The organism is Cupriavidus sp. 86D6 (assembly GCF_057815095.1).
The window spans coordinates 226,289-453,042 of the sequence record NZ_JBYPSB010000006.1; the positions used below are offsets into that span (position 1 = coordinate 226,289).

207 protein-coding genes, 3 tRNA genes and 2 riboswitches (2 of these 212 running past the window's edge) are annotated in these 226,754 nt (G+C 66.4%); of the genes, 120 read left to right on the forward strand and 90 right to left on the reverse strand.

What is annotated here, in order from left to right; genetic code table 11:
• The 3 genes from AC3G88_RS16590 to AC3G88_RS16600 form a co-directional block, all read right to left on the reverse strand.
• Window positions 1–435, reverse strand: partial view of an efflux RND transporter periplasmic adaptor subunit gene (locus AC3G88_RS16590; RefSeq protein ID WP_488893573.1) — the 5' portion only. It extends 816 nt beyond the left edge of the window; 435 of the gene's 1,251 nt are visible here — the first part of the coding sequence; it begins with the start codon at window positions 433–435; its stop codon lies beyond the left edge, outside the window.
• A 280-nt stretch (window positions 436–715) separates the two neighbouring features.
• Window positions 716–1,360, reverse strand: a complete 645-nt coding sequence (locus tag AC3G88_RS16595; RefSeq protein WP_488771654.1) for an MOSC domain-containing protein — start codon at window positions 1,358–1,360, stop codon at window positions 716–718.
• Window positions 1,361–1,634: 274 nt separating this feature from the next.
• Window positions 1,635–2,648: a D-2-hydroxyacid dehydrogenase family protein gene (locus tag AC3G88_RS16600; RefSeq protein WP_153946266.1), complete on the reverse strand. Its 1,014-nt coding sequence runs from the start codon at window positions 2,646–2,648 to the stop codon at window positions 1,635–1,637.
• A 523-nt stretch (window positions 2,649–3,171) separates the two neighbouring features.
• Here AC3G88_RS16600 and AC3G88_RS16605 point away from each other — a divergent pair.
• Window positions 3,172–5,025: a phosphoenolpyruvate carboxykinase (GTP) gene (locus tag AC3G88_RS16605; protein WP_488893574.1), complete on the forward strand. Its 1,854-nt coding sequence runs from the start codon at window positions 3,172–3,174 to the stop codon at window positions 5,023–5,025.
• Window positions 5,026–5,103: 78 nt separating this feature from the next.
• On the opposite strand, the gene AC3G88_RS16610 is transcribed toward AC3G88_RS16605, so the two are convergent.
• The 4 genes from AC3G88_RS16610 to AC3G88_RS16625 all read right to left on the reverse strand — a co-directional run bounded on the left by AC3G88_RS16610 (window position 5,104) and on the right by AC3G88_RS16625 (window position 8,009).
• Window positions 5,104–5,424 (reverse strand): helix-turn-helix domain-containing protein, encoded by a 321-nt coding sequence (locus AC3G88_RS16610; protein WP_488893575.1) that lies wholly within the window; start codon window positions 5,422–5,424, stop codon window positions 5,104–5,106.
• Window positions 5,421–5,753 carry a type II toxin-antitoxin system RelE/ParE family toxin gene (locus AC3G88_RS16615; RefSeq protein WP_488893576.1) on the reverse strand — a complete coding sequence of 111 codons (333 nt, stop codon included), beginning with the start codon at window positions 5,751–5,753 and terminating at the stop codon, window positions 5,421–5,423. The genes AC3G88_RS16610 and AC3G88_RS16615 overlap by 4 nt, the downstream gene beginning before the upstream one ends.
• A 178-nt stretch (window positions 5,754–5,931) precedes the next feature.
• Window positions 5,932–6,621 (reverse strand): response regulator, encoded by a 690-nt coding sequence (locus AC3G88_RS16620; RefSeq protein ID WP_153946269.1) that lies wholly within the window; start codon window positions 6,619–6,621, stop codon window positions 5,932–5,934.
• 5 nt (window positions 6,622–6,626) lie between these two features.
• Window positions 6,627–8,009 carry a cache domain-containing protein gene (locus tag AC3G88_RS16625; RefSeq protein ID WP_488771658.1) on the reverse strand — a complete coding sequence of 461 codons (1,383 nt, stop codon included), beginning with the start codon at window positions 8,007–8,009 and terminating at the stop codon, window positions 6,627–6,629.
• 383 nt (window positions 8,010–8,392) lie between these two features.
• Between AC3G88_RS16625 and AC3G88_RS16630 the strand changes: the two genes are divergently transcribed.
• The 3 genes from AC3G88_RS16630 to AC3G88_RS16640 all read left to right on the forward strand — a co-directional run bounded on the left by AC3G88_RS16630 (window position 8,393) and on the right by AC3G88_RS16640 (window position 11,354).
• Complete coding sequence (locus AC3G88_RS16630) at window positions 8,393–10,468, forward strand: carbon starvation CstA family protein (RefSeq protein ID WP_400393281.1); 2,076 nt, start codon at window positions 8,393–8,395, stop codon at window positions 10,466–10,468.
• A 16-nt stretch (window positions 10,469–10,484) separates the two neighbouring features.
• Window positions 10,485–10,679, forward strand: coding sequence for a YbdD/YjiX family protein (locus tag AC3G88_RS16635; RefSeq protein ID WP_066734504.1), 195 nt, complete (start codon window positions 10,485–10,487; stop codon window positions 10,677–10,679).
• 243 nt (window positions 10,680–10,922) lie between these two features.
• On the forward strand, window positions 10,923–11,354 hold the full coding sequence (locus AC3G88_RS16640) for a hypothetical protein (RefSeq protein ID WP_400393283.1): 432 nt from the start codon (window positions 10,923–10,925) through the stop codon (window positions 11,352–11,354).
• Between the two features lie 168 nt (window positions 11,355–11,522).
• Here AC3G88_RS16640 and AC3G88_RS16645 read toward each other — a convergent pair whose 3' ends face one another.
• On the reverse strand, window positions 11,523–11,771 hold the full coding sequence (locus AC3G88_RS16645; RefSeq protein ID WP_153946273.1) for a hypothetical protein: 249 nt from the start codon (window positions 11,769–11,771) through the stop codon (window positions 11,523–11,525).
• A 188-nt stretch (window positions 11,772–11,959) separates the two neighbouring features.
• Between AC3G88_RS16645 and AC3G88_RS16650 the strand changes: the two genes are divergently transcribed.
• A complete protein-coding gene (locus AC3G88_RS16650) occupies window positions 11,960–12,883 on the forward strand; it encodes a LysR family transcriptional regulator (protein WP_092600569.1) in 924 nt (307 codons plus the stop codon).
• 57 nt (window positions 12,884–12,940) lie between these two features.
• On the opposite strand, the gene AC3G88_RS16655 is transcribed toward AC3G88_RS16650, so the two are convergent.
• The 4 genes from AC3G88_RS16655 to AC3G88_RS16670 all read right to left on the reverse strand — a co-directional run bounded on the left by AC3G88_RS16655 (window position 12,941) and on the right by AC3G88_RS16670 (window position 18,627).
• The gene (locus AC3G88_RS16655) at window positions 12,941–15,658 is read right to left on the reverse strand and encodes a DNA topoisomerase III (RefSeq protein ID WP_488893577.1); all 2,718 of its coding nucleotides are present in this window, start codon (window positions 15,656–15,658) and stop codon (window positions 12,941–12,943) included.
• Window positions 15,659–15,816: 158 nt separating this feature from the next.
• Complete coding sequence (locus AC3G88_RS16660) at window positions 15,817–16,224, reverse strand: thioredoxin family protein (protein WP_488893578.1); 408 nt, start codon at window positions 16,222–16,224, stop codon at window positions 15,817–15,819.
• A gap of 34 nt (window positions 16,225–16,258) precedes the next feature.
• Window positions 16,259–17,410 (reverse strand): DNA-processing protein DprA, encoded by a 1,152-nt coding sequence (gene dprA / locus AC3G88_RS16665; RefSeq protein WP_488893579.1) that lies wholly within the window; start codon window positions 17,408–17,410, stop codon window positions 16,259–16,261.
• A gap of 41 nt (window positions 17,411–17,451) precedes the next feature.
• Window positions 17,452–18,627 carry a LysM peptidoglycan-binding domain-containing protein gene (locus AC3G88_RS16670; RefSeq protein WP_488893580.1) on the reverse strand — a complete coding sequence of 392 codons (1,176 nt, stop codon included), beginning with the start codon at window positions 18,625–18,627 and terminating at the stop codon, window positions 17,452–17,454.
• A gap of 163 nt (window positions 18,628–18,790) precedes the next feature.
• Between AC3G88_RS16670 and def the strand changes: the two genes are divergently transcribed.
• The 10 genes from def to AC3G88_RS16720 all read left to right on the forward strand — a co-directional run bounded on the left by def (window position 18,791) and on the right by AC3G88_RS16720 (window position 28,333).
• On the forward strand, window positions 18,791–19,297 hold the full coding sequence (gene def, locus AC3G88_RS16675) for a peptide deformylase (protein WP_092600577.1): 507 nt from the start codon (window positions 18,791–18,793) through the stop codon (window positions 19,295–19,297).
• Between the two features lie 114 nt (window positions 19,298–19,411).
• The gene (gene fmt / locus AC3G88_RS16680; RefSeq protein WP_488771662.1) at window positions 19,412–20,413 is read left to right on the forward strand and encodes a methionyl-tRNA formyltransferase; all 1,002 of its coding nucleotides are present in this window, start codon (window positions 19,412–19,414) and stop codon (window positions 20,411–20,413) included.
• Window positions 20,414–20,548: 135 nt separating this feature from the next.
• Window positions 20,549–21,409 carry a zinc metalloprotease HtpX gene (gene htpX, locus AC3G88_RS16685; RefSeq protein WP_153946280.1) on the forward strand — a complete coding sequence of 287 codons (861 nt, stop codon included), beginning with the start codon at window positions 20,549–20,551 and terminating at the stop codon, window positions 21,407–21,409.
• 164 nt (window positions 21,410–21,573) lie between these two features.
• Complete coding sequence (rsmB, locus tag AC3G88_RS16690; RefSeq protein WP_488893581.1) at window positions 21,574–22,947, forward strand: 16S rRNA (cytosine(967)-C(5))-methyltransferase RsmB; 1,374 nt, start codon at window positions 21,574–21,576, stop codon at window positions 22,945–22,947.
• A gap of 11 nt (window positions 22,948–22,958) precedes the next feature.
• Complete coding sequence (locus tag AC3G88_RS16695; protein ID WP_153946282.1) at window positions 22,959–23,783, forward strand: DUF4390 domain-containing protein; 825 nt, start codon at window positions 22,959–22,961, stop codon at window positions 23,781–23,783.
• On the forward strand, window positions 23,780–26,263 hold the full coding sequence (locus AC3G88_RS16700) for a sensor histidine kinase (RefSeq protein ID WP_488771663.1): 2,484 nt from the start codon (window positions 23,780–23,782) through the stop codon (window positions 26,261–26,263). Before AC3G88_RS16695 ends, AC3G88_RS16700 begins: the two co-directional genes overlap by 4 nt.
• Window positions 26,264–26,316: 53 nt before the next feature.
• Window positions 26,317–27,033, forward strand: a complete 717-nt coding sequence (locus tag AC3G88_RS16705; RefSeq protein WP_488771664.1) for a response regulator — start codon at window positions 26,317–26,319, stop codon at window positions 27,031–27,033.
• 59 nt (window positions 27,034–27,092) lie between these two features.
• Window positions 27,093–27,168: transfer RNA gene (locus AC3G88_RS16710), tRNA-Phe, on the forward strand.
• A gap of 397 nt (window positions 27,169–27,565) precedes the next feature.
• Window positions 27,566–27,892, forward strand: a complete 327-nt coding sequence (locus tag AC3G88_RS16715) for a helix-turn-helix domain-containing protein (protein WP_488771707.1) — start codon at window positions 27,566–27,568, stop codon at window positions 27,890–27,892.
• 18 nt (window positions 27,893–27,910) lie between these two features.
• Window positions 27,911–28,333 (forward strand): YkvA family protein, encoded by a 423-nt coding sequence (locus AC3G88_RS16720; RefSeq protein WP_488771708.1) that lies wholly within the window; start codon window positions 27,911–27,913, stop codon window positions 28,331–28,333.
• Here the strand turns inward: AC3G88_RS16720 and AC3G88_RS16725 are convergent, their stop codons facing one another.
• The 6 genes from AC3G88_RS16725 to AC3G88_RS16750 all read right to left on the reverse strand — a co-directional run bounded on the left by AC3G88_RS16725 (window position 28,334) and on the right by AC3G88_RS16750 (window position 34,634).
• Window positions 28,334–29,815, reverse strand: a complete 1,482-nt coding sequence (locus tag AC3G88_RS16725; protein WP_488893582.1) for a dihydrolipoyl dehydrogenase family protein — start codon at window positions 29,813–29,815, stop codon at window positions 28,334–28,336.
• Window positions 29,816–29,886: 71 nt separating this feature from the next.
• Window positions 29,887–30,780 carry a patatin-like phospholipase family protein gene (locus AC3G88_RS16730; RefSeq protein ID WP_400395146.1) on the reverse strand — a complete coding sequence of 298 codons (894 nt, stop codon included), beginning with the start codon at window positions 30,778–30,780 and terminating at the stop codon, window positions 29,887–29,889.
• 8 nt (window positions 30,781–30,788) lie between these two features.
• Entirely contained in the window at window positions 30,789–31,202 is a 414-nt protein-coding gene (locus AC3G88_RS16735) for a PaaI family thioesterase (RefSeq protein WP_488893583.1), read from the reverse strand.
• A gap of 96 nt (window positions 31,203–31,298) precedes the next feature.
• A complete protein-coding gene (locus AC3G88_RS16740; RefSeq protein ID WP_400395150.1) occupies window positions 31,299–32,813 on the reverse strand; it encodes a tripartite tricarboxylate transporter permease in 1,515 nt (504 codons plus the stop codon).
• Window positions 32,814–32,837: 24 nt separating this feature from the next.
• Complete coding sequence (locus tag AC3G88_RS16745) at window positions 32,838–33,311, reverse strand: tripartite tricarboxylate transporter TctB family protein (RefSeq protein WP_488893584.1); 474 nt, start codon at window positions 33,309–33,311, stop codon at window positions 32,838–32,840.
• Window positions 33,312–33,665: 354 nt separating this feature from the next.
• Complete coding sequence (locus AC3G88_RS16750) at window positions 33,666–34,634, reverse strand: Bug family tripartite tricarboxylate transporter substrate binding protein (RefSeq protein ID WP_488893585.1); 969 nt, start codon at window positions 34,632–34,634, stop codon at window positions 33,666–33,668.
• A 473-nt stretch (window positions 34,635–35,107) separates the two neighbouring features.
• On the opposite strand from AC3G88_RS16750, the gene AC3G88_RS16755 reads away from it, so the two are divergent.
• On the forward strand, window positions 35,108–35,602 hold the full coding sequence (locus AC3G88_RS16755) for a hypothetical protein (RefSeq protein WP_153946292.1): 495 nt from the start codon (window positions 35,108–35,110) through the stop codon (window positions 35,600–35,602).
• 33 nt (window positions 35,603–35,635) lie between these two features.
• Here the strand turns inward: AC3G88_RS16755 and AC3G88_RS16760 are convergent, their stop codons facing one another.
• Window positions 35,636–37,462, reverse strand: coding sequence for a diguanylate cyclase (locus AC3G88_RS16760; RefSeq protein WP_488893586.1), 1,827 nt, complete (start codon window positions 37,460–37,462; stop codon window positions 35,636–35,638).
• A 168-nt stretch (window positions 37,463–37,630) separates the two neighbouring features.
• Between AC3G88_RS16760 and AC3G88_RS16765 the strand changes: the two genes are divergently transcribed.
• Window positions 37,631–38,323 carry an aspartate/glutamate racemase family protein gene (locus AC3G88_RS16765; RefSeq protein ID WP_488893587.1) on the forward strand — a complete coding sequence of 231 codons (693 nt, stop codon included), beginning with the start codon at window positions 37,631–37,633 and terminating at the stop codon, window positions 38,321–38,323.
• A 17-nt stretch (window positions 38,324–38,340) separates the two neighbouring features.
• On the opposite strand, the gene AC3G88_RS16770 is transcribed toward AC3G88_RS16765, so the two are convergent.
• The 4 genes from AC3G88_RS16770 to AC3G88_RS16785 all read right to left on the reverse strand — a co-directional run bounded on the left by AC3G88_RS16770 (window position 38,341) and on the right by AC3G88_RS16785 (window position 43,151).
• Window positions 38,341–39,534 (reverse strand): MFS transporter, encoded by a 1,194-nt coding sequence (locus AC3G88_RS16770; protein WP_488893588.1) that lies wholly within the window; start codon window positions 39,532–39,534, stop codon window positions 38,341–38,343.
• Window positions 39,535–39,679: 145 nt separating this feature from the next.
• The gene (dinB, locus tag AC3G88_RS16775) at window positions 39,680–40,852 is read right to left on the reverse strand and encodes a DNA polymerase IV (protein WP_488893589.1); all 1,173 of its coding nucleotides are present in this window, start codon (window positions 40,850–40,852) and stop codon (window positions 39,680–39,682) included.
• Between the two features lie 116 nt (window positions 40,853–40,968).
• Window positions 40,969–41,874: an EamA family transporter RarD gene (gene rarD / locus AC3G88_RS16780; protein ID WP_488893590.1), complete on the reverse strand. Its 906-nt coding sequence runs from the start codon at window positions 41,872–41,874 to the stop codon at window positions 40,969–40,971.
• 137 nt (window positions 41,875–42,011) lie between these two features.
• Window positions 42,012–43,151 (reverse strand): TRAP transporter substrate-binding protein, encoded by a 1,140-nt coding sequence (locus AC3G88_RS16785; RefSeq protein ID WP_153946298.1) that lies wholly within the window; start codon window positions 43,149–43,151, stop codon window positions 42,012–42,014.
• A 346-nt stretch (window positions 43,152–43,497) separates the two neighbouring features.
• On the opposite strand from AC3G88_RS16785, the gene AC3G88_RS16790 reads away from it, so the two are divergent.
• Window positions 43,498–45,267, forward strand: coding sequence for a carbohydrate porin (locus AC3G88_RS16790; protein WP_488893591.1), 1,770 nt, complete (start codon window positions 43,498–43,500; stop codon window positions 45,265–45,267).
• Here the strand turns inward: AC3G88_RS16790 and AC3G88_RS16795 are convergent.
• From AC3G88_RS16795 to AC3G88_RS16805, 3 genes are all read right to left on the reverse strand, one after another.
• Window positions 45,251–46,030 (reverse strand): aquaporin, encoded by a 780-nt coding sequence (locus AC3G88_RS16795; protein ID WP_488893592.1) that lies wholly within the window; start codon window positions 46,028–46,030, stop codon window positions 45,251–45,253. The two genes, AC3G88_RS16790 and AC3G88_RS16795, sit on opposite strands and share 17 nt — an antisense overlap.
• 128 nt (window positions 46,031–46,158) lie before the next feature.
• Complete coding sequence (locus AC3G88_RS16800; RefSeq protein WP_488893593.1) at window positions 46,159–47,055, reverse strand: DUF2272 domain-containing protein; 897 nt, start codon at window positions 47,053–47,055, stop codon at window positions 46,159–46,161.
• Between the two features lie 329 nt (window positions 47,056–47,384).
• Complete coding sequence (locus tag AC3G88_RS16805; RefSeq protein ID WP_066737795.1) at window positions 47,385–47,663, reverse strand: HU family DNA-binding protein; 279 nt, start codon at window positions 47,661–47,663, stop codon at window positions 47,385–47,387.
• A gap of 906 nt (window positions 47,664–48,569) precedes the next feature.
• On the opposite strand from AC3G88_RS16805, the gene AC3G88_RS16810 reads away from it, so the two are divergent.
• The gene (locus AC3G88_RS16810) at window positions 48,570–49,088 is read left to right on the forward strand and encodes an SET domain-containing protein (RefSeq protein ID WP_488893594.1); all 519 of its coding nucleotides are present in this window, start codon (window positions 48,570–48,572) and stop codon (window positions 49,086–49,088) included.
• A 15-nt stretch (window positions 49,089–49,103) separates the two neighbouring features.
• Here the strand turns inward: AC3G88_RS16810 and AC3G88_RS16815 are convergent, their stop codons facing one another.
• The 4 genes from AC3G88_RS16815 to phhA form a co-directional block, all read right to left on the reverse strand.
• On the reverse strand, window positions 49,104–50,843 hold the full coding sequence (locus AC3G88_RS16815) for a sensor histidine kinase (protein ID WP_488893595.1): 1,740 nt from the start codon (window positions 50,841–50,843) through the stop codon (window positions 49,104–49,106).
• A 59-nt stretch (window positions 50,844–50,902) separates the two neighbouring features.
• Window positions 50,903–51,607 carry a response regulator transcription factor gene (locus AC3G88_RS16820; protein ID WP_153946304.1) on the reverse strand — a complete coding sequence of 235 codons (705 nt, stop codon included), beginning with the start codon at window positions 51,605–51,607 and terminating at the stop codon, window positions 50,903–50,905.
• A gap of 100 nt (window positions 51,608–51,707) precedes the next feature.
• Window positions 51,708–52,019: a 4a-hydroxytetrahydrobiopterin dehydratase gene (locus AC3G88_RS16825; RefSeq protein ID WP_283780726.1), complete on the reverse strand. Its 312-nt coding sequence runs from the start codon at window positions 52,017–52,019 to the stop codon at window positions 51,708–51,710.
• 157 nt (window positions 52,020–52,176) lie between these two features.
• Window positions 52,177–53,106 (reverse strand): phenylalanine 4-monooxygenase, encoded by a 930-nt coding sequence (phhA, locus tag AC3G88_RS16830; RefSeq protein ID WP_488771727.1) that lies wholly within the window; start codon window positions 53,104–53,106, stop codon window positions 52,177–52,179.
• 164 nt (window positions 53,107–53,270) lie between these two features.
• Here phhA and AC3G88_RS16835 point away from each other — a divergent pair, with 164 nt between their 5' ends.
• The 4 genes from AC3G88_RS16835 (at window position 53,271) to pbpC (ending at window position 62,770) form a co-directional block, all read left to right on the forward strand.
• Window positions 53,271–53,750 carry an Lrp/AsnC family transcriptional regulator gene (locus AC3G88_RS16835; protein ID WP_488893596.1) on the forward strand — a complete coding sequence of 160 codons (480 nt, stop codon included), beginning with the start codon at window positions 53,271–53,273 and terminating at the stop codon, window positions 53,748–53,750.
• A 92-nt stretch (window positions 53,751–53,842) separates the two neighbouring features.
• Complete coding sequence (locus AC3G88_RS16840; RefSeq protein WP_488893597.1) at window positions 53,843–59,818, forward strand: alpha-2-macroglobulin family protein; 5,976 nt, start codon at window positions 53,843–53,845, stop codon at window positions 59,816–59,818.
• Window positions 59,815–60,522, forward strand: coding sequence for a lysoplasmalogenase (locus AC3G88_RS16845; RefSeq protein ID WP_487523381.1), 708 nt, complete (start codon window positions 59,815–59,817; stop codon window positions 60,520–60,522). Before AC3G88_RS16840 ends, AC3G88_RS16845 begins: the two co-directional genes overlap by 4 nt.
• 31 nt (window positions 60,523–60,553) lie before the next feature.
• A complete protein-coding gene (gene pbpC, locus AC3G88_RS16850) occupies window positions 60,554–62,770 on the forward strand; it encodes a penicillin-binding protein 1C (RefSeq protein WP_488893598.1) in 2,217 nt (738 codons plus the stop codon).
• Window positions 62,771–62,801: 31 nt separating this feature from the next.
• On the opposite strand, the gene AC3G88_RS16855 is transcribed toward pbpC, so the two are convergent.
• A complete protein-coding gene (locus AC3G88_RS16855) occupies window positions 62,802–63,734 on the reverse strand; it encodes a LysR family transcriptional regulator (protein WP_153946310.1) in 933 nt (310 codons plus the stop codon).
• A gap of 122 nt (window positions 63,735–63,856) precedes the next feature.
• Here AC3G88_RS16855 and AC3G88_RS16860 point away from each other — a divergent pair, with 122 nt between their 5' ends.
• From AC3G88_RS16860 to AC3G88_RS16870, 3 genes are all read left to right on the forward strand, one after another.
• Window positions 63,857–64,852 carry an aldo/keto reductase gene (locus tag AC3G88_RS16860; RefSeq protein ID WP_488893599.1) on the forward strand — a complete coding sequence of 332 codons (996 nt, stop codon included), beginning with the start codon at window positions 63,857–63,859 and terminating at the stop codon, window positions 64,850–64,852.
• Between the two features lie 75 nt (window positions 64,853–64,927).
• The gene (locus tag AC3G88_RS16865) at window positions 64,928–65,899 is read left to right on the forward strand and encodes a delta(1)-pyrroline-2-carboxylate reductase family protein (RefSeq protein WP_488893600.1); all 972 of its coding nucleotides are present in this window, start codon (window positions 64,928–64,930) and stop codon (window positions 65,897–65,899) included.
• A gap of 294 nt (window positions 65,900–66,193) precedes the next feature.
• On the forward strand, window positions 66,194–66,919 hold the full coding sequence (locus AC3G88_RS16870; RefSeq protein WP_153946313.1) for an OmpW/AlkL family protein: 726 nt from the start codon (window positions 66,194–66,196) through the stop codon (window positions 66,917–66,919).
• Between the two features lie 74 nt (window positions 66,920–66,993).
• On the opposite strand, the gene AC3G88_RS16875 is transcribed toward AC3G88_RS16870, so the two are convergent.
• Complete coding sequence (locus tag AC3G88_RS16875) at window positions 66,994–67,194, reverse strand: heavy-metal-associated domain-containing protein (protein ID WP_400391454.1); 201 nt, start codon at window positions 67,192–67,194, stop codon at window positions 66,994–66,996.
• Between the two features lie 186 nt (window positions 67,195–67,380).
• On the opposite strand from AC3G88_RS16875, the gene AC3G88_RS16880 reads away from it, so the two are divergent.
• The 15 genes from AC3G88_RS16880 (at window position 67,381) to AC3G88_RS16950 (ending at window position 85,391) form a co-directional block, all read left to right on the forward strand.
• Window positions 67,381–69,867 carry a heavy metal translocating P-type ATPase gene (locus AC3G88_RS16880; protein ID WP_488893601.1) on the forward strand — a complete coding sequence of 829 codons (2,487 nt, stop codon included), beginning with the start codon at window positions 67,381–67,383 and terminating at the stop codon, window positions 69,865–69,867.
• Window positions 69,864–70,289 (forward strand): Cu(I)-responsive transcriptional regulator, encoded by a 426-nt coding sequence (gene cueR, locus AC3G88_RS16885; protein ID WP_488893602.1) that lies wholly within the window; start codon window positions 69,864–69,866, stop codon window positions 70,287–70,289. The genes AC3G88_RS16880 and cueR overlap by 4 nt, the downstream gene beginning before the upstream one ends.
• Window positions 70,290–70,347: 58 nt before the next feature.
• Window positions 70,348–71,259, forward strand: a complete 912-nt coding sequence (locus AC3G88_RS16890) for an alpha/beta hydrolase (protein WP_488893603.1) — start codon at window positions 70,348–70,350, stop codon at window positions 71,257–71,259.
• A gap of 87 nt (window positions 71,260–71,346) precedes the next feature.
• Entirely contained in the window at window positions 71,347–73,014 is a 1,668-nt protein-coding gene (locus AC3G88_RS16895) for a GMC family oxidoreductase (protein ID WP_488771738.1), read from the forward strand.
• 308 nt (window positions 73,015–73,322) lie between these two features.
• Window positions 73,323–74,096, forward strand: a complete 774-nt coding sequence (locus AC3G88_RS16900) for an ABC transporter ATP-binding protein (RefSeq protein ID WP_153946319.1) — start codon at window positions 73,323–73,325, stop codon at window positions 74,094–74,096.
• A 1-nt stretch (window position 74,097) separates the two neighbouring features.
• The gene (locus tag AC3G88_RS16905; protein ID WP_061958431.1) at window positions 74,098–74,835 is read left to right on the forward strand and encodes an ABC transporter ATP-binding protein; all 738 of its coding nucleotides are present in this window, start codon (window positions 74,098–74,100) and stop codon (window positions 74,833–74,835) included.
• A gap of 111 nt (window positions 74,836–74,946) precedes the next feature.
• On the forward strand, window positions 74,947–76,155 hold the full coding sequence (locus AC3G88_RS16910; RefSeq protein ID WP_488771739.1) for an ABC transporter substrate-binding protein: 1,209 nt from the start codon (window positions 74,947–74,949) through the stop codon (window positions 76,153–76,155).
• A gap of 165 nt (window positions 76,156–76,320) precedes the next feature.
• The gene (locus tag AC3G88_RS16915) at window positions 76,321–77,205 is read left to right on the forward strand and encodes a branched-chain amino acid ABC transporter permease (RefSeq protein WP_153946321.1); all 885 of its coding nucleotides are present in this window, start codon (window positions 76,321–76,323) and stop codon (window positions 77,203–77,205) included.
• On the forward strand, window positions 77,205–78,248 hold the full coding sequence (locus tag AC3G88_RS16920; RefSeq protein ID WP_400391432.1) for a branched-chain amino acid ABC transporter permease: 1,044 nt from the start codon (window positions 77,205–77,207) through the stop codon (window positions 78,246–78,248). Before AC3G88_RS16915 ends, AC3G88_RS16920 begins: the two co-directional genes overlap by 1 nt.
• Window positions 78,249–78,538: 290 nt before the next feature.
• Window positions 78,539–79,111, forward strand: coding sequence for a hypothetical protein (locus AC3G88_RS16925; RefSeq protein ID WP_488893604.1), 573 nt, complete (start codon window positions 78,539–78,541; stop codon window positions 79,109–79,111).
• A gap of 114 nt (window positions 79,112–79,225) precedes the next feature.
• The gene (locus AC3G88_RS16930) at window positions 79,226–79,984 is read left to right on the forward strand and encodes a sulfite exporter TauE/SafE family protein (RefSeq protein ID WP_488771741.1); all 759 of its coding nucleotides are present in this window, start codon (window positions 79,226–79,228) and stop codon (window positions 79,982–79,984) included.
• Between the two features lie 351 nt (window positions 79,985–80,335).
• Window positions 80,336–81,484 carry an ABC transporter substrate-binding protein gene (locus tag AC3G88_RS16935; RefSeq protein WP_488771742.1) on the forward strand — a complete coding sequence of 383 codons (1,149 nt, stop codon included), beginning with the start codon at window positions 80,336–80,338 and terminating at the stop codon, window positions 81,482–81,484.
• 217 nt (window positions 81,485–81,701) lie between these two features.
• Complete coding sequence (locus AC3G88_RS16940; protein ID WP_488893605.1) at window positions 81,702–82,754, forward strand: branched-chain amino acid ABC transporter permease; 1,053 nt, start codon at window positions 81,702–81,704, stop codon at window positions 82,752–82,754.
• A 3-nt stretch (window positions 82,755–82,757) separates the two neighbouring features.
• Window positions 82,758–84,638: a branched-chain amino acid ABC transporter ATP-binding protein/permease gene (locus AC3G88_RS16945; protein ID WP_488893606.1), complete on the forward strand. Its 1,881-nt coding sequence runs from the start codon at window positions 82,758–82,760 to the stop codon at window positions 84,636–84,638.
• Window positions 84,639–84,647: 9 nt separating this feature from the next.
• Window positions 84,648–85,391: an ABC transporter ATP-binding protein gene (locus AC3G88_RS16950; RefSeq protein ID WP_488893607.1), complete on the forward strand. Its 744-nt coding sequence runs from the start codon at window positions 84,648–84,650 to the stop codon at window positions 85,389–85,391.
• A gap of 132 nt (window positions 85,392–85,523) precedes the next feature.
• Here AC3G88_RS16950 and AC3G88_RS16955 read toward each other — a convergent pair whose 3' ends face one another.
• Complete coding sequence (locus tag AC3G88_RS16955) at window positions 85,524–86,447, reverse strand: LysR substrate-binding domain-containing protein (RefSeq protein ID WP_488893686.1); 924 nt, start codon at window positions 86,445–86,447, stop codon at window positions 85,524–85,526.
• A gap of 128 nt (window positions 86,448–86,575) precedes the next feature.
• Between AC3G88_RS16955 and AC3G88_RS16960 the strand changes: the two genes are divergently transcribed.
• The 29 genes from AC3G88_RS16960 (at window position 86,576) to AC3G88_RS17100 (ending at window position 121,069) form a co-directional block, all read left to right on the forward strand.
• A complete protein-coding gene (locus AC3G88_RS16960; protein WP_488893608.1) occupies window positions 86,576–87,592 on the forward strand; it encodes a Bug family tripartite tricarboxylate transporter substrate binding protein in 1,017 nt (338 codons plus the stop codon).
• Window positions 87,593–87,595: 3 nt separating this feature from the next.
• Complete coding sequence (locus AC3G88_RS16965; RefSeq protein ID WP_488893609.1) at window positions 87,596–88,486, forward strand: N-formylglutamate amidohydrolase; 891 nt, start codon at window positions 87,596–87,598, stop codon at window positions 88,484–88,486.
• Between the two features lie 245 nt (window positions 88,487–88,731).
• On the forward strand, window positions 88,732–90,687 hold the full coding sequence (mnmG, locus tag AC3G88_RS16970; protein ID WP_488893610.1) for a tRNA uridine-5-carboxymethylaminomethyl(34) synthesis enzyme MnmG: 1,956 nt from the start codon (window positions 88,732–88,734) through the stop codon (window positions 90,685–90,687).
• Window positions 90,688–91,395, forward strand: coding sequence for a 16S rRNA (guanine(527)-N(7))-methyltransferase RsmG (gene rsmG / locus AC3G88_RS16975; RefSeq protein WP_488771749.1), 708 nt, complete (start codon window positions 90,688–90,690; stop codon window positions 91,393–91,395). It begins immediately after the preceding gene.
• 76 nt (window positions 91,396–91,471) lie between these two features.
• Complete coding sequence (locus AC3G88_RS16980) at window positions 91,472–92,245, forward strand: ParA family protein (protein ID WP_153946332.1); 774 nt, start codon at window positions 91,472–91,474, stop codon at window positions 92,243–92,245.
• Between the two features lie 36 nt (window positions 92,246–92,281).
• Window positions 92,282–93,175 carry a ParB/RepB/Spo0J family partition protein gene (locus AC3G88_RS16985; protein ID WP_153946333.1) on the forward strand — a complete coding sequence of 298 codons (894 nt, stop codon included), beginning with the start codon at window positions 92,282–92,284 and terminating at the stop codon, window positions 93,173–93,175.
• A 433-nt stretch (window positions 93,176–93,608) separates the two neighbouring features.
• A complete protein-coding gene (locus AC3G88_RS16990) occupies window positions 93,609–94,136 on the forward strand; it encodes an ATP synthase subunit I (protein ID WP_488771750.1) in 528 nt (175 codons plus the stop codon).
• Window positions 94,137–94,420: 284 nt separating this feature from the next.
• Window positions 94,421–95,290 (forward strand): F0F1 ATP synthase subunit A, encoded by an 870-nt coding sequence (gene atpB / locus AC3G88_RS16995; protein ID WP_400393394.1) that lies wholly within the window; start codon window positions 94,421–94,423, stop codon window positions 95,288–95,290.
• A gap of 62 nt (window positions 95,291–95,352) precedes the next feature.
• Window positions 95,353–95,619, forward strand: coding sequence for a F0F1 ATP synthase subunit C (gene atpE / locus AC3G88_RS17000; RefSeq protein WP_008650162.1), 267 nt, complete (start codon window positions 95,353–95,355; stop codon window positions 95,617–95,619).
• A gap of 105 nt (window positions 95,620–95,724) precedes the next feature.
• On the forward strand, window positions 95,725–96,195 hold the full coding sequence (locus AC3G88_RS17005; protein ID WP_029051304.1) for a F0F1 ATP synthase subunit B: 471 nt from the start codon (window positions 95,725–95,727) through the stop codon (window positions 96,193–96,195).
• Window positions 96,196–96,197: 2 nt separating this feature from the next.
• Window positions 96,198–96,740, forward strand: coding sequence for a F0F1 ATP synthase subunit delta (locus AC3G88_RS17010; RefSeq protein ID WP_153946336.1), 543 nt, complete (start codon window positions 96,198–96,200; stop codon window positions 96,738–96,740).
• A gap of 39 nt (window positions 96,741–96,779) precedes the next feature.
• On the forward strand, window positions 96,780–98,321 hold the full coding sequence (gene atpA / locus AC3G88_RS17015; protein ID WP_029051302.1) for a F0F1 ATP synthase subunit alpha: 1,542 nt from the start codon (window positions 96,780–96,782) through the stop codon (window positions 98,319–98,321).
• A gap of 71 nt (window positions 98,322–98,392) precedes the next feature.
• Window positions 98,393–99,268, forward strand: a complete 876-nt coding sequence (gene atpG, locus AC3G88_RS17020; RefSeq protein WP_400393397.1) for a F0F1 ATP synthase subunit gamma — start codon at window positions 98,393–98,395, stop codon at window positions 99,266–99,268.
• Window positions 99,269–99,301: 33 nt separating this feature from the next.
• The gene (gene atpD, locus AC3G88_RS17025; protein WP_029051300.1) at window positions 99,302–100,705 is read left to right on the forward strand and encodes a F0F1 ATP synthase subunit beta; all 1,404 of its coding nucleotides are present in this window, start codon (window positions 99,302–99,304) and stop codon (window positions 100,703–100,705) included.
• A gap of 128 nt (window positions 100,706–100,833) precedes the next feature.
• Entirely contained in the window at window positions 100,834–101,250 is a 417-nt protein-coding gene (locus AC3G88_RS17030) for a F0F1 ATP synthase subunit epsilon (protein WP_029051299.1), read from the forward strand.
• Between the two features lie 820 nt (window positions 101,251–102,070).
• Window positions 102,071–103,027 carry an alpha/beta hydrolase gene (locus AC3G88_RS17035; RefSeq protein WP_488893611.1) on the forward strand — a complete coding sequence of 319 codons (957 nt, stop codon included), beginning with the start codon at window positions 102,071–102,073 and terminating at the stop codon, window positions 103,025–103,027.
• A gap of 101 nt (window positions 103,028–103,128) precedes the next feature.
• A complete protein-coding gene (hemE, locus tag AC3G88_RS17040) occupies window positions 103,129–104,232 on the forward strand; it encodes a uroporphyrinogen decarboxylase (protein ID WP_488893612.1) in 1,104 nt (367 codons plus the stop codon).
• Between the two features lie 512 nt (window positions 104,233–104,744).
• Window positions 104,745–107,036, forward strand: a complete 2,292-nt coding sequence (locus AC3G88_RS17045; protein ID WP_488893687.1) for a primosomal protein N' — start codon at window positions 104,745–104,747, stop codon at window positions 107,034–107,036.
• Between the two features lie 196 nt (window positions 107,037–107,232).
• A complete protein-coding gene (putA, locus tag AC3G88_RS17050; protein ID WP_488893613.1) occupies window positions 107,233–111,186 on the forward strand; it encodes a trifunctional transcriptional regulator/proline dehydrogenase/L-glutamate gamma-semialdehyde dehydrogenase in 3,954 nt (1,317 codons plus the stop codon).
• A 158-nt stretch (window positions 111,187–111,344) separates the two neighbouring features.
• On the forward strand, window positions 111,345–112,496 hold the full coding sequence (locus AC3G88_RS17055; protein ID WP_092602235.1) for a branched-chain amino acid ABC transporter substrate-binding protein: 1,152 nt from the start codon (window positions 111,345–111,347) through the stop codon (window positions 112,494–112,496).
• A 249-nt stretch (window positions 112,497–112,745) separates the two neighbouring features.
• Window positions 112,746–113,333 (forward strand): PAAR domain-containing protein, encoded by a 588-nt coding sequence (locus AC3G88_RS17060; protein ID WP_488893614.1) that lies wholly within the window; start codon window positions 112,746–112,748, stop codon window positions 113,331–113,333.
• The gene (locus tag AC3G88_RS17065) at window positions 113,330–114,190 is read left to right on the forward strand and encodes a DUF6402 family protein (RefSeq protein ID WP_488893615.1); all 861 of its coding nucleotides are present in this window, start codon (window positions 113,330–113,332) and stop codon (window positions 114,188–114,190) included. Before AC3G88_RS17060 ends, AC3G88_RS17065 begins: the two co-directional genes overlap by 4 nt.
• Complete coding sequence (locus AC3G88_RS17070; RefSeq protein WP_488893616.1) at window positions 114,174–114,539, forward strand: hypothetical protein; 366 nt, start codon at window positions 114,174–114,176, stop codon at window positions 114,537–114,539. Before AC3G88_RS17065 ends, AC3G88_RS17070 begins: the two co-directional genes overlap by 17 nt.
• Before the next feature lie 4 nt (window positions 114,540–114,543).
• Window positions 114,544–114,963: a hypothetical protein gene (locus tag AC3G88_RS17075; protein ID WP_488893617.1), complete on the forward strand. Its 420-nt coding sequence runs from the start codon at window positions 114,544–114,546 to the stop codon at window positions 114,961–114,963.
• A 190-nt stretch (window positions 114,964–115,153) separates the two neighbouring features.
• Window positions 115,154–116,014 carry a DUF6402 family protein gene (locus AC3G88_RS17080; RefSeq protein WP_488893618.1) on the forward strand — a complete coding sequence of 287 codons (861 nt, stop codon included), beginning with the start codon at window positions 115,154–115,156 and terminating at the stop codon, window positions 116,012–116,014.
• The gene (locus tag AC3G88_RS17085) at window positions 115,998–116,363 is read left to right on the forward strand and encodes a hypothetical protein (RefSeq protein ID WP_488893619.1); all 366 of its coding nucleotides are present in this window, start codon (window positions 115,998–116,000) and stop codon (window positions 116,361–116,363) included. Before AC3G88_RS17080 ends, AC3G88_RS17085 begins: the two co-directional genes overlap by 17 nt.
• Before the next feature lie 225 nt (window positions 116,364–116,588).
• Window positions 116,589–118,556: a hypothetical protein gene (locus AC3G88_RS17090; protein ID WP_488893620.1), complete on the forward strand. Its 1,968-nt coding sequence runs from the start codon at window positions 116,589–116,591 to the stop codon at window positions 118,554–118,556.
• A 183-nt stretch (window positions 118,557–118,739) separates the two neighbouring features.
• Window positions 118,740–119,954, forward strand: coding sequence for a cation:proton antiporter (locus AC3G88_RS17095; protein ID WP_153946349.1), 1,215 nt, complete (start codon window positions 118,740–118,742; stop codon window positions 119,952–119,954).
• The gene (locus tag AC3G88_RS17100; protein WP_092602245.1) at window positions 119,954–121,069 is read left to right on the forward strand and encodes a YbdK family carboxylate-amine ligase; all 1,116 of its coding nucleotides are present in this window, start codon (window positions 119,954–119,956) and stop codon (window positions 121,067–121,069) included. The genes AC3G88_RS17095 and AC3G88_RS17100 overlap by 1 nt, the downstream gene beginning before the upstream one ends.
• Window positions 121,070–121,144: 75 nt before the next feature.
• Here AC3G88_RS17100 and AC3G88_RS17105 read toward each other — a convergent pair whose 3' ends face one another.
• From AC3G88_RS17105 to AC3G88_RS17135, 7 genes are all read right to left on the reverse strand, one after another.
• A complete protein-coding gene (locus tag AC3G88_RS17105) occupies window positions 121,145–121,891 on the reverse strand; it encodes an MBL fold metallo-hydrolase (RefSeq protein WP_488893688.1) in 747 nt (248 codons plus the stop codon).
• A gap of 78 nt (window positions 121,892–121,969) precedes the next feature.
• Window positions 121,970–123,346, reverse strand: a complete 1,377-nt coding sequence (locus tag AC3G88_RS17110) for an L-serine ammonia-lyase (RefSeq protein ID WP_488893621.1) — start codon at window positions 123,344–123,346, stop codon at window positions 121,970–121,972.
• Between the two features lie 57 nt (window positions 123,347–123,403).
• On the reverse strand, window positions 123,404–123,946 hold the full coding sequence (locus AC3G88_RS17115; protein ID WP_488771764.1) for a DUF421 domain-containing protein: 543 nt from the start codon (window positions 123,944–123,946) through the stop codon (window positions 123,404–123,406).
• A 108-nt stretch (window positions 123,947–124,054) separates the two neighbouring features.
• The gene (gcvP, locus tag AC3G88_RS17120) at window positions 124,055–126,979 is read right to left on the reverse strand and encodes an aminomethyl-transferring glycine dehydrogenase (RefSeq protein ID WP_488893622.1); all 2,925 of its coding nucleotides are present in this window, start codon (window positions 126,977–126,979) and stop codon (window positions 124,055–124,057) included.
• 78 nt (window positions 126,980–127,057) lie between these two features.
• A complete protein-coding gene (gcvH, locus tag AC3G88_RS17125) occupies window positions 127,058–127,438 on the reverse strand; it encodes a glycine cleavage system protein GcvH (protein WP_153946352.1) in 381 nt (126 codons plus the stop codon).
• A 112-nt stretch (window positions 127,439–127,550) separates the two neighbouring features.
• Window positions 127,551–128,678 (reverse strand): glycine cleavage system aminomethyltransferase GcvT, encoded by a 1,128-nt coding sequence (gcvT, locus tag AC3G88_RS17130; protein WP_488893623.1) that lies wholly within the window; start codon window positions 128,676–128,678, stop codon window positions 127,551–127,553.
• 89 nt (window positions 128,679–128,767) lie between these two features.
• Window positions 128,768–128,889, reverse strand: a riboswitch (glycine riboswitch).
• A 21-nt stretch (window positions 128,890–128,910) separates the two neighbouring features.
• Window positions 128,911–128,998: riboswitch (glycine riboswitch) on the reverse strand.
• Between the two features lie 93 nt (window positions 128,999–129,091).
• Window positions 129,092–129,316, reverse strand: a complete 225-nt coding sequence (locus AC3G88_RS17135; RefSeq protein ID WP_066736784.1) for a YMGG-like glycine zipper-containing protein — start codon at window positions 129,314–129,316, stop codon at window positions 129,092–129,094.
• Window positions 129,317–129,598: 282 nt separating this feature from the next.
• On the opposite strand from AC3G88_RS17135, the gene AC3G88_RS17140 reads away from it, so the two are divergent.
• The 3 genes from AC3G88_RS17140 (at window position 129,599) to AC3G88_RS17150 (ending at window position 134,073) form a co-directional block, all read left to right on the forward strand.
• Window positions 129,599–131,686 (forward strand): UvrD-helicase domain-containing protein, encoded by a 2,088-nt coding sequence (locus tag AC3G88_RS17140; protein WP_488893624.1) that lies wholly within the window; start codon window positions 129,599–129,601, stop codon window positions 131,684–131,686.
• Between the two features lie 352 nt (window positions 131,687–132,038).
• Window positions 132,039–132,770 carry a response regulator gene (locus AC3G88_RS17145; RefSeq protein ID WP_488893625.1) on the forward strand — a complete coding sequence of 244 codons (732 nt, stop codon included), beginning with the start codon at window positions 132,039–132,041 and terminating at the stop codon, window positions 132,768–132,770.
• Window positions 132,771–132,774: 4 nt separating this feature from the next.
• Window positions 132,775–134,073, forward strand: a complete 1,299-nt coding sequence (locus AC3G88_RS17150) for an ATP-binding protein (protein ID WP_488893626.1) — start codon at window positions 132,775–132,777, stop codon at window positions 134,071–134,073.
• A 21-nt stretch (window positions 134,074–134,094) separates the two neighbouring features.
• Here AC3G88_RS17150 and AC3G88_RS17155 read toward each other — a convergent pair whose 3' ends face one another.
• Entirely contained in the window at window positions 134,095–135,264 is a 1,170-nt protein-coding gene (locus AC3G88_RS17155) for an ABC transporter substrate-binding protein (protein WP_488893627.1), read from the reverse strand.
• Between the two features lie 245 nt (window positions 135,265–135,509).
• Here AC3G88_RS17155 and hemN point away from each other — a divergent pair, with 245 nt between their 5' ends.
• A complete protein-coding gene (hemN, locus tag AC3G88_RS17160; protein WP_488893628.1) occupies window positions 135,510–136,979 on the forward strand; it encodes an oxygen-independent coproporphyrinogen III oxidase in 1,470 nt (489 codons plus the stop codon).
• Between the two features lie 123 nt (window positions 136,980–137,102).
• On the opposite strand, the gene AC3G88_RS17165 is transcribed toward hemN, so the two are convergent.
• The gene (locus AC3G88_RS17165; RefSeq protein WP_488893629.1) at window positions 137,103–137,996 is read right to left on the reverse strand and encodes a c-type cytochrome; all 894 of its coding nucleotides are present in this window, start codon (window positions 137,994–137,996) and stop codon (window positions 137,103–137,105) included.
• Between the two features lie 321 nt (window positions 137,997–138,317).
• On the opposite strand from AC3G88_RS17165, the gene AC3G88_RS17170 reads away from it, so the two are divergent.
• Window positions 138,318–138,393 (forward strand) — tRNA-Arg (locus AC3G88_RS17170).
• A gap of 158 nt (window positions 138,394–138,551) precedes the next feature.
• Here AC3G88_RS17170 and AC3G88_RS17175 read toward each other — a convergent pair.
• A complete protein-coding gene (locus AC3G88_RS17175) occupies window positions 138,552–138,887 on the reverse strand; it encodes a hypothetical protein (RefSeq protein ID WP_488893630.1) in 336 nt (111 codons plus the stop codon).
• Between the two features lie 181 nt (window positions 138,888–139,068).
• Between AC3G88_RS17175 and AC3G88_RS17180 the strand changes: the two genes are divergently transcribed.
• Complete coding sequence (locus AC3G88_RS17180) at window positions 139,069–140,295, forward strand: RtcB family protein (protein WP_488893631.1); 1,227 nt, start codon at window positions 139,069–139,071, stop codon at window positions 140,293–140,295.
• A 34-nt stretch (window positions 140,296–140,329) separates the two neighbouring features.
• On the opposite strand, the gene AC3G88_RS17185 is transcribed toward AC3G88_RS17180, so the two are convergent.
• Both AC3G88_RS17185 and AC3G88_RS17190 read right to left on the reverse strand, forming a co-directional pair.
• Window positions 140,330–140,707 (reverse strand): hypothetical protein, encoded by a 378-nt coding sequence (locus AC3G88_RS17185; RefSeq protein ID WP_488893632.1) that lies wholly within the window; start codon window positions 140,705–140,707, stop codon window positions 140,330–140,332.
• 8 nt (window positions 140,708–140,715) lie between these two features.
• A complete protein-coding gene (locus AC3G88_RS17190; RefSeq protein WP_488771776.1) occupies window positions 140,716–141,234 on the reverse strand; it encodes a Panacea domain-containing protein in 519 nt (172 codons plus the stop codon).
• 279 nt (window positions 141,235–141,513) lie between these two features.
• Here AC3G88_RS17190 and AC3G88_RS17195 point away from each other — a divergent pair, with 279 nt between their 5' ends.
• The 5 genes from AC3G88_RS17195 to AC3G88_RS17215 all read left to right on the forward strand — a co-directional run bounded on the left by AC3G88_RS17195 (window position 141,514) and on the right by AC3G88_RS17215 (window position 149,116).
• Complete coding sequence (locus AC3G88_RS17195; protein WP_488893633.1) at window positions 141,514–142,905, forward strand: FAD-binding oxidoreductase; 1,392 nt, start codon at window positions 141,514–141,516, stop codon at window positions 142,903–142,905.
• Window positions 142,906–142,953: 48 nt separating this feature from the next.
• Window positions 142,954–143,358, forward strand: a complete 405-nt coding sequence (arfB, locus tag AC3G88_RS17200) for an alternative ribosome rescue aminoacyl-tRNA hydrolase ArfB (RefSeq protein WP_194946467.1) — start codon at window positions 142,954–142,956, stop codon at window positions 143,356–143,358.
• A gap of 132 nt (window positions 143,359–143,490) precedes the next feature.
• Window positions 143,491–146,685, forward strand: a complete 3,195-nt coding sequence (locus AC3G88_RS17205; protein ID WP_488893634.1) for a bifunctional cytochrome P450/NADPH--P450 reductase — start codon at window positions 143,491–143,493, stop codon at window positions 146,683–146,685.
• Window positions 146,686–146,819: 134 nt separating this feature from the next.
• The gene (locus AC3G88_RS17210) at window positions 146,820–148,025 is read left to right on the forward strand and encodes an MFS transporter (protein ID WP_488893635.1); all 1,206 of its coding nucleotides are present in this window, start codon (window positions 146,820–146,822) and stop codon (window positions 148,023–148,025) included.
• Window positions 148,026–148,087: 62 nt separating this feature from the next.
• Window positions 148,088–149,116 carry a GlxA family transcriptional regulator gene (locus tag AC3G88_RS17215; protein WP_488893636.1) on the forward strand — a complete coding sequence of 343 codons (1,029 nt, stop codon included), beginning with the start codon at window positions 148,088–148,090 and terminating at the stop codon, window positions 149,114–149,116.
• 32 nt (window positions 149,117–149,148) lie between these two features.
• Here the strand turns inward: AC3G88_RS17215 and htpX (AC3G88_RS17220) are convergent, their stop codons facing one another.
• Both htpX (AC3G88_RS17220) and AC3G88_RS17225 read right to left on the reverse strand, forming a co-directional pair.
• The gene (gene htpX / locus AC3G88_RS17220) at window positions 149,149–150,027 is read right to left on the reverse strand and encodes a protease HtpX (protein WP_488893637.1); all 879 of its coding nucleotides are present in this window, start codon (window positions 150,025–150,027) and stop codon (window positions 149,149–149,151) included.
• Window positions 150,028–150,142: 115 nt separating this feature from the next.
• Window positions 150,143–150,523, reverse strand: a complete 381-nt coding sequence (locus tag AC3G88_RS17225) for a hypothetical protein (RefSeq protein ID WP_488893638.1) — start codon at window positions 150,521–150,523, stop codon at window positions 150,143–150,145.
• Window positions 150,524–150,713: 190 nt separating this feature from the next.
• Between AC3G88_RS17225 and AC3G88_RS17230 the strand changes: the two genes are divergently transcribed.
• The 3 genes from AC3G88_RS17230 to AC3G88_RS17240 all read left to right on the forward strand — a co-directional run bounded on the left by AC3G88_RS17230 (window position 150,714) and on the right by AC3G88_RS17240 (window position 152,671).
• Window positions 150,714–151,157, forward strand: a complete 444-nt coding sequence (locus AC3G88_RS17230) for a Cd(II)/Pb(II)-responsive transcriptional regulator (RefSeq protein WP_400395969.1) — start codon at window positions 150,714–150,716, stop codon at window positions 151,155–151,157.
• A gap of 446 nt (window positions 151,158–151,603) precedes the next feature.
• Window positions 151,604–152,017: a nucleoside diphosphate kinase regulator gene (gene rnk / locus AC3G88_RS17235; protein ID WP_153946373.1), complete on the forward strand. Its 414-nt coding sequence runs from the start codon at window positions 151,604–151,606 to the stop codon at window positions 152,015–152,017.
• A gap of 315 nt (window positions 152,018–152,332) precedes the next feature.
• A complete protein-coding gene (locus tag AC3G88_RS17240) occupies window positions 152,333–152,671 on the forward strand; it encodes a hypothetical protein (RefSeq protein ID WP_488771784.1) in 339 nt (112 codons plus the stop codon).
• Between the two features lie 197 nt (window positions 152,672–152,868).
• On the opposite strand, the gene ypfJ is transcribed toward AC3G88_RS17240, so the two are convergent.
• From ypfJ to gcl, 6 genes are all read right to left on the reverse strand, one after another.
• Entirely contained in the window at window positions 152,869–153,744 is an 876-nt protein-coding gene (ypfJ, locus tag AC3G88_RS17245) for a KPN_02809 family neutral zinc metallopeptidase (RefSeq protein ID WP_400395965.1), read from the reverse strand.
• 224 nt (window positions 153,745–153,968) lie between these two features.
• Complete coding sequence (gene pyk, locus AC3G88_RS17250; RefSeq protein ID WP_153946376.1) at window positions 153,969–155,435, reverse strand: pyruvate kinase; 1,467 nt, start codon at window positions 155,433–155,435, stop codon at window positions 153,969–153,971.
• A gap of 44 nt (window positions 155,436–155,479) precedes the next feature.
• Window positions 155,480–156,802 (reverse strand): glycerate kinase type-2 family protein, encoded by a 1,323-nt coding sequence (locus tag AC3G88_RS17255; RefSeq protein ID WP_488771787.1) that lies wholly within the window; start codon window positions 156,800–156,802, stop codon window positions 155,480–155,482.
• Window positions 156,803–156,877: 75 nt separating this feature from the next.
• On the reverse strand, window positions 156,878–157,801 hold the full coding sequence (locus AC3G88_RS17260; protein ID WP_488893639.1) for a 2-hydroxy-3-oxopropionate reductase: 924 nt from the start codon (window positions 157,799–157,801) through the stop codon (window positions 156,878–156,880).
• A gap of 179 nt (window positions 157,802–157,980) precedes the next feature.
• Window positions 157,981–158,760, reverse strand: a complete 780-nt coding sequence (hyi, locus tag AC3G88_RS17265; protein ID WP_153946379.1) for a hydroxypyruvate isomerase — start codon at window positions 158,758–158,760, stop codon at window positions 157,981–157,983.
• Window positions 158,761–158,870: 110 nt separating this feature from the next.
• The gene (gene gcl, locus AC3G88_RS17270; RefSeq protein ID WP_400392470.1) at window positions 158,871–160,655 is read right to left on the reverse strand and encodes a glyoxylate carboligase; all 1,785 of its coding nucleotides are present in this window, start codon (window positions 160,653–160,655) and stop codon (window positions 158,871–158,873) included.
• Between the two features lie 286 nt (window positions 160,656–160,941).
• Between gcl and AC3G88_RS17275 the strand changes: the two genes are divergently transcribed.
• Both AC3G88_RS17275 and AC3G88_RS17280 read left to right on the forward strand, forming a co-directional pair.
• On the forward strand, window positions 160,942–161,610 hold the full coding sequence (locus AC3G88_RS17275) for a hypothetical protein (RefSeq protein WP_488893640.1): 669 nt from the start codon (window positions 160,942–160,944) through the stop codon (window positions 161,608–161,610).
• A 142-nt stretch (window positions 161,611–161,752) separates the two neighbouring features.
• Window positions 161,753–162,700: a LysR family transcriptional regulator gene (locus AC3G88_RS17280; RefSeq protein ID WP_092602304.1), complete on the forward strand. Its 948-nt coding sequence runs from the start codon at window positions 161,753–161,755 to the stop codon at window positions 162,698–162,700.
• Between the two features lie 229 nt (window positions 162,701–162,929).
• On the opposite strand, the gene AC3G88_RS17285 is transcribed toward AC3G88_RS17280, so the two are convergent.
• Complete coding sequence (locus tag AC3G88_RS17285; protein WP_400392479.1) at window positions 162,930–163,622, reverse strand: GntR family transcriptional regulator; 693 nt, start codon at window positions 163,620–163,622, stop codon at window positions 162,930–162,932.
• Window positions 163,623–163,672: 50 nt separating this feature from the next.
• Window positions 163,673–165,073: a C4-dicarboxylate transporter DctA gene (locus tag AC3G88_RS17290; RefSeq protein WP_400392482.1), complete on the reverse strand. Its 1,401-nt coding sequence runs from the start codon at window positions 165,071–165,073 to the stop codon at window positions 163,673–163,675.
• Between the two features lie 403 nt (window positions 165,074–165,476).
• Here AC3G88_RS17290 and AC3G88_RS17295 point away from each other — a divergent pair, with 403 nt between their 5' ends.
• Window positions 165,477–166,733, forward strand: coding sequence for an allantoate amidohydrolase (locus tag AC3G88_RS17295; RefSeq protein WP_488771790.1), 1,257 nt, complete (start codon window positions 165,477–165,479; stop codon window positions 166,731–166,733).
• A gap of 36 nt (window positions 166,734–166,769) precedes the next feature.
• Entirely contained in the window at window positions 166,770–168,038 is a 1,269-nt protein-coding gene (locus AC3G88_RS17300) for a M20/M25/M40 family metallo-hydrolase (RefSeq protein ID WP_488771791.1), read from the forward strand.
• 106 nt (window positions 168,039–168,144) lie between these two features.
• Here AC3G88_RS17300 and AC3G88_RS17305 read toward each other — a convergent pair whose 3' ends face one another.
• Entirely contained in the window at window positions 168,145–168,684 is a 540-nt protein-coding gene (locus AC3G88_RS17305; protein WP_488893641.1) for a MarR family winged helix-turn-helix transcriptional regulator, read from the reverse strand.
• A 59-nt stretch (window positions 168,685–168,743) separates the two neighbouring features.
• On the opposite strand from AC3G88_RS17305, the gene AC3G88_RS17310 reads away from it, so the two are divergent.
• From AC3G88_RS17310 to AC3G88_RS17320, 3 genes are read left to right on the forward strand one after another with little or no spacing between them, the layout of a single operon-like run.
• A complete protein-coding gene (locus AC3G88_RS17310; protein WP_488771794.1) occupies window positions 168,744–169,205 on the forward strand; it encodes a carboxymuconolactone decarboxylase family protein in 462 nt (153 codons plus the stop codon).
• Window positions 169,202–169,669 carry a GNAT family N-acetyltransferase gene (locus AC3G88_RS17315; protein ID WP_488893642.1) on the forward strand — a complete coding sequence of 156 codons (468 nt, stop codon included), beginning with the start codon at window positions 169,202–169,204 and terminating at the stop codon, window positions 169,667–169,669. The genes AC3G88_RS17310 and AC3G88_RS17315 overlap by 4 nt, the downstream gene beginning before the upstream one ends.
• A gap of 21 nt (window positions 169,670–169,690) precedes the next feature.
• Window positions 169,691–170,329, forward strand: coding sequence for an FMN-dependent NADH-azoreductase (locus tag AC3G88_RS17320; RefSeq protein WP_488771797.1), 639 nt, complete (start codon window positions 169,691–169,693; stop codon window positions 170,327–170,329).
• Here the strand turns inward: AC3G88_RS17320 and AC3G88_RS17325 are convergent.
• Window positions 170,326–170,985, reverse strand: coding sequence for a GNAT family N-acetyltransferase (locus AC3G88_RS17325; protein WP_488893643.1), 660 nt, complete (start codon window positions 170,983–170,985; stop codon window positions 170,326–170,328). The two genes, AC3G88_RS17320 and AC3G88_RS17325, sit on opposite strands and share 4 nt — an antisense overlap.
• 119 nt (window positions 170,986–171,104) lie before the next feature.
• Between AC3G88_RS17325 and arsC the strand changes: the two genes are divergently transcribed.
• On the forward strand, window positions 171,105–171,464 hold the full coding sequence (gene arsC / locus AC3G88_RS17330; protein WP_153946390.1) for an arsenate reductase (glutaredoxin): 360 nt from the start codon (window positions 171,105–171,107) through the stop codon (window positions 171,462–171,464).
• An 89-nt stretch (window positions 171,465–171,553) separates the two neighbouring features.
• Here the strand turns inward: arsC and AC3G88_RS17335 are convergent, their stop codons facing one another.
• From AC3G88_RS17335 to AC3G88_RS17345, 3 genes are all read right to left on the reverse strand, one after another.
• Window positions 171,554–171,784 (reverse strand): hypothetical protein, encoded by a 231-nt coding sequence (locus AC3G88_RS17335; protein WP_153946391.1) that lies wholly within the window; start codon window positions 171,782–171,784, stop codon window positions 171,554–171,556.
• Window positions 171,785–171,936: 152 nt separating this feature from the next.
• Window positions 171,937–172,626 carry a 3'-5' exonuclease family protein gene (locus AC3G88_RS17340; protein WP_488771800.1) on the reverse strand — a complete coding sequence of 230 codons (690 nt, stop codon included), beginning with the start codon at window positions 172,624–172,626 and terminating at the stop codon, window positions 171,937–171,939.
• Between the two features lie 3 nt (window positions 172,627–172,629).
• Entirely contained in the window at window positions 172,630–173,280 is a 651-nt protein-coding gene (locus tag AC3G88_RS17345; RefSeq protein WP_488893644.1) for an MBL fold metallo-hydrolase, read from the reverse strand.
• 287 nt (window positions 173,281–173,567) lie between these two features.
• Between AC3G88_RS17345 and AC3G88_RS17350 the strand changes: the two genes are divergently transcribed.
• Window positions 173,568–174,335: a septal ring lytic transglycosylase RlpA family protein gene (locus AC3G88_RS17350; protein ID WP_487523414.1), complete on the forward strand. Its 768-nt coding sequence runs from the start codon at window positions 173,568–173,570 to the stop codon at window positions 174,333–174,335.
• A 118-nt stretch (window positions 174,336–174,453) separates the two neighbouring features.
• Here the strand turns inward: AC3G88_RS17350 and rsmI are convergent, their stop codons facing one another.
• Window positions 174,454–175,389: a 16S rRNA (cytidine(1402)-2'-O)-methyltransferase gene (gene rsmI, locus AC3G88_RS17355; protein ID WP_488893645.1), complete on the reverse strand. Its 936-nt coding sequence runs from the start codon at window positions 175,387–175,389 to the stop codon at window positions 174,454–174,456.
• A gap of 15 nt (window positions 175,390–175,404) precedes the next feature.
• Here rsmI and AC3G88_RS17360 point away from each other — a divergent pair, with 15 nt between their 5' ends.
• The 18 genes from AC3G88_RS17360 (at window position 175,405) to AC3G88_RS17445 (ending at window position 188,166) form a co-directional block, all read left to right on the forward strand.
• On the forward strand, window positions 175,405–175,827 hold the full coding sequence (locus tag AC3G88_RS17360; protein WP_488893646.1) for a YraN family protein: 423 nt from the start codon (window positions 175,405–175,407) through the stop codon (window positions 175,825–175,827).
• Window positions 175,828–175,857: 30 nt separating this feature from the next.
• Window positions 175,858–176,445 (forward strand): phosphoheptose isomerase, encoded by a 588-nt coding sequence (locus tag AC3G88_RS17365; protein ID WP_400396070.1) that lies wholly within the window; start codon window positions 175,858–175,860, stop codon window positions 176,443–176,445.
• Window positions 176,446–176,620: 175 nt separating this feature from the next.
• Complete coding sequence (locus tag AC3G88_RS17370) at window positions 176,621–177,466, forward strand: BON domain-containing protein (RefSeq protein WP_488771806.1); 846 nt, start codon at window positions 176,621–176,623, stop codon at window positions 177,464–177,466.
• A gap of 19 nt (window positions 177,467–177,485) precedes the next feature.
• Window positions 177,486–177,923, forward strand: a complete 438-nt coding sequence (locus AC3G88_RS17375; RefSeq protein WP_488893647.1) for a c-type cytochrome — start codon at window positions 177,486–177,488, stop codon at window positions 177,921–177,923.
• A 4-nt stretch (window positions 177,924–177,927) separates the two neighbouring features.
• Complete coding sequence (locus AC3G88_RS17380; protein ID WP_487523416.1) at window positions 177,928–179,196, forward strand: NAD(P)/FAD-dependent oxidoreductase; 1,269 nt, start codon at window positions 177,928–177,930, stop codon at window positions 179,194–179,196.
• A gap of 172 nt (window positions 179,197–179,368) precedes the next feature.
• Window positions 179,369–180,262 carry an EamA family transporter gene (locus tag AC3G88_RS17385; RefSeq protein WP_488771809.1) on the forward strand — a complete coding sequence of 298 codons (894 nt, stop codon included), beginning with the start codon at window positions 179,369–179,371 and terminating at the stop codon, window positions 180,260–180,262.
• Between the two features lie 286 nt (window positions 180,263–180,548).
• Window positions 180,549–180,878: a c-type cytochrome gene (locus tag AC3G88_RS17390; RefSeq protein WP_066736677.1), complete on the forward strand. Its 330-nt coding sequence runs from the start codon at window positions 180,549–180,551 to the stop codon at window positions 180,876–180,878.
• A 142-nt stretch (window positions 180,879–181,020) separates the two neighbouring features.
• Entirely contained in the window at window positions 181,021–181,476 is a 456-nt protein-coding gene (soxY, locus tag AC3G88_RS17395; protein ID WP_066736675.1) for a thiosulfate oxidation carrier protein SoxY, read from the forward strand.
• A gap of 64 nt (window positions 181,477–181,540) precedes the next feature.
• Window positions 181,541–181,852, forward strand: a complete 312-nt coding sequence (soxZ, locus tag AC3G88_RS17400; protein ID WP_488771810.1) for a thiosulfate oxidation carrier complex protein SoxZ — start codon at window positions 181,541–181,543, stop codon at window positions 181,850–181,852.
• Between the two features lie 40 nt (window positions 181,853–181,892).
• Entirely contained in the window at window positions 181,893–182,357 is a 465-nt protein-coding gene (locus AC3G88_RS17405; protein ID WP_400394366.1) for a DsrE family protein, read from the forward strand.
• A gap of 138 nt (window positions 182,358–182,495) precedes the next feature.
• Complete coding sequence (gene soxA / locus AC3G88_RS17410; RefSeq protein WP_400394365.1) at window positions 182,496–183,350, forward strand: sulfur oxidation c-type cytochrome SoxA; 855 nt, start codon at window positions 182,496–182,498, stop codon at window positions 183,348–183,350.
• Between the two features lie 17 nt (window positions 183,351–183,367).
• Window positions 183,368–184,024: a sulfur oxidation c-type cytochrome SoxX gene (gene soxX, locus AC3G88_RS17415; protein WP_488893648.1), complete on the forward strand. Its 657-nt coding sequence runs from the start codon at window positions 183,368–183,370 to the stop codon at window positions 184,022–184,024.
• A gap of 10 nt (window positions 184,025–184,034) precedes the next feature.
• Window positions 184,035–184,526 carry a TlpA disulfide reductase family protein gene (locus tag AC3G88_RS17420; protein WP_488771868.1) on the forward strand — a complete coding sequence of 164 codons (492 nt, stop codon included), beginning with the start codon at window positions 184,035–184,037 and terminating at the stop codon, window positions 184,524–184,526.
• 32 nt (window positions 184,527–184,558) lie between these two features.
• Window positions 184,559–186,283, forward strand: a complete 1,725-nt coding sequence (soxB, locus tag AC3G88_RS17425; protein ID WP_488893649.1) for a thiosulfohydrolase SoxB — start codon at window positions 184,559–184,561, stop codon at window positions 186,281–186,283.
• 68 nt (window positions 186,284–186,351) lie between these two features.
• Window positions 186,352–186,427, forward strand: a tRNA-Ala gene (locus AC3G88_RS17430).
• 226 nt (window positions 186,428–186,653) lie between these two features.
• Window positions 186,654–186,836, forward strand: coding sequence for a T6SS effector amidase Tae4 family protein (locus AC3G88_RS17435; protein ID WP_488893689.1), 183 nt, complete (start codon window positions 186,654–186,656; stop codon window positions 186,834–186,836).
• Window positions 186,821–187,150: a hypothetical protein gene (locus AC3G88_RS17440; protein ID WP_488893650.1), complete on the forward strand. Its 330-nt coding sequence runs from the start codon at window positions 186,821–186,823 to the stop codon at window positions 187,148–187,150. Before AC3G88_RS17435 ends, AC3G88_RS17440 begins: the two co-directional genes overlap by 16 nt.
• Before the next feature lie 65 nt (window positions 187,151–187,215).
• Window positions 187,216–188,166 (forward strand): cation diffusion facilitator family transporter, encoded by a 951-nt coding sequence (locus AC3G88_RS17445; RefSeq protein ID WP_488771813.1) that lies wholly within the window; start codon window positions 187,216–187,218, stop codon window positions 188,164–188,166.
• On the opposite strand, the gene AC3G88_RS17450 is transcribed toward AC3G88_RS17445, so the two are convergent.
• The 4 genes from AC3G88_RS17450 to AC3G88_RS17465 all read right to left on the reverse strand — a co-directional run bounded on the left by AC3G88_RS17450 (window position 188,158) and on the right by AC3G88_RS17465 (window position 191,783).
• On the reverse strand, window positions 188,158–188,787 hold the full coding sequence (locus AC3G88_RS17450; protein ID WP_153946406.1) for a LysE family translocator: 630 nt from the start codon (window positions 188,785–188,787) through the stop codon (window positions 188,158–188,160). The genes AC3G88_RS17445 and AC3G88_RS17450 overlap by 9 nt on opposite strands.
• Before the next feature lie 422 nt (window positions 188,788–189,209).
• Window positions 189,210–189,833 carry a DNA-3-methyladenine glycosylase I gene (locus AC3G88_RS17455; protein ID WP_153946407.1) on the reverse strand — a complete coding sequence of 208 codons (624 nt, stop codon included), beginning with the start codon at window positions 189,831–189,833 and terminating at the stop codon, window positions 189,210–189,212.
• 182 nt (window positions 189,834–190,015) lie between these two features.
• Entirely contained in the window at window positions 190,016–191,326 is a 1,311-nt protein-coding gene (locus tag AC3G88_RS17460) for an MFS transporter (protein WP_092602366.1), read from the reverse strand.
• 169 nt (window positions 191,327–191,495) lie between these two features.
• Window positions 191,496–191,783 carry a hypothetical protein gene (locus tag AC3G88_RS17465; RefSeq protein ID WP_488893690.1) on the reverse strand — a complete coding sequence of 96 codons (288 nt, stop codon included), beginning with the start codon at window positions 191,781–191,783 and terminating at the stop codon, window positions 191,496–191,498.
• A gap of 285 nt (window positions 191,784–192,068) precedes the next feature.
• On the opposite strand from AC3G88_RS17465, the gene AC3G88_RS17470 reads away from it, so the two are divergent.
• On the forward strand, window positions 192,069–192,959 hold the full coding sequence (locus AC3G88_RS17470; RefSeq protein ID WP_488893651.1) for a DODA-type extradiol aromatic ring-opening family dioxygenase: 891 nt from the start codon (window positions 192,069–192,071) through the stop codon (window positions 192,957–192,959).
• 38 nt (window positions 192,960–192,997) lie between these two features.
• Here the strand turns inward: AC3G88_RS17470 and AC3G88_RS17475 are convergent, their stop codons facing one another.
• From AC3G88_RS17475 to AC3G88_RS17500, 6 genes are all read right to left on the reverse strand, one after another.
• Window positions 192,998–194,113 carry an MFS transporter gene (locus AC3G88_RS17475; protein WP_488771871.1) on the reverse strand — a complete coding sequence of 372 codons (1,116 nt, stop codon included), beginning with the start codon at window positions 194,111–194,113 and terminating at the stop codon, window positions 192,998–193,000.
• 165 nt (window positions 194,114–194,278) lie between these two features.
• The gene (locus AC3G88_RS17480) at window positions 194,279–195,532 is read right to left on the reverse strand and encodes an MFS transporter (protein ID WP_488893652.1); all 1,254 of its coding nucleotides are present in this window, start codon (window positions 195,530–195,532) and stop codon (window positions 194,279–194,281) included.
• Between the two features lie 112 nt (window positions 195,533–195,644).
• On the reverse strand, window positions 195,645–196,067 hold the full coding sequence (locus AC3G88_RS17485; protein ID WP_488893653.1) for a VOC family protein: 423 nt from the start codon (window positions 196,065–196,067) through the stop codon (window positions 195,645–195,647).
• A 22-nt stretch (window positions 196,068–196,089) separates the two neighbouring features.
• Entirely contained in the window at window positions 196,090–196,440 is a 351-nt protein-coding gene (locus AC3G88_RS17490; protein WP_400395201.1) for a GFA family protein, read from the reverse strand.
• Between the two features lie 35 nt (window positions 196,441–196,475).
• Window positions 196,476–196,895, reverse strand: a complete 420-nt coding sequence (locus AC3G88_RS17495) for a GNAT family acetyltransferase (protein ID WP_488771818.1) — start codon at window positions 196,893–196,895, stop codon at window positions 196,476–196,478.
• Between the two features lie 126 nt (window positions 196,896–197,021).
• Entirely contained in the window at window positions 197,022–200,615 is a 3,594-nt protein-coding gene (locus AC3G88_RS17500; protein WP_488771819.1) for an indolepyruvate ferredoxin oxidoreductase family protein, read from the reverse strand.
• Window positions 200,616–200,938: 323 nt separating this feature from the next.
• On the opposite strand from AC3G88_RS17500, the gene AC3G88_RS17505 reads away from it, so the two are divergent.
• Window positions 200,939–202,318, forward strand: a complete 1,380-nt coding sequence (locus tag AC3G88_RS17505) for an NYN domain-containing protein (RefSeq protein WP_488893654.1) — start codon at window positions 200,939–200,941, stop codon at window positions 202,316–202,318.
• Between the two features lie 106 nt (window positions 202,319–202,424).
• Here the strand turns inward: AC3G88_RS17505 and gspF are convergent, their stop codons facing one another.
• The 11 genes from gspF to gspG form a co-directional block, all read right to left on the reverse strand.
• Window positions 202,425–203,642, reverse strand: a complete 1,218-nt coding sequence (gene gspF, locus AC3G88_RS17510) for a type II secretion system inner membrane protein GspF (protein WP_488893655.1) — start codon at window positions 203,640–203,642, stop codon at window positions 202,425–202,427.
• Window positions 203,643–203,657: 15 nt separating this feature from the next.
• Window positions 203,658–205,133: a type II secretion system ATPase GspE gene (gene gspE, locus AC3G88_RS17515; RefSeq protein ID WP_488893691.1), complete on the reverse strand. Its 1,476-nt coding sequence runs from the start codon at window positions 205,131–205,133 to the stop codon at window positions 203,658–203,660.
• Between the two features lie 74 nt (window positions 205,134–205,207).
• A complete protein-coding gene (gene gspD / locus AC3G88_RS17520) occupies window positions 205,208–207,643 on the reverse strand; it encodes a type II secretion system secretin GspD (RefSeq protein ID WP_488893656.1) in 2,436 nt (811 codons plus the stop codon).
• Window positions 207,644–207,671: 28 nt separating this feature from the next.
• Window positions 207,672–208,478, reverse strand: a complete 807-nt coding sequence (locus AC3G88_RS17525) for a type II secretion system protein N (protein WP_488771824.1) — start codon at window positions 208,476–208,478, stop codon at window positions 207,672–207,674.
• On the reverse strand, window positions 208,478–209,080 hold the full coding sequence (locus AC3G88_RS17530) for a type II secretion system protein M (RefSeq protein WP_488771825.1): 603 nt from the start codon (window positions 209,078–209,080) through the stop codon (window positions 208,478–208,480). The genes AC3G88_RS17525 and AC3G88_RS17530 overlap by 1 nt, the downstream gene beginning before the upstream one ends.
• Window positions 209,077–210,657 (reverse strand): type II secretion system protein GspL, encoded by a 1,581-nt coding sequence (gene gspL / locus AC3G88_RS17535; protein WP_488893657.1) that lies wholly within the window; start codon window positions 210,655–210,657, stop codon window positions 209,077–209,079. Before gspL ends, AC3G88_RS17530 begins: the two co-directional genes overlap by 4 nt.
• A 267-nt stretch (window positions 210,658–210,924) precedes the next feature.
• A complete protein-coding gene (gene gspK / locus AC3G88_RS17540) occupies window positions 210,925–211,944 on the reverse strand; it encodes a type II secretion system minor pseudopilin GspK (RefSeq protein WP_488893658.1) in 1,020 nt (339 codons plus the stop codon).
• Window positions 211,944–212,687, reverse strand: a complete 744-nt coding sequence (locus AC3G88_RS17545) for a PulJ/GspJ family protein (RefSeq protein WP_488893659.1) — start codon at window positions 212,685–212,687, stop codon at window positions 211,944–211,946. The genes gspK and AC3G88_RS17545 overlap by 1 nt, the downstream gene beginning before the upstream one ends.
• Entirely contained in the window at window positions 212,677–213,090 is a 414-nt protein-coding gene (gene gspI, locus AC3G88_RS17550; protein WP_488893660.1) for a type II secretion system minor pseudopilin GspI, read from the reverse strand. Before gspI ends, AC3G88_RS17545 begins: the two co-directional genes overlap by 11 nt.
• The gene (locus AC3G88_RS17555) at window positions 213,087–213,599 is read right to left on the reverse strand and encodes a prepilin-type N-terminal cleavage/methylation domain-containing protein (RefSeq protein ID WP_488893661.1); all 513 of its coding nucleotides are present in this window, start codon (window positions 213,597–213,599) and stop codon (window positions 213,087–213,089) included. The genes gspI and AC3G88_RS17555 overlap by 4 nt, the downstream gene beginning before the upstream one ends.
• Window positions 213,600–213,617: 18 nt before the next feature.
• Complete coding sequence (gene gspG, locus AC3G88_RS17560; protein WP_400393935.1) at window positions 213,618–214,073, reverse strand: type II secretion system major pseudopilin GspG; 456 nt, start codon at window positions 214,071–214,073, stop codon at window positions 213,618–213,620.
• A 175-nt stretch (window positions 214,074–214,248) separates the two neighbouring features.
• Between gspG and AC3G88_RS17565 the strand changes: the two genes are divergently transcribed.
• The 5 genes from AC3G88_RS17565 (at window position 214,249) to AC3G88_RS17585 (ending at window position 218,288) form a co-directional block, all read left to right on the forward strand.
• Window positions 214,249–214,704 (forward strand): RrF2 family transcriptional regulator, encoded by a 456-nt coding sequence (locus AC3G88_RS17565; protein ID WP_488893662.1) that lies wholly within the window; start codon window positions 214,249–214,251, stop codon window positions 214,702–214,704.
• A 96-nt stretch (window positions 214,705–214,800) separates the two neighbouring features.
• Entirely contained in the window at window positions 214,801–216,021 is a 1,221-nt protein-coding gene (locus AC3G88_RS17570; protein ID WP_488893663.1) for a globin domain-containing protein, read from the forward strand.
• Window positions 216,022–216,128: 107 nt separating this feature from the next.
• Window positions 216,129–216,803, forward strand: a complete 675-nt coding sequence (locus tag AC3G88_RS17575; RefSeq protein ID WP_488893664.1) for a hypothetical protein — start codon at window positions 216,129–216,131, stop codon at window positions 216,801–216,803.
• A 175-nt stretch (window positions 216,804–216,978) separates the two neighbouring features.
• A complete protein-coding gene (locus tag AC3G88_RS17580) occupies window positions 216,979–217,584 on the forward strand; it encodes an EF-hand domain-containing protein (RefSeq protein WP_488771833.1) in 606 nt (201 codons plus the stop codon).
• Window positions 217,585–217,793: 209 nt separating this feature from the next.
• The gene (locus tag AC3G88_RS17585; protein WP_029051418.1) at window positions 217,794–218,288 is read left to right on the forward strand and encodes an Lrp/AsnC family transcriptional regulator; all 495 of its coding nucleotides are present in this window, start codon (window positions 217,794–217,796) and stop codon (window positions 218,286–218,288) included.
• Between the two features lie 90 nt (window positions 218,289–218,378).
• On the opposite strand, the gene AC3G88_RS17590 is transcribed toward AC3G88_RS17585, so the two are convergent.
• A complete protein-coding gene (locus AC3G88_RS17590) occupies window positions 218,379–219,077 on the reverse strand; it encodes a GNAT family N-acetyltransferase (protein ID WP_488893665.1) in 699 nt (232 codons plus the stop codon).
• Window positions 219,078–219,434: 357 nt separating this feature from the next.
• Between AC3G88_RS17590 and kefF the strand changes: the two genes are divergently transcribed.
• Together kefF and kefC are read left to right on the forward strand one after the other, a co-directional pair.
• Complete coding sequence (gene kefF / locus AC3G88_RS17595) at window positions 219,435–220,025, forward strand: glutathione-regulated potassium-efflux system oxidoreductase KefF (protein ID WP_488893666.1); 591 nt, start codon at window positions 219,435–219,437, stop codon at window positions 220,023–220,025.
• A complete protein-coding gene (gene kefC, locus AC3G88_RS17600; protein WP_488771835.1) occupies window positions 220,022–221,842 on the forward strand; it encodes a glutathione-regulated potassium-efflux system protein KefC in 1,821 nt (606 codons plus the stop codon). The genes kefF and kefC overlap by 4 nt, the downstream gene beginning before the upstream one ends.
• Before the next feature lie 39 nt (window positions 221,843–221,881).
• Here the strand turns inward: kefC and AC3G88_RS17605 are convergent, their stop codons facing one another.
• The 7 genes from AC3G88_RS17605 to paaA form a co-directional block, all read right to left on the reverse strand.
• Window positions 221,882–222,499, reverse strand: coding sequence for a TetR/AcrR family transcriptional regulator (locus tag AC3G88_RS17605; protein WP_488893667.1), 618 nt, complete (start codon window positions 222,497–222,499; stop codon window positions 221,882–221,884).
• A 44-nt stretch (window positions 222,500–222,543) separates the two neighbouring features.
• Window positions 222,544–223,341, reverse strand: a complete 798-nt coding sequence (locus AC3G88_RS17610) for a DUF1835 domain-containing protein (protein ID WP_400394043.1) — start codon at window positions 223,339–223,341, stop codon at window positions 222,544–222,546.
• Between the two features lie 218 nt (window positions 223,342–223,559).
• The gene (gene paaE / locus AC3G88_RS17615; RefSeq protein WP_488771837.1) at window positions 223,560–224,645 is read right to left on the reverse strand and encodes a 1,2-phenylacetyl-CoA epoxidase subunit PaaE; all 1,086 of its coding nucleotides are present in this window, start codon (window positions 224,643–224,645) and stop codon (window positions 223,560–223,562) included.
• Between the two features lie 13 nt (window positions 224,646–224,658).
• Window positions 224,659–225,288 (reverse strand): 1,2-phenylacetyl-CoA epoxidase subunit PaaD, encoded by a 630-nt coding sequence (gene paaD, locus AC3G88_RS17620; RefSeq protein ID WP_488893668.1) that lies wholly within the window; start codon window positions 225,286–225,288, stop codon window positions 224,659–224,661.
• A gap of 13 nt (window positions 225,289–225,301) precedes the next feature.
• Window positions 225,302–226,150, reverse strand: a complete 849-nt coding sequence (paaC, locus tag AC3G88_RS17625) for a 1,2-phenylacetyl-CoA epoxidase subunit PaaC (protein ID WP_488893669.1) — start codon at window positions 226,148–226,150, stop codon at window positions 225,302–225,304.
• Between the two features lie 10 nt (window positions 226,151–226,160).
• Window positions 226,161–226,451, reverse strand: a complete 291-nt coding sequence (gene paaB, locus AC3G88_RS17630; RefSeq protein ID WP_153946435.1) for a 1,2-phenylacetyl-CoA epoxidase subunit PaaB — start codon at window positions 226,449–226,451, stop codon at window positions 226,161–226,163.
• A 13-nt stretch (window positions 226,452–226,464) separates the two neighbouring features.
• Window positions 226,465–226,754: the final stretch of a 1,2-phenylacetyl-CoA epoxidase subunit PaaA gene (paaA, locus tag AC3G88_RS17635; RefSeq protein ID WP_488893670.1), read on the reverse strand. It continues 721 nt past the right edge of the window; only the last 290 of its 1,011 coding nucleotides appear in the window; its start codon lies beyond the right edge, outside the window; its stop codon occupies window positions 226,465–226,467.

A 226,754-nucleotide genomic window follows, 5' to 3' on the forward strand; every position in this document is an offset into this window, starting at 1 on the left:
CAGGTCGGCCTGGTCGCGCATCAGCTGGGCGCGTGCGCGGGCCAGGTTGGCCTCGTCCATGCGCGTGTCCAGCGTGAACAGCAGGTCGCCCGGCTTCACGGACTGGCCTTCCTTGATATGGACGGTACGCACGGTGCTGGAAACCTGCGGACGCACGTCCACGGTCTGCATCGCGGTCACGGTGCCGTTGGCGGTGACCTCCACGGGCACGTCCGACTGACGGACCACGGCGGTGCTCACCGTGGTGACGGCCGGCCCCTTGGCCGCCGGTTTCGGCGCCAGCCACGCCTTCCAGCCAAACCAGCCTGCCAGTGCCAGAACCACCAGCCCTGCGATGGCCACCCAGGGCAAAGCGCGGCCGCGTCCGGTCGAAGTGGACGCGCTCCAGTTGCCATCGACGAAGCCTTTCGGCTGGTCGATCCCGTCTGTTTTCATGTGAGGACCCTCAAATGCCGCATGGCGCGCTCCCCAAATGGCCGCGGATTCTTGGATCCGGTCATGCCCGCGCAAATCGCTACTAGTACCGCATTGCCCTTTCTAGGCAAAGTACGATGTATTACAAGCCATTACAGCATCTCGGGGGAGGATGTCCGGACCAGCGGGAAAGAGTCGGTCGAATTGCTTGTATTTGAAGCAAAACATTATCAGAAAAGCGCGACGACTCAACTTGGGACTAACGCGGTCTTGCCCGCGCTCCGTCCCGCCCGGCGGCGAATCACGCGCCGGGGCGCGGGTTCAGGCAGGCCAGCGGGATCTGGCGGGGGCCGGGCAACAGCAGCAGGGTGTCGCCGGCGCGGATCACGCCCGGCCGGGCCACGCTCAGGTAGACGCCGGAAAAGCCGCTGTGCGTCATGTCCCGCACGGCCTGCGCATAGCCCATCGCGGCGTTGAGCTTGTAACAGGGACGGCGTGGCGATTCCACCACAAAATCGACCTCCCCGACGCGCACTCGGTCACCCACCCACAGCGCGGTCTCCAGCAGGCCCTGGGTCGTCAGGTTTTCACCCAGCGCGCCAAAGGCCAGCGGCCGCTCGGCTTCTTCCACGCCGGCCTCGCGGCGGCGCGTGTTCCACCATGTGTAGTGTTCGATCGGATAGGCATACACGGCCCGGCCCGGTCCGCCATGGATGGTGCGGTCCACCTGCTCGTCGCCCGCCAGCCCCAGGCGGTGCACGCCCACGGCGATCGGATGATGCAGGGTACTGAGCGGATGCTTGCGGATGGCCGACATGACGACGGCCTCGGTGCCGGCCCCGGCCACCACCAGGGGCAGGGCCACGCCGACATTGATCGCCAGCAGACGGCCAACGGCCGTGCCACCGGCGCCTGCGGGATTGGGACGCGGATCGGATTCGGCCACGGGACGCCCTCCTTGCGTGTGCGGGGCCTGCGCGCATGCACCGGGACGCAGGTGCCACGCGCTGACGTTTTGATCCGAGTGTACCGGCTCGTCCGCTCGCTGGAAGGGGTGGAATGTGGGCAAACAGACGCACGCGGCGGGCACGCGGGGGGCACGCGGCGGCGTCTGTCCGGGGTGGCCGGCGCCGCAGAAACGGCGCCCGGCCGCGCCGCCGGGGTTCAGCGGTTCAGCGGTTCAGCGGTTCAGCGGTTCAGCGGTTCAGCGGTTCAGCGGTTCAGCGGTTCAGCGCGGGCGTGAGCGCCTTGGGATTGACGATGCTGTCGTGCTTGCCTTCCAGCACGTCGAGGATGTTCTGGAAGGCGGTGCGGAAGTACAGCTCGTAGCTGTCGCGCTCTACATACCCCAGGTGCGGCGTGCAGATGCAGTTTTCCATGCGCAGCAGCGCGTGGCCCTGCAGGATCGGCTCCGACTCGAAGACATCGATGGCCGCCATGCCCGGGCGCCCCCGGTTCAGCGCCGCCACCAGCGCGTTTTCCTCGATCAGCTCGGCGCGGCTCGTGTTGACGAAGAGAGCCGTCGGCTTCATGCGCTGCAGGTCGGCCAGCTTGACGATGCCGCGCGTCTCGTCGGCCAGGCGCAGGTGCAGCGACAGCACATCGCTGTCGGTAAAGAGCTGCTCGACCGATTCGGCCACATTCAGGCCGTCCTCGCGGGCGCCCTGTTGCGACGCCTCGCGGCCCCAGACCAGCACGTTCATGCCGAAGGCGCGCCCATAGCCGGCCAGCAGGCGGCCGATCTTGCCGTATCCCCAGATGCCCAGCGTCTGACCGCGCAGGACCTGGCCCAGGCCGAAGTTGGGCGGCATGGTGGTCGACTTCAGCCCCGACTGCTGCCACGCCCCGTGCTTGAGGCTGGCCACGTACTGCGGAATGCGCCGCTGGGCGGCCATGATCAGCGCCCAGGTCAGTTCCGCCGGCGCCACCGGCGACCCGACACCCTGCAGCACCACCACGCCACGGTCGGTACAGGCCTCCAGATCCACATGGCTGCCGGCACGTCCGGTCTGGCTGATGATTTTGAGCTTGGGCAACTTTTCCAGCAATTGGCGCGTCACCCGCGTGCGCTCGCGGATCAGGACCAGCGCCTCCACGTCCGAAAGCCGCGCGGCCAGCTGGCCCACGCCCTTGACGGTGTTGTTGAAGACCTTGACGTCGTGCCCTTCCAGCAGGGAAAAGCACGGCAGCTTGCGTACAGCGTCCTGGTAATCGTCGAGAACGGCAATCTTCATGGGTGACTCGTTGACCTCGGGGGCTTGGTGCGCGCGGCCACAGAATCAGCGCGCGACCGACAGTATTGTTGACATCCCTGACGCAACATTGACAGATGACAGTCCCGGCGGGCAAGCCCCGCGCGGCCAGGTTGCGCGGGTCGTTCCAGGCATTCCGGCAGGGGAGACAATGCTGCGCAGCAAAAAACAGGGCGTCCGTACAGTGGTATTCTTGCCCGCCTCCGCGGCGCAACAGTGCGGTCGAGCCCAGCTCCCGCCCCCTGTTCGCCGCCGGACAATGCCCGACCGGACCCTGCCGCCCGCCAAAAGCGGGCGAAGCGCAACTGTAGCGCAGCCGCAGGGGCCCCCGCGACCATTTGCGCGGAATCGGTCGTCGCCGAGTTGTAACGGGATGTGACGGTCACAGAACGAGTGCGCCATGCCCAACGTGGCACGCCGCGCCGGCGTCCGCCTTTCCCCGCCAGACCCGGCAACGACCCTGATCGGGCATGACAAGGTTTCCCTTTTGCTTTGGAGCAGTCAGATGAACCACCCCACCATGCAAGGCACCCCGGCACTGAACGTGCCGACCTGGGTAAAGAACCAGAAACTGGTCGCCTGGGTTGCAGAAATCGCCTCTCTCACCAAACCCGACCAGATCTATTGGTGCGACGGCTCGCAGGAAGAATACGACCGCCTGTGCGAGCAGATGGTGGCCGCGGGCACCATGCGCCGCCTGAACCCGGCCAAGCGCAAGAATTCGTTCCTGGCCCTGTCCGATCCGTCGGACGTCGCCCGTGTGGAAGACCGCACCTTCATCTGCTCCGAGAAGAGGGAAGACGCGGGCCCGACCAACAACTGGACCGCCCCGGCCGAAATGCGCACCACGCTGGCCGGCCTGTTCGACGGCTGCATGCGCGGCCGCACCATGTACGTGGTGCCGTTCTCGATGGGCCCGCTGGGTTCGCCGATCGCCCACATCGGCGTGGAACTGTCCGATTCGCCGTACGTGGCCGTGAACATGCGCATCATGACCCGCATGGGCCGCGCCGTGTACGACGTGCTGGGCACCGATGGCGAGTTCGTGCCGTGCGTCCACACCGTGGGCAAGCCGCTGGCGGCCGGCGAGAAGGACGTGGCCTGGCCTTGCAATCCGACGAAGTACATCGTCCATTTCCCGGAATCGCGCGAGATCTGGTCGTTCGGCTCGGGTTACGGCGGCAATGCGCTGCTGGGTAAGAAGTGCTTCGCCCTGCGCATCGCGTCGACGATGGGCCGTGACGAAGGCTGGCTGGCCGAGCACATGCTGATCCTGGGCGTGACCTCGCCCGAAGGCAAGAAGTACCACGTGGCCGCCGCGTTCCCGTCGGCCTGCGGCAAGACCAACTTCGCCATGCTGATCCCGCCCAAGGGCTTCGACGGCTGGAAGATCACCACGATCGGCGACGACATCGCATGGATCAAGCCGGGCCAGGACGGCCGCCTGTACGCGATCAACCCCGAAGCCGGCTACTTCGGCGTAGCCCCGGGCACCAGCGAGAAGACCAACTTCAACGCGATGGCGACCCTGAAGGAAAACGTCATCTTCACCAACGTGGCGCTGACCGACGACGGCGACGTGTGGTGGGAAGGCATGACCAAGGAGGCCCCGGCACACCTGATCGACTGGCAAGGCAAGGACTGGACGCCCGCCATCGCCAAGGAAACCGGCGCCAAGGCTGCCCACCCGAACGCGCGCTTCACGGCGCCGGCCTCGCAATGCCCGTCGATTGACGAAAACTGGGACAACCCGGCTGGCGTGGCCATCGATGCATTCATCTTCGGCGGCCGCCGCAGCACCACGGTGCCGCTGGTGACCGAAGCCCGCAACTGGACCGAAGGCGTGTACATGGCCGCCACGATGGGTTCGGAAACCACCGCCGCCGCCGCCGGCCAGCAAGGCGTGGTGCGCCGCGACCCGTTCGCGATGCTGCCGTTCTGCGGCTACAACATGAGCGACTACTTCGGCCACTGGCTCGCGCTGGGCAAGAAGCTCGAAGCCGCAGGCGCCAGGCTGCCGAAGTTCTACTGCGTGAACTGGTTCCGCAAGGACGCCGACGGCAACTTCGTGTGGCCGGGCTTCGGTGAAAACATGCGCGTGCTGTCGTGGATGATCGACCGCGTGGAAGGCCGCGGCCAGGGTGTGGACCACGTGTTCGGCACGTCGCCGCGCTACGCCGACCTGAACTGGGACGGCCTGCCGTTCACGGCCGAGCAGTTCGACCTGGTTACTTCCATCGACCAGGACGCTTGGCAGAAGGAACTGGCCCTGCACGACGAACTGTTCACCCAGCTCAAGCACAACCTGCCGCCGGCGCTGGTGGAAACCAAGGCCGCACTGGCCAAGCGTCTGGGCTGATCCCCGGCCGCACCCGCTGCCTCGAAAGCCGACCGGCCTTGCCGGTCGGCTTTTTTGTTTGCCGGGGGCGCTGCGCGGTCAGCCCTTGATGGCCTTGCGCTGGCGCTTGAACGCCGCCAGCGCCGCCACGGCAAACAGCTGGCTACGCCCAACCTCGGCATGGGGCGTCAGCTTCCCATCGCGGACAAGGCGCCGAAACGTGGCCATCGAGACTCCAAGATACTCCGCAGCCTCGCTGGCCGTAAATTCGGCGTTGGCCAGGTCGCCGAACACTTCGTCGTGGCTGAAATTCTCGTCACGAAAGGCCTGTTGGCCAATCATCACGAAGAAGGCTTCGCGTTCGACTTCGGGCAACTGGCGCAGGTCGTTGAACAAGGTTTGTGCTGTCATGGTCTTCATGCGTTCCTCTCTGCCCTGAGATACCTCTTCAGCGCGTCATAGAAATTTTCGTGCGGCCCCACCTGATAGAAGTCGATCATGACGAAGTCTATGTCTATGCCGTCAGCGGCCAACTCGGGTGTGGGCGAGCGATAGGCCATCAGGTATTCCTGCCGCTGAAACCGGAATTTGTGTACCCGGATACCTGCCAGGTCGCCCGCTTTTGATTCGCCGGCGGCCGGGTCTTCGCAAACGAGTTCCACCTCGTCTTCGATTGCCTTCTGCAACGCAATGCGCGCCTTTTTGACGAAGTCCCGGAAGGGCCGCTTATAGTTCGGCGTCGCGATCATTTATCAGATCAATTGTGATTTTATAACAGATCACGACGTGCGAGGCAAGGCACCGCAACAGCGCAACGCACGTCAACATCCCGCGACGTTACGCAGCAAGCGTTCGCTTGTAGATAGGACGATTCTTCAAGTGATGCCGTGCACGTGCCTGGGCGTGGCGGCGCAGGGCTACCCCGAACTACGCCGGATCGTTCTCGATCCCCAGTTGCTGGACGGCGTACTTCACCAGCTCGGCGCGGCCTTCGATGCCGAGCTTGCGTTTCAGGTTCAGGCGATGGGTTTCCACGGTGCGCACCGATACGCCCAGGCGTGCCGCGATGTCCTTGTTGGACTGGCCGCGGCCAATGCCGTGGAGGATGTCGCGTTCGCGCGGCGTCAGGGCGTCGAGCGGGCTGATCGCATGTTCGGCCATGCCGCGGGCGATGCGCGCGCTGTAGAACACGCGCCCGGCCAGCACGGCCTGGATGGCGGCCATCAGTTCGTCGGCCGGCGCGTCCTTGAGCACGTAGCCGCGCGCGCCCGCCCGGATCGCCTGACGCACGTATTCCAGGTTGTCGTGCATCGACACGATCAGCACAGCCACTTCGGGATAGGCATCGTGCAGCGCCCCGGCCAGCGCGATGCCGCCCATGCCGCGCATGCCGATGTCGGTGATCACCAGCTCGGGCAGGTTTGCCGGTCCGGCGCCGGCCAGCCACGCCAGCGCGGCCTCGCCGTCGTCGGCTTCGCCTACCACCTCCAGGCCGGGCTGTAGCGTCAGGTGCATGCGCATGCCGTCGCGCACCAGCGCGTGGTCGTCGATCAGCAGGACCCTGGCCTGGGCGGTCGGTGGCGGAATGACGGGCTCGTCGTCGTGTGCAACGGTCATAGGGGTCAGGACAGCGGAATATCGGAAGGGAGAGTGACCACCGGCAGCATCGCCACGAGCCGCGTGCCCGACGGCATCGACACGATGTCGAACTGGCCGCCCAGCGCCGCCATGCGTTCGCGCAAATTGCGCAGGCCGATGCCGCGCTGCGGGTCGTGCTGCATGCGGGCCACGTCGAAGCCGGTGCCGTTGTCGCGCACGGTCAGGCGGGTGGCCGATGGAGAAAATTCGAGTTCTACGTCCACGCGCGAGGCATGCGCGTGCCGTTCGACATTGGTCAGCGCCTCCTGCGCAATGCGGAACAGCGCCGTCGCCTGCTCATCGGCCAGTTCGCGGGGCTGTCCGGTCTGCGTGACCTCCACCCGCAGCGTGCTGCCGGCCTGCATCTCGCGCGCCAGGTGCTGCAGGGCCGCGTACAGGCCCAGGTCGTCCAGCAGGGCCGGCCGCAGGTTACGCGATACACGTCGTACTTCATTGAAAGCGGAATCGAGCCGGTTCAGTGCCATGCCCAGGATGGGTGCCACCGAGGCGCCTTCGGACGGCGCCAGCCGAATCCGGTTGGCGGCGGCTTCCAGCACCAGCTTGACCGACACCAGCAACTGGCCGATGCCGTCGTGCAGTTCGCGCGACAACCGCGCGCGTTCTTCCTCCTGCGACTGCACCACGCGCTGGGCCAGCTGGCGCAGCTTGGCGTCGGCCTCGCGGTGTTCGCTGATATTGAGCGCAAGCCCGCTGGCGGCCACCAGCAGGATGCTGATGGCGGCAATCACGCCGATCCAGGCCATGGTCTCGCGGATATCGGTCTCGGCGCGTGCATCGAGCTGGCGCAGCGTCTGCTCCACATCGTCCAGATAGATCCCGGTGCCCAGCATCCAGCTCCAGCCGGGCACGGCCACCACGTAGCCCAGCTTGGGCACGGTCTGTTTCGACGACGGCTTCTGCCACATGTAGCGCACCGAGCCGCCGCCCGCCTTGGCCGCCGTCACCAGTTTCTGGATCGTCAACGCGCCTTGCGGATCACGCATCAGCCACAGGTCCTGGCCCACCAGTTCCGGCTGGCGCGGATGCATCAGATTCCGACCCTGCAGGTCATAGACGAAGAAGTAGCCGTCGGGGCCGTAGTCGAGCCTGGCCAGGGCTGCCATGGCGGCCTGGCGCGTGGCATCGTCGGTGCGGCCCGACTGCACCATCGGCGCGATGGCGCTCTGGGCCAGGTCCACATAGTGGCGCAGCTCGGTTTCCTTGCTCTGCAGGTAGGCGGCTTCCACCAGCGCGCGCTCGTGGCGGGCCAGCGCGGTGGCCTGGAAGCGCACGGCCAGCGCAATGCCCAGCATCGCGACAGCCAGGGGCGCCACGGCGAGCAAAAGTATCTTTTGGCGGAGTTTCATCTGAACCGGGGGTAAACACCGATGCCGGGAAGGCCGCTTGATTTCGTCGGTCTAAGTACTACTACGCAAGGGTGTTGCGTAGTTTCGCGCTTGTGTCGACATGGGCGGGTGTCAATACTACACGCCGGACACGCGCCCGGGCCCGCCCGCGGCGCAAATCCGACGCAGTAGGTGCTTCCTGGCCCAGGCGATCCCGCCCCTGGGGGGCACTGCCTGCCTGCACGACAAGATCCGGGTCCAGACGAGAAACAGACCGGACGCCGCAGACATCCAGGAGACTCCCTTTCCGCGCGATCGTCGTTGGCGCCATCCGGCACCGCCCCCGCTGCCCGGGCTCCCTGTCGCCGCAGGTTCTTTCAGCCGGTCTGAGGAGACCCTTCAACATGAATCGCATCGGACAACACCTGTTGTGGCTGGCCGTCGCCGTACTCGGCGCGTTTGCCTTCGCCACTGTCGCGCTGTCGCGCGGTGAAGCCGTCAGCGCACTGTGGATCGTGGTTGCCGCGCTCTGCATTTACCTGATCGCCTACCGCTACTACAGCCGCTTCATCGCCGACAAGGTGATGCAGCTCGACCCCAAACGCATGACGCCCGCGTGGCGCCACAACGACGGCCTGGACTACGTGCCGACCAACAAGGCGGTGCTGTTCGGCCACCACTTTGCCGCCATCGCCGGCGCCGGGCCGCTGGTGGGCCCCGTGCTGGCCGCGCAGATGGGCTACATGCCCGGCATGCTGTGGATCCTGGCCGGCGTGGTGTTTGCCGGCGCGGTGCAGGATTTCATGATCCTGTTCATCTCCACGCGCCGCGACGGCCGTTCGCTGGGCGACCTGGTGAAGTCCGAAATGGGCACCGTGCCGGGCCTGATCGCGCTGTTCGGCTGCTTCATGATCATGATCATCATCCTGGCGGTGCTGGCGCTGATCGTGGTCAAGGCGCTGGCCGGCTCGCCGTGGGGCACCTTCACCGTGGCGGTGACCATCCCCATCGCCATCTTCATGGGCATCTACACGCGCTATATCCGTCCGGGCCGCATCGGCGAGGTGTCGGTGATCGGCTTCGTGCTGCTGATGCTGGCGATCATCGGCGGCCAGTATGTGCACGAAAGCGCCGCGCTGGCGCCGCTGTTCACGTACGACGGCAAGGCGCTGACGTGGATGCTGATCATCTACGGCTTCATCGCCGCCGTGCTGCCCGTGTGGCTGCTGCTGGCACCGCGCGACTACCTGTCGACCTTCCTGAAGATCGGCACCATCATCGCGCTGGCCATCGGCATCCTGATCGTGGCACCGGAACTGAAGATGCCCGCGTTCACGCAATTCGCGCAGGGCGGCGGCCCGGTGTGGTCGGGCAACCTGTTCCCGTTCCTTTTCATCACCATCGCCTGCGGCGCGGTGTCGGGTTTCCACGCGCTGATCTCGTCGGGCACCACGCCCAAGCTGCTGGAAAACGAAACGCACGCGCGCTTCATCGGCTATGGCGCGATGCTGGCCGAGTCGTTCGTCGCCATCATGGCCCTGGTGGCCGCGTCGGTGATCGAACCGGGCGTGTACTTCGCGATGAACAGCCCGGCGGCCGTGATCGGCACCACGCCGGAGGCCGTGGCCCAGGCCGTGTCGACCTGGGGCTTCGTGATCACGCCGGACGTGCTGATCCAGACCGCCAAGGATGTTGGCGAAAATACGATCATCTCGCGTGCCGGTGGCGCGCCGACGCTGGCCGTGGGTATCGCGCACATCCTGCACCAGGTGGTGGGCGGCCAGGCCATGATGGCGTTCTGGTACCACTTCGCCATCCTGTTCGAGGCGCTGTTCATCCTGACCGCGGTTGACGCCGGTACCCGTGCCGGCCGCTTCATGCTGCAGGATCTGCTGGGCAGCTTCGTGCCGTCCCTGAAGCGCACCGAATCGCTGCCAGCCAACCTGATCGCCACCGCGCTGACCGTGGCGGCCTGGGGCTACTTCCTGTACCAGGGCGTGGTAGATCCGCTGGGCGGCATCAACACGCTGTGGCCGCTGTTCGGTATCTCGAACCAGATGCTGGCCGCCGTGGCGCTGGTGCTGGGCACCTGCGTGCTGGTCAAGATGAAGCGCGGCCAGTACGCCTGGGTGACGCTGCTGCCCACCTGCTGGCTGCTGGTCTGCACGCTGACCGCCGGCTGGCAGAAGCTGTTCGACGCCGACCCGAAGGTGAGCTTCCTGACGCACGCGTCGAAGTTCAGCGCCGCGATTGCCGAAGGCAAGGTGCTGGCGCCGGCCAAGTCGATGGAGCAGATGCACCGCATCGTCTTCAACGACTACCTGGACGCCGGCCTGTGCGCGTTGTTCATGTTCGTGGTGCTGTCGATCGTCTTCTACGGCTTCAAGACCGCCATGTCGGCCCGCAACCAGGGCAAGCGCACCGACCGCGAAACGCCGTTCGAACCGCTGCCGGCCCAGGCATCGGCCGCCTCGCACTGACCCAAAGGAGCCACACATGCTGGATCAGATCGGAAACATGGGACGTTACCTGGGCCAGTCGCTGCGGCTGATGGTGGGCCTGCCCGACTACCAGACCTACGTGGCCCATATGGAAAGCACCCATCCGGACCGCGCACCCATGACGTACGAGGAATTCTTCCGCGAACGCCAGGAAGCCCGGTACGGGGGCGGGCAGGGCAAGTGCTGCTGACGGCGGCGCTGGCCCGGCCACCCGGGTAACAGGAGAAAGCGGCCCTGCGGGGCCGCTTTTTCATGCCCGTCCGCGGCGCTGGCTTGTGACGTATCATGGCGCGCTGTTGCGCCGGAACATCGTTTTTTAACGGTTCGATACCGTTTCTGCAGCGGGTTACAGCACCTCACAACTGGTTACAGCAAGGGTAGGGCTGCTTCTCTACACTCCGTTTCCAGATACACACCACATAAGGAAAACACGATGTCTCGCCATCCTCTCCGCAATCTGACTCTGGCTCTTGCCCTCTCGGCGGCTACGCTGCCGGCGTTTGCAGGAGGTGATCTGAACAACGCGCTCGGCGGTGGCCTGGGTGGCGTGGCAGGTGCCGCTGTTGGTGGTGCCCTGGGCGGCAGCACCGGGTCGATCATCGGCGGCGCAGTCGGCGGTGGCGCCGGCGGCGCACTGACCTCGAATCGCCGCGAACGCACCGGCGCCATCATCGGCGGCGCACTGGGCGGCGGCGCAGGCACCGCAGCCGGCAACGCCATGGGCGGCCGTACCGGCGGCCTGGTAGGCGCCGGTCTGGGCGGTGCAGCAGGCGCCGCACTGGGCGGCAATGTGTCGCGCAGCAACTCGTACGACGATGACCGCCGCTACTACAAGCGCAGCAAGCATCGTCATCACCACGATTAATCCAAAACGGGCCCTGCGGGGCCCGTTTTTACGACGGCATGACGTTGCTGCCGGCCGACACCAAGATGCGTGCGTATCTCCCAATCACGCGGGTCGTGTGACACCTGCCGTCAGAAAACAAAAAACCCGTACCGATCGGTACGGGTTTTTTTCGGAATGCCTGGCGGATCAGATCTTGGCGCCGTCCGAGTAGACGTCGAACGACTTGGCGCCGTCGGTGAACGAATCGAACTTGCCAGCCTTGGCACCGTCCGTGAACGTGTCGAACTTGCCGGCCTTCGCGCCGTCGGTGTACGGGTCGAAGCGGGTGGCCTTGGCGCCATCGGTGTAAGGGTCGAACTTGCCTGCCTTGGCGAAGGCGGGTGCGGCGGACAGGGCAACAACGGCTGCAGCGATCAGGGCGATTTGGCGGTTCATGGCGAATCCTTCACTTTATTCGAGGATGCCGCCGTTCTGGCTATTGCTGCGTCGCGGCATCGGTTAGCGTGATATTAGGCATTCCCCTGATATGAATAAATAGCCGCGTCCACAATGATTGATTGTGGTTTCAACAATAAACTACCCGTACCGTGTAAAAGTTCACGGCGGAAGCGGGAGACTATGTCATGGATCGGCTGCAATCGATGCGCGTCTTCGCCAAGGTAGTCGAACTTGGCAGCTTCGCCCGTGCGGCGCAGCAACTGGAAATGTCCAACGCCGTGGTCACACGCTATGTGGCCGACCTGGAAAGCCATCTCGGCACGCGACTGCTGAACCGCACCACGCGCAGCCTGTCGCTGACGGACGCCGGCGAAACCTACCTGCAGCGTTGCGCCCAGATTCTTGAAGACGTCGAAGAGGCGGAGTCGATCGTCACCGCCCGTAGCCAGTCGTTGTCCGGCACGCTGCGGCTGGTGGCGCCGGTCATGTTCGGCCTGCACTTGCTGCCGCAAACCCTGGAGCGGTTCCACCAGCGTTACCCGGACGTGGTCTTCGACGTGCAGTTGTCCGACCGTGTGATCGATATCGTCGAGGAAGGGCGCGACGTCGGCGTGGTGCTGTCCGACCTGGGTCTCGGTTCCCATTTGGTGGCGCGGCCGCTGATCTCGGCCGAAATCATCCTGTGCGCCTCGCCGGGCTATCTGCGCGAGCATCCGCCGCTGCGCACCGCCCACGACCTGTCCAATCATCGCGCCATCGCCATGCGCATTCCCACGGCCGAGCATGAGTGGACGCTGTCCGGGCCGGAAGGGGAGGTGACCGTGCCGATTCGCCCGGGCCTGCTCTGCAGCAACGCCGAACTGGCACACCAGGCGGCGCTGGCCAATATGGGCATCGCGATGCTGTCGTCGTACCTGGCCCGGCCCAATATCGAGGCGGGACGCCTGATGCACATCCTGCCGCAGTACCAGTTGCCGCGCCGCGACGTGAGCGTGGTCTACCCGAGCCGCAAGTTCCTGCCCACCAAGGTGCGCGCCTTCATCGACTTCCTGCTCGACGAGGGCAAGCAGCGGGCCGGCGAGAATCTCGTCAAGCTGGCCAGCCAATAAAAAAGCGAGGCGCCTGCCTCGCTTTTTCGTTTGCCACCCCGCTAGCCTGGCGAGTGCTTACTCCTCGGCTTCCGCCGTCTGCTTCGCCTTCCTGGCCGCCGGCGTCTTGGCAGCCGTCTTCGTGGCTACCTTCCTGGCCGGTGCGGCCTTGGCGGCAACCTTCCTGGCAGGCGCTTTCTTGGCAGCCGTTTTTGCAGCCGTTTTTGCAGCCGTTTTTGCGGCGGCCTTGGCCGGCGCGGCCTCGGCTTCGTCGCCCTTGGCTGCCGACTTCGCCGCCGCGGACTTCGCCGCCGGCTTGGCGCCTGCCTTGGGCTCGCGTGCCTCGAACTCGAAGCCGATCTTGCCGTCCGGCTGCTTGACCAGGAATGCCTTGAAGTTGCGGCCCGTGCGCGACGACTTGAAGCCCGTCAGCAGGTCCGTCTTGCCCGCGGTCAGCAGCTTGCCGATCTGCTCGCGCGAGATTTCCTGCTGCAGGATGATCTTGCCGGTCGTGAAGTCGCAGGTCTTCTCGCTGCCCACGGCGTTCTCGCAGACGTATTTCATGCCGTGCTCGTAGACCCGGCCGTTGCATTTCGGGCAGTGGCCCACCGGCGTCTGCCCGCTGAAGTCCACCGGTTCGTCGTCTTCCTCGTCGTTCTGCCCGAAGTCGAACTCCATCTTCCAGTGGCCTTCGTCGTCCTTGGCCAGCTTCAGGATGGCGGCGAACGGACGGCCCATCTTGCTGCGGAAGCCCTGCAGCGGACCGATTTCCTTCTTCTGCAGCAGTTCCTCGACTTCGTCGATCTCGAACTGGCGTCCGCCCGGGATCTTGCTGATCGAGAAGTCGCACGCCGTACAGGCAAAGCGACGGTAGTTTTCCTTGACCTGGCCCCCGCACTGCGGGCACGGCGTGTTCAGTGTGGCGTAGTCGCCAGGGATCGTGTCGCTGTCGTATTCCTTGGCGCGCTTGACAATCTGCTGCGTCATCTGCGCGATCTCGCGCATGAATTCATCACGCTTCAGACGGCCGCGCTCGATCTGCGACAGCTTGTGTTCCCACTCGCCGGTCAGCTCGGCCTGCGTCAGTTCCTGCACGCCCAGGCCGCGCAGCAGCGTCATCAGCTGGAACGCCTTGGCGGTCGGAATCAGCTCCCGGCCTTCGCGCACCAGGTATTTTTCGGTCAGCAGGCCTTCGATGATGGCCGCGCGCGTGGCTGGCGTGCCCAGGCCCTTGCCGGCCATGGCCTCGCGCAGCGCGTCGTCGTCCACCAGCTTGCCGGCACCTTCCATCGCCGACAGCAGCGTCGCTTCGTTGTAGCGGGCCGGCGGGCGGGTGCTCAGGCCGACGGACTCGACCTTGTCGGTCTTGACGCGCTCGTCCTTCTGCACCGGCACCAGGTTCGCGTCCTTGTCGTCCTTGCCCTGCGCTTCGCGGCCGTAGATCACAAGCCAGCCCGGATTGACCAGCACCTTGCCTTCGGTCTTGAAGTGATGGCCCGCGACCTCCGTGATCCGCGTGGTCACCTGGAACTCGGCCGCCGGGAAGAACACGGCCAGGAAGCGGCGCACGACCAGGTCGTACAGCTTCTGTTCGGGCTCGGACAGGTTCTTCGGCGCCTGCAGCGTCGGGATGATGGCGAAGTGATCGCTGATCTTGCTGTTGTCGAAGATCTTCTTGTTCGGCTTCACCCAGCCTTGCGACAGGATCTTCCTGGCGTGCGGCAGGTAGTTGGGCGAACTGTCGGCCAGCATGTCCATGGTCTGCTTGACCGTGTCCAGGTAGTCCTCGGGCAGCGCGCGGGCGTCGGTACGCGGGTACGTCAGCACCTTGTGCTTTTCATACAGCGCCTGCGCCAGGCCCAGCGTGTTCTTGGCCGAAAAGCCAAAACGCGAGTTGGCTTCGCGCTGCAGCGTGGTCAGGTCGAACAGGGCCGGCGACTGCTGCGTGGACGGCTTCGATTCCTCGGTGACCGTGCCCGGCTTGTCGCGGCAGGCCGCCACGATGCTCTTGGCCTCGGCTTCGCTCCACAGGCGCGACTCGCGTGCCTCGGCGTCGAACTCGTTCTTCTTGAACTTCGGGTCGAACCAGCGGCCCTCGTACAGGCCGGCGGCGGCGATGAACTCGGCGCGCACTTCCCAGTAGTCGCGCGGCACGAAGTGTTTGATCTTCTCTTCGCGCTCCACCACGATCGACAGCGTCGGCGTCTGCACCCGGCCCACCGTGGTCAGGAAGAAGCCGCCGCCCTTGCTGTTGAAGGCCGTCATCGCGCGCGTGCCGTTGATCCCGACCAGCCAGTCGGCCTCGGAACGGCAGCGGGCCGCGTCGGCCAGCGGCAGCATTTCCTCGTCCTCGCGCAGCGCCGCAAACCCGTCGCGGATCGCCTGCGGCGTCATCGACTGCAGCCACAGCCGGCGCACGGGCTGCTTGGCCTTGGCCTGCTGGGCGATCAGCCGGAAAATCAGTTCGCCTTCGCGCCCCGCGTCACAGGCGTTGATCAGCGCGGTCACATCCTTGCGCTTGATGAGGCGGTTGAGCACTTTCAGGCGCGATTCGGTCTTGGCGATCGGGCGCAGGTCGAAATGCGGCGGGATCACCGGCAGATTGGCGAAGCTCCACTTGCCTCGCTTGACCTCGTAGTCGTCGGGCGCGGCGATTTCCACCAGGTGGCCAACCGCCGAGGACAGCACGTAGTCGTCGCTCTCGAAATACTCGTCGTGCTTGGTAAAGCCCCCGAGGGCGCGCGCAATATCGGCAGCGACCGATGGCTTTTCCGCGATGATGAGGGCTTTAGACATTCAACGGGTCCTTGTGGCGCCACCGCGTGAAGTGCAGTGCGCGCCTCTTGAAATTCACGGCAAACTATGTAAACAGCAGGCCTGGGCTTTGAGGCGCCAATAATAAGCGCGGTTCCGACGGGCGTGCAAGCGACCGCCGCCGCCCGCCCTGACCACGCTCAACCGTTATCGGCACCGCTGCCAAGCAACCAGGGCAGCACTTCAGGGATGTCTGGCGCCGTGCCGGACATGGTACCCGCACGCGCCAGCATCCGATCCAGCACATCGAGGTGGGGCAGCACGGTTCCGTAAAACTGCGGTGCGCCGCCAGCGACGGGCTGAATCAATACAGTAGGAAAGTTTTCGATGTCGATGTCCTCTCCCAGATAGTCGGAGTGGGTTTCGACATCGATCCAGACGAAACAGTCGTTCGGATAACGTGCCGCCAACGCCGCAAAGCCTGGCAGATAGTCCTTGCACGTGCCGCACCATGCGGCGCAAAGACAGGCCACCAGCCGTCCCTGCGGACGGGCATGAAGCGCCTGGCGCAGGGCTGCGGCATCCTGCTCGGGGAAGTAAACGGCCATTCCAGTCGAAAAGTGAGGCAAAGGCGATACCGGATCATGCCAGACGCCGGAAACGGTTGCCTGGCAGGCGCTCGGCCGCGCCGGCCAGTTCCAGTTGCAGCAGTGCGGCCGATACCGCCTCCGCCGCCATGCCGGTGCCCTCGCACAATGCATCGAGCGTGACAGGATCATAGGCGAGCGCCGCCCCGAGCGCGTCGGCCGCCGCCGGCTGCGGGGTGGCCGATACCGATACGGGGCTGGCCTTCGTCCCCGCCGGCGTCCTTGTTGCGCGGCCGGCCCCGGTTGGCGCCAGGTCGGCGAATTCCTCGAACACGTCGGCCGCCGACTCCACAAGTTTGGCGCCCTGGCGGATCAGCTTGTGGCAGCCCCGCGAAAGCTCGGCGTGGATCGAACCGGGGATCGCAAACACCTCACGGCCGATTTCGGACGCCAGCCGGGCGGTGATCAGCGAACCCGACCGCTCGGCGGCTTCCACCACCAGCACGCCCCGCGCCAGCGCCGCGATGATGCGGTTGCGACGCGGAAAATGGTTCGGCAATCCCGGCGTACCCAGTGGGAATTCGCTGACGATGGCGCCACCGGTATCGACGATCTGGTGCGCCAGCTTGTGGTGCCGGGCGGGATAGACGATGTCCACGCCGGTGCCCACGATGGCGACCGTGCCGCCCGGGCCCTCCAGTGCCGCGGCATGCGCTGCGGCATCGATGCCGAGTGCGAGCCCTGACACCACGGTCAGCCCGGCATCGGAAAACGCCGAAGCGAACGTCTGCGCATTGCGCACGCCCTGTGCCGTGGCATGCCGCGCGCCGACGATACCCAGTGACGGCGCCTGCAGGCGTGCGACCTGGCCGTTGACGTAGAGCACCAGTGGCGGATCGGCGAGGTCGAGCAGGCGCGCCGGATAGGCGGCGTCGCCCATCGTGACCAGATGGTGGCCAGGGCCGTCGAGCCATTGCAGGGTGCGATCGATCCGGGCGGATACGTCGGCGTCGGGCGGCGCAGCGAGCACGCGCGCCACCGCGGGCTCCGCGGCGTCGCGGAGCCTTGCAGGGTCCTGGGCCAGCACGGCCTGGGGCAGCCCGAAAGCCGCCAGCAGTCGGCGGCCGGCCTGCGCCGAAACACCGGGGGTGGCCGTCAGCCGCACCCAGGCAGCCACTTCGGCTGGATCGCGAGTCGAATCGGTCATCGAACAACGCGGCGGCGCGCGCTTGCGCACGCGCCCGCCGGTTACTGCGGGCTGGTGGCGCGGTCGCCGACCTTCATCACATTGCTGGCATCGGTCACCAGCGCGTAGGCGATGCCCGGGAAGACGCGATACACGTAGGCCAGCCCATAGCGGTCATCGGGCAGCGTGATGCTGCGGTTGCCGTCGGTCGGATCCTTGGCCACGCCGCCCACGCGCGACAGCGCCAGCACGTGACCCGGCTCCAGGCCACCGTTGGCGCCCAGGTTCAGCACCACCACCTGCTTGGCGCCGCCGTATTCCACGCCGCCATAGACGGCGGCGATGCGGGCCTCGACGTTGCCTTCCGGCGCATGGGGCACGTAGCGCACCAGTTCGCGCGCCGGCTGCGGCAGCAGCAGCGAACCCGCGCCCATTTCCTGCGGCGACTGGGTGGCCTGGACCGTGGTGACCGCGTCCGGGCCTTCCGGACCGCGCATCACGCGCACGCTGCCCTGGTACTGGGCTTCGAAGCCGATCACGGCATTGCTGACGGGGTCGCGCACCGGCAAGGCCGGCTTGAACGCCTGCCAGTCGCTGCCGATCGCCGCGTCGGCCGATGCGATGCCGCGCACGTAGCCGGTATCTCCACGCCCCATGTAGACGCGGGCATCGGTCAGCGCAACGATGCGGGCCGACGAGTCCACCGCATCCTTTTCCACGACCAGCGGACGCGTCAGGAACGGCTCGATGTCGGACGCAGGGATGCTCAGGATGGCCTCGCCGTTGCCGCCCTCGCCGCGCACGCGCGGCGACAGGCGGGTGTCGCCCTGGGCGCCACCGGGCGCCGTGGTCGACAGGTACGCGCGGCCATCGCGCTGCACCAGGTAGAGAATCTGTCCAGGGTAGATCAGGTGCGGATTGCGAACCTGCTGGCGGTTCATGCCCCACAGCGCCGGCCAGCGCCACGGCTGGCGCAGGTACTGGCCCGAGATGCCCCACAGTGTGTCGCCCGAGCGCACGGTGTACTGGCCTGGCGCGTTGGGCGCCAGTTCGGAAACGGGGATACCCTGCTGGGCGGTCGCATCGGCCTGGGCGAGCTGTGCCGCCGAGACATTCAGATCGGCCGCCTGAACCGCCATGCCGGCTCCGGCTGTGACGCCGGAGACACATAGCATGGCGAGGGTGAACGCGTGCAGCCTGCGGCCCGACGCCGCCTGTTCTTTGGTAAGATCGCGCATTTTCCTGACCGGTCGGGAGAACGACCGGATTGACCCTAGGTAGAGCGTGCCTGCTGCGGCGCGCCTTGAATTTTTGTACTAGCGCCCCGATTCTGCATGGAAACCCCGCACGCCGCAACGGCGGTCGGGCAGTGGACAGCACCCGGCGTTGCGCCCGAGCATCATGGCCAAACTCGACATCCTCACCTACCCCGATCCTCGCCTTCATACCGTGGCCAAGCCCGTGGCGGTGGTGGACGACCGTATCCGCCAGCTGGTCCAGGACATGGCGGAAACCATGTACGACGCGCCCGGCATCGGCCTGGCCGCCACGCAGGTGGACGTGCACGAGCGCGTGATCACGATCGACGTTTCCGAAACGCGCGACGCGCTGATGGTGTTCATCAACCCGGAAATCGTCTGGGCCAGCGACAACCGCAAGGTCTGGGAAGAGGGCTGCCTGTCGGTGCCCGAAGTCTATGACCGCGTGGAGCGTCCCGACCGCGTCAAGGTGCGCGCGCTCAACGAAAAGGGCGAAACGTTCGAGCTCGATGCCGACGACCTGCTGGCCGTATGTATACAGCACGAGATCGACCACCTGAACGGCAAGGTATTCGTGGAATACCTGTCGCCGCTCAAGCTGAACCGCATCAAGAGCAAGCTCCAGAAGCGAGTCCGCTCGCGCATGTAAGGATGTAACAGGGGCGTGCCACGCGGGTGGCGTCTGCTATCGTTACATCTTCCAAGACACATCACGTACCGGCCGCTATGCGGCCGGTGTCGTTTCCACCTGCGGATTTCCGTCATGACTCAAGCCCAGCCACTGCGCGTCGCGTTTGCCGGCACACCCGAATTTGCGCGCGTTGCCCTTGAGGCCATTCACGCCGCCGGCTTTCCGGTGGTGGCCGTCCTGACCCAGCCCGACCGGCCTGCAGGCCGCGGCATGCAGCTGCAGGCCAGCCCGGTCAAGCAGTTCGCGCTGGAAGCGGGGCTGGGCCCCGTCCTGCAGCCGCGCTCGTTGCGGCGCAACGGCAAGTATCCCGAGGAAGCCGGCGCCGCCGTCGACACGCTGGCGCAGATCGCCCCCGATGTCATGGTGGTGGCCGCCTATGGCCTGATCCTGCCGGCCGAGGTTCTCGATCTGCCGCGCCATGGGTGTCTGAACATCCATGCGTCGCTGCTGCCGCGCTGGCGCGGCGCGGCACCGATCCACCGCGCCATCGAGGCCGGCGACGCCGAAACCGGCATCACGCTGATGCAGATGGACGAAGGGCTCGATACCGGCGCGATGCTGTCGCGCGAATCGGTGGCGATCGGTCCGGAGGACAGTACCGGCAGCCTGCACGACACCCTGGCCGCACTGGGCGGCCGCATGATCGTCGATGCCTTGCGCCAGCTGGCCGCCGGCCGGCCGCTGGCGGCCACGCCCCAGCCCGAAGCCGGCATCACCTACGCCGAGAAGATCGCCAAGGACGAAGCGCCGCTGGACCTGACCCGCCCGGCCGCCGCGCTGGCCAGCCAGGTGCGCGCCTTCAATCCGTTCCCGGGAGCCACGATCCAGGTGGGCGACACCGTCATCAAGTGCTGGCAGGCGCTGCCGCTGGCTGCCGCCACGAGCCTGCCACATGCGCCCGGCACCGTGCTGGCGGCGGATGCCGCTGGCGTGATCATCGCCTGTGGCGACGGCAGCGCACTGCAGGTGACCGAATTGCAGAAGGCCGGGGGCCGCCGCCAGCCGGCGCAGCAGTTCCTGCAAGCCATGCCGCTGCCGCCGGGCACGCGCTGCCTGGTGCGCGGCGCGGCATAAGTTGCGCCTGCGCCGCTTTGCATCGTAAAACCCTGTCATCCGCATTGAATTCCTGCGGTCCTGGCCCTATCTAACGAACATCGCGTCCCGCAGGGGCGGGTACGCGCCCCAATCGATCTCTCTGGAGACCAAACCATGTTCAACTGGGTCAAGACCTTCATGCTGATGGCCGCCATCACGGCGCTGTTCATCGTCATCGGCGGCATGATCGGCGGCCGGAGCGGCATGATGTTCGCGCTGCTGATCGCGCTGGGCATGAACTTCTTTTCCTACTGGTTCTCGGACAAGATGGTCCTGCGCATGTACAACGCGCAGGAAGTGGATGCCAGCACCGCGCCGCAGTTCTACAACATGGTGCAGGAGCTGTCCCAGCGCGCGGGACTGCCCATGCCGCGCGTGTACCTGATCAACGAGGACGCGCCCAACGCCTTTGCCACGGGCCGCAATCCCGAACACGCGGCCGTGGCCGCCACCACCGGCATCCTGCGCGTGCTGTCCGACCGCGAATTGCGCGGCGTGATGGCGCACGAACTGGCGCACGTGAAGCACCGCGACATCCTGACGTCGACCATCGCCGCCACCATGGCCGGTGCCATCTCGGCCCTGGCCAACATGGCGATGTTCTTCGGCGGCCGCGACGAGAACGGCAACCGTACCAACCCGATTGCCGCGATTGCCGTGGCCATCCTGGCCCCGCTGGCCGCATCGCTGATCCAGATGGCGATCTCGCGGGCGCGCGAGTTCGAAGCGGACCGGGGCGGTGCCGAGATCAGCGGCGACCCGCAGGCGCTGGCCAGTGCGCTGGACAAGATCCATCGCTATGCACAGGGCATCCCGTTCCAGGCGGCCGAGGAACATCCGGCCACGGCGCAGATGATGATCATGAACCCGCTGTCTGGCGGCGGCATCGCCAACCTGTTCTCGACGCACCCGGCCACCGAGGAGCGCATCTCTCGCCTGATGCACATGGCGCAGACCGGCAGCTATCCGGCCTGATGCCGGCGCCGGCGGCGGGATTTGGCCAGTTTGACCGGCCAGTCCGCGACAACGGGTAAACTGCCCGCTGTGTTCCCCCGGGGACCGGCGGGCATTCTTGTATCCGCCCGGCCCGACGCCCGTTGCGTCACTCCTTTTCCTACGTTGCCTGTCTGATTTTCCGTATGCGCCTGCCTCACGATTCCCTTGCCTTCCAGATGCTCGGTGCTGCCGCGGCTGTTCGCGGCGTGCACGAAGGCGCGGCCCTGCCGCAGGCCATCGAAGATGTTGCCACCCACTTGCGGCTGGACCGCGTGCGCGACGCCGCCACGCGCGGCGCCATCCAGGACCTGGCGTATCGCTCCGTGCGCCTGTTCGGCACCACGCGCGCGCTGGTCACGCAACTGGTGACGCGTCCGCCCGGGGCGCTGGTCGATTCCCTGCTGGCCGTGGCGCTGGCCCTGCTGATCGAAGGCGAGGAGGGCGATGGCAGCAAGGTGGGGCGCGGCGGCTATTCCGACTTCACCGTGGTGGACCAGGCGGTCAGCGCGGCGGCCTCGGAGCCCAAGACCGCGCATGCGCGCGGGCTGGTGAATGCCGTCCTGCGCCGCTTCCTGCGCGAGCGCCGCGCGCTGATGCCGAAGATCATGCAGGACGAGGAAGCGCGCTGGAACCTGCCCTCGTGGTGGCTCGCGCAACTGCGCCGGGCCTACCCCGACCAGTGGATGGCCCTGGCCCAAAGCGTCAACGAACGCCCGCCGATGACCTTGCGCATCAATCCGCAGCGCATTTCGGTGCAGGCGTATCTCCAGGCGCTGGCCAATGCCGGCCTGGCCGGCACCGCCGTCGGCGAGCAGGCCGTGCGCCTGGCACGGGCCTTTCCGGTATCGCAGATCCCCGGCTTTGCCCAGGGCGACGTCTCCGTGCAGGACGCCGGTGCGCAACTGGCCGCGCCGCTGTGCGAAGTGTCCGACGGCATGCGCGTGCTGGACGCCTGCGCGGCGCCTGGCGGCAAGATCGGCCATCTGCTGGAGCTTGCCGACATCCACGTGACGGCGGTGGAAAGCGACGCGGAACGCGCCGCGCGCATCCACGACAACCTGGCCCGCCTGGGACAACGCGCCGAAGTGATCGTGGGCGACGCGAGCCGCCCGAAGGACTGGTGGGATGGCCAGCCGTTCGATCGCATCCTGGCCGATGTGCCATGCTCGGCGTCGGGCATCGTGCGGCGGCACCCCGATATCCGCTGGCTGCGGCGCGAGTCCGACGTGGCCAAACTGATGACCGAGCAGCGCCGCATCGTTTCGCAACTGTGGCCGCTGCTGAAACCGGGCGGCATCCTGGTCTACGTGACCTGTTCTATTTTCCCAACGGAAGGCGAGGAGCAGGCGCTCTGGTTTGGTGCGCAGCTTCCAGATGCGATACGATTGCAGGCGCCGGGGCAGCTGCTGCCCGGCATCAAGGCGCCTGAAACGACCGGCAGCGGGACCGCCGGCAAGGCAAGCCTGCCATCGGATCACGATGGCTTCTACTACGCCCGCTTCCAGAAACGCGCCTGATATTTCCACCAATGCCGAACCTGCAGCGCCTGCTCGTCCTACGTGCCCCCGGCCGCGCGGTGCGCGAATGGCCGGCAGCACCGCTGGCCGGCATCCTGCGCACGTGGTACGCCACCGCTTTGCTGCTGCTGGCGCTGCTGGTGTACATGCCCCATGCTGGCGCACAGCTGATTGAAACCACCGAGGCACGCATCGACTATCAGGACGGCGGCTTCGAGCTTGGCGCCTCTTTCGACTTCGATCTCCCGCCCGCGCTCGAGGACGCCCTGCACAAGGGCATCTCGCTCTATTTCGTGGTCGACTTCCAGCTGTCGCGGGCGCGCTGGTACTGGTTCGATGAAAAGCCGGTCAACACCTCGCGTTCGGTGCGCCTGTCGTATCAACCGCTGACGCGGCAATACCGCGTATCGACCGGCGGGCTGCAACTGCCGTTCAACCGCCTGAAGGGCGCGCTGCAGTTCATCCAGCAGGTGCGCGGCTGGCGCGTCTTCGAACGCCGCGACGTGAAGGCCGGCGAGACGTATCACGCCGAGACGCGCATGCGGCTGGATCTGTCGCAACTGCCCAAGCCGTTCCAGATCAACGCCGTGAACACGCGCGAGTGGAACCTGTCGTCGGAGTGGAAACGCTTCAACTACACGGTGCCGACCAACCTGGACGCACCGCCACCACCGCCTCCGCCACCGCCGGTGGCACCGCCCGCGCCACCGGCCATGCCGGGGTCCGCGCCGTCGGCGGCGTCGGCAGCCTCCGCCGAACTGCGCGCCCCGTTCGCGCAAACCGTGTCGAACGTGCTGTCGCCGAGCCAACTGGTCCAGCCGGCCAGCCAGCCATGAACGGCAATCCGTGGGATAGCCGCTTCCGCCGCGTGCTATACCGCGTGGTGGTGGGCATCATCGTCTTTCTGGCGCTGGTGCTGGTCGGCCTGCTGGCCGGCGCGTCGGCAAATACCGAATTCTTCGACCGCTACTTCACGCTGCTGTTCAAGATCAACCTCGTCGTCGGGGCGTTGCTGGTTCTGACGGTTGGCGCGCTCGCGTTCACGCTGTGGGTACGCTACCGGCGCGGCAAGTTCGGTACGCGGCTGATGAGCAAGCTGGCCGTGTTCTTCGGCGTGGTGGGCGTGCTGCCGGGCGTGCTGATCTACCTGGTGTCGCTGCAGTTCGTATCGCGCAGCATCGAATCGTGGTTCGACGTGCGCGTGGAAAACGCGCTGGAGGCGGGGCTGAACCTGGGCCGCTCCACCATCGACAGCCAGCTGGCCGATCTTCAGGGCAAGGCGCGCCTGATGGCCGACCAGCTCACCGGCGCGTCGAGCATGGCGTCGTCGCTGCAACTGAACCGGCTGCGCGAGCAGTACGGCATCCAGGAAGCCGCGATCTTCACCGGCAGCGGCCGCGTGCTGGCCACGGCGTCGAGCAGCTACGCCACGCTCGTACCCGACATTCCATCGGGCGTGCTGGCCGAACAGGCGCGCATGGCGGGCGGATACGCGGCCGTGGAAGGCGGCTCGGACCCCACCGGCAGCGACAAGGCGCCGGTCAATCTCGACAGCAGCCACCTGTACCGGATCCGCGTCATCATTCCGCTGGGCCCCGCGCCGGCCGCGACCACGCCCGATGAAGCGGCGCAGGCTTCGGTCAGCATCAGCGCCAGTGCGGCGGCGGCGGCCGCGGCGGCACGGGCTCACACGCGGCTGGCGCCGCCGGGCAGCCGCTGGGCCGGCTCGGGGCTTTCCATCGAACGCCGCCCCGAGGATGCCCCCGCCACGGGCTTCGGCCTGGTCGGCGACACGGTCCGCGAGGAACGCTACCTACAGGTGCTGCACCCTGTGCCTGCGGTGCTGGCGCGCAATGCCGACGAAGTCCAGCGCGCCTACCAGGAGTATCAGGAAAAAGCGCTCGGACGTACGGGCCTGCGCAAGATGTACATCGGCACGCTGACGCTGACGCTGTTCCTGGCGGTGTTCATCGCCGTGATGCTGGCGCTGCTGCTGGGCGGCCAGCTGGCCCGGCCGCTGCTGATGCTGCTTCAGGGCACGAAGGAAGTGGCCGAGGGCGACCTGTCGCCCAAACGCGAGTTGAAGAGCCGCGACGAACTGGGCCAGCTGACGCAGCAGTTCAACCAGATGACGCGCCAGCTGTCCGAAGCGCGCATCGCCGTGGAAGACAACCGCGTGGCGCTGGAACAGTCGAAGGCCTACCTGGAGAGCGTGCTGCAGAATCTGACCGCCGGTGTGCTGGTGTTCGACCGCCGCTTCACGCTGATCACGGCCAACCCCGGTGCCGAACGCATCTTCCGCCAGCCGTTCTCGGGCGTGCTGGGCCAGCCCGTGGAACAGATTCCTGGCATGGGCAACTTTGCCGACATCGTGCGCCAGGCATTCTCCGAGCAGACTACCCGCGAGGTGCTGGGCGGCTCGCAGCACTGGCAAAAGCAGATCGAACTGCCGCAGGGCGACGAAGAACAGCCGCTCACCTTGCTGGTGCGCGGTGCACACCTGCCGGGCGGTAGCCGCGACGAGCCCGGTTACGTGGTGGTGTTCGACGATATCTCCGATGTGATCTCGGCCCAGCGTTCGGTGGCATGGGGCGAGGTGGCACGCCGGCTGGCGCACGAAATCAAGAATCCGCTGACGCCGATCCAGCTGTCGGCCGAGCGCCTGCAGATGAAGCTGTCGCCCAAGCTCGAACAGGCCGACGCCGAAGTGCTAAAGCGCGGGGCCACGACGATCGTTAACCAGGTAGCGGCGATGAAACGCATGGTGGACGATTTCCGCGACTATGCGCGCACGCCGCCCGCGGTGATGCAGTCGCTGTCGCTGAATGCCCTGGCCGCGGAAGTCCTGCACCTGTACGGCATCGACGATCCCGCTGTGCATGAACACCCGGTGATTCATGCTGCGCTGGGCCCGGATCTGCCTGAAATAAAGGGCGATCCGACACAGTTGCGGCAGGTGATCCACAACCTGTTACAGAATGCGCAGGATGCGGCTGCGGATAACGTGGCGGCCGGTAGGGCGGCGCCCCATATCACTCTGCACACCGAGACTGTAGAATACAAAGATTCCGCCGGCGAAGACCGGCAAGCCGTCAAGTTGTCCATTACGGACAATGGTCCTGGATTCGCACCACGCATCCTGAGTCGTGCGTTCGAACCGTATGTGACCACCAAAGCCAAGGGTACGGGTCTCGGGCTTGCGATGGTGAAAAAGATCATTGACGAACATGGCGCGCGCATTGAGTTGCGCAATCGCATGAACGGTACCGAGATCGCCGGAGCGCAGATCTCGATCCTGTTCGTTAAACTGGCTTAAATCTTGCGCGCCGGCGCCTCCGGTTGCGCTGCGGTGGGGTTAAGAGGGGAAGTATGGCAACCATCCTCGTAGTCGATGACGAAATGGGAATCCGGGAGCTGCTCTCGGAGATTCTCAGTGACGAAGGGCATGTGGTCGAGCTTGCGGAAAACGCCCAGAAGGCGCGTGAATTCCGTGCGAACGCCACGCCTGACCTGGTGCTGCTCGATATCTGGATGCCGGATACCGATGGCGTAACGCTGCTCAAGGAGTGGTCGGCGCAGGGCTATCTGACGATGCCGGTCATCATGATGTCGGGGCACGCCACGATCGATACCGCCGTGGAAGCCACCAAGATCGGCGCGCTGAATTTCCTTGAGAAGCCCATCGCGCTGCAGAAGCTGCTGTCTGCCGTGGAAGCAGGCCTGGCCCGCGGCATCGAGCGCCCACGCACCGCGCCTGCGGCCCCCGCACCGCTGACGGCTTCCGGCATGCCGGAGGCGGCCGCCGCGACCGTCGCGCCGGCCGAGGCACCTGCCGAGGTGGCCGCCAACGGCAACCCGTCGCGCGGCGTGCCCGAGGGCGAAATGCAGTTCTCGTTCGACATGCCGCTACGCGAGGCGCGCGACCTGTTCGAACGCGCGTATTTCGAGTATCACCTGGTACGTGAACACGGCAGCATGACCCGCGTGGCGGAAAAGACCGGCCTGGAGCGCACCCACCTGTATCGCAAGCTCAAGCAGCTGGGTGTGGAGCTGGGCCGCAACAAGCCCGAACCGACCGAACAGTAAGCCGTGGCGCAGAAATCGCTTGACGAGGGCCAATCCCCCGGTTATAGTTTCGCTTCTTTGGCCCGGTAGCTCAGTCGGTAGAGCAGAGGATTGAAAATCCTTGTGTCGGCGGTTCGATTCCGTCCCAGGCCACCAGATTCAAGAAAACGGACGCTCAGGCGTCCGTTTTTGTTTTTGTGGTGCCGACTTTCGACGGACACCCATCCCTCATCCCGCCTCCCCAGGCTGCCGTGCGCCACCGCACTGGCCAGCGTCTACGGCTTCGCCGCCCCCTCCCCCAGCCATCGGCATCCACCACCTCGGCAGCCTGCCCGGCGATGTGAACTTTTGTGTCGAAACCTTATGGGTTGACCCGCATCATTGGCGCCTGATCAGGTCTCGATGTTCACTTTCCCCAGTCATTTTCCGGACTGATCGCTGCTGGTCGGGATCAGTTCGGATACTTATAATTAGCTTATACTGACGGGGCCAAATGAATGCGATCCACTGGAGCACAAGGGCGGTCAAACAACTCAGGAAGTGAGAAAACGCGATGAACGCACCTATTAACATCCAGCTGATCAATGGGAGTGACGGGACCCCTGCATTCGTCGTCATTCCCTATACGGAGTACCTCGACACGTATCGCGATGCACGCGGGCTGGTGCCGCATGCAGTGGTCAAACGGGTGGTCGGGGGTGCTACGCCGGTACGCGCGTGGCGAGAGCACCTGGGCTTGACGCAGGCCGTCATGGCCGAGCGGCTGGGCATTTCCCAGTCCGCGTACGCGCAGCAGGAAGGCCGTGCGACGCTGCGCAAGGCGTCACGCGAGAAAGTTGCCGCGGCCCTCGGTATTCGGCAGGAACTGCTCGATATCTGAACCGTCCGGTCGATCACGATGCCTCCTGAGCAAAGCGCCTCGCTCCCCCTGACCCAACGCCTCCGCACCTGGGCGCGCGCCATCAAGCGCGATGGCGTTGCGCTCTGGTTCGCGTGCCGGCATCCCGATACGCCCTGGTATGTGAAGGCGCTGGGCGCGTTCGTCGTGGCCTATGCGTTGAGTCCGATCGACCTGGTGCCGGACTTCATCCCCGTGCTCGGCTATGTCGATGACGTGCTGCTCTTGCCTGCACTGATCTGGCTGGCGGTCAGGCTGATGCCGGCCGCCGTGCTGGCTTCGTCGCGGGAACAGGCGAGTGCGTGGATGGCCGCCAGCGGCGCGAAGCCGCGCAGTCGCTGGGGCATTGTCCTGGTGGTGAGCGTGTGGGCGGTGGTGGCCTATGGCATCTGGCGCTGGCTCGGGCCTACCACCCTTCGCTAATTAGCCAAACAGCTCTTCGGCCACGGTGGGATGCAGCGGCATGGTGGTCTGCAGGTGCGAGGCCTTCGCGCCAAGCCGCAGCGCCAAGGCCATCGTCTGGACGATTTCCGGTGCGGCGCCATCCATCAGGTGGACGCCCAGCACCCGGCCGCTACGCGCGTTGAATACGAGCTTGAAGACCGATTGCTGCGGCACGCCGCCAAAGCGGCTTTCCAGCGAGACAAAACGCTTGATCTCGGTGCGGATGCGGTCGGCCTTGCCGCCAGCTTCCTCCAGGGCCTGGGCTTCGGTCAGCCCCACGGCGCCAATTGCCGGCTCGCAGAATACGGCCGTGGGCAGGAATTCGAAGTCCGTCATGTCACCGCGCCGGCCGAATAGCCGATCCGCCAGCCAACGGCCTTGCGCAATCGCCACCGGCGTCAGGTGCACGTTGTCGGCCATGCAATCGCCGATGGCGTGGATCGACCGCACGCTGGTGCGGAACTGCCGGTCCACCTCGATGCCACCCTTGGCATCGCGCTTCACACCCAGGTCATCGAGACCCAGTCCATCCACATTCGGCTTTCGGCCAATCGCGGCCAGCACCGCCTGGGTGCGCACGGTCTGCGTGCGACCCCGGTTGTCTTCCTGCGTGTAGCAGACGTCGAATGCACCGTTCGACTGCGACACCATTGTGACCTCTGTGCGGAAATGTATGCGTATGCCCTTGGCGATCAGAGCTTCTGCCAGGGCAGCGGCAATATCGTGATCGAACTTTGGCAGCAGCCGGTCCTCACGCACGAGCAGGTCCACCTTCACGCCGTAGCGAGACAGGATCGATGCCATCTCCACGGCGATATAGCCGCCGCCGATCACGACAATCGAAGCGGGCACGGTCTGCCACGTGAACAGGTCGTCCGACGAACTGACCAGTTCGCCACCCGGCACCGGCAGATCGATCGGGCTGGCGCCCGTTGCAATCAGCGTCTTGCGGGCGCGGATGACTTCATTGCCGACGACGACATCGCCGCGCGCGTTGAAACCTGCCTCGCCGTGCCAGATCTCCACGCCGGCCTCGTTGAGCCGCTGCTTGTACGACGCGTTGAGCCGTGCCACCTCGGCATTCACGCGCACGATGGCATCGCGCCAGTCTTCCTTGCCGCCCGTGTGCGACAGGCACGTGGACAGGATCGATGCCCATCCCGCGCCGTACGACAGCATTTTCTTGGGCACGCAACCGCGATTGACACAGGTGCCGCCGACGGCATCGCGCTCCACCAGGATCACGCGCGCGCCATGCGATGCGGCGCGCCGCGCGGCAGCCACGCCGCCCGAGCCCGCACCGATCACCACGAAGTCGACTTCGCGTGTCTTGGGGCGGGCATCGCGCTTGCGCGGCACCCGTTCGACAACGGGTTCCGCGCTGGCCTCGCTGGCGCGCCGACGCGCCTTCACGGTCCTTGCCTGGGTTGCGGTTTCGGTTGATGCCTGACGCTTTGTCATTCAATCCTCCTTGCCTGCGCGGCACCATCGCCGCATGCCAAACAATTGACCGGCGCCACGTGGCGCTTTGGCTATGACGCCGGCAACAGATCCTGCTGGATGACGGGCCAGTCGCGCAGGAACGATTCCGCGTCGCGCCGGCCCAGGTCATACGCATGCGTCATGGCTTCGGGCCTGGTGTAGTCCCAGCTCGAAATCGGCACGCGTTGCGAAGGTTGCAGATACAGGCGGCGCTGGCCGCCCGTGTCGATGAGAAAGCGGCGCGGCCGCGGATACAGCCGCGTCACCAGCACCAGGACATTGCCCGGCGTGGCATCGAGCGCATCGACCGGCACGTTGTCCACCAGCCCGCCGTCCAGCACCGCATGGCCATTGCGGCGCAGCACCGGCGTAAAAGGCGGCGTGGAGGCCGATTGCAGTAGCAGATCGGCCAGATCCTCGGGTGAGCCGCAGTCCTGCGCCAGCACGAATTCGGGATGGAAGCCAAGCTTGCGGCCCAGGCGCGGATGCAGCGTCTTCAGCAGGTGCTTGTCGATGTTGTACGCCAGCAGCCCTGCGGCCACGGCCAGGCGCGGCCCGGTCCAGCGCGGGATATGGGCTACGCCAATGCGAATCTCGGGCGCCTGTTGCAGCCGGTGCAGGCGGTTATCGCCAAACAGCGAGAGCAGGGCGTTGCGATAGATGCCGTAGTGCGGAAACACGCGCTCGCGGCGCAGCAGGTTGCCCCAGTATGCGTTGCGCGAATTGTTGGCCAGCACCTCGCGGTAGTAGGCCATGGTCTGATGCGAATCGTGCGCATAGACCATGCATGCCGTGGCCGCGCCCGCCGAGATACCGGCGATGACGCGCGGCCGCAGGTGCAGTTCGGGCGCCACGGTATCCCACCATCCAGCCTGCCACCAGCAGCGGTTGCCGCCGCCGGCAAAGACGATCTGGTCAAAGGGTTGGGGGGTGAGGTCGGACATCCTGGAATTCAAAGCAGCGCGTAGGTGGTGGTGGCCTGTACCGCGAGCCTGCCGTCCTGGCCGGTCAGTGCGATTTCGCCGAAGACCACGGTCTTGCCCAGGCGCAGCACGTTGGCACGCACCAGCACATCACCGTCGATCACGGGACGCATGAAGTTGGTGGTCAGCGTGACGGTGGTCATTGGCCGGAATTCGCCCAGTGCGGCAGAGATGGCGACGATCATCGCGGTATCGGCGGCCGACATCAGCACCTGTCCGCACACCACGCCACCGGCATGGCGAAACGCTTCCTGGAAGGGCAGGCGCAGGGTCACGCCGGTGGCGTCCGCTGCCTCGGCGCGCAGGCCCAGCTGGCGCACCCAGGGCGCCAGCACGCGTTCGAGCGTGGCATCGATATCCGCGATGGTGAAAGTGGCAGGCACGTCCCGGTCTCCTCGGCGCGCGGCAATTTGTTTGCGCCAATGATACAGGGGGCCGAAGCCCCCTGCCGATTCCTGCCAGGAACGCCCGCGCGGACGTCAGGCCGCGTTGTCCGCCTCGGCACGCGCCGTCGAACGGTTGGCGTGCCAGCGCAGCACGCGCGGCACTACCACCACGGCCACCGTCATGGCCAGGATCGTGGCCGAGATCGGCTGCTTGACGAACAGGGTCCAGTCGCCCTGGCCGATCGACAGCGCATTGCGCAGCTGCTTCTCGGCCATCGGCCCCAGGATCAGGCCGACGATCACCGGCGCGGTCGGGAAGTCGAAGCGTCGCATGGCCATGCCCAGCAGGCCGATCACGAACAGCAGCAGCAGGTCGAACCACGACTGGCGGATGCCGTACGCACCCAGACCGGCAAAGATCAGGATGCCGCCATACAGCAGCGGCGTCGGGACGCGCAGCATGCGCACCCACAGGCCGATCGCCGGCAGGTTCAGCACCAGCAGCATCACGTTGCCGATATACAGCGACGCCAGCAGGCCCCAGACCAGGTCGCCCGAGGTCTGGAACAGCATCGGACCCGGCTGCAGGTTGTAGTTCTGGAACGCCGCCAGCAGGATGGCCGTGGTGTTCGAGGTCGGAATACCCAGCGTCAGCAGCGGGGCCAGCGTCGCCGTCACGGCGGCGTTGTTGGCCGCCTCGGGGCCGGCCACGCCTTCGATGGCACCCACCTTGCCGAATTCCGCCTTGTGGTTCGACAGCTTCTTCTCGGTGGCGTACGACAGGAACGTCGGGATCTCGGCACCGCCGGCCGGGATCAGGCCAAACGGGAAGCCGATGAACGTGCCGCGAAGCCACGCCGGGATCGACCGCTTCCAGTCCGACTTGCTCATGTGCACCGAACTGAGCTTGTTGAACGAGCCCTCCGGCTGCGGAAAGAACGCATTGAACAGCGCCTCGCCCACCGCGAACAGGCCCACGGCCACCACGACGATGTCCACGCCGTCGTACAGTTCCTGGACGTTCATCGAATAGCGCGTCTGGCCAGACAGCGAATCCATGCCGATCAGGCCGATGCCCAGGCCCAGGAACAGGCTGGTCATGCCGCGCAGCAGCGACGAACCCAGCACGGCCGACACCGTGGTGAAGGCCAGCAGCATGATCATGAAGTACTCGCCCGGGCCGAACTGCAGCGCCACGTCGGCCGCCACCGGCGCGAACATCGACAGCAGCACCGTGGCGATCGTACCGGCCACGAACGAGCCGATGGCGGCGGTGGCCAGCGCGGGGCCCGCGCGGCCGTTCTTGGCCATCAGGTTGCCCTCCATCGCGGTGACCATCGTCGACGATTCACCCGGCGTGTTCATCAGGATCGATGTGGTCGATCCGCCGTACATCGCGCCATAGTAGATGCCGGCGAACATGATCAGCGCGGCCGTGGGCTCCACCTTGGCTGTCAGCGGCAACAGCATGGCCACGGTCAGGGCCGGACCAATGCCGGGCAGCACGCCAATGGCGGTGCCCAGGAAGCAGCCCACCAGGGCCCACATCAGGTTGATTGGCGTGATGGCGACGGCAAAGCCGTGCATCAGCTGGTTCAGGGTATCCATGTCAGTGTCTCCCGTAGGCGTGGATCAGAAGCCCGCGACGGGCAGCAGCGGCAGGTTGATGCCGAGCAGGAAATCAAACAGCGCCCACATCGGCAGCGTCAGCATCAGGCCGATCAGCGCGTCGCGCACGATGCGGCGGCTGCCATAGCCGCGCGCCACGCACACCATCATCAGCGTGGACGAAAACACGAAGCCCAGCGTGCCGATCAGCGCCATGTTGGCCACCAGGCCGGCGGCCACCCACAGGAAGCCCTTGAAGTTGTGCGGCGCCGCGGGCAGCTCGGCATCTTCCTCGGGCATTTTCCGGAAGCCGCCGCGCACGCCCTGCCACAGCAGCAGCGCGCCGCAGACGGCCAGGCCGATGGCCACCAGCGTGGGCACGAAGCGCGGCGACAGGCCGGCATAGCCCTCGTCGCCCGAAATGCCCGGTATGCCGGCGAAGAAGAACACGGACAACGCCAGGACGGCGACGCCGATGGATACATGGGATGGTTTCATGGTGGGGCTCTCGGATGGTCCTGCCGCCCGCGCGGTCACGGGGCCCGGTGACGTGATGGGTCTGTTTTTCGGTGTTGCGCAGCGGATGGCGGCACCGGGGCCCCGTGCCGTCCTCCGTGCGTGCCGATCTCGGATCGGCGGCCGGGCGGGAACGACAGGGTGAAGCAAACTTCCGCGACGCGGGTAACGAAATCCTGTACTGCTGTCTCGTACTGCTGTCTCGTATTACTTTTTCGTACTTCTACTACTTCACTGGCGGCGCCGGCGGCGGTGGCCGGCCAGGTCGTCGACATGCGGAACCGAGGCGGCCGTGCCGATACGGCGTGGCGTGCACCCGGTCCCTTGGGGCAGGGCTTACTTCGCTACGCCCAGTTCACGCAGCGTGGCGCCCAGACGGGCGGATTCGGCTTCCACAAACTTGCCGAACTCGTCGCCGGTCAGCAGGAACGGCGTCCAGTCGTTCTTCTGCAGCGCGTCCTTCCAGACCTGGTTCTCGGTGCCCTTCACCACGGCATCGATCAGGGCCTTGCGCTGGTCGGCGGTGATGCCGGGCGCGCCGTACACGCCGCGCCAGTTGTAGATCTCGACGTTCACGCCCTGTTCCTTCAGGGTCGGGATGTCGGCGGTGCGGTCCTTCGACGTCACGGCCAGCGCGCGCATCTTGCCGGTCTTGATGAACGGCAGGAATTCCGACACGCCCGCGATACCCACGGTCACGTGGCCACCGAGGATCGACGCCGAGGCCTCGCCACCGCCCTGGAACGGCACGTAGTTGATCTTCTTCGGATCCACGCCGATGTCCTTGGCGATCAGGCCGGCCAGGATGTGGTCGATCGAACCCTTCGAACCGCCGCCCCAGCTGACACTGCCCGGATTGGCCTTGAGCTGCATGGTCAGGTCTTTCATCGACTTGATCGGCGAGCTGGCCGGCACCGTGATCACCATCGTGTCGGCGAACAGGCGTGCGATCGGCGTGGCGTTCTTGAGCGTCACCGGCGGGTGGTTGGTCTCGATGGCACCGACCATCACGGCGCCCGTCACGATCAGCGCGTTCGGGTTGCCCTTGTCGGTGTTCACAAACTGCGTCAGGCCGATGGTGCCGCCCGCGCCGCCCTTGTTGTCATACGACGCCGACTTGGCCGCGCCGGCCGCCACCATGGCCGCGCCCAGCGAGCGGCCGGTCTGGTCGAAGCCGCCGCCGGGGTTGGCACCGATCATCACCTTGAGGTTGTCGACGGCATAAGCCGGTGCGGCCACCACGGCAGCAGCCAGCGCAGCCGAAGCGACGAAGACATGGGTAAAGCGGGCAAGCGTGCGAGGCATCGCGTGTCTCCTGTCTTATTGGAATTTGGGTTGTGCTTTTAGGTTTTTGGCTATTGACCACCATCCACAAAGAGACAGCAGTAGCCATGGCCCGAATTCTAGAAGCGTGAAACTGTCAAAACCCTGTCAAAACGTCTGCTTGATGCTCGGGGTTTACGTGGTGTTGTCTGCTTTGTCTGCCTCTCTCCCGTCCCGGCCGGACCGGGCGCCTGTCGTTTTTTGGCATCGTTGTATCTGCCAGATCAGATCTGCACATCTTTGACTTGGCTCAGGTCGGACATCTCACTACGATTTATCTCAGTTGCCCGCCGCACCGACAGCGTCGTGCTGAAGTTGCATTGCGGCACGGCGGCCACAAACAATGTAACAAGGTTGAGATGGACCATCGCACAACGAGGCGCTGGCCGATTCGGGATATCCGGTCTTTTCGGTTTTCGGGTGAAGTGACAAACAAGAAGTCTCAGGGGTCAATCATGGATACAACGATCAAGGCGTCGGACGTCTGGTCGCCGGAACGCGACGCAGGCGCCGACCGTGGCCTGTGGAAGAGCACCGTTGCGGCCGCCAACCAGGCGCTGGAGGCGGCCAAGGGCATGCAGGCGGCCGTGGGGCAGACGCTCAAGCTGCAGCACAAGATCATGGCGCTGCGCGACGAACTGCATCGCGCCGAAGCCGAGCGCGACATGTATCGCGACCTGCATGCGCGCACCGTCGACGAACTCAACCACACGCTGGACCTGAGCCCTGCCGAATGGCAGCGCTTGCGCGCCGACAACGAGACGCTGCAGATCCGGCATCGCGCCTACAAGCTGCTGGTGCAACACTACGCGCGCGCGGGCACGCCGATCGATCCGGCCACGTTTGCCGAGCAGCGCAGCCGCGTGCAGCAACACATCCTGTTTCAGCGTCGCAAGGGTATTCCGGTGTCGGTCATCACGGCCGACGACATCGCATTCCTGTTGCGCTAGGCAAAACCGCGGCGGAGACGTCCATGAACTGTCTTATCCCTGAACAGATGGCGCCACAGTATTGCCGACCGGCGCATCAGCCGCGCACACCCGGTTACGGCCCGCTTGCTTGGCGGCATATAGACGGCGGTCGGCCGTCGCCAGCATGGCATCGAGTGTCGGGCAACCGTCGCTCACGGCTTCTGCGACGCCAATCGATACAGTGAAATGAATGCGTCCGTCGCCTTCGCTGGGCGACGGCGCATCGGGTGCCGGTTTCACTGGTGTGGCCTGCACGGCGGCGCGCAGCCGTTGCGCGGTTGCCTCGGCTTCGGCCAGCGTGGTCTGCGGCAGCAGCACCGCGAATTCCTCTCCGCCAAGCCGCGCCGGCAGGTCTATCTCGCGCAGGTTCCGGCGCAGCACGTCGGCCAGCGCCACCAGCACGTGATCGCCGCTGGCATGGCCCCAGCGGTCGTTCACGCGTTTGAAGAAGTCGATGTCGAGCATCAGCATCGACAGCGGTGCGGGCGGTGATGCCTCGACACGGGCCGGGCCGCCGCCGGCCAGGCTGTCGTCCGCGCCGGCAGCCTCGCGCTCGCGCCGTCGTCGTGCCGATTCCCTGCCGAACGCCTCGCCGAAGTGGCGCCGGTTGGCCAGCCCGGTAAGCGGGTCGGTCTCGGCCAGCCGCTGCAGTGTCTCGCCGGCTGCCACATAGTGGCGGAACAGCAGCGTCACCACGCGCAATGTGACAAACATCAACAGCGGCAGGGCCAGCCAGATCGCCAACAGCGGGGTGCTGGTGCGTTGCAGGACCGCGCGCCATACGTCGGCATCGCTGAAGGATTCCACCAGCAGCCACGTACCGCGCTGGCCCACCGGCTGGTAGATCAGATATTGGCCATCCGCGTGCCGCATGCCGGCGCCTGCGTGGAACAGGTCCTGCACGGGAACACCGCGCCAGGCCCGGTCCACATCGTCGGGCCAGTGCATGTCGATGCGCACGTTGTGCTGGCTCGACGCGATGATGCCGCCGCGATAGTCCATCAGGTATCGCGTGGGGCCGGCGTCTTCCGGCACGCCGATCAGGTCGCGCAGACGTGCCAGTTCCACGTCGATGGCCACCACCCCGCGAAAACGGTTTTCCACATAGACCGGAATGCTCAATGTCGTGCGCAACTGCGTGCTTTCGAATTGCGTGTAGACCCGCGTCCAGCGAATGTCGCGCGACGCATCGCGCTCGGGCAGCATGTCGCGGTAATACGAGATATCGCTGAACCGCCTGAAGAGTGCCGGCGCCTTGTCCGGCGCCAGCGGCGGGTAGGTGACGTAGAGCCCGTTGCTGGAGATATAGCTCACGGTACCGCCGGCATTGTCGTCGTCGCGCAGCCGCAGGCTCAGGCCCAGCACATGGCTGAGCTGGCGCGCCGCGTACAGGTCGGCCCGCAGGTCGGCGTCGCGGCGTTCGAAGCCTTCGAGTTCGTCGAGCACTGCGGGCGCCGTGCCGATCACCGGAGAATCGCCAAGCGGCACCTCCATCTGCCAGATACGCTCGTTGCGCTGCGCGAAGGCCCGCTCCACTGCGGGCTCTGCCGGGGCCGCGCCGTTGTCGTAGAGGGTGATCAGTTGCTGCGCATAGTCGCGCACGAAAACCAGCCTGGAGCGTTCGGCGGCGAAGACCGCTTCGCCACCCAGCGCGCGCAATGTCAGGTCGTGGTGGCGCGATGACAGGACACGGTCGCGCAGCAGGTACAGGTCACGCGCGCCGACGATCAGCATCAGCAGCATCGCCAGGCTGAAGCCGACGATAACCACGCGCTGCGGGTGCATGAGCGCCGCGCGCGGCAGCCAGCGCGGCCTCGGCAGCAGTTTGCGCCATGACATCGATCGTCTCCCCGGCAAGGCCCGTCCACGGGACGGGTAGTAAAACGGCGACTTTTAGCTGCAACATCGACGGCGGGCGCGCCAGGGCGTGGCGCGCCGGCTCAGTGTAGTGCAGCCGCGCGGCGCATGCCATCATGAAAGCCTGACAACCATCAAGGGGGATTTCTCATGCCACGGCACATCGGTATCGCGGCCTGTTCGGCCGAAGGCGCGGCACTGTGCTATCGCACGATCTGCATGGAAGGGGCCGGATTCCTCGGCGCGCACGCACATCCGGAAATTACGATGCATACGCCATCGCTCGCCACCTATGTGGCCTGCCTGGCGCGCGGCGATCTGCAGGGCGTGGCGAACCTGATGCTGCGCTCGGCGTACAAGCTGGCCGCGGCCGGCGCCGATTTCGTGATCTGCCCCGACAACACCATCCATGCGGCGCTGGACCTGGTGCGGCCCACGTCGCCGCTGCCGTGGCTTCATATCGCCGAGGTGGTGGCCGACGCCGCCGTGGCACGCGGCTTCCATCGGCTTGGCATCACCGGCACGCGGTGGCTGGTGGACAGCGAGGTGTATCCGGCCGCGCTGGCCGCACGCGGGCTGGAAGCGGTGCGCCCGCCCGTGGAAGACCGCGCATTGATCGACCACGTGATCATGAACCAGCTGGTGCCCGGCATCGCCACGCCTGAAGGGGTAGCGACGTTCCGGCGCGTGATCGATGACCTGCGGCACAACGGTTGCGACGCCGTGGTGCTGGGCTGCACCGAGATTCCGCTGATCATCGACGACGGCAATTCGTCGTTGCCGACGCTCGATTCAACCCGCCTGCTGGCGCGCGCGGCATTGCAGCGCGCAGTGGCGGCGTAGCCCTCCGAATTGGCCGATCAACGACGTTCCGTGCGGAAGTACAGCAGCGCGATGGCGGGCAGGGCGAAGCCGATCCAGCTGGCCAGGGGCCAGCCCGCACGCGCATAGGCCCACGCGCCCACTGACGATCCGATGGCGCCGCCCACGAAAAAGATGGCCATGTACAGGCCGTTGAGGCGGCTGCGGTGTTCGTCGGACAGCGAGAAGATCGCGCGCTGGCCGATCACCAGATTGGTCGACACCGCGAAGTCGAGCAGCACGGCAGCCACCGTCAGCGACAGCAACGACAGCAGCGAACCCTCCGCCCCCACCCGGCTCAGCAGGAACGAAGCCGCGCCCAGCGCCAGCGCCAGCGCCGTCATCTGCCGGCTGTGGCCACGGTCGGCGTAGCGGCCCGCCATCGGCGCGGCAATGGCACCGGCCACACCGACCAGCGCGAAGATCGCGATACCGGTCTGTGACATATGGAACGCGGGCCCGGCCAGGTACAGCGGCGTGGTGGTCCAGAACAGGCTGAAGACGCCGAACATGGCGGCCTGGTACGCGGCCCGGCGGCGCAGGATCGGCTGGGTACGCAGCAGATGGCTCATCGAGCCAAGCATCTGGATGTAGTTGACGCCCGGCGCCGGCCGGCGCTGCGGCAGCTTGCGCGCCAGCACGATGCCGAGCAGCACCATCGCCACGGCCGACGCCGCGAAGATCGCGTGCCAGCCGAACAGGTCTGACACCAGGCTCGACACCGGACGCGCCAGCATGATGCCCATCAGCAGTCCGCTGGTGACATTGCCGACCGCACGGCCGCGCGCATGCTCGGGGGCCAGGTGCGCCGCGAACGGCACCAGCACCTGCACCGCCACCGAGCACAGTCCAATCGCGCAGCCCGCCACCAGGAACACGCTGGCATGCGTGGCCAGCGCCGCCGCCAGCAGGGCCGCCGCGCACCCGCCCACCAGCGTGAGCACGAGCTTGCGGTTTTCGACGATATCGCCCAGCGGCACCAGCAGCAGCAGGCCCACGCAGTAGCCGATCTGGATCAGCGTGACGATCAGGCCGGCAATTTCCGGCGACAGCTGCAACGCGCGTGCAATCGGTCCGACCAGCGGCTGTGCGTAGTACAGGTTGGCGACGATCATGCCGCAGGCCACGGCCAGCAGGGGCGTGATCCAGGCGGCCGGGGCGGCGGTACGTTGGGCGGGAGCGGCGGTTGTCATGGGGCGCGCGTGGGCGGAAGGTGGGGCGTGGCGCTCTCGATGGGCGCCCGTCGAAGCCGCCGATTCTACCGGGAGATAGATAGGGCCGTATGACGTGGGGGTTTTTTGGCCTGGGATCGGCCCGATTCGCCTGGAGGAAGGCCGTTCAGCCTTCCGCCTCGTCGTCGAAGCGGAATTCCTCTTGCACCGGCGCGGGATCGTCCCCTTGCTCGGCCGCCGGGAGCAGGGCGCTGACGCGCACGCCCAGCAGCCGGATGCGCCGCTCCAGCGGGATCCGCTTCAGGCACTCGGTGGCACCGCGCCGGATCATCGCGCCATCGGCGGTATGGGCGGTCATGGTCAGGTCGCGCGTCACGGTGTGGAAATCGTCAAAGCGCAGCTTGATGCCCACCGTCCGGCCCACGTACCCCTTGCGGCGCAGGTCGTCGGCCACGCGCATGCACAGCCGGGTGAACTGTTCCGACAGCACGGGGCGATCGGTGCGCGGGTGCAGGTCGCGCTCGAACGTGGTTTCGCGGCTCATCGACTTGGGTTCGGAACTGACCACCACCTGACGGTCGTCGCGGCCATGTGCCACTTCCACCAGCCAGCCCGCGTAATTGCGGCCGAAGTGCGCCTGCAGCAGCGCCAGGTCGGCCTCGGCCAGGTCTCCCACGGTGTCGATGCCGATGGCCTGCAGCTTCTCCGCGGCCTTGGGGCCGATGCCGTTGACCTTGCGCGCCGGCAGTGGCCAGATGCGCGTGGGAATATCGGCCGGGGTCAGGATGGTCAGTCCGTCCGGCTTGTCCAGTTCGGACCCGATCTTGGCCAGGAGCTTGTTGGGGGCCACGCAGATCGAACACGTCAGGCCCGTCGCTTCATGGACCGCAGCCTTGATGCGGGGGGCTACCTCGTGCGGCTCGCCCTCTATATCACTCAGATCGATATATATCTCGTCGATCCCGCGATCTTCTATTTGTCCGGTGAATGTTCGGACGGCCGCCTTGAAGAGTCCCGAGTAGCGGCGGTAGGCGTCGAAGTCGGTCGGCAGCAGGATCGCGTCGGGCGCCAGCTTGGCGGCCTTCATCATGCCCATGGCCGAGAACACACCCAGGGCGCGGGCCTCGTAGGTGGACGTGGTGACCACGCCCCGCCCCACATAGTCACGCAGCCGGGCGTAGCGGCGCGATCCGTCGGGTAGTACCTCGGGCACCGCATTGCGGCCGCCGCCGATCACGACAGCCTGGCCACGCAGGTCCGGATAGCGCAGCAGTTCCACCGAAGCGTAGAACGCGTCCATGTCGAGATGGGCAATACGCCGGGGAGCGTTCGGGGGCATGAGCGTGGAGAGGCGATCGATACTGTATATCCGTACAGTATAGTGTGGCGACGTTGTTTCCGGAATAGCGCGCGATTGCCACGTATATTCACGTAACGGATAGAAGCGACTGCTCTTTAAGCTGGTTCATTTTTCGTGCTGATGGATCGCTTCGCATTCAGACGCGTGACCAGCAAACCCTCGGCCGCGTAGATTGCCAGCGAGATCCAGATCAGGGCATAGCCGATCTGCTTCTGTGCCGGAAACGGCTCGTGGTAGAGCCAGATGCCAAGTACCAGCTGGATGGTGGGCCCGGCGTATTGCAGCAGGCCGAGCAGCGACAGCGGGATACGACGGGCGCCGGCGGCAAAGAACAGCAGCGGCACCGCCGTGAGCGGGCCGGCCAGCAGCAACAGGATCTGCGTACCCGTGCCTGCGCTGCGCGTGGTGTCGTGCCCGGTCAGGAGCAGGAAGCCCAGCGCCGCAGCGGCCAGCGGGAACAGGATCAGCGTTTCCAGCGACAGGCCCTCGAGCGCACCGAGCGCGCCGGTCTTGCGCAGCAGCCCATAGCCGCCAAACGACGCCGCCAGGCCCAGCGCAATCCACGGCAGTTGTCCGGCCGACCAGGTGAGCCAGAGCACACCGGCCGCCGCGATGGCGATCGACAGCCACTGGGCCGGCCGCAGCCGCTCGTGCAGCAGCAGCACCCCCAGCAGCACACTGAATAGCGGATTGATGAAATAGCCCAGGCTGGCATCGACCACGCGATCGGCCGACACCGCCCAGATATAGAGGAACCAGTTGCAGCACAGCAGCCCCGCGCTGGCCGCGAAGTTCAGGATCAGGCGCGGATTGGCCGCCACGTCGCGCAGCCAGCAGAAATGACGGCGCCACAACAGTATTGCCCCCAGGAATACCAGCGACCACACCATGCGGTGCAGCAGGATTTCCAGCGGCGCCACGCCGTGCAGGGACTTGATGTAGAGGGGCAGCAGGCCCCAGATGATGTACGCCAGCAGGGCGTAGAAGATGCCGAGTTGCATGGGAATGTTCCCGGTAGAGTCCGGTTGTGGGGCGGATTCTACCGGGGTGTGGGCAGGCGCGTGGCGCCATGAAAAAACCCGGCCGGAGCCGGGCTTGTCGTGAGCGAAATGGCCGAATGGCCAAATCATCGGTTCGCTTACAGCTTGCGCGCGTAGCTGAACTGCGCGAACGCCTGCTCGGCCACGTTGAACCAGGCGGCCTCGTTGTTGCGGAACACGCGCCAATCGTCGTAGATCTTCTTGAACGACGGGTTCTTGGCGCTTTCGTCGGCGTACGCTTCCTGCGTGGCCTTGAAGCAGGCTTCCATGATCTCCTTCGAGAACGGACGCAGCTTCACGCCGCTTTCCAGCAGGCGGGCCAGCGCCTGCGGGTTCACGGTGTCGTACTTGGCCATCATGTTGGTGTGCGCCTCGATAGTCGCCGTTTCCAGCGCGCGCTTGTAGAGCGCCGGCAGCTTGTCGTACTCGGGTTGCGATGCGTAGAACGACAGCTGCGCGCTGCCTTCCCACCAGCCCGGGTAGTAGTAGTACGGCGCCACCTTGTAGAAGCCGAGCTTTTCGTCGTCGTACGGGCCCACCCATTCGGCCGCGTCGATCGTGCCCTTTTCCAGCGCCGGGTAGATGTCACCGCCGGCAATCTGCTGGGGCACCACACCCAGGCGGGCCAGCACCACGCCGGCAAAGCCGGCCACGCGGTACTTCAGGCCCTGCAGGTCGGCCACGGTCTTGATTTCCTTGCGGAACCAGCCGCCCATCTGGGCGCAGGTGTTCCCGCCCATGAAGTTGACGACGTTGTATTCCTTGAAGAACTCGCGCATCAGCTTCATGCCGTTGCCCTGCATCATCCAGGCGTTCTGCTGGCGCGCGGTCAGGCCGAACGGGATGGTCGTGTCGAAGCACAGCGTCGGATTCTTGCCGAAGTAGTAGTAGCCGGCCGTGTGGCCGATCTGCACGGTCTGGTTCTGCACGGCGTCCAGCACCTGCAGGCCCGGCACGATTTCACCGGCGGCGAACACCTTGATGTTGAACTTGCCGTCGGTCAGTTCCTTCACGCGCTGGCTCAGCAGTTCGGCCCCGCCATAGATGGTGTCGAGCGATTTCGGGAAGCTGGACGCCAGGCGCCATTCCACCGCCGGGTTGCTGCCGACCACGGCGGGTGCGCCCGGCGCGCTGGCCGATGCGGCCGGGGCCGCGGGCTTTTCTTCCTTGCCGCAGGCGGCAAGTGCACCCGTGGCGGCTACGGCCGAAGCCTTCAACAGGAAGGAACGACGTTCCATGGACATCTCCTCTTTTATAGATATATAGGCGTGACTGCCTTGCACCCGTTATGCGTTGCCCGGAAGACAGGTCGGACGATTATAGCGGTGGCGTTTTCAGCACGGATGCCCTCAGGGATGGGGGTTTTCGCTAGGAATTCGGCACTTCCGCAACGGTTTTGCCATGGCGCCCGGGCATGCTTCGATGCGGTGCATTTCGCTTTCCGCAATGTGGGAATCCGGACGCATTTCCAACGCTTTGTGACGCGATCGCGGGATTTTGTAACCCGGCTTGCGGTCCAAAAGTTCGCCTGTTAAAAACTGAGCCCTCCCTCCGGAGTTCTTCCACGCCGGCCCTGTTGTGTCCATGCTGCAATCCGTACTGCCTCCCGCCCGCCCATTTGCCCGTCGCCGCCTGACTTTTGTCGTCCTGGCCGCCTGGGGGCTCAGCGCGTGCGCGCAAACAGGCACTTCGGTAGCGCCACCGCCGATGATCGCGGAGAGCACGACCCAGCTGGTGACCTCCGCCGTGGCGGCCGGCGCCGTGCCTGCCGCAGCACCTGCCGCCGCACCTGCCAGCGTACCGGCGACCGTACCCGCCGCTGCGTCCGCCGATCCACTGGCGGATCTGATCCAGTCGGCCAATGCTGCCGAGGGTGCCGATGCTGCAAAGGACCGGGCTGCCGCACCTGCCAATACGGCACTGGCGGCCCAGGGTGGCGAAACGCCTGCGGCCGCCGAGGGCACCCCCACGGTTGCCCAGGTGCCAGCCGACGAGAATCCGGACTTCGTGGGTCCGCCCGACTCACTGGCCCCGCCGCCCCCGCCACCGCCGCCGGTGGTGCTGTTCCCGCATCGGCTCGGCGAATTCCCGGCACTGCCGCAGGACGGAACGCCATCACCAGCGACACCAGCTCGGCATTCGGAAAACGCCGATATCGCGTCGGAAACCCCGTCCGACGCGCCCCCAGTGCTGCGTTCGCAACTTCCTGCCGACGACCCAGCCGGGGATTCGGTCTGGCGCCTGGGCTACAGCGGCCGCGCGGCGGTCGAAGACCGCTCCGGCACGCAGCGCGCGTGTCCGGGTGGCGGCACACCATCGGCAGGGTTTGGCCAGGGGCTGGCCTGCACCAGTTCAGGCGAGGTCAAGATCCGCGAATCGGTAGCGGATATCGGCGGCGGCGCACAGGTCCAGCTGGTCGCCCAGGCCAAGGGCACCAATGCCACATCGGTCAACGGCAATGCGGCCGCTGTCGATCCGTACGCGCTGGTGCCGAACTTCTATACCTCGGTCAGCGGCCTGTCGGGGCTGACCGTGCTCGACGGCGCCAGTGTCTGGGCAGGGCGTCGCGACAGCAATCCGTTCCTGATGTCGTCGGGACTGTTGCCGCCGAACTCGCCATCGATGCGTTTTGGCATCGACAACGCCAAACTGGGCGAATTCGGCGTGAGTTATCAATACACCGCACGTAACGACCTAAATGGCGCCAAGCTTCCCAGCTATCACTCGGTGCTCTCGACCCCGATCGACACCAATGACAAGGGTTCGGTACGGGTCGGCTTTACGCGGGTAGAGCCGCTCTCGCAAATCGAAGACACCGGCAGCGCATGGTGGGCATCGGCCATGCACGAGCAGAAGGGCGTGCTGTATGGCACCAACCGGCTGGGCTTCCAGTACGGGCAGGGGTCGCGCACGGCCATGACCGGCTATTCGGGCATGGGCAATGCGCTGTCGCGGGTACGGGTGTCGGAATCGATGGAGTGGAAAGGCCGCTCGGGGCTGGCCGGCTCGGTGGAATCGAGCCTGCAGCTGGATCGGTCGGGCATCGGCACGTTGCAGTGGGCCGCCACCCGCGTGCGGCCAGCCTTTGTGGCCAACGACCAGTTCAAGCTGAGCTTCGAGGTGGCGCACGACCAGATCTCGTCGGGGTTTGGCGTGGGTGGCCAGCGCACCGCGTTCACGGTGGCGCCCACGATGACGCTGGGCAAGGCCACCGGCAATGCCAACCTGCGCGCGTTCTATACGTACAGCCGTGCCAGCGACGTGGACGGCATCACCTTCGCGGCCCCGGCCGACGCCTGGGCTTCGCAGACCAGCGGCTCGATCTTCGGCGTGCAGCTCAATCGGCGCTGGTAAGCCCCGGATGGCCTTTCCAACGGCGCCTGGACAGGTCGCGCGGCCCCGTCGTCGCCGGCGGACACAGCCAGTGGAACAGTAGCGTTGCATTCATCGCACCAAATATCTGAGCCAGAATAAACGGGGGAATATCGATCATGCGAATACCCGTGAACGTATTGGTCAGCGCGCAGGCCAGAGTCAGGGCGGGGTTTGCGAACGACGTCGAGGACGTGAACCAGTAGCCGGCGGTGATGTAGCCCGCCACGACAAACGGCACCAGGCCTGGCCGCGACCGCCCGGTGGCGATGGCCAGCCCGATCAGCCCGAACGACGCCAGGCATTCGCTCCACCACATCGGCGCCCCGGTGCGCGCCTGCGTCGACAACGACAGCGCGGGCAGGCCGAACATCGCATGCGCGGCCATCACACCCAGTACGGCACCCATCAGCTGAACCACCACATAGCCAGCGGCTTCGCGCGGCGAAAGCCGTCCCTGGATCAGGTTCGACAGACTGACCGCCGGGTTGAAGTGCCCGCCGGACACCGGCCCCAGCGACACCAGCAGCGCCACCAGGCCGGCCCCGGTGGCCAGCGCCTTGCAGAGCAGGGCCAGCGCGGTATCGCCGGCGGCCAGCCGTTCCGCGCGGATACCCGACCCTACGACGATGGTGACCAGCAGGGCCGTACCCAGTGCTTCGGCCACCAGGCGACGCGCGAGATCGGGAGGGGAATAGGGGGCGGGCGAAGAAGTGGAAGAAGGAGGAGGCGCTGCGGCGGACATGCGAAAGATCGTCGAAATACGATCGCGCAGTGTTTCGCGGCGGGGGACGGCCCGTCAATGCAACAGGGCGATGTTGAGAAACTACCGCCGGTACCGAATCGGCCTGGCGGCGGCAGTGTTGACTGGGATTACTGCAGGTCGTTACGCAGGATCAGCAGCCATGGCATGTGCGAATTCGTGAAGCCGTCGAGCTGGCCCGCGTCGTTCAGGTCGATCACATCCATCGACACCGACTGCTGGACGTTGCCGCCGATTGCCTTGACCACATTGGCGGCACGATCCACCTCGACCACGATGTCGCAATGCATGGGCGTGGTGCCGAAGCCGATTTCGGACGGATCCGAAAGATATTTGTCACGCCCGCGGCCCGCGCAGATCATGTCGCCAGGGCGCGGCACGGCGGGCACCCGCTCCACATGGAACGCCGGGCGCGGCAGGATGCCATCGCGCGCGTCCACCACGTACATCGAATGGGACTGGCCCGTCAGGAACTGGTCGTTATCGAGCCCGGCCTTGCGCATCACCCAGGAAATAAACACGGCCGACCACGCCCACGCGCCCTGCGTGACCTGGCGGCAGTCCGGCGCCTCGCCGACGATGCCCCAGTAACGCTGGGCCATCCGGCATCCCTGCGGCGTGGCCTCCATGCCGGTGCCGTCGGGAAACCGCAGGCATTGGCTATCGCCATCCTCTTCCATATCGATGTCGGCCGACGGCTGCATCGCCGTGCCTTGGCCCCCGGCGCCATTGGCAGGCTGCGCGGCGGCCGGGGCGGGCAGCGGACTCTGGGTGACGCACGCCGCATCGTCACGACCGATGCGCACTACCTGGCTGCCCCACTTGCGCCATTCCTGCAGGGCAATATCGACGATCCGCTCGCGCGCCGTGGCGCCGGGCGGCGTGGCCACGCGCCCGTAGTCGGGCAAGGGCACGGCCTGCGGGCGGGCCGTACGTGTCGGCGAGGTACTGCAACCGCACAGGACGGCCAGCGCCACCGCCGCCATCACACCCTGCCAGGTACGCATGCGTGCCTGTGGAGAATGCTGTGGAAGTTTGTGTGGAAACTGCTGTGAATAAGGCTGTGGAAATGTGCGCTGCGGCAAGCGGAACGACATGTCAGGCTCGTGATTCCTGATCTCGCGCAAGGCCTTGATTAGCCAAGCGTGGATGACATTTTCGCGTGGTCGCTGCAGGCCTGTGAAGGGGCCTGGCCAACTGTGCGATTCTCCACGCGGAGCTGGGGGAAAAATGGTGTGGATAACGTCCCCGCGCGCTGCGCACCTGCGCCGCTTTCGGGCTATGGCGGCGGCACGGCGGGGTCATGCGAACCGGGCGACAAGCTTGCCCGTCGGCATTACTGGTTGACGGCGTCCTTGAACTTCTGACCTGCCTTGAACTTCACGGTCTTCGCAGCTTCCACCTTGATTTCTTCGCCGGTGCGCGGGTTGCGGGCCATGCGCTCGCCACGTTCGCCCTTGCTGAAGGTACCGAAGCCGATCAGGCTGAGGGTCTCGCCCTTGGCCACGGCATCCATGATGGCGTTCAGGGTCACGTTCAGGGCTTGCTCGGCCTTGGCCTTGGTCAGACCGTCCACGCCTGCTGCGATCGCGTCGATCAGTTCAGTTTTCGTCATGCTTCACTCCGTATCGAGTTGAAAAAACACTGACGTCCGGGCCGGCGACTTCGCTGGAAGCCGCGCCGGCAAAGACGCCGCGGGCCACATCATACCGTGTCGGACACGCCGCACCGGGAACAGTTTGTTACCGGCCCTTGGCGTGCAGGCCGCGTCAGGTCAACGTTGGCGGGTTTTTTACGGAAGAAGCACGCGCCTGGCGCGCCGGTATACGCCCCAGGACGCTCCAGAACGCGTTCCGGGGGTCAGGACAGCCTCGGGGGCGGGCGGAGCACGTATACGCCCTGAGAGGCCCGTATACGGCGCCGCAAGGCTGTCGAGCGCCCATTGTGGCGGTCAGGCCTCAGGCGGCGACGTATACCGCCTGCCTTCATGCCCGTTGGGGCCTGCCCAATTTTTCATCTTGCGTGAAAACGTGCCGATCGCAAGCTGGGCCCCTGCGTGGCTTCGGACATTCGCGGTATACGCCCCGGCGGCGGTCCTCCTGCGTATGGTTTACATCTTTCTTTCATGTATACAGATAGTAGTGATAGGTAAACCCCCTGCCTTTCTGTGGATAACCCGGTATACGCCAATCAGATCAACCTTTTACGTATACCGAAAGCACAGGGATGACATGTTGGCGCGCGTGGATGACTCATCCTTCGGGATGGGATGAGGGACGTATACCTGCCAGGTTGTTCGTATACGTTCCCCATGCCAGCCCCAGGCAGCCCACACCAAACCCATGCGCTTATCCACAAAAATGGCCCCGGTTATCCACATTGGCCCCGGCCGGTATACGTCGCCGGGCCCGGTAAACGTGCCGAGCCCGGTCGGGGCGCCGATGCGTATACCTGACACAGCCGCACGGGTATCATCCGGTTCGCCGGACTGGACCGGCCCACCACCGCAGGAACATCAGACATGTCGGACAAGGCCAACGACGCCAGGGAACAGAAGGGGCAGGCGGGCAAGAAGAAGACCGCCAGCGACCGTATCGAGGTGCGCCAGTCGGGCGTGCATGGCAAGGGTGTCTACGCGATTGGCGCCATTGCGGCAGGCGAGCGCGTGATCGAGTACAAGGGCGAGCACATTTCCTGGAAGGAAGCCCTGAAGCGGCACCCGCACGATCCGGCGGACCCGAACCACACGTTCTATTTCAGCCTGGACGACGGCAACGTCATCGATGCCAAGTTCGGCGGCAACCGCGCGCGCTGGATCAACCACGCCTGCGAGCCGAACTGCGAAGCGCGCGAGAAGAAGGGACGCGTCTTTATCCACGCTCTGCGCGATATCGCCGAGGGCGAGGAGCTGTTCTATGACTACGGCCTGGTCATAGATGCACGCTATACGAAGAAGCTGAAGAAGGAATACGAATGCCGTTGCGGCAGCCCGAAGTGCCGCGGCACGATGCTGGCGCCCAAGGAGAAGTCGGGCAAATAAGCCGCCCGGCCCGGTTCAGGCCGGCGTAGCGCCGGGTGCCTCGCACGGGATCCGGATCACGAAGCGCATCGACGCGCGGCGCGCCGGCGCATTCGACGATGCGGACGCTTCCGAGGATGCCGGGGCATGCGGCGAAACCGCGCCGGCGCTATCGTCCGGCCCGCCGGCCATGGCCGCCGTGACCTGGGCGGAAGCGGCGGACCCGGCGGACGCCGGCACATCCTCGATCCGGATCGTGCCCTGGTGCAGCGTGATGATCTCGTGAACGATGGCCAGACCCAGGCCGGCCCCGCCGGGCGAAGCCTGCAGGGCGGGCGTGCCAGGGGTGTGATCGCCGCGGAAGAAGCGTTTGAACACCTCCTCGCGGCGGGCCGGCGGAATGCCGGGGCCATTGTCTTCCACCATCACCACGGCCATGCCACGGTGGCCCATGGCCTCGCCGCCGGCGCGCACCGTAATGCGTCCACCGGCCGGCACATACTTCACCGCGTTATCGATCAGGTTGGACAGCGCCTCGCGCATCAGCAGCCGGTTGCCGCGCACCACGGCCGGGGCGCCGCCGGTGAACGTGGGGCCGGGCAGTACCTCGAAGCCCAGGTCCACACGCCGCGCCAGTGCCTGCGGCACCCATTCCGCGCCGATCTCGAACGCCAGTTCCGCCAGGTCGAAGTGTTCGACCGGGCCCAGCCGCTCCAGCGACAGGCCGGGCTCTGCGCGCGCCAACGACAGTAGCTGGTTCGACAGGCGCACCGCGCGGTCGGCGGCGGTCTGCACCTCGCGCAGCGCATGACGCGCCACATCGAGCGAATCGGCTTCCACGGCGCGGTCGGCATGCAGCTTCACCGCCGTGAGCGGCGTGCGCAACTGGTGCGCGGCGTCGGCGATGAACTTGCGCTGGGCATCGAGGGCATCGCGCAGGCGCGACAGCAGCGCGTTCAGGGCGCGGATCAGCGGCTCCACCTCGGCCGGCACCTGGGTCTCGTCCAGCGCCGCCAGTGACCGCGCGGTCTGGCGGTTCAGCTTGTCGGTCAGGATCTGCAGCGGCACCAGTTCTTCCTTGAGCACGTGCGACAGGATCAGGCTGCCCACCAGCAGCAGCAGGATCAGCGGCACCGACACCGACAGCAGGATCTCGTTGGCGGCCGTTTCGCGCCGGTCCAGCAGTTCGGCCACCTCGACCACGATCGGCCCGCGCGGGATCTGCGCCTCGGACGGCGTCGTTGCCAGTTCGTCGGCGGCCGGGCTGGGCAGGCTCACCGGCAGGCGCACCGCGCGCACCTGGCGGCCGCTGAACCACGCGTAGAACAGGCGGGCATCGTGCAGCGACGTCTGGCCCGTGCCGTAGCCCAGCCAGGTGTCCATGCCGCCGATCAGCCCGTCCGGACCATGAATGCGCCAGTAGATGCGGTCGGTGCCCTCGGCCTCGACCAGCGTCTGGGCGATGATCGGGATGTCCTGCTCCAGCCGCGGGCCCGCAATGCGGATCTGCTGGGCGATGTTGTTGGCCACGCCATAGAGTGCGCGATCGAAGACCTGCGTGGTGTAGTGCGCCGCCAGCCAGTACGACAGCGATCCGCTGGTCAGCACCAGCGCGAACAGCGGCGTGGCCAGCGCGCGCAGCAGGTGGATGCGCAGGCTCGGGTTCGATGTGCCGCGGGCCGCCGCGCCGGCACGGCTGCGTCCGCCGCGTGTGCGCTTGCCCGTGGCGCTCGCATCGCCAGGCGGGGCAGAAGAAGAGTGCGAACGCGGCCACATGGCGGGTCAGGACTTCCGTTGAAGGCGGCCGCCACCCGGGCGGCGCGTGCCGGTCGGGCTCAGTGGCCCGCGCGGATTTGTAGCAGATAACCGAAGCCGCGCACCGTCACGATCTCGACGTCGGCATCCTCGAGCTTCTTGCGCACGCGATGCACGTAGACCTCGATCGCCGTGTCGCCCACCGTGTCGCCGCCTTCGCCGGCCGGGTGCGCGAAGGTGGCCAGGTGGTCCTGCAGCTGCGCCTTGCTGACCACACGGCCCTGGCGCTGCAGCAACAGTTCCAGCACGGCAAACTCGCGCGGCGACAGTTCCAGCGGGCGGCCATCGACGAACATGCGGCGGTCGTTGCCCGATAGCCGCAGCCGGCCCAGGCGCACGTCGCGTTCCGGCGCGGCTTCGCCGTGCTGGCTGCGGCGCAGCAGCACGCGCACACGGGCTTCCAGTTCGGGCAGGGCGAAGGGCTTGACGAGGTAGTCGTCGGCGCCCGCGTTCAGGCCCGACAGCTTGTCTTCGAGCTCGTCGCGCGCGGTCAGGATCAGGACGGGGGTCGTGCGGTTGCGGGCACGGTAGCGCGCCAGCAGCGTCATGCCGTCGATGCCGGGCAGGCCCAGATCCAGGATGACGAGGTCGTGCTGCTCCTTGAGCAGGTGGTCGGTGGCGTAGACGCCGTCATGCACCACGCGTACCTGATGGCCGGCGCGGGCCAACCCGGCTTCCACGCCGCTGGCGATTTGACGGTCGTCCTCGATCAGCAGGATACGCATGGCGGTACAGGTGACATTGGATGGAAACAATGTCGCCGATTGTACAGGGCAGGCCCGCCGCCTGCCTTTCAGTTGCCCTACAGCCGGGCCGGCGCCGCGTTCAGCGTGCCAGGCCGGCGGCGGCCTGTTCGATGAAGCGGGCCAGGTCGATATCGCGCTGGGTCAGGCCGTTGGCGTCGTGGGTGGACAGCGTGATGTCCACGCGGTTGTACACGTTGAACCACTCGGGATGATGGTCCACCTTGTCGGCCTGCAGCGCCACGCGCGTCATGAAGCCGAATGCGGCGTTGAAATCGGCGAACTTGAACGATTTCCGGATGGCATCGCGGTCCTGGACCGGGGTCCAGCCGGGGAGGGTTGCCAGCAGCGGCTGGCGGGCGTCTTGCGAAAGAGGGGTCATGATGGGCTCGATCTGAAGGGTTGTCTGTGGCTGCACGGGGAACACGACAAAAGCCGGCCCGCCCCGGCGCACACCGGATGACCGGCGGCCAGGGCATTCGGCATTGTTTCACAAAGTGGGATAACGGGCGGGGCCGCTGGGCGGGCAGCGGCCTTCGCCCGGGGGCGGGTCAGATATCGTCGCTGCTGGCCCAGCCCTCGCGGGTGCCAACGTTGATGACCTGGTCACCCTCGACGATGTCGCCGGCGCCCAGCGTCGGCAGCGCGCGCAGCGCCGGGTAGATGTCGGTGAAGTCCGGGCGCGTGGCATCGAACAGCTGCTCGAAGCTGTCGATCACAAAGTACGTTTTCTGGAACGTGTCGATGCGGTAGCGGGTGCGCATGATCCGGTGCAGGTCGAAGCCAATGCGGTTCGGGCTGGCCGAATCGAGGCTGTAGACCGACTCGCCCTGGCTGGAGAGGATGCCCGCGCCGAAGATGCGCAGGCCCTGCGGCGTGCGGATCAGGCCGAACTCCACCGTGTACCAGTACAGGCGCGCCAGCATGTCCAGCGCACCCAGCCGCGCCGCCTTGAGACCGCCCTTGCCGTACGCCTCCATGTAGTCGGCGAAGATCGGATTGATCAGCAGCGGCACGTGGCCGAACACGTCGTGGAAGCAGTCGGGCTCCTGCAGGTAGTCGAGCTGTTCCGGCTTGCGCATCCACCAGCTCGCGGGGAATCGCCGATTCGCCAGATGTTCGAAGAACACCTCGTCCGGCACCAGGCCCGGCACGGCCACCACCTGCCAGCCCGTGGCGCGCATCAGCATGTCGTTGAGCTGGTCGAACTCGGGCACGCGGTCGCGCGCCATGCCCAGCGTGGCCAGGCCCTGCAGGAATTCGTCGCAAACCCGGCCTTGCAGCATCGACGCCTGGCGGTCGTACAGCTTGCGCCATATCGCGTGGTCGGTGTCGGTATAGCGATGCACCGGCTGGGCGATGGTGAAGTCGGGGCGCAGTTCCTGGCCGGACAGCAGGCCGGCATCGAACTGTTCCTTGAGCTTGGCGGTCATCGTGCCGGCAAAGTTTCCGGTGTCCAGGGTGGCGGCCGAGGGGGTCATGCGTTGCGTCTCCAAAACTTGTGGTCTGTGTTCCGATCGGATGCGGAATTTATGCATAGTCTAGCGATCGGACTCCGCAAGATGGCCGCAAAATCCACGTTATCCGCCGTCACGATGCATATAATCCGCACATACACAAAGATCGATGCGGGATATCTGCGAACATGAACCAACCCAACCTGGACCCCTATGACCTGGCCCTGCTGGCCGCCCTGCAGGCTGACGGCCGCTCCACCCATCAGCAACTGGCCGAACGGGTACACCTGTCGGCCAGCCAGGTGGGCCGCCGCCTGGCCCGACTGGAAGCCGACGGCGTGATCACCGGCTACCGGGTGAACCTGTCGCCACAGGCGCTGGGGCTGGGCGTGATGGTCTTTATCAGCGTGAAGCTGGCGCATCATGGCGACACCATGGTCGAGCGCTTCGCCGAGGAAATCCTGCTGCTCGAAGAGGTGCAGGAGTGCTATTCGGTCGCCGGCGAGGCCGATTACCTGATTCGCGTGGTGGTGGCCGACCTGCCCACGCTGGCCGATTTCACGATGAAGCGGCTGATGCGCGTGCCGGGCGTGGAGAGCGTGCGGTCGAACATCGTCCTGACCGCGCTGAAGCGTGAAGGTCCGCTGCCACTGTCACATTTGCGTTAAACCACAAGGCCTTTCTTCCGAAATGTGCAGAGGCTTGCGCTTGCCACCCGCGCATGTCACGCTCGCGCGGAGCCAATTCGGGAGAAGGCAGCATGATCGGGAGGATCGCCACGGCGGCCACGGCCACCGCAGCAGGTCTTGTATTCAGTGCGTTGACATGGGCGCCGGCCGCATCGGCCGCGCAGATCACGCGTTTCTCACCCGAAGGGGTGAACCCGCAGGTGCGCCAGGTGGCCATCCGGTTCGACGAACCGATGGTGCCGATGGGCGACCTCAAGGCTGCCGCGCCGGCATCGGTGTCGTGCGTGGGCGGCGTCGGTGGCAGCGGGCGCTGGGTCAACGCCACGAACTGGGTCTACGACTTCGAGCGTGACCTGCCGCCCGGCGTGCGCTGCACCGTACAGATCACCCCGGCCCTCAAGAGCGTGGCCGGCAAGGCGTTCGCCGGCAAATCCGAATACCGGTTCGAAACGGGCGGTCCGATCGTGATCGCCGCGCGCCCGTCCGGCGGCCAGGTCGAGGAAGACCAGGTCTTTGCGCTGCGCTTCAACGGCGCGGCCACGGCCGGGTCGATCCGGTCCCATGCCTGGTGCCAGGCCGAGGGGCTGGGCGAACGGATTCCCGTGCGGCTGCTGGCCGGCAAGGAACGCGACAGCGTCATCGAGGCGCTGCGCTGGAAGGAAGTGGTCAAGCGCGACGGCGATGCCGTGCATCTGCTGGCCTGCCAGCAGCGCCTGCCTGCCGGCGCACGCATGCAACTGGTGCTCGATGCGGGCATTGCCACCCCGTCGGGCCTGGCCACCACGGCGGCCCGCCGCTTCGACTTCCAGGTGCGCGACCCCTTTGCTGCGGGCTTTACCTGCGAGCGCGAGCGTGCCGAAGCCCCCTGCACGCCGCTGCGGCCGATGACCGTCACATTCACCGCGCCGATTTCGCGCAAGGCGGCCGAAGGCATCGTGATGAAGACGCCGTCCGGTCCGAAGACGCCGTCCTTTGATCCGGACGAGGCGCCCGATGCGCCGGTATCCACCATCACGTTCAAGGGTCCGTTCCCGGAAAAGGCCAGCCTGACGATCGAGGCGCCGAAGGATCTCAAGGACGAAAGCGGCCGGGCACTCAGCAACGCCGACCTGTTCCCGATCAAGCTCACCACCGCGGCGCTGCCGCCGCTGGCCAAGTTCGCCGCCGCGCCGTTTGGCGTGGTCGAACGCTTTGCCGACCTGCCGCGCGGAAAATCGGCAAACGACTATCCGCCGCTGCTGCCCGTGACGCTGCGCAATGTCGAGGCCGATCTGCCCACGCTGGCCGTGCGGGCCGAGGCCGGCACCGTGGCGCGGCTCAAGGTCGATGACGACGGCGCCATCCTGCGCTGGTTCGGCATGGTCAAGCGCATGCACGAGAACAGCTGGACCCGCGAGCAGATCGCCGCCATCCGCGCCGGTCAGGCACCGTATTCCGTCCAGAGCCCGCGCAACGCCCCGTCGATCGAGACGCGCTCGGTGTCGCTGCTCGAAGGCGTCGCTGGCGCCAGGACGCTGGCCATTCCGAAGTCCACCGACACCACGCCGCGCCCGTTCGAGGTGGTCGGCATTCCGTTGCCCGAACCCGGTTTCCACGTGGTGGAGATCGCCTCGCCGATGCTGGGCGAGGCGCTGCTCGGCAAGAAGGCGCCGATGTACGTGCGTACGGCGGCACTGGTCACCAACCTTGGCGTGCATTTCAAGCTGGCACGTGGCGAGGGCGACGGCGACATGAGCGGCCTGGCGTGGGTGACCACGCTCGATGACGGCAAGCCCGTGGCCAACGCCAACGTGGCCGTCCGCAGTTGCGATGGCGAGCTGCTGGGGCAGGGCACCACCGACGCCACCGGCGTGGCGCGCTTCGCCAAGCTGGCCGACCGTCGCTACAAGGACTGCGCCAACGGCATGGACGGCTATTTCGTGTCGGCCCGCATCGCGGCCGACCATGCCCAGGCGCGCGGCAAGGCCGACATGGCCTTCGTCATGTCGGACTGGAATCGCGGCATCGAGACGTGGCGCTTCAACGTGCCCACCGATCTGAGCCCGAAGCAGACCGTGCGTGCCCATACCGTGTTCGACCGCACGCTGCTGCGCGCCGGCGAGACGGTGTCGATGAAGCACCTGATCCGTAACGAGACCGCGCAGGGTTTTGCGTTGCCGCAGGCCATGCCGGCGAAGCTGCTGATCACCCATGAAGGCAGCGGCCAGAAGTACGAGATGCCGCTCGCCTGGCGCACCACCGCCACGGGCGGGCGCAGTGCCGAGAACGCGTTCCAGGTGCCGTCGTCGGCCAAGCTCGGTGTCTACGACGTGGCGCTGGTCTACGACAACGATCGCACGCTCGATAGCGGCAGTTTCCGCGTCGAGGCCTTCCGCTTGCCGGTGCTGTCGGGCACGTTGTCGGTGACCCGGGACGCCAAGGCCAAGGGCAATGCGCTGGTGGCGCCCGCCGAGGTGCCGGTGGGCGTGGAGATCCACTACCTCAACGGGGGCGGTGCGGCCGGCCTGCCGGTGCGCCTGTCCGCGCTGATGCGCAACAAGGCGGTGAACTTCGCGGACTATGACGACTACGCGTTCAACCCGCCGCGCGCGCAGCGCCAGAGCGGCAGTGGCGACGAGGAAGACGACCAGGACAGCGAAGGATCGCACGACGAATCCGAAAAACTCGTGGCCGACAAGCTGCCGCTGACGCTGGACAAGGATGGCAACGGCAAGCTGACGGTGAAGAACCTGCCGAAGGTCGATGCCCCACGCGACCTGGTGCTCGAAGCCGGCTTTGCCGACCCGAACGGCGAGATCCAGACGCTGCGCCAGACGGTGCCGCTGTGGCCGTCGGCCGTGGTGGTGGGCATTCGTGCGGCCAACTGGGTATCGGTCAGCCAGAAGCTGGCAGTACACACCGTGGTGCTCGATACCCAGGGCAAGCCGGTGGCCGAATCGCCGGTGCAGATCAAGGCACGCGCCCGCATCACCACGTCGGCGCGCAAGCGCGTGGTGGGCGGCTTCTACCGCTACGACAACCGCAGCGAGACCAAGGACCTTGGCGCGGTATGCGATGTGCGCACCGACGCCCAGGGCCGCGCACGCTGCGAGGTGGCACTGACGCAGGCCGGTGAAGTGGAGCTGATCGCCAATGCGCGCGATGCCGACGGCCGCACGGCGCAAGCCGCCACGACGGTGTGGGTCACGCGCCAGGGCGAACTCTGGTTCGGTGGCGAGAACCATGACCGCATGGACGTGCTGCCCGAAAAGAAGGCGTACGCGCCCGGCGACACCGCCGTGTTCCAGGTGCGCATGCCGTTCCGCCGCGCCACGGCGCTGGTGGCCGTGGAACGCGAGGGCATCCTCGAAACGCAGGTGGTGGAGCTCAACGGCAGCGACCCGACGATCAAGCTCAAGGTCAAGCCGGAATGGGGACCGAACGTCTACGTGTCGGTGCTGAGCCTGCGTGGCCGCCTGCGCGAAGTGCCGTGGTACTCGTTCTTCCAGTGGGGCTGGCGCCAGCCGCTGGACTGGTGGCACGCATTCCGCAGCGAAGGGCGCGAATACGTGGCGCCGTCGCCGCTGGTCGATCTGTCGAAGCCGGCGTTCCGGCTGGGGCTGGCGCAGATCCGCGTCGGCAACGAGGCGTACCGGCTCGACGTGAGCGTGACCCCGGACAAGGCGAGCTACCCGGTGCGGGGCAAGGCGCGCGTGACCGTGCAGGTCAAGCTGCCCGACGGCAAGCCCGCGGCCAATGGCGAAGTGGCGCTGGCCGCCGTGGACCAGGCGCTGCTGGAACTGATGCCGAACACGAGCTGGAACCTGCTCGACGCCATGGTGCAGCCGCGCAGCTATGGCGTGGAAACCTCGACGGCCCAGATGGAAATCATTGGCCGCCGCCACTATGGCCGCAAGGCGGTGCCGGCGGGCGGCGGCGGGGGCAAGAGCCCCACGCGCGAGCTGTTCGACACGCTGCTGCTGTGGAATCCGCGCGTGCAGCTGGACGGCGAAGGCAAGGCCACGCTGGACGTGCCGCTCAACGATTCGCTGACCAGCTTCCGCATCGTCGCCGTGGCCGATCTGGGCGTGAACCGCTTCGGCAGCGGCAGCGCCAGCATCGCCGCGACGCAGGACCTGCAGATGATCTCGGGCCTGCCGCTGCTGGTCCGCGAGGACGACAAGTACCGCGCGATGTTCACGCTGCGCAATACCACGCAGCGCGCGATGACCGTGGAAGCCACGGCACGCGCCACGCTGGTGGACGCGCAGACGCTGCCGGCGCAGACCGTGCAGATTCCCGCCGGCGAGGCCCGCGAGATCGGCTGGGACATCACCGCGCCCGCGCTGCTGGCGTACAGCCGCAGCGGCACGATCCTGTGGGACGTGGCCGCCGCCGAGAAGGGCACGGGCGGCGCCAGCGACAAGCTCAAGGTATCGCAGCAGATCGTGCCGGCCGTGCCGGTGACCGTGCAGCAGGCGATGCTGGCGCAGTTGACGCCGAACATGTCGGTGCCGGTGCAGGCGCCGGCCGGTGCGCTGGCCGATCCGTCCGGCAAGCTGCGCGGCGGCATGCAGGTAACGCTGCAGTCATCGCTGGCCGGCGGCATGCCTGGCGTGCGGGAATGGTTCCGCAATTATCCGTTCAGCTGCCTGGAGCAGCGGTCGTCGAAATCGCTCGGGCTGGGTGATGCGGCGGCCTGGGACGCGCTGATGGCGCAGCTGCCGTCGTACCTCGACACGAACGGGCTGGCGTCTTACTTCCCGCTGCGCAGCGACAGCCAGTCGGGCAGCGAAGTGCTGACGGCCTACCTGCTGGCGATTGCCGACGAGGCGTCGCGCGCAGGGCTGCCGATGCGCATTCCCGACGCACAGCGCGACCAGATGGAGCGTGGCCTGACAGCGTTTGTCGAAGGGCGCATCGCGCCGCCGCGCTGGGCCCCGTCGTCGGCGACGATGGATCTGGACGTGCGCAAGCTTGCGGCCATCGAGGCGCTGTCGCGCAGTGGCAAGGCGCAGGGCCGCATGCTGGGATCGATCCAGATCCTGCCAGACCAGTGGCCGACGTCGGCGCTGATCGACTGGCTGGGCATCCTGTCGCGCGTGCAGGACATCCCCGAGCGCGACAAGCGCATGGCCGATGCCACGCAACTGTTGCGCAGCCGCCTGACGGTGCAGGGCACGCGCCTGGTGTTCTCGACCGAGCGCGCCGACAACTGGTGGTGGCTGATGGCCGGCGGCGACGTCAACGCAGCGAAGCTGCTGGCGCTGGCGTCGCAGCTGCCGGCCTGGAAGGAAGACGTGCCGCAACTGGTGACCGGCCTGCTGGGCCGCCAGACGCGTGGGGCGTGGTCGACGACCACTTCGAACGCCTGGGGCGTGATGGCGATCCGCCGCTATGCGCAGGCCTACGAGAAGACGGCTGTGGCGGGCAGTGCGCGTGCCACGCTTGGCGAGGTGTCGCGCACGTTCGACTGGTCCAGGGCCGCGCATCAGGACGGCGTGGCCAGCGGCATGGTCGACCTGCCGTGGCCGGCGGCAGCCGCCAGCGCACCCGCTGCGCTGCAGGTGGAGCAGCAGGGCACGGGCCGTCCGTGGGCCACGGTGCGGGCGCTGGCCGCCGTGCCGCTGCGCGAGCCGGTGGCGGCGGGCTATCGCATCCGCCGCAGCGTCACGCCGGTGGAGCAGGCCGTGGCGGGCAAGTGGTCGCGTGGCGACACCTATCGCGTCAAGCTCGATATCGATGCGCAGGCCGACATGACGTGGGTAGTGGTCAGCGATCCGGTGCCCACCGGGGCGACGATCCTGGGCAGCGGCCTGGGTCGCGATTCGGTGATCGCCACGCGTGACCAGAAGTCGGCATGGTCGGACTTCACCGAGCGCACGCCCGAGGCCTATCGCGAGTACTTCAGCTATGTGCCCAAGGGCGGGCTGTCGGTCGAGTACACGGTGCGGCTCAACAACGCGGGCGAGTTCGCGCTGCCGCCGACACGTGTCGAGGCAATGTACGCCCCGGACGTGTTCGGTGAAACCCCCAACGCGAAGCTGACGGTGGGAGCGGCCAAGTGAGCTGGATCGCCATGCGGATGCCCCCACGCGTGCGCGAATGGTGGATGGCCGGCGCACTGGCCGGCATCACCTACGGTGTGCTGCTGTTCCAGGCGTCGCTGGAACTGCCGCCCAATACGCCGCTGACCGGGCAGATCGCGTACCAGCCGGTCTGGAAGACGGCAATGGTGCTGCTGCTGGCGCGGGCGGCGTGGTTCCATCGCCCTTCGGCCGAGCGGCGCTGGCTGGTGATCGCGCTGGTCTTCTCGGGCCTGGGCGATTTTCTGCTGGCGCTGCCCGGGCTCCGGGTGTCGTTCGTCGGTGGGCTGGGCGCCTTTCTGATGGCGCATCTGGCGTATCTGCGGCTGTTCGTGCCGCTGGGCGGCGACATGCGTCCGCAGCGGCTGGTGGGCTGCGGGCTGGTGCTCGGTGCGGCCGGTGCGTTGCTGGGGCGCTTCTGGCCCAACCTCGGACCTTTGATGTGGCCCGTGACGGTCTATATCGGCGTGCTGGCCGCCATGGCGTGCGCGGCGCTGCTGGCGCGCCTGCCGACGCCGCTGACGGCGCTCGGGGCGCTGTGCTTTGTGGTGTCCGACGCGCTGATCGGCACGGCGAAATTCCTGTCGCCGTTCGACACATACCAACTGGGCATCTGGTGGACCTACGCCATTGCGCAGCTGCTGCTGGTGGCCGGTGTGGTGGCGGGGCGCGACGCGCACGATTGAGGCATCTGGTGCAGGCAAGGCGGGACGAAGCATGCGATTGAAGCGAAGTGCATGGGTGGTGACAAGCCTGCTGCTGTGGTCGGCCGGCGCGGCCCATGCCGTGCCCGGTTTCCGGGAGGTGCGCGACAACTGGCGCAGTGCCGATATCGTCGTCACGGATCGGCACGGGCAGACGGTGGCGCGCGTGCGCGACGACTTCCAGGCACGGCGTGGCGACTGGGTGACGCTGACCGATACCTCGCCGGCCTTGCGCACGGCCATCGTGCTGTCCGAGGACAGGCGCTTCTATGCGCATAGCGGGGTGGACTGGCAGGGCGTGGCCGCGGCGGCGTGGGCCAACCTCTGGAACACACGCACGCGCGGGGCATCGACGCTGACGATGCAGTTGGCCGGGTTGCTCGATGCCGATCTGCGCGCCGGCCGTGGCCGCAGTTTCGGGCAGAAGATGGGGCAGGTGGTCAGTGCGTCGTCGCTGGAGCGCGGCTGGAGCAAGGATCAGATCCTGGAGGCCTACCTGAACCTGGTGCCGTTCCGGGGCGAACTGGTGGGGCTGTCGGCGATGTCGCAGACGCTGTTCGGCAAGGTGCCGAGCGGGCTCGATGCGCGGGAGTCCGCGGTGGCGGTGGCGCTGGTGCGCAGCCCGAATGCGTCGGCGCTGCAGGTGTCGAAGCGGGCGTGCGGCATCTTGCGCGACATGAAGCTGCCGCGCGAATGCGACGGGCTCGACGGCTTTACCACGCTGGTGCTGGCAAAGTCATCGGGCGCGGCGGCCGATGCGATGAACGCGCGCCGCGACATCCAGCTCGCACCGCATCTGGCGCGGCAACTGGTGACCCAGGCGCGGGTTGCGACGCCGGCCGGAAAGCCGCTGCCGCCGCGCATCGTATCGACGCTCGACGCCGAATTGCAGCGCGTGGCGGCGGACAGCCTCGGCCGGCATCTGCGCGAACTGGCCGGCCGCAATGCCGAGGACGGTGCGGTGGTGGTGATCGACAACGCCAGCGGCGACGTACTGGCCTATGTGGGGTCGTCGGGCGTGCTGTCGGCGGCGGCTCAGGTCGATCATGCGGCCGCACTGCGGCAGGCCGGATCGACGCTGAAGCCGTTCCTTTATGCGCAGGCGATCGAGGAACGCCGGCTTACCGCCGCATCGTTGCTCGACGATCGGCCGGTCAACCTGCCGACCGGCGGCGGGCTCTATATTCCGCAGAATTACGATCATCGCTATGCCGGCTGGGTCAGCCTGCGTGCCGCGCTGGGGTCGTCGCTCAATGTGCCGGCCGTGCGCACGCTGGTCATGGTGACCCCGCATCGCTTCCATCGCCGCCTGGTGTCGCTGGGTCTGCCGCTAACCCAGTCGGGCGATTACTACGGCTACAGCCTGGCGCTGGGCAGTGCCGATGTGTCGCTGCTGTCGCTGACCAATGCGTATCGTACTTTCGCCAATGCGGGCGCGTACTCGGCACCGCGCATGACGGCGGGTGCCGCGATGCCCGCGAAGCGTGCGGTGATGACACCCGATGCCACGTATGTGATCGGCGACGTGCTGTCGGACCGCCATGCGCGGGCGCGCACATTCGGGCTCGACAGTCCACTGACAACGCGTTTCTGGACGGCGGTGAAGACCGGCACCAGCAAGGACATGCGCGATAACTGGTGCGTGGGATGGTCGCAGGCCTACACGGTAGGTGTATGGGTGGGCAACGCAAGCGGCGCGAGCATGCACGACGTGTCGGGGGTATCCGGTGCGGCGCCCGTGTGGCACGAAGTCATGGAGGCGCTGCACCGGGGCAAGCCGAGCCGCGCGCCGGCGATGCCGGCCGGTGTGGAGCGCGTGGCGCTGGATTTCGAGGACGGCCTGGAGCCCGCGCGTGACGAGGTGTTTCTGACGGGTACGGCCGTGCCGCACATCCGCATCGGCAAACCCGGCAAGACACCCGGTACGCCGGCGATTGCGAGCCCGGCGGACGGCACGATCTTCGCGCTCGATCCCGATATCCCGCCGGCGGCGCAACAGGTCTGGTTCCATGCCGATGGGCTGACCGGCCAGACCGCCAACGCGGTGACATGGCGCATGGACGGCAAGCCGCTGGGCAAGGGGGGCCAAGTGGGCTGGCTGCCATGGCCGGGACGGCATCGTGTGCAGCTGGTGGATGCCGGCGGCAAGGTGGTGCACGAGATCGGCATCGAAGTGCGCGGCGCCAGCGTGCGCGAGACCACGGCACAGAAGGTGTCGCTGCGGCGCTGATGCCCGCTGATGCCGCGCCGCCGGCCGGAGGCTACAGCGGGGATTGCGGCAGTTCGCGCGCCTTGAGGAAATCGACGAACACGCGCAGCTTGGGCGGCATCAGCGCGCGGCTTGGGTAGTAGAGGTAGAAGCCCGAGAACGGCGGCGTCCAGGCATCGAGCACGGTGACCAGCGCCCCCGACGCCAGCGCCCCGGCGATATGGTGCGGAAACTCGTACACCAGCCCCAGCCCTGCCAGTGCGGCCTGATGCAGCATGGTCTTGTCGTTGGCGATCAGCGCGGGGCGGGTGTCGACGGTGAACGGGCGGCCGCCCGCGCGCGAAAATTCCCAACGGTACATCGACCCCATGGGCCCGAAACGATATTGCAGGCACGCATGCCGATGCAGGTCATGGGGCGTTTCCGGCGTGCCATGGGCGGCCAGGTAGTCGGGCGAGGCGGCTACCACCATGCGCAGCGGGCCTGTCACAGGAATCGCGACCATATCCTGCTGCAGCGCTTCGCCCAGGCGCAGGCCGGCATCGAACCCTTCGGCGATCAGGTCGATGAAGCGGTCGTCGGTCACCAGATCGACGCATATCGACGGGTACGCACGCATGAAATCGGTCAGGATCGGCCGCAACGCGATGACCACCGCCGAATGCGAACTTGTCAGCCGCAACGTGCCCACCGGTACGTCGCGCTGCTGGCGTACGTCGTCGGTGGCGGCATGGATTTCGGCCAGGGCCGGTGCCACGCGCGCCAGCAGCGCCGCGCCAGCCTCCGTCAGGCCCACGCGGCGCGTCGTGCGTTGGAGCAGGCGCACGCCAAGCCGGTCTTCCAGATGGCGCACGGTCTGCGAAATCGCCGAAGGGCTGACGCCCAGGGCAGCAGCAGCGGCGGTGAAACCCCCAAGTTGCGCCACGCGGGTGAAGGCGGCCAGCGCGGGCAGGGAATCCGGGTCAATTGTGAAGTCAGGCTTCATGATGCGTGCAGCGTAGCACGCTGTTTCCCAATGCGTGGGATGGCGATACTGGCGCTCATCCGGTTGGGACGTGCTGTTTGTTCCGGTGCCCGCCGTGACCTGAAACCACAAGGAGTCTCCCGATGACGGCAATGCGCAAACTGGGGCAGGTTGGCCCCGAAGTCTTTCCCCTTGGCCTGGGCTGCATGGGCATGAGCGAGTTCTATGGCGACCACGACGACGCCGAATCCATTCGTACGATTCATTACGCTATCGATAAAGGCGTAAACTTTATCGATACGGCAGATATCTATGGTCCGCACACCAACGAGCAATTGGTGGGCCGGGCATTGGCCGGACGCCGTGACAAGGTGGTACTGGCCAGCAAGTTCGGCATTGTGCGCGATCCCGCCAACCCGGGGGCGCGCGGCGCCAATGGCCGTCCCGAGTATGTCCGGGCGTCTTGCGATGCCAGCCTGAAGCGGCTGGGCGTGGATCATATCGACCTGTACTACCAGCATCGCGTAGACCCGGACACGCCGATCGAGGAGACCGTCGGCGCGATGGCCGATCTGGTCAAGGCCGGCAAGGTGCGGTGGATCGGGCTGTCCGAGGCCGGCACGGCCACCATCGAGCGCGCCCATGCGGTGCATCCGGTGACGGCCCTGCAGACCGAATACTCGCTGTGGACGCGCGACGTGGACGAGAACGGCATCCTGGCCACCTGCCAGCGGCTGGGCATCGGCTTTGTGCCATACAGCCCGCTGGGGCGCGGCTTCCTGACCGGCGCCATCCGTACGCCCGACGATTTCGCGCCGGACGACTATCGCCGTACCAATCCGCGCTTCACGGGCGAAAACTTCGCGCGCAACCTGAAGCTGGTGGATGCCGTGCGCGAACTGGCGGCAGCCAAGGGATGCACGGCGGCGCAACTGGCGCTGGCCTGGGTGCTGACGCGCGGCGAGCAGGTGGTGCCGATTCCCGGCACGCGCCGGATCGCCAATCTCGACGACAATCTGGGCGCACTGAACGTCACACTGTCTGCGCGGGACCTGGCCGATATCGACGCGGTGTTCCCGCTGGGCGCGGCGGCGGGTACGCGCTACGCCGAACAGGTGATGTCGCTGCTGTCGCGCTGATCGGGGTCCGGCAACGGGGCCGGCCGGGTGACAATGTCGGCCTTCGCCTCTTTTTGCCTGTACGGGCCCCCACCGATGACTGCCGAGCCGACCGTCCCCCTGACTGCCCTGGATGCCGCCGCCACCGCGGCACGCCTGCCGTATCCCGCGCTTGCCCGGGCCATTGGATCGATGCTGGGCGAACTGCGCGACGGCACCGCGATGGCGCCGCCGCGCATTGCGCTGCCCGTGGGCGACGCCGCGCGCGGGCAGGGCACGCTGCTGGTGATGCCGGCGTGCAACCGCGACATCGTGATGACCAAGAACATCACCGTCCATCCGGGCAATCCGCAGCGGGGCCTGCCCAATATCCTCGGCGAAGTGGTGGTGGCCAACGCGCATACCGGCGAGCGGATCGCCATGCTTGACGGCCCGACCGTCACCGGGCGGCGCACCGCCGCCGTATCGTTGCTGGCAGCGCAATCGTTCGCACCGATGATTGACGGGGAACTGCTGATCGTCGGCGCGGGCGTGCAGGCGCAAACCCATCTCGAAGCGTTCGTGGCCGGCCTGCCCGTGCGCAAGGTCTGGCTGCAGTCGCGCACGCGCGACAAGGCCGACGCGCTGGCTGCGCAAGCGCGGGCGCTGGGCGTGGCCGCCGACGTGATCGACGATGTCGCGGCGGTGCTGCCCCGGGTGTCGATGGTGGTCACCGTGACATCGAGCCGGACGCCGGTGCTGCCCGATGTGGACAGCGGCCTCTGGACCGACCGCCATTTCGTCGCGGCCGTCGGCGCATTCCGGCCCGACATGTGCGAACTGCCGCCGCAACTGTGCCAAACGGCATCGGCGCGGGGCCGTCTGCTGGCCGACACGCTGTTCGGTATCGAAGACGAAGCAGGCGACCTGCTGCAGGCGGGCATCGACTGGAATACGGTGCAGCCGTTCGAGACGGCCATTCTCGATGCCGACACCCTGCGTACGCGAACAGGCAGTCCGCTGGTGTTCAAGAGCGTGGGCTATGCGCTGTGGGACCTGGCTGCCTGCATCCTGGCCAGCCAGAAGTGACGCGGGGCTGGCGCCCGCATCCCGTCCGAACGCCTGTTTGAGCATTCGGCTATGCAGTCAAAAAACCACTCGCATCGAGTGGTTTTTCATTTGTGAAACAGAACCGTTGTGCTGACGCGTCGTTTTGGATGCAAAAACGCCGAAATCCGTGTCCGCCTTTTGGGTTAACCCTGTCTTTAGGGCATTTCTTCTATCATCCCGCCCCGTGTATGAAACAGTCCGCGCAAGTGCCGCAGGATAATTGCCGCCAGCAGTGGCTGTATTCAGAAGAAAGAGGACGGAGTAAGAGGAACAATGAAAAAGATCTATAAGAACATGCTGATGGCGGGTGCCGCCATGGCAATGGCTGGCGCCGCACAGGCCCAGTCCGCGGGCACTAACGTGGTGAGTCTGGGCTGGATGCGCGTGATGCCGACGGGCGACTCGCAACTGCTGACGATCGATTCGATCGGTGGCCGTCCGGCTGGCGTGCAGCGCCCGAACACCGGCGCCAAGATCGACGGCGCCGATACCGCCGGCCTGACGTTCGGGCATTTCTTCACCGACAACATTTCGGCCGAATTCGTCGTGGGCATCCCGCCCCAGCACGATGTCAGCGGCGACCGCGGCTATGCCCAGTACGGCAAGCTTGGCGAAGTGCGTCAATGGAGCCCGGCGATCGTCGCCAAGTGGCATTTCTTCGACGCCAAGACCAAGTTCCGCCCATACGTCGGCGTGGGTGTGAACTACACCTGGTTCACCGGCGAGACGGTCACGAACCAGACCTTCGTCCAGCGCGAGTTTGGCCCGGGCTCGACCATGACGGCGACCGCCAGTTCGTCGTGGAACCCGGTGTTCAACGTCGGCGCGAACTACGCGATCAACGAGAAGTGGTTCCTCGGCTTCTCGGTGTCGTACGTGCCGATCTCGTCCACGGCTCACTTCACCACCACGCTGGCCAATGGCGCCAAGGTCGAGTCGCACACCAAGATCAAGATCGATCCGGTCGTGACGTTCCTGCACGTCGGCTACAAGTTCTGATCCGTCACGGACCAGACGCCAGATGGCGAAAAGGGCACCCCCGGGGTGCCCTTTATCATTGGCGCGGCCCGATGTCAGGCCGCCGACTTCACCGGGTAGCCGGCATCCTCGATGGCTTGCTGCAGCGCCTGGCGATCCGCGGCCGATTCGACCTTGACCGACTGGGCCGGCACGTCGGCGGCCACCTGGGCGGCCGGATCGACGGCCTGCACCGCGCGGGTGATCGCGCCGACGCAGTGGTTGCAGGACATGCCTTCGACCTGGAACTGGATCATGGTGTGACTCCTTGTGAACGATTTGAGACTGGAAACGACTTTCGGAAGCAGTATGAACCTTCCCACCGTGGGAAGCGCAAGCCCGCGATGGTGACGCCGAAATAACGCCCCCGGCCTTGACCTTCCAATGATGGTAAGGTCCACAGTACAGTTGTCGCGCCCCGTGCGCCTTGCCGGATTTCGCCCATGTCCACCCCTGCGTCGTCCCTGAGTTCCGTCCCGAACACCACGCCGAATGCCACCCGGAATGCCATTGGTGCGGCCGAGTGGCGCCTGCCTGTCGAGGGCATGACCTGCGCGTCGTGCGTGGGCCGCGTCGAGCGTGCGCTGGCGAAGGTGCCCGGCGTGCATGACGTGGCCGTCAACCTGGCCACCGAGCAGGCCACGCTCCATGTCGACAGCGGCGCCGCACTCAACGCCGCCGCGCAGGCCGTGGCCGATGCGGGCTACGACGTGCCGCGCGACGAGGTCGAGCTCGCCATCGCGGACATGACCTGCGCGTCATGCGTGGGCCGCGTGGAGCGTGCGCTGCGTGCCGTGCCCGGCGTGCAGGACGCCCAGGTCAACCTGGCTACCGAGCGGGCCACGGTGACGGTGCTGCGCGGCACAGCCGATGCGGCGGCACTTGCCGAGGCTGTGGCGCGCGCCGGATATGGTGCCAGGCCGGTGGTCGATGCGGCAGCCGCTGCATGGGGTACGGAAGCACGGCGGTCCGATTTCTGGTCCGGTCCGTGGCCCGTGGCGATCTCCGCCGCGCTGTCGCTGCCGCTGGTGGCGCCGATGGTGCTGGAATGGTTCGGCATCCACGCGATGCTGCCGGGCTGGCTGCAATGGCTGCTGGCCACGCCGGTGCAGTTTGTGTTCGGCTGGCGCTTCTACAAGGCCGGCTACAAGGCCGTGCGCGCCCGTGCCGGCAATATGGACCTGCTGGTGGCACTGGGTACGTCGGCCGCCTATGCGCTGTCGATCTGGCAGATGTTCGATGCCGAGCCCGGCGCCATGCCTCACCTGTACTTCGAAAGCGCCGCGGTCGTGATCACGCTGGTGCGGCTTGGCAAATGGCTGGAAGTCCGCGCCAAGCGCCAGACCGCCGACGCCATCCGCGCGCTGGCCGCCCTGCGCCCCGATACGGCGCGCGTGGTCCGCAACGGCGTGGAGCAGACCGTGCCGGTGGCCGACGTGCGCGTGGGCGACGACATCGTCGTCCGGCCCGGCGAGCGGATTCCGGTCGATGCCGAAGTGGTAACCGGCGCCAGCCATGCCGATGAATCGATGCTGACCGGCGAGTCGCTGCCGGTGCCGAAGCGGCCGGGCGACCGGCTGACCGGTGGATCGATCAATTTCGAGGGCCTGCTGGTGGCGCGTACCGTGGCCGTGGGTGCCGAGACGGTGCTGGCCAGGATCATCCGCATGGTCGAGCACGCGCAGGCAGCCAAGGCGCCGATCCAGCGCATGGTGGACCAGGTCAGCGCGGTGTTCGTGCCCGTGGTGCTGGGCATTGCGCTGGCCACGCTGCTGGGCTGGGGCGTGATTGCCGGCGACTGGAGCCAGGCGCTGCTCAACGCAGTGGCGGTGCTGGTGATCGCCTGCCCCTGCGCGCTCGGCCTGGCCACGCCGACCGCGATCATGGCGGGCACCGGCGCCGGTGCGCGCGCAGGCATCCTGATCAAGGACGCCGAGGCGCTGGAAGTGGCGCATCGCGTGTCGATCGTGGCGTTCGACAAGACCGGCACGCTGACCGTCGGCAAGCCCGAGGTGGTCGCGCTGCACGCCGCCGATGGCGATGACAACGCACTGCTGGAAAAGCTCGCGGCATTGCAGGCCGGCAGCGAGCATCCGCTGGCACGCGCCGTGGTGGCGCTGGCGGCCGAACGCGGTATTGCGGCGCCCGTGGCCAGCGATGTGCGCGCGCTGCCGGGCCGCGGCATTGCCGGCGTGGTGGCGGGGCAGGCGCTGCAACTGGGCAGCGAAGGGCTGCGCGCGTCGCTGAACGCCGATGCGGGTGCACTGCAGGCCGATGCCGAACGCCTGCGTGGCGAAGGGCGCACGGTATCGTGGCTGATCGACGCCGCGACGCCTTCCGTGCTGGGGCTGGTGGCGTTTGGCGATGCGCTGAAGCCGGGCGCGGCGGCCGCCATCGCACGGCTGCGCGAGGCCGGCATCCGCACCGTGATGCTGACCGGCGATAACGCCGGCGCGGCGGCCCGCGTGGCCAGCGTGCTGGGCCTGGACGACGTGCAGGCCGAGGTATTGCCCGGGGACAAGGCCGCCCGCGTGACGGCGCTGCGGGCTGACGGCAACGCCGTGGTGGCGATGGTGGGCGATGGCATCAACGACGCGCCGGCGCTGGCGGCGGCCGATGTCGGCATTGCGATGTCCACGGGCACCGACGTGGCGATGCACGCGGCCGGCATCACGCTGATGCGTGGCGATCCCGCGCTGGTGGCCGATGCGCTGGCGGTGTCGCACCGCACCGTGCGCAAGATCCGCCAGAACCTGTTCTGGGCCTTTATCTACAACGTGATCGGCATACCGCTGGCCGTGGCGGGGCTGCTCAATCCGGTGGTGGCGGGCGCCGCCATGGCGTTCTCCAGTGTCAGCGTGGTCAGCAACGCGCTGCTGCTGCGCCGCTGGCACCCGCTGGCGGGCCAGCAAGCCAAGGAGGCAAGATGAATATCGGAGAAGCGGCGGAGGCCTCGGGCGTATCCGCCAAGATGATCCGCCACTACGAATCGATCGGCCTTGTCGATGCGCCGCCGCGCAGCGAGGGCGGCTATCGCCGCTACGACGAACGGGCGGTGCATACCTTGCGCTTCGTGCGGCGCGCCCGTAATCTCGGCTTCTCGCTCGACGAGATTCGCAACCTGCTGTCGCTCTGGCATGATCGCGGGCGGGCCAGCGCCGACGTGAAGGCGCTGACGCTGCGGCACGTGGCGGAACTGGAGGTCAAGATTGCCGAGCTGGCCGCCATGCGCGACACGTTGCGCGCACTGGCCGAGGCCTGCAGCGGCGACGACCGGCCCGATTGCCCGATCCTGTCCGACATGGCGTCGGAGGCGTCGGAAGCGCCGGGTTGTCCGGCATGCCACGCCTGACTGCAGGCTAGCCATCCGCAGCATCACGACAAGCAGGTCCCAACAAGGAGAGATTGGGATGAACGAGCCTGTGACCGCCTTTGCGCTGGCTTCCGCGCCGGCGCCCGCCATTGCGCCGACCGAATCGCGCCAGCGCATGCGCGATGGCACCGAACTGCTGCTGCGTACCTGGCTGCCCGATCCGCAGCACTTTCCCGAGCCCCTTGGCACCGTCCTGCTTGTGCACGGACTGGCCGAGCATAGTGGCCGCTATCCGCATGTTGCGGCCGCGTTGTGCGCGCTGGGGCTGCGCGTGCGGGCCTACGACCACCGGGGCCATGGCGCGAGCGGCGGCCCGCGCATGGTGGCGCCGCATCCCGACAGCTATCTCGACGACCTGGCCGAAATCCACGATGCCGCAGTGCGGCAATGGCACGAACTGCCGATCGTGCTGGGCCACAGCATGGGTGGCCTGGTGGCGGCACGTTTTGCGACGTCCCGCGTGCGGCCGATCCGGGCGCTGATCCTGTCGTCGCCAGCGCTGGCGTTGAAGTTGTCCAACACTATGCTCACGCTGCATCGCGTGCTGCTGGCGCTGGTGCCGCATATGCGTGTGCCGAATCCCATCGACGCCCATCTGCTGTCGCACGACCCCGAAGTGGCGCGTGCCTATCGTACCGATCCGCTGGTGCAGGCGTCGATCAGCGCCAGCGTGCTGGAGTCGTTCCTGCGCGGCATGGCGCAGGCGCAGGCTGACGCGCCGCGGCTGGAAGCCCCGATGCTGATGCTGGTGGGCGGCGCCGATCGCATCGTCGATCCGCAGGGCAGCCGTACCTTTTTCGGCCACGCGCCCGAGGACCTGCGCGAGATGGCGTGGTTCGAGACTGGTTTTCACGAGATATTCAACGAGGCCGAGCCGTTGCGCGGCGAGGTCTTCGCGGCACTGACCGACTGGCTTCGCCGGCACCTGGAGAATCCGGCAAAGCCCTGACGACGGCCGCTGCCAAGTCGTGCGATGATGCCCGGCATTCCACAAGAAAAAAAAGCGCCCTCAGGGCCGGCAAAGGAAGCAAGGGATATGGAGACGTACGACTACATCATCGTGGGCGCGGGCTCGGCCGGCTGCGTGCTGGCCAACCGCCTGACGCAGGACGCCGATGTCAACGTGCTGCTGCTCGAAGCGGGCGGCAAGGACGACTACCACTGGATCCATATTCCGGTGGGCTACCTGTACTGCATCGGCAATCCGCGCACAGACTGGCTGTACCGCACCGTCGAAGAGGCTGGCCTCAATGGCCGTTCGCTGGGATACCCGCGCGGCCGCGTGCTGGGCGGGTGTTCGTCGATCAACGGCATGATCTACATGCGCGGGCAGCGCGAGGATTACGACGACTGGGCACGCATCACCGGGGACGACGGCTGGCGCTGGGACAACGTGCTGCCGCTGTTCAAGCGTAGCGAGGACCATCATCGCGGCGCCAACGAATTCCACGGCGCAGGCGGCGAGTGGCGCGTGGAAGGGCAACGGTTGCACTGGGACATCCTGGAGCGGTTCATCGACGCCGCCGAGCAGGCCGGCATTCCGCGCACCAGCGATTTCAACCGCGGCGACAACTTCGGCGTGGGCTATTTCGAGGTGAACCAGCGGCGCGGCATTCGCTGGAACACGGCCAAGGCATTCCTGCGCAAGGCGTCGGACCGGCCCAACCTGACCATTGTCACAGGCGCCCAGGTCAGCAGCCTGGTCTTCGATTCGCCCGACGGCAGGCGCTGCACCGGCGTGCAGTACGTGGGCGGCGGCCAGCAGCTGGAAGCGCGGGCCACCGAGGAGGTGATCCTGGCCGCCGGTGCGATCAATTCGCCGCAGTTGCTGGAACTGTCGGGCATCGGCCAGCCGGAACGGCTGCAGGCGCTGGGCATTCGCGTGCGCCATGCCTTGCCCGGCGTGGGCGAGAACCTGCAGGATCATCTGCAGCTGCGTACCGTCATCAAGGTGCAAGGCGTGCGCACGCTCAATACGCGCGCGTCGAAGTGGTGGGGCAAGCTTGGCATCGGCCTGCAGTACGCGTTCAACCAGAGCGGGCCGATGAGCATGGCGCCGTCGCAGCTGGGCGCGTTCGCGCGCAGCGACGAGGGCCAGGCGCGCGCCAATGTCGAATATCATGTGCAGCCGCTGTCGCTGGACAAGTTTGGCGACCCGCTGCACGACTTCAATGCCTTCACGGCCAGCGTCTGCAACCTGAGGCCCACGTCGCGCGGCAGCGTGCATATCGACAATGCGGACTTCCGCCGCGCCCCGCGGATCGCGCCGAACTACCTGTCGACCGAGGCCGACCGCAAGGTGGCCGCCGATTCGATCCGACTGACCCGGCGCATCGTCGCATCGCCGGCGCTGGCGCCATACCAGCCCAGCGAATGGCTGCCGGGCCCTGCGTTCCAGACCGACGAGCAGCTGGCAGAGGCGGCCGGCGCCATCGGCACTACGATCTTCCATCCGGTGGGCACCTGTCGCATGGGCGCCGGGGACGACGCCGAGGCGGTGGTCGACAACCGGCTGCGCGTACGCGGCATCGCCGGACTGCGCGTGGTGGACGCCTCGGTCATGCCGCTGATTACCTCGGGCAATACCAATTCGCCGACGATCATGATTGCCGAGCGGGCCAGCGACATGATCCGCGCCGACCGCAAGGCCCGCGCGAGCGGTGCAGCAAATACGCCGCAAATCGTCACGTCGGTGTCGGCGTAAGGGTCTTCCACGATACCTGGCGAAGCCGACGCCCGCAGACGTCGGTACGGCTTCGCACATCGCGTTGCCGTCACGTCGTTAATGTATTACGCCTAGTGCAAACCCCGATGTTTTGCGACGCAGCAGGCGCACACAATAGTCGCCGGTATACGGTGCCGCAGCCTTCACTTGGCGCACGCGTATCCACGGTAGCCGCACCGTTCCCACCAATACCTAAAGCGGCAAACATGGCGACAAAGCGCCGCAGTTCGGACCATTGTCAGTAGCCGGGCACAACCTGGCAGCAGCAAGAGGGCGGGCAGGAGACTATGACTCAGGAAATCATCCTGGAAACGAAGAACCTCACGAAGGAATTCAAGGGGTTCACTGCGGTGAGCGACGTCAACCTGCAGGTGCGGCGCGGCTCGATCCATGCCTTGATCGGACCGAACGGCGCGGGCAAGACCACTTGCTTCAACCTGCTCACCAAATTCCTGGAGCCCACCACGGGCACCATCCTTTTCAACGGCATCGACATCACGCGAGAGAAGCCCGCACAGATTGCGCGGCGCGGCGTGATCCGGTCGTTCCAGATTTCCGCCGTGTTCCCGCACCTGACCGTGCGCGAGAACGTGCGCATCGGCCTGCAGCGCCAGCTGGGCACCGCGTTCCAGTTCTGGCGCAGCGAGCGGTCGCTCGACGTGCTCGACGCGCGCGCCATGGACCTGCTGGACCAGGTGGGCCTGACCGAATTCGCCGAGACCACCACCGTCAACCTGCCGTACGGCCGCAAGCGCGCACTGGAGATCGCCACCACGCTGGCGATGGAGCCCGAGCTGATGCTGCTGGACGAGCCCACGCAGGGCATGGGCCACGAGGACGTGGACCGCGTGACGCAGCTGATCAAGAAGGTCTCTGCCGGCCGCACCATCCTGATGGTCGAGCACAACATGAACGTGGTGTCGTCGATCGCCGACAAGATCACGGTGCTGCAACGTGGCGCCATCCTGGCCGAAGGGCCGTACGCCGAGGTGTCGAAGGACCCGCGCGTGATGGAAGCCTACATGGGCACCGCCGACGCCGAACTGCAGGGGGCGCACTGAGATGAGCACGAACGCATCCAATGTCCCCGCGCTGGAGATCAAGGACCTGCACGCCTGGTACGGCGAATCGCACATCCTGCACGGCGTGGACCTGACCGTGAACCGTGGCGAGGTGGTCACGCTGCTGGGCCGCAATGGCGCCGGCCGCACCACCACCATGCGCGCGATCATGGGCCTGACCGGCGCGCGCAAGGGATCGATCAAGATCAACGGCAACGAGACCATCGGCCTGCCCACGCACAAGATCGCGCACTACGGCATCGGCTACTGCCCGGAAGAGCGGGCGATCTTCTCCAGCCTGTCGTGCGAGGAAAACCTGCTGCTGCCGCCCGTGCTCAAGGGCGCCAGGGGCGGCGACACCCCCGGCATGAGCGAGGCCGAGATCTACGAGATGTTCCCGAACCTGCGCGAGCGCAAGCAGAGCCAGGGCACGCGGCTGTCGGGCGGGGAACAGCAGATGCTGGCCGTGGGCCGCATCCTGCGCACGGGCGCGAATCTGCTGCTGCTCGACGAGATATCCGAGGGCCTGGCGCCGGTGATCGTGCAGGCGCTGGCGCGCATGATCCTGATGCTCAAGAAGAAGGGCTACACCGTGGTCATGGTGGAGCAGAACTTCCGCTTTGCCGCACCGCTGGCCGACCGCTTCTACGTGATGGAGCACGGCACCATCGTCGAACGCTTTGCCGCCAGCGAGCTGCAGGCCAAGATGCCGGTGCTGAATGAACTGCTCGGGGTATGACCCGCTGCGCCCGACCGGCGCCAGGGTCGTAATTCCGGATCGTGTGAATCGTATTTTTACGAGATGGCAGGAACGGGTGGCAGCACGCCGCCGCAACTCAGGAGACAAGACATGAAGATGAATCGGCTGGCTGTCGCAGTGGCGGCAACTGTCTTTGGCGCGTTTGCAGGGGGCGCTTCGGCGCAGGTATCGAACGATACCGTGAAGATCGGCTACATCACCGACATGTCGGGCCTGTACGCCGACATCGACGGCCCGGGCGGCCTGGAAGCGATCAAGATGGCCATCGAGGATCACGGTGGCAAGGTGCTGGGCAAGCCGATCGAACTGGTCAGCGCCGATCACCAGAACAAGGCCGACATTGCTGCGTCGAAGGCGCGCGAATGGATGGACCAGCAGGGCCTGGACATGCTGCTGGGCGGGACCAACTCCGCCACGGGCCTGGCCATGAACAAGGTGGCGCAGGAAAAGAAGCGCGTCTACTTCAACATCGGCGCCGGCACGGCCCGCCTGACCAATGAAGAGTGCTCGCCGTACACGGTGCACTACGCCTATGACACGGTGGCGCTGGCCAAGGGCACCGGCAGCGCGGTGGTGAAGCAGGGCGGCAAGAAGTGGTTCTTCCTGACCGCCGACTACGCCTTCGGCCATTCGCTCGAAAGCGATACGGCGGCCGTGGTGAAGGCCAATGGCGGCACGGTGGTGGGCCAGGTGCGCCACCCGCTGTCGGCGTCGGACTTCTCGTCGTTCCTGCTGCAGGCGCAGGCATCGAAGGCTGACATCCTGGGCCTGGCCAATGCCGGCGGCGACACGATCAACGCAATCAAGGCCGCCAAGGAATTCGGCATCACCAAGAGCATGAAGATTGCCGGCCTGCTGATGTTCATCAATGACGTGCACAGCCTGGGCCTGAAGAACACCGAAGGCCTGCTGATGACCGACAGCTGGTACTGGGACATGAACGACGACACCCGCAAGTTCGCGAACCGCTTCTTCGGCAAGATGAAGAAGATGCCGAGCAGCCTGCAGGCCGCCGACTATTCCGCCGTCAGCACGTACCTCAAGGCTGTGGAAGCCGCCAAGACCGATGATCCGGACAAGGTCATGGCCGAGCTCAAGAAGATGAAGATCAACGACTTCTACAACAAGAGCTACATCCGCGCCGATGGCCGCAATATCCACGACATGTACCTGATGCAGGTCAAGGCGCCGGCGGATTCGAAGAAGCCGTGGGACTACCTGAAGGTGGCGGCGACGATCCCGGGCGACCAGGCGTTCACGACGGTGGCCGAGTCGAAGTGCTCGATCCTGAAGAAGTAAGTTGTTGTGTTGTTTTGCTCCCCTCTCCCGCTGTGCGGGAGAGGGGCGGGGGGAGAGGGCAGGCGATTCTGACGACACAGGTCTCGATTTGAACCGCTGAACCGTCTCACCCGACCCCTCTCCCACGCGTGGGAGAGGGGAGAAACAGATAGGCAATCGACGCCCATGGATATTTTCGGAATTCCGCTACCCGCCATGCTGTCCCAGCTGCTGCTGGGCCTGGTCAATGGCGCTTTCTACGCGATGCTGAGCCTGGGTCTGGCCGTGATCTTCGGCCTGCTCAACGTGATCAACTTCGCGCACGGCGCGCTGTTCATGCTCGGTGCCGTGCTGGCGTGGGCCGGCATGGAATACGCCGGCCTGAACTACTGGGTGATGCTGGTGCTGTCGCCGCTCGTGGTGGGCCTGCTGGGCGTCATCATCGAGAAGACGATGCTGCGCTGGATCTACAAGCTCGATCACATCTACGGGCTGCTGCTCACGCTGGGCATCACGCTGATCATCGAGGGTATCTTCCGTTCGATCTACGGCGTGTCGGGCCTGCCGTATTCGCCGCCCGACGCGCTGCAGGGCGCCACGGACCTGGGCTTCATGATCCTGCCGAACTATCGTGCCTGGGTAGTGGCCGCGTCGGTGGTGGTGTGCCTGGCCACGTGGTTCACGATCGAAAAGACCAAGCTTGGCGCGTACCTGCGCGCCGGCACCGAAAACCCGAAGATGGTGGAAGCCTTCGGTGTCAACGTGCCGCTGATGGTGACGCTGACCTACGGCTTCGGCGTGGCGCTGGCGGCGTTTGCCGGCGTGCTGGCGGCGCCGGTGATCCAGGTGTCGCCGCTGATGGGCCAGAACCTGATCATCATCGTGTTTGCCGTGGTGGTGATCGGCGGCATGGGTTCGATCATGGGGTCGATCATCACGGGCCTGGGGCTCGGCGTGATCGAGGGGCTGACCAAGGTGTTCTACCCGGAAGCATCGTCGACCGTGGTGTTCTTCATCATGGTGATCGTGCTGCTGCTGCGCCCGGCCGGGCTGTTCGGGAGGGAAAAGTGATGAGCGGACCGACTGGACAAACGGCTGTGGCCGTCGAGGCCAAAGGCTTCAAGGAAGGGACGGGATTGCAGAAGAAGGTGCTCTACGGCCTGCTGCTGCTGGGCCTGATCGTGGCGCCGCTGGCCGGCGCCTACCCGGTGTTCGTGCTCAAGGTGCTGTGCTTCGCGCTGTTCGCGTGCGCATTCAACCTGCTGATCGGCTTTACGGGTCTGCTGTCGTTCGGCCATGCGGCGTTCTTCGGCGGCGCGGGCTACGCGGCCGGCCATGCGATGAAGGTGTGGGGCGTGACGCCGGAGCTGGGCCTGCTGTTCGGCACGCTGTCCGGCGCGGCGATCGGCTACGTGGTGGGTTCGCTGGCCATCCGGCGCCAGGGCATCTATTTCTCGATGATCACGCTCGCGCTGGCGCAGATGCTGTTCTTCTTCTGCCTGCAGGCGCCGTTCACGGGCGGCGAGGACGGCCTGCAGGGCATTCCGCGCGGCAAGCTGTTCGGCGTGTTGCCGCTGGCCGACGACATGACGCTGTATTACGTCGCGCTGGTCATCATCGTGGCTGCCTTCGCGCTGATCGTGCGTACGGTGCACTCGCCGTTCGGCCAGATCCTTAAGGCCATCCGCGAGAACGAGCCGCGCGCGATCTCGCTGGGTTACGACGTCGACCGCTTCAAGCTGCTGGCCTTCGTCATCTCGGCGGCGCTGTCCGGCCTGGCCGGTTCGATCAAGGCGCTGGTGCTGGGCTTCGGCACGCTGACCGACGTGCACTGGTCGATGTCGGGCTCGGTGATCCTGATGACGCTGGTGGGTGGCCTGGGGACGCTGTCTGGGCCGATCGTCGGCGCGTTCGTGGTGGTGGCGCTGGAAAACAAGCTCGGCGACATCGGCACGTTCCTGGCCAACCTGACCGGCATCGGCTGGTTCAACGCGCTGGGCGAGTCGGTGACGATGGTGACCGGCGTGATCTTCGTGATCTGCGTGCTGACGTTCCGACGCGGCATCATGGGCGAGCTGATCGCGCTGACTGGCCGAAAATCGGACAAGCACTAGCCGGCCACCCCGAGTGGAGATCGGGCGACATGCCCGATTTTGGGGCTAGGGTTATTGCTGACTTGTTTCATACGCACCGGTTCGTTACATTGCATATACGGTTTTCGCAGGTTAATTGGAGGCGGAAGCGAGGAGACGACAGGCGCGCACCCGGTGTCGGGTAGCAGCAGCCAATACGATAAAGAGGCGTTGCTGGGTGATCCCCGGCAACGCCTTTTTCATTTCTGGCTTCCGGAAACCGCCGCCTGCGGCTCGCGCCGGCGTGAATGTGCGGCCGATGCATCTTCGGCATGACCGCCCGCCAGCCCCCATGCGACAATGCCGGCAGCTTCTTCGGCCGCGCCATGTCCACCCCTTCCGAATCCCCCGGTTTCCAGAAAGTGCAGTATCAGATACGCGTTGGCGGCAGCGCCGATGGTCCCGCCATCGAGGCCTGGCTGAACGCGCGCGCGCCGCTGCCGGTGCCCGAAGCGCGCGCCCGGCGGCTGTCTCTGGACGCCTTGCTGGAGCAGGGCGGCCATGGCATCTGCGTGCTAGGCGTCGGCACCAACGCGGTGCGCGAACCCGGTGAAGCCGATACCGCGCTGGCCTGCCTGACGCCTGTCACGCTGGTTCACAGCCTGTCGCTGGGCGGGCGCGTGGCGATGGTGGCCGAATGGTGGCTGCCGGGCGCCGATGCGGCGGGCTGGCTCGAGGCGACGTGCCAGCTGCTGGCCGACTGGTGCCGTGCCCATGGCATCCGCCATATCCGGCTGGCGCCCGGGCTGGTGGCCGACGCCGCGCGGCCGCCGCAGGGCTTTCAGCGCGATGCCGATGGCCTATGGCTGCGCAGCCTGGTTCCCACCCCGAAACGGCTGGGCTGACCCGCAGCGGGGCCGTTTTCCCGCCCGGGCGAGGCGACGCGTTGCCGCCTGCTTCGGTTCTTTCTATCCCTCGATTTCTTTCAACGCTTTTTCGACCGTTCGGACTGTTCAACCATGGAGTTTGTGTTTCTGGCCGCCGCCGCTTTTCTGGCCGGCATGATCGACGCTGTGGCGGGCGGGGGCGGCCTCGTGCAGGTGCCGGCGCTGTTCTCGACCTATCCCAACATGTCGCCGGCGACGTTGATCGGCACGACCAAGGTGGCGTCGCTGGCCGGGACGTCCAACGCTGCCTTCCGCTTTGCACGCAAGGTGCGGATCTACTGGGGCGCCACCGCGCCCGCGACGCTGGCAGCCTTCGTCTTCTCGATGGCCGGTGCGTGGACGCTGACGATGATCCCGGCCGATCCGCTGCGCAAGGCGCTGCCTTTCGTGCTGCTGATCCTGCTGGTCTATACGGTGGTGAAGAAGGACCTGGGCACCGAGCACGCGCCGGTGCTGTCGGGCGGCCGCGAACGGCTGGCGGCGCTGCTGGCCGGCGCGGCGATCGGGTTCTACGACGGTGTGTTCGGCCCCGGCACGGGCAGCTTCCTGATGATCGTGTTCGTGCGCGTGTTTGGTTACGACTTCCTGCACGCGTCGGCGTCGGCCAAGATCGTCAACCTGGCCACCAACCTGGCGGCGCTGCTGCTGCTGTCGGCGAAGGGCCATGTCTGGTGGCAGCTCGGCATCGTGATGGCCCTGGCCAACGTGGCCGGCAGCCAGGTGGGCAGCAAGCTGGCATTGCGGCACGGCAGCCGCTTCGTGCGCAAGGTATTCATCGCGGTGGTCAGCGCGCTGATCCTGAAGACCGCCTACGACGCGTTCCTGCGCTAGGCCGCAGCAAGTGTCCGCACCGGGCTGGAAGCCCCGTGGGGCAATGAAAACCCGTGACTGTTGCGCCTGCGCCGCTGCGGGTTAATCCGGCCTTTTCGTATCACATCGCTGTGTTAGACTCGATTCGCATTCCCGACCGCGCGGTCGGGAAATGCAACTGCGCAATCCGGGGGTAATGGCGCAGGACGGGAAAAAAACGGGACGAACTTCGATGTTCCCGGCTGAGATCGGATGCCAGCGTTGCATCCGCCAAAGAGCCTGCCAGAGTGGGCCACAAAAAAACTGAAGGCATCCGTCGGCCGGAAGCCGGCGGGTGCCTTTTTCCGTTTTTGGAATCGAAGGAGACAAGCCATGACGTTCAAGCGCGCCAGCCTGCTGGCACTTGCCGCCGCCAGTCTGTTCTCGGGCGCGGTCAGCGCCCAGGTAAAGGTCGGGGTCACGGTTTCGGCGACCGGGCCGGCCGCCTCGCTCGGCATCCCCGAGAAAAACACCTTCACGCTGCTGCCCAAGGAAATCGCCGGCAAGAAGATCGAGTACATCGTGCTTGACGATGCCACCGACACGACCACGGCGGTCAAGAACACGCGCAAGCTGATCAGCGAAGACAAGGTGGATGTGGTGGTGGGTTCCACCGTCACGCCCAATTCGCTGGCCATGGTGGATGTGGCGGCCGAAAGCGAGACGCCGATGATCTCGATGGCCGCCTCGGCCCGCATCATCGAGCCGATGGACAGCAAGCGCGCCTGGGTCTTCAAGACGCCGCAGAACGACTCGCACATGGCAACCGCCCTGGCCGAGCACATGACCAGCAACAACGTGAAGACGGTGGCATTCATCGGCTTCGCTGACGCCTATGGCGACAGCTGGGCGCAGGAATTCGCCAAGGTGGCGGAAATGCGCAAGATCAAGGTGGTGGCCAACGAGCGTTTTGCGCGTACCGACAATTCGGTGACGGGCCAGGTGCTGAAGATGATGGGCGCCAATCCGGACGCCGTGCTGATCGCCGGTTCGGGTACGCCGGCCGCGCTGCCCGCCAAGGCGCTCAAGGAGCGCGGCTACAAGGGCAAGATCTACCAGACGCACGGTGTGGCCAACCCCGACTTCCTGCGCGTATGCGGCAAGGATTGCGAAGGCACATTCCTGCCGGCCGGCCCGCTGCTGGTGGCCGAACAGCTGCCCGACACCAATCCGGTGAAGAAGCCGGCCATGACCTACAAGACCGCATACGAGAAGGCGTTCGGCGGACAGGTATCCACCTTCGGCGGCCACGCCTGGGATGCAGGCCTGCTGCTGCAGAACGCGATTCCCGAGGCGCTCAAGAAGGGCCAGCCCGGCACGAAGGAATTCCGCAAGGCGCTGCGCGATGCACTGGAGCAGACGAAGAACCTGCCGGTATCGCACGGCATCATCAACATGAGCCCCACCGACCACCTCGGCATGGACCAGCGCGCGCGCGTGATGGTGCAGATCGTCGATGGCAAGTGGAAGCTGCAGAAGTAAGCCGGCACAAACCGACCGGCTGGCAGGGGTCACACGCTGGGCAGCGTAGCAACGCAGGGCGCATGGCAGACCATGCGCCCTTTTTTTGCCGCCGTGGATTCCCGCCACCCTCTAGGCATTGCGTGGTGGAATCTCTAAGCTGAGGCTGCGGTAGCGGCTGGCAGGCAGGTTTTCCGGCGCTGGCGTCCACCACGCGCGCACATAATACGGGCAGACAATGGACCTATCGATTGCGGCCATTCTGGCGCAGGACGGCATCACCTCCGGCGCGATCTACGCGCTGCTGGCACTGGCACTGGTGCTGGTGTTCTCGGTGACGCGCGTCATCTTCATCCCCCAGGGCGAGTTCGTGGCCTACGGCGCGCTGACGCTGGCCGCGATGCAGGCGGGCCACGCGCCGCAGACCACGTGGCTGCTGCTGGCCATGGGCGTGCTGACATTCCTCTACGACGGCGTGGCGGTGCTGCGCAGCCCCGAGCTGCGGCTGACCGCGCCGCGCCGCATCCTCGTCCTGGCCGGCAAGTACCTGCTGTTCCCGGGCGCCGTGCATGTCCTGGTGCAGCAGTACGGCGGCATGCCGCTGCCGATGCTGGTGCAGATCGCGCTGACGCTGCTGATCGTGATCCCGCTGGGCCCGATGCTCTATCGCCTGGCCTATCAGCCGCTGGCCGAGGCCAGCACGCTGGTGCTGCTGATCGTGTCGGTCGGCGTGCATTTCGCGCTGGTGGGATTGGGGCTGGTGATGTTCGGTGCCGAAGGCTCCCGTACGAATCCGTTTTCCGATGCGCGCTTCGATGTGGGCAGCCTCAGCGTGTCGGGGCAGAGCATGTGGGTCGTGGCGGTGTCCGGCGTGCTGATTGCGGCGCTGTATTTCTATTTCGAGCGCACGCTGCAGGGCAAGGCACTGCGCGCCACCGCCGTGAACCGCCTGGGCGCGCGGCTGGTGGGTATCGGCACGACGCAGGCCGGGCGCCTGTCGTTCACGCTGGCCGCCGCGATGGGCGCATTGTGCGGCATCCTGATCGCGCCGCTGACGACGATCTACTACGAATCGGGCTTCCTGGTGGGGCTCAAGGGGTTCGTTGGCGCCATCGTCGGCGGGTTGGCCGGCTATCCGGTGGCGGCGCTCGGCGCGCTGCTGGTGGGGCTGCTCGAATCGTATTCGTCGTTCTGGGCCAGCGCGTTCAAGGAGGTCATCGTCTTCACGCTGATCATTCCGGTGCTGCTGTGGCGTTCGCTGACCAGCAAGCATGTCGAGGAAGAGGAGTAAGCCATGACGATGCTGACCGACAAGCCGCTGGAGAAAAACGTGGAGCCGCAGAACGGGAATTCGCAGGGCCGGCCGCAATCGCGACGGGACGGCCACCTGCGCGGGGCCACGCGCAACCGCGTGCTGGCGCTGGGCTTTGCCGTCGTGCTGGCGCTGCTGCCCGTGCTGCCGACACCGGAGTTCTGGATCACGCTGGGCAACTACATCGGGCTCTACAGCATCGTGGCGATCGGCCTGGTGCTGCTGACGGGCGTGGGCGGCATGACGTCGTTTGGCCAGGCCGCATTCGTGGGGCTGGGCGCCTACAGCACGGCGTACCTGACCACGCAGTTCGGGCTGTCGCCATGGCTGGGACTGGTCGTCGGGCTGGTCATCACGATGGCGTCGGCCTATGTGATTGGCCTGATTACGATGCGGATGTCGGGCCACTACCTGCCGCTGGCGACGATTGCCTGGGGCCTGTCGCTGTTCTTCCTGTTCGGCAACCTTGAATTCCTGGGCAAGTACGATGGCCTGAACGGCATTCCGGTGCTGTCGTTCCTGGGTATCGAGCTGCAGTCGGGCCGGTCGATGTTCTACCTGATCTGGGCCGTGGTGCTGCTGGCCGTGGTGGCCATGCAGAACCTGCTCAATTCGCGGCCGGGCCGGGCGATCCGCGCGCTGAAGGGCGGCGGCACGATGGCCGAGGCGATGGGCGTGAATACCGCGTGGATGAAGGTGGTGATCTTCGTCGTGGCGGCGATCCTCGCGTGCGTGTCGGGCTTCCTGTACGCGCACCTGCAGCGTGCCGTGAACCCGACGCCGTTCGGGCTCAACTACGGCATCGAATACCTGTTCATGGCCGTGGTGGGCGGCGTGGGGCACGTCTGGGGCGCCGTGCTCGGCGCGGGCATTCTGACCATCCTCAAGGACGTGCTGCAGGGCCTGCTGCCGAGGCTGCTTGGCAGCACCGGCAACTTCGAGATCATCGTCTTTGGAGTGCTGCTGGTGCTGCTGCTGCAGTACGCGCGCGATGGCATTTGGCCGTTCCTGCGCAGGCTGATGCCATCGGGGCCGCCCGTGGTCGCGCCGGATCAGGCCGAGGCGCTGGCGGTACGGCAGAAACCCGAGGCCGGCGAGTTGATCCTCGACGTGCGCGCGGCGCGCAAGCAGTTCGGCGGCCTGGTAGCGGTGAACGACGTGAGCTTCCAGGTGCGTGCCGGCGAAATCATCGGGCTGATTGGCCCGAACGGCGCGGGCAAGTCCACGACCTTCAACCTGGTAACCGGCGTGCTGCCGCTCACGCGCGGCGAGGTGCGCTATCGCGGCGAGGTGATCTCGGGCCTGCCGTCGCGCGAGATCGTCAAGCGGGGCGTGGGCCGCACCTTCCAGCACGTGCATCTGCTGCCGACGATGACCGTGCTGGAGAACGTGGCCATCGGGGCGCACCTGCGCGGCGATTTCCGCGCACAGGGCGGCGTATCGGCGGCAATCCTGCGCATGAACCGCGCGGAGGAACAGAAGCTGCTGTTCGAGGCCCGGCGCCAGCTGGAGCGTGTGGGCCTGGCGGACTGCATGTACATGGAGGCTGGCAGCCTGGCGCTGGGCCAGCAGCGCATTCTGGAAATCGCGCGCGCGCTCTGCTGCGACCCCGCGCTGCTGCTGCTCGACGAGCCTGCGGCGGGCCTGCGCTACAAGGAAAAGCAGGCGTTGGCGGAACTGCTACGCAAGCTGAAGGGCGAGGGCATGAGCGTGCTGCTGGTGGAGCATGACATGGACTTTGTGATGAACCTGACAGATCGGCTGGTGGTGATGGAGTTCGGCACGCGCATTGCCGAAGGGGTACCGGAAGCGGTGCAGAAGAATCCGGCCGTGCTGGAAGCCTATCTCGGCGGCGTCGAGTGAGGAAATGAGATGAGTCTGATTCTCGAGGTGAAGGACCTGCATGTGCGCTACGGCAAGGTGGAGGCCGTGCATGGCGCCAATCTGCAGGTGCAGGCCGGCAAGATCGTCACGGTGATCGGGCCGAACGGCGCCGGCAAATCGACCATGCTCAACGCGATCATGGGCGCGCTGCCGGTCAGTGGGTCGTCCAGCGGCACGGTCCGTTACCTGGGCCACGACATGGCCGGCATTCCGGTGGAGGGGCGGGTGGCGCGCGGCATGTGCCTGGTGCCCGAGAAGCGCGAGCTGTTTTCGACGATGACTGTCGAAGACAACCTGCAGCTCGGTGCCTTCCGCCGCAAGCGTGCCGGCGAGCGCCACTATCTGGATCAGATGGATGTGGTCTACGACCTGTTCCCGCGCCTCAGGGAGCGTGCCAGGCAGGAGGCCGGCACGCTGTCAGGCGGCGAGCGCCAGATGCTGGCGGTGGGCCGGGCGCTGATGGCCAAGCCGCAGCTGCTGATGCTGGACGAACCCAGCCTGGGCCTGGCACCGCTGATCGTGAAGGAAATCTTCCACATCATCAGCAACCTGCGCCAGACCGGCGTGGCGACGCTGCTGATCGAGCAGAACGCGCGTGCGGCGCTGCAGGTGGCCGACTACGGCTACGTGGTCGAGACTGGCGATATGGCCATGGAGGGCGAGGCCGCCGCGCTGGCCAGCAATCCGAAGGTCATCGAGACGTATCTGGGGCTGGCCAAGAAGGCGGCGTAAAGGCACCTCGTGGACGACCCGCGGACGTTCACTGTACGTATACATCGGTTTGGAAAATAACGTCGCCAATTTACGCGCGGTTTTTATTCACGCAGCCAATGTTGTTCACAAAACTATCCACAGTGTGGATAACTACTGGCGGACCAGTTCGACGATATCGGCCGCGGCCGCCGAAAGCAGCCATTCGCGGAAGACCGCCAGGGCCCGATGGTCGCTTTTTTCACGTGGCGCGCAGAGGAAATACCCTCGGTTCAACGTGACCGGCAGGTCGAACGGCGCCACCACCTGACCGGCCTGCAACGCATCCCTGACAAGGCATCGCTGCAAAACGGCCACCCCCATGTCTGCCTTCACGGCCTCCAGCAGGATCGACACCTGATCAAAACCACGGGCAAGCGCGGGCGCAGCGTTGGGTACGCCCGTGGCACACAGCCAGTTCTCCCAGTTCCTGGGGGCAGTTGTGTGGAAAAGCAGCGGTTCACCCATCAGGTCCGACGGAGTTTTCCACAGATTGGCAGCCTGCCGCGCATGGGCCCGGGCGGGGTGGCAGACCGGCACCATTTCGCGTCCGATCACATAGTCGACCTGCAGGTTGGGCCAGTGGCTTGCTTCTCCGGTCAAGATCGCCGCATCGGGCTTTGCGCCGGCGAAGTCTTCGTCACGTCGGTAGGGCACGAAGTCGAGCCGGATATCGGGATGCTTGCGGTGGAAGTCAGGCAGGCGAGGGACCAGCCATACGCTGGCCAGTGTGGGTACCGCGGACAGCGTCAGGTGATGCTGCCGATCTTCCCCCAGCATCGCCCCACTGGCGGTTTCGATCGCGGCCAGCGGGGCCGAGATGGCGTCCAGGTATTGGCGCCCCGCGTCAGTCAGCGTGAGCTTGTGGGCGTTGCGATGGATCAGCGGCTGGCCGAAATGCGATTCCAGCCGGGAGATGGCGCGGCTGATGGCGCCTTGCGTGACGCACAGCGTTTCCGCGGCACGGGTGAAACTGCCCATCCTGGCAGCCGTCACGAATGCATGTAGCTCGGACATCGAAGGTGAGCGTATACGCATGACGACGTGAGCATGAGCTTTGGTAATGGAAGCGTGCAATATAGTCGTTTGTGCAGGGCCGGTAAACTGCCGAAACTCCCCAGCTCGGTCCCCGGATTCGAGAACGATAAAACGAGGAGTTTCACACCATGAATCGAGCCCTGCCTGTCCGCGCCATGCGCCGCCGCCTGATGTTTTCCACAAGGTTGTCCACAGCCATCGGCGCCGCTTTTGGCGGTATGGCGATGCCGGTGGCAGCACAATCGAACTACCCGAACAAGCCGATCCGTCTGGTCGTGCCGTTCGCCGCAGGTGGCACCACCGACCTGTCGGCGCGCCTGGTTGCCGAGTACGCTGGACGCGAGCTGGGCCAGACGATCGTGGTCGATAACAAGGGTGGGGCAGGCGGCTCGATCGGCATGGAACAGGTGGCCCGTTCGGCGCCGGACGGGTACACGATCGGCATGGCCACGGTCAGCACCCATGGGTCCAACCCGGCGGTATACCCGAAGCTGGGGTACGACCCGATCAAGGACTTTGCGCCCGTCACCAACGTAGCGGCCGTTCCCAGTGTCTTTGCCGTGCATCCGAGCGTACCAGCCAAGACCATGCAGGAGTTTGTTGCGCTGGCGAAGGCCAACCCGGGCAAGTACACCTTCGCGTCGCCCGGCGCCGGCTCGCTCGGGCACGCCAACATCGAGAATTTCATGATGCTGGCCAAGATCGACCTGCTGCACGTGCCGTACAAGGGGGCCGGCCTGGCATTGAACGATGCGCTGGCAGGGCAGGTGAATGCGATTACCGACAACCTGTCGACTACGTTGCCGCACGTGAAGGCGGGCCGGCTGCGCGCACTGGCCCTGCTGGGGGCGCAGCGGTCCCCGCAACTGCCGAACGTGCCGACGTACGGCGAGCTTGGCTATAAGGATATGGGTGACGGTGGCTGGTTCGGCATCGTCGCCCCGGCGGGTACGCCCCAGCCCATCATCGACAAGCTCAATGCCGCCATCCACAAGGCGATGCTGAACCCCGAGTTCAAGCGCAAGATCGAGGAATCGGGCGGCACGCTGGTGCCGACCACGCCGGACCAGTTCAAGGCCCAGATTCAGCAGGCCATGGCGCGCTACGCCCGCGTGGCCAAGGCTGCCAACATCAAGCTGGACTGAGCCATGACGACGTTCGATACACCGTACCGCGCGGTACAGGGCGATGCGCCGGGCGGCCCCTATACGCTGGCCTTGCCGGAAGGGCTGCCACTGCCGCTGGTCTGTGATTCGCCGCACAGCGGCGTCTACTATCCGGCCGATTTCCAGGCTGCCGTGCCCCTGGCGCGGCTGCGTGGCGGCGAGGATACCCATATCGATACGCTGTGGTCGGCCATACCCAAAGTCGGCGGCACGCTGATCGGCGCCACCTTCCCGCGCGTCTATATCGATCCCAACCGCATGCTGGAGGACCTGGACCCGGAACTGCTGGATGCGCCGTGGCCCACGCCGCTGTCGCCGGGCGAGAAGACGCGCCTGGGCTATGGCCTGATCTGGCGGAAGCTCGACGCGGCCACGCCGATCTACGACCGCCAGCTGTCGGTGGCAGAGGTACAGAACCGGATCGCACGCTACTACCGCCCGTACCACGCCGCACTGGCCGAGGCAGTGGAGACCGCGTATCGGCAATTCGGCGCACTCTGGCATCTGAACCTGCATTCGATGCCGAACAACGCCTACGAGCGGCTCAAGATCGATAGCCCGCATCCGTTGGCGGACTTTGTGCTGGGCGACCGCGATGGTACGACCTGCGAGCCCGGCATCGTCGATCTGGTGGAGCGGGAGCTGAAGTCCATGGGCTACACGGTGGCGCGCAACGACCCTTACAAGGGGGTGCAACTGATCGCGCAAATCGGTCGCCCGGCCGAGCGGCGCAACAGCCTGCAGATCGAGATCCGTCGCCCGCTGTATATGGACGAGGCGACCAAGGCGCCGAACGAAGGATTCGCGATCTTGCAGCGCGATCTGGCATCGCTGGCGGAGCGCATCGCGATGTATATCCGCAGCCGGATCTGACGATGTTTCACGTGAAACAGAGTCGATAGGGAAGGGCCCCGCGCAAGCGGGGCCTTTTCTTTTGTGTCCGGCGTTGCCCACAGGGCGGCGCGGGTGTTTCACGTGGAACACACCCGCGCGTTCCCTGGGTATCTTCGGCGCCATGTTTCACGTGAAACATCGCCGAGGGCAGAGTCCGCCAAACGAATGCCGCTATAATTCGACATCCCGAATTTTCCCGCCTAGCCTCCCGGAGGAGGTGTCCCATGCTTTACCCGAAAGAATTCGACGTCATTGTCGTCGGCGGTGGTCACGCCGGCACCGAAGCTGCCCTCGCCGCCGCGCGCATGGGCTGCCAGACACTGCTGCTCTCGCACAACATCGAGACGTTGGGCCAGATGAGCTGCAATCCGTCGATCGGCGGCATCGGCAAGGGACACCTGGTCAAGGAAGTGGACGCCATGGGCGGTGCGATGGCCGCCGCCACGGACGAGGCCGGTATCCAGTTCCGCATCCTCAACTCCAGCAAGGGCCCGGCCGTGCGCGCCACGCGAGCCCAAGCCGACCGGGTGCTGTACCGCAAGGCGATCCGCTCGCGCCTGGAAAATCAACCCAACCTGATGCTGTTCCAGCAGGCCGTCGATGACCTGATGGTGGAGGGCGATCGGGTAGTGGGGGCGCGTACCCAGGCGGGCATCGACTTCCGGGCGCGGGCCGTGGTGCTGACGGCGGGGACGTTCCTCGACGGCAAGATCCACGTGGGCCTGGACAACTACACCGGCGGTCGTGCGGGCGACCCCGCCGCCGTATCGCTATCGGCACGTCTGAAGGAATTGAAGCTGCCGCAGGGACGGCTGAAGACCGGGACGCCGCCGCGCATCGATGGTCGGACCATCGATTTTTCCATCATGGAAGAGCAGCCCGGCGATCTGGACCCGGTGCCGGTCTTCTCATTCCTGGGGCGCCAGGAGCAGCATCCCCAGCAGCTGCCGTGCTGGATTACCCACACCAACAGCCGCACCCACGACATTATTCGCGGGGGTCTCGATCGCTCGCCGATGTACACCGGCGTCATCGAAGGAGTAGGGCCGCGCTACTGCCCGAGCATCGAGGACAAGATTCACCGCTTCTCGGGCAAGGAAAGCCATCAGATTTTCCTTGAACCGGAAGGGTTGACCACCAACGAGTTCTACCCGAACGGCATCTCCACGAGCCTGCCATTCGACGTGCAGCTGGACCTCGTGCATTCGATCCGGGGTATGGAGAACGCGCATATCCTGCGCCCGGGCTATGCCATCGAGTACGACTACTTCGACCCGCGCGGCCTCAAGGCATCGCTGGAGAGCAAGGCCATCCAGGGGCTGTTCTTCGCCGGCCAGATCAACGGCACGACCGGCTATGAAGAGGCTGCAGCACAAGGCCTGCTGGCCGGTATCAATGCGGGATGCTTCGTGCGCGAGCGCGATGCCTGGACACCGCGCCGGGACCAGGCCTACCTGGGGGTGCTCGTCGACGACCTGATCACGCGTGGCGTGACCGAGCCGTACCGGATGTTCACAAGCCGCGCCGAATTCCGCCTGAGCCTGCGCGAGGACAACGCCGACATGCGCCTGACCGAAGTCGGCCGCGAACTGGGCGTCGTGGACGATGTACGTTGGGATGCATTCAACCGCAAGCGTGACGCTGTTTCACGTGAAACAGAGCGATTGAAGTCCACGTGGGTCAATCCGACGCTGCTGCCGGAAACCGACGCCGTACCGCTGCTCGGCAAGGCGATCGAGCGCGAATACTCGCTGGCCGATCTTCTACGTCGTCCGGAAGTCCGTTACGAGGCACTGGTTGCCTTGCAGGGCGGCCGTTACGCGCCGGAAGCGCCGCTTGCCGACGATGTCATGCTGGCCGAGCAGATCCGCGAGCAAATCGAGATCGGCATCAAATACCACGGCTACATCGCCCGCCAGGCGGCCGAGGTGGACAAGCTGGGCGCCAACGAGGCGACCAAGCTGCCCCTCGATTTCGACTACACCGAAGTTCGCGGCCTGGGTTTCGAGGTCAGCCAGAAGCTGAATCAACACCGTCCGGAAACGCTGGGCCAGGCATCGCGGATCTCGGGCGTCACGCCGGCGGCGATCTCGCTGCTGCTGGTCCATCTGAAGAAGAAGGGCATGGGGCGTATGGGGCAGACGAACGGGAAGGCCGGCAACGGTCAGGAGGCTGCCTGAGTGGGAGGCTTCCGATACACCGTGATCGACGAGGCCGCCCAGCGTCAGCGCCTGGAAGCGGGGCTTGGCGCCATCGGCCTCGCACTGGCGCCCGCCCAGATCGAGACGCTGTTCGCATACCTGACGCTGCTCCGCAAGTGGAACAGCGTCTACAACCTCACCGCCATCCGTCATCCCGACGAGATGCTGACCCACCACTTGCTCGATTCGCTGGCAGCGGTGCCTGCGCTGGCCGAGGCCGCGCGCAGCGCGGCCGTACCCGATGCTGCGCGGGGCAGGGTGCTCGACGTGGGCTCGGGTGGCGGCATGCCTGGCATGCCGCTGGCCATTACCTGCCCCGATGTGTCGGTGCTGATGGTCGATATCGTTCAGAAGAAGACCGCATTCCTGACGCAGTGCCGCGCGCAACTGCACCTGACCAATGCCGCAGCGCACTGGGGCCCGGTCGAGAAGATCGAGGATGCCGATGGCTATGCCGTCATTACGTCGCGCGCGTTTGCCGAGCTGACGGACTTTGTGAACCTGTCCGGCCACTTGGTGGCCCCAGGCGGCAAGCTGCTCGCCATGAAAGGGGTTTATCCCCAGGCCGAGATCGACAGGATGGAAGCCGCCGGCCTGATGCAGACATGGCAGGTGGAAGCGGTGCCGAAACTGGTCGTTCCAGAACTCGATGCGGAACGGCATCTCGTAGTGCTATCGCGGCGTTGAATTCGCTGTTTTAGAATTTGGTAAGTGTTATTCGTCGCATGAATACGAAGACACGCACAGGGAGCTGCAAGCGCATATGGCCAAGGTATTTGTGATCGCAAACCAGAAGGGCGGCGTCGGCAAGACCACCACTACGGTGAATCTGGCCGCCGGTCTGGCCGCGCAGGAGCAGCGCGTGCTGCTGGTCGACCTGGACCCCCAGGGCAATGCCTCGATGGGCTCGGGTATCGACAAGCAGTCGCTGGAACACAGTGTGTACCAGGTGCTGGTCGGCCTGGCATCGGTGCCGCAGGCAACCCGTCGGTCCGAGTCGGGCCGCTACGACGTGCTGCCGGCCAACCGCGAACTGGCCGGTGCCGAAGTGGAGCTGGTGGAGCTGGACCAGCGCGAGCGACGCCTCAAGCAGGCCCTGGCCGAAGTGGACGACCAGTATGACTTCGTGCTGATCGACTGTCCGCCGTCGCTGTCGCTGCTGACGTTGAACGGCCTGTGTGCCGCGCATGGCGTGATCGTGCCGATGCAGTGCGAATACTTCGCGCTGGAGGGGTTGTCCGATCTGGTCAACACGATCAAGCAGGTGCATGCCAACCTGAATCGCGAACTCAAGGTGATCGGCCTGCTGCGGGTGATGTTCGACCCGCGCGTGACGCTGCAGCAGCAGGTGTCGGCGCAGCTGGAGGCCCACTTTGCGGAAAAGGTATTCAAGACCGTGATTCCGCGCAATGTGCGGCTGGCCGAGGCGCCGTCATATGGCATGCCGGGCGTGGCATTCGATGCGTCCTCGAAGGGCGCCAAAGCGTATCTCGATTTCGGCGCGGAGATGATTGCGCGCGTACGCCAGCTCGGTTGAGCGGCACGAACAGACAGACAGGGAAGGGTGGCGAGCATGGTGACCGCTAAAAAGAAGGGTCTGGGCCGGGGACTGGAAGCACTGCTCGGCGGGCCCGCCGAGATTGTCGAAACCGCGAAGCAGGAAGGCGCGCCGTCGGTACTGGGCGTCAATCAGCTCCAGCCGGGCAAGTATCAGCCGCGCACCCGCATGGACGAAGGCGCGCTGCAGGAGCTGGCGGCAAGCATCCGTGCGCAGGGCCTGATGCAGCCGATCCTGGTGCGCCGCGTGGCCGAACCCGACCGGTACGAGATCATCGCCGGCGAACGCCGCTTCCGCGCGTCGAAGCTGGCCGGGCTCGACAAGGTGCCGGTGCTGGTCAAGGACGTGCCCGACCAGGCTGCCGCCGCGATGGCGCTGATCGAGAACATCCAGCGCGAAGACCTCAACCCGCTGGAAGAGGCGCAGGGCATCATGCGCCTGATCCGCGAATTCAGTTTCACGCACGAACAGGCCGCGGAGTCGGTGGGCCGCTCGCGCAGCGCGGTCTCGAACCTGCTGCGTCTGCTGAACCTCGCGTCGCCGGTGCAGACCATGCTGATGGCCGGCGATCTCGACATGGGCCACGCGCGCGCGCTGCTGGCCGTGGACGGGGCCAACCAGATCACGCTGGCCAACCAGATCGTGAACAAGCGGCTGTCGGTACGCGAAACCGAGAAGCTCGTCGCCTCGACGCTGAAGCCGTTCGACCTGAAGTCGCTCAAGCAGAAGCAGGGCAACGGTACACGCGATGTGGCGCGGCTCGAAGAGGAACTGTCTGACACGCTCGGGCTGGCGGTGCAGATCAAGCTCGGCGCACGCGGCAAGGGACAGTTGACCATCCACTTCACCAGCAACGACGCGCTCGATGGCGTGTTGGTCCGCCTGCGCGAACCGGCGGCCAGCGCCTGATACCGGCCGACGCCATCGGAAACGGGCGCCGTATACGTTTACCGGGGTTACGGCAATCGTTTTACCGATGAAATTGCCGGGCTGTCGGCATCGCGCGACAGCCCGCCGCCCATGCACCGTGTCGCGGCATGAATCTGCGCGATAACCGCACGGCCCCCAGGCGATGACCTTTCGGAATGCACGCCCTGACGGCTGCCAACGATGGCCGAACAGCCATCATGCGCGCATTGGCGTGCGCAATCCAATTACGTTACGCATCGTTGGCGCGCAATTTCGCACCATCCATCATGAACGCGTGATAGCAACCGTTGTGCGAAATTCCCTGCAAGCTAACTGAAAGCAGATTGACGCGTGTCGGCGATTGCTAATAGAATCGTGCGGTTTGAATTCTGGCCGGACCCAAAAAGTTCCGGCCTGGAACGAGGCTAGGCAGGTGGTGGTACGAGACCGTCAGCAGGAAAAATCGCAAGCCGGTACGGCATCCCGCGACAATCATCGAGACGATGGCTGGCGCGATGACTGGGATGATAGCGCCGCGCGCGAAGAGGAAGCTGTCGATCCGCTGTCGCGTGCCGAAGCGGTGAAGCTGCTTGGCGAGCGCGCGTTGCGTCCGTCGCGCATGACACCGGGCAAGGTCGTGCTGGCGCAGGTCGTCGTGACGCTGTTGTCCGCGGTTGCCTGGGCGGTGTTCGCGCATGAGCATGCACCGTCGGGCTGGTCGGCCTTCTTCGGCGGCATGGCGTGTTTCGTGCCCAGCGGCTTCTTTGCGCTGCGTCTGTATATGTCGCGCAAGCAGCCGTCGGTCGGCGGCCTGGTGGCCGGCGAGGCGATCAAGGTCTTCGGCACGATGGCACTGCTGGTGCTGGTGATCGTGCTGTACCGGGATCTGCGCTGGGTGCCGATGCTGGTCACGTTCCTGTTGGCGCTCAAGACTTATTGGGTGGCGCTCGCGATCCGCTAAGCGGAGATACGCGAATCCCGTCGCCCTTGGCAATGCATGATGCAGGGCCACGGCGTGGGATTCGGTCTCAGATGAGGCACCCATCCGGAATATCAAGTGGTTTTACGCGCAGGGCGTCACAACCGTGAAGTGCTGCGTGAGTAAGGTTTTGCCCAGAACAATAGCGCGGGCTTGCCCAGGCGGTGACCGGTCATGTGACCGAAGGCCAAAGCAAGACGCATGCCGGGCGGCCGCCAAAGCGGTTGCCGGAAACAAAGATTTCGCAATATACCGATCGTTTCGACATGTCAGCTGAAGCTACTCAAGGCGCTGGGCACACGCTCACACCCTCAGGCTATATCGCCGAACACCTGCAGAACTTTAATTCGGTCGGCGGCAAGCAGCATTCCGTCGTCGATTTCAGTGTCCTCAACTACGACACCGTGTTCTGGTCGGTGCTGTGCGGCGCCATCGCCGTGCTGTTCCTGTACATGGCCGCGCGCCGCGTCACGGCCGGCGTGCCGGGCCGCTTCCAGGCCTTCGTCGAAATGATCGTCGAGATGGTCGACGACCAGGCCAAGGGCATCATCCACGGCGACCGCTCGTGGATCGCTCCGCTGGCGCTGATGGTGTTCTGCTGGATCACCATGATGAATGCGATCGACCTGATCCCCGTGGACTGGGTCACCGGCCTGAACAACGTGCTGGGCATCTTCCACATCCACCTTCCGCACCACCGCGCGGTGGCCACTGCCGACCTGAACGGCACGCTGGGCATGTCGTGCTCGGTTCTGGTGCTGATGATCTACTACAGCTTCAAGATCAAGGGCGCGGGCGGCTTCATGCACGAGCTGTTCTCGGCCCCGTTCGGCGCCAAGTGGTACCTGGCCCCGTTCAACCTGATCCTGAACATCATTGAATTCCTGGCCAAGGCCGTGTCGCTGGGCATGCGGTTGTTCGGCAACATGTACGCCGGCGAACTGGTGTTCCTGCTGATCGCGCTGCTGGGTTCCATCTGGACGTTCAGCGCCGACCTGTCGGCACTGGGCTTCATCGGGCACGTGGTTGCCGGCACCGTATGGGCCATCTTCCACATTCTGATCGTGCTGCTCCAGGCATTCATTTTCATGATGCTGACGCTGGTGTACATCGGCCAGGCTCACGATCACCACTGATTTTCCGGTTCTTCGTTTTTTGGTTTTTTGGTTCTAAGTCTCTCTAAATTAAAGGAGTCATCATGCAAGCATATCTCGCCAACATCCAGGGTCTGACCGCAATCGGTATCGGCATCATCATCGGTCTGGGCGCTATCGGCGCCTGCCTGGGTATCGCCCTGATGGGTGGCAAGTACATCGAAGCCTGCGCACGTCAGCCCGAGCTGATGAACCCGCTGCAGACCAAGATGTTCCTGCTGGCTGGCCTGATCGACGCTGCATTCCTGATCGGTGTGGGTGTTGCAATGCTGTTCGCCTTCGCCAACCCGCTGCTGTCGGTCATTCAGTAAGTCTTTTCGGTCTGCATGATGCTGACGGGCGGCGTAGGCCTCAGTCCGATGGCCTGGCCGCCCTTGTGCATTTATCTGTAGTTTGATTACCGAAAGGAACACACCATGAATCTGAACGCAACGTTTTTTGCGCAGATGGTCGTGTTCTTCATCCTGTGGTGGGTTGTTGCCAAATTCATTTGGCCGCCGCTGGTGAAGGCGCTCGACGAACGCGCAAAGAAGATCGCCGATGGCCTCGCCGCTGCCGAAAAGGGCAAGGCGGAGCTTGAACTCGCCAACAAGCGTGTGGACCAGGCCATGGCCGAAGCCCGCACCGAAGGCGCACAACGCGTGGCCGACGCTGAAAAGCGCGCCCAGGCCGCCGCTGACGAGATCAAGCAGAACGCCCAGGCAGAAGCCGCACGCATCATCGCCCAGGCCAAGGCCGAGGCAGAGCAGCAAGTGACCCGCGCCCGCGAAACGCTGCGCGACCAGGTCGCCGTGCTTGCCGTGAAGGGTGCAGAGCAGATCCTCAAGCGTGAAGTGAACGCGCAGGTGCATGCAGACCTGCTCAATCAACTCAAGGCTGAGCTCTAATCATGGCTGAAACCGCAACCATTGCCCGTCCCTACGCTGAGGCGCTGTTCCGCGTCGCGAGCGAAGCCGGTGCAGGCAACCTGGGTGCATGGTCTGAACTGGTGTCGGAGATGGGGCAGGTTGCCGCCAACCCCGACATGCAGGCGCTCGCCACCGATCCGAACGTCCCGGGCGAAAAGCTCCAGGAACTGTTCCTTTCGGTGCTGAAGAGCCCGGTGAACGATGAAGCCCGTCGCTTCGTCAACCTGCTGGTGGAGAACAACCGCCTGACGGTGCTGCCGGAAGTCGCCGAACAGTTCCATGCGCTCAAGAATGCCCGCGAGGGTTCGTCCGACGTCGAGATCACCAGCGCATTCCCGCTGGACGATTCGCAGACGAAGGAACTGGTCGCCGCACTCGAACGCAAGTTCGGTCGCAAGCTGTACGCAAAGGTGGCGGTGGACCCGTCGCTGATTGGCGGCGTGAGCGTCAAGGTCGGCGACGAAGTGCTCGACACCTCCGTGCGCGCGCGCCTGGCTGCCATGCAAGCCACGCTGACCGCCTGACCGCAACGGCCGACGGATTGAAGAATTAGGAGCATTGTGATGCAACTGAACCCCTCAGAAATCAGCGAGCTGATCAAGTCCCGCATCTCGGGTCTTGGCGCCGACGCTGAAGTGCGCAACACCGGCACGGTGATTTCCGTGACCGATGGTATCTGCCGCGTGCATGGCCTGTCCGGCGTGATGCAGGGCGAGATGCTGGAATTCCCGGGTAACACGTTTGGCCTGGCACTGAACCTCGAGCGTGACTCGGTGGGTGCCGTGGTGCTGGGCGATTACGAACACATTTCGGAAGGCGATACGGTCAAGTGCACCGGCCGCATTCTGGAAGTGCCGGTTGGCAAGGAACTGCTGGGCCGCGTGGTCAACACGCTGGGTCAGCCGATCGACGGCAAGGGCCCGATCAACGCCAAGGAAACGGACGTGATCGAGAAGGTGGCACCGGGCGTGATCGCACGTCAGTCGGTGAGCCAGCCGGTCCAGACCGGCCTGAAGTCGATCGACGCGATGGTGCCGATCGGCCGTGGCCAGCGCGAGCTGATCATTGGCGACCGCCAGACCGGCAAGACCGCCGTGGCCGTCGACGCCATCATCAACCAGAAGGGCAAGGGCGTCTTCTGCGTGTACGTGGCAATCGGCCAGAAGGCTTCGACGATCTCGAACGTGGTGCGCAAGCTCGAAGAGCACGGCGCCATGGAATACACGATCGTCGTGGCCGCATCGGCTTCGGACTCGGCCGCCATGCAGTACCTGGCTGCCTACGCCGGCTGCACGATGGGCGAGTACTTCCGCGACCGCGGCGAAGACGCGCTGATCGTTTATGACGACCTGACCAAGCAAGCCTGGGCCTACCGCCAGGTGTCGCTGCTGCTGCGCCGCCCGCCGGGCCGTGAAGCCTACCCGGGTGACGTGTTCTACCTGCACTCGCGTCTGCTTGAGCGTGCAGCCCGCGTGAACGAAGACTACGTGGCCAAGTTCACGAACGGCGCCGTCACCGGCAAGACCGGTTCGCTGACCGCGCTGCCCGTGATCGAAACGCAGGCCGGCGACGTGTCCGCTTTCGTGCCGACCAACGTGATCTCGATCACCGACGGTCAGATCTTCCTGGAAACCGACCTGTTCAACGCCGGTATCCGCCCCGCTATCAACGCCGGTATTTCGGTGTCGCGCGTCGGTGGTGCTGCCCAGACGAAGGTCATCAAGAAGCTGTCCGGCGGTATCCGTACCGACCTGGCCCAGTACCGTGAACTGGCTGCGTTCGCGCAGTTTGCCTCGGACCTGGACGATGCCACCCGCAAGCAGCTGGAGCGCGGCCGCCGCGTGACGGAACTGCTGAAGCAGCCGCAGTACCAGCCGCTGCAGGTGTGGCAACTGGCCGCGTCGCTGTATGCCGCGAACAATGGCTTCCTCGACAACGTCGACGTGAAGGACATCCTGCCGTTCGAAAAGGGCCTGCACGATCATCTGAAGACCAAGTTCGCCGACCTCGTCAACCGCATCGAAGATACCAAGGATCTGTCGAAGGACGACGAAGCCGCCCTGCGTGCCGCGATCGAGGATTTCAGGAAGTCCGCCGCGTTCTAACCGCGTGATTCCACGGACCGCGCCGTGGCTGCCGCAAGGCATGCGGCGCGGCACGAATGGAGAGGAAAGATATGGCCGGAACGAAAGAGATTCGAACCAAGATCAAGAGCGTGCAGAACACGCGAAAGATCACCAAGGCGATGGAAATGGTCGCCGCATCCAAGATGCGCAAGGCGCAGGAACGGATGCGCAATGCCCGTCCGTATGCTGAAAAAGTGCGCAATATCGCAGCGCACCTGGCCACCGCCAACCCCGAGTTCAAGCACCCCTTCATGGTGTCGCGCGATGTCAAGCGCGTCGGCATGATCGTGGTGACGACCGACAAGGGCCTGTGCGGCGGCATGAATACGAACGTGCTGCGAGCCGTGACCAATGAACTGAAGACCCTGCAGAACCGCGGCGTGGACGTGCAAGCGACCGCCATCGGTACCAAGGGCATGCAGTTCCTCGGTCGCATCGGCGCCAAGGTGGTCTCGAACGTGGTGCATCTCGGTGACACCCCGCATCTGGAAAAGCTGATCGGCGCGATCAAGGTCCAGCTGGATGCCTTTACCAACGGCGAAGTCGACGCGGTGTACCTGGCTTATACCCGGTTCATCAACACGATGAAGCAGGAGCCGATGGTCGAGCAACTGCTGCCGCTGGCCGCAGACAAGCTGAGCCAGACCGAAGATGAAAAGCGCGCCTACTCGTGGGATTACATCTACGAGCCCGACGCCCAGACGGTTGTGGAAGAGCTGCTCGTCCGCTACGTCGAGGCGCTGGTGTACCAGGCCGTGGCCGAAAACATGGCGTCGGAGCAATCCGCGCGCATGGTGGCCATGAAGGCGGCTTCCGACAACGCCAAGAACGTGATTGGCGAACTGCAGCTGGTCTACAACAAGACCCGCCAGGCCGCGATCACGAAGGAACTGTCGGAAATCGTCAGCGGCGCAGCTGCGGTCTAAGGCGTCAAGAATTCAAGCTATCGGAGATACGAAATGAGTATCGGAAATATTGTGCAGTGCATTGGCGCCGTGGTGGACATCGAGTTCCCGCGCGACGCAATGCCGAAGGTGTACGACGCACTCGTGCTCGAAGAGGGCAACGACAAGTCGTTCGCCGAGAAGGGTCTGACCTTCGAAGTGCAGCAGCAGCTCGGTGACGGCGTGGTGCGTACCATCGCCCTGGGCTCGTCGGACGGCCTGCGCCGTGGCATGTCGGTGAAGAGCACCGGCGCCCCCATCTCCGTGCCGGTTGGCCACGGTACGCTGGGCCGCATCATGGACGTGCTGGGTCGCCCGATCGACGAAGCCGGCCCGATCGCCGCTGATGAAAAGCGCGCGATTCACCAGAAGGCACCGAAGTTCGACGAACTGTCGCCGTCGGTTGACCTGCTGGAAACCGGCATCAAGGTGATCGACCTGGTGTGCCCGTTCGCAAAGGGCGGTAAGGTGGGCCTGTTCGGTGGCGCCGGCGTCGGCAAGACCGTGAACATGATGGAGCTCATCAACAACATCGCCAAGCAGCACAGCGGTCTGTCGGTGTTTGCCGGCGTGGGCGAGCGTACCCGTGAAGGGAACGACTTCTACCACGAAATGAAGGACTCGAACGTGCTCGACAAGGTGGCCATGGTGTTCGGCCAGATGAACGAGCCGCCGGGCAACCGTCTGCGCGTGGCGCTGACCGGCCTGACGATGGCCGAGCGTTTCCGCGACGAAGGCCGCGACATCCTGTTCTTCGTCGACAACATCTACCGCTACACGCTGGCCGGTACCGAAGTGTCGGCACTGCTGGGCCGTATGCCTTCCGCCGTGGGCTATCAGCCGACGCTGGCTGAAGAAATGGGCAAGCTGCAGGAACGTATCACGTCGACCAAGACGGGCTCGATCACGTCGATCCAGGCCGTGTACGTGCCTGCCGATGACTTGACCGACCCGTCGCCGGCTACGACCTTCCTGCACCTGGACTCGACCGTCGTGCTGTCGCGTGACATCGCCGCGCTGGGTATCTACCCCGCCGTCGACCCGCTCGACTCGACCTCGCGCCAGCTGGACCCGCAAGTCGTGGGTACGGAGCACTACGAAGTGGCCCGCCGCGTCCAGCAGACCCTGCAGCGTTACAAGGAACTGCGAGACATCATCGCGATTCTGGGCATGGACGAACTGTCGCCGGAAGACAAGCTGGCCGTGTCGCGCGCTCGTAAGATCCAGCGTTTCCTGTCGCAGCCGTTCCACGTGGCCGAAGTGTTCACGGGTTCGCCGGGCAAGTACGTGCCGCTGAAGGAAACCATCCGTGGTTTCAAGATGCTGGTGGATGGCGAGTGCGATCACCTGCCGGAACAGGCCTTCTACATGGTCGGTTCGATCGACGAAGCCTTCGAGAAGGCCAAGAAGCTTCAGTAAGCGGCGTCTTTCGTCTTGGCGCCAGGCGTGGCTGCCGTGCTCCGGCACGTGGCCGCGGCCGGCGCGAAGGCGAAGATCGTGCTTCCTGATTTGCGGGAAGCCAACGCTTTCTGGAGAAAGGATCTTATATGGCAACCATTCTTGTAGACGTCGTCAGCGCGGAATCGTCGATCTTCTCCGGTCAGGCGAAGTTCGTGGCGCTGCCGGGCGAGACGGGTGAGCTGGGTATTCTGCCGGGCCACACGCCGCTGATCACCCGCATCCAGCCGGGTGCGGTGCGCATCGAGAAGGAAGACGGCAGCGAGGAATTCGTGTTTGTCGCTGGCGGTATTCTCGAAGTGCAGCCTCAGCACGTGACTGTTCTGGCCGACACCGCCATCCGCGGCAGCGACCTGGACGAAGCCAAGGCGCAGGAAGCCAAGCGCGCCGCAGAGGAACTGATGCAGAACCAGAGCAGCGATCTCGACCTGGCTCGCGCCCAAAGCGAGCTGGCCGTGGCCGCAGCGCAACTGGCTGCTATCGCCCGACTGCGTCGTAAGAAGTAAGCAAGGCACTGTAGTCGCCACGCTGTTGTTTTTTCGGCGTGGCAAATGAAAAAGGCAGCCAATCGGCTGCCTTTTTTTCTTCCGGACGCTATATTTCGTTGCCTGGACCACAAAAAAAAGCGCGCGGGCCGGGGAGGCTCCGCGCGGACGGGAAAATCCCTTCGAGGGGTCAATTCGAAGGAACGGGTTCGGTCCAGGTTTCACTTACAAGCGCAGCGGAACGTCTTGTCCGCATCATCGGCGAGTTTCCAATCATCGGAACCTCAAGCCGCGCGCTACAGGTCTTCCTGGTGTCCGGATCAGTCGACGTTGCTCGGCTGGTCCGGATAAATCGGGGAACTGCTCAGGCTTTCTTCCACACCCCTTATTTTTCACGGCTTTAGCGGCGGGGGTGCCTCACACCAAGCTCAGGTCTGTCAATGCATTGTGGGGGAAACTGCTGGGCATGGCAGTAACAAAATGTATCCTTTTGCAAGAAGATGAAAGCTCGGCTGGTAAAAATCCGGCGTTTTGGACACTTTTATTCCTATTTGAAAGCGTTTTCACGACACCGGCTGGCAATTTCTTTAGCCAGAAATGTTAAGACATTGTGAGCGTAGTGTACTGAATGCATTACGTTTTTTCGGTCGGCGCTTAATACACTCCCCGCATTAGTGGGGTGTCCGAAATGCAACCTTGAAAATTGTGTTCGCTGGCGCTTGGAGCGTTACGATTCGAAACGGTTGCAAGTGCACCTTCAGACGCTGTCAACGAGACCCTCGGCGCGTGCGTCGCTGCCGCTACACTGGCGGACGTTCGTGATTCCGCTAGATTCCTCACCATGGCCATCGACCCCCAGTTGCAAGCCTATTACCGCCAGATGGCGGAAGTGTATGCCGGCCAACCCGTTGCCGAGAGCCCCGTCGAGCGCCGTGCGCGTTTCGAGGATGTGGCCGCACGCTCGCAGCTGCCGGACCCCGATGGGCTGGCAATCACCGAGATCGGCCTGCCAGTGGATGGCGCCGTGCTGCCCGTGCGGCTGTTCCGGCCCATCGATGCTGACCGCCCACGCTTGATCGTTTATTTTCACGGGGGTGGCTGGGTCGTCGGCTCGCCTGACACACACCACACGGTGGCTGCATTGCTGGCCGCCGATACGGGCTGCGCAGTGGCCAGCGTCGACTATCGCCTGGCGCCGGAACAGGCATTTCCCCAGCCTTGCGACGATGCCATCGCGGCGGTCCAGTGGCTTGCCGATGCACGCGAGCGCCTGGGCTTCGCGCCCGAGTTCCTGGCCGTTGCCGGGGACAGCGCGGGAGGCCACCTGGCCGCGGTTGCGGCCCGCCATCTCAACGACGCTGCCGGCCGCCATGTGGTCAACGCCCAGTTGCTGATCTACCCCGTCGCCGCACCCGTGCTGAGCACCGAAAGCTACCGCGCCTTTGCCGATGGCCCCGGCCTGACGCGCGATGAAATGGCATGGTTCTGGACCCAGTACATCGGCGCCGATGCCCTGGCGCTTGGCGCCGCGCAAGCGGACCCGCGCATTCACCTGATGGCCACGCCGCCGCGCCATGTGCCGCCGGCCAGCGTGGTCATCGTGGCGTCCAACGACGTGCTGCGCGACGATGGCCTGGCGTACGCCGATTTCCTGGTGCGCCACGATGCGCCCGTGGTCACGATGGAGGCCAGCGGCATGACGCACGGGTTCGCCCGGCTCCAGCCCGACGCCCCGCGTGCGCGCGAATGGATGCGGCGCGCGGCCCAGGCCTTTGTCGCCGCCTTCGACGAAATCTGACAGACGGGGCCGGAAGCTGGCGCGGATATGACGGCCATCAGCCTCGGGGGCGGCAGCTCGGGGCGGCGTTCCCGTAGAATGGCGGTCTTACGAGGATGACCATGACCGTACTGCAGAACGACACCTTCCTGCGCGCGCTGCGCCGGCAACCCACCGAATACACGCCGCTCTGGCTGATGCGTCAGGCGGGCCGCTATCTGCCCGAGTACAACGCCACGCGCGCTCGCGCCGGCAGCTTCCTGGGGCTGGCGAAGAACCCGGCATATGCCACGGAAGTCACGCTGCAGCCGCTGGATCGTTATCCGCTCGATGCCGCGATCCTGTTCTCGGACATCCTGACCGTGCCCGACGCCATGGGTCTGGGCCTGTCGTTTGCCCAGGGGGAAGGCCCGCGCTTCGCCCATCCGCTGCGCACCGAAGCCGACGTGGCCAAGCTGGCCGTGCCCGATATGTCGTCGCTGCAGTACGTATTCGACGCGGTCAGCGAAATCCGTCGTGCCCTGGTGCAGGACGGCGCCCAGCGCGTGCCGCTGATCGGCTTCTCGGGCAGCCCGTGGACGCTGGCCTGCTATATGGTGGAGGGCGGCGGTTCGGACGACTTCCGCACCGTCAAGGCCATGATGTACGGCCGGCCGGATCTGATGCATCGGATCCTCGAAATCAACGCGCAAGCCGTTTCCGCCTACCTGAACGCCCAGATCGAAGCCGGCGCACAGGCCGTGATGGTGTTCGATACCTGGGGCGGCGCGCTCGCCGACGGCATGTACCAGACGTTCTCGCTGGCCTATATGCGGCGTGTGCTGCAGGGTCTGAAGCGCGAGCACGACGGCCAGCAGATTCCGGTCATCGTGTTCACGAAGGGCGGCGGCATCTGGCTGGAGCAGATCGCGGCGATCGAGCCCGATGCGATCGGCCTGGACTGGACGGTCAACCTGACCCAGGCGCGCCGTCGCACGGCGGACAAGGTTGCCCTCCAGGGCAACATCGACCCCACCGTACTGTTTGCGTCGGAAGCCGCAATCCGGGAACAGGTGCGCGGCGTGCTCGACAGCTACGCGGCGGGTGGCGGCAGCGACGGCCATGTGTTCAACCTGGGACATGGCATTTCGCAGTTCACACCGCCCGAAAACGTTTCGGTGCTCGTGGATGAAGTGCACAGTCACAGCCGCAAGCTGCGCGGCGCAGCGGTTGCACCTGTCGCCTGACCGGGCGGTTACCTCGCGACGCAACGATGTGATGGGTATCGGCCGCGCGGTGCCGTGGCAGGCGCAGCGCGCGTCCTGTCAAGTAAACTATTTAGCGATATTTCGCCAAAAAGGTGCCAGGGGCTTGCTGTCAAGGCTTGACTTATGCACACCGATAGGTTTGCGGCACTGCACGAGCGGGTAACCCCTTAACTCAGTTGGGGGGTCTTTGCAAGTCCTTGATTCATAAGGATTTGAATGTTCTGCAAAGGTGGTTGCAAGGGCGATGAAAGCCTTGTGCCAAGCGCCTTGCCGGGTAGTCGGTGCGACTTTTCAACAAAGTTATCCACAGGGCCGATTGGGAGGATGGAAAACCATCCGTGGATCATCGACTTAGGGTCACATTTGAAGTTTTACTTTAAGTTGATGTTGCGCCGCACACAGACATTCGTCTCCCTCCCTGACCTCATGCGCATGCACAAGATCAGCGCAAACGGGCTGCACCATGCAGGGGGTTGCGCATGACCCCGGGCATGCCGGAAGCCGCTGCCGACGCCGAGTCCGTGGCGCCTGCCCCACAGCCGACCTTGAGTCCCATCGTCCGTGTCGCACTGGATACCCCGGCCGACGACTGCTTCGACTATCTGGCCGACGACGGCGTGATGCCCGGCCAACTCGTGGTGGTGCCATTTGGCCGGCGCCAGGCGGTCGGTGTGGCCGTCGCGCGTGTGGATCATTCCGACGTGCCCGAAGACAAGCTGCGCCCCATCGTGCAACGAAACGACTGGATGCCGCCGCTGAGCGCCGAATGGATCGCCTTGGCCCGCTTCGCCGCACGCTACTACCATCGCAGGCTCGGCGAAGTGATGCTGCCTGCGCTCCCGCCGTCGCTCCGGGAGTCCGAAACCTGGGACCGCCTGGGGCAGCGCGCACGCACCACGCAGTACCGGGTACGCCCCGGCCACGCCGAAACGCTGCGCGAGGCCGCCCCGGCGCGCGCGCGCACCGTCCGCGCGCTGGCCGATGCGCTGATCGATACGCAGGACTGGGTACGCCTGGCCGACGCCCGCGAACTGTGCACGGCGGCGCCGGCACGTCTGGACGAATGGGCCGCGGCCGGCTGGGTCGAATGCATGCATGCCGACCGGCCCGTGCTGGAAACGGATACGACCCGCGCGCCATCCGTGGCGCCCACCCTGCACGCCGAGCAGCAGCAGGCGGTGGACGCCATCGCGGCGGCGCAAGCCTACGCGGCTTTCCTGCTGCACGGCGTAACGGGAAGCGGCAAGACCGAGGTCTATCTCCATGCCATGGCCCAGCGGCTTGCAGCCGATCCCTCGGCCCAGGTGCTGATGCTGGTGCCTGAGATCAATCTCACGCCGCAGCTGCAATCGCGCATCGCCGAACGCTTTCCCCATCTGCCGCTGGCGGTACTGCACAGCGGATTGGCCGACCAGGAGCGCAGCCTGCAATGGTTGGCGGCCCATCGCGGCGAGGCACGCATCGTCCTGGGCACCCGCATGGCGGTGATGGCGTCGATGCCGCACCTGAGCCTGATCGTGGTCGATGAGGAGCACGATACTTCCTATAAGCAGCAGGAAGGCCTGCGGTACTCGGCGCGCGACCTGGCCGTGTGGCGCGCCAACCAGCTTGGCATCCCCGTGGTGCTGGGGTCGGCCACGCCTTCGATGGAGACCTGGTACCGGGCGGAGCAGGGCGCGTATCGCAAGCTGGTGTTGCGCGAGCGCGCCCAGGCCGATGCGGCGCTGCCGGCCGTGCGGCTGATCGACCTCAATCACGAGCGGCAACGGCAGCGTGCGCTGTACGAAGGGCTGTCGGTGCCGCTGCTCGATGCCATCCAGCAGCGGCTGGACCGTGGCCAGCAAAGCCTGCTGTTCCTGAACCGGCGCGGCTATGCGCCCGTGCTGGCTTGCGACAGTTGTGGCTGGTTGTCCGGTTGTCCGCGCTGTTCCGCCTACCTGGTGCTGCATCGTCCCGAGCGGCGCCTGCGTTGCCACCACTGCGGCCTGGAATCCCCGGTGCCGCACCATTGTCCGGACTGCGGCAACGTCGATATTGCGCCACTCGGACGCGGCACGCAGCGGATCGAGGAAGCCCTGGCCGCGCGCTTTCCCCAGGCGCGTATCGCCCGGATCGACGCCGATTCCACGCGCCGCAAGGGCAGTGCCCAGGCGATGTTCGACGAGGTGCATGCGGGCGAGGTCGATATCCTGGTGGGCACGCAGATGGTGGCCAAAGGGCATGACTTCCAGCGCGTGACGCTGGTCGGTATCGTCCACCCGGATGCCGCGATGTTCAGCCACGACTTTCGCGCGGCCGAGCATCTGTTTGCGTCGCTGATGCAGGTGTCTGGCCGGGCGGGCAGGGCTGGGCTGGGCGGCGAAGTCATGATCCAGACGCGTTACCCCGATGCCCCCGCATTGCAGGCGCTGGCGCGCCATGACTATGATGGATTCGCGGCCAACCAGTTGCGCGAGCGGCGGCAGGCCGGGTTGCCCCCGTTTGCCTACCAGGTATTGATTACCGCCGAACACGGTCAGCTGGAGCGGGCCCTGGCGTTCCTGCACGCGGCGCGCGAACAGGCCGACACCTGTTCGATGGCATCCGAGGTGCAACTGCACGACCCGGTGCCGATGTCGATGGTCCGGCTGTTCAACAAGGAACGCGCCCAGATGCTGGTGGAAGCGGGCTCGCGCCCCGTCCTGCAGCGCTTTGTGAGTGAGTGGGTGTCAACTTTTGAAGAAGTCGGCGCGCGGGTGAAGGGCGTGCGCTGGCAGTTGGAAATCGATCCATTGCGAATCTGAAGCCCGCCGCCCCCGCGGAGAATGTTGCGTCAGTGCAACCTTCTTGCCGCAGTGGAACTAAGTGGTTGCACTAGGTTGCACCTAGTAAATCTCCGAGAGTAAGATCGCGCCAGCCCCGTAGTCTGGCCAGTACGCGTGCGCGTTTGTCGCCAGGACTGCCAACCGTCTTACCAAGATCCGCTGGAGAACTGCCCGCATGGCCACCACCACCCTTGGCGTCAAGCTTGACGATGCATCACGCGAACGCCTGAAACGTGTTGCCCAATCGATCGACCGCACCCCGCACTGGCTGATCAAGCAGGCGATCTTCACGTATCTGGAACAGGTGGAGCGCGGCCATCTGCCCCACGAGGCCGGTTCGGCCGCGCTGGCCGATGGCGAGGCTGCCGACGCCGCCGATGCCGCACAGGGCGACGCCATGCCTCAGCCGTTTCTGGAATTCGCCCAGAGCATCCAGCCGCAGTCGGTGCTGCGCGCCGCCATTACCTCGGCTTACCGCAGGCCTGAAACCGAATGCGTGCCGGTGCTGCTGGAGCAGGCCCGCCTGCCGCAGGCGCAGGCAGACGCCGCCATCAAGATGGCCAAGGCGCTGGCGCAAAAGCTGCGCGAGCAGAAGGTAGGCACCGGCCGCGAAGGCCTGGTGCAGGGGCTGATCCAGGAATTCTCGCTGTCGTCGCAGGAAGGCGTGGCGCTGATGTGCCTGGCCGAGGCCTTGCTGCGTATTCCCGACAAGGCCACGCGCGACGCGCTGATCCGCGACAAGATCAGCGGTGCCAACTGGCAGTCGCACCTGGGCCAGAGCCCGTCGCTGTTCGTCAACGCGGCCACCTGGGGCCTGCTGCTGACCGGCCGCCTGGTGGCCACCCATACCGAAGCCGGCCTGTCGAAGGCGCTGACGCGCATCATCGGCAAGGGCGGCGAGCCGCTGATCCGCAAGGGCGTGGACATGGCCATGCGGCTGATGGGCGAGCAGTTCGTGACCGGCGAGACCATCTCCGAGGCACTGGCCAACGCGCGCAAGTACGAAGCCGAAGGCTTCCGCTATTCGTACGACATGCTTGGCGAAGCGGCCATGACCGAGGCCGATGCCCAGCGGTACCTGGCCTCGTACGAGCAGGCCATCCACGCCATCGGCCAGGCGTCGCGCGGCCGGGGCATCTATGAAGGCCCGGGGATCTCGATCAAGCTGTCGGCGCTGCACCCGCGCTACAGCCGCGCCCAGCACGAGCGCGTGATCACCGAACTGTACGGCCGCCTGAAGAGCCTGACGATGCTGGCCCGCCAGTACGACATCGGCATCAACATCGACGCCGAGGAAGCCGACCGCCTGGAAATCTCGCTCGACCTGCTCGAACGCCTGTGCTTCGAGCCCGAGCTGGCCGGCTGGAACGGCATCGGCTTCGTGGTGCAGGGCTACCAGAAGCGTTGCCCGTTCGTGATCGACTACCTGATCGACCTGGCCCGCCGCAGCCGCCATCGCCTGATGATCCGTCTGGTCAAGGGCGCCTACTGGGACAGCGAAATCAAGCGCGGCCAGGTGGATGGCCTGGAGGGCTATCCGGTCTACACGCGCAAGGTCTATACCGATGTGTCGTACGTGGCCTGCGCGCGCAAGCTGCTGTCGGTGCCGGACGCGATCTATCCGCAGTTCGCCACGCACAACGCGCACACGCTGTCGGCCATCTACCAGATCGCCGGGCAGAACTACTATCCCGGCCAGTATGAGTTCCAGTGCCTGCATGGCATGGGCGAGCCGCTGTACGACCAGGTGGTGGGCGCCAAGGCCGACGGCAAGTTCGGCCGGCCGTGCCGCATCTACGCCCCGGTGGGTACGCACGAGACGCTGCTGGCGTACCTGGTGCGCCGGCTGCTGGAAAACGGCGCCAACACGTCGTTCGTGAACCGCATTGCCGACGAATCGATTCCGCTCGACGAACTGGTGGCCGACCCGGTGGCGGTGGTCGAACAGATGCACAAGGCCGAAGGCACGCTGGGCCTGCCGCACCCGCGCATTCCGCAGCCGCGCGCGTTGTACGGCAAGGCACGCGCCAATTCGGCCGGGATCGACCTGTCGAACGAGCATCGCCTGGCGTCGCTGTCGTCGGCGCTGCTGGCGGGCGCCAGCGAGGTGCTGCGCGCCGATCCGCTGCTGGGCGCCGAGGTGGACCGCGCCGGCGCGAAGTCCGAGCCCGTGCTGAACCCGGCCGACCACCGCGACGTGGTGGGTCACGTGAGCGAAGCCACGCCGGCCGAGATCGAAGCCGCGCTGACAGCCGCCGTCAATGCGGCGCCGATCTGGCAGGCGACGCCGCCGGAAGTGCGTGCCGCCGCGCTGGAACGTGCCGCCGACCTGATGGAAGCCCAGATGCAGTCGCTGATGGGCATCATCATGCGCGAGGCCGGCAAGACGTTCTCGAACGCCATCGCCGAAGTGCGCGAAGCCGTGGACTTCCTGCGCTACTACGCGGTGCAGGTGCGCGAGACGTTCTCGAACGACACGCACCGTCCGCTGGGCCCGGTGGTCTGCATCAGCCCGTGGAACTTCCCGCTGGCGATCTTCACCGGCCAGGTGGCCGCGGCCCTGGCCGCCGGCAACCCGGTGCTGGCCAAGCCGGCGGAACAGACGCCGCTGATCGCCGCCGCCGCCGTGCGCCTGCTGCGCGATGCCGGTGTGCCGGCGGGCGCCGTGCAACTGCTGCCGGGCCGTGGCGAAACGGTGGGCGCCGCGCTGGTGGGCGACGCCCGCGTGAAGGGCGTGATGTTCACCGGTTCGACCGAAGTGGCGCGCCTGCTGCAGCGTAACGTGGCAGGGCGCCTGGACGCGGCGGGCCGTCCGATCCCGCTGATTGCCGAAACCGGCGGCCAGAACGCGATGATCGTCGACTCGTCGGCGCTGGCCGAACAGGTGGTGGGCGACGTCGTGAACTCGGCGTTCGATTCCGCCGGCCAGCGTTGCTCGGCGCTGCGTGTGCTGTGCCTGCAGGAAGACGTGGCCGACCGCATCCTGGAAATGCTCAAGGGCGCGATGGGGGAACTGACGCTGGGCAACCCGGATCGCCTGTCGACCGACGTGGGCCCGGTGATCGACGAGGAAGCGCGCGGCAATATCGTGCGCCATATCGAGGCCATGCGCGCCAAGGGCCGCCGCGTACACCAGGCCGACGCCGGTTCGGCCGCCTGCCGCAACGGCACGTTCGTGCCGCCGACGCTGATCGAACTCGATTCGATCGCGGAACTGAAGCGCGAGGTATTCGGCCCGGTGCTGCACGTGGTGCGCTACCCGCGCGCCGCGCTGGACACGATGATCGGCCAGATCAACGACACCGGCTATGGCCTGACGCTGGGCATCCATACGCGGATCGACGAAACCATCGCGCATATCGTTGACCGCGCGCACGTGGGCAACCTGTATGTGAACCGCAATATCGTGGGCGCCGTGGTGGGCGTGCAGCCGTTTGGCGGCGAAGGCCTGTCGGGCACCGGGCCGAAGGCCGGCGGCCCGCTGTACCTGCATCGGCTGCTGTCGGTGTGCCCGCAGGACGCCGTGGTACGTGGCGTGCGCACGTCCGACATGGGCGGCGCCACCCCGGCCGCGCCGGAAAATACCGCGCTGGCGGCCCTGCAGGCCTGGGCAAAGGCCGGCCTGCCGGACGTGGCGCAGGCATGCGGGCGCTTTGCCGCCGCTTCGGCCTCGGGCCTGTCGGTGACGCTGCCGGGCCCCACGGGCGAGCGCAATACGTACTCGCTGCTGCCGCGCGAACGCGTGCTGTGCCTGGCCCAGCAGGAATCGGATCTGGCGCTGCAACTGGCGGCCGTGCTGGCCGTGGGCTCCGAAGCGTTGTGGACAGACACACCCGTCGCAAAGACCCTGTTGGCGCGCCTGCCTGCCGCAGTACAATCGCGCGTCCGCGTGGTTTCCGACTGGCTGGGTACCGATATCGCCTTCGACGCGGTGCTGCACCACGGCGATTCCGACCAGCTGCGCACGGTCTGCGAGCAGGTGGCCACGCGCCCCGGCCCGATCGTCAGCGTGCAGGGCCTGGCCCAGGGTGAACCGAATATCGCCCTGGAGCGTTTGTTGATCGAGCGTTCGCTGTCCGTCAATACGGCGGCGGCGGGCGGCAATGCAAGTCTGATGACGATCGGCTGAGGCCAGGGGCCAGGCGGATTGTCAGCAAAGCGCGTGGCGGGGGCCGGCGATCCCGACCCTGCCGCGCAACCCAGGAACGGAACGGTGCTGCCAACGCCGATCCGCAAATATGCCGACACCGGCACCATATGGCACCCTATGGGACCCAAGGAGAACTGATGAGCTCGACATTCCGCAAGACGGCCATGACCGTTGCCATGGCCGTTGCAGGCCTGACCGCCGCCTCGGCCGCTTTCGCCCAGGCACAGGAAATCAAGCTGGGCTACGCCGGCCCGCTGACCGGCGGCCAGGCACAGTACGGCAAGGACATGCAGAACGGCATCGTCCTGGCCATCGACGACATGAACGCCACCAAGCCGAAGATCGGCGGCAAGGATGTCAAGTTCGTCCTGATCTCCGAAGACGACCAGGCCGACCCGAAGACCGGTTCGGTGGTGGCGCAGAAGCTGGTGGACGCCGGCATCCAGGGCATGCTCGGGCACTTCAACTCGGGCACCAGCATCCCGGCGTCGATGGTCTACAACCGCGCCGGCATTCCGCAGATCGCCATGGCCACGGCGCCTGAATACACCAAGCAGGGCTTCAAGACCACGTTCCGCATGATGACGTCCGACACCCAGCAGGGTTCGGTGATCGGCGCCTTCGTGGTGAAGAAGCTGGGCGCGAAGAACATCGCCATCGTCGACGACCGCACCGCGTACGGCCAGGGCCTGGCCGACGAGTTCGAAAAGGCCGCCAAGGCCGCCGGCGGCAAGATCGTGCGCCGCGAATTCACGAACGACAAGGCCGTGGACTTCAAGGCCGTGCTGACCAACATCAAGCGCAGCAACCCGGACGTGATCTTCTATGGCGGCGCCGAGACCCAGTCGGCCCCGATGGCCAAGCAGGTCAAGGAACTGGGCATGAAGGCCCCGATCGTGTCGGGCGAGATGTCCAAGACCGACAACTTCCTGAAGCTGGCCGGCCCGGCAGCCGAAGGCACCGTGGTGTCGCTGGCCGGCCTGCCGCTGGAACAGATGCCCGGTGGCGCCGCCTACGAAAAGAAGTACGAAAAGCGTTTTGGCTCGAAGGTCCAGACGTACTCGCCGTACGCCTATGACGGTGCCACCGCGATGATGACCGCCATGATCAAGGCCGGCTCGGCCGATCCGGCACGCTACCTGCCGGTGCTGGCCGCCACGAACATGCAGGGCGTGACGACCAAGACCCTGGCCTACGACGCACGCGGCGACCTGAAGGACGGCGGTATCACCGTCTACAAGGTCGAAGGCGGCAAGTGGACCGTGCTGGAAACGGTCGGCGGCAAGTAATCGCCCCAATTGCCACAGTTTTGATGCATTTCCTGTAGTACCTCAGCACCCCCGGACGGCTTTCCTACGGACGGGGTGTTCTGACAGTAGCACTGACGCCACCCGGGCCAGGCCCGTGGTGGCGTTTTTTGTTTTGGGGCGGGGCGCAACCCATTTCAAGGGTATGGCGATTGTGCTCCGGGTACGGGCGTCGCTAGCCTGCTGCGCAATGCTGTCGAGGGCGATGGCATTTCGTCATGGGGGGGCGGCATGGGGATCTTCTATACGGCAGTGATGGGCGATCCGCTCGATACGGGCGGCAACAGTCAAATTATCGAAGGCGCGCAGGACAACACGATCGAGGGCCCGGATGGTCGGAGTCGACCGGTCGCACTGCTCGGACACCGGGCATGGTGCGATGCGTGCAAGAGCGTTGGCGTGATAGTGGAGGCGCCCGGATCGCCATATCACAACAGGATGGTGGACTTCGTGGCAGGCGGAGCGCGGGAAGCCCTGGGCGGTGATCTCGTGATGTGCCAGTGCAAGTCGCCGGCTCGCATTATTGCCGTCTATGGCCGCAGCTCGATGATTCTTCCCGATTCCGGTCCCGCTGTGGAGACGGCTGGGGCGCGAGCCAATCCCGCGGGAAACCCCGACGACTACGACGAGCACTTTGTCCTGACGGACTTGCGCACAGGCCTGCCCCTGGCGGGCTTCGCATGGGGCATCGATACACCGGACGGGCCACGCGAAGGGTGCACGGGGGCAGACGGCAAGACGGCCACCATTTGCGGCTGTGACCGCGAGCCAATCACCCTCTCATGGGTCGCGCAAACGGAAATGGGGATTCGATCATGAGCATCGCTACGTCCAATCTCAGCCCGAAAGACAACCGTCAAGGCGCGGTTGTGAAGGTCGACCAGATGTATCTCGACGAGATACCCGGCGCCATGGACAAGATGGGCTGGCGGGTGTCTGCTGCATTGATGCGCAGATGGTTTGCAACGAAGCCGGCTTGGGTGATGAGTGCGGAAGAAAGAACAAGGACCGATGTGGCCGTGCTTTCAGCGTCTCGCGTTGAAAGTCGATTGGTGACCATGAAATGGTTACTGGGCTTCGAATCGGTGCTTCCGGCATTCGAGGCGTTGCGCAAGGGCTGGAATACTCCCAGGGGCCTCGCTGTGCTGCGGGACCGGCTACGTGCCGTCGGATGGGCCACCGGGTTACATGCAACCCTGGGGTACGGCGTGAGAAGCGCCGTGATGGCGGATGCCACATGCCAGGTCAATCTCAAGCCTTTCGGCGCGTACAACGACACCTTCAATGACCTGTTCGGAGCGGTCAATAAGGGAACCTTCAAGCTGGCTGTCAAAGGTCAGGCGATGCGCTCTCCGGTAACAGGCAGGGACATTTTCGAGATCGACAAGGTAGGCATCTATTGCCGTGATACATACGACTTCAACGCGAGTTGGTACACGGATATGGCGGTCGGCTTGGGGGTGTGGAGTCGAGACCGGTGTTTGTCGAAAGCAGAAATGGCCGCGTATATCGGATCACCGCCCGCATTGAGAGCCGCCAGATTTCCGGGGTTCGTTCCGACGAAAAACGTGGACTTCCGGCGCTGGCAGAAAGCCCGAAACGAAGGCGGCGATTTTTACGTTTTCTCCGACATATTGTGGGTACAGCCGCATATCGACCATGTTCCACTGGATTAAGCGACGCTTGTGGTGGATGCTTCTGGCCATTTTCATTGGGGGCGTGAGCTATGCTGTGAAGCGCGGCATCTTGTTCGACGACGACTGCTGGAGTCCGAATCACGAATATTTCATGGTCCGGAAACAGAGTTTGTGGTCTGCGATGTCCTCTCAATTCGGCTACGAGGAAGGCTGGGTTCTTGTCTATGACAAGTACGGCAACCTTGTGCATCGATGGGACGGAGACCTTACCACGCAAGGCGGTCCATTCTGGGCGGGCAACGAAGTGCTGATCCTCAACAAGCCGGAGGCCAGTCTGCGCTTGCCCACCGATGCAGGCGAAGGCGATTTAAATCGCATTTGCTATTAGGCCTATGACCGCCAAACGTTCGCTGCGCCGGATTTTACAACGGGAATGGTGGTATTTCCTTCCACTCATCCCATTCTTTCTCATGGCCGCCAATTTCTCCTACGGCCTCCTGTTTGGCAAGCGATGCTGGAGTCCCAATCGTCAATACTATTTGATACAAGTGGAAAGCCTGCTGTCGTCGGCACTGTATTCGCCCGGCACTGGCTTTGGATGGATTTTGGTGTTCGACCGGAACGGGCGCTGGCTGTATCACTGGCATGGGGATTTCCTCACTTACAACAGGCCGACGTGGAAAGACGATGCCTTATGGATTGGCGAATCTACCCGGCTGTCCCTCTATGCCGCAGCAGGACCGAACGGCGCCGCGAAGATGTGTTTCTGCATGTATCGGGCAACCTTTCCCAACCCCTGTGAGCCACTGTAGGCCGCGCTAGCCGATGGCCGACCAGTAGCACTGACGCCACCCGGGCCAGGCCCGTGGTGGCGTTTTTTGTTTTGGGGCGGGCGCAACCCATTTCAAGGGTATGGCGATTGTGCTCCGGGTACGGGCGTCGCTAGCCTGCTGCGCAATGCACCCTCTCATGGGTCGCGCAAACGGAAATGGGGATTCGATCATGAGCATCGCTACGTCCAATCTCAGCCCGAAAGACAACCGTCAAGGCGCGGTTGTGAAGGTCGACCAGATGTATCTCGACGAGATACCCGGCGCCATGGACAAGATGGGCTGGCGGGTGTCTGCTGCATTGATGCGCAGATGGTTTGCAACGAAGCCGGCTTGGGTGATGGAGGCTGGAGAGAGGGTAAGGGATGATTTTGCCGGTGTGCCACCCAGTCGGCTTGAGGAAAACCTGGTGAAAATGAACTGGTTGCTTCGATATCCATCGGTGCGGTCTGCGGCCGAGCGACTGGTTCAGAACTGGGCTTCGCCTAACGGTCGGGCGTTGCTCCGAAAGCGGCTTGATGACGCTGGCTGGAAGCCCGGGAAATGCACGAGCCTTGGTTACGGAGTTGAAAAAGCGAGTACCGCAGACAGCCTGAGCCAAGTAAATATTCAGGAATTCGGATCCTACGTCGATACGTTCGATGACCTTTTTGGAGCGATCAACAAGGGTGTGCTGAAAATCTGCGTCAGGGGATACACCACGCGATTGCCCTTGTCCGGGCGCGACGCATTTGAGATAGAACGGCTCGGCATTTACTGCCGCGACACATATGACTTTGCTGCGGACTGGCACATGGACAACACATTCGGCCTGGGCATATGGAGTCGTGATCGGTGCTTGTCGAAGGCCGAGATCGCCGCATACGTAGGGATGCCAGTTCCATTGCGGGCACTGACCTACGGCAAATTCGTGCCGGTGCGAAATGCCGATTTCCGACGATGGCAAAAAGCGCGGGACGAGGGAGGAGACTTTTTCGTCTTCTCCGACGTGCACTGGATCGATTCGACAATCAAGCATGTACCGCTGGATTAGGCGCAGCTGGCCCGTGCTGCTTCTGGTGACGGTGCCCCTTCTGGTTTTCGGCGTTGGTCGTCTGGGTATTCCCCACGGCGAAAAATGCTGGAGCCCGAATCACGAGTATTTCATGGAAATGCGGGAGAGCTGGTTATCGAAGGTCTTTTTTTCCAGGGACAGGGAAGAGGGCTGGATTTTCGTCTATGACAAGCATGGGCGTCTTTACCACCGCTACGATGGTCCGCTCAGCAAGGTGGGCGGACCATGGTGGCTCGGCAAGAAAATCCTGATCATGAACAAGCCCGAGGCCATGCTGGAGTTGCCGACGGATGCTGGTGACAGCCGCCTGAAAGGCGTCTGCTTTTGATGCCACGCTTGGGGTCGGCCATGCCAGGCCTAGTGGACGCAAGTGGAAGAATCAACGGCGGACGGCTTTCCTGAAATGAAGCCAAGCCGCCATTCAAATGGCGATTCGAAGGCCTGTTTTGTCGTCGACCCACCCCCGTCAACCCAAATCAGACCCCTTTCCGCCCCTGTTCTCTCCCAAGCGTGCCACGGCAATGGCGCATAATTCCGCCTTTGCCGAATTCTGATGAAGGAGCGGACCGTGCAGGATGTCCGTTACGAGCACGCGATCGCGCTGGCCAATGCCGGGCGCCATGACGAGGCGTTGCAGGTTGCCGACCAGCTGTGGGCGGCGCACCCCGAGGTGGTGGATTATGCCGCGTTGCGGGCGCAGATCCAGTCCGACCGTGGCGACGTGGCTGCCGCGCTGGCTGCGCTGGACGAAGCCATGGCGCGCCTGCCCGAACTGCCGCTGGCGCCGATGCACCGCTGGGCGTCGCGCGGGGCACTGGTCCATATGTATGGCACCTTGCTGATGCGCGATGGGCGCGACACCGAGGCGCAGCCATGGCTGCACGAGGCGGCGCGCCGCAATGGGCTGGCCACCGGCGAATGGGCCGCGCACTTCTATGCGGGCTTTGTCGCGTTCCGGCTGAACGACTTCGCGCTGGCCGGGCGGTACTGGCACGACCTGCTGTACCGGGCCCCCGATCTGGGCGCCAGCGACATCCTGCCGCTGGTCCAGGATTACGTGGCACGCAGCGATGCCGCCGAACTGCTGGGCGAGCCGCTGCTGCGTATCTGCCTGGGGCGCATCGCGCTCGATTCCCCGGAACTGCTCGACCTGACGCCTGGACAAGGCGATGCGCTGGCTGCGGCCCAGGCCGAGCGCGTGCTGGCCGAACAGCCCGATCATCCCGAGGCCCGGCGCCTGCGGGCGCCGCTGCGGCTGGGTTCTGAACCCGCCGCGGCGCTCGACGATCTGGAGGCCTATCTGCGCCAGCGGCCCGACCCGCTCGCGCAGGTCCGTGCGCTGACGTGGCGACACCAGGCCAATGTGACCGCCGGCGCCAACGCCCCGGCGCAGCCCGCGTGGACCGGCTTCGCCGTGACGGCGGATGCCGACGATGGCGCGCTGTATTTCCATGCGGCGACCGCACTGGGCAGTTTCCTCGATGAAGTCCCCGCCTCGCAGGCGGCGCTCAAGCCGACGCTGGAGGCCATGTGCCGCAAGGGCCTGTCGTGCTTCGAGTCGTATTTCGAGAGCGGCGAGGGCGATGCCCAGGGGCACGGCGGCAATGCCGACCCCCATCTCTATTCGCTGCTGTGCCGCCTGCTGGGCCGTACGCTGCCGGCCGATGCGGCGCATTTGGACGAGAAGGTGGCGTTGCACCGCAAGGGCGTGGCGGCCAGCGATTTCATCGACCACTGGATCGACCTGCTCGACGCCTACGCGGCGGCGGGCCAGCACCAGCAGGTCGTGGACATGGCCGGCGAGGTGCTGAACCGCTATCCAGTGGAGCGCAATCCGGCTGGCGTGAGCTGGGCCTTCAGCCGTCTGGTGGCGGCCTGGGCGGCGATCGGCGGGCGCGAAGCCACCGAATCGGCCAGTGCCGCGCTGGCGCATATGGATGCCCGGCTCGATGCCTTGCCCGTGGAAGCCCGCACCGAGGGCGCCCACGCAATGGCCCACGCGCGTTCCCATTACGGCGCGCTGCTGCAGACCGGCATGGCGGCGATGGACGAGCATGACAAGGCGGATGCCATCGCCGAACTCGAAGCCCTGCAACGGCGCTCGCTGCTGATCGAGGATGCCTGGGTATCGGGCCGTTTCGGCCAGATCTGGCGCGACCTCGGCGACAACGAGCGCGCCATGCCGTTGCTCGAACAGGCGGTGCAACTGGGCGAGGGCGACGCACGGCAGCAAGCGCTGGCGCGCGTGCAGCGCGCCCGGCTGCTGGTGGACCTGGAGCGCCACCCGGAGGCGCTGACCGACTTCCAGATTGCCTTTGCCGTGCGCGACGACTGGGACGCACAGACCTGGCTGGCCGCAGTGCAGGCCGCGCTGGGCATGGGACAGCGCGAAACGGCGTTGGGATGGTTCGAGCGCGCACGCGGTCTCGATGCCGAAAAGGGCCCCACCCGTGGTTTGTTCGCCAAGGTGGAAACGGCACTGAAGGCCACACGGCCGAAGTGGAAACTCTGGGGCGTTTGATGTCCGGTCGAAAAATGTGACCCATCGCACCAGAGACGATTCTGATTTTGCAAGAGCTACAAAAGCGCTATCGAAGATGATGGCGCGTTTTGTTTGGAGAAGGCGTTAGTTGCCGGCATGTTCGGGAAAGTGTCGGACAAGCACTTACATTTACTGACGTGTCCTTCCGTTACCATGTCGCGCATGAACGGATTGAGCCAACTTTTCCCCTCGCTGCCACTGGCGCCAGGCGGACTCTTCTGGGTGGGCCTTGCGCTGGTTGGCGCGGGCCTGGCCGGAGAAGTCTGCCGCCGCTGGCTCGGCTGTCCGCGTATCGTCGGTTACGCGGTGATCGGGCTGTTCGCCGGCATGCTCGGCCGCAGCATTGTCGATGACAACATGATCGCGCAGACCCGGGTGCTGATCGACATGGCGCTGGCCCTGGCGCTGTTCGAACTCGGCCACCGGCTGTCGCTGTCCTGGCTGCGCGCCAATCCGTGGCTGCTGATCACCAGCGCGGCGGAAAGCCTGCTGACCTGGGGGCTGGTGTCCACGGTGCTGCAGTGGATGGGGGCTTCGCCCGGCGTGGCCATCCTGGCCGGCGGTATCGCGGTCAGCACGTCGCCCACCATCGTGCTGCAGCTCAAGAACGAGCTGCGTGCCGATGGGCAGGTCACTGAACGCCTGATGGCGATGTCGGCGCTCAATTCCATCTACGCCGCGGCCATCGTGCAAGTCGCCACGGGCTGGCTCCATTCCGAATACGGCAACCTGGGCGCGGCCCTGCTGCATCCGCTGTACCTGCTGGTCGGCTCGTGCCTGCTGGCGTGGGTGGTGGGCAAGTTCGGGCATGCGATCTACGCGCGCATGTCGGCCGACGATCACTACAGCTTCCTGGTCCTGGTGGGACTGGTGTTGTTCACGCTGGCGCTGACGCGGGTGCTGAAGCTGTCGATGCCGCTGACGCTGATGCTGGCCGGGGTGGTATTCAAGCACCAGGACCGCCAGCCACATGTGTGGCCCACGCACTTTGGCAGCGCGGGCAGCCTGCTGATCATCGTGATGGTGGTGTCGCTGGGCCTGCCGCTGACCGCCCGGGACTGGGTCGTGGGCGGATCGCTGGCCGTGGCGCTGGTGTTCTTCCGTCACGTCGCCAAGCTGGCCGGCGTCGTGTCCCTGGGTTCGTTTTCGGGCCTGAGCCTGCGCCAGTGCGCAGCGCTGGGGCTTGCGCTGGCGCCGATGTCCGGTCTGGCTTATCTTTTGATGAGCGACGTTGCCCGCCTGTACCCTGGCACCGGGGCGCCGCTCGCATCGATCATCCTGTGCGCGCTCGCGATCGAGCAGCTGCTTGCGCCGATCATCGCGGCATGGGCACTGCGCTTCGCCGGCGAGACGCGTGACCATGGAGGAGGGCGCTGATGTCGCTCGAACCGTTCAAGCATTCCGAGGCGTTGACCTTCGGCGTCGAGCTGGAACTGCAGCTCGTCAACCGGCACGACTATGACCTGGCGCCGTTCGCCCCGGATCTGCTGCGCGCACTGAAAGGCGCGCAGCACGCCGGCGACATCAAGCCGGAAATCAGCCCGTCGATGATCGAGATCAGCACCGGCATCTGCCACGACTATGCGCAGGCGCTGGAGGAACTGACCGTGATGCGCGACCTGATGGTCAATGCGTCGCGCGGCCTGAACCTCGGCATCTGCGGCGGCGGCACGCATCCATTTCAGGTCTGGTCGGAACGCACGATCTCGAATTCGCCGCGTTACCAGTACATTTCCGAACTTTATGGCTATCTGGCCAAGCAGTTCACGGTGTTTGGCCAGCACGTGCACATCGGGTGCCCGACCCCCGATGAGTCGCTGTTCCTGCTCCATGCCATCGGGCGATACGTGCCGCACTTTATCGCGCTGGCTGCTTCATCGCCTTACGTGCAGGGCGTGGATACGGGCTTTGCATCGGCGCGCCTGAATTCGGTAGCGGCGTTCCCGATGAGCGGCCGCGCCCCGCATGTGCTGACGTGGGACGGCTTCGAGGCGTACTTCAACAAGATGCGCGCCACCGGGGTGATCGAAAGCATGAAGGACTTCTATTGGGATATCCGTCCCAAGCCGGAGTTCGGCACGATCGAGGTGCGCGTGATGGACACCCCGCTGACCGTTCAGCGCGCCTGCGACATCGCGGCCTATATCCAGGCGCTGGCGCGCTACCTGCTGTTGTCGCGCCCATTCATGCCGCAGGAAGACGACTACCTGGTGTACACCTTCAATCGCTTCCAGGCGTGCCGCTTCGGACTGGAAGGCGAATACGTGCATCCGAACGAACTCACCCGGATGCCGATCGCGGACCATATCCTGTCGATCTGCGACGCGCTGGAGCCTCACGCCGAGGCGCTGGGGTCGCTCCAGGCGCTGGCCAATATCCGCGCCCAGGCGGCGGCGCGCGACAACGACGCACGCCTGGTGCGCACGGTGAACGACGAGGCGCACAGCCTGCGTGACACGGTGCGCCGGACCTGCGAATTGTGGGAATCCTGACGCATTGCCTGGGCTGAGGCCGAGGCCGGGGCTGGGCCGATCATGGACCAACCCGCAGCAAGCCTCCCCGGCGCGCTAGATGCCGTGCGGCACGCTGTCCCCGTCGCGGCCGCTGGCCAGCCCCAGCTGCTTGTTAGCCGGGACGGCGACGTCGATCAGCTTGGGCCGCGGCAGGTTCAGGTTGCGCATCATCACGATGAACTCTTCGCGCGTGCGGCCGGCTACCCGGCTGTTGGTGGCGCGCTCGTGGCCGATCGTTGATTCGGTCCGGCCCTTGTAGTCGTGCGCGGGATAGACGCGCGTGTCGTCGGGCAGGCGGAAAAGTTTCTGCGTCAGGCTGTCGAACAGCGTGCCGGCGTCGCCTGACTGGAAGTCGGTACGACCGCAGCCGTCGATCAGCAACGCGTCGCCGGTGAAGATGCGCCGCGTCATGCCGTCGGGCGACGGCTCCTCCCAGAGATAGCTCATGCTGCCGGCGGTGTGGCCGGGCGTGTGGATCGCGCGCAGCACCTGGCGGCCGAACGGAATCGTATCCCCATCGATCAGTTGCTTCAGCGCGGGCTTGATGTCGCAGCCCGACGGCGCGGCGGTGCTGGCGCCCGTCAACTGGGCAAGATGGCCGGCTGACGTGATGTGATCGGCGTGCGCGTGGGTCTCCACGACCCAGGCCAGTTTGGCGCCAGTCTGCTCCAGCAGCGCAAGATCGCGCATGGACTGGCGATCGACGGGGTCGATCAGCACGGCTTCGCGCGTGTCGGCGTCGATCAGCAGGTAAGTGAACGTGGACGAAGCCTCGTCGAACAACTGGTGAAAGGTCTGCATGGCGGTATTGTTGTGGCAAACCGGAAGTGCTTCCATGATACGTCGCCGGTCAGCGCCGGCCAACGGATGCCACGTGCGTCAGCACTCGACGATATTCACCGCCAGGCCGCCGCGCGCGGTTTCCTTGTATTTGGTCTTCATGTCGGCCCCGGTTTCGCGCATGGTCTTGATGACCGAGTCCAGTGACACATAATGCGTGCCGTCGCCGCGCAGGGCCATGCGCGCCGCGTTGACGGCCTTGACCGATGCCATGGCGTTGCGCTCGATGCACGGAATCTGCACCAGGCCGCCCACCGGATCGCAGGTCAGGCCCAGGTTGTGCTCCATGCCGATCTCGGCTGCGTTCTCCACCTGCTCCGGCGTGCCACCGAGCACGGCGGCCAGCGCCCCGGCCGCCATCGAACAGGCCACGCCGACTTCGCCCTGGCAGCCCACCTCGGCGCCGGAGATCGACGCGTTGAGCTTGTAGAGCAGACCGATGGCCCCGGCTGTCAGCAGGAAGTCGACCACACCCTGCGTGTTGGCGCCAGGCACGAAACGGTCGTAGTAATGCAGCACGGCGGGAATGATGCCGGCCGCGCCGTTCGTCGGCGCCGTGACCACGCGACCCCCGGCGGCGTTCTCCTCGTTGACGGCGATGGCGTAGAGGTTGACCCAGTCCATGACCGATAGCGGGTCAGACAGCGTGCGCTCGGCGCGCAACGTCAGGTGCCGATAGAGCTCCGGCGCCCGGCGCTTGACCTTGAACGGGCCGGGCAGTTCGCCGTCCGTGCGGCACCCGCGCGCCACGCATTGCTGCATCACATCCCAGATATGCAGCAGACCGTCGGTCACCTCGTTCTCCGGCCGCCATGTCAGTTCGTTCTCGAGCATGAGCCGGGCAATCGACTTGCCGCTGGCATGGGCCATGTCGAGCATCGCGCGTCCCGTGCGGAACGGGTGCGGCAACTGCTTGCCGGCGGCCAGCACCTGCGTATTGGGCGCGCCGGCCGTGACGACGAAGCCGCCGCCCACCGACAGGTAGCGGGCCTCGCGCAGCGAAGCGCCATCGGCATCATAGGCGTGGAACTTCATGCCATTGGGATGCTCGGCCATGGCTTCGCGCCGATAGAACACGATGTGCTCGCGTTCCACGAACGGCACGGTGTGCCGGCCAAGCAGCGACAGCTGCTTGCTGGTGCGCAGCGCCGCCAGCTTGCCGTCGATCGCCTCCGGATCGACCGTGTCGGGCGATTCGCCCATCAACCCCAGGATCACGCCCTTGTCGGTGCCGTGCCCCTTGCCCGTGGCGCCGAGCGATCCGTAAAGCTCCGCGCGCACGCTGGCCACCCGCGCCAGCAGGCCGTCGCGTTCCAGGCCATGCGCAAACATCAGGGCTGCCCGCATCGGGCCCACGGTGTGGGAGCTCGACGGGCCGATGCCCACCTTGAACAGATCGAAGACGCTGACTGCCACGGCTGAACTCCAGATTGGTTGCCGGCGCGGTTCGTGGAACCGTTGGCCGTAAGGCCGCTAGGCCGGCTTGTCCTGATCGGTATGGGCCGGATGACGCCATAGTGCGCCGGGTTCGGCTGGACCGGAAGCAGGCGGCGGGTCCTTCATCTTCACGCTGATGGAGCCGTCGGTTTCCAGAATCGCGAAATGCACGTCTTCCACGCGGGCGCAGCCATTGCGGCGCAACACCTTGTGCAATTCGTGCGTGCTGATGCGTTCGCGGCGCATGACTTCCTCATAGACCTCGCCCTGGTGGATCACGATCTGCGGACGGCCGTCGACCAGCATTTCGAGTGGCCGGCTACGCCACGTGACATACCCGAGCAGCGCATCGGTCCCAAACAACGTGCCCGCCAGGATCAGCCCGGCCAGCACCGAGTTGTCGCCGGCATTCATCGCGTTCTGAACCGCGTTCGAGATGATCAGCAGCAGGACAAGATCGAACGGCGTGAGCTGGCCGATCTGCCGCCGGCCCGAAATGCGCATCAGCAACAGAATGGCGCCATAGACGATCAGTCCGCGCAGGACGAATTCCCACCAGGGCGCGCTGAGATTCCACATGAATGAGGCCTCCGCTCAAGGACGGCGCCGGGATACCGGCGCCCGCTCCCTGAGCATAGTCCGTCGGCGGCATCCGCGTGTATCGGACGCCGCCTGACGGGCCGGCACTCATTCTTCGGCGTACTCGCTCATCGGCACGCACGAGCAGAACAGGTTGCGATCGCCATACACGTTGTCGGCACGGCCAACCGGCGGCCAGTACTTCCGCGTGCGCAGCGATGCCAGCGGGTAGGCCGCTTCCTCGCGCGTGTACTTGTGCGTCCACTCGTTGCCGACCACCACGGCCGCGGTGTGCGGCGCGTGCTTGAGCGGGTTGTCCTCGCGGTCGAAGCTGCCGTCTTCCACCCGCGCGATCTCGCCGCGGATGGCGATCATCGCGTCGATGAAGCGGTCGAGTTCGTGCAGCGATTCGCTCTCGGTCGGCTCGATCATCAGGGTGCCCGGCACCGGGAAGCTCATGGTCGGGGCGTGGAAGCCGTAGTCCATCAGGCGCTTGGCGACGTCCTCGTTGGTGATGCCGGTGGTCTTCTGCAGCGGGCGCAGGTCGAGGATGCACTCGTGCGCCACCAGGCCATGCTGGCCCGTGTACAGCACCGGGAAGTGCGGCGACAGGCGGCGCGCCACGTAGTTGGCGGTCAGGATCGCGTTCTCGGTGGCGGCGGTCAGGCCGGCCGAGCCCATCATCGCGATATACATCCACGAGATCGGCAGGATGCTGGCCGAGCCGAACGGCGCGGCCGAGATGCCGCCGATGCCGTTGTCGTCGCGACGATAGCCGACGCTGTCCTGGTTGGGCAGGAAGTCGGCCAGATGCGCACCCACGGCTACCGGACCGACGCCCGGGCCGCCGCCGCCGTGCGGAATGCAGAACGTCTTGTGCAGGTTCAGGTGCGACACGTCGCCGCCGAACTGGCCCGGCGCGGCCACGCCGACCATCGCGTTCATGTTGGCGCCATCGACATAGACCTGGCCGCCGTGCTTGTGCACGATGTCGCAGATCTGCTGCACGCCCTGCTCGAACACGCCGTGCGTGGACGGGTACGTGATCATGATCGCGGCCAGGTTCCTGCTGTGCTGCTCGGCCTTCTTCGCCAGATCGTCGAGGTCGACGTTGCCGTTGTCGTCGCAGGCCACCACCACGACCTTCATGCCGGCCATCTGCGCCGACGCGGGGTTGGTGCCGTGGGCCGATGACGGGATCAGGCAGATGTCGCGATGGCTTTCGCCACGGCTGGCGTGGTACGCGTGGATGATCAGCAGGCCGGCGTATTCGCCCTGCGAGCCGGCGTTCGGCTGCAGGCTGACCGCGGCGTAGCCGGTGGCGGCGCAGAGCATGGCCTCCAGCTGGTCAATCATCTCGCGATAGCCAACCGTCTGGTCCAGTGGGGCAAATGGGTGGATGTTGCTGAACTCGGGCCACGTCACCGGAATCATCTCGCTGGTGGCGTTGAGCTTCATCGTGCAGGAGCCCAGCGGAATCATCGTGCGGTCCAGCGCCAGGTCCTTGTCGGCCAGCGAGCGCAGGTAGCGCAGCATCTCGTGTTCGGCATGGTGCGTGTTGAACACCGGATGCGTCAGATAGGCGCTCTGGCGCGCCACGTTGCCCGGGAAGCCGTCGCCGACCGATGCCTCGATCTTGTCGAAGTCGGGCACCGGCTTGCCGTGCGCGAAGATCTCCCACAGCGTGACCACGTCGTCGCGCGACGCGGTTTCGTCCAGCGAGATGCCGATGCGCGACGCGCCGGCGTGGCGCAGGTTGATGCCCCGCTGCGTGGCCGTGGCGTGGAACGCCTCGGTGTTGAAGCCGGTTTCCAGCGTCAGCGTGTCGAAGAACGTCTCGTTGACCGGGGGCAGGCCCAGCGCCTTCAGGCCGGCGGCCAGCGTGGCGGTCAGGCGATGCACACGTTGCGCGATGCGCTTCAGGCCCTGCGGGCCATGGTAGACCGCATACATCGACGCCATCACGGCCAGCAGCACCTGCGCGGTGCAGATGTTCGAGGTGGCCTTCTCCCGGCGGATATGCTGCTCGCGCGTCTGCAGCGCCAGGCGGTAAGCCTTGTTGCCCTGCGCGTCGATCGTGACGCCGACCAGGCGGCCCGGCATCGATCGCTTGAATTCATCCTTGACGGCCATGTAGCCCGCGTGCGGACCGCCAAAGCCGAGCGGCACGCCAAATCGCTGCGAGTTGCCCACCGCCACGTCGGCGCCCCATTCGCCCGGCGCGGCGATCAGCGTCAGCGCCAGCAGGTCGGCGGCGGCCACCACCCGGCCGCCGGCCGCATGCACGGCGTCGGCAATGGCGCGGTAGTCGGCTACATCGCCATTCACGCCCGGATACTGCAGCAGCACGCCGAAGGCGTGGGACTGCGCGGCGTCCGCAGCCGGGCCGACCTTCACCTCGATGCCCAGCGGCAGCGCGCGCGTGCGGATCACTTCCAGCGTTTGCGGCAGCACATCGTCGGCCACGTAGAACGTGTTCGACGCATGCTTGTGGACGCGCTGCAGCAGGGTCATGGCCTCGGCAGCGGCCGTGCCTTCGTCGAGCATCGACGCATTGGCGATGTCCAGGCCGGTCAGGTCCGTGATCATCTGCTGGAAGTTCAGCATAGCCTCCAGCCGGCCCTGCGAGATTTCCGGCTGGTACGGCGTGTAGGCGGTGTACCAGGCCGGGTTTTCGAAAATGTTGCGCAGCACCACGCCCGGTGTGAGCGTGTTGTAGTAGCCCTGTCCGATGAAGCTCTTCAGCACGCGGTTCTTGCCGGCCAGGCCGCGCAGGCGGGCCAGCGCGGCTTCCTCGGTCAGCGGGGCGGTGAACTCGCCCAGCGACATGCCGTCGCGGCGGCGGATGGCGGCGGGCACCACGGCGTCGATCAGCGCGGCGCGGCTGTCGAAGCCAAGCACCTTGAGCATGTGTTGCTGTTCGGCGCTGTCGGGGCCGATGTGGCGGGCGGCGAAGGCGTCGCGCGCCTCCAGTTCGGCCAGCGTGGGCCGTGTACCTTGGGCGGCGGCATTCATGGGAAGCGGGGCGTTCATGGCAAGGAATCTCGGGGAGCGGGCGGCGGGCAGGTGGTCGGCCTGTCCGCCGCGCGCGGCATCAAACAGTCAGCGCGATCAGGCGCCGACGCTGGCCTTGTAGGCGTCGACGTTCATCAGGCCGTTCACGTCGTCGGCGTTGGCCGGCTTCAGCTTGAACAGCCAGGCGTCAAAGGCGTTGGCGTTGACCGACTCGGGCGCTGCCGAAGCGGCGTCGTTGACGGCGATCACTTCGCCAGCCACCGGCGCGTAGATGTCGGAAGCTGCCTTCACGGACTCCACCACGGCCAGGGCGTCGCCGGCACCCACCGACTTGCCCACTTCGGGCAGTTCCAGGAAGACGATGTCGCCCAGGGCGTCCTGGGCGTGGTCGGTAATGCCGATCGTCAGCGTGCCGTCGGCTTCGACGCGCACCCATTCGTGCGACTCGGTGTACTTCAGGTCAGCGGGGAAGTTCATGAGGTTCTCCGGGATACAGTTTGTTTCTTGTTTCATTCACCCGGTCCGCAGCAGGTTGGGCTCGAGCGGACGGGCGGAAGGGCGACCGTTTGATGTGAAGCCGGGCGATGCCTCAGCTCACGAGTGCCTTGCCATTACGCACAAACGGCAGTTTAACCACAGTCGCGGTCAGTTTGCGGTCACGAATCTCGACCTGGACGTCGGTGCCCGGCGCCACGCCCTTCGGCAGGCGGGCGAACGCGATTGACTGCTGCAGGCTCGGGCTGAACGTGCCGCTGGTGATTTCGCCAGCGCCGGCCGCCGTGATGACCTTCTGGTGCGCACGCAGCACGCCGCCCTTGTCGCGCAGGATCAGGCCCGCGAACGTCTGCTTCTGGCCGCCTGCCAGTAGCGCCTGCTTGCCGATGAAGTCGCGCTCGCTCTGCAGGTCGAGCGTCCAGGCCAGGCCGGCGTCCAGTGGCGACGTATTGATATCCATGTCCTGGCCGTACAGGTTCATGCCGGCTTCCAGGCGCAGCGTGTCGCGCGCGCCCAGGCCGGCCGGACGTACGCCCGCGGCGATCAGCTTTTCCCAGATGCCGGCGACGTTCTCGGCCGGTACCACCAGCTCGAAGCCGTCTTCGCCGGTGTATCCGGTGCGGGCGACCATCAGTTCGCCCATTTCCGGGTCTTGCACGACCAGCGCGTTGAACGGCTTGAGCGCGTCGGCCGGCTGGGTGGAGGGAAAGGCCTGGTAGACCTTGGCGCGGGCGTTGGGGCCCTGCACGGCCACGATGGCCAGCTTGCCGGTGCCCGCCGGTGCCACATCGCCGCGGCGCGGTGTGATCGTCACGCCGCTGCCAGTGGCCGCATTGCGCGACTGGATCCATTCGATATCGCCAAGGGCCGTGCTGGCGTTCACCACCAGGCGGAAGTGGTCCTCGGCAAAGAAGTAGACGATCAGGTCGTCGATGACGCCGCCTTTTTCGTCGAGCATGCACGAATACAGCGCCTTGCCCGGCGTCTGCAGCTTGTCGACGTTGTTGGCCAGCAGGCCGCGCAGGAAGGCCCGCGTGCCGGCCCCGTGCAGGTCGACCACGCACATGTGCGACACGTCGAACATGCCGGCATCGGCACGCACGGCATTGTGTTCCTCGATCTGCGAACCGTAGTTGACCGGCATGTCCCAGCCGCCAAAGTCGACCATGCGGGCGCCGAGGGCGCGGTGGATAGCGTTGAGGGGCGTGGCCTGGAGCGTCATGGATATCCTCGGGGGCGGTTCGAAAACGAAAAAAGGGTCATCCGCCGCAACGATCGGGCGCACCAATGTGCATCCAATCCGCTGCGGCGGATGACCCCTCTGTCCTCGATACCTGAGAGATTACGAAGCCGGAACTTCGTGCGCCCCTTCGGTGGACATGCTCACCACGGCGTCAGGGCAGTGGCGGATGTCGCTCTCCAGAGTGCGGCATGCATCGTGTGCATGTTGCATGCCGATCCGGTCGGTCCATGGTGCCTGAGAGTTTGCGGGTGGTTCCCCTTCGGCGGCGCAATCGATGCGCGCTCTCCCGGCCGGATGCGCGAGAATGTACGGGACCGGTCAGCCTTTGTCAAACGCGCGCCTGACGCCGGCCGGCGGCCCCGCCCCCGGGATTGGAATCGACGGCGGGCCGGTTAGCGACGGTCCTTCGTCACCACATTACCGACCACGCCGCCCACGGCCGCGCCGCCCAGCGTACCCAACGCGCTGCCGTCGGTCAGGACCGCACCGCCGAGCGCACCGGCGCCCGCGCCAATGGCGGTATTACGCTGCTTCGGGGTCATGTCCGCGCAGCCCGCAAAGCCCACCAGCGTCACGCCGATCAGGGCAACTTTCGAAAGGGTGCGAAGCGTCTTCATGATTGGCTCCTTTGTTGTCATCGAGATCATCGTTTCCGATTTGTTGATATGTCCCGGACCGGTCGCGCCACGCGCAAGACCCGTGCGGTCCTGTGAGATAAGAGGCAAGCTCCATGCCCCGGGATCCGCTGCTTTACGATTGTTACCAGCCTGAAACGCCTCTTGTCGGACGTCGCCCGACACGCCCGTGGGCGCCTGCGGCGCGTGTTAACATCGACGCCTTCGGCGCGCCACCTTCCAGGTGCGCCATGAGCCATTCCGCCTGCCACGTTCCCCAGCCCCATGACTCACGGACTCAATGCCGCGCAATCCGAAGCGGTGCGCTACCTGGACGGCCCCTGCCTTGTGCTGGCGGGCGCCGGATCGGGCAAGACCCGCGTGATCACGCAGAAAATCGCCCACCTGATCGAGGACAAGGGGTTCGAGCCGCGTCACATTGCCGCTGTCACGTTCACGAACAAGGCGGCGAAAGAGATGCAGGAACGCATCGGCAAGCTGATGGAAGGCAAGACCACGCGCGAAGGGAAGCGCATTCCACTCAAGCAGCTGACGGTTTGTACGTTTCACTCGCTTGGCGTGCAAATCTTGCGCATGGAAGCCGAGCATGTCGGGTTGAAGCCGCAATTTTCGATCATGGATTCGGACGACTGCTTCGGGCTGGTCCAGGAGCAGCTGAGCACCACCGACAAGAAGCTGATCCGCAGCGTGCAGAGCACCATCTCGCTGTGGAAGAACGGCATGGTCGATCCCGAGACCGCGCTTGCGCAGGCGGCCAATGCCGACGAGCACCAGGCCGCGATGGTCTATCGCAACTACGTGGCCACGCTGAACGCTTACCAGGCGGTGGACTTCGACGACCTGATCCGCCTGCCCGCCGAACTGTTCGCGCGCGACGAGGCCGTGCGTTTGAAGTGGCAGAACCGGCTGCGCTATTTCCTGGTCGACGAATACCAGGACACCAACGCGTGCCAGTACCAGCTGCTGAAGCTGCTGGCCGGCGGCTCGCACCTGCGCGCGCCGGCGTTCACGGCGGTGGGCGACGACGACCAGGCCATCTATGGCTGGCGTGGCGCCACGCTGGACAACCTGCGGCTGCTGCAGACCGATTTTCCGGACCTGAAGGTGGTCAAGCTGGAGCAGAACTACCGCTCGACCGTGCGCATCCTGGAAGCGGCCAACGCGGTCATCGCCAACAACCCGAAGCTGTTCGACAAGAAGCTGTGGTCGGAACACGGCATGGGCGATCCGATCGCCGTCCACCCGATGAACGACGAGGAGCACGAGGCCGAGTCGGTAGTGTTCCGCCTGTCCGCGCACAAGTTCGAGCGCCGCGCGCAGTTTCGCGATTACGCCATCCTGTATCGCGGGAACCACCAGGCGCGCCTGTTCGAGCAGATCCTGCGGCGCGAGCGCATTCCGTACGTGCTGTCGGGCGGCCAGAGCTTCTTCGACAAGGCCGAGATCAAGGACATCTGCGCCTACTTGCGCCTGATTGCCAATCCGGACGATGACCCCGCGTTCATTCGCGCCATCACCACGCCGCGCCGTGGGGTGGGCAACACCACGCTCGAGGTGCTGGGCACGTTTGCGGGGCAGGCCAAGGTGTCGCTGTTCGAGGCGGCGATGATGGGCGGCATCGAGGCCAGGCTGCAGCCGCGCCAGCTGGAGCCGCTGCGCACGTTCTGCGAATCCATGGTGCGCCTGGCCGACCGCGCGGCCAGCGACCCGGCCACCGTGGTGCTGGACGACCTGATGGAAGGTATCCACTACGAGGCCTATCTGTACGATACCTTCGACGAACGGCAGGCGCAGTCGCGCTGGACCAATACGCTGGAATTCCTGGACTGGCTTAAGCGCAAGGGCACGCGTCCGGAGGCCGAAAGCGATGGCGAGGCCACGGGCGCCGACACGGCCGACGGCTTCGGCGACGAAGGCAAGAACCTGCTCGAACTGACCCAGACCGTGGCGCTGATGAGCATGCTCGAAGGCCGCGAAGAAGATCCCGACGCGGTGCGGCTGTCTACCCTGCACGCGTCGAAAGGCCTCGAATATCCGCACGTGTTCCTGGTGGGCGTGGAGGAGGGCATCCTGCCCCACACACGCGAGGACGAAGACCTGGACGACGAGAAGATCGAGGAAGAGCGGCGGCTGATGTATGTGGGCATCACGCGCGCGCAGCGCACCCTGCAGATCAGCTGGTGCAAGAAGCGCAAGCGGGCGCGCGAAACCTATTCGGTCGAGCCGTCGCGCTTTATCGCCGAGATGAAGCTGGAGGAAGCCCCCGCACCGCAGGACACCACGCCGGCGATGAGTCCGAAGGACCGGCTCGCCGGCCTGAAGGCGCTGCTCAACAAGCCCGTCGCGGCCTGATTTGATACAAGGCCGACAAGACTGCCGGGGTCGGGCTCACTACGATTGGCGGCGCGTGGAAACGTCTCTCGGACGTTCCTGCGACGCACCGCGCCCGCCCTTCGGCTGCGGTGTGGCTGGGCGCATGCGAGCCCGGCTTCTTCCCTGTTGAACGCTCCCGGATGCGGCAGCACCGGGGGCGTATTTTTCCCCCGGCCCGTACGCTCTGCGCCACCACCGCCCGGCCCCCGCATCGCGGCCCTAAGTGTCGTGCGCGGCACGTATCAAAATTGATACAAAGCGGGCATCGCCTGTGATCTCCCGGCTGGTACATTGGCCGATCGGATGTCCCGCGTATTCCTCACTTTTCCCCATGGACCTGTCGCCCAACCTGCCCATTCGTCTGCTGATCGTCGATGACGACCCCCAGATCCGCGCCATGCTGGCCGAATACCTGGCCACGTTCGGCATGGAGGCCGAGGGCGCGGAAGGCGGCGCGGCGATGCGCACGGCGATGGGCCGGCAGGACTACGACCTGGTGATCCTGGACCTGTCGCTGCCGGGCGAAAACGGCTTGACGCTGTGCCGCGAGATCCGCGAGCAGAGCAACCTGCCCGTGATCATGCTGACCGCGCGTGCCGAACTGGCCGACCGCGTGGTGGGGCTGGAAGTCGGGGCTGACGACTACGTGACCAAGCCGTTCGAGATGCGCGAGCTGGTGGCGCGGATCCACACGGTGCTGCGCCGCAGCCGTGGCGACGTACGCCGCCCGACGCCTGCCCCGGGCGGGCACGAGATGCGCTTCGGCTGCTGGCGCCTGAATGCCACGCTGCGCCAGCTGGTCGATGTGGAAGACACCGTGGTGCCGCTGTCCAACGCCGAATTCCGCCTGCTGCTGACGTTCATCGAGAATCCGAACCGCGTGCTCGACCGCGAGATGCTGATCAACAATGCGCGCGGCCGTGACCTGGACGTCTTCGACCGCAGCATCGACCTGCTGGTATCGCGGCTGCGCCAGAAACTGCGCGACGACCCGCGCGACTCGTCGCTGATCCGCACCGTGCGTGGCGAAGGGTACGTGTTCACCGGCAACGTGGAGCACTGAAGGCATGGCTGCTGCGATTCCGCCGACCAGCGGCGGTGCTTCGGCGATACGGGCCGAACCGCGCGCCGCCGGGCCGGCCAGACGCCGCCGGTTCAATTCCATGTTCATGCGGTTGTTCTTCGTGATGACCGCCATCATGCTGGCCGTGCATGTGCTGGGCGTGACCGTGATCGAGAGCGTGTTTCCGCGCCCGGGTTCCGAACGCTACATGGAGCGCATGCGCCGCGCCGCGTCCGACGCCGAGGCGGCGGGCCAACTGGTGCCCAGCGGCACGCCCGCGCATCCGCTCGAAGGGGTTTTCATACCCGACCGGCCGCCTGGCGCGCCGGCCGGCATGCGCGGCAATGAACCGTTCGATTTCGATGGCCCGCCGCTGCGCCCCGAAGCGTTCGGCGAACGCCGGCCATTCGACCGTCCCCCCGGGCCGCCGAAGGGATTTCATATCCGTGGCATCTGGCCGCCGCACCTGGGCCTGATCTTCCAGCTTGCGGCCATCCTGATCGCTTCGTGGGTGGGCGCTCGCCTGCTGGCGCGGCCGGTGCAGCAACTGGCCAGCGGCGCCAACCGTCTGGCGCAGGACGTCCATGCACCGCCGCTGGACGAAGACACCGGCCCCGCCGAAGCGCGCGACGCCACGCACGCGCTGAACCTGATGCAGCAGCGCATCCGCACCCAGCTGGCGCAGCAGTCGCGCTTCCTGGCGGCGGTGTCGCATGACCTGCGCACGCCGCTGACGCGCATGAGCCTGCGTATCGAGCGCATCGAGGACAACGACGTACGCTATCGCCTGCGTCAGGACCTGGCCGAGATGAATGGCCTGATCGACGCCACACTGTATTACCTGCGCGAACGCGACGACGGCACCGGCCCGCGCCAGCGAGTGGACATGGTGGCGCTGCTGCAGGCGGTGGTCGACGACGCCCAGGAAATCGGGCAGGACGTGCGCCTGTCTGGCGAAGCGGCGCCGCTGCTGGCCTATCCGGCCGAACTGCGGCGCGCCGTGGTGAATCTGGTGGAAAACGCCCACCGCTATGGCGGCGCCGCGCACATCATCCTCACCGACAGCCCCGAGCGCGTCTCGATCGATGTCTGCGACAACGGTCCCGGCATTCCGCCGGCCGAACTGCAGCGCGTGCTGGAGCCGTTCTATCGGTTGGAGTCGTCGCGCAGCCGCGCCACCGGCGGCGTGGGCATGGGCCTGTCGATCGCCGCCGATATCGTGGCGCGCCACGGTGGCGAACTGAAGCTGACCAACCGGGCGGAGGGCGGGCTGCGGGTCAGCATCACACTGCCGCGCGCCTGATCGAAGCGATCCAGCCCCAGCTCAGGCGCGCTGCGGCAGGCCGCTCTTGCCGATCGCCGCCAGCTGCACGTACTGCGACCCGCGCAGGCCACGCGTGAAGTCCAGCGTGAAGTCCCCGACGTCGATGCGGGCCTGCAGCGCGCGCCGCAGTTCCGCCGTGCCCGACGCCTTCATGCCGGTGGCCGCGCGCACCAGCCAGGCCGCACTGATATAGCCGGCCAGCGTGGCAGGCGAGGGCGGCTCGTCCAGGTACTGCTTCATGCGGGCCACGTGCTCCTTGACGACGCGCAGCGTCGATTCCTGCGGCCCCGGTGCAATCTGCGTCACGACCATGCCGCCCGCGTAGCCGGCGCCCAGGATCTCGCGCGCCGCCGACGGACTGACCGCCGAAAGGCCTACCAGAAACCCGTACCAGTTTTGCGCCGCCAGTGCGCGGCCCAGGCTGCCATAGGCCAGCGTGTCGCCCGCGACGATCACTGCGCCCGGCCGGGCCGCGGCAATGCGCCGTGCGCTGTCGTCGAAATTGCCAGTCAGCGCCACGGCGCGCGTCGAGATGTCCTTTTCCAGGCGCGCCAGCCACGGGGTGCCGACACCAAGCGTGCCGGCCGCGAAGTCGGGCGACACCGCCAGCGCGATGCCGGTCAGCCCGTAGCTGCGCAGCTGATGCACGGCGGCATCGAGTTCGGCCTGATAGTCGGCGCGCGTGAACCACACGTTGTCGGCGCTCAGCGCCAGCCCCGACAGCGGCGCGACGATCTGCACCCCGCGCCGCGTCAGGTCGGCCGAGCCCGCCAGCGTGGGCAGCAGGCTGTCGCCAGGCCCGAACAGTACCTCGGCACGTTCGTTGTCGGCCAGGGCCACGGCCTGTGCGGCGGCGCGCGGGTTCGAGGCGTCCGCATCGCGCACCACGTGAACGATGCGCAGGCCGCCGTTGCCGGCCGGCGACGCATTGAAGGCATCAAACATCACCTTGGCGCCGGCCAGATAGTCCCGCGCCTGATCGGCCTGCGGCCCCACGCGGTCCACCAGGTGGCCCACCACAAGCTGGCGGCGCAGAAGCTGGCCAGCCGGCTGCGCCATCGCGGGCAGCACGGCGGCGGACGTCAGGGCGCCGAGCCTCTGCAAGGCGCGGCGGCGGCCTGTCGAAGCGGGCGGACACGCGGGGGGCGACTGCGGCAAGGCTGGGCGCATGGCAGTGAGAGTCGGATGGACAGGATGTGCTGCGGAAAGCGAGTGCGGCTGGACTTGATACTTGGCGAGCCGGGCCAGAGACTATCGGCCGTTCATGACGCTTCCGTGACTTTTGCCCGACATGAGGCCCCCCGTTGGCGGGGCTGGCAGGTGTAGGGTCGCCATGATCTTGATGCGCATCAAGGTTGATGCACCGGGCGAGGCATAGCATCGATTGTCATTCCGCCCACAAATCGAGTCTCCGCATGTCCGCCCCCATTCCAGACGCCGCCGGCACGGCTTTCGACCGCCGCGCGCTTGCCGATTTCCGCAGCCTGGCAGGCCGCATCGACGGCAACGGCCCCCGCTATACCTCCTATCCCACCGCCGACCGCTTCCACCATGAAGTGGGCGACGCCGGCTACCAGACGGCGCTGCAGGCGTGCCGCGCCGATTCGCCGGCCCCGCTGTCGCTGTATCTCCATATCCCGTTCTGCGAAAACATCTGCTACTACTGCGGCTGCAACAAGATCATCACCAAGGACCACAGCCGCAGCGCGCAGTATGTCGACTACCTGTCGCGCGAAATGGCGATGGTCGCCGGGCGTCTGGGCGAGCGACGCGCCGTGATGCAGTCGCACTGGGGCGGTGGCACGCCGACCTTCCTCGACCCCGATGAAATGCGCCGGGTCATGGCGGCGCTGCACACGCATTTCGTGCTGCTGCCGGAGGGCGAACATTCGATCGAGATCGATCCGCGCCGCGTCACCGACGAACGCATGGACCTGCTGGCCGAGCTCGGCTTCAACCGTATCAGCCTGGGCGTGCAGGATTTCGACCAAGAGGTGCAGGAAGCCGTGCACCGGGTGCAGTCATACGAAGACACGCGCGCCGTGGTGCGGGCGGCGCGGCGCCTGGGATTCCAGTCGGTCAGCGTGGACCTGATCTACGGCCTGCCGCACCAGACCACCGCGCGCTTTGGCAAGACCATCGAAAAGGTGCTGGCGCTGCGGCCCAACCGGCTGTCGGTGTACAGCTACGCCCACCTGCCGCACGTGTTCAAGCCGCAACGCCGTATCGATGCCGCAACACTGCCGCCAGCGGCCGAGAAGCTCGACATCCTGGTGTCGACGATCGAACGGCTGACCGCCGCCGGCTACGTCTATATCGGCATGGACCACTTTGCGCTGCCCGACGACGACCTGGCGATCGCCCAGCGCGAAGGCCGGCTGCAACGCAATTTCCAGGGCTATGCCACGCACGCCGGCTACGACCAGATCGGCCTTGGCGTCTCGGCCATCGGCGCCGTGGCCGGACACTATGTGCAGAACGCCCGCACCACGGACGACTACTACGCCGCGATCGATGCCGGGCGCCTGCCCGTGGTGCGCGGTTTCGAGATGTCCGCCGACGATCATCTGCGCAAGGCCATCATCGGCGCGCTGATGTGCAATGGCACGCTGGACATTGCCGAGGTGGAAAAGACCTACGGCATCGACTTCGCCACCACCTTCGCCGCCGAGCTGGCCGACCTGGACAGGCTGGCGGAGGACCACCTGGTACGCCGCGCGCGGGCCCGCATCGACATTACCGAACTGGGACGCCTGCTGGTACGCCGCGTGGCCATGGTCTTCGACCGCTACCTGCGCGACGACGCTGCGCGCCCGCGACCGGCGCACAGCGCCGCCAACGATGCCCAGGCGATTCCGCTGGTGCGCTATTCGCGCGTGGTCTAGCCGCGGCGGCAACGCCAGAAACGAAAAAGCCCGCGACAGATTCGAGGGCTTTTTTGCTGGGCGCAGGCCCCGTCGGTCGGACCTGTCGGACCTGTCGGACCAGGTCTGGAGCGGGCTGGACGCTTATTTGGCTGCGTTGGCCATGTAGTCGGATGCGGCAATCACGTCCGCATCCGGACCGGCGTAGCCACCCTTGGGCGGCATCACACCCTTGCCCTTGAGCGCGTAGTTGTGAACCACGTCCATGCCTTCCTTGAGGCGCGGCGCCCAGGCAGCCTTGTCGCCGAACTTCGGCGCACCGGCCACGCCGGCAGCGTGGCAGGCGGCGCAAACCTGTTCGTAGACCTTCTTGCCCGTGTCGGCCGACGCCGCAGCCGGGGCAGCGGCGGGTGCAGCCGGTGCTGCGGCTGCCGGAGCAGGGGCTGCCGCAGGTGCGGGCGCCGCGGCGGCCGGTGCTGCAGCCGACTCCGGCGCCGAGGCCGCAGCCTGGGCGGTGGCACCCTGGGCCGGAGCAGCCGGCTCGGGGAACTTGGCACCGCCGGCATCGGCCATGTAGACCACGGCGCGGGCCAGTTCGTAATCGCTGAGATCGTCCGGCGACGTGCCGGCGCGGGCGGGCATCGCGCCCTTGCCGTTCAGCACCGACTTCATCAGCCCATCAAAGCCCTGGCCGATCCGGGCCGTCCAGTCACCGGCCGTGCCGTACTTCGGCGCACCGGCCGCGCCCGTGGCGTGGCACGCGGCGCAAACTTCCTTGTAGACCTGCTCGCCCGTCTTGAAGACGCGCGGGGCATTGGGATCCTTGATTTCGAGTGACGCTACCGGCGCGATACGGGTGTTCACCGCCTCCACGCTCTGGGTGGAGCCGGCGCCCTCGCGGGTGCCATGTCCGACAAAATTGACCAGCAGGATGATGACGATGATCGGCACCAGAAAGGCGGCGATCACAACAGCTACAAGCTGCTTAGGGGTCTTGATTGGCGACTCGTGGTGGTCGTTTTGATGGACGTCACTCATACAGAACTCTCGATTTTGCGGGAAACCTATTGCACAGCACGTGGGGGCGGCTTGCTTGTCTGGCCCTGTCTTCGGGGATGAATCTGTCGGTCTTCGCGTCCGGGGCGTCTCCTGCCCCGCTACGTCTCTGGTACGACGCAAATAGCTGCCGATTATAGACCCAAGACTCGGCCCCGGGGGCCAAAAGCGACGGCTCAGAGACCTGTGAAAACCCGGGTTCGGCGGCCCCCGGCGCATCCCGCATGGACGGCCACGGACAAGTCGGGTATCCTATGCGACTTTCCGACGACGGCACTCGCCGTTGTCACCGCAGCTCACATCGCGCCCGTAGCTCAATGGATAGAGTACTGCCCTCCGAAGGCAGGGGTTGCTGGTTCGATCCCAGCCGGGCGCGCCAATCTGACTGATCGCTGGCACTTCGCCAAACGTCCCCGCTGAAGCCCGAGATGGCTGGTGCCATCGGCTTCGTGCCAAGAATCCGGCCTTTTCTGGTGGCGGTGCGAACAGAACATCTGTCACGCGCGGTGCCGATTTCCTTGAAATGCCCGCATTCCTTTACCGCCCCATTCGCCGCTGATAGCTTTGCGTGATCCGGTTGACCAGCCCCGGGTCGCGGGAATCGGCGGCCTGGAATTCCACGCGCACGCTGCCATCCGACTGCTGCCGGATCATGGCCGCCACGGGGGTGCTGCCGTAGTAGCCGGTGATATTGCCGGTGCTGGGCTCCTGCGTCTGCACCGCCACACCCTGATCGCGCATGGCGTCGGCCGCCGCGTAGAACGAGCGGTCGAAGCTGGTCGGTCCCGGCCCTGGCGCGGGCGGATAGCCGTAATAGCAGCCGCCAAGGAGTAGGGCCGTCCAGAGGGCAAGGATCAATGGCAGGCGTTTCATGGCATCCCCTTCAATCTGTCGGCGCCGAGTTTCCGTTCTAGCACCAGGGCGGGGGCGCTGGATATTGGGCGGAAGGCCCGGATGCGGAACGGCCCGGCAAGCGGCAGGCCCAATGAACAGGGGAATCGATGCACCGCGCATCGAGACCGGGACAGAAAATGGGACAGAGACAGGAGCCACGATGAGTAAAACGACCGACTACCAGGTGATGGCGCTGGCCAACGGCAAGCCAGTCAAGATGTGGACGGTTGGCGTGCCCGTCGAGGAAGATGCCCGGCGGCAGTTGCAGAACACGGCGCGCATGCCCTTCGTGTTCCGCCATCTGGCCGTGATGCCGGACGTACATCTGGGTAAGGGATCGACGATAGGGACGGTCATTCCTACCCAGGGAGCCATTATCCCGGCGGCGGTCGGGGTCGATATTGGCTGCGGCATGATGGCTGCGCGCACGACGCTCAAGGCGGCGGACCTGCCCGATTCATTGCACCGGCTGCGCAGCGCCATCGAACGCGCGGTGCCGCACGGCCGGTCGCCGGGACGGCGGGATCCCGGTGCCTGGGGGGATCGTCCGCCCCACCACGTGGACGAAATGTGGAAGACGCTGATGCCGGGCTTCGGGCGAATCTGCCAGAAGTACCCAAAGCTCGCGCGGACGAACAACCATGTCCATCTGGGAACGCTCGGCACGGGCAATCACTTCATCGAAGTCTGCCTCGACGAAAGCGACACGGTCTGGTTCATGCTCCATAGCGGGTCACGTGGCGTGGGCAATGCCATCGGCACGCAGTTTATCGAACTGGCGCAGCAGGACATGCGGCACCACATTGCCAACCTGCCCGATCGTGACCTGGCGTACTTCGAAGAAGGCAGCGCGCATTTCGACGACTACGTCGAGGCCGTGGGCTGGGCGCAGGAATACGCGCGCCGCAATCGTGAAGTGATGATGGCCGCCGTGGTCGAGGCGGCGCGGGCTGTTATCGGCAAGCCATTCGCGATGGATGAACACGCAGTGAACTGCCACCACAACTATGTGCAGAAGGAGCGCCACTTTGGCGCCGATGTCTTCGTGACGCGCAAGGGCGCGGTCTCGGCCCAGAAGGGACAGCTTGGCATCATCCCGGGGTCGATGGGCGCAAGGAGTTTCATCGTGCGCGGGCTCGGGAACGCCGAGAGCTTCTGCTCCTGCAGCCACGGCGCCGGCCGGACCATGAGCCGCAACGAGGCCAGGCGCCGCTATACCGTGGCAGACCAGGTCCAGGCCACCGCGCACGTGGAATGCCGCAAGGACGCAGCCGTGATCGACGAGATTCCGATGGCCTACAAGGACATCGACGCCGTCATGGCCGCCCAGAGCAGCCTGGTCGAAGTCGTCCACACGCTGCGGCAGGTGGTGTGCGTGAAGGGGTAGGTGGGGCAGGGCGGCCGGCAGACGTCGCACCGTCCTATTCAATGCGTCGGCTGACGTACCCGGTCAGCGAACTCGATAGCACGGCCGGCGCCAGCAAGGTCTGCAAGCGCACCTGCTGCGAGTCATCAAGAAAGTGCCATAGCAGCGGGGTCATCAAATGCCAGCTATAGACGACGATGCCGCCCGCCAGGGCTGTGCAGAGGATCCAGAACATGCCGATCATCGCGCAGTTGACCTGGTCGCGGAATGATTGGTGGCGTTTGTGCTCCCGGACACGCCCGTCATGCGCCAGGTCGCCGGGACCCATCAGTCCATGCTCTTCCGGATAGCCCGCTGGAGCACCGTCCGTTTCGCCTCCGTCAAACTCAAGATCCTGAGGGAATGCGGAGATCCTCATGGCTTCGTCGTTCATCCTGGGCCTCACAGCGCGTGATGCCGGCCTTTGCGCAAGATCTGCCTATAGAAATGGGCAAGCAGGTTATTGGAAATGGGCCCGTTCTTCCCTATTTCGTCACGCGTGATACGCCAGGGTGTTCCTGGATGATGCATGGCGCCGGCCAGGGAAATTCCGTCAAGGCGACCATACATGTCGGCAACCCAATCCATGAGAGCGATCTCATGCGGATCAAAATCGACAACTGGCGCGCCAGGCACCGCGTCGATGAACCGGCTGCAATAGTGCCGCACGGCGTAGTAGACACTCGGCACCATGGGTCCGAGCGGCCACGCCTGGACTTCCTCGTCGAAGAGCGGCCGCATGTGCCTCGCCAGCATATGACCGTGTGCGATGTACGTAAGCTTCGTCAACTGCAAGGGAGTCAGTCCTGCCCCCGCATCCTGACGACGCTTGAGCATGTACTGGGCAACGGCCAACGCCTTCCCGTCATGCGCTCTCGCATCATATTTCGTCCAGTTCTCTCGCTTCCAGAATTTCCACATGGCGACCCCTCTGTTCTGCGTGCTTGTTTGTGATCCGGCATGAAGACGACCATACCGTGCAGCCACACCCCAGGCCAAGTAAACATGTGTGTCATCTGCACAGCCGTGTCTCGCCCACGCCGCCTCAAGAGTGCAACAAATTGTGCTACCCGCACGATCCTCAGCACGTACGTGATGGGCGCAATCGTTGCTGCGAAGCGGTTCTTCGGCGCCTGGCGCGTGCCTTGCATCCGTATCCTGTCCCAGAAAGACCGTTGTTGAAAAAGGGGAGGGTTCATCATGCCCACGCTTGCCGCCGACCACATCGATATGCTGCGCAAGGCCGTGCGCGGCAAGGTGCTGCTGCCGCACGACGCCGGTTACGACGTGGCGCGCACCGTCTGGAACGCCACGGTCGATCGCCGGCCTGCGGTCATCGTCCAATGCACGGGCACGGCCGACGTGATGCAGGCCGTCAATTTCGCGCGCGATCATGGCCTGCCGGTCGCCGTGCGCGGCGGTGGCCACAACATTGCCGGCAGCGCCATCTGTCATGACGGGCTGGTGGTCGATCTGTCAGGGTTGCGCAGCGTCCATATCGATCCGCGCGACAAGGTGGCGTGGGTGAGCCCCGGCGCCACGCTCGGTGATTTTGACCATGAGGCGCAGGCCCTCGGTCTGGCCACGCCGCTCGGCATCAACTCGACGACGGGCGTGGCGGGGCTGACCCTTGGCGGCGGATTCGGCTGGCTGACGCGCCAGTACGGCATGACCGTCGATAACTTGCAGGGCTGCGAGGTGGTGACGGCCGATGGCCAGCGGCGCTGGGCCGATGCCAACCACGAGCCGGAACTGTTCTGGGCCTTGCGCGGTGGCGGTGGTAATTTCGGCGTGGTCACGCTGTTCGAATTCAAGCTGCATGCGGTGGGGCCGCTGGTGACGGCCGGGCTGATCGTATTTCCGGCCGTCGAAGGCAAGTCGGTGCTGCGCCAGTACCGCGCATTTACGGAAACGGCCATGCCCGAGGATATGAACGTCTGGGTCGTCCTGCGCCGTGCGCCCCCGCTGCCGTTCCTGCCGTCGTCGACACACGGCGCCAATGTGGTGGTGCTGGCGGTCTTTTATACCGGCGACCCCGGCAAGGCCGACAGGGCGATCGACCCGCTGCGCGGATTCGGCCAGCCCATCGGGGAGCACGTGGGCCAGATGCCCTACACGGCCTGGCAACAGGCGTTCGACCCCTTGCTGACACCGGGCGCGCGCAATTACTGGAAATCGCACAACTTCACGCGGCTGGACGATGCCGCCATCGACCTGATGACCGATTACGCCGCGCGCGGGCCATCGGCCCATGCCGAGATCTTTATCGGCCAGGTGGGCGGCGTGGCCAACCGCGTGGCACCGGACGCCACGGCATACCACCATCGCGACGCGCGCTATGTGATGAATGTGCATTCGCGCTGGGACCGTACCGACGAGGACACTGCCTGCATCGGCTGGGCGCGCGATTTCTTCGACGCCACCGCTCCCTATGCCACCGGCGGCGTGTATGTGAATTTCATGACCGAGGACGAAGGCGCGCGCGTCAACGCGGCGTATGGCCACAACTTCGACCGCCTGGCGCGCGCCAAGCGCACGTACGATCCGCAGAACCTGTTCTGCTCGAACCAGAACATCAAGCCGGCGCCGTGACACGATGCGCCGCACACCGCCCGGCCATGCGTTGCTATGATGCGGCGCATGGCCGACGACCTGTTCATCCCTCACCACGAGTACGAGATCACCGCCATTCGCGCGCAGGGCGCGGGCGGGCAGAACATCAACAAGGTGTCCAATGCGGTACACCTGCGTTATGACGTACGCACGTCATCGCTGGCCGCCGATCACAAGGAACGCCTGCTGGCGCTGCACGACCACCGCATTACGCGCGACGGGGTGATCGTCATCAAGGCGCAGCAGCATCGCAGCCTGGAAATGAATCGCGAGGAAGCCATCCGGCGCCTGCACGATCTGGTACGCAGCGTGGCCGAGCCGCCGCGCATCCGGCGCGCCACCCGGCCCACCCGGGCGTCGAAGGTCCGCCGGCTCGATGCCAAGGTCCAGCGCGGCCAGATCAAGGCGCTGCGCGGGCGGGTGGTCGATTAGAGGGGCGCCTCGGAAATCGAACAAATATTTCAAACGCAGGGAGACCGGGCGGGACAATGCGGCGATAGACAGGCATGCTCTGGCATCGCGCTGCCCAGCCATTTCCGATTTCGACAAGGAACGCCCCCATCCATGTCATCCGTCACGCCCGCCGTTACCCTGGAACCGATTCCGCGCGATCCGGGCTGGCCCCTCGTCGGCAACCTGTTCCAGATCACGCCCGGCGAAGTCGGGCAGCACCTGCTGGCGCGCAGCCGTCATCACGACGGCATCTTCGAACTGGATTTCGCGGGGCGGCGCGTGCCGTTCGTGTCGTCGGTGGCGCTGGCGGCCGAAGTGTGCGACCCGGCGCGCTTTCGCAAGATCATCGGTCCGCCGCTGTCGTATCTGCGCGACATGGCCGGCGACGGCCTGTTCACCGCCCACAGCGACGAGCCCAACTGGGGCTGCGCGCACCGCATCCTGATGCCGGCCTTCAGCCAGCGCGCCATGAAGGGCTACTTCGACGTGATGCTGCGCGTGGCCAACCGGCTGGTGGACAAGTGGGACCACAAGGGGCCCGATGCCGATATCGCCGTGGCCGACGACATGACGCGGCTGACGCTCGACACCATCGCGCTGTCCGGCTTCGGCTACGACTTCGAGTCGTTCGCCAGCGACCAGCTTGACCCGTTTATCGTGGCAATGGTGGGCGCGCTGGAAGAGGCCATGCGCAAGCTCACCCGGCTGCCGATCCAGGACCGCTTCATGGGCCGCGCGCACCGCCAGTTCGCCGACGACGTGGCCTACATGCGCAACCTGGTGGACGACGTGATCCGCCAGCGCCGGGCCGCGCCCCGGCCGGGCATGGACCTGCTGAACCTGATGCTCGAAGCGCGCGACCCCGAAACGGACCGCCAGCTCGACGACGCCAATATCCGCAACCAGGTCATCACATTCCTGATCGCCGGCCACGAGACTACAAGCGGCCTGCTGACCTTCGCGCTGTACGAACTGCTGCGCAACCCGGCCGTATTGGCGCAGGCCTATGCCGAAGTCGATGCCGTGCTGCCCGGCGACGCCCCGCCCGTCTATGCCGACCTGGCCCGACTGCCTGTGCTGGATCGCGTTTTGAAGGAAACGCTACGCCTCTGGCCGACCGCGCCGGCCTTCGCGGTGGCGCCGTTCGACGATGTGGTGATCGGCGGCCGCTACCGGTTGCGGCAGAACCGTCGCGTCTCGGTGGTGCTGACGGCGCTGCATCGCGATCCGAAGGTGTGGGCGCACCCGGAGCGGTTCGATATCGACCGTTTCCTGCCCGAGAACGAAGCGGCGCTGCCGGCGCACGCCTATATGCCGTTCGGCCATGGCGAACGCGCCTGTATCGGCCGCCAGTTCGCGCTGACCGAGGCCAAGCTGGCACTCGCGCTGATGCTGCGCAACTTCGCCTTCCACGATCCGTACGACTACCAGTTCCGGCTCAAGGAAACGCTGACGATCAAGCCCGATAACTTCGTGCTGCGCGCCCGGCGCCGGCGTCCGCATGAGCGGATCGCGGTCCAGGCGGCCGCCGAAGTGGTGGCCGATGCCGCGCAGGCCGACGTACGCGGCAATGGCCAGGTCATGACCGTGCTGTGCGCGTCAAGCCTGGGCACGGCACGCGAGCTGGCCGAGCAGATCCATGGCGGCGCGGTGGCGGCGGGGTTCGAGGCCACGCTGGCCGATCTGGACGACGTGGCGGATGCCCTGCCCACATCGGGTCTGCTGGTGGTGGTGGCGGCCACCTATAACGGCCGCGCGCCGGATTCCGGCCGTCGGTTCGAAGCCATGCTCGATGCCGGCGGAGCCAGCGGCTACCGCGCCGAGGGCTTGCGGCTGGCGCTGCTTGGCTGCGGCAACTCGCAATGGGCGACGTACCAGGCCTTTCCACGCCGCGTGTTCGACTTCTTCACGGCCGCCGGCGCGGTGCCGTTGCTGCCGCGCGGCGAGGCCGATGGCAATGCCGATTTCGACCAGGCGGCGGAACGCTGGCTGGCGCAATTGTGGCAGGCGCTGCAGGCCGATGGCGCCAGCACGGGCGGCATCAGCGTGGACGTGCAGTGGCGCAGCGTCGAAGCCATGCGTGCCGACACCCTGCCGGCCGGCACGCAGGCCTTCACGGTGCTGGCCAATGCCGAGCTGGTTGCCGATCCCGCCGGCCTATGGGACTTCGCCATCGAGGCGCCGCGCACATCGACGCGCGACATCCGGCTGCAACTGCCACCCGGTGCCACCTACCGGACCGGCGATCACGTTGCGGTCTGGCCGCAGAATGACGCGGCAGGGGTGGCGGCGCTGTGCGAGCGGCTCGACCTTGACCCCGAGGCCCTGGTCACGCTGTCGGCCCGCCAGGGCGCCGGGCGCGGGCTGCCGATCGGCGAAACGCTGCCGCTGCGGCAACTGCTGACGCACTTCGTCGAACTGCAGGACGTGGTGTCGCGCCTGACGCTCCGTTCGCTGGCCCAGGCCACGCGCTGCCCGTTCACGCGGCAGTCGCTGGAGCAGCTTGCCGCCGACGATGCCGATACCGGCTATGCCGCCCAGGTGGCCGCGCGCCGGCTGAACCTGCTCGATGTGCTGATCCGCTTCCCGGCCATCGCCCCGACGCTCCCGCAACTGCTGGCCTGCACGGTGCCGATGCGGCCGCGCTTCTATTCGATTGCATCGTCGCCGCGGGTGTCGCCCGATGTGGCCACGCTGCTGGTGGGCACGGTCTGGGCCCCGGCGCTGTCAGGGCGCGGCCAGTTCCGCGGCGTGGCGTCCACGTGGCTGCAGGGCCTGCCGCCGGGCGCGCAAATATCGGCGTCGATCCGCACGCCGAATCCGCCGTTCGCGCCGCCTGACGATCCATCAGTGCCGATGCTGCTGATCGGCCCGGGTACCGGCATCGCGCCGTTCCGGGGCTTCCTGGAAGAGCGCGCCGCCCAGCAGGCGGCCGGGCAGGCCATCACGCCGGTGCAGCTGTATTTCGGCTGCCGCCATCCCCGGCACGATTGGCTGTTCCACGACGACATCGCGGCCTGGGCCCAAGCGGGTGTCGCCGAGGTCCACACCGCTTACTCGGTGCTGCCGGGCGCCGCGCGCTATGTGCAGGATCTGCTCTGGCAGCGGCGCGCGCAGGTCTGGGGCCAACTACAGGGCGGGGCGATGGTCTACGTCTGCGGCGACGGCCGTCGCATGGCGCCCGCCGTGCGGCAGGTGCTGATCGAGATCGGCGCGCAGCAGGGCGGCATGACGGCCGACGCGGCATCGGACTGGTTCGCCGGTCTGGTGGCGCAGGGCCGCTACCGCCAGGACGTATTCAACTGACAACCAGGCGGTATCTGGCGGTCTGCCGGACAGCCTGCCGGCTTTGGCAGGATTCCGCTGAACATTGTCAGTCGGCCGCCCGGCCGGGCCCGTACGCTGGAATCCATCCCCATTCCAGAATCCGGAGACCCCCGATGGCTTCCCCCGCGATGCGCCAGGCGCGCGTGCTGGCGCTGTGCCAGGCGCTGTTCACGTCCGCCATATCTGTCGACCTGACGCTGACCGGGCTGGTCGGCTACACGCTCGCGCCAGCCAAGGCGCTGGCCACGCTGCCGTTCGCGCTGATTACGGTGGCGGGCGCGGCCACGGCCCTGGGCGTGCCATTCGTGATCGAACGATTCGGACGCCGCTTCGCGTTCTGCCTGGGCGGCGTGGCCTGCATGCTGGGCGGATGGGTGTCGGTGGCGGCAATCTGGCACCATGACTTCTGGCTGTTCTGTGCCGGTACGGCCCTGGTTGGCGTATTCCAGTCGTTTGCCCGCTTCTACCGGCTGGCCGCCGCCGACGCCGCACCGTTGCCGGAAAAGCCGCGCGTGATCTCGGTGGTGCTCACCGGCGGTGTGGTGGCCGCCGTGTGCGGCCCGGCCATCGCCGCGTGGAGTGCCGACATGATGATGCCGACGCCGTTTGCCGGCTCCTACGCCGTGGTGGCGGCCTTCGGGGCGCTGACCGTGATGCTGCTGATGCTGGCGTACCGCGAATCGCCGGCCGCGCTGGCCGCCGCCGCTGCCGACGCCCGGCCCGCGCGCCCGCTGGGCGAGATCGTCCGGCAGCCGGTTTTCCTGGCGTCGTTTGCCAATAACGGCATCGGCAACGCGGTGATGATGTTCGTGATGACGGCCACGCCCATTGCCGCCATCGCCTGCAACCACACGATCGCGCAGGGCGCGCAGATCATCGAATGGCACCTGGTGGGCATGTACGCACCGTCATTCTTCTCGGGGTGGCTGCTGCAGCGGTTCGGCAACCCGGTGATGCTGGTGGCCGGCATCGCGCTGTCCGCGCTGGCCGCGGTGGTGGCGCTGTGCTCGACGTCGCTGGTGGCGTTCTACGTGGCGCTGCTGTGCCTGGGCATGGGCTGGAATTTTATGTCGGTGGGCGGCACGACGCTGCTGGCTGGCAGCTACCGGCCTAGCGAACGGGCGCGCACGCAGTCGGCCAGCGAGTTTTCGTCGGCCGTGCTGACGGCGGCGGCCACGCTTGCGGCGGGTCAGGTGCTGACCGTCTGGGGCTGGCAGGGCGTGAACCTGGCGGTGCTGCCCGCGCTGGGCATTGCGCTGGCGGTGACGCTGGCGTGGCAGCGCCGGGAACGGGCGGCGGCGGTGGCCGCGGCAGTATGATCGTGGCAACGCAAGTGGCAACGTGAGCGCCAGCCCGTCACTCATCCATCCCGCAACCCATCATGCATCTCGTCCCAGACCCGCCGCGCGTGGTGGTGATCGTCGCGCCAGATCCGTCGCAGGAACTTGACGTTACGGGGCCCACGGCAGTCTTCAGCACGGCCAACAAGCTGTGCGGCCGCGACCAGCCGGCGTACGAGGTGCACGTGGCCAGTGTCAGCGACGATGCCATCGTGCATACCGAATGCGGGCTGCGGCTGCTGGCCGAGGCGCCGTACCACCGGATCGCCGGGCGGATCGGCAAGCCCATCGATACGCTGCTGATCTCAGGCGGCGCGGGCTCGCGCGCCGCGGCCGATGACGCGCGGCTGATCGGCTGGCTGCGCGAGCAGGCCGGCACGGTGCGGCGCATGGGTGCCGTGTGCACGGGCGCCTTCGCGCTGTGCCGCACCGGCCTGCTCGACGGCCAGCGCGTGACCACGCATTGGCGCCATGCCGAACGGCTGGCGCAGCGTCACCCCGAACTGACCGTCGATGCCGATCCGATCTGGATTCGCGCCGGACGCTTCTACACGTCGGCCGGCGTCACGGCAGGCATGGACTTGTCGCTGGCGCTGGTCGAGGAAGACCTGGGCCACGCGGTGTCGCTGGAAGTGGCGCGCGAACTGGTGATGTTCCTGCGTCGCCCCGGCAGCCAGGCGCAGTTTTCCACCGTGCTGCGCGCGCAGGCCGCGCAAAGCCCGGAGCTGCGCGCGCTGCAGACGTGGATCGCCGACAACCTCGGCCGCGACCTGTCGGTGGGCGTGCTGGCCGAGCAGGCGGCCATGAGCCCCCGCAACTTTGCCCGGGTTTTCGTCAAGCAGGTAGGAGAAACGCCAGCGCGCTATGTGGAGCGGCTGCGCGTGGAAGCCGTGCGGCGGCTGCTGGAAGGCAGTGACCGCCGGCTGGAAGCGATCGCCCACGCCACGGGGTTCGGCAACGCCGATGTCATGCGGCAGGCGTTCCTGCGCCATGTGCAGACCACGCCCGAACGCTACCGGGCGGCGTTCCGGTCTGACGCGGCGGCGGGGGAAGACGGGCTGGCGGCGTAGCGGTACGGGCCACGCCGCCGGCCGTACCCGCATCAGCGGGCGTTCTGCAGCGCGGCGATACGCGATTCGATCGGCGGATGGCTGGAGAACAGCGCCAGCCACGACTTGCCGCCCGAAATGCCCATGGCCTGCATGTTCTGCGGCAGGCCGTCGGCGTCCAGGCCGCCCAGGCGGCGCAGCGCGCCGACCATCGGCACGGGCGTGCCCATCAGGCCCGCCGCGCCGGCGTCGGCGCGGTACTCGCGATGCCGCGAGAAGGCCGCCACGATGATGCTCGCCAGGATGCCGAACACGATCTCGCAGACCACCACCGTGATCATGTAGCCGATGCCGGGGCCGCTGGACTCCTCGTCATTGCGGCGCAGCCACGAGTCGACAAAGTAGCCGACCACGCGCGCCATGAAGATCACGAACGTGTTCACCACGCCCTGGATCAGCGTCAGCGTGACCATGTCGCCATTGGCGATGTGGGCCACTTCGTGCGCCAGCACGGCCTCCACCTCGTCATGCGACATCGATTGCAACAGGCCCGTGGATACGGCCACCAGCGAACTGTTCTTCGACGCGCCCGTGGCAAAGGCGTTGGGCTCGCCTTCGTAGATGGCCACCTCGGGCATCGGCAGGCCGGCGCGCGTGGCCAGCTTCTGGACGGTCTGTACCAGCCAGAGCTCGGTGCTGGTGCTCGGATGGGTGATGACCTGGGCACCGGTGGACCACTTGGCGATGGTCTTGGACATCAGCAGCGAGATGAACGAGCCGCCAAAGCCCATCAGCGCGGCAAAGGCCAGCAGCATGCCAAGGTTCAGGCCGTTGGACGTCAGGAAGCGGTTCACGCCCAGCAGGCTGGCGGTGATGCTGAGGACGAGCATGACGGCGATGTTGGTCGCCAGGAACAGGAAGATGCGTTTCATGGTTGTGGGGCAGTGCAGGTAAGGACGCGGACAGGCCGCAGGCGCGCACGGCACGCATCGGGCGTGCCACGCGACAAGGGTCGGCGCGGCACATGTCGGCCGCGCGAAAGCGGGATCAGCCGCGCGGCGGGCGCGGCAGCCGGGGCAGGTCGGGATCGGGCAACGGGCCGGCCGCGTAGCGCGGCACGGCGCCGCGCGCCGCCGATGTCACCACGCGCGGCAGCGGCGCGGGCAGCAGCTGTTCGGCAAAGTCGGCGCCGGGTGGCGTCGGCTCCGCACTATCGGCAGGCAGCGAGGAATCGGACGAAACCGGTGTGGCAGATGGCTGGGAAGCCTCAGCCGGGTCGGCGGCTACCGCCACGTTGCCTGGCGCCATGACGGCTGCGTACGGCGCCTGCATGCCGGGGCCTGCCGTGGACATGCCAATGCCGGCCCAGGCCTGCAGCGGCAGGAAGGCAAGCAGCACGATCATCATCAGGAGGCGAAGCGGATGCACGGGGGCGGGTGACGCGCGAGACAGGAAACGATGGCGTTGATTCTACAGGATGGCGCGCCGGCCGCAGGGCACCCGATTTGCCGCGCCGGCGCGGCCCGGCACTGCAAGCCCGGCGCGACAGGTCTACACTATGGGAAACCCTGTAATGGCTACAGGGTGGATCATCGATCCCAGTTCGGAGATTTAAGCCATGCGCATCGGCGAACTGTCGCGCCATAGCGGCTGCGACGTGGAAACCATCCGGTATTACGAACGCGAAGGGCTGCTCGATGCCCCGCAGCGCGAAGACAATGGCTACCGCCGCTATGGCGATGGTCATCTGGTGCAGCTGAATTTTGTGCGCCATTGCCGCTCGCTGGGCATGAGCCTGGCCGATGTTCGCCGGCTGCGCGACTTCCAGCGCAATCCGTCGCTCGCCTGTGACGATATCAACACGTTGCTGGATCGCCAGATCGAGCAGATCCACGCGCAACGTGTGGCGCTTGAGGCACTGGAGGCGCAGCTCCGGACGCTGCGCCATACCTGCGAGAACCCGCACCCGCATCCGGCCAGCGAGTGCGGCATCCTCCAGAACCTGCAGCAAGCGGCCGAAGGGGCCGGCTGCGAGTGTCATCCGGCGCCTGCGCGGCACTGAACTGCCTGGCAGTCCACGCGAACCCATCCCCGCCAGAGCAGGGATGTTTCTCATCGGCCATGTCGCCATGGCTGTGCTAGCATGGCCGTTCGCGTCCCAGAGACGCTCTTTTTCTCAGAAATTTCCTACGATGTCTCGCCACCTTCCGTCCGCCGCCCTTGTCCTGGTTCGCACCATGCGACCGGCGCGCGCGCGCATGGTGGCACAGCCCATCACCGCCACCCGCCGGATCAACGCCCCGCTTGATCCTGCCCGGTTCCCGGCCTGACCGACCCCACTCCTGAGCAGCAAGGGTCCGGTGCCGAACCGGGCCCGAGCCACCACGCGAATCCGCTGTAACGCCGCTGGCGCCTGTTGCGCGCCGGCCCGACCGACATTTCCACGGCTGCCGCCAGCGCCGGGTTTCATCCCGACGCGCGGCCGCCGCTTTTGCGAGAGGCACTGCCATGGCAAAGACCAAGAACCCGACCCTCTACCTGACCGAACTCGACGTGACCCGCCTGGAGGGCATCGCCAGCCGTGCCGGCACGGCCGAACTGGACGAGATGCTCGACGACCTGCTGGCCCGCGCGGCCATCGTGTCGCCCGATGCCATTCCCAAGGATGTCGTGACGATGAATTCGCGCGTCGTCTGCACGCTGGAAGGTGAAGCCGCGCCGCGTGAGTGGACACTGGCTTATCCCGACGACGCCGACCTGGCGGCGGGCCGCCTGTCGGTGCTGTCGCCAATCGGCCAGGCCCTGCTCGGCGCCCGCGCCGGCAAGACCGTGGACTATCGCCTGCCTAACGGCGGCGCGCAGCGCGTGACCATTGTCAGCATCGCGTTCCAACCCGAGGCCAGCGGCCAGTACACGCTCTGAACCCACGCCCGCGCTGCGTGACGCCAGACGTCCCGCGGCGCGCGCCGCCTGCCCGCGCGCGTACCGCACGGTAGGTGGCCAGTTCCGTACTGCGGAATACCCCTCCTGGCCGCCATCCGGTCGCCGACCCCTACCGTTCATCCACAGACCCGGCGTTTCACGGCGAGCAACGCACCATTCGTCGCAGCGGTGTTTCTCGTGGAAGTGCTAGCCACTAACCTTCAGTCCGTGCTCGCATCGCTACACAGATGGCGCGTCCGGGCAGTAGTCAGCTGTATCCATAAAAAAGTTGTGAATCAGTTGAAGGAGTCCCAGATGAACGCCAAACGTATCCTTGGCGGCGCTCTTGTGCTTGCCACGTTGGCGGCGTCGGCCGCTTTTGCCGCGCCCGCCACGACCAAGAAGGTCGGAAAGTTCGACGTGTATGCCGATGCCGCGCGCCAAGGCAAGTTCGACACGTACAGTGAAGGCTCGAAGATCGGCAAGTACGATTTCTTCACCGACGGCCAACGCAAGTTCGACAGCTACACGGACGGCGCCCGCCAGGGCAAGTTCGACAGCTTCGGCGAAGGCGCGCGCAGCTTCAGCGGCGAGATTTCCGCCTCCGCGCTGGACAACTCGCGCAACGGCGATCTGTACGGCTACAAGGTCTGATGACCGGCCAGCCCGCCAGAACGCAAATCGGCGGCCCCGGGTCACCTCCGGGCCGCCGATTCTGATTTCCGGTTTCTCTCCCACCTGCGCGGCCGACCTCCTCCTTCTCTCTGAAGTCGCGCAGGTGATTTTTCCCCCGCCCGCCGCCGTTGTCGCATTTCTTCCCGTAGTTCTTTCCTGATTTTTCCGAAGTACCGTCAGAGTTGCCGCTGCGCGAAGGTGTCGCACTTGCGGATGTCGCCGGTCGTCAGGCCCTGGCGCAGCCAGCGCACGCGTTGTTCGCTGGTGCCGTGCGTGAACGCCTCGGGCACCACATAGCCCTGCGACTGCTTCTGCAGGCGGTCGTCGCCGATGGCGGCCGCGGCTTTCAGACCCTGTTCGATATCGCCGGGCTCGATCAGCTGCTGGTTGAGCTTGCCCGCCGTGGCGGCCCACACGCCGGCCAGGCAGTCGGCCTGCAGTTCCATGCGCACCGACAGCTGATTGGCCTGCGCCTCGTTCATGCGACGCCGTGCGGCGTCCACTTTGTTCGACACGCCGAGCAGATTCTGTACGTGATGGCCAACTTCGTGGGCAATCACGTAGGCCTGGGCGAAGTCGCCGCCCGCGCCAAACCGCTGGCGCAGTTCGTTATAGAACGACAGGTCGATATAGACCTTCTGGTCGGCGGGGCAATAGAACGGCCCCATGGCCGACTGGCCCGTGCCGCAGGCAGTAGGCGTGGCGCCTGTGAACATCACCAGCGTCGGCGGCGCATAGCGGCGGTTCAGGTCGGTCTCGAAGATGTGTTCCCACGTGCGCTCGGTACTGCCCAGCACCTTGCGCGTGAACACCGAAAGCTGGTCGGTGGCCGGCGGCCGGTGCGACTGCGATTGCGGTGCCTCCTGCTGTTGCTGCTGCAGCGCCGAGCCGCCCTGCAGGATCAGCCTGGGGTCGATGCCGAAGAAGTACGACGCGGCCAGCGCGACGATGATCGTGCCGATGCCGATCGATTTGCCGCCGATGCCGAATCCGCCACCTCCACCACGGCGGTCTTCCACATTCTGGCTTTCGGCTTCGTCATCGAGACGCATGTTGTTACGCTCCGGGGGTCTGTTATGCCAATGGAGTATAGCAACGGCTATGCCACCGGCTCCGGTGCCCCCCAGGCACACACGCAAGGATGCCCCGCGCGCATCGCGATGCGTAAAAAAGAGCGCCGCCCACGCCAATCGGGCTGAGGATTGGCGCGGGCGGCGGGTGAACGGGGGGTCAGCCCGTCCGACGCAAGGGAAACCGGCGATGTGTGGAGCCTTCGTCAGGCGGTGGCCGTGGCGGGCGCCTTGCTGATATCCAGCGCGGCCACCTCCGTGCCGACCTCGGCCACGCGCAGCAGGTTGGTCGTGCCGCCCTGGCCGAACGGCATGCCGGCCGCAATCGTGATCTGGTCGCCCGGTGCGGCATAGCCTTCCACCAGCGCGGCGCGGGCCGCGGCTTCGACCATCTCGTCCACGCTCTGCACGTCCGGGCTCACCGTCGAATGCACGCCCCAGGTGATGGCCAGCCGGCGAGCGATATCCAGGTTCGGCGTGATGCTGACGATCGGCGCGCACGGCCGCTCGCGGGCGGCGCGCAGCGCGGTGGCGCCCGACGACGTGTACGTCACCGTGGCCTTGGCGCCGATGATTTGCGTGACCTCGCGCAGCGCGGCGCAGATCGCATCCTGGCGCGTGGAAAGCGGCACCTCGTGCTGGGCGTCGATCATGTTGCGGTAGAGCGGATCGCGCTCCACCTCGGTGATGATGCGGTCCATCATCGACACGGCCGGCACCGGATGGCGGCCGTTGGCCGACTCGGCCGACAGCATCACCGCATCGGCGCCGTCGTAGATGGCGCTGGCCACGTCCGACGCTTCGGCGCGCGTGGGCACCGGCGAATCGATCATCGACTCCAGCATCTGCGTGGCGATCACCACGGGCTTGCCCAGCTGGCGGCAGATGCGCAGGATGCGCTTCTGCACGCCGGGCACGCGCTCGGGCGGCAGTTCCACGCCCAGGTCGCCACGGGCCACCATGACGGAATCGGACACGCGCACGATCTCGTCGAGCTGCTGCAGCGCGGCCGGCTTCTCGATCTTCGACAGCACGCCGGCACGCGTGCCGATGATCTCGCGCGCCTCGACGATGTCCGACGGCCGTTGCACGAACGACAGCGCGATCCAGTCGGCGCCCAGTTCCAGCGCAAATGCCAGATCGCGGCGGTCCTTGTCGGTGAGCGCGGGAATCGGGATCACGGCGTCGGGCACGTTCACGCCCTTGCGGTCGGACAGCGTGCCGTTGTTGGCCACCCGCGTCGTGATGCTGCCGCTGGACACCGCCTCGATGTTCAGGCGCACCTTGCCATCGTCGATCAGCAGCGACTGGCCCTCGCTGGCCGCCTTGAACAGCTCCGGGTGCGGCAGGTAGACGCGCGTCGCGTCGCCGGGCGTGGGGTCGCTGTCCAGCACGAACGTGTCGCCGGCGCGCACGGCCACCTTGCCCACGGCAAAGGTGCCGATGCGCAGCTTGGGGCCCTGCAGGTCGGCCAGGATCGCGATGGGGCGGCCCGTCTCGGCCTCCACCTGCCGCACGGCGTCGTAGCGGGCCCGGTGGTCATCGTGCGTGCCGTGGCTGAAGTTCAGGCGGAACACGTCGGCTCCGGCATCGAACAGCTGGCGGATCACCGCGATGTCCGAGCTGGCCGGGCCCAGGGTGGCCACGATCTTGGCTTTGCGCTGGCGTCTCATGAAAGTCTCCTTCTCCATCCTCTTTTATGCTGCAGCTCGCGATCTCAAACGATCAGGATCGCGCGGAAATCGTTGACGTTGGTACGGGTGGGGCCGGTGACGACCAGATCGTCGAGTCCGGCAAAGAAGCCGTAGCCGTCGTTGTTGTCCAGGTGCGCGCGGGCCGACAGGCCACGCGACGCGGCACGCGTCAGCGTGTCGGGGCCCAGCAGCGCACCGGCGTTGTCCTCGGAACCGTCGATGCCGTCGGTGTCGGCCGCCATCGCGTGCACACCGGGCAGGCCGTCGAGTGCCACCGCCAGCGACAGCAGGAACTCCGCGTTGCGGCCGCCCCGGCCGTTGCCGCGCACGGTGACCGTGGTCTCGCCGCCGGACAGGATCACGCACGGCTTCTGGAACGGCTGCCCATGCGCGACGATCTGGCGCGCGATGGCGGCATGCACTTCGGCCACGTCGCGGGCCTCGCCCTCGATGCTGTCCGACAGGATGTGCGCGGTCAGGCCCAGTTCGCGGGCACGGGCGGCGGCCGCTTCCAGCGACTGCTGCGCGCTGGCCAGCGTGACGCTGCGGTGCCCGGCGAAGCGGGCATCGCCGGGCTTGGGCGTTTCACCGGCGCCGGACTCCAGGTGCGCACGCACGTTGGCCGGCACGTCGATGTCGTACTTGGCAATGACCGCCAGCGCGTCGGCGCACGTGGTGGCGTCGGGCAGCGTCGGGCCGCTGGCGATCAGCGTCGGATCGTCGCCGGGAATATCGGAAATCAGCAGCGTCTCCACACGGGCCGGTGCGCAGGCCAGGGCCAGGCGTCCGCCCTTGAGCGCGGACAGGTGCTTGCGCACGCAGTTCATCTCGCCGATGCTGGCGCCGCTACGCAGCAGCGCCTTGTTCACGGCCTGCTTGTCGGCCAGCGTGATGCCGGGCGCGGGCGCGGCCAGCAGTGCCGAGCCGCCACCAGAAATTAGGCAAAGTACGAGGTCATCGGCTGTCAGGCCCTGCACCAGTTCCACCATGCGCTGCGCGGCCTGCTGGCCCGCTGCATCGGGCACCGGATGGGCGGCCTCGACCACTTCGATACGGTGGCAATCGGCGCCATGGTCGTAGCGCGTCACCACCAGCCCCGACAGGTCGCCTTGCCAGTGCGCGTCCACCGTCTGCGCCATCGCCGCTGCGGCCTTGCCCGCGCCGATCACCACGGTGCGGCCCTTCGGCGGTGGCGGCAGGTGGGGCGGCAGGCAGTGGCTGGCACTCACGGCGGCCACTGCCGTATCGAACAGGTCGCGCAGCAACGCGCGGGCCTGGGCAGGGTTGCGATAGTCGGTCTGCCGCTGGGGCGAAAGCAGGGCGGCGTTGGCGTCGGTGGCGAACATGCGAATCCTGAGGAATCTTGGGAAAAACGATGCAACCGCCTTCACGCGAAGGCGATTGCAATACTGCTATTGCATTTACTTCGCGGCTTTGGCGATTTCGTGATTCGACATGATCTCGATCGCACGGCACAGCGCCGAGTGGTCGAGCTTGCCGTAGCCATTGGCGGCGCACGCATTGAACAGCTCCTGCGCGGCCGACGTGTTCGGCAGCGACACGCCCAGCGTCTTGGCACCCTGCAGGGCCAGGTTCAGGTCCTTCTGGTGCAGTTCGATGCGGAAGCCCGGATCGAACGTACGCTTGACCATGCGCTCGCCATGAACTTCAAGAATCCGCGATGCCGCAAAGCCGCCCATCAACGCCTGGCGCACCTTGGCCGGATCGGCGCCGGCCTTGGAGGCGAACAGCAGGGCCTCGGACACGGCCTGGATGTTCAGCGCCACGATGATCTGGTTGGCCACCTTGGTGGTCTGGCCGTCGCCGTTGCCGCCCACCAGCGTGATGTTCTTGCCCATCAGCTCGAACAGCGGCTTGACCTGGTCGAACGCTTCCGACGGGCCGCCCACCATGATCGTCAGCGAGGCAGCCTTGGCACCCACTTCGCCGCCCGACACGGGGGCGTCCAGGTACGAAGCGCCGAGCTTGTTGATGCGCGCGGCAAAGTCCTTGGTGGCGATGGGCGAAATCGAGCTCATGTCGACCACGATCTTGCCGTAGGTGGCTTCCTTGCCGGCGGCCTTGAACGCGGCGGCGATGCCCTTTTCGGCGAATAGCACGGCTTCCACGTGCGGGGTGTCCGGCACCATGACGATCACGATGTCGGCACGCTTGGCCACTTCCTCGGCGCTGGTGCAGACGGTGACGCCGGCATCGACCAGGGCCTGCGGGGCCGGGTTCACGTCATGCACGAACAGTGTGTGGCCGGCGGCGCGCAGATGGCCCGCCATGGGCGCGCCCATGATGCCCAGGCCGATAAAGCCGACGTTGCGTTGGTTTGCCATGTTTGTCTCCAGTAAGTAAAAAAATTCTGTAGGTCTTTGCTCCCCTCTCCCGCAAGCGGGAGAGGGGTTGGGGGAGAGGGTTCGGCGCCAGGAACACCGAATTCGCTTCGTAGAGCCTCTATGCCCTCTCCCCCCGCCCTCTCCCGCAAAGCGGGAGAGGGGAGCGGACTTTCCGTACTTCAGACGCCGTGCGCGGCGCGCCAGCCCAGGCCGGCTTCGGTAGTGGTCTTCGGCTTGTACTCGCAGCCGATCCAGCCCTGGTAGCCGATCTCGTCGAGGAAGCGGAACAGGTAGGGGTAGTTCAGTTCGCCGGTGCCCGGTTCGTTGCGGCCCGGGTTGTCGGCCAGCTGCACGTGGCGGATCTTCGGCAGGTTGGCGCGGATCGTGTTGGCGATCTCGCCCTCCATGCGCTGCATGTGATAGATGTCGTACTGCACGTAGAGGTTGGGCGCGTTGACCTGGCCGATCAGGTCGATGGCCTGCTGCGTGCGCGACAGGAAGAAGCCGGGAATGTCGAACGTGTTGATCGGCTCGACCAGCAGGTCGATCTGCTCCCTGGCCAGCGCGTTGGCGGCAAAGCGCAGGTTCTCGACCAGCGTCTCGTTGGCCTGCTCGCGCTTGACGTTCTGCGGCAGGATGCCCACCAGGCAGTTCAGCTGCCGCACGCCCAGCACCTTGGCGTACTTGATGGCTTCGCCCACGCCGTCCTGGAACTCGCCCACGCGGTCGGGGTGGCAGGCGATGCCGCGCTCGCCGGCATCCCACTTGCCGGCCGGCAGGTTGTGCAGCACCAGGTCCAGCTGGAAGCGGCTCAGGCGGTCGGCGATCTGGTCGGCGTGGAACGCGTACGGGAACAGGAACTCCACGCCACGGAATCCGGCGCGGGCGGCGGCCTCGAAGCGGTCCAGGAAGCCCACTTCGTTGAACAGCATCGTCAGGTTGGCTGCGAGCTTTGGCATTGTGATGTCTCTCTCGGTGTTGGGAAAAACGGTGGCCCGGCCGCCCCGGTGGAGCGGGGCGGTGGGCGTACTGCTGAAACGGCTGGTGCCTGCGGCGTGTTGCCCGGGACTTACGCGGTGACGGTCTCTTCGGCCAGGATCGCTTCTTCCGCGTCTTCCAGGTCTTCGATCGGCTCGAACTCGTTGATGTTGTCGATCTCGGTGCCCATCGCGATGTTGGTCACGCGCTCCAGGATCACCTCCACGACGACCGGCACCGAAAACTCGGCCATCAGGTCGCGCGCTTCGGCAAAGGCCGGGGCGATGTCCTCGGGCTTGAACACGCGGATCGCCTTGCAGCCCAGGCCTTCCACGACCTTGACGTGGTCCACGCCGTAGCCTTCCAGTTCGGGCGCGTTGACGTTGTCGAAGGCCAGCTGCACGCAGTAGTCCATCTCGAAGTTGCGCTGCGCCTGGCGGATCAGGCCCAGGTACGAGTTGTTCACCACCACGTGGATGTACGGCACCTTGAACTGGGCGGCCACGGCCAGTTCCTCGATCATGAACTGGAAGTCGTAGTCGCCGGAGATGGCCACGATGTCCGAGTTCGGCGACGCGGTCTTCACGCCGATGGCGGCCGGAATGGTCCAGCCCAGCGGGCCGGCTTGGCCGCAGTTGATCCAGTGGCGCGGCTGGTTCACCGACAGGAACTGCGCGGCGGCGATCTGCGACAGGCCGATCGTGGTCACGTAGCGCACGTCGCGCGGGAAGTACTGGTTCATCTCGCGGTACACGCGCTGCGGCTTGACCGGCACGTTGTCGAAGTCGCTCTTGCGCTTCATGGTGCGGCGGCGCTTCTGCACGTCGGCCACCCAGGCCTTGCGGCATGGCAGGCGGCCGGCCATCTTCATTTCGCGCGCCACTTCCACGAACAGCTCCAGTGCGGCCTTTGCGTCGGACACGATGCCGAGGTCCGGGCCGAACACGCGGCCGATCTGGGTGGGCTCGATATCGACGTGCACGAACTTGCGGCCCTTCGTGTACACATCGACGCTGCCGGTGTGGCGGTTGGCCCAGCGGTTGCCGATGCCCATCACGAAGTCCGATGCCAGCAGCGTGGCATTGCCATAGCGGTGCGACGTCTGCAGGCCCACCATGCCGGCCTGCAGCGGGTGGTCGTCGGCCAGCACGCCCCAGCCCATCAGGGTCGGCACGACCGGCACGTTGACCAGTTCGGCAAACTCGACCAGCAGTTCGTCGGCGTTGGCGTTGATCACGCCACCCCCGCAGACGATCAGCGGACGCTCGGCCTGGTTCAGCATCGAGATGGCTTTCTCGATCTGGGCGCGCGAGGCGGCCGGCTTGTACGGCTGCAGCGGCTGGTACGTTTCCGGATCGAATTCGATCTCGGCCACCTGCACGTCGAACGGCAGGTCGATCAGCACCGGACCCGGGCGGCCCGAGCGCATCAGGTGGAACGCCTGCTGGAACACCTGCGGCACCAGCGCCGGTTCACGCACGGTGACGGCCCACTTGGTCACCGGCTTGGCGATCGATTCGATATCGACGGCCTGGAAGTCTTCCTTGTACAGGCGGGCGCGCGGCGCCTGACCCGTGATGCAGAGGATGGGGATCGAATCGGCCCAGGCCGAGTACAGGCCCGTGATCATGTCGGTGCCGGCGGGGCCCGACGTGCCGACGCAGACGCCGATGTTGCCGGGTTCGGCACGGGTGTAGCCTTCGGCCATGTGCGAGGCGCCTTCCACGTGGCGGGCCAGCAGGTGGCGGATCGACCCTGCCTTGCGCATGGCCGAGTAGAACGGGTTGATGGCGGCGCCGGGCACGCCGAACGCGGTGGTGATGCCTTCCTTTTCCAGCACGGCAATGGCCGCGTCGACTGCTCTCATCTTCGGCATGTCTCTCTCCAGTACGCTCAAAAACAATGGTTGGGATTTCGTTCTGGCGTTGACTTTATGCCCGCGGAGGGGGGCGGATAAACAGAAGGGCGATCAGTTGATTCGATACCTGGCGTAAGGAATGCCGCAGCAACCGGCCGGGAAATGTGCATTTTCAGAGACACGTGCGGACGGCTACACCGCACCCCCCGATACGTGGGGTTGGGGGGATTTGCCACGGTTTTCCCCTATCGGCGGCAACGGGGCCCGGGTCAAAATAGCGGGTTTGGAATTGCCCTGTTTCGCCATGTACACGCGGCTGCCGAGCACCTACGAACTGATGGAAGCGTTGCAGACGGCGCCGGCCGAAAAATCGCCCGACGGCCGGCTGCCTATTGTCCTGTGGGCCGCCTTCGTCCTGGCGCTGGTGCCGACGCTGGTGGCCGGCGGCGCGCTGGTCTGGTGGCACCAGGTACTGGTGCAGGCGCCGCCGGCCTGGCTGCCGCAGGCGTTTCACGTGCTGCTGGCCGTCAGCGGGGCGTGCTATGCCGGCGCGTGGCTGTCGCGGCTGCTGGCCGGCCGTGATGCACTGCGTCATCCGCTGCGCTGGCTGAGCCGCCGCGTCGATGCCCAAAGCGAAGTCGAGAACGCGCTGCTGCTGCGCCTGGGCCGCATTCCGGTGCTGCAACTGCGCGCGCGGCAGCGGCGCGTGCTGCTGCAGGCGCGGCTGTGGGAAGGCGGCGCGCGCACGGTGGCGATGATCGTGGCGCTGGTGCCGGCCGCCGTCGTGCTGGCCGATGGCCTGGCGGTCATGGCCCCGGGCCATGGCCCGTCGGTGGTGGCGCTCTACGCCGTGGTGCTGGTCGGCGGCGGCGCGCTGGCGCTGTTCGCGCAGCTGCAATGCAGCGCGCCACTGCGACGCCTGGCCCACGTGCTGGGCGAGGCCGCCGAGATCAACGAAAAGCTGGGCCGCTAGCCAGGCGCGGTACGTCCAGCCGCGTCCAGGCGCCATCTTCGGCGCCCTGCATGGCGTGCGACGGATGCACGGCATCGCTGTGCGGGGATGCGCACCATGGCTTCCATGCCTCACAATGTGTCGGCAGGAGACAAATGGCGTTATGGACAAACTCAAACAAATCGAAGCATTCATCGCCGTGGTGGAACACGGCAGCATGGCCGCCGCGGCGCTCACGCAGAACGTGACGCCGGTCATGATCGGCCGGCGCATCAACGCGCTGGAAGCGCGCATCGGCGTGAAGCTGCTGCATCGGTCCACCCGGCGCATCGTGGTGACGGAGCAGGGCGCGGCGTTCATGGAGCAGTGCAAGAAGGCGCTGTCGGATCTGGATCGCGCCGAGATGCTGATCGCCGAGGGCAAGCACAAGGCCACCGGCCACCTGATCGTGTCGGCGCCGGCCGCCTTTGGCCGCAAACACGTGGCGCCGCATGCGCCAGCGTTCCTGTCGGCCAATCCCGAAGTCCAGATCTCGTTCAACCTGACCGACCGTGTGGTGGACCTGGTGCGCGAGGGCTACGACCTGGGCATCCGCATCGGCGGCGCCATCGACCCGAACTTCGTGGCGATCAAGCTGGCCACCAACAAGCGCGTGGTGTGCGGCACCCCGGCCTACTTCGCCCGGCATGGCGTGCCACATACGCTCGAAGACCTGGAAAAGCACAACTGCCTGGCCTTCAACCTGCAGGGCGGGCAGCAGCGCGGCTGGTACTTCCAGCAGAACGGCAAGACCGTGACCGTGCGGGTGCGCGGCAACCTCGACTGCAATGACGGCGAACTGCTGCACCGCTGGACCGGCGAAAGCCTGGGGCTGGGATGGCGCTCGACATGGGAAATCCTGCCGCAGCTCGAAAGCGGCGAGCTGATCACCGTGCTCGATGAATTCGCGCTGCCCGACTACGACATCCTGGCGGTGTACCCGCAACAGCGGCCGGTGCCGGCCAAGATCCGTTTCTTCATCGAACACCTGAAGCAGGCATTCGCCAAACCGGGCTACTGGACCGAGCGCGGCAGCAGCTGGACCGATGCCGCCCAGCGGCAGTCGGCCTGAGGAGGGATCGGGAAGGAAGGGGAAGACCGGGGAAACAGCGGAGACAGCAGCGATGCCGGAAGGGCAGCCCAAAAGAAAAAGCCCGCAGCCATTGCGGTCTGCGGGCAGCCCTTCTTGCGAAGGACGGGGAGAGCTCATGAAGTGCGCCCCCGCAACTTCATGGCGAGAGGAATGATGCGCCTCCCATCCCGTCCTCGTCCTTGATGGTGATCAAGCCAGATGCACTGTCCTACGCCAGCAGCGCGGCGACCAGATCCTTGCCCCGTGCGGCGGCCGGTACTTCCTCGAAGTGCAGCGCGCTTTCGACGTGATTCAGGTGCTCCACCATCAGCGCCACGGCCCGGTCGGCGTCGCCTGCGCGGGCGGCCTCGATGAACGCCCGGTGCTCGTCGGACGAGCACGTGGCATCGCGCCGGCTCTGGTAGAGCATGGTGATGACCGCGCTGCGCATCGACAGCTCGCGCATGATTTCCGTCAGCACGTTGTTGCCCGCCACTTCCGCCAGCACGATGTGGAAATCGCCCAGCAGGCGCGTGCGCGTCTGCGCGTCGTTGCCGGCCAGCGACTTGCGCTCGGCGGCCAGATGCTTTTCGATGCGCTTGTAGTCGGCCGGCGTGGCACGGGCCACGAATTCGCGCGCCAGTGCGGCCTCCAGGATGCGGCGCACGGCAAAGACCTCGCGCGCCTCTTCGGCGCTGGGCTTGGCCACGAACGCACCCTTGTCCGGCACGATCTGGATGACCTTGTCCTTGGACAGCATCAGCAGCGCCGCGCGCACCTTGGTACGGCTGACACGGTAGACGCTGGCCAGGGCTTCCTCGCGCAGCTTGGTGCCGGGCGGCAGCCGGTGCGAGACGATGGCCGCGACGATATCGTCGGCAATCGCCTCGGCGGTCATGTCTGGATCGATGTGCTCGGGCATGGTGTGCGCGTCTCTTGCCGGACCTGCGCGTTGACTGGGATGGCGCGATTCTACCGCCCCGACGCCGCCCCGGGCAGCGGCGCCGGCACAGGGACTTCCCCGACGCTGTCCACCAGCGCCGACAGTCCTTCGTCCAGTTCGCTGGCCGGGATGGTCCCGTTGAGCACGCCGTGGGCGCGTTCGCGGTCGATATCGCGTTCCCAGGCGGCCACCACCACGGTCGCCACGCAGTTGCCGATCAGGTTGCCCACGGCGCGGGCGATGCCGATGAACCAGTCCACCGACAGCACCAGCACCAGGCCGATGGCGGGGATGGCCGGATGGGCCGACAGCGTGGCCGCCAGGATCACGATGGCCGACCCCGGAATGCCGTGCGCGCCCTTGGACGTGACCAGCGCCACGGCCAGGATGCCGAGCAGGTCGCCCAGCGCCAGCGGCGTATTGGTGGCCTGCGCGATGAACACGGCTGCCAGCGTCAGGTAGATCGAGAACGCGTCCAGGTTGAACGAATAGCCGGTCGGAATCACCAGGCCCACCACCGACTTCTTGATGCCCATGAATTCGAGCTTCTTCATGACCTGCGGCAGCACGCTGTCCGACGACGCCGTGCCCAGCACCACCAGCAGTTCGGCGCGCAGGTAGCGGATCAGCTTCAGCACCGAGAAGCCGCACAGGCGCAGGATCAGGCCCAGCACCCCCAGCACGAAGACCACCACGGCGCCGTAGAACAGGATCACCAGGAAGCCCAGCTGCTTGAGCGACCCGATGCCGTACTTGCCCACCGTGAAGGCCACGGCGCCCAGCACGCCCAGCGGCGCCAGCTTGATGATGAAGCCCATCATCTTGAACAGCGTGGCCGAGAAGTTGTCGATCATCCGCACCAGCGGCTTGCCCGGTTCGCCCACCACCGACAGCGCGCAGCCGAACAGCACCGACACCAGCAGCACCTGCAGCACGTCGCCGCTGGTGAACGCGCCCATGATCGTGTTCGGGATCAGCTTCATCAGGAAGTCCACCGTGCCGGCGCTCTTCACCTTGTCGGCCGATTCGATGTAGGCCGCCATGGCCGAGATATCGAGGCTGCGCGGGTTCACGTTCATGCCGGTGCCCGGCTGGAACACGTAGGCCAGCACGATGCCCAGCGCCAGTGCGATGGTCGTGACGATCTCGAAGTAGACCACCGCCTTGATGCCCACGCGGCCTACCTTCTTGAGCTCGCCGGCGCCGCAGATGCCGGCCACCACCACGCAGAAGACCACCGGGCCGATCAGCATCTTGATCAGCTTGATGAAGCCGTCGCCCAGGGGCTTGAGCTTGGCGGCGAATTCGGGAAAGGCGAGCCCCAGCAGGGTGCCGAGCGCCAGGGCAATCAGTACCTGGCCAAACAACGAACGGGTGAAGCGCGTGTGCAGGCGGCCTGCGGCGCGCTGCGTGGGTACGGCATGCTGCATTTGTTGTCTCCGTGCCGGGCGGGTCCGTGGCGCATCGGTTGCCATCGGCCTGCCCTGATCTGGTTCAGGGGTGCCCGCCGTCACATGCCTGCCGACGCCGGGATGGTTGCACTGCGGGAAGGACCGGGGGCCAATCGGCCCGCCCGCCTTGCCCCACGCGGAAAGCCCCCCTGTTGAGGCGGAATCCACGCCATCCACTTGTCCGGACCGGATTGTCCGCGGCGGATTGTCGGTGCGTGGAAGCCAATATAGTGCATATCATTTTTGTATGCAATTTTTGAATTCACTGTGCTAACATGAATCGCACAGAATAGAGAGCACGGTCCCGGGCGCCCGCCCGGACTGGCAGGATTGCCAGGCATCCCTGAACCGGGCTCAGGCACCAAGCAGGAGAGACACGCACATGGCAGCAACCCCTACGCCGTTGTCCGCTGACACCGGCACCCGCATCATGGCCTGGGCCGACAGCCTGGCCGTCCATACCGATCAGCCCGGACTGCTCACCCGCACCTACCTGACCGACGCCCACCACGGCGCTGCCGCGCAGCTGACCGAATGGATGCAGGCGGCCGGCATGACCGTGCGCCGCGACGCCGCCGGCAACGTGATCGGCCGCTACGAAGGCACCGAACCCAATGCCCCGGCGCTGCTGACCGGCTCGCACTTCGACACCGTGCGCGACGCCGGCCGCTTCGACGGCAACCTGGGCGTGATCCTGCCGATTGCCTGCGTGGCCGAGTGGAACCGCCAGGGCAGGCGCTTTCCGTTCGCGCTGGAAGTGGTCGGGTTTGCCGAGGAAGAGGGCGTGCGCTTCAAGGCCACGCTGCTGGGCAGCCGCGCCATCGCCGGCACGTTCGACACCAACGTGCTCGACAACGTGGACGACTCCGGCAAGACCATGCGCGAAGTGATGCGCGCCGCCGGCTTCGAACCCGACCAGCTGCCCGCCGCCCGCCACGATCGCAGCCGCGTGCTGGCCTTTGTCGAAGTGCATATCGAACAGGGCCCGGTGCTGCTGAACGAAGGTCTGCCCGTGGGCGTGGTCACCGCGATCTCGGGCGCCACGCGCTTTATCGTCGAACTGGAAGGCCTGGCCGGCCACGCCGGCACGGTGCCGATGGACATGCGCCGCGACGCCGCGATGGCCGGCGCCGAAATCGGCCTGTTCATCGAGAAGCGTTGCGGCGGCAAGCCGGGCCTCGTCGGCACGGTGGGCCAGTTCAACGTGCCGAATGGCGCCACCAACGTGGTGCCGGGCCGCGCGACGTTTTCCATCGACATCCGCGCCGGCATCGATGCCGAGCGCGAGGCCGCCGTCAACGACGTGCTGGCCGAAATCGAACGTGTCTGCGCGCGCCGCAACGTGCGCGCGCAGATCCGCAAGACGCACGAGGCCGCCAGCGTGCCGTGCGCGCCGTGGCTGCAGTCGCAATGGGCTGCCGCCGTGGAGCGCCAGGGCGTACCCGTGCGCCACCTGCCCTCCGGTGCCGGCCATGACGCGATGGCCATCGCCGCCATCGCCGATGTGGCCATGCTGTTCGTTCGCTGCGGCAACGGCGGCATCAGCCACCATCCCACCGAGACCATGACGGCCGAAGACGCCCAGACCGCCGCGCGCGTGTTCGCGGACTTCGTCGAGCACTTTCACCGTCCCCAATAAGCCTGCCGGCAACCAGAAGACTCCCGAGATACGAAGATGACCGCACGAGACAACATGAACCCGATCGAATCCACGCTGACCCAGTACATCGACCAGCACCGTCCGCAGCAGGAAGCGTTCCTGGCCGAACTGGTCAAGGTGCCGTCGGACAACCCCGCCGGCGATTGCGCGGCCCACGGCAAGCGTGCCAAGGAACTGCTGGAAGGGCTGGGCTTCAAGGTGGAAGCGCACAAGGTGCCCGACGAACTGGTCAAGGCGGCCGGCATGATCAGCGCCACGAACCTGCTGGTGCGCAAGACGTTCGGCAGCGGCGGCCCCACCATCGCCATGAACGCGCACGGCGACGTGGTGCCGCCGGGCCTGGGCTGGACCAAGGATCCGTACGGCGGCGAGATCGCCGACAGCGAACACGGCCCGGTCATGTACGGGCGCGGCGTGGCCGTGTCGAAGTCTGACTTCGCCACCTACGCCTACGCCGTGCTGGCGCTGCAGGAAGCCGAGAAGCAGGGCGCGAAGATCAACGGCACCGTGGAACTGCAATTCACGTACGACGAGGAAACCGGCGGCGACATCGGCCCGAAATTCCTGCTCGACCAAGGCCTGACCAAGCCCGACTACGCGATCTCGGCCGGCTTTTCGTACGGCATCACGTCGGCGCACAACGGCTGCCTGCACGTGGAAGTGACCGTCAAGGGCAAGCAGGGCCACGCCGCCATGCCGCACACCGGCGTGGACGCCATCGAGGCCGCCACGCACATCCTGCACGCGGTCTACGGCCTGCGCGCCGAACTGGCCACGCGCAAGAGCAAGGTGCCGGGTATCGACACCGCCACGCTGAACGTCGGCCTGATCAAGGGCGGCATCAACACCAACGTGGTGCCGGACCTGGTGACGTTCCGCGTGGACCGCCGCATGATCCCGGAAGAGATCGGCTTCGACGCCGAAGGCGAGCTGCGCGCCGTGGTGGAGAAGGCCGCCAGGGATCGTCCGGGCATCGAGGTCAAGGTCGAGCGCATCATCCTGGCCGAGCCGCTGTCGGAACTGCCGGGCGTGGACAAGCTGATCGGCGCGCTGAAGACGCGTGCCGAATCGGTGTTCGGCGTGGAGATCCCGGTGCAGGGCGTGCCGCTCTACACCGACGCGCGCCACTACACGAGCCGTGGCATCCCGACCGTGCTGTACGGCGCCGGCCCGCGCACGCTGATGGAAGCCCGTGGCCATAACTCCGACGAGAACCTGCGCCTGAACGACCTGAACCGCGCCACCAAGGTGGTGGCGCTGGCGCTGTCCGACCTGATGGGCTGAGCCGTCGGCATCGGCAACCACGCAGAACCCTGTAGCACCCCCTTGTTGTGATGATGGCCCGTACGGCGTTTGCCGGCGGGCCTTTTTTCATGGGCGGTCGGTATCGCTATTCCGCCAGATCCTCACCGGGCACGGCCAGGCTCACCAGCCAGCGCCGCACCACGGCTTCCTCGTCGGGCGTCAGCCCCGCACGCAACTGCTTGTCCACCTCCGTGGCGCGTACCTTGCACTGTGCCAGCAACGCGCGGCCGGCATCGGACAGCGCGATGGTCTGGATGCGCCCATGCACCGGATGGGGCTGGCGCACGATCGCGCCCATCTTCTCCAGATTGCCCATGATCACGCTGACCGTCTGCGGCGTCAGCATCGCCAGCCGCGCCACGTCGGCGCCCGAGATGCCGGGGTAGGCCCCGAGCATCGTCAGCACGAAGAACTGCGGCAGCGTCACGCCCAGATCGGCCAGCGCGCGTTCCATATGCAGCCGGTTGGCCGCGCTGGCCTGCCGCAGCAGGTACGCCAGATAGCCGCTTTCGCCGCGCTTGCCTTCGCCCGGCGCCGGAATCGCCACGGCATCGGCAGGCTCGCTGTCCCGTCGCGCCGGGTGCTTTCCCTCGATTTTCCCTTCGGACGGCAGGGTCTTTGCCATAATGTCAGAGCTCTTACATTAATCTTCGAACTCTGACATCTTACCCGAAGGAGTTCGACATGGATTTCCAGGCTTTCACGCAGGCCGCGCCCGATGTGTACGCGTCGCTGGGAGGCGTCAGCAAGGCAGTGACCGCGTCCGGCATGGACAAGGCGCTGACCGAACTGGTCAAGCTGCGCGTCTCGCAGATCAACGGTTGTGCCTTCTGCCTGCAGTTCCACCTGAACATCGCGCGCAAGCTGGACATCGACCCGCGCAAGTTCGACCTGCTGGCCGGCTGGCGTGACGCCGGCATCTATGCCGAACGGGAAATGGCCGCGCTGGACTGGGCCGAGGCCCTGACGCAGCTGACCGATCCATCGGCCCGCGACGCCGCGCTGGCCAGGGCCCGGGCGGCGTTCGACGACAAGGAGTTGGTGTTCCTGGCCGCGACCATTGCGTCGATCAACGCCTGGAACCGTATCGCCGTCGGGCTGCACTTTCCGCCGCCGGCCGCCGAACCGCATCGGAGCCCGGCATGAGCACCACCGTCGCGGCCGCCGGACACCTCACCGGGAAGATCGGAATCCGCCGTTTGGAAACGGCCGCCGAGGTGGCCGATGCCTTCCCGCTGATGCACCAGCTGCGCCCGCACCTGGCCGATGCCGCCGAACTGGTCACGCGCTGGCGCCGCCAGACCGGCGATGGCTACCATCTGGCCGGACTGTGGGACGACGGCCGCCTGGTGGCCCTGGCCGGCTATCGCTTCGCCGAGAACCTGATCGTCGGCCACCATATGTACGTGGATGATCTGGTCACCGATGCCAACGCGCGCAGCGGTGGGTACGGCCGGCAACTGATGGACTGGCTCAAGGCCGAGACCGAAGCCGCAGGCTGCACCCAGCTCGTGCTCGATACCCCGCTGACCAATGTGCTGGGGCACCGCTTCTATTACCGTAACGGCCTGCTGGCGCGGGCCCTGCGCTTCTATTTTCCGATCGGCTGATCCGGTCCACCTGAGCAACACATGGCAACCCTGCTTCACCTGAACGTCAGCCCGCGTGGCGACGCCTCCACCAGCCGCCGCGCGGGCCAGCTCGTGCGCGCCGAACTGGCTGCCCGACATGGCGAACTGACCGTGATCGAACGCGACCTGGGCGCCCAGCCGCTGCCGCCCATCGACGCGGCCTTTACCGACGCCAACATGGCGGTGGCCGCCGGCCGCACCGACGCCGATCCCGCCGCGCTGGCGCTCTCGGAAACGCTGATCGCCGAACTGCAGGCCGCCGACGTGGTGCTGATCACCACGCCAATGCACAACTTCACGGTGCCGGCATCGCTGAAGACGTGGATCGACCTGGTCGTCCGGACGGACCGCACGTTCGCCCGGACGCCGCAAGGCAAGCAGGGCCTGCTGCGCGATCGCCCGGTGCTGGCCGTGGTGTCGTGCGGTGGCCGGTTCTCGGACGATGCCGCGAGCCAGCGCGATTTTTTCAGCCCGTACCTGACCTATGTGCTGGAGACGATCGGGCTGAAGCAGGTAGAGATCCTGCGCATGGAAAGTACGTCGCGCGGCCCCGACCACGTGGCCCGGGCCTTCGACAAGCTGCAGTCCTGGTGCACCACCGTGGTGCCGGCGCTGCCGGTCGGGCGGTCGGGCCGCTAGCGCAGGGCGTCCGGGTCGGGCAGCGTCGCGTCGCCCGCCCCGAGCGGGCGCTGCATCAGCAGGGTGTCGATCCACTGGCCATGCTTGAGGCCGACCGATTCCAGCCGGCCAACGGTGCGGAACCCCAGGCGCTCATGCACGGCCACCGAGCCCGCGCCTTCGCCGCTGGACGTCAGCGCCACCACGGCCACCATCTGGCGCCACGGTCCGGTCTCGCAACGCGCGATCAGCTCGGCCAGCAGCGCGCGGCCCAGGCCTTCGCCGGTATGGCGGTGGTCGATATAGATCGAATCCTCGATCGCGAAGCGGTAGGCGCTGCGGGCACGGTAGCTGGACGCATAGGCGTACCCCAGGATCTCGCCATCGCGCTCGGCCACGATATAGGGCAGGCCCTTGCGCAAGACTTCGGCAAAGCGCATCCGCATGTCGTCGGGCGTGGGCGCGACCTCCTCGAACGAGGCACGCCCGTGCTGCACATGGTGGGCGTAGATGGCATGGATGGCGGGCACGTCGGCAGGGGTGGCATCTCGCAGGCTGAAGGGCTTGCGGACGGGCACGGCAGTGGTTTCGGGCAGCGCGGACACGGTTTCTCTAATTAGTGCAGGGCAGCCCCGGCACGGTGCCGGCGCCGCTGGAAGACGGGTGGTCATGCCCATGCAGGATGCATGCCCGCCACATCCCGTACCTTGGCGCGCCAGCGTGGTGCATGCGCGCGTCGCGGCGGTATAGTGCGGGATATTTGAACGCCCCCACAAGCGGGCAGGAGGAAGCCGCCATGATCACGATCTACCATAACCCCCGTTGCTCCAAGTCGCGCGAAACGCTGGCGCTGGTGGAGACCGCTGCGCAGCGGCTGGGCGAGCCGGTGGAGATCGTCGAATACCTGAAGTCGCCGCCCTCGCTGTCCACGCTGCGCCAGCTGCATACGATGCTGGGCGTGCCGGTGCGCGACATGATCCGCGACGGCGAGTCCGTCTACAAGGAACTGGATCTGGCCGATTCGGGCCTGACCGACGCCGAACTGCTGGCGGCCGTGGCTGACAACCCGATCCTGCTGCAGCGTCCGGTGGTGGTGCGCAACCGCCGCGCCGTCATCGGCCGCCCGCCGGAGAACGTGGCCCCGCTGCTGGCCTGATCCACGATGTTGCGGCGCACAAAATAGAACCGGCCTCCCCAGGGGAGGCCGGCCGGTCAGTTGGCGATTCGCTTCAGGCGAGTCGTCGTTTATTCAACACCCAGCCAGTGCATGGCCTCCTGACCGAAACTGATGCCTGCCAATACGACCAGCAGCACGATCGCGGTGACCGCGCTCACATAGATCAGCGCCTTGGCGACTTCGGCATCTTCCGTTGAGGAATGGAAATGCGAAACGACGTTGGTGCGCGCGTGGGAGCGATGCGGCCAATGCAGCCGGCCTGACAGGTCCTTGAGATGAAGGTCTGGATGGAAACGCATGGTCACACCTCCTGGGCATGCCGCCGCGCATCGGGGTCGGCCGTTCTCGTGGCCCCGCTGGGCCACCGCACACTTCCAATATAGGAGACGCCGCGCAATTGTGGTGCCCTTGCCGCCACTGGCGCCCGCCGATGGCCGCCGGCGCTGGTGGGCTAGCGCACCGATTTGCCCGGGCCGGACGATGGATGTGAGGCTTCGCTTTCGCTGCCGTCCGCGTCAGGCAGTGCATCAGGCGATGATGCAAGCGCCGCCAGACGCGCTTCGCGCGTGCGCAGTTCTGCGAGCATGTTGCAGAACAGGGCGCCTTGTTCCAGGGCATCGTCCAGCGCCACGTGGGTGTGCGGCAACGGGTCGTGCCAGTGCGCCGGGAAGGCTGCCTTGACCGACTTCCGGTACGGCCGGCCGGTCAGCGCGAAGCCCAGGGTCTTGATGTCCAGCGCGGCCCAGCCGAACGGCGAGCGGCCGGCAAAGCGCATCATGTACCAGAACATCCAGGTGAAATCGAACCCGGCCGGAAACGCGATGAACACCGGCTTGCCCGGCAGCTTCTCCACCCATTCGACGTAGCGGGGCAGCACGTCCTCGGGGCGCTCCAGGTCGCGCCGGCAAGCCGCCCAGGCGTCTGGCTGGGTTTTCCACCACTGCATCTGCACCGGATGGCCCGCCGCGCCCGGCAGGGTTTCCAGGTTGGCGGAGAACGTGCCGATCACGGTCTTGTCCGCCAGCATCGCGGCCGACGCGAACGACAGCATCGAATGCGGCCCCGGAATCGGGCCATCGGCCTCGACGTCGGTGCTGACGTAAATCTCCGGTCGCGTGTCGGGCGGCTGCTTCTTTGCCATGCGTCAGGCCACGTCGATCAGGTGATCGGCCACAAACGGGTTGTTGCGGCGTTCCTGGCCGAACGTCGATGCCGGGCCGTGGCCGGGCACGAAGGTCACGTCATCGCCCAGCGGCCAGAGCCGCGTGCGGATCGACCGGACCAGATCGGCGTGATTGCCGCGCGGAAAGTCGGTGCGGCCGATCGATCCGGCAAACAGCACGTCGCCCACGATGGCCAGCCGGTGCGCCCGCGAAAAGAACACCACGTGGCCCGGCGTATGGCCGGGGCAATGGTAGACCTCGAGCGTTTCGTTGCCGAACGTCACCGTGTCGCCATTCTCCAGCCAGCGGTCAGGTTCGAAGACTTCCGCTTGGCCAAAGCCGAAGCGGCGCGTCTGCTCGGGCAGTTGCTCGATCCAGAATCGCTCGTCTTCCTGCGGGCCTTCGATCGGCACGCCGTACTGACGCGCCAGCGCGGCGGCGCCTGCGCAGTGGTCCACGTGCCCATGGGTCAGGAAGATCTTCTCCAGCGTCACGCCCTGTTCGTTGATGGCCGCGGTGATGCGATTCAGGTCGCCCCCGGGATCGCAGACGGCGGCGCGCTGCGTGGCTTCATCGATCAGCAGCGAACAGTTCTGCTGGAAAGGCGTCACGGGGATCAGAAGGACTTTCATTTTTGTGATCGGTAAGCCTGTTCGGGCGGGTGCCTTCGAGGGGGTGAAGGGGGCCCGGAGGGTGGTCCATTGTAGCCGCCGAACACGCGCCCGACAGATGGTGAAACGTTTGAATCGGCGATGAGAGTCGTCTGAAAGTTGCGTTGTCTGCACCCGGATTTTGCGCCGCGGGAACGGCGCAATCCCTTGCCAGGCGGTGGATTGCGGGAAATTACGCGGCGTTGTAACAGATTTCGTAACAAAATCAAGGCACTAGCTTCAAACGACCAGTGTTAGACTGCGCGCCTATGTTCAGCCTGCCCCTTTCCCGTCCGGGGTCCGTGCGCGAGACAGCGCCCGGCTCCAACCGCTTCCTGCGTCAGTGCGCGATCCTCGTATCGGCGCTGGTGCTGGCTGCGTGCGCGACGCCGCCGGGCGGCGACACCGACAACGCATCGGGCACCACCGGCGCGCTGTCCACGAAGGCGGCCAAGCCGGCAAGACCCAGCGCCAATGTCGCGAAGACCGACGATCGCGGCAACTGGAACCTGTTCGGCTGGCAGGACGAGAATGCCCCGTCGCAGTCGTCGATCGACGGACTGCGCGCTGACATGGGGACGTTCGAGCAGCGTGGCACGGCATCGTGGTACGGCAAGGGCTTTCATGGCCGCAAGACGGCCAACGGCGAACGCTTCGACATGCGTGCCATGACGGCGGCGCACCCGTCGCTGCCGCTCGATAGCTGGGTGCTGGTGCGCAACCTGCGCAACAACAAGGTGGCCGTGGTCCGTATCAACGACCGTGGCCCGTACCACGGCAACCGGATTCTCGACCTGTCCTACGCCGCGGCCAAGCGCCTGAGCTTTGTCGACCACGGCGCCACGCAGGTGGAAATCCGCAGGCTGTCGCGTACCGAGGTGGCGGCGCTGGGTCCCAACCTGGAAGCGGGTGGCATGGAAGCCGGTGACGGCAGCGGCGCGGACGAGGTGCCCGACACCGCCAACACGCTGGTGCCGGCGAAATCGAAGGCCAGGGCCAGGTCCGGCAAGGCCGTGGTCAAGCACAAGCACAAGTAAGGCGATGCGCACCGGCCGGAACCCGATTCTCGCGCTCCCGACCCGCCGCCCGCCGCTTCCCTCGCAAGTAAGAAAATTCTCAAAAGGCACGATCTCCCCGATCGTGCCTTTTGTGCTTTCAGGCGTCGTTGTCGCCGTCGTCCGCCCCGTCCACCCCGTCCGCGCGTTGCGCCAGCGCCAGCTTGTACAGCGCGTCGGTCCTGGCGCCGGTCACGGCTGCCGCCAGCTTGGCGGCGCGCTTGGCCGGCAGCTCCGCCAGCAGGAGCTTCAGCACCCGCTGGGCCTCCGCGTCAGGGGTATCGGTGTCGCCGCCGTCGGCGCGGCCCGCGCCTTCCACCACCAGCACGAACTCCCCCTTGCCGCGCGTGGCTTCGGCGGCCAGCCAGGCGGGCGCTTCGGCCACCGTCAGCACCGGCGTTTCTTCAAACAGCTTGGTCAGTTCGCGTCCGATCAGCAGCCGCCGCGTGCCGGGCAGGCCGGCGGCCAGCGCGGCCAGGGTTTCGGCGATGCGGTGCGGAGCTTCGTAACACACCCACGCGTGATCGAGCGCCGCCAGCCCGGCGATGGCGTCCTGGCGGGCCTTGGGCTTGCCGGGCAGGAAGCCGACAAACGTGAAGCGGCCTTCGCCGGCCTCCAGCATGGCGCCGGCCACCGACAGCGCCGTCACGGCCGCGCTGGGGCCCGGCAGCGGCACCACGTTCAGGCCGGCTGCGCGCACGGCCTCGACGAGCCGGGCGCCGGGATCGGAAATGCCGGGCGTGCCGGCATCGGATACGTACGCAATGCGCTCGCCAGCCGACAGCCGTTCGACGATGCGCACGGCCGCCTCGCGTTCGTTGTGTTCATGGACGGCCACCAGCGGCCGCTGCAGCCCCACCCGGGACAGCAACTGGCCGGTGTTGCGCGTGTCTTCGCAGGCAATGGCATCGGCCAGGCCGAGCACGTGCAGCGCGCGCAGCGACAGGTCGGCGACGTTGCCGATGGGCGTGGCCACCACGTAAAGCGTGCCGGCGGGGTACGTCTGGCCGGCGGCCAGCTGGGTCCAGTCACTCATGCTTGAGAACTTCCGTTGAATCACTCATTCAAATCCACCACGCACGCCGACGTGCGTAGTACGACGCAACGCGGCGCGCTGGCCGAAGACCGCGCGCTGGCCTATCTTCAGCGGCAGGGGCTCGCGCCAGTCGTCCGCAATTATCGCTGCAAAGGCGGGGAGATCGACCTGATCATGCGTGCCGCCGACGGTACGCTGGTGTTCGTCGAGGTCAGGCAGCGCCGCAGCCGGGGGTTTGGCGGGGCGGCGCAGAGCGTGACGCCGGCCAAGCAGCGGCGCGTGCTGCATGCGGCGGCGCACTATCTGGCCACGCTGGACGGCGTACCGCCCTGCCGCATGGACGTGGTGGCCATGGACGCCGGCCGGATCGACTGGCTGCCCGGCGCGTTCGACCTCACGTCGGCCGATGGGAACAGCGGCGCGGGCGCTGCGTCATAATGCGCGGGATTGTGCAGATGTCACCAGACCATGAGTATTGAAAGTATCGAGCAGCATTTCCTGGACAGTGCCGACACCAAGCGGCTGGCCGCGACGCTGATGGCGCCGCATATCGATGCCGCCGTGGAGCGGATGGTGACGGCGCTGACCAGCGGCAACAAGATCCTGGTGTGCGGCAACGGCGGGTCTGCTGCCGACGCGCAGCACTTTGCCGCCGAACTGATCGGCCGCTTCGAGCGCGAGCGCCCGGGCCTGGCCGCCATCGCCCTGACTACCGACAGTTCGATCCTGACCGCCATCGGCAACGACTACGATTTCTCGGTGGTGTTTTCCAAGCAGGTGGAGGCGCTGGGCCAGCCCGGCGACATCCTGCTGGCGCTGTCCACGTCTGGCGATTCGGCCAACGTGGTGGCCGCCATCCAGGCCGCCCACCAGCGCGACATGGGCGTGGTGGCGCTGACCGGCAAGGGCGGCGGGCGGATTGCCACCCTGCTCGACGAATTCGATATCCACCTGTGCGTGCCCAGCGACCGCACGGCCCGCATCCAGGAAGTGCATCTGCTGACACTGCATTGCCTGTGCGACGGCATCGACGAAGCATTGCTGGGCGAAGCATGACGCCCGGGCAGACTGGACCGGCAAGTGTTATCCCGGGATATCCACAAGGCTGCCCACAATCTATGCACAGGAATCGCCATGTCTTCCACAGCCTTATCCACAGACATGGCAAAAACCTGAAACCGCAACCTGTTTCACGCATCCTTTCGGCATCCACCCAGAAACCAAGAACCGCATGACGAACGTGACCCATCCAAACAAGACCTCTCCCGCCCGCCTGGCCCGTACCGCTGTCACCGTGGCCGCACTGCTGGTGTCCGCCACGCAGCTGGCCGGCTGCTTCCCCGTACTGGCTGGCGCCGTGGGCACCGGCGTGGTGATGGCCACCGATCGCCGCCCGACCGGCACGCAGGCCATCGACCGCGGCCTGCAGGTGGAGATCGACAGCACGCTGGGCCAGCGTTACAGCGACAGCCAGGCGCGCGTGAGCACGACGGTGTTCAACCGCAAGGTGCTGCTGACCGGCGAAGCCGCGAACGCCCAGATCAAGCAGCAGATCGAGCAGTACGTGCGCGGGCTGCCGAACACGCGCGAGGTGGTCAACGAACTGGAAATCACGGCGTCGCCGGGTTTCATGACCCGTAGCAACGACACCTACCTGACCAGCAAGGTGAAAACGTTCCTGGTCACGGCCGATGGCGTGCCGGCCAATTCGATCAAGGTCACCACCGAGAAGAGCGTCGTGTACCTGATGGGCGTGGTCACCACGGCCGAGGGCGACAAGGCCACCGACGTGGCCCGCAACGCCAGCGGCGTGCAGAAGGTGGTCAAGGTGTTCGACTACGTGAGCGAAGCCGAGCGTGCGCGCCTGGATCAGGCCGCATCGTCGCAGAACGGCAACGCCGGCAGCGATGCCGTGGGGACGCCTGCGCCGGTGCAGACCGTGCCGGGCAGCCAGCCGAACGCGCCGGTCACGTCGGATGCGCCGGCGTCGATGGGCACCTCGGGCGCCACCACCAGCCCGGTGGCCGCCCCGGTATCGTCGCCGGTGGCGCTGCCGCCGGGACGAAATCTCCCCTGATCCTTTTAAGGAAAGTGCCATGACAACCCTGTCGCGATTCCCGATCTCCCTGCGTTGGATGGCCGGTGTCGCGGCCGGGCTGTGTGCCGCGCCGCTGCTGGCCCAGTCGCCGGCGGCGGCGCCGGCATCGGCATCCGCGCCTGCCCCGGCGCCTTCGGCACCGATGACCACCGGCCCCGCCGACGCGGGCAAGATGTCGATCGAGGTCCAGCGCGCGCGTACCGAGCAGGCACGCAACCAGGCGGCGTCGTGCGCCGTCTGCCATGGCCCGGACGGCCGCGCGCCCGCCGATAGTCCCGTTCCCGGCCTGGCTGGCCGCTCGCAGGCCGAACTGGTCGAGCTGATGCTCAACTTCAAGAACGGCAGGCGCCCCGGCACGGTGATGCCGCAGATTGCCAAGGGCTACAGCGACACCGAGATCATCGCCATTTCCGCGTGGTTCGCGGACCAGAAATAGACCGATGCACCGACGCTCCGTACTGAAGGCGGCGCTGGCCGCCACGGCCTTGGGCGGACTGACCGTGCGCCAGGCGCGCGCCGCCGCGCCGGCCAGGGTGGTGGTCATCGGCGGCGGCTACGGCGGCGCCACGGCGGCACGCTACCTGCGCACCTGGAGCCGCGGGGCGGTGGACGTGACGCTGGTGGAACCCGATGCCGCCTTCGTGTCGTGCCCGCTGTCGAACCTCGTCGTGGCCGGCTATCGCCAGATGGCCGATATCACGGTGCCTTACGATGCGCTGGTCAGGCGTCACGGCGTGAAGCACGTGCGCGATACGGCGACCGCCATCGACCTCGGCCGGCGCACCGTGCGGCTGGCCGGTGGCGCGACGCTGCCGTATGACCGGCTGGTCCTGTCGCCGGGCGTGGAAATGCAATCCGGCGCGATCGACGGCCTGTCGGCGCCCGGCGGCGAGCAGATCGTCCATGCCTGGAAGGCCGGTCCGCAGACCGATGTCCTGCGCCGGCAACTGGCGGCCATGCCGGACGGCGGCACCTTTGCCATCACCATTCCGCTGGCGCCCTACCGCTGCCCGCCGGGCCCCTACGAGCGCGCCTGCCTGGTGGCGGACTACCTGAAACAGCACAAGCCGCGCAGCAAGGTGCTGGTGTTCGATGCCAATCCCGATATCACGTCGAAGGGCGCGCTGTTCCGCCAGGTCTGGCAGACGCGCTACGCGGGCATGATCGAGTACCGGCCCCAGCACGACACGGTGGGCGTCGACCCGGCCACCCGTACCATCCGGTTCGATGTGCAGGACGACGAGCGCGTGGACGTGCTCAACCTGCTGCCGCCGCAGCGGGCCGGCGCCATCGCGGTCGCGGCCGGACTGGCCACCGCCAACGGCCGCTGGTGCGAGGTCGATTTCCTGACGATGGCGTCGCGGGTGGCGCCGGACATCCATGTGCTGGGCGACGCGGTCCAGATCGCGCCGCTGATGCCGAAATCGGGCACCATGGCCAACCAGCACGGCAAGGTGGCCGCCGCCGCCATCCTGCAGCTGCTGGCCGGGCGGGCGCCAGATCCGGTGCCGCTCTATACCAATACCTGCTACAGCTTCACGTCGTCGACCGAGGCCATCCACATCGCCAGCGTGCATCGCTACGACCCCGCCGAGCGGACGATGCTGACGGTGCCGGGATCGGGCGGGCTGTCCACGGCCCCGAGCGCTCTGGAAGGCCAGTACGGATTCGCATGGGCCCGCAGCGTCTGGGCCGACATGCTGGCGTAACGCAGCACAGCTCAGAACAGCAGGAGCGCAGAAGACCGGAAGGGACGCGGGCGCCACAAACAAACCGCAGGATCGTGCAATGCCTGGCCGGCGCGGGCTGCTACGCTAGTCGTGCCGAACGTCCATGCCCCCTGTCTGGCCACAACCAGGACGCGGCTTTCTCTCCACGATCATGCAAGCCAAAGACCGTCTGCTCGCCCTCGCCATCATCGTGGTGTGGGGTGTCAATTTCGTCGTCATCAAGGTGGGCCTGTCCGGCGTGCCCCCGATGCTGCTGGGTACGCTGCGGTTCAGCCTGGTGGTATTCCCGGCCATCTTCTTCATCCCGCGCCCGCGCATTCCGCTGCGCATGCTGGTGGCCTATGGTGCGTCGATCAGCCTGGGCCAGTTCGCGTTCCTGTTCTATGCGATGGCCGTGGGCATGCCGGCCGGGCTGGCGTCGCTGGTGCTGCAGTCGCAGGTGTTCTTCACGGTGGCCATTGCCGCGCTGTGGCTGGGCGAACCGCTGCGCTGGCACAACCTGGCCGGGATGGCGATTGCTGCCGGCGGGCTGGCATTGATCGGCAGCGCCGCCGCGCATGGTCCCGGCGGCATGACGGCGGCGGGCTTCCTGCTGACGCTGTGCGCGGCGCTGTGCTGGGCCACCGGCAATATCGTCAGCAAGAAGATCGGCCCCGTGGACCTGCTGGGCCTGGTGGTGTGGGGCGCGCTGATCCCCATCGTGCCGTTTGCGCTGCTGTCGCTCTGGTTCGAGGGGCCGGCGCGCATCGCCGACGCGCTGACCCATGTCTCGGGCAAGGCCGTGTTCGCGGTCGCCTACCTGGCGTTTGCCGCCACGCTCTTCGGCTACACGATGTGGGGCCGCCTGCTGACCCGCTACGCGGCCAGCAAGGTGGCACCGCTGACGCTGCTGGTGCCGGTGGTGGGACTGCTGTCGGCCCACCTGCTGCTGGGCGAAGACCTGGCGGCCGCGCAATGGGCCGGCGCCGTGGTGGTCATGGCCGGCCTGCTGCTGAACGTGTTCGGCAGCAGACTCTGGGCGGGCAGGACGCTGGCACGCCGATAGCGGCACCTGTAGATTCGGCGCCAGCCCATCCAAGGGTTAACCCTTAATAGGGCGACAATTCCCACCTGTTTTGTGCATATGGTTATCACTGTCGCGTCCGTATACGGGCTTTGACTTCAGGCAAAATAGCGGACTGGCCGCATATGCCCGGGAGCCCCCAACGATCACCGCAGGGCACTCCTGAGAAGCCCGCCCCAACGGCGGCCAGCACGCGCCGCGCCGTGGAGCAATCCGAGCGCGGGCATTTGCCGTCCCCACGGCTCTCATTCAGTTTGGAGCACAACACATGAAGCAGTTTGTCATCGCCGCCGCGCTGCTGGCCGCCGCCGCGTCCGCGCACGCCGCCGTCGACGCCGCCAAGGCCCAGGCCATCGCCAACAAGAACGCCTGCATGGGCTGCCACCAGGTGGACAAGAAGCTGGTTGGCCCGGCCTTCAAGGACGTGGCCGCCAAGTACAAGGGTGACAAGGACGCCCTGACCAAGTTGTCGGCCAAGGTGAAGAACGGCGGTTCGGGCGTCTGGGGCCCGGTGCCGATGCCGGCCAACGCCGCCGTCAGCGACGCCGATATCAAGACCGTGGTGGAGTGGGTTCTGGCCGGCGCACCGGCCAAGTAATCGGGGCTCTGGCCTGGGCGGGCGGCTGGCAGTGCCGGGCGCCCGCCACGTTTGACGTATTCGCAAGATGCATGCATGGGCCGGCGACGCACCGGCGCGGCAGGGGTCGACAGGAAACCGGGTAGTACGGGAACACAGCAAGATGAACGCAAAACGACGAGATGTACTGCGGATGACCGCCGTACTGTCGCTGATGGCCGCCACCGGCCTGATCAGCGAGGCACAGGCCGCGGAATGGAACAAGACTGCCTTTGACGGCAAGAGCGTGGCCGACGTGATCAAGGCACTGGGCGGCAGCGGCACCGAGAAGAGCAGCGCCATCACCTTCAACGCCCCGGACATCGCCGAAAACGGCGCCGTGGTGCCGGTGGCGGTGACCAGCAACATCCCGGATACCGAGCAGATCGCCATCCTGGTGGAAAAGAACCCGAACACGCTGGCCGCCGATTTCACGATCCCGGCCGGCACCGAGCCGTTCGTGTCCACGCGCGTGAAGATGGGCCAGACGTCGGTGGTGCATGCCGCGGTCAAGGCCGGCGGCAAGTGGTACGTCGCATCGAAGGAAATCAAGGTCACGCTGGGCGGCTGCGGCGGCTAGGCGCCGCCGGACCGTTGCACCGTTCGAGACCAGATTTCCAGATGACTGCTGACAGGAGAAACACATGGCAGACCCGATGCGCGTTCGCGCCACTGAAAACGGCGGCGTCGTAGACGTCAAGATTCTGATGAAGCACGACATGGAAACCGGCCAGCGCAAGGATTCGGCCGGCAAGACCATTCCGGCCTGGCATATCCAGACCGTGGTGGCATCGTGCAAGGGCAAGGAAGTGTTCCACGCCCAGTTCGGCGCGGCGGTGTCGAAGGACCCGTTCCTGAACTTCAAGTTCAAGGGCGGCGTCAAGGGCGACAAGGTCACCGTGACCTGGGTCGACAACCGCGGCGACAAGCGTACCGACGAAGCGACCATCGCCTGATGGCCTGAAACCGGCCTGATACGGGCGAAGGAGAAGCAGCATGCGTCGAGCATTCATTCGTGCCACGGCGGCCCTGGCCGCCATCGGACTGTCCGCCAGGGCGGGGGCCCAGCAGGCCCCGGCCGCCACGTCCGCGGCGTCGGGCAAGGGCCGCGTCAAGGTGGTGTACCAGCTGTCGGACGGTATCGACCAGGCCGTGCGCGCCATGTCGAACCTGCGCAACCACCTGAACGGGGCGCCCGACACGAAGATCGTGGTCGTGGCATTCGGCTATGGGGTGGACTTCCTGGTGGAAGGCGCCAAGGATGCGCGCGGCAACACGTTCGAGGCCGCGGTGGCGTCGCTGACGTCGTCGGGCGTGGAATTCCGCGCCTGCCGCAACACGCTGACCGCACGGCGCATCTCCGAGCAGAGCCTGCTGATGGACGCCAAGGTGGTGCCCGCGGGCGTGGTGGAAATCGCGCGCCTGCAGTTCGACGAAGGCTACGCCTACATCAAGCCGTGACGGACCGGGGCGGCCGCCGCGCATCGTCGCTGCCTGCCCGGGTTCACTGACAAGCCGTCCGGCAACGAGCCGCCGGACCCGCACAAGAAGGCCGTCCGTCCGCCAGCCATGCGGCGCGATGGCGAGGAGAATCCCCCAATGGTTACCGTGCGCAACATTCGCCGCCTGCGCCGCACCGTGGCCCCCGCGCTGGTGGCGCTGGGCGCCGTGGCGGCCGCCGTCACCGCGACGCTGTCCGGCCCCGCGCTGGCGCAGGACAACACCGCCGAGGAAATCGCCAAGTACCGGCAGATGCTGGCCGAAGGCAATCCCGCCGAACTGTGGGAAGCCGCTGGCGAGGAACTGTGGAAAAAGCCGGCCGGCCCGAAGAACGCATCGCTGGAGCAATGCGACCTGGGCAAGGGCCCGGGCGTGACCAAGGGGGCCTACGCCGAACTGCCACGCTACTTCAAGGACGCCAACAAGGTGATGGACCTGGAACAGCGCCTGGCGTACTGCCGCGTGACGCTGCAGGGCCTGACGCAGGAAGAGGCCACCAGGAACCCGTTTGCGTCGCAGGGCAAGCCGTCCGACATCGAGCGCCTGGCCGCCTTCCTGACCGGCGAATCGCGCGGCGTGACGATGAACGTCCAGCTGACGCACCCCGAGGAAAAGCGCGTCTACGCGCTGGGCCAGAAGATGTTCTTCTACCGTGCCGGCGCCTATGACTTTGCCTGCGCCACCTGCCACGCCGTGGACGGCCAGCGTATCCGCCTGCAGGACCTGCCGAACCTGATGACCCAGAAGGGCGCCCAGGCGGCGTACACCACCTGGCCCGCGTACCGCGTGTCGCAGGGCGAGGTCCGCACCATGCAGCACCGCCTGTACGACTGCCTGCGCCAACAGCGATTCCCCGAACCGGCCTACGGCTCGGACGTGATTACCGCCCTGACGATGTTCCTGGCGAAGAACGCCAACGGCGGCACGTACGACGGCCCGAACATGAAGCGCTGAGCACGGAGCAGAACAACATGAAGACACTCCATACGATGGCCGCCGCCGCGCTGGTGCTGCTGGCCGCCTCGGGCGCGCACGCGCAGACCGCCGCCAAGGGCGTCAGGGCCGACAAGTCCGTCAAGGTCACCGACGCCGACGTGCGCCAGATGATCGAATCGTCGTTCACGTCGAAGGGCCCGGCCACGGTCGAGGGCGTGATCCACCAGGACGCCACGCAGAAGGCCTGCAGCCAGTACCCGGATCGCCTGCACGTGCCCGCCGCCGTGGCGAAGAAGGTCGAGGCCGCCGAGCTGAAGCAGGTGAAGTACCCGGCCGACAACCACTTCATCGGCGACTGGAAGGAAGGCGAGAAGATCGCCCAGAACGGCCGTGGCATGCAGTTCTCGGATCAGGCGGGCGCGCCCAACGGTGCCAACTGCTACGCCTGCCACCAGCTGACCAAGGCGGAGATCTCGTTCGGCAATATCGGCCCGTCGCTCTACCAGTACGGCAAGCTGCGCGGCAATTCGCCGGACGTGGTGCGCTACACGTGGGGCAAGATCTGGGATTCGAACGCGTACAGCGCGTGCTCGAACATGCCACGCTTTGGCCACAAGGGCATCCTGACCGAACAGCAGATCCGCGACGTCATGGCGCTGTTGCTGGACCCGGCCTCGCCGGTCAACCAGTAAGGGCGGCATGATGCGGGCGTGGCGCGTGGCGATCATATGGCTGCTGGCTGTGCTGGGCATGGCCAGCGCGCTCGCCCATGCCGCCGAGGTGGGCGACACCATCCACCTGCCCGATGTCAGGCTGCTGGACGGCCGCACGGTGCCGGCCTCGCAATGGGCGGGCAAGCCGGTGGTGATCGAGTTCTGGGCGTCGTGGTGCCCGTTCTGCGCGCTGCAGAACCCGCGCCTGCAGGCGCTCTACGACAAGACGCGCGGCACGACCCTGCAGGTGCTGACCGTCAGCATCGACCGGCAGCCGCAGGAAGCCGCGGCGTACCTGAAGCAGCGCGGCCATACCTTCCCGGCCACGATGGATTCCGACGCGCTGCGCCGCGCCTTTGGCGCCCGCAAGGGCCTGCCCGAGCTGTACGTGCTGGATGGGCAAGGGCGTGTGGTGCAGAAGGAAGTCGGCGAGATGATCGACGACGACGTGGCCGCGCTGGCACGCTACGGCAAGCCCTGAGCCGGCACGCCGGCGATTCAACGGATAACAGCATGAACCGACGCGAGTTCCTGCAGGTGCTGGCCGTGGCCGGCGCCGGAGGCATGACATTCCCTGGCGGCGACGCCCAGGCGGCCCAGGCCGCCGCGCGGCTCTACGACGTGCCGCGCTTCGGCAACGTCCACCTGCTGCACTTCACCGATTGCCACGCGCAGTTGCGGCCCGTGCATTTCCGCGAGCCGAACGTGAACCTGGGCGTGGCCGAGTGGGCCGGCAAGCCGCCGCATCTGGTGGGCGACGCGTTCCTGCGCCAGTACGGCATCGCCCCGGGCAGCGCCACCGCGCATGCGTTCACCTATCTGGATTTCACGGAAGCGGCGCGCCGCTACGGCAAGGTCGGCGGGTTTGCCCATCTGTCGACGCTGATCCAGCGCATGAAGGCCAGCCGGCCCGGCGCGCTGCTGCTGGACGGCGGCGATACCTGGCAGGGATCGGCCACGGCGCTGTGGACCAGGGGGCAGGACATGGTCGATGCCGCGCTGCAGCTTGGCGTCGACGTGATGACGCCGCACTGGGAAATGACGCTCGGCGCCGATCGCGTGAAGCAGATCGTCGACAACGACTTCAAGGGCAAGGTGGCGTTCCTGGCCCAGAACGTGAAGACCAACGACTTCGGCGATCCGGTCTTCGATCCTTACGTGATTCGCGAGATGAATGGTGTGCCGGTGGCCATCATCGGCCAGGCGTTTCCGTACACGCCCATCGCCAACCCGCGCTACCTGGTGCCGGACTGGACCTTCGGCATCCAGGAAGAGAACCTGCAGCAGGTGATCGACGAAGTGCGCGGCAAGGGCGCCAAGGTGGTGGTGCTGCTGTCGCACAACGGCATGGATGTCGATTTGAAGCTGGCGTCGCGTGTGCGCGGGCTCGACGCCATCCTGGGCGGCCACACCCACGACGGCGTGCCGGCCCCGGTGCCGGTGAAGAACGCCGGCGGTGTCACGCTGGTGACCAATGCCGGGTCCAACGGCAAGTTCCTGGGCGTGCTGGACTTCGACGTGCGCAATGGCAAGGTGGCCGACTTCCGCTACAAGCTGCTGCCGGTCTTCGCCAATTACCTGCCGGCCGATCCGAAGATGAACGCGCTGATCCAGACGGTGCGCGCCCCCTACGAGAGCAAACTGGCCGAAGTGCTGGCCGTGAACCGCGGCCTGCTGTACCGGCGCGGCAACTTCAATGGCACCTTCGACCAGCTGATCCTGGATGGCCTGATGGCCGTGCAAGACGCCCAGATCGCATTTTCGCCAGGTTTCCGCTGGGGCACCACGCTGCTGCCCGGCCAGAACATCACGATGGAAGCCCTGATGGACCAGACCGCCATCACGTACCCGTACACCACCGTGACGCCGATGACCGGCGAGACGATCAAGACCATCCTCGAAGACGTGGCCGACAACCTGTTCAACCCCGATCCGTACTACCAGCAGGGCGGCGACATGGTGCGCGTGGGCGGCCTGCAATACACGATCGACCCCAACCAGCCAATCGGCAAACGCATCACCGACATACGCCTGGCCGGCCAGCCGCTGGACGCCAGCAAGACGTACAAGGTAGCCGGCTGGGCCCCGGTGTCCGAGGAAGCCCGCCAGACCGGCGGCGCCCCGATCTGGGACCTGATGGCCCAGTGGCTGCGCGCCACCAGGGAAGTTAGCGCCCGCCCACTGAACCTGCCCACGGTGCGCGGCATGGACGGCAATCCCGGCATGGCGGCGACCTGAAAAGCGCCAAAGTGTTGGTTCGATGCGATTGAAAGGCCGCTCGCGATTCGGCTACAATCAGTCGCGACGGGCCGATAGCTCAGCTGGGAGAGCGCTGCGTTCGCAATGCAGAGGTCGGGAGTTCGATCCTCCTTCGGTCCACCAGGATTTTCCTTGTAAAACAACGCACTACGTCGAAAGATGTGGTGCGTTGTTTTGCTTTGGGGGGCAGATTCTGAAGGCCAGCCTTGACTGGATATTCATCCGCTCGAGCAGTTTCGTATCGATCCGATTGTTCGCTGGAGCGCAATGCGTCCAAATGCTCGCTTGAATCGATTGGGTTTCGAAGGCGCAGGGTAAAACTGGCCTCATTTTCTTTAAGGACTATTGGCTGCGAAAGGGAGAAAGCAGTCCGACGGGCGATCACATTGATCTGTGGAATGGTGAACGGCTGACAGCGGTCTCCTGGCGGGGGCGCGTGACCAACTTCATGCGCTTCACGGTAGGCGCCGGAGCCCTCTGGTATTCGGATCTGGCGAATGCCAAAAGGATTCTGTTTTGGCAAATCTCATGAGAGGCCTTTTCCGTCTGGTGGCTGGAAGCATGGCCGGCGGACTTCTTGGCGGATTGGGCGGCCTCATTGCAGCACAGGCGGTGCCAATATGCGGCGAAGACTGCTTCGCATTTTCGGCCGGCCTCATCGTTGGCGGCGCCATCGCGGGGGTGTGCAGTTATCTCCTGACCTACACATTGGCCCTAGTCATCGGTTGGCGCCGATCCGCCGTTTTCTTTCTCGTATTTGCCGTTGTGATTGTCGGGGGGGCCAGATGGGCAACGCTACATCATTATTCGCGCGTACATGACCCGCAGGAATCGGCCGGTAAATGAGACGGCGCAGCCGAACCCCAAGAAATGCTACCGTTCCACCTATCGCCCACCCTCTGTCTTCACCCATGCGTGAACCGCACGTCGCTCCCGCCCTTGGCGCCGACAACCTTGATGCCGAAGCCCGTCACCTGGCTGGGCGGCGGTCCACGCTGGTCAGCGTTTTTGTCAATATTGGACTGACGATTGCCCAGGGCGTGATTGGGGTCGTCGCCGGCTCTCAGGCGCTGGTGGCCGATTCGCTTCATTCGCTGTCCGATCTCGTTTCCGACTTTGTCGTGCTGTTTGCCGGCCATCACAGCCGCAAGGGGGCCGATACCGATCATCCGTACGGGCATCAGCGGTTCGAGACGGCGGCCTCGCTGGCGCTGGGCGCGCTGCTGCTGGCGGTGGGCGTGGGCATGCTGTGGGCGGCGGTTGGCAAGATCCAGCATCCGGACGGGGCGCAGCCGGTGCAGACGGTGGCGTTGTGGGTGGCGCTGGCGGCGCTGGCGGCCAAGGAGGGGCTGTTCCGTTATATGCTGCGCGTGGCGGAGCGGGTCAGGTCGAGCATGCTGGTGGCCAATGCCTGGCATGCGCGGTCCGATGCGGCGTCGTCACTGGTGGTGGCGCTGGGCATTGGCGGCAACCTGCTCGGGTATCACGTGCTCGATCCCGTGGCGGCCATCGTGGTGGGCTTGATGGTGTCGCGCATGGGCCTGCGATTTGGCTGGGATGCGATGAACGATCTGATGGACCGCGCCGCCGACGAGGATGTGGTGGCCAGCCTGCGCGACGCGATGCTGGATACCCCCGGCGTGCTGGGCCTGCATGACCTGAAGACCCGCAAGATGGGGGACATGATCCTGGTCGACGTGCACCTGGAGATCCAGGCCGACCTGACCGTCGAGCAGGGCCATGCGATTGCCACCGAGGCGCGCCGTCGCGCGATGGAGCGTGACGACGTCCTGAACGTCATGACGCATGTGGACCCGGTCAGGGTGCCACGCACGCAGCCGGCGCCGGCCGAGTCAGCGTAGGTCGCTGCGCCGGTACAGGCTCAGGCCCACGGCCAGGAAGGCCAGCATGCCGGCACAGCCGCGGTTGATCCACTGCACGGCCCGCGCCGACAGCGTTCGCACCGCGTGGCGGCCGCCGAACGCGTAAATCGCCATCATCACGATATCCATCAGCGCGGCAATCACGGCCAGGATCACGTACTGGATGGCCACGGGCTTGTCCGCGTGGACGAACTGCGGCACGAAGGCCGACGTGAACAGGATGGTCTTGGGGTTCGACAGGGCCACGAACAGCGCGCGAAGGAAGGCCGCGCGGCCGCTGGCCGACGTGGCGTCCGACGTCGCCACCAGTTCCCGCGTGGGGGCTCGCCACATCGAGACCGCCAGGAAGAACAGGTAGGCCGCGCCGATCCACTTGATCGCCGTAAACAGGTGCTCGGATGCCTGCAGCACCGCGCCAAGCCCACAGCCCACGGCGCCGATCAGGATCAGGTCGGCCAGCGCGGCCCCGGCAATGCCGCAGGCCGCCACGCGCATCGGCCGGGTGGCGCCGTTGCTCAGGGCCAGCAACATCGTCGGACCCGGTGTGACCATGACAGCGGCTACCGCAATCAGGTAAAGAAAGAGAGTTGTGCTATCCATCGAACGCGCTCCGGAAAGGCGCCGCATTGGCGAGGCGCCAGTGTGAGCCGATTCGCGCCGATATGCACGTGCTTCCTGTGGATAACCGCGTGAACAAGCCTGTGGGCGGGCGTGGGGGCCGCCTGTGGGGCGGCTGTGGGACGGCTGTGGGGCGTATACGCACAACCCGGCACGTATACGTCAGCGCCCCGGCGTCGTCCTGCGGTTACCCACCCCCGTCCACGTATGCGCCGCACGGTTTCCCATAGGGTTATCTGTTCTGTAACCCATTGATCTAAAAGGAAGAAGCGAGGTTATCCACGGCTGCCGACTGGTGTTAACCATTACTACTACTATTTATGTATACGTAAACAATGTCGGTATACGTATACGGACCGTTGCGCGAAACGCGCCGGGGCAGCCCGCCGACCACCCATGGACCCCTAGCGCGGCACCTTGAACGCCTTGCGCGCCCGCAGCACCGCGGCACGCGTCGCGCAGCCGTCCATGTGATCGTTGACCAGCCCCATGGCCTGCATCAGCGCATACATCGTGGTCGGGCCGACAAACTTCCAGCCGCGCTTCTTGAGATCTTTCGACAGCGCCGTCGATTCGGGACTGATGGCCATCGTGCGCAGCACGTCGGGCGTCAGCGTCTTCGGCCGGCTTTTCGGGTCGGGCTCGAACTTCCAGAAGTAGGCCGCCAGCGACGGCTCGGTCTTCAGCAGTTCCTGGGCGCACTTCGCGTTGTGGATAGCGGCCTCGATCTTGCCGCGATGGCGCACGATGCCGGCATCGCCCAGCAGCCGCTCCACGTCGCGCTCGGTAAATCGCGCCACCTTGTCGATCTCGAAATTGGCGAAGGCCTTGCGGAAGGCCTCGCGCTTGCGCAGGATGGTCAGCCAGCTCAGGCCGGACTGGAAGCCTTCCAGGCACAGCTTTTCGAACAGGCGCCGGTCGTCGTCCACCGGAAAGCCCCATTCGTTGTCGTGATAGTGGCAGTAGTCCTCCAGATCCCCGCACCAGCCGCAGCGTACCGGGGTCTGCGGCGCGGATGTCGTCGTCATTCGCCTTCGCTCCTTGGGTCCATGGCGCACACGGGCGCCGCAGCGATCATGCGCCCGGAAGGCCACGCCGTAAAGACCGCGGCCCGCCGGATCCGGACATCCAACTGACAAACGGCGGCGCATCGCGGGCGAAAAAAAGCCAACCCGGAGGTTGGCTTCCTTGCGGCGGGGAAACTGCCGGGTCAGGCCAGCTTCTTGCCCGTACGGTCGTGCATGAATGCCAGAGCAACCAGGCTGATGGCCGCGGCGGCAATCACGTAGTACGCCGGGGCCAGCTTGTTGTGGGTGGACTCGATCAGCCACGTCACGATCAGCGGGGCGAAGCCGCCGAAGATCGTCACGGCGAAGTTGTAGGCCAGCGACAGGCCGGTGGAGCGCACTTCGGTCGGGAACTGCTCGGCCAGCACGGCCGGCGCGGGGCCCGTGAAGGCGGCCAGCAGGATGCCCAGCACGATCTGCACCTGCAGCAGCGTGGCGGTGGTCGGCGACACGTTGAGCCAGTGGAACAGCGGGTAGGCCAGCACCAGGATGGCCAGCGCCACCACGCTCAGCATGCGCTTGCGGCCCACGCGGTCGGACAGCATGCCCATCAGCGGGCACAGCACCAGGATGATGGCGCCGCAGATGGCGGTGGACTGGAACGTCGCACCCAGCGGCAGACCCAGCTGCTGCTTCGCGTACGACGGCATGTAGAACACCAGCACATAGGTGCAGACCGTCCACAGGATAGTCACGCCCAGGCCGGCCAGCACTTCGCGCGGGTGGTCGCGCAGCACCTGCGACAGCGGCGAGAACTTCACATTGTTGGCGCGACGCTCGGCCTGGCGCTGCTCGAACTCGGGCGGCTCTTCCAGGTGCGACCGGATGTACATGCCCACCGGGCCGATCAGCAGGCCAAACAGGAACGGGATGCGCCAGCCCCACGCGTCGATCTGGGCCTGGTCCAGGCCGTTGGTGACCAGCGCGCCCATGGCGGCGCCCAGCATGAACGAAATGCCCTGGCTGGCCTGCTGCCAGCTGGCGTAGGCGCCGCGCTCCTCGTCGGGCGCATGCTCGATCAGGAACGCCGTGGCGCCGCCCACTTCGCCGCCGGCCGAAAAACCCTGGATCAGGCGGGCCAGCACGATCAGCGCCGGTGCCCAGAGGCCGATCGATGCATAGGTGGGGGCCAGGCCGATGATGGCCGTACCCAGCGCCATCAGCAGGATGGTCAGCGTCAGCGCGGCCTTGCGGCCCACGCGGTCGGCGTAGACGCCCAGCACGATGGCGCCCACCGGGCGCATGAAGAAGCCCACGCCGAACGTGGCCACGGTCAGCAGGAACGATGTCAGGTCGTTGCCGGTGGGGAAGAACAGCTTGGCGATGATGACCGCGAAGAAGCTGTAGACGGTGAAATCGAACCATTCCAGGCCATTGCCGATGGTGGCGGCGATGATCGCGCGCCGTCGGGTGGCTTTGGACAGGTCGTTGGCGGATGCTGCAGTAACGGACATAAGGCTGGCTACAACGATGAAGGAACCGGTGGATGCCCCCGCCAGTGTGCCCCGGCGGTGACGCAAGCCAGCATCTTAAGCGATTCCTTACATCGATTTGTCATACGGATGTTCCGACAAAGGTTGTCGATGCATCACCTGTTGCCCAGGCTCCCGAACCGCGACGGCCCTAGCCGGCGCCGTGCCCCTGATGGTTGGGCGTGTGGGGCGTCTGGGTGGGCGCGGTCAGGTCTAGCGGGGTCATGTCGCGGGCCGGCAACGGGCGCTTGCGCGTGAACCACAGCCAGGCGGCGCTCGAGAGCCAGCCAATGACGAAGACGGTGTCGCCGGCATGGTTGAGCAGGGCCGGCGCCAGCGGCGTGCCGAACACGTCGGCCAGCATCTCGGCCGGCAAGCGCGCGACGATCCAGAGCAGCACGGCCGGGCCGCTGCCGTAAACGCCGGGCTGCCACCACAGCGCGTGGGGCAGGGCGTGCAGGGGATCGAAACGCTTTGACACGGGCTTTCTCCGGCGGATGCGTGAGCCGCATCTCTGGAGCACATCATAGGCCGATTCGTGCTACGGCCGCTGTCGGTGTTTGGGGAAACCGCGCGGGGTGTGTGCGGTATCCAACGCCCAGCATGCACGGGGCGCCGGACCTTCAAGTTTTTTGCAGGACTTGTCCGCAAAAGCCATGTGTCACGGCGTGACATCTTTGCCAGACTGCATCCATTGGATACCTCCGCTTACCGGCCCGACGCCATGACTACCCTCTTGCCCGCCATCTATGTGTCACACGGATCGCCGATGCTGGCGATCGATCCCGGCCCCACCGGCGCCGCGTTCGACGCGCTTGGCGTGCGCCTGCGCGCGTTGAAACCGAAGGCCGTGCTGGTGATTTCCGCCCACTGGATCTACAGCACGCTGGCCGTCAGCACGCGCGCGCGCCAGGAAGCCTGGCACGACTTCGGCGGTTTTCCGCGCGAGCTGTACGCGCTGCGCTACGACGCCCCGGGATCGCCCGACCTGGCCGCGCGCGTGAAATCGCTGATCGAGGCCGCCGCCATTCCGGGCGCCGGATTCGTGGCGGAAGACGAGGAACGTCCCCTCGACCACGGCGCCTGGATGCCGCTGCGCCATTTTTTCCCCGATGCCGATGTGCCGGTGGTGCAGCTGGCCTTCAACCCATACCTGAGCCCGGCGACCCAGATCGAGATCGGCCGCGCGCTGGCGCCGCTGCGCGCCGAAGGCGTGCTGGTGATCGGATCGGGCAGCTTCACCCATAACCTGCAGGAAGTGTTTGGCGGCGGCGCCCGCAAGGCGCAGCATGGCCCGGAGACCGAGCCCTATGTGGACGCCTTCCGTGACTGGATGGCCGATGCGCTGAACGATGCGCTGGCCACCGGCGACGTGAGCCGGATTGCCGACTACCGCACCCAGGCGCCATTTGCGCGCCGGGCCCATCCGACCGACGAGCACCTGCTGCCGTTCTACGTGACGCTGGGTGCGGCCATCGGCCCGGACGCGACGGCAGGCACGGACGCCAGCGTGGCCCGTGTGGCCGACGAAGTCACGTACGGCGTGCTGGCCATGGACACCTTCGTGTTCGACGGCATCGGCACCGGCCACGCACCGCTGCCCAAGGCGGCCTGATGGCTGCCTGATCCCGGCCGGACCCGCGCTGGCGCCGGTCAGGTCGTCAGATAGCGCCGCACCGACCGCGCGCCGAACAGCGCGATATAGCCCATCGTCAGCGCCACCACGGCGATGCCGATGCGCAGGCTGGCCAGGTGCGCCACGCCGCCGATCATCACGGGGCCCAGCAGCAGGCCCACGTAGGCAAAGCGTGCCACGCGCGCGATGGCTTCGGCAGCGGTCACGCCAGGCAGGCGCGACGCCGCCACGAAGAAGATCGGCACCATGTTGGCGGCGCCCAGGCCCATCAGGCTGAAGCCGATCAGCGCGGCCAGCGGCCAGGGCACGGCAATGGCCAGTGCGATACCGGCAAAGCCCAGCCAGGCGCTGCCGGTCAGCGTGCGGGCATCGCCAAAACGGGCCCGCAGGCGGTCGCCGCCGAAGCGGCCGCAGGCCATGCCGCCCGAAAAGGCCGCGTAGCCGAAACTGATCCATGCCAGCGGCGCCTCGGTGACCTCGCGCATGTAGACCGTGGTCCAGTCGTACATCGCCCCTTCGCCCACCAGCCCCAGAAACGCCATCAGGCCCAGCAGCCACAGGCCGCGCGTGGCGTGGTCCTTGTGATGCTCGGCCGTGGGCAGCACCGGATGGTCGGCCAGCAGCCCGCGATGCGTGCCCAGCGCCACGGCCGCCGTCATGGCCGCGATCAGCGCCGTGTGCAGCAGCGGCGGCACCTGCAGGCTCAGCATCAGCCCGCCGAATGCGGCGCCGATCATGCCGCCCAGGCTGAACATGCCGTGCAGCGCCGACATCACGGGCCGCGTGCTGCGGCTGGCCTCCACGGTGGCGGCCTGCGCGTTCATCCCGACATCGAACATCGCATTGGCCATGCCGAATACCAGCAGGGCGGGCAGCAGCAGCGCAAAGCTGGGCATGGTCAGGATCATCAGCGTCATGCAGGCAAACGCGACCCCGCCCAGCATCGACGCCCGGGCGCTGCCCATCTTGCCCACCCAGCGGCCCACCGGCCCCATCACCAGGATCGCCCCGCCGGCCACGGCCAGCATGGCCAGCGACAGCATGGCGTCGGACAGCCCGAAGCGGGCCTTGATGGTGGGAATGTGGACCCCCCAGGTGGCAAACGTGGCGCCATTGGCAAAGAACAGCGCCATGGTGCCGCGCGTGGCGCGCGAGACGGCCGACGGGGACGGGGCGGGAACGGAGACGGAGGGCGAAGACGTTTCGATCGAATAATCAGACATCAGGAATCAGGACAACCGGGTACGGCCGGGTACGGCCGGGACAATGAGGCACGGCGAGGCACGGATCGGAAACACTCAGGCCGGCGCGGCGCCAGGCCGCAGCAGGCCGCGCTGGTGCAGGGCGAAGGCAAATGCGGCCAGGGCACCGATGGCCAGCGCCACCATGACCCACAGCATCAGCCAGTAGCCGCCGGCCACGCGCCAGAGCAGGGCGCCAATCCACGGCGCGGCGGCTTGCATCAGCAACACCGGGGTCATCATCAGCCCGTTCAGCGTTGCATAGTGATGACGCGAGATCAACTCGGGCATGGCCATCGCGCGCAGCATGGTGTTGACGCCGTTGGCGCATCCATAGCACACCGCCGCCACCATCAGCCAGTAGCCGTCGCCGAGCGTCAGGCACAGCAGGCCCAGGCTCATGACGATATACACCGGCATCGACAGCCGCACCGGGTGATCGATGGGCAACCGCGCCATGGCCAGACGGCCCGCCACCTGTGCCGGCCCGATCAGCGCCGCCACGACCAGCTGCTGGCCCACCGGCAGGCCCTTTTCGGTCAGCATCGGAATCAGGTGGGCGCCCAGCAGCGATGCGATCACGGCGGTGGCCGTGAAAGCCAGTACCACGGCCCAGAAGACGGGCTGGCGCAGCGTGGTGCGCGTGATGCTGGGCGACGCGGCGGCCAGCGGGGTGCTGGTGTGTGCGCCGGTATGGGAATAGCTGGGGTGCACCGCGTAGCGCAGCCGGGCGTGCAGCGGCGCGCAGACAAACAGGTTCAGCGCCGCGAAGATGACCAGCGTCTCGCGCCAGCCCAGATGCAGCACCAGCCACTGCCCGATCGGAATGAAGATGGTGCTGGCAAAGCCGGCGAACAGCGTCACCTGGACGATCGGCTTCTGGTAGCCATCGCCGAACGCCTGCCGCAGTACCACGAAGGCCGGTTCGTAGAGCGTGGACGCCATGGCCAGCCCCAGCGGCAGCCACATCAGCAGGAACAGCGCCGGCGACGGGCACCAGGCCCACAGCAGCAGCCCGATGGTGGCCAGCACCGACCCGATGCCCATCACCTTGCGCGCCGGCACACGGTCGAGCAGGCGGCCCACCGCGAACGAGCACATCGCCCACACCAGCAGTCCCAGCGAGAAACCGCCGGCCAGGAACGGCTTGCCGTAGCCCAGCGAGTCGTTCATCGGGCCGATGAAGACGGTGAACGTGAAGTACAGCGTGCCCCAGCTGATGATCTCGGTGATGCCGAGGGTCCAGACGATCTGGCGAGGCGATAGCTGGGCCGGGGCTGCGGTGGAATCGGGGGCGGCGGAAGCAGTCATGGCGCGCCCGGCGCGATTGGGGGGGCGCCGGTGGCGGTGCGGTCAGTGGAGCGGAAATTGTATCGGCGCAGCCACGGGTGAGGGAAGGCGCACGCCGGGGGGTATCAAGGGGTCAGCCGCCAAAACCGGCGCCGTCCGGCGGGCCCTTCAGTTCGACCGTGTTGCCATCGGGGTCCTTCACGTAGATCGACGGACCCTCGCCTTCGGCGCCATAACGGCGTTGTACCGGGCCGGCATCGACATGATGAATACTCAGGTGCTGAAAAACGGAATCAGTATCAAACGGATCGATACGCAGGCAGAAATGGTCAAGATTGCGGCCTTCCGTACCCGGCCCTGCGCCGCCGGCCTGGCCGATGGGCCCGTCCAGCGACACCAGGTCGATCAGGCTGCCGCCGGCCCGCAACTGGGTGAGGCCAAAGGCGGGCTGTTCTTTTTCCACCGAGCAGCCCAGCACATCGACATAGAAACGCACCAGCCGCGCGACGTCGGCGGTGCGCAACACCAGGTGGTCGATACCCCGGATCGCGAACATGGCGCGTCAGTCCCGTGCGTGGCTACTTGTGCAGCCCGTCGTACTCGATCACCTTGAGGCTGGCCAGGTCCACGCCGTCCAGGCAGCGCGCGTTCACGGCGGCGGTGGGGTTGCCCTGCGGGTCGGTGGCCTCGGAGTATGGCCCGACGCCGCAGGTGGGGCAGAAGCGGTGGGCGATCTTCATCGTGTTGAAGCGGTAGGTCGACGCGTTCGCGTCGGGCGTCTTCAGCCGGAAGTTCGCCTTGGGCACGAACCAGAGCAGGTGGCCGCGCCGGCGGCACATCGTGCAGTTGCATTGCAGTACCTGCGTGAGCTCGCCGTCGGCCTCGAAGGCGACGCGGCCGCAGTGGCAGCTTCCCTGATACGTGGTCATGGTGTCTCCGGTTTGCCGTGTCTGGCTATTGACGGTCACTGGTCCGGGATCAGCCGCTTGCCCAGACTGACCGCCGCATCGCGGCCATAGCCGAGCCGGTCGTAGAACGCCAGCACGGCGTCGTTGGTCTCGCGCACCAGCAGGTTGATCTTCGGGCAGCCGCGCTCGATCAGCAGGGCCTCGGCGTGCGCCATCAGCATACGCCCGTAGCCGCGGCCCTGGAACTCGGGATGCACGGCCAGGTAGTAGACCCAGCCGCGGTGGCCGTCGTAGCCGATCATCGCCGTGGCCACCAGTTGGCCGTCCACTTCGCCCACGCGGAACAGCTCGGGCTGGGTGGTCAGCTTGCGCGCGATGTCCTTGTGCGGATCGTTCCACGGCCGGGTCAGGCCGCAGGCTTTCCACAGGCCGACAACGGCGGTTTCATCGGCGGGGCGGTAGGGGCGGAGTTGCATGGGGCGGCTGGGAGTCATACGGGTTCCCAGTGTAGCCATGACCGATCGGATGTTGAAAGGGCCGCGCTCTCCCCCGGCCCCTCTCCCGCCTCGGCGGGCGGGGGGACCAGGCCGCCCGACGATCGGTTACGCCGCCTGCTGCCCTGCCTGCGGATCGCGGAACAGCTTCAGCAGGCGCTCCCACTTGCCGCGCGCGGCCTTGAGGTTGTTGTCCTTCACGTGGCCGAAGCCGCGGATGTCGTCGGGCACGTTGGCCAGCTCCACGGCGGTGCCGTGGTTGGCGGCCGTGAGGCCCTTCGACAGCTCGTCCAGCAGCGCGCGGTATTCGCCGATCAGCGCGCGTTCGGTGCGGCGTTCCTCGGTCTTGCCGAAGATGTCGAGCGCACCGCCGCGCAGGCCCTTGAGCTTGGCCAGGATGCGGAACAGCGTCATGGTCGACGGGCCGAAGCGGCGCTTGACCAGGTTGCCCTTGTCGTCGCGCTTGGCCGTGGTCGGCGGCGCCAGCCAGAAATTCAGCTGGTAGTCGCGGCCCGGTTCGCCTTCGAACTGCGCGCGCAGCTTGTCGAGGAAGATCGGGTCGGTGTACAGCCGCGCCACCTCGTACTCGTCCTTGTAGGCCATCAGCTTGGCCAGGTTGCGCGCCGCCGCCTCGGTCAGCGGCAGGGGCTTGCCGGCGCCCACCAGCGTGCTTTCGGCCGCGCGCACGCGGTTCACGACATCCCGATACTGCTCGGCGTAGGCCGCGTTCTGGTACTTCGTCAGCAGTTCCACGCGGTTGGCGATCAGCTTTTCGAGCAGCGCGCCGCTCGACGTCGGCAGCTTCACCACGTCGGCGCCCTCGGTCTGCGTCTTGAGCTTGCCGGCCAGCGACAGCACGCGGTCCGGGTCGTGGGCCATATGGCGGCCCCAGTCAAAGGCGGCCTTGTTCTTGTCGACCGACACGCCGTTCAGCTCGATGGCGCGCTCCAGGGCCTCGAGCGTCAGCGGAATCCAGCCCTTCTGCCACGCGTAGCCCAGCACCAGCGGGTTGGTGTAGATCGTGTCGCCCAGCAAGGCCACGGCCAGCGCGCTGGCGTTGAGGAAGTCGCACTGCTCGCCCACGGCGTTGCGGATATCCTGCTCCGCCGACAGGCCCGGGAACTGCCACTTCGGGTCCTTGATGAATGCGGCGGTCGGGGTTTGCGCGGTGTTCACCACGGCGCGCGTGCGGCCCGACTGCGTTTTCGAGATGACCTCGTCGGTGGCCGACACGATGGCATCGCAGCCGATCACCAGGTCGGCCTCGCCCATGGCGATGCGCGTGGCATGCAGGTCGTCCGGCCTGGCCGCGATCTGCACGTGCGACAGCACCGCGCCACCCTTTTGCGCCAGGCCCGCCATGTCCAGCACGGTCACGCCCTTGCTTTCCAGATGTGCCGCCATCCCCAGCAGACCGCCGATCGTCACCACGCCCGTGCCGCCCACGCCCGTCACCAGGATGCCGTATGCGCGTCGGATCTGCGGCAGCGCCGGCAGCGGCAGGTCGGGCAGGCCGCTCATCGACACGCCACTGGCCTTGGGCTTGCGCACCTGCGCGCCTTCGGCCGTGACAAAGCTCGGGCAGAAGCCGTTCACGCACGAGAAGTCCTTGTTGCACGACGACTGGTTGATCTGGCGCTTGGTGCCCAGTTCGGTTTCCAGCGGCTCCACGGACAGGCAGTTCGACTTGACCGAGCAGTCGCCGCAGCCTTCGCAGACGGCGTCGTTGATGAACGCACGGCGTGCCGGGTCGGGGAAGGTGCCGCGCTTGCGTCGGCGGCGCTTCTCGGTGGCGCAGGTCTGGTCGTAGATCAGGATGGTGCAGCCGGGCACCTCGCGCAGTTCGCGCTGGATCGTGTCGAGCTGTTCGCGCGGATGCACGGTCAGCCCTTCGGGCAGCTTGATCGCACTGTTGTACTTCTCGGGCTGGTCCGTGACGATGACGATCTTCTTCGCGCCTTCGGCGGCCACCTGGAACGCGATGTCCTGCACCGACAGCTGGCCGTCCACCGGCTGGCCGCCGGTCATGGCCACGGCGTCGTTGTAGAGGATCTTGTAGGTGATGTTCACGCCGGCCGCGATCGATGCACGGATCGCCAGCAGGCCCGAATGGAAGTAGGTGCCGTCGCCCAGGTTGGCAAATACGTGCTGGTCGCCGGCAAACGGCGCCTGGCCGATCCAGGCCACGCCCTCGCCGCCCATCTGGCTGAAGGTGCTGGTGTTGCGGTCCATCCAGACCGTCATGTAGTGGCAGCCGATGCCGGCCAGCGCGCGCGAGCCCTCGGGCACGTTGGTGGACGTGTTGTGCGGGCAGCCCGAGCAGAACCACGGCTTGCGCTCGGCGGTCACGCGCGGCGTGGCCAGCGCACGCTCCTTGGCGTGGATGATGGCCAGCCGCGATTCGATCCGCGCGCGGATATCGGCGGGCAGGTCGAACTTTTCGAGGCGCGTGGCGATGGCCTTGGCGATGATCGCCGGCGACAGTTCATAGTGCGCCGGCAGCAGCCAGTTGTTCTGCGGGATCGACCATTCGCCGCCCGCGTTGTCCTTTTCGTCGAACTTGCCGTAGACCTTGGGGCGCACGTCGTCGCGCCAGTTGTACAGCTCTTCCTTGAGCGCGTACTCCATGATCTGGCGCTTTTCTTCGACCACCAGGATTTCCTGCAGGCCTTCGGCAAACGCACGCGCGCCGTGGGCTTCCAGCGGCCAGACGCAGCCCACCTTGTACAGCCGGATGCCCAGCTGGGCGCAGGTGGCGTCGTCGAGGCCCAGGTCGGACAGCGCCTGGCGCGTGTCGAGGTAGGCCTTGCCCGCGGTCATGATGCCGAAGCGCGCGTGCGGTGAATCGATCTCGATTCGGTCGATCTTGTTGGCCCGCACGTAGGCCAGGCCGGCGTACCACTTGAAGTCCAGCAGCCGGGCTTCCTGCTCCAGCGGCGGATCGGGCCAGCGGATATTGAGCCCGCCCTGCGGCAGGATGAAGTCGTCGGGCAGCACGATCTGCACGCGGTGCGGATCGAGTTCGACCGAGGCGGACGATTCCACCACGTCGGTCACGCACTTCATGGCCACCCACAGGCCCGAGTAGCGGCTCATGGCCCAGGCGTGCAGGCCGTAGTCCAGGTATTCCTGCACGTTGGACGGGTAGAGCACGGGCAGGCCGCAGGCCTTGAAGATGTGCTCGGACTGGTGCGCCAGCGTCGAGGACTTGGCCGAGTGGTCGTCGCCGGCCAGCACCAGTACGCCACCGTGCTTGCTGGAACCGGCCGAGTTGGCATGCTTGAAGACGTCGCCGGTGCGATCGACGCCGGGGCCCTTGCCGTACCACATGCCGAACACGCCATCGAACTTGGCGTCCGGATACATGTTGACCTGCTGCGAGCCCCAGACCGCCGTGGCGGCCAGGTCTTCGTTCAGCCCGGCCTGGAACACGACGTTGTGCGCCGCCAGGTGCTTCTTGGCCTTCCAGAGCGACTGGTCGAGTGCGCCGAGCGGGGAACCGCGATAGCCGGAAATGAAGCCGGCGGTATTCAGGCCGGCGGCGCGGTCGCGTTCCTGCTGCAGCATCGGCAGACGTACCAGGGCCTGCGTGCCGCTGATGTAGATGCGGCCTCGCTCCAGCGTGTACTTGTCTTCGAGGGAAACGTTTTCGAGCGCGCGGCGGATGGCGTCGCTGACCGGTGGGGTCAGGGGGGCATTCATATGTGCTCCTCTTTGGGGCCCTGCGTGGGGCATGCTGTCGGGATCACCGACACATCATTGATGGGCAGCCGACCGTGGTCTCTTGTGGAGGCGTCGGGCGGCCGTGTCTCTGCGCGGCATGGTAGCACCGGCGTGCAGGCCGCGGTACCGTGCGATGCAGCATAAAACGCGCCAGATACCCCCGTGCTTTCCCGTATACGCCTATGCTGCACGTGTACACTGCGGTGCATCCAAATGGCGCGCGCGTAAGATCGATGATGTCTGCGCGCCACACGCCGGGGGCGCCGCCATGGTGCAACCCGGCCCCACCAGAAGAACCGAACATGACCAATTCCCCCCGCCAGGGCGCTACCCTGGCCGTGCTGATCGACGCCGACAATGCGGCGCCCGCCATCGTCGAAGGCCTGCTGGCCGAAGTGGCCAAGTACGGCGTGGCCGCCGTCAAACGTATCTACGGCGACTGGACGCGCCCAAACCTGTCGGGCTGGAAGGACCGCCTGCTGGCCCATTCGATCCAGCCGATCCAGCAGTTCCGCTACACGGTGGGCAAGAACGCCACCGACAGCGCCATGATCATCGACGCCATGGACCTGCTCTACACGGGCCGTTTCGATGGGTTCTGCATCGTGTCGAGCGACAGCGACTTCACCCGCCTGGCGTCGCGCATCCGCGAGCAGGGCCTGACCGTCTACGGCTTCGGCGAGCGCAAGACGCCCAAGCCGTTTGTCACCGCCTGCGACAAGTTCATCTACGCGGACGTGCTGCGCGGCGATGCCGACACGGACGCCGATGCCGACACCGACACCGGCACGGCACCGACGCGCCGCCGCAGTTCGCAGGAGCTGCGGCAGGACTCGCGCCTTGTGCGGCTGCTGCAGAGCGCATCGCAGGCCGTATCGGACGAGGACGGCTGGTCCACGCTCGGCGGCATCGGCAACTACATCGCCAAGCAGGCCCCCGAGTTCGATTCGCGCAACTACGGCTACGGCAAGCTGTCGGAGCTGGTTGCCGCGACCAACCTGTTCGAAGTGGAAGCCCGCAACGGCGGCAACAACAAGACGATCTGGGTGCGGCTGAAGAAGCGCGGCAAGGGCGAGGGCGGCCAAGGCGGCCAGCAGGGTGGCCAGGCCCAGCAGGGTGGCCAGGCCCAGCAGGGTGGCCAGGCCCAGCAGGGTGGCCAGCCGCAGCAGGCGCAGCCGCAACCCCAGGCCCAGCGCCCGGCCCCGGTGAAGCCGGCACCCGCACCCATTCCCACGCAGACCGTGGCACAGCCGGTCCCCCCGGTGGAAACGCCCGCGCCGGTGGTGGACATGGAAGCCCTTCCTGAACCCGCGCCTGCGCTGTCGGCAGACGACGAGGCAGCCGGCTCGGCCTCGACGCTGATCCCCGAGACCGTGGAAGCCGCCGATGAGATGCCGGCACCGCGCGGCAGGCGTTCCCGGCGTCCGGACGTGACGCTCAGCGAAACGCCATGGCCGATCGATCAGTCGGTATTCGCCGCACCGGGTACGACGGTCCTGGCGGCGCAGGTGACGGAGGCAGTGCCGGCGGCATCGGCCGAGCCTGCCGCCGATGTCGCCGAGGCATCGTCGCCCGAAGCCGAAACGGAGACCAAGGCACCCGCCAAGCGGAAGCCCGCCGCAAAGAAGGCCACCCCACGCAAGGGTGCGCCGGCGAAGAAGGCGGCCAAGGCTGCGGAATAAGCGTTAGCCGGCCCGCAGGCGCCGGGCCCTCTCCCCCCAACCCCTCTCCCGCCATGCGGGAGAGGGGTTGGGGGGAGAGGGCCAGGGAGCGTGAACGGCTACCGCTTTACCGCACCAGCTGATTGATCTCGATGATCGGCATCAGCACCGCCAGCACGATGAGCAGCACCACCACCCCCATCGTCAGGATCAGCAGCGGCTCCAGCAGGCTGGTCAGGAACAGCGTGCGGCGCTCCAGTTCCTGCCCTTCGCCGATGGCGGCGCGCTCCAGCATGATGGGCAGGTTGCCCGTGGCTTCACCGGATCGGATCAGGTGCACCAGCACCGGCGGAAACTGGTTCTGCGCGGCCAGCGCGCGGGCCAGCGACGCGCCTTCGCGCACGCGCGTGGTGGCGTCGTCGACGTTGTTCTTGAGCGCCACGTTCGTCAGCGTTTCGCCTGCCGCCTGCAGGCTGCGCAGGATCGGCACCCCGGCCGACACCAGGATGGCCAGCGTGCTGGCAAAGCGCGCGGTGTTGTAGCCGCGAATCAGCTTGCCCACCAGCGGCGCGGTCAGCAGCCAGCGATGCCAAGACAGCTTGATGTCGGGCTGCTTCAGCAGGCTGCGGATGATCGCCGAAATCACCGCGATCACGGCCACCGCGGCCCACCACCAGTTGCGCACGAAATCGGACAGCCACAGCATGATGATGGTCAGCATGGGCAGCTTCTGCTTGGTGTTGGCGAACACGCTGACCACCTGCGGCACCACGTACGACAGCAGGAAGATCACGATGGCGAACGCCACGAACGTGACGATGGCCGGATAGGTGAACGCCAGGCGGATCTTCGACGTCAGCTGGTTGCGCGTCTCGATATAGGTGGCCAGCCGCTCCAGCACCACGCCCAGATGGCCCGAGTGCTCGCCCGCCGACACCAGCGCCCGATAGATGTCCGGGAAGTCCTTGGGATGCTGGGCCAGCGCCACGGACAGCGAACTGCCGCCCATGACCTCGGCCCGGATGCCAGCCAGCAGCTCGTGCACGTACTGGCGCTCGGCCTGGTCAGCCAGCGCGCCCAACGCTTCGTCGAGCGGCAGGCCCGACACGATCAGGCTGGCCAGCTGGCGGGTGAACAGCGCCTGCTCCTGCGTCGACAGTCGCCGCACGAAAAGGGTACTGCTGCTGCGCTGGGCCAGGCCGGCACCGGCCAGCGGATCGACGGTAAGCGGCGTCAGGCCGCGCGCACGCAACTGGGCGCGCGCCTGCTTGGGACTGTCGGCCTCGACGACGCCCCGGTCGGCGCGGCCAGAGGCATCGGCAGCTTCGTAGCGATAGGCAGGCATGCTGCGGTCCCCGGCTTATTCGCGCGTCACGCGCAGCACCTCTTCCAGCGAGGTGGCGCCGCTGTCGATCCAGCGTTGCGCATCGCCGCGCATCGTGTGCATGCCCTTGGCCAGCGCCACCTGCTTGATCTCGGATTCCGGCTGCTGGCGATGGATCATGGTCTGGATCTCGTTGTCGACGGTCAGCAGCTCGTAGACGCCCATCCGGCCCTGGTAGCCCGAATGGCCGCACTTGTCGCAGCCCACCGCGTGCCACACGCGCTGCAGCGGCTTGCCCTGCGCGTGCAGGGCTTCCGACTCCGTCGCCTTGACCTCGATCACTTCCTCGCGCTTGCAGTGCGGGCACAGGCGCCGTACCAGCCGCTGCGCCAGCACGCCAAGCAGCGACGACGACAGCAGGAACGGCTCGATGCCCATGTCCACCAGCCGCGTGACCGCCGATGCCGAATCGTTGGTGTGCAGCGTGGCCAGCACCAGGTGGCCGGTCAGCGAAGCCTGCACCGCGATCTGCGCGGTCTCCAGGTCGCGGATTTCACCGATCATCACCACGTCCGGGTCCTGGCGCAGGATGGCGCGCAACGCCTTGCCGAACGTCATGTCGATACGCGGGTTGACCTGCGTCTGGCCGATGCCGTCGAGGTCGTACTCGATCGGATCTTCCACGGTCATGATGTTGGTCGTGTGCGAATCGAGCCGCGACAGCGCCGCGTAGAGCGTGGTGGTCTTGCCGGAGCCGGTCGGCCCGGTCACCAGCACGATGCCGTGGGGCTGGCGTACCAGGTGGTCGAAACCGGCCAGCGTTTCGGGTGCCATGCCCAGCCGGGCCAGGTCCAGCCGGCCGGCTTCCTTGTCCAGCAGACGCAGCACCGCGCGCTCGCCGTGGCCCGTGGGCAGCGTCGAGACGCGCACATCTACCGGGCGCCCGCCCACGCGCAGCGTGATGCGGCCGTCCTGAGGCAGGCGTTTCTCGGCAATGTCCAGCTGCGCCATGATCTTGATCCGCGAGATCAGCGCGCCGTGCAGCGCCTTCTTGGGCCGCACCACGTCACGCAGCGTGCCGTCCACGCGGAAGCGCACCACGGACGACGACTCGAACGGCTCGATGTGGATATCCGATGCCTGCTCGCGCGCGGCCTGGGTCAGCAGCGCGTTGATCATGCGGATGATCGGCGCGTCGTCCTCGGATTCCAGCAGGTCTTCGACGGCGGGAATGTCCTGCATCAGGCGCGACAGGTCCACCTCGCCCTCGACCTCGCCCACCACCTGCGCGGCCGAGCCATCCTGGCGGTTGTAGGCATCCGACATCGCCGCGTCCAGCGCGGCCGGCTCCAGCACGCGCAGGTGCAGCGCGCCATGCACGCGCGCCACTTCGGCCAGCGCGGCGGGCGACGTCTGGCGGCTGACCCAGACTTCGAGCCCGTCCGGGCGCTGGTGCGCAATCAGCAGCGGCGCCTCGCGCGAGAACGAATACGGCACGAGCCGCGCCGCCATCGGCGACGGCGGCTCCAGAGGCGCTTCGGCTCCGGCGGCGGTGGCGAGTGTTTCGGTGGCCATGTCGATGATGCTCAGCTCTGCGAGGCCTGACGCGCCGCGAACGACTCGTCGTTGAACGACAGCGGCCGCGGTGTCGCGGACTGGGGCGCCTGTTGCGGCGCTGGTTGCGGCAGCGGTTGCGGCAGCGGTTGCGGCGCCGGCTGCGAACCCGGCTGGCCGGGCGTCTGGTCCAGCGGCAGCGGACCCTGCTGCAGGGTGCCGCCGCGCGGATCCACGAACGGCGTGGTCGGCGCGTTGGCCGGCGGCAGCACCGGCGTCACCGCGTCATGCACGATCATGTTAGGCGACACGAAGCCTTGCTGCTGCGTGCGCATGTAGTCGTAGCGGTCCTGCGTCAGGCGGTCGGTGGCGGCCGTCGTACGCATCACATATGGGCGCAGGAACACCAGCAGGTTGGTCTTGGCGCGGTTCTTGTTTTCGTAGCGGAACAGCGAGCCGATCCAGGGGATATCGCCCAGCAGCGGCACCTTCTGCACGCCGTCGCCGTAGTTGTCCTCGATCAGGCCGCCCAGCACGATGATCTGGCCGTCATCGACCAGCACGTTCGTCTCGATCGAGCGGACGTTGGTGGTCGGGCCCGAGGTGTTGGCGAGCGTGCCGGCGACCACCGACGACGATTCCTGGTAGATCTGCATCTTGACCAGCCCGCCCTCGCTGATCTGCGGGCGCACGCGCAGCGTGATACCGACGTCCTTGCGGTCGAAGGTCTGGAACGGCGTCACCGAGGCGCTGCTGCCGGTCTGCGCATAGGAGCCCGTCGTGATCGGAATGTTCTGGCCGATCAGGATCTTGGCCTCTTCGTTCTCGAGCGTGATCAGGTTCGGCGTGGACAGCAGGTTCACGCTGCCATTGGTGCCCAGTGCCCGCAGCAGCGCGCCAAGGCCCAGGGCCTTGTTCACGACGCCCAGGTTCAGGCCGCCCGCCGTGGGCAGCAACTGCTGGATCGCCGCCAGGCCGGCGGTCTTGTTCTCGCCGTAGAGCACGCCGGCCGCGGTCAGGTTGACGATGTTCTGGCCGCCCGTGCCGAAGTTCGTGCCGGCAAAGCCGGTGACGCTGCCGCCGCTGTTGACCAGACCCTGCCACTGGATGCCAAGTTCGCTGGCCTGCGTGGACGTCACCTCGACGATCATCGATTCGATGTAGACCTGGGCACGGCGCGCGTCCAGATCCTCGATCACGCCGCGCAGGTTGCGGTAGACCGGTTCGCTGGCCGTGATGATCAGCGAATTGGTTGACGGATCGGCCTGGATGATGCCGCCCGTGGTGGGCTGCTGGTTCACGGCAAACGACGACGAGAACGCATTCGAGCCGCCGCCCGAGCTGCCAAAGCCCGACGAGCCCGAACCGCTGCGGTTGTAGCCGCTGCTGCTGCCGCCGGTGTACTGGCCGCCCTGCGGCAGCGAGGTGGTCTGCGACGTGGCGCCCGTGGCGCCGGCGATGCCGCCGGCCTGACCGCCCTGCGTCGAACTCGCGAAACTGCTATCCGCCGCGACGATCGCGCGCAGCGTGGCCGCCAGTTTCACCGCATCGGCATTCTTCAGCGGCACCACCCAGATATTGCCGGGGCGCGCATAGGGCTGGTCGATCTTCTCGATCAACTGGCGCGCCTGCTGTACCCGGGCGCGGCTGGTGGCGCGAATAATCAGCGAATTGCTACGTGGCTCGGCAACGACGGTGGTGCGCAGCGACGCATCGCCGGCTGCCGCGCCGCCCCCGGCACCGCCGGCCGCCGATGGGTCGAGCAGCTTCTGCAGCACCACGGCCGCATCGCTGGCCACGGCGTTCTTGAGCGGAACCAGTTCGACTTCGCCCGATGCCGGCGCATCCACGGCCGCGATGATGCGGGCCAGGCGGCGCAGGTTGTCGGCGTAGTCGGTGATCACCAGCGTGTTGTTGGCCGGGTAGGCGGTGATGGTGTTGTTGGGCGCGATCATCGGACGCAGCACCGGCACCAGGTTGTTGGCCGACTCGTAGTTCAGCCGGAACACCTGCGTCACCACCTGGTCACCACGGCCGGCGCCGCCGCCGATCACGGTCGGCGACCCCTGCAGCTTGGCATCGGCCTCGGGCACCACCTTCGTGAAGCCGTTGGATTCCACCATCGCGTAGCCCTGCATGCGCAGGACCGACCCCAGCGTTTCCAGCGCCTGGGCACGCGACACCGGCTGCTCGGTCACCAGGTTCACGGTGCCCTTCACGCGCGGGTCGATCACGAAATTCTTGCCCGTGGCCTGGCCCACCGCCTTCACCACCGATTCGAGATCGGCGTTGACGAAGTTCAACACCACCTGGTCACGGTTGCGTGGCGAGATGTCATTGGGCTGCGGTACCTGCTGCTGCGGCTGGGCCCACGCCATGGCGGGCGACAGCAGCGACAGGGTGCACAGCAGCGCGGTAGCGCGGGCGCAGACGGTGCGGACGAGGTGGTGGTGTGCTTGCGTTGTCATCATCGGTTTCAGGCCCGGGCTTCGGCGATCAGAAGCGCAGCCTTGTCACGTTGTTTTCTGTTCGTCCCAGCAGGCTCAGCAGGCCCGCCAGCTGGGTGGCCGCCTCGGGGTCGGCATGGGCCGTACCTTCGAAGCGGGACTGCCGGCCGAGCGTGCCGCTGCCCTCCAGATGCAGCGGTCCGGCCGTGGTCTTCAATTGCAGGCGGCCGGCGGCGCCGGCCAGGTCGACTTCCGCGCGATAGCTGCCCAGCGGGCGCAGGCGGCTCACCGCCGCCGACATCTGGTCCAGTTGCAAGGTCAGATGCCCGAATTTCTGGTTGCCGGCAAACTTGCCCTGCAGCGCCGTCCAGTCGATCCGCATCGTGCCGTCCGGCCGCAGCGTGTTGAACGGGGCGCCAATGCCTTCCAGCAGCGACGCCGGCAGGCGGATGCCGCCCGACTGCACGGTCCAGCCGGCGGGCGTCACCGCCACCGCTACCGGCGCGGCCATCGTCATGTCCTGTTCCAGCACCAGGCGCAGCGTGCCGGTCAGCAATGGCCAGAACGCCACGTCCCAGGTCAGCCGGCCCGGCAGCACGGTCGATGTCTGGCTGCCCGCGCCGGCGGACAGCGCCAGCGTGGCGCTGCCGTGCCACAGCGTGCCGGCCGCATCGGCCAGCAGCACGCGGCGTCCGCTTTCCGTGGCAATGCGTTCGGCCATCCACGTGGCGGGCAACGAAGCCGTCACCGTCACCACCACGGTTGCCGCGCCCAGCAGCGCCCAGCGCAGCCATTGCGAGCCGCGCGACGCGCGGACGCGCCGACGGGGCAGGCGCAGGGCCTCGAGCCGCGCCATCAGTTGCGGCCACCGGCACCGGGGCCTTGCAGCGTTGCCGTGACATTGACCAGCGCCGTGGCGCCGACATAGCTGATGCGGGCGTCCGTGACCTTGAGCCGCTGCTGGGCGCGCACATCCTGCAGCCAGCTGGCCACCGCGCCAAAGGCCACCTTGTCCAGCTGGACCTGCACGGCGTTGTCGCCGGTGGCCGCCAGGCGCGTGGCCTTCAGGCCATGCTGCCCGAGGTTGTCCTGCAGCGCCTGGGTCAGCGCATCGCCCCGCAACGACGGCGCCGGGCTGGCTTGCAGGCCGCGCGCTTCCTGCGCCAGGGTTTCCATTTCGGCCAGGTCGGCGCGCTGCGCCGGCAGGTTGCGCATCAGGCGGTCCCGGCCGGTCGCGGCCGGCTCCCACAGCACCAGGTAGCCGAACACCAGCACCAGCACCACCGCGCCACCGCCCAGGATCGCCTGTTCGCGCGGATTGCGGGCGTTCCAGAACGTGTCGAAGCGTTCGCGCCACGCGTCGGGCACGCGCGGGCGCAGCCGGCCGAGGCGGCCAGCGGACGTACCCGTTGCGGCGGTGCCGGCGGCGGGGCGCTTTGCGGATGGACCGAACTTCATGCGCCGGCCCTGCCTTGCGCCGGACTGTCGGCGCGCGCTTCGCTCTTGATCGTCCAGCGCGAGCCGGGCGGGGTCGGGGCGCCGCCCGCACGCACGGCGGCGTCCGGCGGCGTCTTGTCTTCTTCCATCTGCAGGCCTGCTTGCCGCGCCGCACTGCGCAGCGCATTGGTATTGGTGCCCGGCTTGAGCGTGACGTAGAGCGCGCCGGCGCGATAGTCGAGCTGCAACAGCGCATCGGGGGGCAGGCTGTGGGCGGCGCGTGCGAAGCCGTCGGCCAGTGGCAGGAAATCGCTCGGTGTGCTGCGGCCGCTTGCCGTGCGCAGCTGTTCCATCTGGCGGCGCATCAGCAGCGGCGGCTCGGCCACCGGCGGCACGTTCGGAAAGGCGGTATGGAGGATATCGATCTGGGCGGCTTCGATGCGCTTCGACTCCTGCCGCAACATCAGCCATTGGGCGTTCATGCCGATGATCTGCACCAGTGCCAGCCCGACGGCCAGCGCCACCGGCAGGCGCCAGGCCAGCACGTTCCAGCGGTCCATCCGGCCCTGCGCGAACTCGAACTGCGCCAGGTCGACCTGCGGATCGCGCAGGCAGGCTTCGGCGCCCGCCAGCCAGATACGCCAGTTTTCGGAAATCCGCGATGCACGTGCGACCGGCCGCTGCGCACGCAGCGCCGGGACCGGCGCGTGGGCCAGTGCGGCAGGGTCGCCGTGCCATACGCCGGCCGGAGCCAGCACCTGCCAGGCGGCCAGGGCCTGGTCATTGAGCAACAGGCCGTAGCCGTCGTAAGGGCCGGTCCGGACCGTCAGCTGCCAGAGTCGGGCCGTCTCGGCGGCTGCCGGCGGCGGCGCGGCGGCGTCCAGCAGCGAGGCCGACTGGGCCAGCGCCGATGTCGCGGCTTCCACCACCAGCGTCGCCGGCTGGGCCGCGTCATCGGCCGTGGCGGGTGCCTCGGGGACAGACGGCTGCGGCGCGGGGGCGGGCGCGGCGTCTCCGGCCATCGCCGGTTCCGGTGTCGGTGTCGCTGTCGGTGCCGGGACATCGACGACATCGACGGGTGCCGGCGCCGGCGCGGTGGCTTCCTCCAGTGGCAGGCACAACTGGGCCGGCAGCACGTTGCGCCGGCGGTGCTTGTGTTCGGTGAACTGGTCGAGCGCGGCGCGCAGCCAGGCGCGGTCGGTGACCATCAACAGGCGACGGCGCGGGCCGCGCGCCGGGGCGGCGGGATCGAGCGCCGGGCCCAGGGCGATATGGCATGGCGCGGCGTCCGTGGCCAGCATGTCTTCCACCAGGTTCGGCAGGGCCAGCCGTAGCCGGGCGGGCGGCAGCGGCGGCACCATGGCTGCCGTGAGCAGCACATCGCTGGCGGCCAGAATCAGGACCAGGCGGTCCGCCGCCGGCATTTCCGCCGCCAGGGCGTGGCCTTCGCGCAACAGCTCGGGCGCCGCCGACAGGCCGCCGGCGCGGCTTTTTTCCGCGGATGCCCGTACCAGCGCAAAAGGCATCGCGCCAAACTGCCACGGTTGCGGCTGGTCATGCGGCCGGTGCGGCAGGCGGACGTAGAGCGTGGTACTCAAGATTTCCCTGTTGTCTGTGGCGAAGATGCGCTGGAGGCGCGTGACTGGCCGGTCAGCCGCCCGCTGGCGCCCCTGGCGCCATGCGCCGGGGCAGGCTGGCGGGCACAATCCCTGGCCTGGCGGCAGTTGGCGGCACCGGACCCGGCTCGGCGCAGCAGCATACCTTGCCTGTGTGACTTACGCGCGTCAATAGTGGTCCGGCTGATTCTGCAGAACGTTGATGCCTACACGCATCCGGGCAAAAACGGCTTGCGGGCTGGCCCCGTTTCAGCGTTGCTCGGGCATGGCGTCGGCGTCGCGGGTCCAGATGATCCTGGTGGTGTTTCCGCTGCCCAGCACGTCGGCCCGGAACACCAGCGACACCTTCAGGCGGCGCGCCCGCTCGTGCCGGACCAGCCCGTAGATCAGGAAATAGTGCGTGCGCACGTCCACCGCGTCGCCGGGGTTGACGGCCTGCGGGGCGATACCTTGCAGTTGGGTCGTCACGTCGCCGGTGTTGTTGAAGTAGCTGCGGTCGCGCTGGCGCACCAGCTCGCGCGCCCGGTCGAGCGGCAACTTGTCGATCACGGCGGACAGGACTTCGGCTTCGGCGGTGTTGGCGTTGACCTTGGACCGTTCGGGCAACACCGTGACGAACGGTTCGAGCACCGCCACCATTGCCGGCGTATAGCCGGGCACGGCGAGCAGGTCTTCCACGCTGTCGGGCGGACGCGGCGCGGGCTGGCCGTTCGCCGAAACGCCACGGGCCGCGCGCAGGAAATACTGCGCGGTCGGCTCGGCCAGGCCGGCGTTCATGCCCAGCGTTTGAAGCAGGCGCCGGAAGGCCAGCAGCGACGGCTGGTCGATATTGGCCACGCGGCCCGTGCCATCGGCCTGCCAGATATAGAGGTTGGTCAGGTTGAAGCGCGCCTGCGCGTCGAGGATGCGGCCCGACACGAACGATGTCTCGCCGCCTTCGGACGTGCTGACGCCCGCGCCCAGGAAGTCGGACAGTCGGGTTTCGGCCACGGGCACCGACCACGGCTCGCCCAGGTAGTCCACCTGCGAGCGGCGCTGGTCGTCGCGCAGGATCAGGCGCGACCAGTCCACCGCCGCCCGTTCGATCCAGGCAGCCTGGGCCACCAGCCGCTGGTTCTCGATCGAGCGGATCTGCACCTGCTGGCGCCACAGCATGCCGGATACCACCACCACCGCCAGCGTCACCATCAGCAGGGCCGTCACCACGGCGGCGCCTTGCTGGCGGCGCGGGCGCATGCGAAACGATGTGGCGAAGCGCGTGCGTGTCATCACATCCCCGTCATGCAGATTTTCTGGAACTGCCGCGTGGCATCGCCGTCGCCCATGCGCGCGAACACGTTCAGTTCGACGGCACGCACGGCCACGCTGTTCGAGATCGTGCCGAGTCCGGCCTGGGCATCGCTGGCGCCCGTGGCGGCCGCCGCGGCCGCTGCCGCCGCCTCGGCCGCGTTGGCCACGGCGCTGCCCTGCATCAACGCGGTGCGTATGCGGCCGGTATCGATCAGCCAGCCTGCCGGCTCCACCCAGGCACGCGCCGACAACTGGTCGGCGTTGCCCAGCAGCGGGCGAATCTGCAGGCCTGCGCTGCCCGGCTGGCGCAGGGCCATCAGCGCGCCCTGCACGTCGTTGCGGGAATAGGCGGCGCGGCTGGCCGCGCGTACGACGGTATTGCCGTCGAGCCGGTAGGCCACCACCTGCCAGGACGGCGGCTGGCCTTCGTCGCGGCGGTCGCGCACCAGCAGCAGCTGGTTGGCGCCGATCTCCACGGGGCTGGCTTGCAGCTGGGCCGGTTGCGCCAGGTGCTCGCAATCGGACTGGAACTGGCCGTAGAGCACCTTCAGCGCATCGAGCCGGGCGTCGTGGTCGGTCAGCCGTTCGCGGCTGCGGGTCAGGGAATCGAGCGCGCGCCAGCCGATGACGGCCATCACCGCCAGCAGCGTGATGGCGACCAGCATCTCCAGCAGCGTGAACCCGCGCCGGGCATCGGGCCGGATGCGGCGCTCAGAGAACATTGCGGGTTTCATTGGGCACCAGCGTGACCAGCCATGCCAGCCGCACCGACTTGTTGCCGGCGGATGGATAAACGGCGACTTCCACACGACGGAACGACGGATTGGGCGTGCCTGAGACCAATTCCTCGCACCACAATGCCACGCCGCCCTGGGGGCAGTCGTAGCCGCGCGTGCCCGGTTCGGGCCAGGTCTTGGACAGCCGCAGGGTGGCCAGGTGGTTTTCGGCGCTGAACTCGGCCAGCATGCGCTGCTGCAGCGACGCGCTGGACTCGACCATCGATCCCATCGCGCGCATGGCGGCGGTGAGCGCCACGGCCAGGATGGTCAGCGCGACCAGCACTTCGATCAGCGTGAAGCCCCGGGCCGGGGCGCGGGCGTGGGCGGGGAAGGGCGGGCTGATCATTGCGTTACCGTCGCTACGTAGCGGCCGCTGCCGTCGCCGGTCACGTCCACGCGGATGTCGCCGCGCGTCAGCACCAGCCGCTGCGGTTCGTCGATCAGTTCGCGTCCGAAGACCAGCCGTATCGGGCCGGTGCCCAGCTGGCGGCCGCCCTGTACGACGACCGCGCTGTCCAGCGGTATGCGCCAGTGGCCCGGCGCAAAGACGTCGGTGCGCATTGGCACCCAGCCCTGCGGCGTGGATTCCAGAAAACGCCATCCCGAAGCGTCGCCTTCCCAGGCCAGCGGCCGGGCGCCGAGCTGGGCATCTTCCTGGGCCAGTTCGAACAGGCGGGCGATGCGCTGGCCATCGTCGAGTACGCGGCCGCGATCATTGGGGGTGGCGTTGACCGCCACCAGGGAGATGACGATGCCGGCGATCACCATGACCACCAGCAGTTCGAGCAGCGTGAAGCCGTGCAGCCGGCGGCGCTGGAGTAGGGCGGGCTGGCCGCGCGGCGTCGCCGGAGTCATGAAGGGAAGGGGTGGGGTTTATTCCCAGTTGCCGATATCCGCGTCGTTGCCGCTGCCCCCGGCCTGGCCGTCGGCGGCAAAGCTGAACACGTCGATCTCGCCGCGCACACCCGGGTTCAGGTACTGGTACGGATGCCCCCACGGGTCCTTGGGCAGCTTTTCCAGATAGCCGCCGCCCTTCCAGTTGTTGGGGATCGGCTCGGTCGTGGGCTTGTTGACCAGTGCCGCCAGGCCTTGTTCGGTGGTCGGGTAGCGGCCGTTGTCCAGGCGATAGAGCTTGAGCGCCTGCATGATCGACGAGATATCCTGACGCGCGGCAACGATACGTGCCTCGTCGGGACGGCTCATGATCTTGGGCACCACCAGCGCCGCCAGCACGCCCAGGATCACGATCACCACCATGATTTCGATCAGGGTGAAGCCGCGGGCGAGGCGGCGATGAAGTTGCGTCCGGAGGGCGGCAGTCTGGGTCACGGTTCTGCGCATCGGTTGTATGCCTTGAGGGTCGAGGTATGGTCGGAGAGTATAACCCCCGCCAGATGACCGTTTGGTGTGCTGCCGGGGTATCAGGGCCCGATAAATGTACCAATGTGCAACTGCAATAAAAATATTGCATTCAGGATGCATGTTATCTATGATTCCAGGCACGATGCAACTGACCCGATTCTCCGACTATGCCTTGCGCCTGCTGATGTATGTATCACGCGGCGACGGCACCCGTCCGATCACGATTGCCGAAGTCGGCCAGCAGTTTGACATATCGCACAATCACCTCGTGAAGGTGGCGGCGCGGCTGTCGAAGCTGGGCTGGATCTCGGCCACGCGTGGGCGGCATGGGGGGCTGCAGCTGGGCCCGGGCGCGGAGACGCTGTCGATCGGTACCATCCTGCGCGAGCTGGAAGGGCACAAGTCGGTGATCGACTGTGCCGACCCGCCGTGCGCGCTGCAAGGCAATTGCCGGCTGAAGCGGGCGCTGGAGCAGGCCGAGGAGGCGTTCTACCAGGCGCTCGACGGCGTCACGCTGGCCGAAGTTTCCGGCAACAGCCGGACGGCCGAGTCGATCATCAGTCTGCATCGCGATTTCCTGAGCCGGCGCGTGGCCTGAGGCAGCGGGGCGAGACCCCAGCCGCAGTCTGACGCCGGCTTTATCGTGCGAAAAAACATGCATTTGAAATGCATGAATTAACAGGAGTTTTTGCTGATGTTGTCCGCTGCTTCCCGCCCCTATATCGATGCCAGCGTCCCCGTGCTGCGCGAGCACGGTCTTGCCATTACCACGCACTTCTACCGCGAGATGTTCGCGGCGCGCCCCGAGCTCAGGCATCTGTTCAACATGGGCAACCAAGACAACGGTTCGCAGCAGCAGTCGCTGGCGTCCGCGGTGTTTGCCTATGCCGCCAATGTCGACCGCGCCGATGTGCTGGCGCCCGTGGTGGAGCGCATTGTCCACAAGCACGTGGCCGTCGGCCTGACCTCGGCCCACTATCCGATCGTCGGCAAGTATCTGCTCGAAGCCATTGCCGCCGTGCTGGGCGATGCCGCCACCCCGCCGCTGCTGGCGGCCTGGGACGAAGCCTACTGGCTTCTGGCCGGCGAACTGATCGCGGCCGAAGCGCGCCTGTATGAGCGGCACGGCGTCAAGGCCGGCGAACTGCAGCGTGTGCGCGTGATCGCCCGCGAGCAGGAAGGCGACCAGGTGGTCTCGCTCACGCTGGCGGCCGCCGATGGCAAGCCGCTGCGCGACTTTGCTCCGGGCCAGTACATCAGCGTGGAAGCCAAGCTTGCCGACGGCCATCGCCAGCTGCGCCAGTACTCGCTGTCTGGCGAGCGCGGCCTGCCCACGTGGCGCATTTCGGTCAAGCGCGAGGACGGCAGTGCCGAAACCCCGGCCGGTGCGGTATCGAACTGGCTGCACGACAACGCGCATGTCGACACCACGCTGCATGTCAGCACGCCGTGGGGCGAGTTTGCGCCGGTGATCGACGACCGCCGCCCGATCGTGCTGATGTCGGCCGGCATCGGCGTGACGCCGATGGTGTCAGTGCTGCGCACGCTGGCCAGGGAAAATCCGCACCGCCCGGTGCTGTTCGCGCACGCGGCACGCCATGGCGGGCACCACGCGCATCGCGGCGACCTGAGCTGGGCGCGCGAACGGATGCCGAACCTGCGTACCCACATCAGCTACGAAACCCCGCAGGCCGCCGATGTATCGGGCCGCGACTACGACCACGCCGGTACGATGCCGATCGAATCGCTGCTCAAGGCCGCAGACACCTCGGCATTCAACGATGCGCGCTTCTATCTGTGCGGCCCGCTGGGCTTCATGCAAGCCCAGCGTCATGCGCTGATCAATGCGGGGATTCCGGTGGGTCATATCCACCGCGAAGTGTTCGGTCCCGACCTGCTCGACGACCTGCTCTGATCCTGGTCGCCCCGGCCAGCCGCGGGCTGGCACGACGGACAGACAATCGACACCGGCGTCTGGTACGCTAGGCGACCTCCTGGATTCCGCCGCCTGGCGTACCGCTCGTGCCAACCCTGACCCGGCCTGCCTTCCGCTTCGACCTTTCCGCCTCATGGCTGCCGCGCGCAGCCGGTCTGTTGCTATTTGTCGCACTGTGCGCACTGGCCACGCACTGGGTGCTGGCGTTCAGTGCGATGCGGACGATTCCCGTCCCCAAATCGGCACGTATCGCCCAGACCGAGGCCGTGGAAACCGGTGCGGTGGCCACGCTGTTTGGCGGCAGTGCGCAAGCGGGTGTGCGGGATATCCAGTTGATCGGCGTGGTGGCGGACCTCGATGGCGTGGGGCCGGCGGCAGCCATCCTGTCGCTGGATGGCGGGCCGCCCAAGGCCGTGCGCGCCGGTGCCTCGCTCTCGCCGCAGATCCGCCTGATTGAAATTCATGGCCGCAATATCGTGATCGAGCGCAATGGTGTGCGCCAGGAAATTGCGCTGCCGCTACAGAACACCGTATCGGTTGGTCGTCCGGGCAATGCGCCAGCGGCGCCGCCGTCCGGTGCGGCCGCACCGCTGTCCACGCCGATGCCGGCGCCCGTGCAGTCGCCGCCGCCGGTGGCCAGTGCGCCGATACAGCAGCCTCAGCAGTTCCAGCAGCCGGCACCCCAACAGCAGGGCTTCGCGCCGCAGGACCTCCAGTCAGTGCCGCCGCACGGGGCCGAGAACCTGCTGCCGAAAGACTGATCAAATCGTAAAAATACGAGTTTCACAATATTGCGCAATCTTTGACTGTATTGCGGCGGTTTACGGCCCGAGTCGATTCTGTGAGGCCCGTAACATCGTATTAAAACTGCCAACTTGGCGTGGTTGTCTGCGTTCTAATCCGTACATGCCCAACGTGATGACAAGGAGCACAGACATGCAACGCAATCACAAGACGCACATCCTCAAGAGCCTTATCGCCGCCTCGGCCGTGTTCATGGCTGCCGGTGCCGCCTTCGCGCAAACCACGCCGGCCCCGGCCGCCCCGCAGGCGGCTCCGCAGGGTGGCCCCGCGCCTCACCACCGCATGGGCGGCCCGGGCGAGCACCACCATGGCGGCATGATGTGGATGAAGTCGGTGGACACCGACGGCGATGGCACGATCTCGAAGGCCGAAGCCGACGCGCTGTTCAACAAGATCGACACCAACCACGACGGCAAGCTCGACAAGACCGAACTGGCTGCCTATCGCAAGGCGGCCTGGGAGCAGCGTCGCGCCGAGATGAAGGCCGAATTCGAAGCCAGGTTCAAGGCGGCGGACAAGAACAACGACGGTGCGCTGACGCGCGACGAGTTCAAGGCCGCCTTCCCGCGCATGGCCGACCGCTTCGACAAGCTCGACGCGAACCATGACGGCAAGGTGACCATGGCCGAAATCCAGTCGGACATGCAGAAGATGCACAAGGACCGGATGGATCGCATGCAGCGTCGCGGCCCTGACGGTGCCTCGGCCCCGGCCGTTCCGTCGCCGAGCGGCAACTAAGCCATCGCCCCGGCATCTGCCAGGCGCGGCCTTCGGGCCGCGCTTTTTTATTTGGCTGGCACCATCCTTGCCTCGCCCCACGTGACGCATGCGCCCGCTGCAAATGGCTGCCGTACTCGTCGCTGCATGAAATAAATTGCGGACTTGTGCACGACTTGCTAAATTTGCGCAAAAAAATTGCCGACAAACATATTGCGGAGCAACAAAACGTGAGCAAGGTGGAGCTGGACAAGATCGACCGGAAGATTCTGGAGGTCCTGCAGACCAACGGGAGGCTGACCAATCTGGAAGTGGCGGAGCGCGTGAATCTGTCGCCGAGCCCCTGCCTGCGCCGCATCCGTCGGCTTGAGGAAATTGGCGTGATTCGCCAGTATGCGGCGCTGCTCGAACCGAACAAGATCGGGCTGGGCCTGCTTGCCTACATCAATGTGCGGCTGGAAAAGCAGGGCGGCACACCCAAGGGCAAGGCGCCGCTGGACCTGTTCCGTGCCGCCATCCAGACCTGGCCGGAAGTGGCCGCGTGCCACGCCATGACGGGCGAGATGGATCTGCTACTGAAGGTCTACGTCGAAGACATGGAGCACTTTGCGCGCTTCATGCAGGAACAATTGCTGGCGCATCCGTCGGTGATCGATGTGCGTTCCAGCTTCGCGCTGGAATCGATCAAGGACACCACGGCGCTGCCCGTGGCCGGCGGCGCCTGACAGCGGCTTAGGCTGCGCTGCGGTCCGCACCAAACAGAAACGGCGCACCTTGCGGGTGCGCCGTTTTTCATCCGGGGCGGCCGGAACGGATCAGACGGTGCCCTTCTGCGGCACCAGCGAGCGCCAGAAACGCAGGCCAAAGCGGCGGACATCGCGCAGGTTGCGGCGGACCATGTAGTCAAGGTCAGCCACCTGTTCGTCGATGGCCTCGGTCAGGCGGCTCACCGTGTCGGCGGGCGGCAGTTCCAGGTAGGCATCGGCTTCGCCATAGGCATATTGCACCTTCATGCCGGCCTTCTTGGCGATGTGCATCATCGCGGCGTTGCGCGACAGACAGTGCATGTACAGCGTGCGGACGTTGGTATTGCGGCCATGGATGGCGGCGCGCTGGAACAGGGCGCTGCCGATGCCACGGCCCCGGGCGCTCTTCGACACCGACACGCCGAACTCGGCAACGCGGCCCTGGGCGTTGTCGCGCAGGTTCGCGAAGTGGCCGACGCCCACCAGTTCCAGGTGCTCGTCATAGACGCCAAACACGCTGTCGTGGTCGAAATCGATGCTTTCCACATACGCTTCGATCACGTGGTTGCCAACCGACTGGCCAAAACGGAGCAGGCGATCTTCCTCGCCCAAGGCGAGAAAATGCTTCTGCAGGCGCGAGCGATGATGGGCAGCCAGCTCGCGCACCAGGGTGGTGGGACGCTGGGTTGCCTGGCTCGCCTCGGCTGCACGGCGAAGATCTTCGTCGGTGACTGCGCCGACGGCCTTGCTCAGTTCGAGCGGGTTCACTTGGTTTCCTTCTTCAGTGATCGGTATAAAAATAGCACCGTCGCGGTGGTCGTCCCTGCTCTTTCATCAAACTCTGTGCGGCATGAGTTGGATTTGTGATCCAGAATGCGGGATTCGGGCAAACACTAGGTTGCTGCGGCGCGAAAAGTATTGTAGTGGAATTGTCAGTATCGCGTAAGCTACCTGTCCGCCTAACTGTGGCGCGGAAGCGGTGCATATCAAAAAACGCTGACAATTCAACAGGTTATGAACGCGGCTGGGACGCCGCTGGTGTCTGGGTTGTGGATTTGCTGCAACGCCGCACCGGCTGGCTTGTCTGTCGCATCGATCCCCCAAGGGAAAGACAAAGCCCCATTCATGAACGAGCCACCGATTGTTGTGATCTATGCGCATCCCGCGCCCCGACGCTCGCGCGTCAACCATCCCCTTGCCGAAGCCCTTGCCGAACTGCCCCATGTGGCAGTGCGTGAGCTTTACAACCTTTATGTCGACTACGACATCGACGTCGTAGCGGAACAGCGGCTGCTGTCGACCGCCGAAACCGTGGTGCTGCTGTTCCCGGTGCGCTGGTACAGCGTGCCGGCGCTGATGAAGCTCTGGCTCGACGACGTGCTCGAATTGGGTTGGGCCTACGGTCCAGGCGGCACGGCGCTGCGCGGCAAGTCGATGCTGGCCGTGGTCAGCGCGGGCGGCCAGGCCGATGCTTACGGTCCCGACGGCGCCCACGGCCATCCCATCGGCGATTTCCTGCTGCCGCTGGAGCAGACCGCCCTGCAGTGCGGCATGAGCTGGATGCCCCCGGTCGTGCTGCACGATGCCGACCGCGCCGACACCGACGCCGTGGCGCTGCACATCGAACATGTGGCGCGGCACCTGGCAGCCCCGCCGCTGCCCCCGGAAACACAGGAATGGCCGGCATCCGAGGTCAGCGGGGAGGACGCGCCATGAACCAGCATGACTTCCTGATTGCCCTGCTGGTGTTCCTGGTGGCGGCCGTGGTGGCCGTGCCGGTCGCGCGCCGGTTCCAGCTGGGCGCGGTGCTGGGCTACCTGATCGCGGGTGCCGCCATCGGTCCGTTTGCCCTGCGCCTGGTGACCAACGTCGAGTCGATCCTCCATTTCTCGGAGTTCGGCGTCGTGCTGATGATGTTCGTGATCGGGCTCGAACTGGAGCCGCGCAAGCTCAAGGCGCTGAAGCAGAGCATCTTTGGCTACGGTTCGATACAGATGGCGGCGTGCGCGCTGGCCATCGGCATCGTTGCGGCGCTGTTCGGCGCGCCCTGGCAGGTGGCCATCGTCGCCGGGCTGGGCCTGGCGCTGTCGTCCACGGCGATTGCGTTCGCCACGCTGGCCGAGCGCAACCTGATGCAGACCGGCGCCGGCGCCGCCAGCTTCGGCATTCTGCTATTCCAGGATATCGCCGCGATTCCGATGATCGCGCTGTTGCCGCTGCTGGCCGCGGACGGCGCGGGTGCCACGGCCCACGGCCCGGAGAACTGGCAGACCGCCGCCAAGGCGGTGGCCGTGATTGGCGCGGTGGTCGTGGGCGGCCGTTACCTGGTGCGGCCGGCCTTGCGCGTGATTGCCCGCACCGGCATGCGCGAGATGTTCACCGCGTTTTCGCTGCTGCTCGTGGTCGGCATCGCGCTGATGATGGACGCCGTGGGCCTGTCGATGGCGCTTGGCACCTTCGTGGCCGGTGTGCTGCTGGCGGACTCGGAATATCGCCATGCGCTGGAGGCCGACATCGAGCCGTTCAAGGGCCTGCTGCTCGGACTGTTCTTCATGGCGGTGGGCATGTCGATCGATTTCGGCATCCTCGCCCAGCAGCCCGGCAAGGTGATGGGGTTCGTGGCGGCGTTCGTGCTGATCAAGACGGCGGTGCTGACGCTGCTGGCCAAGCGTTTCCGGGTGTCGCGCGGGCAGTGGCTGCTGTTTGGCCTGCTGATCTCGCAGGGCGGCGAATTCGCGTTCGTGGTGTTTGCCGAGGCGCGTACGGTCGGCCTGCTGCCCAAGGAAACCGAGGCGCTGCTGGTGCTGATCGTGGCGCTGTCGATGGTGGCCACGCCGCTGTTGCTGCTGCTGTTCGACCAGTTGCTGGCGCCGCGTCTGAACGCGATGTCGAAGCGGCCCGACGACGAGATCACCAATCATCACAATCCTGTGATCATTGCCGGGTTTGGCCGTTTCGGCCAGATCATCGGGCGCCTGCTGTATGCGCAGGGCATCGGCGTGACCGTGCTGGACCATGATCCCGATCAGATCGAATTCTTGCGCCAGTACGGCTTCAAGATTTTCTATGGCGATGCCACGCGCATGGACCTGCTCGAAGCAGCTGGCGCCGGCGAGGCGAAGATCCTGATCGTGGCCATCGAGGACCTGGACGACAACCTGGGTCTGATCGACAAGGTGCGCCACCGCTGGCCGGACCTGAAGATCTACACGCGCGCGCGGCATGTGTCGCACGTCTACCAGCTCATGGATCGCGGCATCGGCATCGACAACTACGAGCGCGAGATGTTTGAAGGTTCGCTGATGCTGGGACGCAAGGTGCTGGAGGGACTGGGCTTTGACCGGGTGGAGGCGCGCAGCGTGGCGCTGCGCTTCCGGCGCCACAATATCGAGGCCATCGAGCGTTTCTACCCGTACTACAAGGATCAGAAAACGCTGGTCTCGATGGCCAAGCAGGCGCGCGACGAACTGGAAGAGATGTTCCGCCAGGACCGCGACCAGCGGCGCAAGCTGGAAGATGCCGAATGGTCCTGAGGTTGCCCCGGCAGGCGTGCGCCGGCCGGCCTGACTGGCTCAGCGGGCGCCCGGCATGCCCGGTGCCAGGCCGTGTTCGAGCAGCCCGACCACCATCTCGGCGAACGCCGCGTAGGACAGCCGGCCACCGGGCTTGAGCCAGGTGAAGGTCCAGTTGATCATGCCGAACACGGTCATGGTCAGCGCGGTCTGGCTGTCGCGTGTCACGCGCTCCGGATAGGCGCGCTGCAGCAGGCGTGCGAACGCCGCCACCACGTCGCGCTCGCGTTGCAGGATCTGGTCGCGCTGCTCCTCGGCCAGAAACTTCACATCGTTGATCAGCGCGATATGGCGCGTTTGCGATGTCTCGTATTCAGCCAGGAAGGCGCGCAGCAGATGGCCGAATGTCTCGCGATGGCTGCGCGACTGGCGCGTGCCTTCGGCCTCCACATCGGTGACGATCTGCATCAGCTGCCGGGTGTAGCGGTCCAGCAGGTCGAACAGGATCGCTTCCTTGCTCTCGTAATAGTGGTAGAGCCGGGCCTTGGACGTGCCGCAGGCCGCAGCCAGGTCGGCCATCGAGGTGCTGGGGTAGCTGGAGGCGGCAAAGGCGGCGGCCGCCAGGTCGAGAATCTGTTCGCGTTGCGCCTCGAAATCGGGCGCCTTGGTTCGTGCCATAGGGGTCGGATCGATCCGCCTGTTGTTCTGTTATCGGTACGGCGTCAATCGGTGTGGGCGGCGAGACGGTTGCGGCGGATCTCGCACGATTCGAGGCTTTGCGGGTCGCCGCGCAGCGCCAGCGGCCCGGTGCTGACCAGCTCGCGGCAGCGCCAGAAAACGAACCAGTCGCTGGCCAGCAGGCCTTCGATGGCACCCATCACGCTGCCCACCACCTGCGCGGCCGGCGTCCAGTCGTCGGGGGCGCGCTCCAGGATCACGTCGTCGACGTTGTGATAGGCCGCCGGCACCAGCGTATTGCCCTTCCACAGCCGCACATCGGCGTTTTCCTTGACGTTCTGCTGCCACTCGTAGCCGAGCCGGCCCAGGCGCAGCACCGAGACCGGCGCGATCGTCGAAAAGCGACGTGCCAGGCGGGCGGACGGATACATGCCGATGGCGGTCAGGCTGCCGTGCGTGGGGGCTTCCAGCTCGCGCAGGTCCATCGCCACTTCGTTGATACGCTGCGGGGCCTGGTAGAGGTGGAACACCACCCGGCGCAGCATCAGCTGGTCCGATGCGCTCTGGCCATGCCAGATGGCCACTTCCATGTCGTCGCGACGCAGTTGCTGGAGCTGGTCCAGCGCCTGGCGCATCTCGGCCGCGAAGTCGATATCGGTGTGCGGCGCCACGCGCTGCCAGAAGCCCGAGCGGATCAGGCCGGTACTGTCGATATCGGCGATCGGGCCCACGGCAAGATCGTCGCGCAGGACGACCACCGGGTCGGGCCGGGCAGCCTGGGCCAGCGCCTGGCGCAGCGTGTTGCCCGCGACATCGCCGTTGACGACATGTATGTATTGCATGACCGTGATTGTATAGGGTGCGACGGGTGCCGGACCTCCGCATGCGGCCGCCGCCACCGCCGGCAGGCGGCCGCCCGGCGGGCGATGCGACGCATGAAGCGTGTTCCGCCATTGTAATCACGGTGCGACGCCGGCCGGGCATCGGCGGCAGTCTGACATGTGGGATTCCCGCCATAGGCCCGACACCCTTGACATCGGTCAGCCCCGCTGGGCGGCCCTTACCGTTCGTCGTAGCTGACCACCACCCGGGGCGTCAGCGCGCGCGCCTGGCAAGTCAGGACAAAGCCCTTTTCCATCTCCCATGGTTCGAGCGTGTAGTTCTTTTCCATTTCGACCTTGCCCTCCAGCACCTTGGCGCGGCAGGTACAGCAGACGCCGCCCTTGCAGGCATAAGGCAGGTCCAGCCCGGCGGCCAGCGCGGTGTCCAGCACTTTGCCATCGGTCAAAGGCAGGCGCATCTTGTGCTGCTTGCCGTCCAGCACCACCACCAGTTCGGCGGTGCCTGCCTGGTCGGCATGGGCGGGCGGGGCCGGGCGGGGCTGCGTCAGCGGCACACCGAATCGCTCGGCGTGGATCCGGTGCGGGTCCAGCCCGGCGGCCTTGAGGGCGTCCTCGACTTCGTCAATCATCGACGCGGGGCCGCACACGAAGGCCGCGTCGATGTCGTCCACGGGCAGCAGGGTCTGCAGGAACGCGGTCACGCGGTCGCGGTCGAGCCGGCCATGCAGCAGATCCACCTCCTGCGGCTGGCGCGACAGCACGTGGTACAGCGTGAAGCGCGACAGATACTGGTTCTTCAGGTCTTCGAGCGCCTCGGAGAAGATGATCGAATCGACGCTGCGGTTGCCATAGACCAGCGTAAAGCGGCTGCGCGGCTCCTGCGCCAGCGTGGTGCGGATCAGCGACAGCACCGGCGTGATGCCGCTGCCGGCCGCAAAGGCCACGTAATGGCGCGATGCATCGGGATCGAGCGGCACGTGGAAACGGCCATCGGGTGTCATGACGTCGAGCACCTGGCCGACGGCCACGGTGTCGTGGATCCACGTGGAAAATACGCCGTCGTCCACCAGCTTTACGGCCACACGCAGTTCGCCGTGATCGTCGTAATCCTGCACGCCGCAGCAGATCGAGTACGAGCGGCGCACGTCCTTGCCCTCGACGGGCGCCTTGATCGTCAGGAACTGGCCCTGCGTGAAGCGGTAGGCATCGCGCAGGTCCGGCGGGACATCGAAGGCAATCGAGACCGTGTCGGGCGTCTCGGGGCGAACCTGCGCCACGCGTAGCGGATGGAACTGTGGGGTCATGGGCCGGCGGTGCTCAATAGGGTTTGAAGTAGTCGAACGGCTCGCGGCAATCCAGGCAGCGGTAGAGCGACTTGCAGGCCGTGGAGGCAAAGCGCGACAGCTCCTGCGTGTGGACGCTGCCGCAGCGCGGGCATGCAATGGCCGGCGTCTGCGGCTGGCGCGGCACGAAGCGCAATGGCCGGACATTGCCACCATGCGTGGCCGGGCTGGCGCACTGGCCCGGCGGAGCGATGCCAAACGCGCGCAGGCTGGCGCGGCCGGCTTCGGTGATCCAGTCGGTGGTCCAGGCCGGTGCCAGCACGGTGCGCACGCGCCACGGTGCCAGGCCGGCGGCTTCGAGCGCGCGGCCGGCGTCTTCCTCGATCTGCGACATCGCGGGGCAGCCCGAATACGTGGGGGTGATGATGGCCTCGATGGTGTGGCCGTCATCGGCCAGCGCCACGTCGCGCAGGATGCCGAGGTCGCGGATCGACACGACCGGGATCTCGGGGTCGGGCACGGCTTCCAGCGCCGCCCAGGCGCGGGCCAGCCGGTCTTCGGGCGAAACCGCGGAAGCGGCGGGCGTGGAGTCGTCGCCGTGGGGGAATGTCGGCGCGAATGGCGATGCCGGAGCTCGTGTCATCGGTGCGGGAAGGGTGCGCATGGCCGGCCTCGCATTACCACTGGGCGCCCGGATGGGCCCGCGCCAGCCCCTGCAGTTCGGCCAGCAGGTAGCTCATGTGTTCGGAATGCACGCCGTGCTTGCCGGTGGACACGAAGGCTGACGGCGCCGGGCGCCGCAGGGTGGCGTCATCGAGCGTGGCGGCAACGGTGGCCTCCCAGGCCGCGCGCAGGCTGGACGTCAGCACGCCCACGCCCTGTGCAGCCACTTGCTGCTCCACCGCATCATCGACGAAGCACTCGTTCATATAGGGCAGCAGGTGATCGAGCGCCCGTTGCATGCGCGCGTGCGACGCATCGGTGCCGTCGCCCAGGCGCACCACCCAGTCGGCGGCATGGTGCAGGTGGTAGCGCACCTCCTTGGCCGACTTTGCCGCGATGGCCGCCAGCTCGGTGTCGGTGCTGAGCGCCAGCGCCGGCCAGAGTTCGGCCATCAGCGCGCTGTACAGGAAGTTGCGCATGAGGGTGACCGCGTAGTCGCGGTCGGCGCGCGCCGTGCCGGCCAGTGGCCCGTGGTGCGGCAGTTCCTGCAGCGTCCAGTTGCGGAATTCCGGTTCGCTGCGCCAGTAGGCGTAGTCGTCCTCGTGGCGCACGCGGCCGGTCAGCCGGCCTTCCAGCGCGCCGGCGTGGCTGTACAGCAGGCGTGCCTGGCCGATCAGGTCGAGGCTGATATTGGCCAGCGCGATGTCTTCTTCCAGCACCGGGCCGTGGCCGCACCATTCGGCGTTGCGCTGACCCAGGATCAGCGCGTTGTCGGCCAGGCGCAGCACGTATTGCAGGGGGGCCGTCTGCGCCAGCGGCAGGCGTGCCAGGGCGATACCGTCGGCTACGTTGGGTTGCGTCATGGGGCCGGCCTTACATATGGTTCACTTCGTCGGGCAACTGGTAGAACGTGGGGTGGCGGTAGATCTTGTCGGCGGCCGGGTCGAACAGCTCCGCCTTTTCGGCCGGCGCGCTGGCCGTGATGGCCGCCGACGGCACCACCCAGATCGACACGCCTTCCTGCCGGCGCGTGTAGACATCGCGCGCCATGTGCAGCGCCTGCTGCGCGTCGGCGGCGTGCAGGCTGCCGCAGTGCTTGTGTTCCAGGCCCTGCTTGCTGCGGACGAAAACTTCCCACAGCGGCCATTCCTTTTGTTGCGTCATGGTGGTCTCCGGGTCAGGCCGCCTTGGCCGGGGATGCGCGCCGGGCGCGCTTTTCGGCATGGGCCAGCGCCGCCTCGCGTACCCAGGCGCCGTCTTCGTGCGCCTTCACGCGCGTGGCCAGCCGCTCGCGATTGCAGGGGCCGTCGCCATTGATCACGCGCCAGAATTCTTCCCAGTCCAGTGGGCTGTAGTCGTAGTGGCCGCGCTCGTCGTTCCAGATCAGGCCGGGGTCGGGCAGCGTCACGCCCAGCACCCTGGCCTGCTCGACGGTGGCATCGACGAACTTCTGGCGCAGGTCGTCGT

Coding starts and splice junctions, on each gene's coding strand:
- dprA (WP_488893579.1), bottom strand. CDS start 17,410: ATGACCGATTCGACTCGCGATCCAGCCGAAGTGGCTGCCTGGGTGCGG.
- AC3G88_RS16840 (WP_488893597.1), top strand. CDS start 53,843: ATGATCGGGAGGATCGCCACGGCGGCCACGGCCACCGCAGCAGGTCTT.
- AC3G88_RS16925 (WP_488893604.1), top strand. CDS start 78,539: ATGACCGCCCGCCAGCCCCCATGCGACAATGCCGGCAGCTTCTTCGGC.
- AC3G88_RS16765 (WP_488893587.1), top strand. CDS start 37,631: ATGCCACGGCACATCGGTATCGCGGCCTGTTCGGCCGAAGGCGCGGCA.
- AC3G88_RS17315 (WP_488893642.1), top strand. CDS start 169,202: ATGAGCACCACCGTCGCGGCCGCCGGACACCTCACCGGGAAGATCGGA.
- AC3G88_RS17045 (WP_488893687.1), top strand. CDS start 104,745: ATGCCGGAAGCCGCTGCCGACGCCGAGTCCGTGGCGCCTGCCCCACAG.
- AC3G88_RS16915 (WP_153946321.1), top strand. CDS start 76,321: ATGGATATTTTCGGAATTCCGCTACCCGCCATGCTGTCCCAGCTGCTG.
- soxZ (WP_488771810.1), top strand. CDS start 181,541: ATGGCAGACCCGATGCGCGTTCGCGCCACTGAAAACGGCGGCGTCGTA.
- AC3G88_RS17175 (WP_488893630.1), bottom strand. CDS start 138,887: ATGAAACGCCTGCCATTGATCCTTGCCCTCTGGACGGCCCTACTCCTT.
- soxB (WP_488893649.1), top strand. CDS start 184,559: ATGAACCGACGCGAGTTCCTGCAGGTGCTGGCCGTGGCCGGCGCCGGA.
- soxY (WP_066736675.1), top strand. CDS start 181,021: ATGAACGCAAAACGACGAGATGTACTGCGGATGACCGCCGTACTGTCG.
- AC3G88_RS17195 (WP_488893633.1), top strand. CDS start 141,514: ATGCCCACGCTTGCCGCCGACCACATCGATATGCTGCGCAAGGCCGTG.
- AC3G88_RS16630 (WP_400393281.1), top strand. CDS start 8,393: ATGAATCGCATCGGACAACACCTGTTGTGGCTGGCCGTCGCCGTACTC.
- atpG (WP_400393397.1), top strand. CDS start 98,393: ATGGCCGGAACGAAAGAGATTCGAACCAAGATCAAGAGCGTGCAGAAC.
- AC3G88_RS16900 (WP_153946319.1), top strand. CDS start 73,323: ATGACTCAGGAAATCATCCTGGAAACGAAGAACCTCACGAAGGAATTC.
- AC3G88_RS16880 (WP_488893601.1), top strand. CDS start 67,381: ATGTCCACCCCTGCGTCGTCCCTGAGTTCCGTCCCGAACACCACGCCG.
- AC3G88_RS16960 (WP_488893608.1), top strand. CDS start 86,576: ATGAATCGAGCCCTGCCTGTCCGCGCCATGCGCCGCCGCCTGATGTTT.
- AC3G88_RS16795 (WP_488893592.1), bottom strand. CDS start 46,030: ATGTCCGCCGCAGCGCCTCCTCCTTCTTCCACTTCTTCGCCCGCCCCC.
- AC3G88_RS16670 (WP_488893580.1), bottom strand. CDS start 18,627: ATGCGCGATCTTACCAAAGAACAGGCGGCGTCGGGCCGCAGGCTGCAC.
- AC3G88_RS17100 (WP_092602245.1), top strand. CDS start 119,954: ATGTCGCTCGAACCGTTCAAGCATTCCGAGGCGTTGACCTTCGGCGTC.
- rarD (WP_488893590.1), bottom strand. CDS start 41,874: ATGCAACTCGGCATCTTCTACGCCCTGCTGGCGTACATCATCTGGGGC.
- arfB (WP_194946467.1), top strand. CDS start 142,954: ATGGCCGACGACCTGTTCATCCCTCACCACGAGTACGAGATCACCGCC.
- AC3G88_RS17555 (WP_488893661.1), bottom strand. CDS start 213,599: ATGACTCCGGCGACGCCGCGCGGCCAGCCCGCCCTACTCCAGCGCCGC.
- AC3G88_RS17145 (WP_488893625.1), top strand. CDS start 132,039: ATGGACCTGTCGCCCAACCTGCCCATTCGTCTGCTGATCGTCGATGAC.
- dinB (WP_488893589.1), bottom strand. CDS start 40,852: ATGCCCCCGAACGCTCCCCGGCGTATTGCCCATCTCGACATGGACGCG.
- AC3G88_RS17485 (WP_488893653.1), bottom strand. CDS start 196,067: ATGTTCGCGATCCGGGGTATCGACCACCTGGTGTTGCGCACCGCCGAC.
- AC3G88_RS17155 (WP_488893627.1), bottom strand. CDS start 135,264: ATGCGCCCAGCCTTGCCGCAGTCGCCCCCCGCGTGTCCGCCCGCTTCG.
- atpD (WP_029051300.1), top strand. CDS start 99,302: ATGAGTATCGGAAATATTGTGCAGTGCATTGGCGCCGTGGTGGACATC.
- AC3G88_RS16600 (WP_153946266.1), bottom strand. CDS start 2,648: ATGAAGATTGCCGTTCTCGACGATTACCAGGACGCTGTACGCAAGCTG.
- AC3G88_RS17240 (WP_488771784.1), top strand. CDS start 152,333: ATGAACGCCAAACGTATCCTTGGCGGCGCTCTTGTGCTTGCCACGTTG.
- AC3G88_RS17215 (WP_488893636.1), top strand. CDS start 148,088: ATGCATCTCGTCCCAGACCCGCCGCGCGTGGTGGTGATCGTCGCGCCA.
- AC3G88_RS16890 (WP_488893603.1), top strand. CDS start 70,348: ATGAACGAGCCTGTGACCGCCTTTGCGCTGGCTTCCGCGCCGGCGCCC.
- gspE (WP_488893691.1), bottom strand. CDS start 205,133: ATGGCGGCGCGGCTCGTGCCGTATTCGTTCTCGCGCGAGGCGCCGCTG.
- AC3G88_RS17190 (WP_488771776.1), bottom strand. CDS start 141,234: ATGTGGAAATTCTGGAAGCGAGAGAACTGGACGAAATATGATGCGAGA.
- gspD (WP_488893656.1), bottom strand. CDS start 207,643: ATGACAACGCAAGCACACCACCACCTCGTCCGCACCGTCTGCGCCCGC.
- kefF (WP_488893666.1), top strand. CDS start 219,435: ATGAACGAGCCACCGATTGTTGTGATCTATGCGCATCCCGCGCCCCGA.
- AC3G88_RS16865 (WP_488893600.1), top strand. CDS start 64,928: ATGACTGCCGAGCCGACCGTCCCCCTGACTGCCCTGGATGCCGCCGCC.
- AC3G88_RS17280 (WP_092602304.1), top strand. CDS start 161,753: ATGGACAAACTCAAACAAATCGAAGCATTCATCGCCGTGGTGGAACAC.
- AC3G88_RS16755 (WP_153946292.1), top strand. CDS start 35,108: ATGGATACAACGATCAAGGCGTCGGACGTCTGGTCGCCGGAACGCGAC.
- cueR (WP_488893602.1), top strand. CDS start 69,864: ATGAATATCGGAGAAGCGGCGGAGGCCTCGGGCGTATCCGCCAAGATG.
- AC3G88_RS17310 (WP_488771794.1), top strand. CDS start 168,744: ATGGATTTCCAGGCTTTCACGCAGGCCGCGCCCGATGTGTACGCGTCG.
- AC3G88_RS17475 (WP_488771871.1), bottom strand. CDS start 194,113: ATGGCGCTGTTCTTTGCCAATGGCGCCACGTTTGCCACCTGGGGGGTC.
- AC3G88_RS17335 (WP_153946391.1), bottom strand. CDS start 171,784: ATGCGTTTCCATCCAGACCTTCATCTCAAGGACCTGTCAGGCCGGCTG.
- AC3G88_RS17405 (WP_400394366.1), top strand. CDS start 181,893: ATGCGTCGAGCATTCATTCGTGCCACGGCGGCCCTGGCCGCCATCGGA.
- AC3G88_RS17080 (WP_488893618.1), top strand. CDS start 115,154: ATGAGCATCGCTACGTCCAATCTCAGCCCGAAAGACAACCGTCAAGGC.
- AC3G88_RS17150 (WP_488893626.1), top strand. CDS start 132,775: ATGGCTGCTGCGATTCCGCCGACCAGCGGCGGTGCTTCGGCGATACGG.
- AC3G88_RS17565 (WP_488893662.1), top strand. CDS start 214,249: ATGCAACTGACCCGATTCTCCGACTATGCCTTGCGCCTGCTGATGTAT.
- AC3G88_RS17295 (WP_488771790.1), top strand. CDS start 165,477: ATGGCAGCAACCCCTACGCCGTTGTCCGCTGACACCGGCACCCGCATC.
- AC3G88_RS16705 (WP_488771664.1), top strand. CDS start 26,317: ATGGCAACCATCCTCGTAGTCGATGACGAAATGGGAATCCGGGAGCTG.
- htpX (WP_153946280.1), top strand. CDS start 20,549: ATGTTCAACTGGGTCAAGACCTTCATGCTGATGGCCGCCATCACGGCG.
- AC3G88_RS16605 (WP_488893574.1), top strand. CDS start 3,172: ATGAACCACCCCACCATGCAAGGCACCCCGGCACTGAACGTGCCGACC.
- AC3G88_RS17325 (WP_488893643.1), bottom strand. CDS start 170,985: ATGGGCATGACCACCCGTCTTCCAGCGGCGCCGGCACCGTGCCGGGGC.
- AC3G88_RS16620 (WP_153946269.1), bottom strand. CDS start 6,621: ATGACCGTTGCACACGACGACGAGCCCGTCATTCCGCCACCGACCGCC.
- AC3G88_RS16910 (WP_488771739.1), top strand. CDS start 74,947: ATGAAGATGAATCGGCTGGCTGTCGCAGTGGCGGCAACTGTCTTTGGC.
- AC3G88_RS17115 (WP_488771764.1), bottom strand. CDS start 123,946: ATGTGGAATCTCAGCGCGCCCTGGTGGGAATTCGTCCTGCGCGGACTG.
- AC3G88_RS17495 (WP_488771818.1), bottom strand. CDS start 196,895: ATGCAACTCCGCCCCTACCGCCCCGCCGATGAAACCGCCGTTGTCGGC.
- AC3G88_RS16700 (WP_488771663.1), top strand. CDS start 23,780: ATGAACGGCAATCCGTGGGATAGCCGCTTCCGCCGCGTGCTATACCGC.
- AC3G88_RS17450 (WP_153946406.1), bottom strand. CDS start 188,787: ATGGATAGCACAACTCTCTTTCTTTACCTGATTGCGGTAGCCGCTGTC.
- AC3G88_RS16930 (WP_488771741.1), top strand. CDS start 79,226: ATGGAGTTTGTGTTTCTGGCCGCCGCCGCTTTTCTGGCCGGCATGATC.
- AC3G88_RS17505 (WP_488893654.1), top strand. CDS start 200,939: ATGACCAATTCCCCCCGCCAGGGCGCTACCCTGGCCGTGCTGATCGAC.
- AC3G88_RS17075 (WP_488893617.1), top strand. CDS start 114,544: ATGACCGCCAAACGTTCGCTGCGCCGGATTTTACAACGGGAATGGTGG.
- AC3G88_RS16640 (WP_400393283.1), top strand. CDS start 10,923: ATGTCTCGCCATCCTCTCCGCAATCTGACTCTGGCTCTTGCCCTCTCG.
- AC3G88_RS16750 (WP_488893585.1), bottom strand. CDS start 34,634: ATGCCTCGCACGCTTGCCCGCTTTACCCATGTCTTCGTCGCTTCGGCT.
- hyi (WP_153946379.1), bottom strand. CDS start 158,760: ATGCCAAAGCTCGCAGCCAACCTGACGATGCTGTTCAACGAAGTGGGC.
- AC3G88_RS17005 (WP_029051304.1), top strand. CDS start 95,725: ATGAATCTGAACGCAACGTTTTTTGCGCAGATGGTCGTGTTCTTCATC.
- rnk (WP_153946373.1), top strand. CDS start 151,604: ATGGCAAAGACCAAGAACCCGACCCTCTACCTGACCGAACTCGACGTG.
- AC3G88_RS17380 (WP_487523416.1), top strand. CDS start 177,928: ATGCACCGACGCTCCGTACTGAAGGCGGCGCTGGCCGCCACGGCCTTG.
- AC3G88_RS17210 (WP_488893635.1), top strand. CDS start 146,820: ATGGCTTCCCCCGCGATGCGCCAGGCGCGCGTGCTGGCGCTGTGCCAG.
- AC3G88_RS16610 (WP_488893575.1), bottom strand. CDS start 5,424: ATGAAGACCATGACAGCACAAACCTTGTTCAACGACCTGCGCCAGTTG.
- AC3G88_RS16635 (WP_066734504.1), top strand. CDS start 10,485: ATGCTGGATCAGATCGGAAACATGGGACGTTACCTGGGCCAGTCGCTG.
- AC3G88_RS16955 (WP_488893686.1), bottom strand. CDS start 86,447: ATGCGTATACGCTCACCTTCGATGTCCGAGCTACATGCATTCGTGACG.
- AC3G88_RS17545 (WP_488893659.1), bottom strand. CDS start 212,687: ATGTTCTCTGAGCGCCGCATCCGGCCCGATGCCCGGCGCGGGTTCACG.
- AC3G88_RS17090 (WP_488893620.1), top strand. CDS start 116,589: ATGAAGGAGCGGACCGTGCAGGATGTCCGTTACGAGCACGCGATCGCG.
- AC3G88_RS16785 (WP_153946298.1), bottom strand. CDS start 43,151: ATGGAACGTCGTTCCTTCCTGTTGAAGGCTTCGGCCGTAGCCGCCACG.
- AC3G88_RS17105 (WP_488893688.1), bottom strand. CDS start 121,891: ATGCAGACCTTTCACCAGTTGTTCGACGAGGCTTCGTCCACGTTCACT.
- AC3G88_RS17480 (WP_488893652.1), bottom strand. CDS start 195,532: ATGACTGCTTCCGCCGCCCCCGATTCCACCGCAGCCCCGGCCCAGCTA.
- arsC (WP_153946390.1), top strand. CDS start 171,105: ATGATCACGATCTACCATAACCCCCGTTGCTCCAAGTCGCGCGAAACG.
- AC3G88_RS17180 (WP_488893631.1), top strand. CDS start 139,069: ATGAGTAAAACGACCGACTACCAGGTGATGGCGCTGGCCAACGGCAAG.
- AC3G88_RS16790 (WP_488893591.1), top strand. CDS start 43,498: ATGCTGCAATCCGTACTGCCTCCCGCCCGCCCATTTGCCCGTCGCCGC.
- AC3G88_RS17610 (WP_400394043.1), bottom strand. CDS start 223,341: ATGCAATACATACATGTCGTCAACGGCGATGTCGCGGGCAACACGCTG.
- hemN (WP_488893628.1), top strand. CDS start 135,510: ATGTCCGCCCCCATTCCAGACGCCGCCGGCACGGCTTTCGACCGCCGC.
- hemE (WP_488893612.1), top strand. CDS start 103,129: ATGACCGTACTGCAGAACGACACCTTCCTGCGCGCGCTGCGCCGGCAA.
- gcvH (WP_153946352.1), bottom strand. CDS start 127,438: ATGAACTTCCCCGCTGACCTGAAGTACACCGAGTCGCACGAATGGGTG.
- AC3G88_RS16875 (WP_400391454.1), bottom strand. CDS start 67,194: ATGATCCAGTTCCAGGTCGAAGGCATGTCCTGCAACCACTGCGTCGGC.
- paaB (WP_153946435.1), bottom strand. CDS start 226,451: ATGACGCAACAAAAGGAATGGCCGCTGTGGGAAGTTTTCGTCCGCAGC.
- htpX (WP_488893637.1), bottom strand. CDS start 150,027: ATGAAACGCATCTTCCTGTTCCTGGCGACCAACATCGCCGTCATGCTC.
- AC3G88_RS17300 (WP_488771791.1), top strand. CDS start 166,770: ATGACCGCACGAGACAACATGAACCCGATCGAATCCACGCTGACCCAG.
- AC3G88_RS16655 (WP_488893577.1), bottom strand. CDS start 15,658: ATGTCTAAAGCCCTCATCATCGCGGAAAAGCCATCGGTCGCTGCCGAT.
- paaE (WP_488771837.1), bottom strand. CDS start 224,645: ATGACCCCACAGTTCCATCCGCTACGCGTGGCGCAGGTTCGCCCCGAG.
- AC3G88_RS16815 (WP_488893595.1), bottom strand. CDS start 50,843: ATGTGGCCGCGTTCGCACTCTTCTTCTGCCCCGCCTGGCGATGCGAGC.
- putA (WP_488893613.1), top strand. CDS start 107,233: ATGGCCACCACCACCCTTGGCGTCAAGCTTGACGATGCATCACGCGAA.
- AC3G88_RS16730 (WP_400395146.1), bottom strand. CDS start 30,780: ATGTCCGACCTCACCCCCCAACCCTTTGACCAGATCGTCTTTGCCGGC.
- AC3G88_RS17460 (WP_092602366.1), bottom strand. CDS start 191,326: ATGTCCGTTACTGCAGCATCCGCCAACGACCTGTCCAAAGCCACCCGA.
- paaD (WP_488893668.1), bottom strand. CDS start 225,288: ATGCGCACCCTTCCCGCACCGATGACACGAGCTCCGGCATCGCCATTC.
- AC3G88_RS16895 (WP_488771738.1), top strand. CDS start 71,347: ATGGAGACGTACGACTACATCATCGTGGGCGCGGGCTCGGCCGGCTGC.
- gcvT (WP_488893623.1), bottom strand. CDS start 128,678: ATGACGCTCCAGGCCACGCCCCTCAACGCTATCCACCGCGCCCTCGGC.
- AC3G88_RS17065 (WP_488893615.1), top strand. CDS start 113,330: ATGAGCATCGCTACGTCCAATCTCAGCCCGAAAGACAACCGTCAAGGC.
- soxX (WP_488893648.1), top strand. CDS start 183,368: ATGAAGACACTCCATACGATGGCCGCCGCCGCGCTGGTGCTGCTGGCC.
- AC3G88_RS16870 (WP_153946313.1), top strand. CDS start 66,194: ATGAAAAAGATCTATAAGAACATGCTGATGGCGGGTGCCGCCATGGCA.
- ypfJ (WP_400395965.1), bottom strand. CDS start 153,744: ATGCGTCTCGATGACGAAGCCGAAAGCCAGAATGTGGAAGACCGCCGT.
- AC3G88_RS16980 (WP_153946332.1), top strand. CDS start 91,472: ATGGCCAAGGTATTTGTGATCGCAAACCAGAAGGGCGGCGTCGGCAAG.
- pyk (WP_153946376.1), bottom strand. CDS start 155,435: ATGAGACGCCAGCGCAAAGCCAAGATCGTGGCCACCCTGGGCCCGGCC.
- AC3G88_RS16615 (WP_488893576.1), bottom strand. CDS start 5,753: ATGATCGCGACGCCGAACTATAAGCGGCCCTTCCGGGACTTCGTCAAA.
- AC3G88_RS16905 (WP_061958431.1), top strand. CDS start 74,098: ATGAGCACGAACGCATCCAATGTCCCCGCGCTGGAGATCAAGGACCTG.
- AC3G88_RS17320 (WP_488771797.1), top strand. CDS start 169,691: ATGGCAACCCTGCTTCACCTGAACGTCAGCCCGCGTGGCGACGCCTCC.
- AC3G88_RS16645 (WP_153946273.1), bottom strand. CDS start 11,771: ATGAACCGCCAAATCGCCCTGATCGCTGCAGCCGTTGTTGCCCTGTCC.
- AC3G88_RS16920 (WP_400391432.1), top strand. CDS start 77,205: ATGAGCGGACCGACTGGACAAACGGCTGTGGCCGTCGAGGCCAAAGGC.
- AC3G88_RS16985 (WP_153946333.1), top strand. CDS start 92,282: ATGGTGACCGCTAAAAAGAAGGGTCTGGGCCGGGGACTGGAAGCACTG.
- gspF (WP_488893655.1), bottom strand. CDS start 203,642: ATGCCTGCCTATCGCTACGAAGCTGCCGATGCCTCTGGCCGCGCCGAC.
- fmt (WP_488771662.1), top strand. CDS start 19,412: ATGACTCAAGCCCAGCCACTGCGCGTCGCGTTTGCCGGCACACCCGAA.
- AC3G88_RS16835 (WP_488893596.1), top strand. CDS start 53,271: ATGAACCAACCCAACCTGGACCCCTATGACCTGGCCCTGCTGGCCGCC.
- AC3G88_RS17205 (WP_488893634.1), top strand. CDS start 143,491: ATGTCATCCGTCACGCCCGCCGTTACCCTGGAACCGATTCCGCGCGAT.
- AC3G88_RS16860 (WP_488893599.1), top strand. CDS start 63,857: ATGACGGCAATGCGCAAACTGGGGCAGGTTGGCCCCGAAGTCTTTCCC.
- AC3G88_RS16855 (WP_153946310.1), bottom strand. CDS start 63,734: ATGAAGCCTGACTTCACAATTGACCCGGATTCCCTGCCCGCGCTGGCC.
- AC3G88_RS17135 (WP_066736784.1), bottom strand. CDS start 129,316: ATGAAGACGCTTCGCACCCTTTCGAAAGTTGCCCTGATCGGCGTGACG.
- AC3G88_RS17530 (WP_488771825.1), bottom strand. CDS start 209,080: ATGAAGTTCGGTCCATCCGCAAAGCGCCCCGCCGCCGGCACCGCCGCA.
- rsmB (WP_488893581.1), top strand. CDS start 21,574: ATGCGCCTGCCTCACGATTCCCTTGCCTTCCAGATGCTCGGTGCTGCC.
- AC3G88_RS16725 (WP_488893582.1), bottom strand. CDS start 29,815: ATGACAAAGCGTCAGGCATCAACCGAAACCGCAACCCAGGCAAGGACC.
- AC3G88_RS16800 (WP_488893593.1), bottom strand. CDS start 47,055: ATGCGTACCTGGCAGGGTGTGATGGCGGCGGTGGCGCTGGCCGTCCTG.
- def (WP_092600577.1), top strand. CDS start 18,791: ATGGCCAAACTCGACATCCTCACCTACCCCGATCCTCGCCTTCATACC.
- AC3G88_RS16745 (WP_488893584.1), bottom strand. CDS start 33,311: ATGAAACCATCCCATGTATCCATCGGCGTCGCCGTCCTGGCGTTGTCC.
- AC3G88_RS17455 (WP_153946407.1), bottom strand. CDS start 189,833: ATGACGACGACATCCGCGCCGCAGACCCCGGTACGCTGCGGCTGGTGC.
- AC3G88_RS16805 (WP_066737795.1), bottom strand. CDS start 47,663: ATGACGAAAACTGAACTGATCGACGCGATCGCAGCAGGCGTGGACGGT.
- AC3G88_RS16650 (WP_092600569.1), top strand. CDS start 11,960: ATGGATCGGCTGCAATCGATGCGCGTCTTCGCCAAGGTAGTCGAACTT.
- AC3G88_RS17375 (WP_488893647.1), top strand. CDS start 177,486: ATGACAACCCTGTCGCGATTCCCGATCTCCCTGCGTTGGATGGCCGGT.
- AC3G88_RS16940 (WP_488893605.1), top strand. CDS start 81,702: ATGGACCTATCGATTGCGGCCATTCTGGCGCAGGACGGCATCACCTCC.
- AC3G88_RS17290 (WP_400392482.1), bottom strand. CDS start 165,073: ATGCAGCATGCCGTACCCACGCAGCGCGCCGCAGGCCGCCTGCACACG.
- AC3G88_RS16720 (WP_488771708.1), top strand. CDS start 27,911: ATGCCTCCTGAGCAAAGCGCCTCGCTCCCCCTGACCCAACGCCTCCGC.
- AC3G88_RS17140 (WP_488893624.1), top strand. CDS start 129,599: ATGACTCACGGACTCAATGCCGCGCAATCCGAAGCGGTGCGCTACCTG.
- atpE (WP_008650162.1), top strand. CDS start 95,353: ATGCAAGCATATCTCGCCAACATCCAGGGTCTGACCGCAATCGGTATC.
- AC3G88_RS17055 (WP_092602235.1), top strand. CDS start 111,345: ATGAGCTCGACATTCCGCAAGACGGCCATGACCGTTGCCATGGCCGTT.
- AC3G88_RS17570 (WP_488893663.1), top strand. CDS start 214,801: ATGTTGTCCGCTGCTTCCCGCCCCTATATCGATGCCAGCGTCCCCGTG.
- AC3G88_RS16935 (WP_488771742.1), top strand. CDS start 80,336: ATGACGTTCAAGCGCGCCAGCCTGCTGGCACTTGCCGCCGCCAGTCTG.
- AC3G88_RS17345 (WP_488893644.1), bottom strand. CDS start 173,280: ATGAAAGTCCTTCTGATCCCCGTGACGCCTTTCCAGCAGAACTGTTCG.
- AC3G88_RS17445 (WP_488771813.1), top strand. CDS start 187,216: ATGCGTGAACCGCACGTCGCTCCCGCCCTTGGCGCCGACAACCTTGAT.
- AC3G88_RS16660 (WP_488893578.1), bottom strand. CDS start 16,224: ATGGCCGTTTACTTCCCCGAGCAGGATGCCGCAGCCCTGCGCCAGGCG.
- AC3G88_RS17420 (WP_488771868.1), top strand. CDS start 184,035: ATGCGGGCGTGGCGCGTGGCGATCATATGGCTGCTGGCTGTGCTGGGC.
- AC3G88_RS17230 (WP_400395969.1), top strand. CDS start 150,714: ATGCGCATCGGCGAACTGTCGCGCCATAGCGGCTGCGACGTGGAAACC.
- AC3G88_RS17525 (WP_488771824.1), bottom strand. CDS start 208,478: ATGGCGCGGCTCGAGGCCCTGCGCCTGCCCCGTCGGCGCGTCCGCGCG.
- AC3G88_RS17060 (WP_488893614.1), top strand. CDS start 112,746: ATGGGGATCTTCTATACGGCAGTGATGGGCGATCCGCTCGATACGGGC.
- AC3G88_RS16810 (WP_488893594.1), top strand. CDS start 48,570: ATGTCGGACAAGGCCAACGACGCCAGGGAACAGAAGGGGCAGGCGGGC.
- AC3G88_RS16945 (WP_488893606.1), top strand. CDS start 82,758: ATGACGATGCTGACCGACAAGCCGCTGGAGAAAAACGTGGAGCCGCAG.
- AC3G88_RS17275 (WP_488893640.1), top strand. CDS start 160,942: ATGTACACGCGGCTGCCGAGCACCTACGAACTGATGGAAGCGTTGCAG.
- gspK (WP_488893658.1), bottom strand. CDS start 211,944: ATGACACGCACGCGCTTCGCCACATCGTTTCGCATGCGCCCGCGCCGC.
- AC3G88_RS16695 (WP_153946282.1), top strand. CDS start 22,959: ATGCCGAACCTGCAGCGCCTGCTCGTCCTACGTGCCCCCGGCCGCGCG.
- atpA (WP_029051302.1), top strand. CDS start 96,780: ATGCAACTGAACCCCTCAGAAATCAGCGAGCTGATCAAGTCCCGCATC.
- AC3G88_RS17185 (WP_488893632.1), bottom strand. CDS start 140,707: ATGAACGACGAAGCCATGAGGATCTCCGCATTCCCTCAGGATCTTGAG.
- gcvP (WP_488893622.1), bottom strand. CDS start 126,979: ATGAACGCCCCGCTTCCCATGAATGCCGCCGCCCAAGGTACACGGCCC.
- phhA (WP_488771727.1), bottom strand. CDS start 53,106: ATGACCCCCTCGGCCGCCACCCTGGACACCGGAAACTTTGCCGGCACG.
- AC3G88_RS17095 (WP_153946349.1), top strand. CDS start 118,740: ATGAACGGATTGAGCCAACTTTTCCCCTCGCTGCCACTGGCGCCAGGC.
- AC3G88_RS16965 (WP_488893609.1), top strand. CDS start 87,596: ATGACGACGTTCGATACACCGTACCGCGCGGTACAGGGCGATGCGCCG.
- AC3G88_RS17030 (WP_029051299.1), top strand. CDS start 100,834: ATGGCAACCATTCTTGTAGACGTCGTCAGCGCGGAATCGTCGATCTTC.
- AC3G88_RS17165 (WP_488893629.1), bottom strand. CDS start 137,996: ATGAGTGACGTCCATCAAAACGACCACCACGAGTCGCCAATCAAGACC.
- AC3G88_RS16770 (WP_488893588.1), bottom strand. CDS start 39,534: ATGACAACCGCCGCTCCCGCCCAACGTACCGCCGCCCCGGCCGCCTGG.
- AC3G88_RS17350 (WP_487523414.1), top strand. CDS start 173,568: ATGTTCAGCCTGCCCCTTTCCCGTCCGGGGTCCGTGCGCGAGACAGCG.
- AC3G88_RS17305 (WP_488893641.1), bottom strand. CDS start 168,684: ATGGCAAAGACCCTGCCGTCCGAAGGGAAAATCGAGGGAAAGCACCCG.
- AC3G88_RS17580 (WP_488771833.1), top strand. CDS start 216,979: ATGCAACGCAATCACAAGACGCACATCCTCAAGAGCCTTATCGCCGCC.
- AC3G88_RS16715 (WP_488771707.1), top strand. CDS start 27,566: ATGAACGCACCTATTAACATCCAGCTGATCAATGGGAGTGACGGGACC.
- AC3G88_RS17470 (WP_488893651.1), top strand. CDS start 192,069: ATGACTACCCTCTTGCCCGCCATCTATGTGTCACACGGATCGCCGATG.
- AC3G88_RS16950 (WP_488893607.1), top strand. CDS start 84,648: ATGAGTCTGATTCTCGAGGTGAAGGACCTGCATGTGCGCTACGGCAAG.
- AC3G88_RS16740 (WP_400395150.1), bottom strand. CDS start 32,813: ATGGATACCCTGAACCAGCTGATGCACGGCTTTGCCGTCGCCATCACG.
- soxA (WP_400394365.1), top strand. CDS start 182,496: ATGGTTACCGTGCGCAACATTCGCCGCCTGCGCCGCACCGTGGCCCCC.
- AC3G88_RS17260 (WP_488893639.1), bottom strand. CDS start 157,801: ATGGCAAACCAACGCAACGTCGGCTTTATCGGCCTGGGCATCATGGGC.
- atpB (WP_400393394.1), top strand. CDS start 94,421: ATGTCAGCTGAAGCTACTCAAGGCGCTGGGCACACGCTCACACCCTCA.
- AC3G88_RS17035 (WP_488893611.1), top strand. CDS start 102,071: ATGGCCATCGACCCCCAGTTGCAAGCCTATTACCGCCAGATGGCGGAA.
- AC3G88_RS17010 (WP_153946336.1), top strand. CDS start 96,198: ATGGCTGAAACCGCAACCATTGCCCGTCCCTACGCTGAGGCGCTGTTC.
- AC3G88_RS17070 (WP_488893616.1), top strand. CDS start 114,174: ATGTTCCACTGGATTAAGCGACGCTTGTGGTGGATGCTTCTGGCCATT.
- mnmG (WP_488893610.1), top strand. CDS start 88,732: ATGCTTTACCCGAAAGAATTCGACGTCATTGTCGTCGGCGGTGGTCAC.
- AC3G88_RS16625 (WP_488771658.1), bottom strand. CDS start 8,009: ATGAAACTCCGCCAAAAGATACTTTTGCTCGCCGTGGCGCCCCTGGCT.
- AC3G88_RS17285 (WP_400392479.1), bottom strand. CDS start 163,622: ATGCCCGAGCACATCGATCCAGACATGACCGCCGAGGCGATTGCCGAC.
- paaC (WP_488893669.1), bottom strand. CDS start 226,150: ATGACGCAACCCAACGTAGCCGACGGTATCGCCCTGGCACGCCTGCCG.
- AC3G88_RS17365 (WP_400396070.1), top strand. CDS start 175,858: ATGAGTATTGAAAGTATCGAGCAGCATTTCCTGGACAGTGCCGACACC.
- AC3G88_RS17500 (WP_488771819.1), bottom strand. CDS start 200,615: ATGAATGCCCCCCTGACCCCACCGGTCAGCGACGCCATCCGCCGCGCG.
- AC3G88_RS17385 (WP_488771809.1), top strand. CDS start 179,369: ATGCAAGCCAAAGACCGTCTGCTCGCCCTCGCCATCATCGTGGTGTGG.
- gspI (WP_488893660.1), bottom strand. CDS start 213,090: ATGATCAGCCCGCCCTTCCCCGCCCACGCCCGCGCCCCGGCCCGGGGC.
- pbpC (WP_488893598.1), top strand. CDS start 60,554: ATGCGATTGAAGCGAAGTGCATGGGTGGTGACAAGCCTGCTGCTGTGG.
- AC3G88_RS16820 (WP_153946304.1), bottom strand. CDS start 51,607: ATGCGTATCCTGCTGATCGAGGACGACCGTCAAATCGCCAGCGGCGTG.
- kefC (WP_488771835.1), top strand. CDS start 220,022: ATGAACCAGCATGACTTCCTGATTGCCCTGCTGGTGTTCCTGGTGGCG.
- AC3G88_RS17370 (WP_488771806.1), top strand. CDS start 176,621: ATGACGAACGTGACCCATCCAAACAAGACCTCTCCCGCCCGCCTGGCC.
- AC3G88_RS17605 (WP_488893667.1), bottom strand. CDS start 222,499: ATGGCACGAACCAAGGCGCCCGATTTCGAGGCGCAACGCGAACAGATT.
- AC3G88_RS17490 (WP_400395201.1), bottom strand. CDS start 196,440: ATGACCACGTATCAGGGAAGCTGCCACTGCGGCCGCGTCGCCTTCGAG.
- AC3G88_RS17340 (WP_488771800.1), bottom strand. CDS start 172,626: ATGGCAAAGAAGCAGCCGCCCGACACGCGACCGGAGATTTACGTCAGC.
- AC3G88_RS16760 (WP_488893586.1), bottom strand. CDS start 37,462: ATGTCATGGCGCAAACTGCTGCCGAGGCCGCGCTGGCTGCCGCGCGCG.
- gcl (WP_400392470.1), bottom strand. CDS start 160,655: ATGCCGAAGATGAGAGCAGTCGACGCGGCCATTGCCGTGCTGGAAAAG.
- AC3G88_RS17390 (WP_066736677.1), top strand. CDS start 180,549: ATGAAGCAGTTTGTCATCGCCGCCGCGCTGCTGGCCGCCGCCGCGTCC.
- AC3G88_RS17085 (WP_488893619.1), top strand. CDS start 115,998: ATGTACCGCTGGATTAGGCGCAGCTGGCCCGTGCTGCTTCTGGTGACG.
- rsmI (WP_488893645.1), bottom strand. CDS start 175,389: ATGAGTGACTGGACCCAGCTGGCCGCCGGCCAGACGTACCCCGCCGGC.
- AC3G88_RS17255 (WP_488771787.1), bottom strand. CDS start 156,802: ATGTTCGCCACCGACGCCAACGCCGCCCTGCTTTCGCCCCAGCGGCAG.